The sequence below is a fragment of the Amycolatopsis sp. WAC 01416 genome, assembly GCF_003947485.1.
Lineage (GTDB): Bacteria > Actinomycetota > Actinomycetes > Mycobacteriales > Pseudonocardiaceae > Amycolatopsis.
This window is the reverse complement of record NZ_QHHX01000010.1, coordinates 172,307-402,992: the sequence shown is the minus strand read 5'-3', so window position 1 is coordinate 402,992 and position 230,686 is coordinate 172,307. Positions and strand designations below refer to the sequence as shown.

Below are 230,686 nucleotides of genomic sequence, written 5' to 3'. Positions count from 1 at the left end.
AGGGCAGGTGGAGCGACATTCCCGTCAGTCCTGGCGCTTCTCGCGTGTCCCGGCCGCCGACACCGCCATCGCGCGAGCGTCGTCCGCCGCGCCCAGACCGCTGAGGAGCTCGGCGTACTCGTCGAGGGCGTCGGCGAGATCGAGGTGGGCGAGGAACTTTCCGGCGCGAACGCGAGCGCGTTCCCAATCGAGCGAGGATTCGAAATCGGCGCGGGCCTCGACTTCCCGGCCCAGCGCCGCGTGCGCCCGCGCCCGGAGCCGCAACCACGAAGGCAAACCACTGAGACCCTCCGCCGGATTCTCGCCCTTCCGGTGCGCGGCGTCGACGAGTTCCTCGGCAAGCGCGAGAGCCCCGGTGTGGTCCCCGACCCTGAGGCGAAGCTCCGCTAGACGCGTGCGCGCATGCGCGAGCTCGCTGCTTGCCGGCTCGGTGCGCAAAAGGTCAAGACACTCGGACGCGAAGACGATGCTCTCGTCGAGCCGCTGCTCCGCTTCGAGCTGCATGGAGTAGTTGTTCAGGGTGGTACCGAGCAGCTCCCGTCGCGCGGGATCATCGGCTGCCCCCGCCCGCGCGTACGCGATGATCGCGCGCGTCGCGTCCTCGCTGTCCGCCTTCAGCCGCGCGTTCGCCGGAACACGCTCGACATCCCTCTGCGCCATACGCAGCCGCATTACCCACAAGCCCGGATCCTCATCGAACCCCGCCCGCGCCATCGCCAGCACAGCGGCGAGATCAGCCACCACCCCATGGCCATCTCCACCCTCGACACGCCTCCGTAGCGTGCTGTGCAGCGCATCGAACTCCGTCACCGCGCTCAACGTCACCTCACTCCCGCCCACACCCCCACAATGCGCAACGACAATACCCGCCGGTGTCGTGATGCGACTCCGAAACGAGGTGGACCGCTTCAACCGGTTCCGTGCTTACCGAGCTCTTTTGGCGCCAGAGAACCAGATCGGTATTCGCAGCCGATCACATACGAAACGCACAGCACAAAGATCGTTCGGAACGGAGCGCGCCGAGGCTCAGCGCAGATCGATCCCGATGCGGTGCTCCGCGAGTAGGTCCAGCAAGTCCTCCAGGGTGATCGCCGGAGCCAGCCGACGCCGGTCGTAACCGCCGACCAGGTGCTCGCGGGCAACGGCCGAGTCGTGCCACACCAGTCGAAACGGAGCCTGGGCGCCGAACCGTCCGCGGAGGCAGTCGTCCAGGCCGTCGAGGGTCCAGCCGAAGTACCCGCCCGGGCCGTTGATCGCTTCGCCGATAGCGCAGTAGAACCCTTCGACGTCGGTCACGAACCGGCCGTCGAGGTCGTAGGTGGTTCCGGCAGGCCGGTCCAGCGCGCCCGTCAGGTGACCGAGCGCGACTCCTGACCACTGGCGCCGCAGATCACGATCGTAGTCGGCCCACAGGTTCGGCCGGGTCGGCCGTCCAGCGCGCCAGTGCTCCAGGATGTCGAGAGTTCCCTTTGGTAAGGGCTCCCCTGCGTCCACCTCGACGGTCACGTCCAGGAATCCGGCACCGAGTGGTGACGGCTCGACCGAGTCGACCGTTCCGGACACCGCGGCACCGACCACCTCGACGGCGGAACCATCGGTGGCGATCGCGTGGACCCAGGCGCGGACGCGGCGCCGACGCAGGCTTGCCCGAGTCGGCTGTCCCACCGCATCGAGCGCGGCCAGCAGGGGAGGTTCCGGTCGGCAACCGAGGAGCCGGACCTGCCGCACCGATGGTGCTGCTTGCTCGCGGAACACACCCGTGATGTCCCCGCAGGTGCCGCAGGAGGTCCCGTCCCAGGTCGCCAGGACGAATTCGTCGACGTCGCGGGGACGTACCACCGCATCCGTGCGATGACCGACGTGGACGAATCCGCCGAGGTCGATGTCCACCTTTCCGGGCACGGTCGCATTCGGTCGCTGTGCGAGTACGACGACGTCGCACAGATCCTCTCCCCACCACGACTGCGATGTGCCCGGCGGCGTAAGCGCGCTCAAGGAGATGTTGCCCAGCCACGCCTGTTCGGTACCGAGTGCTTCGGCAGGCAGCCGGCCGAGGAGATCGACGAGCATTCCTTCCGGGGCGCAGCCGACAAGCGTGAACCGCTCCCGCTGCCGGGGCGGCAGGTCGACGAACAGTCCTTCGATTTCGGCACACACCGCCAACGGGAAGTCGTCCTCGGCATCATCGAAACCGATCTCGCCGCAAATGAGCCAACGCGGGCCCATCGGATGCGGCCACGTCCACCGCCGCACCGGTGAAAACCCGGTGCCGCGGTTGGTCATCACGCCGCGACCCTACCGGCAGGAGACACTCAGCCCAGCACCGTGCCCGAGTTCGCGGTGTTCCGGCTGCGCTTACGAGAGAACGCACCCAGGTCGATCTCCAGGCCGGTGTGCGGGGCCCGGAACCGGACGGGCGACGCGTCGTGGTCGACGCCGTTCTCCACCTGGTCGATCAGCTCCGTCATCAGCTGCCCCACGACCGGCGCGTTCTTGAACTGGTTGCCGCTCGTTCCGATCGCGAGGTAGAAGCCCTCGAGTTCGGTGCGGTCGTAGATCGGAGTCCAATCGTCGGCGACGTCATAGACGCCCACCACGCCGCGCGCCCGGTTGGGCACCGCCAGGTCGGGCAACCGCCGCGCGGCCCGCGTCACCTGAGCCTCGAAGACCGCGGCTGTCGGGTGGATGTCGACGGCGTCGGGGTCGTCGGTCCACTGCATCGGATCACACTCCGGTTCCGTTCCGCCGACGAGCAGAGCACCTCCTCCTTCACCGCGGAAATAGGTGCCCAGATCCATGTCCGCCACCACGGGCCCCGCATAGCCCTCCGGAACCGGCACGTGCGCTACTTCCTGCCTCATCGGGCGCACACCGACCGTGAAGTCGGAACCCACGCCGGCCAGCCGATTCACCGCGCCCGACCACGGACCGGCCGCGTTGACCACGACGGCGCAGGGAATCCGGGTGCCGTCCGACAGTCGCACCGACGTCACGCGCCCGCCGGCCTTCTCCACCGCTGTCACCGTGCTGCGAAAGCGGAACTCCGCCCCACACGCCGAGGCCGCGGAGGCGAGGTTCACGGCGGCGAGGCTCGGGTCCGAGACGTAACCGGCATCCGGGGTGTACACGCCACCGAGCGAGTGTTTCGCGTCCTCCCAGAATTCCTCGTCGTCGAGCCGCTTCGGCGGCCAATGACGGCCGGCGTCGACACCTGGAACGCGCTCGGCCAATGTCGCGCTGTCCCATTCCTCGTAGGGAACACCGATCGCATCGAACAACGGAAGCCACGACGTACGCGGAGCCGCCTCGACGTCCAGCATGACCAGCCCAGTCTTGCGGAACATCGCGAGGTCGCCGACCTCGTGCCCGAGGTGGGCGGCCCAGTCGAGCCAGCCGAAATGCGCTTCCCACGCCGTCGCCACCCCGGCGGTGGTGGAGAAGTTGAACCGAACGATCGCACTCGATGCCGAGGTCGACCCCTGTCCGGCTCCTGGGGCTCGATCGAGCACGAGCACCCGGTGCCCCGCCCGCGCGAGCTCAAGGGCGATCGACGAACCGATCACCCCTGCCCCGATCACGACCACATCGGCACTCATACGTCGCCCTCTCTCCTGAAGCAGCGTCTACAGGGCACGGCAGGTCCTGAGGTAGCTGAGGAACGAAGCCTGCAAGCCGGTCACGTGCGTTTCGCGCAGCACCGCGCTGGTGACGGCCGCGCCGCGAGCGGTCAAGCGGTGCAGGACGGTGGCCGCGGTCTTCGTGAGGCTCTGGTAGACGGCGAGGTCTCCGAGAAGCTCTCGGTCGTTGATGGTCAGGTGAAGCTTGGCGGCAGGCAGGCTGTCGCCCATTTCGTCGAGCCGCGCGAAGATCTGACTGTCTTCACTGACGACACCGGGGCTGCCCACTCCGATGCTGTCGAAGAGCGTGCTGCCGGTGAGCCAGGTGTAGAGACTGAAGAGTCCGCCGTAGGAGTAGCCGAAGAGGCCGTGACCGCTCGCGGCCGTGCCGTAATCGCGTTCGATCCGCGGGTGCAGTTCCGCGGTGAGGAAGCCCAGGAACGCATCGGCGTGGGTGTCGCGCAGTTCGGCGAGGTAGGCGTCGGATTCTTCGCGTGTCCTCGCGCCCGCTTGGAATCCCGCCTCCACGGCATCGATGAGTTCCTTGGCGATGGGCTCGCCGGGTGGCACGAGGTCCCTGTTGCGCAGGCGATCCCAATGCTGTGCGTCCTCGCCCGCATAGCCGACGCTGACTTGGATGTAGGGCTGGATCTGTTGCAGGGGGTCTTTCTGGGTGACGATGAGCGGAGCCGTCAGGCCCACGGCCCAGTTGCCGTCGAGCACGTACACGACAGGCGCTTGCGTCGTGGCGGGGTCGTAGCCCGGTGGCGTGGTGACCCAGACGCCGTAGTCGTGCCCTCCGCTGGAACGCAGCTCGAAATAGTCGGTGTCGGCGAGGCAGCCCTGCCATATGGTGCTCATCGAAGGTCCTTCACAATTCGGCCGGCCTTGAGAACGAGGACGGCATTGGCGGGATCAGCGAACAGCTCCGGGTCTTCTACCGGGTTGCCGTTCCACAACACGAGGTCGGCCTGCGCGCCGGGTGCGATGACCCCGACTTGGCCGGACAGGCCGAGGATCTCGGCGTTGGTCTTGGTGGCTGCCACGAGAGCTTCCATCGGCGTCTCGAGTTCTGCGCGCAACCTGAGCTCTTCGCCTCGGCGGCCCTGAGCCGGGCCGATGAGATCCGAACCCAGCCCGATCCGCACCCCGGCCTCCTTGGCGACAGCGAGCGCTTCGGCCATCCGCTCACGAACACCCAGCACCCGATCGCGGGTCGACTCGTCGAGGCCCGCTCCGGCGGTGTCGTTCAGCAGTTGCTCGACGACGGCGAACGTGGGCACGAGTGCGACCTCGCGAGTGGCCATCAGGGTGGCCGTGGACTCATCGAGGTCCGTGCCGTGCTCGACACAGCGCGCCCCGGCCTCGACGGCGTTCCGGATGCCGTCGTTGTTGTGGGCGTGAACTGTCACGTAGGTGCCCCGGGCCGCGGCTTCCTGGACAGCGACGGCGATCTCCTCGACGGTGAACTGGGTGTCGGTCAGCCGGTCGTGGGCGCCGACCACTCCGCCGGTCACGCAGAGCTTCAGGAAGGAGGCTCCGCGGCGGAAGGCCTCGCGCACGTTGGCTCGCAGCTCGTCCGCGTTGCCGGACATCGTGGACAGGGCGCACAGGCCGGGTAGGTGGTGGCTGCTCCACAGCTCGGTGGGTTCCCAGTCGGCTCCGTAGTAGCCGTGCCCACCGATCTGGCACTGAACCGGTCCGCACGACAGCACGCGTGGCCCCCTGACCTTGCCCTTCGCGATCGTCGTGACGAGGCCGCCGTCGACCCCGCCGGTGTCGCGAACGGTCGTGAAGCCGGCATCGAGCGTCGCGCCGGCCGTGGCGAAGATGTCCGCCGCGATCTCAGCGGCGCTTATCCGGAACGAGAACTGCGGCCCGATCGGGCTCGACAAGCCCAAGTGGACGTGAGCGTCGATCAGGCCGGGCGTCATCGTCAGCCCGTCGGCATCAAGGCGCTCGCCGCGTGCGCCTGCTGCCCCGACCTGGGTGATATGCCCGTCTTCGACGCTGACGCCAACGTTGACCGGGTCGCGACCTGATCCGTCGACGACCGTCGCGCCGACCACCTGAACACGTCCCACGAGTCGTTCCCTCCACCGTTGCGAGCCGACTGCGACCATGTGCGAGGCGACACGGCGTCGTCGGTGCTTCTTTTCCAATGGATAAACTGTGGGAGTGATCTTGTCAAGCACGGAACGCAAAGGCGACGCACGCGAGCGTCTTCTGGCTCGGCTTCTCGACGCCTTCGACGAGACACTTCCCTCACCGGAGGTGTCGCTCCGTGAGATCGCCGCCCGGGCCGAGACCAGCCACGCTCTCCTGCGATACCACTTCGGGTCGCTCTCGGGCGTCTTGGCGGCCATGCTCACGGCACAGCGATCACGGGACAACGAGGCGCTTTTCGAGGCCGCCCGGCAGAGCACCTTCGACGACCTCGTCGTGGCGATCTGGCGGACCTACACTCGTCCGGAGCAGCTGTCGCGTGTCCGCGGCTTCTTTCACGTCGTAGGGCTGGCCGCGTACAGCCCACAGGACTTTCGTGAGTTCATCGGCTCGCTCGACGACCTGACCAAGATGCTGGCCTCGCTCGCGGAACGCGAAGGGCTCGACGCCAAGGAAGCGCTGACCATGGCCACCGTCACCATCGCCGCGATTCGCGGCCTGCTCCTCCAAGAGGTCCTGACGCCGGCGGTCCACTCGGAGGACGCGGTCGCCTTGATCCTGCGCATGAGCAAGATTCCACGGACATGCCCGGAACCTTGAACAGGTAGCGGCCTTTCACCACACATGAGCCCTTTCGACGCCTACTCCCGAGCAGCGATGTGGCTGCGATGGGAGGAGGCACGTGTATCACCAAGGGGAATTCAGTCGCTGTGGCAAGCGTCTTCGACCTACCATCACAACGAGCCCGCCCAAGGCGCATCTACCCGGTAAGGGTGCGTCCTGCCCGTCGCACGGTGGGGGTGGCTGCCCGTTCGAGCCGGGCCGGGTCCGGGGAGCTCACGCCTCGACGGGAGGTGTCGGGGTTCCCTCGTCAACGCACGTTCATCGTCATGAGCGCTCGCGCGATGCGCTCTATTCGGATTTGAAACCGGACAGTCTCAAGTCGGCGCGAAACCGCCAAGCCAGCTGAAGGCACGCCTTCGCGTTCAGCGACATGTCGTCGTCCTGACAGGATCGCGGATTCCCGGTCGTCTCTTCTCAGCCACGGCCGTTGCTCGCGGGCTTCGCCACCGCCATAGCCCTCGGTACCGGCCATGGCGGCGGCACCGAAACTGCGCCCGGCGGCCGCTGGACCGGCGGTCTCGCCGCCGGGGCGAGTCCGGTCAGTCGTCGAGGGCGTCGAGTACGTGTCCGAGGTCGACGAACTTGAAGTTCGTGGCGTCCCGGCCCGACTCTCCCGGCTTGTCGTCACCGTCCTGGACGACGAGCAGGCCGTTGGGGTACTTGCTTCCGAGTGGCTCGTTGAGGACGGCGGCGCCGTCGCTTTCCTCGGTGCCGTCGAGGGTCGCCGACGCGGCGGTCACCCGGAAGCCACCTTCGTACTCGTTGTCGTCGCCGAGTTCGCGGTCGTAGGCGGCGAAGGTGTTGTCCCCCTGACTGGAAGCGAGCAGGTACCCGTCACCGTCCTTCTGCTTGAGCAGAGTGAGCCCTTCGACGTCGGCCGACAGGCGCGTGCCGCCGTAGCCCGGGTTCGGTCCGGGTACGCATTCCTCCGTCGCCTCGTCATAGGTTCCGGGGATGCCGTATTCACGAACCTTGTCGATGAGCTTCGGAGTGCCTTCGAGGTCGGCGTCCACCCGCCAGATACCGACATCCTCCTGCCCGGCATAGAGGGTGCCGGTCGCGGGATCGACGACCATACCTTCGACCTGGGGCAGTTCACCCGGTTCACCGCACGGAGTCCACGACTTGCCGTTCGGCAGCCTGAACGCGGACGGCAACGCGACAGTGCGCACCTTGCGGTAGGTGACTGTGCCTCCGGCGCCCGCGGTCAGCTCCAGCAGGCTGAGAGCGGTGCGTTCCCGCTGGCTGACTACCGCATACGAGCGGCCGCTGGAGGGATCGGTCCACGTGGCGAGGCCATAAGCGGTGCGCTGTTCGTTGATCTCCTCCTGCGACGAGGAGAAGATCGCCGGCGCCGAGGGATCGGTGACGTCGGAGAGAGGGGCACCGGAGTCGCCGCCGTCGATGCGGTAGATCCGCAGCCGGTCACGGCCGCGATCACTGGCGACGGCCAGGTCGCTCACACCGGAGCCGACCTTCATACGGTGCACGAGGTCGACGTTGTTGAACCGGCCGGGAGCATCATCCGGACCGGGCGCTTTCGGCGCCGGTACCGACTGCACTTCGCGGCCGTCGAGGTCGTAAACGCGCAGACCGCCCTCCTTGACCGTGGCGACGACGAGGCTGCGATCCGGAGCCGCGGGGTTACGCCAGATCGCCGGGTCGTCAGCGTCCGCGTTGCCGCCTGCTTCGTCGTCGTACACGGCAGGGGTTTCGGTCGTCGGCTTCACACTGGGCAGAGCATCAGCCGCCACGGCCGAAGGGGGTAGGACCGTGGCGAATGCCGTGATCAGCACGAGACCGCCGACGACGACGCGGGCTCTGGAGGCCTGAGCCATCAAAGTGTTCCTTCCCTGGAGCGAATCGGACAGCCCACTATGAAGTCACCGAGTGACAAGTTACCCGAAAGTAGCGGCACGCCCGGGTGACCAGGACATGAACAAGGCCTGTTCACGATGACCCCCGCCCGCCCCCGGTGCGGGTGGCCGGCTTGTGTCCTTTGTGGACAGTAGACGTCCATCACTGCGGCATGAGCCTCGAAGAGCGGCCGGCACACAGGTGGCCACAAGGGCAGGAACTACCGCCCTTGTGGCGGAACAACCGTCCGACCACTCGCGCTCGCGGAGTGGGACGCTCCGAGTTCAGCGGAAACCGAACAACAACGAGTTGGGGCAGACCATGCGCAAGTTTTTCGCAGCGATCGTCCTCTTCGCGGGCTGTCTGACCATCGGGGCGACACCGGCGAACGCCACCCAGACCCGCGCGACGGTACTGGCGGACTGCCATACGGCCAACGTGCAGTTCAACTTCGACAACTGGGGCTCCACAGGTGGCTTCCACGCCTACTGCGGCCATGCCCGACACGTCTGGGCCGTCACCGCGTTCTACGACTCCTCCGGAGCACAGATCGCGGGCGGCAGCGGCTACGGCCTTGTCCCCGCCGACGGCCAGTGGCACTGGTTGCACGCGAACACCAACTGGGGAGGCCTCTGGAAACCGGTGTACACCGGCTGCATCTGGATCACCCAGGACAACCCCTCCCCCGGTGGCACCTTTCTGTACAACTACTGCAAGAACATCTAGCCCACTCACGGCCACCTGCACCGAACTGGCGGTTTCGCGTGACTGGCCATTCAGTCAGCTCACAGGCTTCAAGTCGCTCCGGCGGGGTACCCATGCGGTGCCACTCAGAACAGGAGGACGCCGTGAGTGAAGTCAGCCGAGTCGTCGACGTGCCGCCGGACGCCGTTTTCGCCGTGCTCGCCGACGGCTGGTCGTACGCGAGCTGGGTCGTCGGCAGCTCCCATATCCGTGATGTCGACGAGGACTGGCCTGCTGTCGGTTCGCGGATCCACCACAGCGTCGGACCGTGGCCCTTGCACATCCAGGACGTCACGGTCGTGAAGGCGGTCGAGCCCGGCGTTTCCCTCTCGCTGGAGGCGAGGGGCTGGCCGCTCGGCGCGCCGGCGGTCGAGGTCACGCTCCTCCCCCACGGCGAAGCCAAGACCGAGGTCCGGATGAGGGAAAGCGTCGTGCGTGGTCCCGGCAAGGTGCTGCCCGAGGCGGTTCAGGCGCTCGTCGCCAAACCACGCAACACCGAGGCCCTCGCCCGATTGGCGGATCTGGCGACCGGGAAGTACACCGACCGCAAGGGCACTCAGCGGTAGACCGCCCGGTTCGCCGCGGCGATCACCGCCGCGTAGCCCTTGCCGAGCACTCCGGCCCTGGCCAGCGCGGCGCGGGCCGCGTTGGCACCGGGGCCGCCATGGACCGCGCCTCCCGGATGCGCCGACGCGCCCGCGAGGAACAACCGGTCCACCGGCGTGTCCGCGCGGCCGAGGCCGGGGACGGGGCGGAAGAACAGCTGCTGGTGGATGGCCGTGGTCCCGCCGCTGATCGCGCCCCCGACCAGGCCGGGATCGTGGGCCGCCAGTTCGAGCGGGCCCTGCACGTACCGGCCCTGGATCACGTCGATGAACCCCGGCGCGTTCGCCTCGACCGTCTTTTCGATCCGTGCGACCTGCCGGTCGAGCGCCTCCCGGTTCTCCATCAGCCCGCGGGGAACGTGGGTGTACGCCCACGCCGCCTCGGTACCGGGCGGCGACCGATGCGGGTCACTCGTCGTCATCTGCCCGAACAGCAGGAACGGATTCCGCGGGCTCCGGCCGCGGACCAGGTCGCCGCCGAACGCCGACAGACCGTCCAAATCCGCTCCGAGGTGGATGGTGCCCGCCCCGCGAGCGCCTTCTGCCGTCCACGGGACGGGACCGGACAACGCCCAATCCACCTTTACCGTGGCGCTGTCCCATTGGAACCGGCCGAGATCGGCGAGCAGCCGCGAGGGAAGCCAATCCGACGGGACCATCTCGCCGTACAACGTCGGTGCCGGGACGTCCGCGAGCACCGCCTTGCGGGCCCGGATCGGGTTCCCGTCGCCGTCTCGCACGCCCATCGCCCGTCCGCCCGCGACGAGCACTTCCGTTACAGGACAACGGCATCGGACCTCGCCGCTGCGGGCGGCAAGCCGTCGGACCAGTGCCGTGATCAGCTCACCGGCTCCACCGACCGGTACGGGAAAGCCGACGTCCTGCCCGATCATCGCGAGCAGCCAGCCGAAGACCGCGCTGCCCGCGTTGTCCACGGAAATATCGCTGTGCGCGGCGTTCCCGGCCAACAACAATCGAGCACCCTCGCCGTCGAAATGCTCTTCTCCCAACCGGCGGGCGGGCAACGTGAGCATCCGGGCCAGCCGCAGCGCTTCCGCGGTCCCCGTCCGCCGCAGCAGCCGCACAGCCGGGCGCACCGGCGGGAACGGAGTGAACAACGCGTTCAGCAGCGGCTCGCGAATGTCCTGCCACCGCGCGAACAAGCTCCGCCACGCGGCGCCGTCGCCGGGCGCGAACTCGTCGGCCGACGCCGCCGTCCGCTCGATGTCCCGTGACAGCACCGCGCACCGATCGTCGGGCAAGACGTGTGCGAGCACGTCGGGAGCGTGCCTCCAGCTCAACCCGTGGTCCTCGAGTCGCAGTCCCCGCATCACCGGCGATACGGCGGTGAGCGGGAAGAACGCGCTGCAGAGGTCGTTCCGGAACCCGGGCGAGGTGACTTCGTCGGTCCGCACCGCACCGCCCGGCTTCTCCGCCTGCTCCAGCACCAGGACCGACCAGCCTTGGTCGGCCAGGAGGTTCGCGGCGACCAAGCCGTTGTGGCCGGCGCCGATGACGACCGCGTCGAAGACTTCCGTGCTCATCCGTGCCTCCCGATCGTCAGGATTGCGATTGGTGGCTGGGCCTGCCGCGAGCCAGCGAGCGGAGCCGTCGCAGCAAGCCGTGCCCCCGCGGCGGGCTCGCGGCGCCCTTCAGGTCGTCGTCGCCGGATTCGAGGGCGTGGAGCAGCGCCGTCCCGACGTTTCCGGTCGCCCCGGTGATCACAATGCGCACAGCCTGCGCTTACCCTGCCGGGTGATCGCGGAAACCTGTCAGCCCGACGCGAGGTCGACGTCTCCCGCTCGCAAGGCGTCGGACGTGGCTATCGTCGCCTCGATCACGGCGGTGCACGGCCGTCCGTCGGGGCCGTTCCCGAGCGGGGTTGCGTCGGTTTCGACCACGCTGCCGCGCCCTTCGCCGTCGACGATGGTCATCAGCACCGTGCGGGGTTCGGGGCAGGTGAAATCGGCGATCACCGGCACGCCCAGTCGGCGACATCACGTTGTGGCACGAAGACTGCCCGCTGTTCGGAGTCGGCGATCTCGCCCGACGGCCCACGGTGGCAACCCTCCTCGGGCACTGAGGCCTCGCCGGGCACCCGATCCGCTCGGTCCCCAACCACGGACGGATCCGCCTGCTGAACCGGCTGGCCGCCTCGAAATCCGGACTGTCCGGTAAGCCCCGCTCGAAGTACCTGAAGGACCCCTTCCTTGCGCCTAGGTACAGGAAGGGGTCCTTCAGGTACTCGGGACTGAGCAGAGGGAAGGGTCCTTCACCTGAAACGCCCGTCGTTCGTACTCGGCCCGCAAGCAGGTTGCGAAGACCCAGTTCGTGGTGCACAGCTTCCGCCGCGCCTGACCGAAGGGCCACGCGGCTTCCATCGGTGTCACGTTTCCGGCGGCCCTCTCGTCCGACAGGGGACACGTCCACCGAAGGAGAACCTCAATGCCGAAACCGTTGCGCGTCGCGATCCTCGTGCAGACCCTCGCCGTCTTCCTCACCCCGATCTCGGCGGGACTCCTGCTGACCGTGCCGTACGGCCATGCACTGCACAGCGCAACGTCTTACACGCTGTTCGTCGTGGCGGTGCTGCACGTGATCACCGCGGTTCTCGTCTGGCGGCCGGGCGGCGGCTCCCCCAAACCTATCGCGCCCGCGGCCGTGTTCCTCGCGCTCACGCTGGCCCAGGTGTTCCTTGGGTTGGCGCAGGTGACGGCCGTCCACGTTCCGCTCGGCGTCGTGCTGTTCGGCTTCAGCCTCATCCAGCTGGACCGTATTCGGCCCGCTCGGGAAACCGCCTTGCGCTCCGCGTACTAGCGGCCTTCTTTCAAGCAGACCCGCCGCCTGGGCGGCCCGCTGGTACCACACCTAGCGCCCGTCTCGGGCCTTGGTGACGAGACGCGCCCGGTGCAGTGCGGCGAGGTGATACGAGACGGTGCCGGGCGCCGACCTGGACGATGACGTCGGGCCAGTTGAGCACGCCGGGGGCTGAAGGAACGCACCGAAGACCTCGACAAGCCCATCTCCGTCACGGCTTTCCGCAACCAGCTCAAGGCGATCCACCGCTGGAGACGCCGTCGGCGGTCGGACTGACGGTCATCCGGCATCCGGTCCTGGTGGCCAACGGTGACCAGGACGGGATGGCGCCGAGCCGCAATTCCGCCGACCTGGCCCGGCGGCTGCCGAACGCCTGGCTCGTCCTCGACGCCTATGCCGTGTCCGGTAAGTCATGTTCGCGGTCTTCGCGCCCAGGCGGCCCATCGAACAGACTCACAGGACACCGCCTAGTTGACGGGGCTGCGTCGTTCGAGGAAGACGGTGTCGTGCCAGGCGCCGTCGCGCTGGGCGATGCGTTCTCGGATGCCGACGGTGCGGTAACCGGCGCTGTGGTGCAGCGCGATGCCGGCGCGGTTGTCAGTGAAGATCGACGTCTGCAGGGTCCAGAGCCCGGCGGCGTCGGCTTCGGTGACTTGCTTGAAGAGCAGGGCCTTCCCGACGCCGCGGCCGCGATGGCTTTCGGCGACGTAGACCGACGTCTCGGCGACCCCGTGGTAGCACTCGCGCGCCGAGACCGGGGTGGCCGCCGTCCAGCCGGCGACCTGCCCGTCGATCTCGGCGACCCACCGATGCCCGGGTAGCCAGTTCGCTTCGAGCGCCTCGCGATCGGGAGCCTCGGTTTCGAAGGTGGCGAGCCCGGTCGCGATGCCTTCACCGTAGATCCGGCGGATCGCGTCCCAATCGTCGTCGCGAGGGGCGCGGATGGTGACGTCCTCCGGCACGTTGTCCGGGCAGCACGGACGCGGCGCGAGCAGGCCCATGACCGCGTCGGCCGCGTGCGGAAGGCCGCTGCAGCATGCCTGATTGATCGTCACGACCGTGGCCGTGCCCTCTTTCCGCAGATGCAGGAAGCCGACCTCGGCCAGCTTCCGCACGTGGTGGGAGCAGGTGGACTGGCTGGTCCCGAGGATTTCGGTGAGCGCGCCGACGGTCAGGCCGCGGGGCGAGGTCGCGACGGCGTGCAGGAGTTTGACCCGCGTCGGCTCGGCCAGACAGGCGAACCACCCGGCATAGGTCGCGGCTTCGCGTTCGGGCAGGAGACCGGCGAGTGGAACGGGTACGGCCGTCGTCATGCGACCCAGTATCGACCAGAATCGATGGTTGCGTCAATCGATGACGGTCGATACATTCCCCCCATCGGTTCAATCGAGCCGGATCGATGAAAGGTGCATGGGATGAACGAGCTGCCCGTCGTGGTGATCGGAGCGGGACCGGTGGGGCTGGCGGCCGCCGCCGAGCTGGTGGAGCGGGGTTTCGAGCCGCTGGTGCTGGAGCGTGGCGTGCGGGCCGGAGCGGATGTGGCGGAGTGGAACCACGTGCGGTTGTTCTCGCCGTGGACCGAACTCGTCGCCCCCGCGGCCGGGCGGTTGCTGGAGAAGACCGGCTGGATCCGGCCCGACGGCGAGACGTATCCGACGGGTTCGGAATGGGCCAGCTTGTATTTACGCCCGCTCGCCGCGGCGCTCGGTGACCGGGTGCGCTTCGGCGCCGAGGTGATCGGAGTGGCACGCCGGGGACGCGACCGAGTCGTGGACAGCGGCCGGGACGAAGAACCGTTCACGGTCCACGTTCGCGCCGCCGACGGCTCGGAAGAGCGCGTCATCGCCCGGGCGGTGGTCGACGCTTCCGGGACCTGGTCGACGCCGAATCCCCTTGGCGGCGAAGGACTTCCCGCCGTCGGCGAACGGTCGGCGGCGGACCGGATCGGCTACCGGGTCCCGGATCTGGCTGACGAGACCGTGCGAGCACGGTATGCGGGCAAGCATGTGGTGGTCGCGGGCAGCGGTCATTCGGCGTTGACGGCGCTGGTCGCGTTGTCCGGCCTGGCGGACGACGGCACGCGGATCAGCTGGGTGCTGCGCCGCGGCGCGGTCGGTGACACCTTCGGCGGCGGCGACGCCGACCAGCTGCCGGCACGGGGCGCGCTCGGATTGCGGGCGCGGGCGGCGGTCGAGTCCGGGCAGATCACGGTGGCGACCGGATTCCGCACCGAGGTCGTCGAACGCGACACCGACGGACGGCTGACCCTGATCTCCTCCGGCGGACAGCGGATCGAGCAGGTCGACGAGGTCGTGACCCTGTCCGGTTTCCGGCCCGCCCTGACCTGGCTGTCGGAGATCCGGCTGGAGCTGGACCCGACGTTGCAAGCACCGGTCGCGCTCGCGCCGCTGATCGACCCGAACGTCCACTCGTGCGGAACCGTGTATCCGCACGGCGCCAAGGAACTCGCGCATCCGGAGAAGGACTTCTACCTGGCCGGAATGAAGAGCTACGGCCGGGCGCCGACCTTCCTGGCGATGACCGGTTACGAGCAGGTGCGCAGCATCGCCGCCCAACTGGCCGGGGACCACGAGGCGGCCGCACGGGTCGAGCTGCGGATGGCCGAGACCGGCGTCTGCGGCGGCGCCGGCCTGTTCGACGAGCCGGACGACGCACCGGCCGCCGGTGGCTGCTGCGCGGAACCGGAAGTCCTGACGCTGTCCGCGCCGTCGGCAGCGGTGCGCTGAGCCGGTCGCGACCGGCGCGGCGTCGCCCGGGTCGGCCACGTCCGGGCTACGCCGCACGCCGGCCGTTCTCTGCGTCACCGAGATCACCAGCTGGGGCATCCTCTTCTACGCTTTTCCCGTGCCGGCACCGGAAATCAGCCAGACCACGGGCTGGTCGACGGCCTGGGTGGTCGCGGCGTTCTCGGCCGGGCAGGTGGTCGCCTGGCGCGGAACCTGGTGCGGTTCACCGTGGCCTGGCTGCTGGTCGGGGTCGGCTTGGCGAGCACGGTGTTCGCACCGCTGACCGCGCTGCTCACGGATACCTGGATCGGCGGGAACCTATTCGGTCCTCGCCGCCACCATCCCCGCGCACCCGTGGGGCCTACGGGGTCGTGGCCACCGGCCGAGCCGTAGTCCGGCACGCACAGCGACCCCGCACGGATCGCCCGGAGCATCCCGTTCCGGGGCTTGGTGAATCGCGTTCAGCCTGAGCGCCCTTGACCGTCACCGTCGCACTCGCCCCCCTGGGCAGGCGCCGAACCGGTCGGCTCCTGGCCCCGCTAATCCGACTCACTGACCCTCTTCTCCCCCGCCCGCTACAGCAGCCTCCCCGGACTGCACATCCGGGCTGGGCTACGTCGGGCTGGAAGGGCTGCGCAGCTTCGCCTCCGCCACTCTGCGCGGCGTCGGCGCGACGCCCGCTACGTGGCGAAAACGCCTTCCGCGCCGATAGAGCATCATGGCAGGCATGGCCACCATCGCACGTCCCACCACGACCGCAGCCCTGGATCTCGGGACGCTCGAATATCGGTTCGACCGGCGTGGCGGTTCTACAGTGGTGATGTTCCATGGTGGACACATGCACGCCGGACTCGCGCTCGGTGAGGAGACATTCGTCGATGCCGGCTACTCGGTCCTCGTGCCCTCGCGGCCGGGCTACGGCCGCACACCCTTGTCCACCGGCACGACGACCAGTGGATTCGCGGATGTCGTCCGCTCGCTGTGTGACCACCTCGGCATCACTCGGGTCGCCGCCGTCGTCGGCATCTCGGCAGGAGGACGCACCGCGGTGGCGACGGCGGCCCGCCACCCGGATTTCGTGGAGCGAGTCATCCTCCAAAGCGCGGTGGGCCCTCTTCCCTGGCCGGATAAGCGGACCCGCCTGGCCGCTCGACTCGCCTTCGGCCCCGCGACCGAACGCCTCACCTGGTCGGCGGTGCGCGCGATCATGCGCACCGCTCCAGACATCGGACTGCGCATGCTGTTCGGCGACCTCACCGCTCTGCCTGCCCGGCAAGTCATGACCGCGCTCTCCGCCGAAGAACGCACGATGTTGATCGAGCTGTTCTCCCGGATGCGGTCCGGTCACGGCTTCCGCAACGACCTCGCCGCCGACAGAGAAGGTGTCGACGACGTCACCCAGCCCACCCTCGTGATCGCCGGCCGCAACGACGGCTCCGTGCCCTTTGCCCACGCAGAGAGGCTTGCGTCGACGATCAAGTACGGCTGCCTGATCGAGAGCAACGCCGACAGCCACTTCATCTGGCTCGGCCACGACTGGCCGGCGATCAGCGACAAGATCTGCGACTTCCTCGCCGCCTGAAACCCAGGCGACGCTGGTCCGGGGCAACAAGTCACGCGCTGTCGGCGTCCAGCGCGGCCTTGAGGTCGGCGACCGCTGCCCGCGCGGTCATGCCGACGCCGATGATCGTGGCCGACGCCGGGCCGGTCCAGTCTCCGTAGCCGAGAAAGTGCAGCCGGGGCTCGGCTTCGGCGCGGGTGCCTTCGGTGGGGATCCGGCCGCGGGTGGTACGCAACCGCAACGGCGCGAGATGGCCGAGTGCGGGGCGGAACCCGGTGCACCAGATGACCGCGTCGGCGTGCTGCCAGGTCCCGTCCGTCCACAGGGGACCGTCGCCGTCGAGTCGCGCGAACATCTCACGCGGCCGCAGCAGCCCCGCGTCACGGGCCTCGCGAACGGGCTGGACGGCGACGATGTCACCCAGCCCGGCGACTCCGGCCGTGTCGGCCTGTCCGGTCTCGAGGGCTTGGCGGCGCCGGGTGGCGACGTCGAAGAGCGCCTTGCCGTCGATGTGGTCGGGCAGGTAGCGCGGCGGGCGGCGGGTGACCCAGGTCAGGTTCGCCGTGCCCGCGAGGTCGGCGGCGATCTGCGCGCCGGAGTTCCCGCCACCGACCACCACGACGTCCTGGCCCGCGAACTCGTCCGGGCCGCGGTAGTCCACCGTGTGCAGCTGACGACCGGTGAACCCGCCGGGGACGAGCGGCAGGAAGGGACGCCACCAGGTTCCGGTGGCGCTGATGACCGCCTCGGCGCTCCAGTCCCCGGTATCGGTGCTCACCTGGAAACGGTCGCCGTCCCGGGAAACGGCGTTCACCGTCTCCCCTCGGCGGATCGGGAGTTCGTAGCGCTTCTCGTACGCGGCGAGGTACTCGACGACGTGCTCGGCGGTCGGATAACCGGGGCCTGGGTAAGGCGGCATCGGCCACCCTGGCAGGGAACTGTGCCGCGCCGGGGAGAACAAGCGCAGCGAGTCCCAGCCGTGCAGCCAGGCGCCGCCCGGCTGGGCTTGAGCGTCGAGGATGACGAAGTCCAAGCCCGCGCGGCGCAGATGGTAGCCCGCGGCGAGACCGGCCTGTCCCCCGCCGATGACCACTACCTGCGCGGCTCCGGTCATTCCGCGGTCCAGCGTTTCCGCAGCCAGAGGCTCACGTAGACCAGCGCGACCAGCACCGGCACCTCGATCAGTGGCCCGACCACCCCGGCGAGCGCCTGCCCCGACGTCACGCCGAAGACGCCGATGGCGACGGCGATCGCCAGCTCGAAGTTGTTGCCCGCGGCTGTGAACGCCAGTGTCGTGGTGCGCTCGTACGACAGACCGGACGCCTTGCCAAGCAGGTAGCCGCCGATCCACATGATCGCGAAGTACACCAGCAGCGGCAGCGCGATCCGGGCGACGTCGAACGGGCGGGAGGTGATGTTGTCGCCTTGCAGGGCGAACAGGATCACGATGGTGAACAGCAGGCCGTAGAGCGCGATCGGGCCGATCTTGGGCAGGAACTCACCCTCGTACCAGTCGCGCCCCTTGCTCCGCTCCCCGATGCGGCGCGAGAGGTATCCGGCGGCGAGCGGGATACCGAGGAAGATGACGACACTGAGCGCGATCTCCCACGGCGAGAAGTCGATGCTGGCGGTATCGAGGCCGAGCCATCCCGGCAGCAGGTCGAGGTAGAACCAGCCGAGCACGCCGAACATGACCACCTGGAAGACCGAGTTCAGCGCGACCAGCACCGCCGCGGCCTCCCGGTCGCCGCAGGCGAGGTCGTTCCAGATGATCACCATCGCGATGCAGCGGGCGAGGCCGACGATGATCAGCCCGGTCCGGTACTCGGGCAGATCGGGCAGCATCAGCCAGGCGAGCGCGAACATCAGCGCCGGGCCGAGAATCCAGTTCAGCACCAAGGAGAGCACCATCGTGCGCTTGTCCTTGGTCACGGTGTCGAGCTTGTCGTAGCGGACCTTCGCCAGCACCGGGTACATCATCAGCAACAGACCGAGCGCGATCGGCAAGGAGACCTGCCCGATCTTCACCGCGTCCAGCACACCCTGCAGACCAGGGATCACGCTGCCGAGCAGGAGCCCGGCGCCCATCGCGACGATGATCCAAACCGGGAGGAATCGGTCCAGAAAGGACAGTTTGTGCAGGACGTCGGCGTCGGCCTTGTCTGCGGTTCGAGTCACGGGGGCTGGTCTCCAGAAAGTCGGAAGCGAGGATCAGGCGTCGAGGATTTCGGCGACCAGGCCGCGGACCCGCCGGTCGATCTCGTCGCGGATCGGGCGAACGGCCTCCACGCCTTGCCCTGCCGGGTCCTCCAGCGGCCAGTCGAGATACCGCTTGCCGGGGAACACCGGGCAGGTGTCGCCGCAACCCATGGTGATCACCACATCGGAGGCTTCGACGTCCTCTGTGGACAGTTTGCTCGGCACCTCGGCGGTGATGTCCAGACCCCATTCGGCCAGTGCCGCGGCGGCGGCCGGGTTCACCTTCTCCGCGGGCTCGGAGCCCGCGGACCGGACGGCGATGCGTCCGAGGGAGTAGTGCTGCAACAGCGCGGCGGCCAGCTGCGAGCGGCCGGCGTTGTGCACGCAGACGAACAACACCTCGGGCGTGCGGGTCATACCCGTTTCCTTTCGCCGGTCCCTGACTGAATCGAAGTATGCCGATGCAATTGAAGAGCTTGGATCGAGCTTTGTCAATTCAACGGGTATGGTGGGCTTCGGCGGACGTCAGCAGCGAAGGAGGCCCCGTGGCGAGCGAGAACGGCCGAACCCGGAAACCGATCGCGGTGACCCTGCTGATGGCCGAACCCGCCGCGGTCGTCGACCCCGGCGACGCCGAGGCGGCGGCGAAGCTCTTCAAGGCGCTGTCGGACCCGGTGCGAATCCGCCTGCTGTCGCTGGTGCGGTACTCGCCCGGCGGCGAGGCGTGCTTCTGCGACCTGGCCGAGGAGTTCGACATGCCCCAGCCGTCGCTCAGCCATCACCTGCGCGTGCTGGTCTCCGCCGGCATCCTCGACCGGGAGCGGCGCGGCACCTGGAGCTGGTACACCGTCGTCCCCGAACCGCTCGAAACCCTCGAAAGCCTGCTTCGCTCAGGCGGCCCGCTCGCCGATCGACCGGCCCGCCTCACCGGACGGCGTGTCAGTGACCGCCGGTGAGTTTCGCGTGCATGCGGGCACTGTGCTTGTTCAACCCGACGATCTCCACGGTCTTGCCCCGTGACTCGTACTTGGTGGTGATCGCGTCGAGCGCGGCGACGGTGGAGGCGTCCCAGATATGGGCGTCGGTGAGGTCGATGACGACCTTCTCCGGGTCGTTCGCGTAGTCGAACCGGTAGACCAGATCATTGCTGGAGGCGAAGAACAGCTCGCCGGTGACGGCGTACACGACCTGGGTGCCGTCCGGATCGACCACGGCGGTCACCTCGACCAGGTGCGCGACGCGGCGCGCGAAGATCACCATGGCGGTGATCGAGCCGACGACCACACCGATGGCGAGATTGCCGGTGGCCACCACGACGGCCACGGTGACGACCATGACGATGATCTCGCCCCACGGCATCCGTTTGAGCGTGGCCGGGGAGACACTGTGCCAGTCGAAGGTGCCGAACGCGACCAGGACCATCACGGCCACCAGGGCCGCCATCGGGATCTGTGAGACCAGCGGACCGAAGACGATGCACAGGATCATCAGGAACGTCCCGGCCAGGAACGTCGACAAGCGGGTCCGGGCACCGGCGGTCTTCACGTTGATCATGGTCTGACCGATCATCGCGCAGCCACCCATGCCGCCGAAAAAGCCGGTGACGATGTTGGCAATGCCTTGGCCGATGGACTCGCGGGTCTTGTTGGAGTGAGTGTCGGTGATGTCGTCGACCAGTTTCGCGGTCATCAGCGACTCCATCAGCCCCACCAGCGCGAACGCGATCGCGTACGGGGCCAGGAGCGCGAGGGTGTCGAACGTGAACGGCACATCCGGGATACCCGGCACTGGCAACGAGGATGGCAGCGCGCCCTTGTCGCCTACGGTCGGAACCGCGATACCGGCGGCGATCGTCAGCACCGTCAAGGCCACGATGGACACCAGCGGCGCCGGAACCACCTTGGTCAGCTTCGGGAACAGCACCATGAGCACGAGACCGCCGGCGAACAGCGGGTACACCGGCCACGGCACATCGATCAGCTCCGGCACCTGCGCCAGGAAGATCAGGATCGCCAGCGCGTTGACGAAGCCGACCATCACGCTGCGCGGCACGAACCGCATCAGCCTCGCCACGCCCAGCGAGCCGAGCACGATCTGGAACAGACCACCCAGGATCACCGTGGCGATCAGGTAGCTCAGCCCGTGCTCACGGGCCAGTGGCGCGACCACGAGCGCGATCGCACCGGTCGCCGCGGAGATCATCGCCGACCGTCCGCCCACGATCGAGATCACCACCGCCATGGTGAACGACGCGAACAGCCCCACGCTCGGGTCCACGCCCGCGATGATCGAGAAGGAGATCGCCTCCGGGATCAACGCGAGCGCGACCACCAGACCGGCGAGGATTTCGGTGCGGGCGACCTTGGGTGACAGCCACGAGGGGCGCGTGAACACCTGGGTCACGAGACTCGACACAGACCGACGACCTGACTTCTCGGGCGCGATCACTGCCACGGCGCGCTGGAGGCTTGATGAGCGCTTGACGTTAGTCGAGCGAATCGCCCCGGCGTCGAACCTCCCCCGCCGAATGAGGCCGTGATCACGTCGGCCGGGCAACCCCGGTTTCGGACGGGGAAAGCCGGTGAGGTGAACTGGACCCAGCGGCAGACGCTGATGATCGCAGTCCGGAGGAGTCGAGTGTGACGGCAGGCAACACAGTCCAGGCCGAACGGCCCGAGGTGATCGCCGAGGCGAGCCGTCGCCGGACGTTCGCCGTCATCAGCCACCCCGACGCCGGCAAGTCGACGCTGACCGAGGCACTGGCGCTCCACGCACAGGTGATCTCGCAGGCCGGCGCCGTGCACGGCAAGGCCGGACGACGTGGGGTGACCTCGGACTGGATGGAGATGGAACGCGCACGCGGCATCTCCATCACCTCCGCCGCGCTGCAGTTCGTCTACGGCGACACCGTGATCAACCTGCTGGACACGCCGGGGCACGCGGACTTCTCCGAAGACACCTACCGGGTCCTCTCGGCCGTCGACTCCGCCGTCATGCTGCTCGACGCCGCCAAGGGACTGGAGCCGCAGACGCTGAAACTGTTCGACGTCTGCCGCTACCGCGGGATCCCGGTGATCACCTTCATCAACAAGTGGGACCGGCCGGGCCGGGAAGCCTTGCAGTTGTGCGACGAGCTCACCGACCGGATCGGCCTGCAACCCATGCCGCTGACCTGGCCGGTCGGGACGGCCGGACACCTGCGCGGCGTCCTCGACGTCTCGAGCGGGGAGTTCGTTCGCTACCTGCCCACCGCGCACGGGACGACCCTCGCGCTGGACGAGCGTCTCGGCGCCCAGGAGGCGGAGGCCGACCTCGGCGCCGACTGGACGCAGGCCCAGGAGGAATCGGAGCTCCTGCGCGCCGCCGACGGCGAGTTCGACGCGTCCCGCTTCTTCGCCGCCACCGCGACCCCGGTGCTGTTCGGCGCGGCCGTCCGCAACTTCGGCGTCCGCCATCTGCTGGACCTACTGGTCGAACTCGCGCCGCGGCCCGCCCCGCGCGCGGACGCCGAGAGCCGGATCCGCGCCTTGGACGCACCGTTCTCGGCATTCGTGTTCAAGGTCCAGACCGGAATGGACCCCGCGCACCGCGACCAGGTGGCGTTCGCCCGCGTGTGCTCCGGGGTGTTCGAACGCGGCATGGTCGTCACCAACGCCACCACCGGCAAACCCTTCGCCACCAAATACGTGCAGCAGGTGTTCGGCCAGCAACGCTCCACAGTGGACACCGCCTATCCAGGTGACGTCATCGGGCTGGTCAACGCCACCGCGCTGCGGGTCGGCGACACGCTGCACTCCGGCAAGCCCGCCGTGCGGTTCCCCGGCCTGCCCAGCTTCGCCCCCGCTCACTTCGCCGTCGCCCGGCCCACCGATCTCGGCCGCGCCAAGCAGTTCCGCAAGGGTGTCGAACAGCTCGGCGCGGAGGGCGTGGTGCAGGTGCTGCGGTCGGACCTGCGCGGTGACGCCGCACCGGTGTTCGCCGCTGTCGGGCCTATGCAGTTCGAGGTCGCCGCCCACCGCATGGAGGCCGAATTCGGCTCACCGATCCGGCTGGATCATCTGTCCTACCAGGTGGCCCGGCGCCTCACCGACCCCAGCCAGCGTCTCCTCGTGGACAAGGGCCGAAACAGCGAGGTCCTCACTCGCCTCGACGGCGCCGACCTTGCCCTCTTCGCCGACGAACTGGCACTGCGGCTCGTGATGCGAGCGAATCCCGACCTGGCGCTGGAGCCCTTGGTGGCCGAGGGCGGCTGATCGACGCCGCCCCCGGCTGCGCGCGGCCAGGCAAGCAGAGCGAACGCGAGATACGTCTCCAAACACGCGAGATACGTCTTTAAACACGCGAGAACCGTGTCTGATCACGCGAGTGCGGTACTACGTCACCCCACTCGCTCGCCGATCAGGACGACGAAACGGAATAACTGTTCGACGAGAAGTTCATCCCGCCGCTGGACGACGTGATCTCGAAGCCGAACTGCACTTCACCGACCGTCACGTCGCCGTACCAGCCGCGGTTCTTGATCCAGTTCAGCACGGCGAGCACGTCGACCGAACCCGCGTTCGTGTTGGAAGTGCGCAGGAACGAGAACACCGCGTTGGCGCCGTTGCTCCCCCGGTAGACGTCCCAGGTGTGGCCGCCCACGGAGACCGTGGTCTCCTTCGAGCCGATCGCGCCCACCGCGCCCTGCTTGTTCATCCACAGCATGATCTCGTAGGCGTTGTTGTTCGCCCAGATGTCGTACGCCGTCGCGTATGCGCCGCCACCCGGCCTGGAGACGTTGAAACTGCTGGAAAGGCTCCGCAGTCCGCTCAACTGGCGGCCGACGTTCTTCGCCGAATGCGGATACGACTTCACCCCACCGGTGTTCGGGTGGTTCGCCCAGACGCCGAAGTTGCTGTAGGAGTTCGCCCAGATCGACTGCGGGCCGGCGCCTCCGCCCCAAACGTTGTTGCGGACGGTGTAGCCGCCGTTCGACCAGCTCCCCCACTTGTCCGAAGAGCTCCAGGTGGCAGCCTGTGCCGTCCCTCCTATCACCAGTGTGGCGACCAACGCCAGGACGACACTGCCCATCAAGGATCGCGTTTGCCTACGCATAGCAGGGTTCCTTCCGTGCCTTTTCACCAAATGGACCGCTACCGCAGAGAAAACGTGCTGATTCTCGAATCGGAGGTGAAGACCAGGTAGACGTCGTGACGTCCACTCGGCCCGGACAACGTCGTGGTGGTCGTCGAGTACGTGTACTTGTCGCCGGTACTGGCGATCCGCGCGGTTCCCGCCAGTCTGCCGCGCGGGCCGCCGAGCCGGATTTCCACAGTGGACGTTCCCGTTTCGGCGCGAGCCGTCCTGGCGGTGAATGTCCTCGCCCCGGAACGGAAGTCCACGTCGCTGAAGCGCAGCCAGTCTCCCGCGCCGACACCGACCGCGTCGCCGCGGACCTTGCTTTCGTCGACCAGTTCGACACCCGAGTAGTCGTCGAAGTCGATCGCCCTGGTGTCCCGCGTCAGGTCGCGCGGCGGGATCTGCTCGCCACGCACGGGAAGCACCGAACGCAGCCGGATGTCGGAAGCGGACGCGCCGACCATCACGTCGTGGACGGACGATTCCAGCACCCATTTGCCCCGGGTGACGTCCCAATGCCGGAGGTCGGGCACCGACAGGCGCACAGTCTTGGTCTGCCCAGGCTCCAGGCGCACCCGCTCGAAGTCACGGAGCCGCTGATGCGGTTGTTTGTCGCGGGAGACGAGCTGATGGGTGTAGAGCTGCACCACCTCGTCGCCGGCGCGTTTCCCGGTGTTGGTCACCTTCACCGTCGCTTCGAACATCCCTTGTGGACCCGGCTTGCCGAGGCGCAGGTCGCTGTAGCGGAAGTTCGTGTAGGACAGGCCGTGTCCGAAGGCGTAGAGCGGGTCACCGGTGAAGTACTGGTAGGTGCTGCCGCGTTTCATGATGTCGTAGTCGAGGATGTCCGGGAGTTCGTCGTCCGAGCGGTACCAGGTCTGGGTGAGGCGGCCCGCCGGGTTCACATCGCCGTACAGCACGTCGGCGAGCGCGTTGCCGGTCTCCTGACCGGCGTGTGAGGTCCACACGATCGCCGGGATGTTCTCCTGCTCCCAGTTCAAGGTCGTGGGATAGCTGTTCTCCACCACCACGACGGTGTTCGGATTCGCCGCGCGCACGGCCTTGATCAGCTCGCTCTGGCTGCCCGCCAGCGCCGTCGAGGTGCGGTCGTGGTCTTCCCTGCCGTTGATGAACGGCATGCTGCCCACGACCACGACCGCCGTTTCGGCCGATCGCGCCGCCTTCACCGCGCTGTCGATGCCTGAGGTCAGCTGCTCCTTGCGGAACTTGGTCGCTCCCGCCGCGTTCGGCGAGCCCAAGGTCAGTGTGCCGTCGGCGGCGACGGTGAGGTAGCTGTTCGGCCCGTCCCAGTCGTTCGGGAGCTCGTAACCGGCGTACCTGATCACGACCGTGCCGTCACCCGCGTCCTCCAGTTCGAACTGCTGGTGGACGAACCAGTCCCGCGGCTGCGGTGCCCGGTTGAGGAACGGGCTGGTGGCATCGGCGAGATTCTGGCGCTCGACGTACTTCCCGTTCGCGACACTGCGCAAGGTCAGCACGCCGTCGCCCCACTCGAAGGCGTCGAACTGTTCCGTGGCCCCGACGCTGGTGGCGCCGGTCTTGAGCACCGCGCCCGCATCGCCGGCGCCGCCGCCGAGGTACTTGCCGGTGGTGGCGTCGCGCAAGGCGATCCGGTCGACGGGCTCGGTGTCGGTGACCTGTGCCCCGCCGCCGAGCCGCGCGCGGATCCCGTCCAGCGGGGTCACCTTGTACGGCAGTCCGCCGGAGTACCAGTCGGTGTACAGGGTCTTCTCCAGCGGCCCGATGACCGCGACACCGCGCTTCGGGTCCAGCGGGAGGGCACCGCGGTCGTTCTTCAGCAGCACCATGGCCTCGCCCGCCGACTTGCGGGCGAGCTGCCGGTGCGCCGGACTGTTGACCACGTCCTTGCCGATCCTGGCGTACGGGCCGCCGTCCGGATCGAAGTCACCGAGCCGGAAGCGGATGCTCAGGACGTGCTTCACCGCCTTGTCGATGTCGGCCTCGGCGAGCAACCCCTTGGCGAGCGCGGACGTGATGATCTTGATGGTGGGGCCGGGGTTCTGGTTGTCGACGGTGAAGCCGTCGAGACCGGCTTTGAGGGTGGCCGCGAAGCCTTCCTCGTTGGTCGCGTAGTACTTCTCGGAACCTGTCAGGTTGTACGGGGCGGACGCGTCGCTGACGTTGTAGAGCGTCTTTCCGGTCCAGGTCCGCACGACGTCGTTCAGGTCGGGGTTGACCGTCGCGGGCCTTCCGTTGACGAGGTTGTACGACCCCATCACGCCGGTCGCCGCGTCGGCCGCGATGGCCGGTTTGAACGCCTGCTCGTCGTATTCGCGCAGCACTCGCGGGCGCAGGTTGGACGACGTGGTGTCGCGGCGGATCTCGTTGTTGTTGGCCAGGTAGTGCTTCAGTACCGGAGCGGTTTTGAGGTACTCCGGATGGCCGCCGGTCATCCCCTTGCCGTACGCCGTCGAGATGGCCCCGGTCAGCAGCGGATCTTCGGAGTACCCCTCCTCGTTGCGCCCCCATCGCGGATCACGCAGCAGGTTCACCACCGGCGCCCACAGCTGAAGCCCCCAGAATCCGGGATCCTGCGAGTGGTAACCCCTCGCCTCGTCACCGACGACCGCGCCGACCTGTTCGATCAAGGCCGGGTCCCAGGTCGAAGCGAGCCCGATCGCCTGGGGGAAGACCGTGGCGTTCGCGGTCACGACGGCGCCGTTCGTGCGCTCCGTCGTCCAGCCGAGGCCGTGGAGGGCTTCGGTTCCCGTTTTGAATTCGGGGATGCCCAGCCGCGGGATCGCCGGCTGGAACTGGTGCAGCAAGGACACCTTCTCCGCGAGGGTCAGCCGCCCCACCAGGTCGTCCACCCGCGTGGCCAGTGGAAGGCCCGGATCACGGAACGGAAGAGCGTTCAGCTCGTCCGCGACCGCGGGTGAGGCGAGGCCAAGCACCAGGGCGATCGTCGTGGCGACCATGCCCATCCGGCGTGGGCGGACAAGGAGAGCTGCTCTGCTCATGAAGACTCCATCGCGAGATAATCGAAGCGCTTCGACGAAACGGGGCGGCGATACTCGGCGAGTTTCGTGCGGTGGTGATCGTGGGGCGATCGAGCGAGAGATTCGATTGTCGAAACGATTCGACAGTCGCGTTAAGACGATGTTAGCGGACAGGACACGACGAGACAATGCTCGCTCGGCCGTCTCGTGCCGCCGGCGTATCCGTCTGGCACTCTCGAACACAGTGGACAGTTCCCGCCCGGAAGGAATCCCCGTTGACCTCCCAGATCGAACCCACCGGCCTCACGCTCGAACAGAAGGCTTCACTGCTGTCCGGCCGCGACTTCTGGCACACCGAGGCGATCGAGGCCGCGGGGATCCCGTCGATCCTGCTCTCCGACGGCCCGCACGGCCTGCGAAGGCAGGACAGCGAGGCGGACAACCTCGGCGTCCACGACAGCGTGTCCGCCACGTGTTTCCCGCCGTCGGTCGCGGTGGGTTCCAGCTGGGATCCCGAGGTCGCCGCGCGGATCGGCGCGGCCATCGGCAGGGAAGCCCGCGCGGCCGGGGTCTCGGTGGTACTCGGTCCGGGCGTGAACATCAAGCGGTCCCCGTTGTGCGGCCGGAATTTCGAGTACTACTCCGAAGACCCGTTGCTGAGCGGGGTGCTCGCCAGCGCCTATGTGCGGGCCATGCAGGCCGAAGGCGCGGGCGCGTCGGTGAAGCATTTCGCGGCCAACAACCAGGAGACCGACCGGATGCGGGTCAGCGTGGAGGTCGACGAGCGGACCCTGCGCGAGATCTACTTCCCGGCGTTCGAACGTGTCGTGACCGAAGCGCATCCGGCGACGGTGATGTGCTCGTACAACCGGGTCAACGGCGTCTACGCCTCCCAGAACCGCCGTCTGCTCACCGACGTCCTTCGCGACGAATGGGGTTTCGACGGCGCCGTCGTCTCGGACTGGGGCGCGGTGAACGACCGGGTCGCCGCGCTCGTGGCCGGGCTGGACCTCGAGATGCCGGGCACCGGCGGCAGCGGCGACGCCGAGATCGTGGCAGCGGTGCGGAGCGGAGAACTCGACGAGGCCGTCGTCGACCGGAGTGTCCGCCGGGTTCTCGCCCTCACCGGCCGGGCGTTGCCGCCGAGCGGCGACGTGGACCCCGGCGAGCAGCACCGGGTGGCGAAAGAGGTCGCCGCCGACTGCGCCGTCCTGCTGAAGAACGACCGGGACACGCTGCCCCTGACCACGCGGTCGGCGGTGGCGGTCATCGGCGAGTTCGCCGCGAACCCCCGCTTCCAGGGCGGCGGCAGCTCCCACGTCAATCCCACCCGGGTCGACACCGCGCTCGACGCGATCCGGGCACTGGGCGAATCCGTGACCTACGCGAGCGGCCTTGCCGACAACGCCGTCGAGATCGCCCGTGAGGCGGACGTCGCGGTGGTCTTCGCCGGTCTGGGCGAAAGGGACGAATCCGAGGGCTTCGACCGGGACACCATCGACCTCCCCGCGGCGCAGGTGGAACTCATCAAGGCGGTCGCGGCGGCGAGCAGGCGCGCCGTGGTCGTCCTCTCCCACGGCGGCGTGGTGTCACTGGAGGGCTGGCACGACGACGTCGACGCCGTTCTCGACGGCTGGCTGCTCGGCCAGGCAGGCGGCAGCGCGCTCGCCGACCTCATCTTCGGCGTCACCAACCCGTCGGGGCATCTCGCCGAGAGCATTCCGTTGCGTTTGCAGGACAACCCCAGCTATCTCAACTTCCCCGGCGAGTCGGGCCACGTCCGATACGGCGAAGGGGTCATGGTCGGCTATCGCTACTACGAAACCGCCGAGGTCGCTGTCCGGTACCCCTTCGGCCACGGCTTGTCCTACACGACTTTCGAAACCGGCGAACCGACGGTCACGGCGACGGGCGACGACTCCGCCACCGTCGCGGTGAACGTCACCAACACCGGAACCCGGACCGGTAAACACGTCGTCCAGGTCTACGTCGCCACCGGCGCGGCTCCCGTCCGCAGCCCGGCACGGGAGCTCCGCGCGTTCGCCAAGATCTTGCTCGAACCTGGCGAGACCCGGCGGGTCGAGCTCGCCCTCGATCGCCGCGCTTTCGCCTGGTACGACATCGAACTGTGCCGATGGGTGGTCTCGCCCGGCGAGTACACCGTCCAGATCGGCCTCAGCGCCGCGCACGTCGTCGCCGAAGCGCCTATCACGCTGGCCGGCGACGTCATCATCCCGGTCCTGTCGATCGACTCGACGGTCGAGGAGTGGTTCGGCCACCCGATCGTGGGTCCCGAACTCGGCGAGCTGCTCGCCGGGCAGAGCAACCGGGTCGAGAGCAGCGTGGACTGGATGCGCATGGTCGCTTCGATGCCGATGCGCCAGTTCACCAAACTCATGGCCTATCGTGGTGTCGACCTGCCCACCGACGCCTTGCCGCGGCTGATCGAGCTGAGCAAGGGCTGAGCCCGTCGAATCGATTCGACTCCCTCTATCATCGGCTGATGGTCACCATCGCAGACGTCGCCCGGGCGGCCGGGGTCTCCCCGAGCACCGTGTCCTACGTGCTGTCCGGACGGCGTTCGATCTCGGAGGACACCCGCCGCCGCGTCCAGCACAGCATCAGCGAACTCGGTTACCACCCGAACGCGGGCGCCCGCGCGCTGGCCAGCAGCCGCACCAACGTGCTCGCGCTCGTCGTCCCGCTGCGGACGGACCTGAACGTCCCGGTGGTCATGCAGTTCGTCGCGGCCACCGTCACCGAGGCACGCACCTACGACCACGACGTCCTCCTGCTGACCAAGAACGAAGGCCCGGACGGCCTGCGCCGGATCGCCGCGTCCGCCATCGCGGACGCGCTGATCGTGATGGACGTCGAAACCTCCGAGCCCCGCCTCCCGGTGCTGAGATCCTTGCACCGGCCGGTGGTATTGATCGGGGTCCCCTCCGACCCCGGCGACCTGACCTGCGTCGATCTCGACTTCACCGCCGCCGGCGTCGCGAGCGTCACGCATCTGGCCGACCTCGGCCATCGCGAGGTCGCGTTGATCGGCCCCTCCCCCGCGGTCTACAAACGCGGCACGAGCTACGCGGGACGTTTCCTGCGCGGCTTCCGCCAGACGGCCACGAAACGCAAGGTCCGCGCCGGTTCTTTCCCCTGCGCGCCTTCCTACGACGCGCTGCGTGACTGTCTTGACGACGTGTTCGCCGAACACCCTGGCGTCACCGGGCTGGTCGTGCACAACGAGGCCATCCTCGGCCCGTTGCTGTCCGAACTGAACCATCGCGGCAAGCAGGTTCCCCAGGACATCTCGGTGCTGGCCGTCTGCCCGGAGGACATGGCCGAGGCGCAGTCCGTCCAGCTCACGTCGATCGCCATCCCCGCCGCCGAACTCGGCAGCCTCGCCGTCGAGATGGCGATGCGCCGTCTCGACGACGGAGGCCAGGCCGAGGTCCGGCTGCTGTCACCCCGCCTGACCGAACGGGGCAGCACCGGCCCGGCCCCTTCCTAGGTGTCGCGTGGCGTGCGCCCAATGTGGCATTGGAGGCGCTGAGCGTCCCCCATGCCACATTGGGCGCGCACTCCCGGTGCCCTTAGGCCGGAGAGCCAGCGCCGCGGATGGTCAATGCACTTCCCGCCGCCACGATCGTCTCGTCATCCTCGGGAAAGGCCACCTGCCAGCCGTCGGGTGCGGAGTCGACGTCGATATGGACGCTGTCGCCCTCCCGACGGGTGCGGAACGTCGAGCCGCCGACGGTGGTGGTGATCCTGGTGCCGTCCTCCAGCCGGTACAGCCGCAACGTGACGCCGGCGGCATAGTCGTAGTCCGGCCGGTCGTCGACGGCGCCCAGCGGCAGAACGGTGTTGGGACGCACCAGCAGCGGGACGGTGAGCATGTCGCAGACGGTGGTCACCCACCTCGGCCCCTGGATCTCGTCGCCGGTGAAGAAGTCGGTCCACACACCGTCCGGGACGTAGTACGTCACTTCTCCCTCGTCCGAGAACACCGGCGCCACCAGGAGCGAGTCGCCGAGCATGTACTGCCGCTCCAGGTGGGCGCACGCCGGATCGGCCGGAAACTCCAGCGCCATCGCCCGCATCATCGGCGTGCCCTCGGCCGCCGCCTGTGCCGCCGCTTGCCACAGGTACGGCATCAGCCGCGCCTTGAGCTTGGAGAACACCCGCAGGACGTCGACGGCCTCCTCGTCGAACAGCCAGGGCACCCGATAGGACGAACTGCCGTGCAACCTGCTGTGCGAGGACAGCATCCCGAACGCGATCCAGCGTTTGAACAGCGCCGGATCCGGGGTGCCCTCGAAGCCGCCGATGTCGTGGCTCCAGTACCCGAAACCGGACAGGCCGAGCGAAAGGCCGCCACGCAGGCTCTCGGCCATCGACTCGTACGTCGATTCGCAGTCGCCGCCCCAGTGCACCGGGAACTGTTGCGAGCCCGCGGTCGCCGAGCGCGCGAACACGACGGCTTCGCCCTCCCCGCGCCGTTCGCGGAGCACGTCGAAGACGGTCTGGTTGTAGAGATAGGTGTAGTAGTTGTGCATCCGCTCGGGATCGGATCCGTCGAAGTAGACGACGTCCGTCGGCACCCGCTCGCCGAAGTCGGTCTTGAAACAGTCCACGCCTTGTTCGAGCAGAGCGTCCAATTTGGACGCGTACCACTCACGCGCGGCGGGGTTGGTGAAGTCGACCAGCGCCATCCCCGGCTGCCAGAGATCCCACTGCCACACGTCGCCGTTCGGTTTCCGCAGCAGGTACCCGCCCGCGACGCCCTCGGCGAACAACGGTGACCGTTGCGCTACATACGGGTTGATCCACACCGAGATGCGCAGGTCGCGGGCCTTCAGCCGCTCCAGCATGCCGACGGGGTCCGGGAACGTCCGCGGGTCCCATTCGAAGTCGCACCAGTTGAACTCGCGCATCCAGAAGCAGTCGAAGTGGAACACGCTCAGCGGCAGGTCGCGTTCGATCATGCCGTCGACGAATCCCGAGACGGTCTCCTCGTCGTAGGACGTGGTGAACGACGTCGACAGCCACAGCCCGAAGGACCACGCGGGCGGGAGCGCCGGTCTGCCGGTCAGCGCCGTGTACTTGCGCAGGATCTCCTTCGGGCTCGGACCGTAGATCACGAAGTACTCCAGCGACTGGCCCACGACGCTGAACTGCACCCGCGACACCGCTTCCGAGGCGACCTCGAAGGACACGTGCCCCGGATGATTGACGAACACGCCGTAGCCGGCGTTGGTCAGATAGAACGGGACGTTCTTGTAGGCCTGTTCACTGCTCGTGCCGGCGTCGGCGTTCCAGATGTCGACGACCTGCCCATTGCGCACCAGCGGTCCGAATCGCTCGCCGAGCCCGTAGACCTGGGCCCCCACGGAGAGGTCCAGCTGGTCGCGGACATGATGCTCGCCGTCGAGGCTCATGAAGCCCATCCCCTTGGCCCCGCTGGTGGTGAGCACCTTGCCGTCCGCGACGAAGTCGACCTTCCACCCCTCGCCGCGATGCAGCCGGACCGACAGTGCGCCCGCGGTGAGCGTGTGCCCGTCCTCGGAGACTTTCGCCTCCTCGCCGACGGTCGACAGCCCGAAGCGGGGCTCTCGCGGCAGCCCGCCCTCGAAATGCGTGACGCTCACCCCGATCACGTCCGGCATCGGCGAGGAGAATCCGACCGTCGCCACCGGTCCCTTCAACAGGTCGCCGCGGTGGCGGACGGGATGGGTCGGCGCGTGCACCACGATCCGGCCGTCCTCCGCGGTGAGGTCGTACACCTCCACCGGATGCGCCGCCTGTACCCCGTCGCGCAGCAGCCAGTAGCCGTTGCTGAACTTCATTTGACCGCCCCTGCCGTGATGCCACGTGTCAACGTCCGCTGGAAGATCAGGAAGAAGGCGATCGCCGGGATGACCCCGAGCAACGCCGAGGCACTGGTCATGGTCGCGTCCATCATCCGCTGGCCCTGCAGCACACCCAGTGCGACCGGGACGGTCTGGGTGTCGTTGGAGATCAGCAGGATCAGCGGCAGGAAGAACTCGTTCCACGTCCAGATGAAGAAGAACACGAACAGCACGCCGAGAGTGGGCCTGCTGATCGGCACCACGATCCGCACCAGGGTCTGCCATTTGTTCGCGCCGTCGAGATAGGCGGCCTCGAGCAGTTCGTGCGGGAATCCGACGAACGTCGAGGACAGCAGGTAGGTGCCGAACGCTGCCTGGATGATCGTGAAGATGATGATCACGCCGAGCTGGGTGTCGTAGAGACCGGTCTCGTTGGCGAGGAAGTACAGCGGGTACGCCAATGCTTCCTGCGGCAGCGTGTTCGCGATGAGGAAGGCGACCAGGATCCACGTCCGGCCGCGGACCCTGCCGATGCCCAGCGCGTAGGCGTTCAGCACCGAGATCACCACCGCGAGCACCGCGACCGACCCGCTGATCACGACGCTGTTGAGCAGTTTCTGCCCGAACCCGACCCGGACCCAGAAGTCGATCAGCCCTTGCAGGTACACCCCGTCCGGAAAGGACAGTGGGCCGTCCGCCGCGTATTCGGCCGGGGACTTCAGCGCGTTCAGCGCCACGACCAGGAACGGCGCCAGCATCACGACCGCGAGAACGATCAACGACCAGAGCGTCACCTGCCGTTTCACGCGTGCTCACCCCTCCTCTGGACACGGAGGAACACCGTGGTGAGCACGAGGATCAGCACCGTGAGCACGGTCGCGATCGCCGCGCCGTAGCCGACCTGGGTCTTCTCGAAGAAGTTCTGGAACGAGTAGTACGACGGCACGTTGGTCGACCCTCCCGGGCCTCCCCTGGTCAGCACGTAGATCGGCCCGAACACCTTCAGCGCGGCGATGGTGCAGGTCAGCAGGACCACGAAGACCTCGGGCCGCAGCTGTGGCACCGTCACATGCCAGAACCGGCCCCACCACGACGCGCCGTCCAGTTCCGCCGCCTCGTGCAGCGAGGGATCCGCACGCTGCATCCCCGCCATGAAGATGACCACCGGATAGCCGACCTGGATCCACACCATCACGCCCATCACGCTCCACAGCGCGAAATCCGGATCGCCCAGCCAGTTCTGGCCGAGCGAGCCGAGCCCGACGGCGGAGAGGAGTTCGTTCACCGCGCCCTCGGGCGCGAGTATCCAGCTCCACACGATCCCGGCGACCGCGATCGGCAACACCTGCGGCAGGTAGACGCAGGCTCGCAGCACGCTGGCCGCCCGCGTCCCGAACCGTTTGGCCACGAAGTCGAACAGCGCGGCCGCGATCACCAGCCCCGCCACGGTCGGCACGATGGCCATCGCCACCACCAGCCCGAGGTTGTGGCGGAACGACGCCCAGAAGACGTCGTCCGCGAACAACCGCCGATAGTTGTCCAGCCCTGTCCACTTCGGATCGCCGGCGCCGGACCACTGGGTGAAGCTGATGCCGATGTTCATCGCGAACGGCACCAGGATCACCGCGGCCAGCAGCACCGCGCCGGGGATCAGGAAGAGCAGGTAGTTTCCCCGTCCCCTGGTCATTTGCCGACGTTCGCCAGATTCTCCTCGTAGGGCTTGGCGAGTTCGTCGAGCACCTGCGACGGCTGGGCGCTCGAGGTGATGAGTTTCTGCGTCGCCGAAACGTGGACGTCGTAGTATCCGGGAGCGGGCCAGTCGGGATAGAACGCCAGCCTGTCCTGTGTGGACAGAGTGGTGAAGTCCTCCACCAGATCCTTCAGCCGCGGCTCGGCCGGCGGCGTGGGGCTGTTCACCACCGGGACACCGCCTGCCTCACGGAGCTTGTCCTGGATGGGCTGGGACATCGTGATCGCGATGAAGTCGAGCGCGAGGTCGCGGTTCTTCGCGCCCTTGGGAATGACCCACATGTTGCCCGCGGAACCGGAGGTCATCCCCGGCCACGGGACCGAACCCCACTGGAAGCCCTTGATGCTCTGGACCAGCCTGCCGTACCACCAGCTGCCGCTGATCATGATCGGGTACTTGCCCTGCATGAACGACATGCCCATCGCCTCGGCGTCGACGCCGGCGGCATCCTTGCTGATGTAGCCCTTCTTCACCCAATCGGCGAAGGTCGTCGCGCCGTAGGTCCACGCGGCGTCGTGGAAGTCCACCTTGCCGGTGTAGCGCTGGTAGCGGTCCACCCAGCCGCGGTCGGCCTTGGTGAGGGCGAGCTGGTACAGGACTTGGTGCGCCGGGTACTCCGAGCCGCCGACGGCCAGCGGCGTGACCCCGGCACCGGCGAACTTGGCCATGGCCGCGGTCAGCTGCTCGATGGTCCTCGGCTCCTCGAAGCCCTGCTGCGCGAACATGTCCTTGTTGTAGAAGATCTTCACGTACTCGGCGTAGTTCGGGACGCCGTACCAGCTGCCGGATCCCATCACGCCGTTCTCGTCGTAACGGGCGGTGGTCTGGAGGGCCGGGTTGAGCTGCTTGTCCCAGCCGCGTTTGGCGACCTCTTCGCTGATGTCGGTCAGCAGTCCTTGTTTGGACAGCAGTCCCGCGGTGGCGTTCCCCTTGTTGTACTCCAGGACATCCGGCGCGTCGCCCGAATTGAGCACCATCGGCGCCGTCTTCTGGATCTGTTCGAAGCCCTTCTCTTCGAAGGCGACCTTGACGCCGGGATGGCTCGCTTCGAACTGCTTGATCGCCTCGGCCCAGGCCACGCCCATCGCACTGTCCGGCGCCTCGTAGTGCCACAGCTTCAGGGTCTTCGGGTCACCGCTGCCGGATCCGGACCCGCAGCCCGCGATGGCCAGCATGGCGACCATCGCGGCGGCCAGTACTCGCTTCGACATCAGAGGTCCCTCCAGAGAAGTCGGTGATACCCGCCGGCCATCGTGGCCTCCTTCGGAATCCGCGGTGACCCGAACTGTCGAAGCGCTTCGATGAACACGATAGGACCGCGCGCCCGGTCAGCACAACGTCTTGACCGGGCGCGCTCCCACCTCTACTGTCAGGCCCTTTTCGCCGGCCCCGCGAAAGCCCCTTGATGTGTCTGGAGCCGTAACTCACGTGTCTGGAGCCGTAACACGCGTGTCTGTAGGCGTAACTCGCGTGTCTGGAGCCGTATGACACGCGATGCGTGAGTTACGCCTCCAATCACGTGAGTTACGGCTTCAATCACGCGAGTTGCGTCTCTGATCACGCGAGTTGCGGGCCGAACCGGACGGGATGGTCCGCGACCGGAGTGGGGTCGAGGGTGCCGGTGCGGGCGAAGGTCGCCCAGACGACACGGAGGGCGGCGCCGAAGGCGTCGACCTCGGGCCACGGGACCTTGCCGAGCATCGGGCTGTCCTGCCAGGCCCGCTCGGTGCCGAGCAGCAGCGGCAGTTCCAGGCAATGGGTGGCGCCGAACTCGGACCCCTCGGGCCGCCAGTCCAGGCGATACGAGAAGACATCGGCCCCGGCCGAGCGCAGCCGGTCGCCGAAAGCGGCCAGCGGTTCGACGTAGATCTCGTCGGTACCGGCGGCGCCGGGGAACGCGGTCATGTCGTCGGCGTTCCAGCCGTACAGCACTTCGAGGTCGCGCACGTTGTCCGCGAACGACGCCTTGTCGAGCGTGTCCACCGGAATGAACGCGGGCTCCATCGGGTCACCGGTGAGCCGCAGGTTGGTCAAGGCGGTTTCCCTCTGCGCCGCAAGGATTTCCGTGATTCCGGCGGTGCGCGGGTCGGTGCCCAGCGCGTCGGCGAACACCTGGCCGACTTTCTCCGCCCGCGCGGGCGAACGGGAGCCGAGGCCGAGCGGCGCGCTCTGCAGGATCGCCCGCCGGAACAGGCCACGTGCCTCGGGCAGGTCCATCAGCAGCCGGATGGAGATGCCGCCCGCGGACTGCCCGGCGACCGTCACGTTGTCCGGGTCACCGCCGTAGGCCGCGATGTTGGCCCGCACCCAGCGCAGCGCCTCGAGCTGGTCGGCCAGCCCGAGGTTGCCGGGGCTGACGCCGTCCAGGTACAGGTAGCCGAGCGCACCGAGCCGGTAGTTGACGCCGACCACCACCAGGTCGCCTTCGGCCGCCAGCGCGCCGCCGTCGTACCAGTCCAGCAACCCGCCACCGCTGGAGAATCCGCCACCGTGCAGCCACACCAGCACCGGCCTGCGTCCGTCATCCAGGCCGGGGGTGCTGATCGTCAGGTTGAGACAGTCCTCGCCCTGCGGCAGGCGATCGCGCGGCGGTCCCATCACCCGGTCCAGCCGGGACGGCGGTTGCGGACTGATCTCCCCGCTGGACGGCGTCTGCGCCGAAACGGCTACCGGCGGCGCGAACCGCGCCGCTGTGGCATAGCGAATCGGTCCGGTTCGGACAATCGTGGTCATACGCACCTCGCGGGTAGGATCGGCTGGTGATCTTGCCTCGCCTGCTGGACGGCCGACTGAAGTTCCGCCATCTCGTCCTGCTCGACGCGCTGGCCAGACAGGGCACCGTGGTCGGGGCCGCCGCCGAGTTGCACGTGACGCAGCCGGTGGCCACCCGAAGTCTGCACGAACTCGAAGAGATCCTCGACGTGCGGTTGTTCGAACGCGGCCCGCGCGGCATCACCCCGACCGTGTTCGGCGAGGCGTTCACCGGGCACGCTCGCGCGGTGCTCGCCCAGCTCGAGCAGGCCGGGCGGCACGTCGCCGAGCTGGCCGACGCCGAGCGCGGCACGGTGGTGGTCGGCACCCATCTCGCGGGGTCGAACATGCTGCTGCCGCGCGCGATCGCGGCGATCAAGACCGAGCGGCCGTACCTGACCATCGTGGTCCGCGAGGGCTCTCCCGAAGCACTGCTGGTGGAGCTGGAGGCGGGCCGGGTCGACCTGATCATCGGCAGGCTGACAGCGCCTTCGGACGAGCGGATCGAACGGCGCAAGCTGTACGACGAGTCGGTGGATCTGGTGGTGCGCACCGCGCATCCGCTGGCGGGCGCCACCGGCGTCGAGCTGGCCGACCTCGCCGAGTATCCGTGGATCCTGCCGGGAGCGGAGACCGCGCTGCGCCGCGAGCTGGAACAGTTGTTCACCCGCAACGACTTCCCGCTGCCCGCGAACCGGGTGGAGACCACGTCGTTCCTCACCGTGCGGCAGTTGCTGCTCGAGACCGACGTGATCGCCGCGCTGCCGAGCCTGATCACCAAGGACGATCCGAGGATCACCAGGGTCGCGCTGGCGCTGGAACCCATCGGCCACAGCGTCGGACTCACCCTGCCCGCCCAGCGCACGCTCAGCCCGTCGGTGGACGCGCTGATCCGCAGCCTGACCGACGTCGCCACCGGAATGTCCCCTTAGGACGGTCACGACAGGGACAGGAAGCGTTCGGCGTTCCCGCTGGTGATCAGCTGCCGCTCGGTCTCGCTCAGGAAGCCGCTCTTGCGCACCACTTCGCCGACCGGACGTTCGCCGAGCGGGTACGGGTAGTCGCTTCCGACCATCACCCGCTCGGCGCCGAGCGTGTCCACGAGCAGGCGCAGCGCCCGCTCGTCGAAGACCACCGAGTCGACGTGGAACCGGTCGAGGTAGTGCGACGGCGGGAACTCCGAGGTGCCGATCACGTCGTTCCGCCGATGCCAGGCGTTCTCCATCCGGCCGAGCCAGAACGCGAACGACCCGCCGCCGTGGGCGAAGCAGATCTTCAGGCTCGCGTCGATCCGGTCGAAGACCCCGCCGAGCACCAGTGCCAGAATCGACAGATGCGTTTCGGCGGGCATCGCGGTCAGCCACCGCGCCATCCACCGGTCCAGCCGGGGTGAATCGGCCATGTCCCATGGATGCACGAACACCGGGACACCGAGCGACGCGCAATGCTGCAGGAAGGTCTCCACACCGGCACTGTCCAGATCCTGGTCGCCGACGTGGTTGCCGATCTCCACCCCGCGATGTCCCGCGGCCAGGCAGCGTTCCAGTTCGCGGCACGCGGCATCGGGGTCCTGCAACGGAACCTGGCAGAACGGGATCAGCCGGTCCGGCGCCGGTGCGACGATCTCCAGCGCCAGGTCGTTGAAGATCCGCGCGATCCGGCCCGCCTGCTCGCCGGTCCGGCCGTAGTTGAAGAACGCGGGTGTCGGGGAGACCACCTGGGTGCGCACGCCGTCGGCGTCCATGTCCAGCAGCCGCGTCTCCGCGTCCCAGCAGTCCGCGGCGATCCGGCGGAACTCCTTGTCCCCCATCATGATCATCGCTTCGGACTCGGTCTCCGCACGCAGCCACGGCGCGTCCGGTCCGGCGTCCGCGCGCAGATCCGGCCAGCCGTTCGGCACGTAATGCGTGTGGATGTCGATCAGGCCGGTCATGTCAACCCTTTCCGGGGTGGAGGGCACCGCAGCGGCCGCAAGTGCGGGCCTTCTCGTCGCCGTAGAAGGCGGTGAAGACCGGCGGCAGATCCTCGACGATGTCACGCACCTGGAGTTCGACTTCGTGCACCAGCGACGCGCATTCGAGGCAGTACCACTGGAACTTCTCCAGCGTGCCCTCCTCGCGGACGCGTTCGATGACCAGTCCGATCGAGTCGGCTTCCGGGCGCTGCGGCGAGTGCGGGATATCGCCCGGCAGCAGCCAGGTGTCGCCTTCGGAGATACGGACGGTCTTCTGGCCCTCGTCGGTCATGATGTTCACGTGCATGTTGCCCTTGAACTGGTAGAACCATTCCTCATAGGGGTCGACGTGGAAGTCGGTGCGCTGATTCGGCCCGCCGACGATCTGCACGATGAAATCCTTGCCGAGCGCCATGGTCCGGTTGTTCACGGGCGGCTTGAGCAGATGCTCGTGCTCGGCGATCCATGCCTGGAAATTGACGACGTCGGGAATGCGGGTCATCGAGAGACCTCCGTGTCTTTCGGTAGCTGGGCGATTGCCTGGATTTCGATCAGCAGATGCGGATGCGGCAGCTGATGCACGGCGACCGTGGTGCGGGCAGGGCCCGTCTCGTCGAAGTATTCGCCGTAGATCTCGTTGTAGCCGCCGAAATCGTTCATCGAAACCAGGAAGGTGGTGATCTGGGTGATGTCGGCGAGGTCGGCGCCGACCTCGTGCAGGATGCCACGGATGTTCTCGATCACCGCGCGGGTCTGCGCCCGGATGTCCAGGTTCGTGGTGCCGAGTTCGTCCACCTCGACGCCGGCGAAGGTGTTGTCCGGGCGTCGAGAGCTGGTGCCGGACACGAAGACCAGGTCTCCCGCGACCTTCACATGGGGGAACCGGCCCCTCGGCTTGGCCAGCCCGGAGATCACTCGCCCGCTCATGCCAGCCCCCGCACCGAAACCCGGCCGAGTCCGGCGATGTCCGCCTCGGCGACGCCGGGCGCGAACGGCACCGCCTCGGTCGCCGCCCCGGCCAGCACCACCTGCCCGGCCCGCAACGGGATGTCCCGTTTCCGGCACAGCTCGACCAGCGCGTGCAGCGCGCGCACCGGATCGCCGAGGATCGCCGCCGTCGAGCCGATCACCTCGCGGTCCCCCGAGCGCAGCCGCACCGCCCGGTTCGCCACCTCGCCGAACGCGCGCCACGGGCCGAGCACGAACCCGGCGGCCGAGGTGTTGTCCGCGACCACATCGGTGTGGGTGAACCGGAAATCGCGGTACCGGGAGTCGATGATCTCGATCGCCGGTGCCATCGCGTCCACAGCGGACTCCACGTCGAACGTGGGGTCGGCGAGGTCGACGTCGCGGGCCAGGCGGTATGCGACCTCCGGTTCCACCTTGGGGTGGATGAAGCCCGCCAGCGAGACCTCACCGCCGTCGGCGACCCTCATCGCGTCGGTGAGCCTGCCGGCGATCACCTCCGACACGCCCATCTGCGCCATCTTCGCCTTGCTGGTCAGCCCCAGTTTGACGCCGAGCACCCGCTCGCCACGACTCTCCCGGCGGGCCACCAGCGCGGCCTGGATGGCGTACGCGTCGGCGATGTCGAACTCGTGATCGTCGGCGAGGCTCGGCGTGTCCGCGCGCGACGTCTGCGCGGTGTCCAGCCGGTCGGCGAGCGCCGAGATCTCCGCGGTGGCCATCATGTGCCGCTCCGTACCAGGTCGAGTGCGATGTCCACGATCATGTCCTCCTGCCCGCCGACCAGCTTCCGCCTGCCGACCTCGGTGAGAATCCGCCGGGTGTCCAGTCCGTAGCGGGCGGCCGCGCGCTCGGCGTGCAGCAGGAAGCTCGAGTACACCCCGGCGTAACCGAGGGTCAGCGTCTCGCGGTCCACTTGGACCGGCCGTTCCCGCAGCGGACGGATCAGGTCGTCCGCCGCGTCCTGCAACGCGAACAGGTCCGCACCGTGCTCCCAGCCGAGCAGGTCGGCGACCGCGACGAACGGCTCGGCCGGGCAGTTGCCCGCCCCCGCGCCCTGTCCGGCCAGCGCGACATCCACCCGGTACGCGCCGTGCTCGACCGCGGTCACGCTGTTCGCCACCGACAGGGAGAGGTTCTCGTGCGCGTGGATGCCGATCTCGGTCTGCGGATCGAGCACCTGGCGGTACGCGTCGATCCGCTCGGCGACCCCGTTCATCGTCAACCGCCCGCCGGAATCGGTGACGTACACGCAATGCGCGCCGTAGGACTCCATCAGCCTTGCCTGTTCGGCGAGCGCCGCCGGCGTGGAAAGGTGGCTCATCATCAGGAATCCGGACACGTCCATGCCCTGCTCGCGAGCCCAGGCGATGTGCTGCGCGGCCACGTCGGCCTCGGTGCAGTGAGTGGCGATCCGCACGCTGCGCACCCCGAGGTCGTGGACGCGGCGCAGCTGTCCGATGGTGCCGATACCGGGCAGCAGCAACGTGGTCAGCGTGGCGTTCTCGATCACCTCCGCGGCCGCGGCGATCCACTCCTCGTCGGTGTGCGCGCCGAATCCGTACGTCGCGCTGGACCCGCCGATCCCGTCGCCGTGCGCGACCTCGATCGCCGCCACGCCCGCCTTGTCCACAGCGGACACGATCCGCCGGACCTGGTCCACTGTGTACGCGTGCCCCATCGCGTGCATGCCGTCGCGCAAGGTCACGTCCTGGAGGTAGACCTTCATCCGAGCCACCCCCTCAGTTCGGCGATCCGCTCGGCCGTGCGCAGCGCCGCCGAGGTCATGATGTCGAGATTTCCCGCGTAGTCCGGCAGATAGTGGGCAGCGCCCAGCACTTCGAGGAACGCCGAGACCTTGAGCCCGGAGATCTCCCGGCCTAGCTCGGGCACCCATTGCCGGGACACCGGGTCGAACTGCACTTCCTGTTTCAGTGTGTAGCCGGGCACGTACTCGCGCACCCGCTCGGCCATCAGCCGGACCGACGCCGCGATCTTCTCCCGGTCTGGCTCCCCCTCGACCAGGCAGTACACCGTGTCCCGCATGACGATCGGCGGGTCGGCCGGGTTCAGCACGATGATCGCCTTGCCCATCGCGGCGCCGCCGACCTCGCGGATCGCGGCCGCGGTGGTCTCGGTGAACTCGTCGATGTTCGCCCTGGTTCCCGGCCCTGCCGAGCGGGACGAAATCGACGCGACGATCTCCGCGTACGCGACCGGGGCGACCGAGGACACCGCGGCCACGATCGGGATCGTGGCCTGTCCGCCGCAGGTCACCATGTTCACGTTCGGTGCGGCGAGGTGCTCGTCCAGGTTCACCGGCGGCACCACGAACGGACCGAGCGCGGCCGGGGTCAGGTCGATCATCAGCTTGCCGTGTGCCTCGGCCACCTCCGCGTGCCGCCGGTGCGCGCCGGCCGACGTCGCGTCGAAGATCACCCGCACGTCGGCGAACTCCGGAAGCGCGGCGAGGCCGTCGATACCGCCGTGGGTGGTGGCCACCTTGAGCCTGGCCGCCCTGGCCAGCCCGTCCGAGGCCGGGTCGATACCCGCCATCGCGGCCATCCGCAGCGTCTTCGACAACCGCAGCACCTTGATCATCAGATCGGTGCCGATGTTGCCGGAGCCGATGACGGCGACCGGAACCGTTGCTGTCACTGAGTCTCCTCCTCGATCACCGCGTCGACCTCGCCGAGTCCGTCGCGCCGGAGCCGGAACCGGCCCGCTCCCGTGACCGGCACCATCGGGCCGAGCGCCCCGGACATCACCACGTCGCCCGCGCGCAACGGCTGCTCGCGGGCGGCCAGCTCACGAGCCAGCCACGCGACCGCGACCACCGGCGAGCCGAGGCACGCATGACCCGCGCCGAACGACACCGGTTCCCCGTCCAGTTCCAAGGTCATCCCGGTCGCGGCGAGATCCCGGCCGGTCAACGAGAACGGCGTGCACCCCAGCACCACCGCGCCACTGGACGCGTTGTCCGCCACCGTGTCCACGATGGACAGATCCCAGGCGTCGATCCGGGAGTCCACGAGCTCGATCGCGGGCAGCACGAACTCGGTCGCCCGCACCACGTCCGCGACCGAAGCGCCCGGCACGTCCAGATCGCGGCCGAGTACGAACGCGATCTCGCCCTCGGCACGGGGTTGCAGGAACCGCCGGTACGGAACGGGTTCGGTGTGCGCGTACAGCATGTCGTCGAACAGCACGCCGAAGTCAGGCTGGTACACGCCGAACTGCCGCTGCACAGAGGGCGCGGTCAGCCCGATCTTCGCCCCGGCGACCCTGGCGCCTGCCGCGACCCGCTCGTCTCGCAGCCTGCGCTGCACCGCATACGCCGCGTCGACATCTTGCGCGCCAAGGAGTTCGCGCACCGGCGGGCACGGGGTCGCGGTGCTCGCCGCGGTCGCGAGCCGGGCGGCGGCCGCCTCGATCGGCGCGCTCATAGCCGCACGCACACATTCGTCGGTTCGGTGTAGAAGTGCAGCGAAGACGCGCCACCCTCCCGGCCGATCCCGGAAAGCCCCATCCCACCGAACGGCGAGCGCAGATCGCGCAGGAACCAGGTGTTCACCCAGGACATGCCGACGTGCATGGCCTGCGCGACCCGGTGTCCCCGGCGCAGGTCCTGGGTCCACACCGAGGACGCGAGCCCGTATTCGGTGTCGTTGGCCAACGCGATCGCCTCGTCCTCGGTGTCGAACGGGATCAGCGCGGCCACCGGGCCGAAGATCTCCTCCCGCACCGGCCGGTCCTTGTTCGTCAAGCCGGTCCACAGGGTCGGCTCCAGCCACGAGCCGCCGTCGAGTTCCGGGCCGAGCTCGGGAATCCCGCCGCCGGTCAGGGTCTTGGCGCCGGCCTCCTCGGCCAGCGCGAGGTAGTCCAGCACCTTGCGCCGGTGCTCCGGCGAGATCAGCGGGCCGGTCGTGGTCCGCTCCGCCGACGGATCGCCGAGCCGCAATCCGCGCGCCCGCTCCACCAGCCCGGCCGCCACGTCATCGAACACCGAGCGTTGCACGTACACCCGCTCGGTGCACAGGCACACCTGCCCGGTGTTCGCGAACACCGACCGGGTCAGCCCGGCGAGCGTCTCGTCGAGATCGGCGTCGTCGAACACGATGGCGGCGTTCTTCCCGCCCAGTTCGAACGACACCGGCCGGACCCGGGGCGCTACCGTGCGCATCACCTGGGTTCCCGTGGCGGACGAGCCGGTGAACGTCACCCCGTCGATGCCGGGATGCTCGGTCAGGTACTGCCCCGCCGAGTCGCCGCCGAACCCGTGCACCACGTTGTAGGCACCCGCGGGCAAACCGACCTCGGCCAGTACCTCGGCCAACAGGGTCGCGGTGGACGGAGTCTGATCGCTCGGCTTGACGACGACCGCGTTGCCGCAGCCGAGCGCGGGGGCGACCTTCCAGGTCAGCAACAGCAGCGGCAGGTTCCACGGCACGATCACCGCGACCACACCGAGCGGCTTGCGCACCGCGTAGTTCAGCGCCTGCGCGCCACCGGGCAGATCGGTGACGAACGATTCCTGGCCGGCGGCCGCGATCACGTCGGCGAACGTGCGGAAGTTCGCCACCGCGCGGGCGACGTCCAGTTCGCGGGCCTGGGTGATCGGCTTCCCGGTGTCCGCGACCTCGGCCGCGACGAACTCCTCGAACCGGGCCTCGATCCGGTCGGCCGCCCGGCGCAGCAACGCGGTCCGCTCCCGCACCGGGGTGTCCGCCCAGCCGTTGTGCAACGCCGCGCGCGCACCGGTGACCGCGCGGTGCACCAGCTCCCGGTCGGCCTCGTGCACCCTGGCGAACTCCGCGCCGGTCGCCGGATCGACCGCCGGGAACCCCGGCCCGTCCGGCTCGGCGAACTCACCGTCCACGAAGTTGCGGATCCACCGCACTGACTGCGTCATGCCGTTCACTCTGACCGGCCGCGCCATGCGGAACAAATGCGTATCTGCTCGCCAGCCATACCCATACGCACATATCGGAACCGGCCGACACGCGTGATCAGATGGCCGACACTCGTGATCAGGCGGACGACACGTGGCGGGAGCCGTGTCGGCCGTCCAGTCACGCGTGTCGGCCATCCGATCACGCGTGACGGCTGGGAGGTATATCAGTTCGGACATAGCAGACCGGCAATTCGGCATTTGTGGCCTATGCCTCACGGTGTCAGGCTTCTGCCCAATCGCCAGCAGCCGCGATCGGCTGTCGCCCGAGTCGATTGGGTTTTCGCAGATGAACGCACCCGCGCCCCGCAGAATCGCCGCCGCCACGCTCGCCGGGACCACCCTTGAGTGGTACGACTTCTTCCTCTACGGCACCGCGTCCGCGCTGATCTTCAACAAACAGTTCTTCCCCTCGCTGAGCCCCACAGTCGGCACCCTCGCCGCGTTCAGCACCTTCGCCGTCGGCTTCATCGCCCGCCCGCTCGGCGGTCTGGTGTTCGGTCACTTCGGCGACCGGATCGGCCGCAAGTCCACGCTGGTGGTCTCGCTGATGCTGATGGGCATCGGCTCGACGTTGATCGGGTTGATCCCGAACTACCAGGCGATCGGCATCTGGGCGCCGATCCTGCTGGTCGCGATGCGGATCGTGCAGGGCATCGGGCTCGGCGGCGAAGGCGCGGGAGCGACCCTGATGTCGATGGAACACGCGCCGGCCGATCAACGGAACCGGTATGCCGGGTTCCCGCAGATGGGCACCCCGGCCGGGCTGGTGCTGGCGAATCTGCTGTTCCTCGGCAGCAGCGCGGTGATGCCCGCGAGCGCGTTCGCCGCGTGGGGCTGGCGGATCCCGTTCCTCCTGAGCTTCGTGCTGGTCGCGATCGGCCTGATGATCCGGCTGCGGATCACCGAATCACCGTCCTTCACCCAGGCGGCCAAGAACGACAAGGTGGTCCGGTTCCCGCTCGGCGCGGCGCTCAAGGTCGGCTTCGGCAGGCTCGCGCTGACGCTGCTGGTCGGCGTCGCGAACTCGGCGGTCGCCTACGTGTTCATGGTCTTCACCCTGTCTTACGGAACTCAGAACCTGCACTACGACCGTCAGTTCCTGATCCTGTCGGTGACCGGATCGGCCGTACTGTGGTTCGCCACCATCCCGATCTGGACGCGGATCGCCGACCGCCACGGCAGGCGAACCATGTTCGTCGCCGGGTCGGCCGCGCTTTTGCTGTGGTGCCTCGCGTTCTTCCCGTTGCTGAACACCGGCAACACGGGGCTCGCGATGCTCGCGCTGGCGGGTATGGGCCTGGTCGTCCCGATCACCCACTGCGTGCAGGGCGCGATCATCGCGGACACCTTCCCGGTCAACGTCCGGTTCTCCGGTATGTCGCTGCTGCTGCAGGGCGGCGCGATCCTCGGCGGCGGGCTCGCTCCGATGATCGCCACCGCGGTGCTCAACGCCACCGGCTCGACCACCGGCATCACCTGGTACCTGGCCGCGATCTGCGGCGTCAGCATGATCAGCGCGATGGCCTTGTTCCGGCTGATCCCGTCCCGCGCCACGGAATCCACAATGGACGGACGCCGCGACGCGGTTCCGCTGTCCGTGAACACCCGCCCGGCCGGGCTCGACGATCATTAGAGTCCGTTTCATGCCGGTCACCACACGCACGGTCGAATACCCCGCCGACGGACTCACGATGATCGGGCACCTCGCGCTCCCGGCCGGTGCCGACCGCCGTCCCGCGGTCCTGATCGGGCCGGAGGGGCCGGGGCTGAACGATTTCCAACGTCGCAGGGCCGACGCTCTCGCCGAGTTGGGGTACGTGGCGCTGGCCTTCGACATCAACGGTGGACGCTGGTTCGACGATCCCGACGAGATGCTGGCGCACGTGATGCCCCTGCTCGACGACCACGGCCGGATGCGGGAGATCGGCCACGCGGCCCTCGACGTGCTGCGCGCCGAGCCGCGGACCGACCCGGACCGGATCGCCGCCATCGGCTACGGCACCGGAGGCGCGATCGCGCTGGAACTCGGGCGGGACGGCGTCGACCTGCGCGCGATCGCGACGGTGAACGCGCTGACCACTGGCCGGCCGGGCGAAGCCGCGCACATCCGCTGCCCGGTCTGGGCCGGTGTCGGCTCGGAAGACCCGATCATGCCGCCCGCGCAACGGGAGGCGTTCACCGCCGAAATGCAGGAGGCGGGCGTCGACTGGCGGCTCGTGGTCTACGGCGGCGCGCTGCACGCCTTCCACCACCCCACGGTCGACCACACCGTGCTTCCCGGCGTCGGCTACCACGAGCGCCACGCGCAGCGGGCCTGGCACGACGTCGTCGGCCTGCTCGCCGAATGCCTGCCCGTGCCGGAGTGATCCGTCTTCGCCTTACCTCTCACGCGGGCGAACTGCCGAGCCGAGGGGTGGGTGACGGCCAGCGCGGTGGTGTCTCGCTCATCCGGATGACGGGGCCGAGACTCTTGAGGTCGCCGTAGACCGTGTTCTCTTCGATCGATCCTTGGCGTTGCACCAGCATCGAGGATCGGCACAACGAGACCTGGACGCCGTACGACCCGCCTTCGCGGGCACGGGGGGCGAGCGCGAGCATGGCGCCGTAGCCGCCGAGGAGTCCAAGGAGGCCCTCACTACCCTCGGCACGGACGCTTTCGGCTCACCGAGTTTCCGAGGGAAGATCCACGTCGGAGCGCACGGGGGTGCCGTAGTCGCCGGGCGGAAAGGCCGGACGGTCCCCGGACCGCCGACGGGCGACCAGCGTCGCACTGACCGCCAGCGCGGCATAGCCGACCAACCACCAGGTGAATTCGGCCGGAACCCGGCTGGTGAACACCACGTCGACCAGGATCGCCACCGCGAAGATGGCGGGCTCGGCGAGACGGCTGTCTTGGAACCGTAGTTCGGAATCGACGGCGATCGACGCGACGTCCTCCGCGCGAGTCCGGCGGAAGGCCGAGCCGGCGAGGATCGTGCCGGTGGACAACGCCGCCCAGCCGAGGGCGATCAGCCAATTCTCCGCGAAGGTCTGTGCCGTGGTGCCGGCGTACATCGCCGCGGCCAGTGCGGCGCCACCGCCGAAGGTGATCACGTAGGTCGTCAGATACCAGCCGCCCAGGACCCGTAAAGCCGAAGGCCGCCGGTCCGCCGCCGGCAGGCCACCCAGTTCCCGTTCGCGGTACAGCGACGACACCCAGGACCCGAGCTGGGTCGTCGCGAACACGACGAAGGCATACCGGCTGTAAGTCGTCTCGCCGTCCGGATCCAGGAGAAATTCTTGGACCCCGAAGGCGATCAACAGTCCCAACCCGACAATCCCGAAGCAAGCGGACAAGATCATCTTGCTGGCGGTGTTCGCCGTCTGGCGCGCGCCGACCCGGACGGCGATCAGCCTGGCCGGCGTTTCCACCTCGACACCACGTTCGCCCAGCCACGCGCGGGTGGCCTCGATCTCCTCAGGCGTGGGTTCGCCCCGTTTGGTCCCCATACCCTGTCCCTCTCGTCCGCGTACGGGATGTACGCGTGGCACCGGCCCGTGGTTGCCTCAGCGGGAATCTCCATTCCCCACGTGGTCGTCCGGCGCTGCGTTAGGCTCGACGAAATCGGGGAGATAAAGGGGGACGACCGTGGTCGACTATCTCGGGCCTGGTCACACCGCTCGGCTGACCGCCGCGATGAACACCTTCCACAAGGCTCTCACCAAGCGCTGGCGGGAAGACGCCGCGACGGCGATCGAGGTGCAGAGTGACCTGACACAGGGAATCCTTCGCTGCTACGCGCCCGGGCCGAACGAGCATTGGGACTACAAGTCGCCCTCCGCGCGAGCGCATATCGACTACGGCACGTGCTCCTACCTCGATTGGGTGGAAGACGGGCAGCAGGGTGAACTCAGCGCGGTGACCTGTGAGGGCAAAACCGGTCACCTCGTCGTGCTCGGTGACCGGAATCCGCCCAAGGACGAGCCGATCGTCTGCGGCGTCGGTTCCATTCTCGCTCAGGTGGAGACTTGGGCATGGGACGAGCGGACCACCCTTTTCACCAAGCTGCCCATGTTCGACGCACACGATCTGAGCCTCCTCGAAGCCGCCCACAACGACTTCCTCAGCCTCGGCAAGAGTTTGGGCTTGGAAGCGCTGGAAGGCTCTCCGGTCAGCAACCTCGGCAAGGCCGACGGTCGCGAACTGGGAAGCAATGTCGAGGCGCTTTGGAGCGAGCGCACGCATTACACCGACTGGTGGGCGAGCTGGACCGGTTTGTCCGCCAACCGGGCGAAAGACGGATTCTTCGCCTCCGTCGGGCCGACACTGCAAAATCAGTCCGGTATCACCGGCGCGCTGGCCAACTTGTATTCTTTGCGCGCCGCGATTGTGGAAATGGCGCGTAACGACGCGCTGTTCGCCATCCAGCAGGCCACCAAGGCACTCGGCGAGACCGAGACGATCACCACCGATCTGGCGAGCACCTGGAAGGTGGTGGCCGGAGCAGGCGCGGTCCTCGGTGTCGCGGGCATCTGGTTCCCGCCGGCAGGCGGTGTCGGCGCCGTGGTGGGGCTGGTCGGTTTCCTCGGCGAGAACCTGCTGAAACCCGGCGAACGGGAAGGATACGCGCACAGCGTGCGGGAGGTCGTGTTCCGGCTCGGCGGCGATATCGACGAACTCAACAACGAATTGACCGTCTTGGAGAGTGACTACACCGGGAAGGTCGGCGAGTTGCGGTCGCGGATCAGCCAGATCAAAAGCTTCAACCTCGAATTGTACGATCTCAGCCTGAACACGGCGACCGGTGACCCGAAGACACACGGCGGCCATTTCACCGTCGACATCAGCACTGTGCTGGAAATGGCGAAATGCTGCTATGACACGGCCGAACTCTATGAGCCGCTGCTACGGATCATCAAGCACACCGAGGTGGCCGACAAGCATCTCGCGGACGAGGACGGGAAACGGACCTGGGCGGATATCGAGCTGGCCGATATCCGGGACGCGCTGGCAGGATTCCTGAGCACCACCTGCGCCCGCTACGCACTGGCGGGAGACAACACCGTGGCCGCCGCCAAGGCCTACGGGAAGACCGACCGGGCCGCAAAGGAGGCGTCGGACAGGATCCTGGCCGACTGGGAGCGCGTGGGGAAGCAGGGCAATCCCGTCCCGCACCGTCCGGCACCCGGTTCCGATGCCGACACCGCCCGAACGGATCGGGACGAGATCGAGCCGACGACACTGCCGCCCTGGTTGCACCCTGGGGAGAACCCCACCCGGAACGACGAGGGTGACTACGAGACCGAGCGGCAGCCGACCGGCTGATCGCTCTCCGCCGCGTCACAGCGCGGGAGGCGGCAACTCCACGAAGAACTGCGCGGATCCCGGGCGGACCACGGTGACGACGGCCTCGATCACGGTCCCGTCTTCCGTCCGGGTTTCCCGGCGGCGCTGCATGGCGGGCACACCGGCCTCGCTCTCGAGCAGCTCGGCCTCGCGCGTGCCGAGCACGACCGGTTCGAGGTAGACCCGGAGCGGGCCCAGCGGGATCTTCTTCGCGGCGAAATAGCGCAGGCTCACGAAGTCGGCGAGGTCCTCGTCGAGCAGGTTCGGCGCGACCGAGAAGAGGATCGCGTGCCGTTCGAGAGTGCGCGGCCGCTCCTGGAGGTCGAGCTTGACGCGCACCAGCTCGACGACCGCGGCATCCGGGTCCACGCCAGGGATCTCGACGACCGCGTCGCCTGCCCGCACGATCCGTTGGGACACCACCTGGTGCCTGCCCGGCACACCCTTCTCTGCCGCGCCGGGGGCGGCGAAGTTCAGCAGGTTGATCTGTTGCCGGACGTCGGCGACGAACGTTCCGTGCCGTCGCCTTCGCACGACCAGCCCGGCATTGGCCAACTCGTTGAGTGCTCGCTGCGCCGTGGCCCTGCTGACCCCGTACTGGCTCTGCAGTTCCGCTTCGGTGGGCAACCTCGCGCCGGGCGGGAGGTCGCCACGCTGGATCTTCTCCTCCAGCTCACGCCGGATCTTCAGATGCAACAGCGTGGCCATGATCGAACCATACAAATCGCGATTCGATCGGTCAATCGGGCCATTGACCGGTCTAAGCGTGTTTTGTACGGTCATTTGCAGGCCCGGGAGGAGAGAGCGAATGAAGACCATCGTTGTCGGCGCCGGAATCGTCGGCGTGAGCGTGGCGCGTGCACTCGCCGTCGCCGGGGCGGACGTGGTGCTGCTGGACCGATGGGGCCCCGGACGCGGGACGACCGCCACGACGTTCGCGTGGACCAACGCGAACCGCAAACCCGATCCCGCCTATCAACGGCTCAACGTCGCCGGGATGGAAGAACACGAGAAGCTCGCCAAGGAACTCGGCGGCACGCCGGCGTACTTCCGTGCTGGCGGCCTGCACTGCGCGGACGCGCGCGGCGAATCGTGGCTGGCCGAGAACGTCGAGCGGCTGCGGTCGCGGGACTACCCGGCACAGTGGGTCGAGCGCGACGAAGCCCGGCGGATCGCCGGCGAGGTGCGGATTCCGGAAACCACCACGGCGATCGCGCACTTCCCCAGCGAGGGTTACGTATTACCGGAACGCCTCGTCGCCGCAGTACTCGACGATGCCCGCCGGCACGGCGCGACGCTGACGATCGGGGAGGTCGTGACCGTCGACGACGGGCCGGAGGGCGCGTCCGTCACGCTCGCCGACGGAACAGTCCTCGGCGCCGACCGGGTCGTGGTCGCCACCGGCCGGTGGACCGACGGGCTCGCCGCGCGCAGCGGCTTCGACATCCCCATGGTGACCGACGCCCGTCGCGGCTCCCCGATCGTCGGCCTGCTCGGGTACGTACGCTCCCCCGCGATCGACCTCCGCTGCGTCCTGCACACCCCGGACCTCAACCTCCGCCCCGACGCGGGCGGCGCCGTCGTGGCGCAAGCGCTCGATCTGAGCTCCTCCGTCGACCCCGTGGACAGTGACGTCGACGGTGACATCGGCGCCGCCGTGGCCGCGCGGTTCACGGCCCTGACCGGTCGCGCGTCCCCGGAAATCGACTTCCGGGTGGCGATCCGGTCCATGCCGGCCGACGGGCACACCATCGCCGGATACCCGCCGGAGAGCGCACGGATCTACTTTCTCGTCACCCACAGCGGGATCACGCTCGCCCCGGTCCTCGCCCGGCTGGCCACGGCGGAGATCGTCACCGACACAGCGCAGGACGCCCTCGCCGCCTTCCGCCCGTCCCGGTTCGCGGGAGCGCCGCGCCCGGAACCCGCGATCAAGCCTCCCACTCGCCTCGGTGAGCAGTGAATCCTTTGCACGACAACACCACGCCTGGACATGTACCCCCTACCCGTATAGTGTTCCTGGCGATCAACCGACAGCATCAGGAGGAGCCGTGCGGCGTCTTGATTCGCTCGACCCGGCGGACGCGCCTGCCAAGTCGGCCGAGTTGCTCGGCGAGATCATCGGACGGCACGGCTCGGCAGGCCCGATGGTGACCGCGATGGCCCACTCCCCCGCGCTCCTTCAGGGATACCTCGACCTCTCGAGGGCCATGAAGCGGGTCAAGCTTTCCCAGGCGCTGAGCGAAAAAGTCTCGCTCGCCTTGCAGGAGTGGATCGGGTGCGCACTGTGCCTCGACGCGCACACCCGGGCCGCGCTGAAGGCCGGGCTCAGCGAGACCGACGTCTCCCTGGCCAGACAAGGCACGTCGACCGATCAGCGTGAGGCGGCGTTGATGGCGTACGCGGTCCGTGTACTCGCCGAACCGGCTTCGATCCGCGACGAGGACGTCGCCGAGTTGCGAGAGCACGGCTGGAGCGATCGGATCATCGCCGACACGGTGGGACTCAACCTGCTGACCGGTTCGTTCAATCTCGTCGCAGGACTCGAACCCGCGCCTGCCGAGCAGTCCACAAAGGAGAAACCCGCTCATGTCCACTGAGCACGAACACCACGGCCACGAACACCACGGTGGCCACGAACACCACGCGGCCAAGGCGTCGTGGGGCATGGCGGCGTCGGCCACCCTGCACTGCCTCACCGGCTGCGCCATCGGTGAGGTGCTCGGCATGGTGATCGGCACCGCACTGGGGTGGGGTAACGTCGCGACCATCGTGCTCGCCGTCGCGCTGGCGTTCGTCTTCGGTTACGCCCTGACCATGCGTGGCGTGCTCCGCGCGGGCGTCGGCTTCAAGCAGGCCCTCAAGGTCGCGCTAGCGGCGGACACCGTGTCGATTCTCGTCATGGAGATCATCGACAACGCGGTGATGGTCGTCGTCCCCGGCGCGATGGAAGCCGGCCTCGCGAGCTGGCTGTTCTGGGGCGCGCTCGCCTTCGCGCTCGCCGTGGCGTTCGTGCTCACCACCCCGGTCAACAAGTGGCTCATCGGCCGCGGCTCCGGGCACGCGGTGGTACACGCCTACCACCATTAGGAAGGCCCGATGGAGACCATCACGTACCACGGCTTCGACGGCTGTCCGCTCTACGCGGTCTCCCTCGGTTCCGGGCCACCCCTTGTGCTTCTGCACGGGGGTGGCCCTGATCATCACAGCCTCGTCCCGCTGGCCGAGCGGCTGGCGGACCGGCATACGATCGTTCTCCCCGACGTGCGCGGATATGGCCGATCGGTGTGCGCCGACCCGGCCCGGCACACCTGGCCCCAGTACTCCGACGATGTCGCGGCGCTTCTCGACCACCTGGGCGAACAGCGCGCCGTCGTCGGCGGGACCGGACTCGGCGCCACGATCACCCAGCGCGCCTGCCTCGAACATCCCGGCAGGGTCCGCGCCGCCATCCTGATCAGCGTCGAAGACATCGAAGACGACGAAGCGAAGCAAGCCGAGATCGCGTTCATGGACGCGTTCGCCGAACGTGTCCGGACCGGCGGTATCGAAGCGGCGTGGGCGCCGGTTCTGCCAGGGCTAGCTCCCGTCATCGGTGCGCTCGTGCGTGACGCCATCCCGCGCTCCGATCCCGCGAGCATCGCCGCCGCGGCCGCCATCGGCCACGACCGCTCGTTCCGGTCCGTCGACGAACTCGCCGCGATCACGGCCCCCACCTTGGTCTTCCCCGGCATGGACGAACGGCATCCGGCAGCGCTGGCGGAGAACGCCGCCCGCGTCATACCCGATGGGCGTCTCGCGCCGGTTTCCCTGTCGAGCACTCTGCGTACCGCCGAAGATCTCGCCGACGCGTTCGCGCCCGCGATCCGCCGGTTCCTCGCCGAACAGCACGGTCATTAGCCGACGGCCTGGTGGCTCTGCCGTGTCGCCAGGACTGTCCATTGAGGACAACGTCAGTCTGCCCGCCCACCACTGAGGCGCTCGTGCGGCACCGAAAGTGCCGCACGAGCGCCTCGAACCGGATGTCAGCCGGCGGTACTACGGAATCCCTTGAGCCGCAGGCTGTTCGTGACCACGAAGACCGAACTGAACGCCATCGCGGCGCCGGCGATCATCGGGTTGAGCAGCCCCGCCGCGGCCAGTGGCAGCGCCGCGACGTTGTAGGCGAAGGCCCAGAACAGGTTGCCCTTGATGGTGCGCAGGGTCCGCCGGGAGAGCCGGATCGCGTCCACCGCCGCCCGCAGGTCGCCGCGGACGAGGGTGAGATCCGACGCCTCGATGGCGACGTCCGTGCCGGTGCCCATGGCCAGGCCGAGGTCGGCCTGTGCCAGCGCGGCCGCGTCGTTGACGCCGTCGCCCGCCATCGCGACCACCTTGCCCTCGGCCTGGAGCCGCTTGACCACGTCGACCTTGTCCTTGGGCAGGACCTCCGCGATCACCTCGGTGATCCCCACCTCCGCCGCCAGCGCGCGGGCCACGGCCTCGTTGTCCCCGGTGAGCAGGACCGGCGTCAGCCCGAGGGCCCGCAGTTGCGTGATGGCTTCGGCGGAGGTCGGCTTCACGGTGTCCGCCACCACCAGGACCGCGCGGGCCGCGCCGTCCCAGCCGACGACGATCGCGGTCCGGCCCGCCTTCTCTTCGGCGGCCTTCGCCTCGGCGAGATCCTCCGGCAGGTGATGTGCCCAGTCCTCCAGCAGCGAGCTGCGTCCGGCCAGCACCGCCTTGCCGTCGACGATCCCTTGTACACCAAGGCCTTCGACGTTCGTGAAGTCCTCGACGGCCGGGAGTTCGCCGACCCGGTCCCGCGCGCCGGCCACGATGGCCTGTGCGATCGGGTGTTCGGAAGCGTTCTCCAGCGCACCCGCGAGCCTCAGCGCCTCGTCGGCGTCGACGCCGTCGGCGACGTGGACCTCAAGGAGCGCCATCCGTCCGGTGGTGACCGTGCCGGTCTTGTCCAGCACGACCGTGTCGACCGCGCGGGTGGATTCCAGCACTTCCGGACCCTTGATCAGGATCCCGAGCTGCGCGCCCCGGCCGGTGCCGACCAGCAGCGCGGTCGGGGTGGCCAGGCCCAGTGCGCACGGGCAGGCGATGATCAGCACGGCGACCGCGGCGGTGAACGCGGCCGACGCAGTGCCGCCCGCGCCGAGCCAGAAGGCCAGGGTGCCGACGGCGAGCGCGATCACGATCGGCACGAAGACCGCCGACACGCGGTCCGCCAGCCGTTGGACCTGCGCCTTCCCGGTCTGCGCGTCCTCCACCAGCTTCGCCATCTGCGCCAGCTGCGTGTCGGCGCCGACACGGGTCGCCCGCACGACGAGCCTGCCGCCCGCGTTGACCGTCGCGCCGACCACCGCGTCACCCGGCGCGACTTCCACCGGCACGCTTTCCCCGGTCAGCATGCTCGCGTCCACCGCGGAGCTGCCTTCGGTGATCACGCCGTCGGTGGCGATCTTCTCTCCCGGCCGCACGACGAACAGATCGCCGTCGGCCAGCCGGTCGACCGGGATTCGCTCTTCCTCGCCGTTCCGGAGGACGGCGACGTCCTTCGCGCCCAGCTCCAGCAACGCCCGCAGCGCGGCACCGGCCCGTCGCTTGGAACGCGCCTCGAAGTACCGCCCGGCGAGGATGAACGTCGTCACCCCGGCGGCGACCTCGAGGTAGATGTTGCCGTCACCGGCCATCCGCTCCACGGTCAGCTCGAAGGCGTGCGTCATCCCCGGCGTTCCCGCGCTGCCGAACAGCAAGGCGTACAGCGACCACAGGAACGCGGCGAGCGTGCCCATCGAGATCAGCGTGTCCATGGTGGCCGCGCCGTGGCGCAGATTCGCCCACGCCGCCTTGTGGAACGGCCACGCCGCCCACACCAGCACCGGCGCCGCGAGCGTCAGCGAAATCCACTGCCAGTAGGTGAACTGCAGCGCGGGCACCATCGCCAGCAGGATCACCGGCACCGACAGCACCGCGGAGCCGATCAGCCGCTGCCGCAACGGCGCGATCGGATCGGCCTCCTCGGCGGGCCCGTCCGGCTGTTCCCGCTTCGGCGGAGCGGGCAGGGCGGCGGTGTACCCGGCCGCTTCCACCTGCTCGATCAGCCGCTGGGGCTCGATGTCCCCGCTGTAGGTGACCTTCGCCTTCTCCGTGGCGTAATTGACCGTGGCGGTGACGCCGTCCAGCTTGTTCAGCTTCTTCTCGATGCGCATCGCGCACGACGCGCAGGTCATCCCGGTGATCGCGAGTTCGACCTCGGCCGTGGTGGCCTGGTCCAGATCGGAAGTCATCGTGGTCACTCCTTTCCGGCTCGCGGTCAGCCGTGTCCGCCGTGGCCGTCATCGGCCGCCGGAGGTGGGGTTTGGTTCTGGGCGGCCGAAGGGGCCGGGGCGGGGGTGCCCGCGGTGGCGACGGTGAACTCGGCCGTGCGGACCTTGCCCTGATGCTGGAAGTCCAGGAACAGGCGGTAAGTGCCATTCGACGGGACTTCGGCGAAGAAGGTCACCGCGGGGCCGGGTTTCGTACGGCCGTCACCGGGTTCGCCGTCCGGGTGGACGTGCAGGTACGCGAGGTCGCCGCCGCGCAGGGCCACGAGATGTCCGTAAGCGCCGAGGTACGGCTCCAGATCGGTCACCTCGCGGCCGTCCTTGGTCACCGTCAGGGTGACCTTCGACGACCGGCCTGGGGTCAGGTCCCCGTCCAGGCGAACCTGGTAGCCATCGACGTTCGCGACGCGTGACGGCTGGTGCTCGACGGGCTTGAACTCCCCCGCCGCGGCGACGTCGACGCCCAAGGTCGTGGCGCTTCCGCCGGTCGGCTTGAAGTCCGCGAAGACGCGGTACGAACCCGCCTGCGGCAGTGCGAGCGGCACCGTCCAGAGGCCGCCCGCTCCCAGCTCGGGATGGATGTGCTGGAAACCCGCCGTGTCGCGGCGGACGACGATGAGGTGCATCCGCTTTTCGTGCTCGACGTCGTAGCCGGTGACCGGCGCGCCGTCGGGTCCGAGAACTTTGAAGGAGAAGTGCTGGTCGGTCCCCGGCGTGAGCGTCGTGGTGGTGGGCGTGAGGGTGTAGCCGCCCCTGGACGACGCGAGCCCGCCGGGCTCGTCGGTCGGCGCCGCCTCCGCGACGGTGCCGCTGTGAGCGTCCCCATGCCCGGCGTCCTCGCCACCGGGAAGGCCGGCGGCGCCGGCGAAAGGACCGACAGCGGTGCCTGCGGCCCAGGCGCCACCGGCGACCAGGGCAAGCGCCACACCGTAGGCGGAGAGCTTCGCAACTGTGTTCATCTCGAGTCCCTTGTGCGGGCCGTGCCCGCGGTCAAGGAGCCGGACCGCGAATCAGGCGGTCAGCTCGTATCCGGCTTCTTCGACGGCCGCGCGCACATCCGCGACCGCGGGTTCCTCCGCGCTGACGACGGTCACCGCGCCGGTCGGCAGGTCGACACGGACATCCGTGACGCCGCCGATCTTCCCGACCTCTTCGGTGACCGAGCTGACGCAGTGGCCGCAGGTCATGCCGGTGACGGTGTAGGTGGTCTCGCTCATCGTGGTTCTCCTCCGGATTCGTCGCACTGCTTCAGGAACGGACGAGGCGGGCGATGACGTCGCTCGCCTCCTGGATCTTCTCGTCGGCTTCGGCGCCGCCCTTGGCGATGGCGTCGGACACGCAGTGCTTGAGGTGTTCGTCCATCAGCCCCAGCGACACCGACTGCAACGCCTTGGTGGCCGCGGACACCTGCGTGAGGATGTCGATGCAGTACTTGTCCTCCTCGACCATCCGCTGCAGGCCCCGGATCTGCCCTTCGATCCGCCGTAGCCGGGTCAGGTATTCGTCTTTGCCTTGCGTGTATCCGTGCATCTCTCGTCCTCCTGAAACCGACTCTACATACCCTAGGGGGGTAGGGCAACCAGCATACCCCCGTGGCGTATGTCACGGGGCGCTTCGGACGTCATCACCCCGCTCACCCGGCAGCGCGGGCCACCCTTCAGCGGGCATGATTGGGGCGTTGACGGATTCCGGACTCGAGGAGTGAGCGTGGTTGGTCACGGCGCCGGCACGGAAAGCCAGCTCAAGCGCCTTCGGCGCATCGAGGGGCAGATCCGCGGACTGCAGAAAATGGTCGAAGAGGACAAGTACTGCATCGATGTCCTCACTCAGGTCTCCGCGGCGACCCGGGCACTGAAGTCGTTCTCCCTCGAACTCCTCGATCAGCACATGGCAAGCTGCGTTGTCGACGCCGCGGCGAAGGGCGGCGCCGAGGCGGACCGGAAGATCCGCGAAGCCTCCGAAGCGATCGCGCGCCTGGTCCGCTCCTAAGGTTCAACGCAGCGAGCGAGCGGGTGACGTTTCATGTCACCCGCCCGCTCGCTAATCGCCCTTGAACCCGACCCGGACATGGGCGCCGTCACAGAACGGCTTCTTCGCCGAATGTCCGCACCGGCACAGCAGTTGAGTACGCCCGTCGATCTCGTATTCGTTGTTGTCGTGGTCGACCAGCCGGACGGGCCCTTTCACCTGATACGGCCCGTTGTTCACGACTTTGACGACGACAGCCGGCTCAGTCACGCTCTCCTCGGCCATCGACGTCAGCCGACCACCTCGTAGCCCGCCTTTTCGACCGCGGACCGCACCAATCGCGCGTCGAGCGGCTCGTCGCTCACGACTGTCACCTCCCCGGTGGCGATGTCGGCATCGACGTCACTGACCCCGGCGACGCCGTTCACCGCCGTCGTCACCTTGGTCATGCAACCCGAGCAGGTCATGCCCTTGACCGTGTACACAGTGGTGCTCATCAGCTCTTCCTTCGGTTCGGCAACTCGATCTCGCGGCGATCTGTTCGCCGCCGTGCCGTCACCGTAGCATTACCCCTGGGGGGTATGCAAAGAAGCTTGCTGTCTACTTAGGACGCCGAGTACGCGGAAGGCCGGCTGACCGGTCACCCGTGTTGTGAAAGCCGACTCCCCCATGAGGCGATCATGGTCTCTCCGGTGCGCCCAACGTGGCATTGGTAGCGCTGAGCGTCCCCAATGCCACATTGGGCGCACCTCTCACCTCACCCTGGTCAGAACGTGAGGGTGAATCCGTCGATCGAACCCGTGTCGAACCTGTAGACGTCCTGGGCGCTCAGCTTCCAGGTCCCGTTGGCGTTCTCGCCGGAGGCGTCGACCGTGTAGGTCTCGTGCACTCCCGAAGCACTGCCCGTGCCGCCCGAGTTCTTGAGGCGGTAGGTCTTGCCGCTGGGCCCGATCAGGTCCAGCGCCAGGTCGGCGGTGTAGGTGTGGCTGATGTCCACCTTGACCGGCAGCGTCGAGGACGCCCTCCCGTCACATCCTTCCTGGGTGATCGAGCTCGTCACCGCGGCACCGGCGTCCGGAATCGCCACCGGGGTGGTGTTCGACTTCGCGCCGCACGTCGGCGCCGGGCCGCCGCCACCGATGAACGACACGTTCAGCAGTTTGTTCAGCGAGCCGCTGCCGGGATTCTTGACGACGCCGTCGGACGCGTTGCCGACCAGTGCGTCCCGCACCTGCTTCGGCGTCGCCGACGGGTTGGCCGCCAGGTAGAGCGCGGCCGCGCCGACGACATGCGGCGTCGCCATGGAGGTGCCGTTCATGACCGCGGTCCCGCCGTTGCTCGGGCTCAGCGACGTGATGTTGGAGCCCGGCGCGAAGATGTCCGTGCACGAACCGTAGTTCGAGAACGACGACCGGTTGTCGCTGGAGTCCGTGGCGTTCACCGTGATGGCTTCCGGCACCCGCGCGGGGCTGGTGTTGCAGGCGTCGGTCGACGCGTTGCCGGACGCGACGCCGTAGACGACGCCCGACGCGATCGACTTCTTGAGCGCGTCGTCACCCACACCGGGCGCGTCCATGGTGAGGCTCATGTTCGCCACGGCCGGCTTCTTAGCGTTGGCCGTCACCCAGTCGACGGCGTCGATGATGCCCGAATCCGGTCCGCTGTTGTTGCAGCCGAGCACTCGAAGCCCGACGATCTTGACCTTCTTCGCGACTCCATAGGTCTTGCTGGCGATGGTGCCGGCGGTGTGACTGCCGTGGCCCGCGCAGTCCTTTCCGTCACCACCCATGAAGTCCTTGCCGATGCTGGCCCGGCCTTCGTACTCCGGGTTGTCGGGGTTGATCCCGGTATCGAGGTCGTACGCGGTGACGCCCTCACCGCTGTTGTTGTAGGTGTACTTCTTGTCCAGCGGCAGGGCCTTCTGGTCGACGCGGTCCAGACCCCATGTCGGGTTGGTCTGCGTGTCGGTGCCGCGGGCGGTGCCGTCCTGGTAGACGGCCTTGACCGACGGGTCCGCCGCGAGCCGCCGAGCCTGCTGCTCGGTCATCTTCTTGACCGAGAAGCCGTTCAGGGCCGCGGACCAGGTGGACCGCACCTCGCCGCCGAAGCGTTCGGTCAGCGAGACCGACGCCGCCTGCGCGGTCACGAGGCCGTCCTTCAGTACCACGATGTACTGGTCGCCGTAGTGCTGTTTCGCCTGCACCACGACACCTTCGGCTTCGGCTGCGACGGCGTTTCCGATGCCCAGCGCCAGTAAGGGGGTCAACGCGCCCAGAGTCAGCAGTAATTTACGCATGGATTGTCACCTCGGTGATGAGTACGGTCACTGGACGGTGAGCGTGTACGTGGCGGTCGAAGTCTTGCCGGAACCGTCCTTCGCCGTCACGGTGATCGGATAGGTTCCCGCCTGGAACGGTGCGAAGATCTGCATCGTCGAGCTGCCGCCGCTGGAAATGGTCTGCGGGGTGAAGAACGGCGCGATCGGCAGGCCCGAACCGGACGCGGACAGAGTGATGGAGCCGCTGCCGCCGGTCGCGGAGACCGTCGTGCTGACCAGTGAACCGGAGCGTGTGCTGCCCGAGGTGGGGTCGAGCGTCACCTTGAGATCGCCCGGTTCGGTGCCGCCCTTGCCGACGGTCAGCGTCAGCGTGGTGGTCACGGTGTCGGTCGTTCCCTTGCCGGACACGGTGATCGTGTAGTCCCGTTCCGGTGTGCCCGCCGCGGTCTCGATCGTCAGCTTCGCGGTGTCTCCGGACTTGATGGACGACGGCTGGAAGGTCGCCTTGGCACCGTCGGGCAGCCCGGACGCGGTCAGCGCGACGTCCTCGGCGCCGTTCTTGCCCGGCTTGCTCGTGATCGACGTCGAGACATACTTGCCGGGGTCGACCTTCACCGAACCCGGCGAGGCGGCGAGGGTGAACTTGTCGGTGCTGGGCACCTCGCCGATCTGCTGCTTGACCCAGTCGCCCATTTCGTTGTTCAGGCGGCTGTAAACGCTGTACCACCGGAAGTCGCTCCGGCTCCACGACGTGATGCCGACGACGACACCGTCGACGACGAACGGGCCACCGCTGTCGCCGGGAAGCACGGTCTTGCGGCCGTCGGAATACCCGGCGCAGATCATCGTCGCCGGGTCGACGCCGTTCTCCACCCCGGTGCACTGGTTCGCGGGGACGATCGGCAGCGTCAGCTTCTGCAAAGTGACGTCGGCGGGGCTGTCGTTGTAGCTCTTCTTGCCGTAGCCCAGGCTGAAACCGTCCTTGCCCGGCGCCTCGAGGCCGGTGTCGGCGGAGGTGGCGACCTTCGCGTAGCCGCCGGCGGGGACGGGGATGTCGCCGTCGGTGGTGATGATCGCGACGTCGTAGCCGTTCCAGGGCTGGGTGAACTTCGGGTGCAGCTGGTAGTCGACGGCCTTGAGCTGGGTGCCGCCGGTGCTCACCAGATCGTCCAGTCCATAGAGGACGGACTTCTCGCCTGCCAGTTCCTTGCAGTGCGCCGCGACCATCACCTTGCGGGGCGCCACGACGGACCCGCTGCAGCTCTGCCCCTTGGGCCGCGAGCCGCCCTCACGGAGGGCCGCGATGGCGAAGGGATAGTCCTTCACCGAAGCGGGCACGCCGCCGATCCCCAGGGCATGGGCACCGCCGGGAACCTGGACGTCACCGGTGGGGGCGATCGCCGACGCGGTCGGCTGGGGCGCCGCCCCGGCGGTTCCGCCGGCCACGGGGATCGACAGGGCCGCCACACCCAGTGCCAGCAGTCCGAGGGCTCTTTTCCTTTTCACGGTATTCCTTTCAGCAGGGAGGAATCAGAAGGTCAGGCCGAAGCTGTCGAGCACGCCGGTATCGAACCGGTAGACGTCCTGGACACGCAGCTTCCAGTCGCCGGAACGGTTCTCACCCGAGGTGTCGACGGTGTAGGTCTTCGAAAGGTCGACGGTGCTTTCGCCACCCGCCTGCTTGAGGTTGACGACCTTGCCGCTCGGCGTGACGAGGTCGATCTTCAGATCGCCCGTGTACGGGTGTTTGATCGCCACGGCCACCGAAGTGCCGGAGGTTCCCTTCGCGTCGCAAGAACCGATGGTCACGGTGCTGCCCACCGCTTCACCGGCGTCCGGGACGGCGACGTCGTCGGTGCTGGTGCCGCCCGCGCAGGACGGCGTACCTCCGCCGAGGAAACCGGTGTACAGCAGCTTGTTCGGCGACCCCTTCGGGTCGGAGATCTTGCCGGGGGTGGCGTTGTCGAGCAGCACCTTGGTGACCTGCTCCGGGGTGGCCGATGGGTTGGCGGTCAGGTAGAGCGCGGCCGCGCCGGCGACGTGCGGGGTGGCCATCGACGTGCCGCTCATCTGCTGTGTGCCGCCGCCGTTGCGGGTCGAGGTGATGTTGCTGCCCGGTCCGAACAGATCGGTGCAGGTCCCGTAGTTCGACGACTGCGAGGAGTTGAAGATCGACCGCTTGTCCTGGATGTCGCTCGCGGCGACCGTGACCGCTTCCGGGGTCCGGGCAGGCGAAACGTTGCAGGCGTCCTGCCCCTCGTTGCCGGCCGCGACCGTGACGGTGATCCCGGCCCGGACCGCGCCCTGGACCGCCTGGTCCACAGTGGACGTCGCGCCGCCGCCGATGCTCATCGTGAGCACCGCCGGCTTCTTGGCGTTCTTGGTGACCCAGTCGATACCGGACACAACAGTCGACCACGGCGCGCTGGAATTGCAGCCGAGCACGCGGACGGCCACGATCTTCACGCCTTTCGCGACACCGTAGGTCGTGCTGCCGACGGTTCCGGCGACGTGCGTACCGTGGCCGTGGCAGTCCGAGGCGTCACTGTCGTTGTCGACGAAGTCGTAACCGCTGCTCGCGCGCCCGCCGAACTCGGACTGCCGGTAGTCCGTCCCCGTGTCGAGCACGTAGACCGTGGCACCGTCGCCTTTGTTGGCGTAGTCGTACTTCTTGTCGAGCGGAAGATCCTTCTGGTCGACTCGGTCGAGACCCCAGGTGGGATCGTTCTGGGTCTCGGTCGCGTGCGCGAGGCCGTCCGGTTCGACCGAGGCGACGGCCGGATCCGCGGCCAGCCGCCGAGCCTGAGCTTCGGTCATCCGGCCCGCGAAACCGCGCAGCGCGGCGTCGTAGGTGCGGGTGACCTGCCCGCCGTATTCCGCCGCCAGCGACCGAGCCTCGGCGGCGGGCGACGGCCCGGTCTTCAAAGTGACGAGATAGGAACCTGGAATCGCGTCCGGCGGCCACGCCTGGACAATGGGCCCGGCAGGCGAGGCAAGGGCGGGTACTGCCGGTAAGCCGAGGGCGAGTGCCAGGCAGGCAATGACCACAGCCCTTCCTTGGCGGAGACTTTCACGCATCTAGTCACTCCTGAAAGTGGGGAATCAACACCGGAGACGTGGTGACAACAGTGAGTTATCCGGAAGGCGAGAACAATAAGTATCACGTTCGGCGGACTACTCAATTAAATGTCAAAGTCTCTATAGTCAGTGCCGTGAGCCCATTAAATAAGTGACCTCATCAAAGAAAAAATACGTGACGAGGCCAAATCGGAGTCGTTCACTGGTTCATAAGCGAGACAAATGCTCGCCGAGCACCGCCCGCGAAGGCAGATCGAGCTTGTTCAACGCCCGGCTGATATGGACCTCGACCGTTCGCGCGGACAGGAAAAGCCGTTCCGCGATCTCGCGGTTACTGAGATTCTGCGCGGCCAGACGCGCCACTTCGAGTTCGCGCGGAGACAAGGCCTGCCCGTAGCCACGGCGACCACGCGACGGAGTGGTGGGATCGTGGCGCGCCAGGATCCGGCGGCATCGCTGCGCGTCGGCGACCGACTTCAGGGAACGGTAGATGGTTTCGGCCGAAGTCAACGCGCCCAGCAGTTTCCGGTGGTCGCCGAGTTCGGCATAACACTCACCGGCGAGTTCGCTCGCACCGGCGGCGGCATGAGGGCGCGGCAAAGTCTGATAGGACAACGCCGCCTGGCTGAACAATTCGACCGCGTCGGCGGGCCGGGCCCTGGCGAGCAGCCCCCGGCAGAAGAGAGCCGCCGCATGGGCGAGCGGCGCGTCCCGTCCGGCTATCCCCTCCTGGTACTCGGCGACCAGCCGCTCCGCCGCGTCGGTCTCCCCTCTGTCGACGAGAACCCGGACGGCGGGCGGGAGGAGTTCGGCCGCCCAGACCCAGTTGTTCTTTCGGCGCACGCTCTCGAGTCCGCTCTCCGCGAGCCGCGCGGCGGCGGGAAGTTCCTTGGCCGCGAGGAGGATGGCCACCCGCCCCGCGAACGCCGACGCCCGCTGCGGCACGTTCCCGGCCGCGAGCGCGAAGGCGGTGTCGAAGTTCCGTGACGCCTCTTTGCGACGTCCGTTGCCCAGCTGGTACCAAGCCAGCGCGAGCAAGGGTTCCGCGGCGAGCGAACTGTCCTGGCCGACGCGGCCCACCAGACCGAGGACCTCGGCCTCCACCTCCGGCCAGATGCCCATCGCGACGTCGAGCCGGAGGTCCGTCCCCGCCGCGAGCGCTTCCAGATAGGGCTGTTCCTCGTCGTGGACCAGCCGACGGGCGGTGGCGAGATACGTCCTCGCCACCGGGTAGTACCCGTTCCAGGCGGCCGCGTCGGCGAGGTTGATGTAGGTCCGGCTGACCTGCCTGCGAACCTCGGCGGACCGGGGCGAGGCCGGAAGCGCGCCGACGTCCTGCCAGACCCCGGGATCGGCCACCTGCATCCGGCCGGACACCCGGTTCGCGGTGACCGCGGCGATCAGTTCGACGTCGCGGGTGCCTTTGCTGGCCTGTTCGGCCTGGTCCAGCCAGCGTAGGTTCTCCTCGACCGGCACCGGCCCGATGTGCGGAAGCGCCAAGGTGATCAGTCCTCGGGCGAGGAGCGCACGCCGCCCGTCGAGATCCGCGATGGCCAGCTCGATCTCGGAACGGCCCGCGTCGACCTGCCCGACCTGGTTGATCAGGACCCGGCCGAGGTTGATCCGGATCTCGCCGCGAGCGGCCTTGCTCATCGGCCAGTCGTGCGCCGCCGTGCGCAGCAACCGCAGCGTGGATTCGCCGATCAGTCCGTATGCGGTCTCCCGGCTGAGCCGGACGGCGAAGTTCTCCCTGCGTGCCCGAGAGAGAGCGGAGTCCCCGAGCGCGGCCTCGAGCAACCGCACGGCTTCGTCCGGCCTGCCCTCGGCCGCCGCCTGGTCCACGGATTCCGAGACATACCGCGCCCACTCGTCGAGCTCACCGGCCTCCCGGTGGTGGTACGCGACCCTCCGCGGTTCCGGCTCGTCCGAACAGGCAAGCAGCCGCGCGGCGCCGGAGTGCAACTGAGACCGCCGCGGGCCCGGGACGGCGGCGCGGACCGCGTCCGCGACCAGCGGACTGCGCACCGTGTAACGATCGTTCCCGAGGTCACGCAGGAACCCCGCGGCCATCGCCTGGAGCAGGTCGTCGACGATTCCGGCGCCGTCCGAGCCCGCCACGGCGGCGAGCGCCATGCCGCCCGCCGGCCTGCCGAGGATCACCGCGGCCGCCACGACCGCCGCGGCGCCTCGCTCCAGCACCGCGAACCTCGCGGCGAGTTCTGCCGCCCAAGCGGCGGGGACGACCTTCTCCGAGAGCTTCACGGCGGCCTGCGCGTCGAGTCCGGAGATCGCCTCCAGGACCGCGGTGACCGCGGCGGCCACCCCGCCGGTCCGGTGATGGACGCGCTCGGCGAGCTCGCGCGAACCGGTCTTCGCCACGACGTCCGCGATCCGCAGCGGCTTCAGGGTGCATCGCGCCGTCACCCCGGAACGGGGAGGCCACCAGACATCGCGCAGGATCCGTTGCTGCAGCCGGAGGGCGGAGGCGGTCACGACGGCCAACCGTTCGGACGGCCGGGCCGCCAGCAGGCGGAGGAAGTCCTGGGTCTCCTCGTCGGCCTCGTCCGCGTCGTCGACGATCAGGACGGTGCGCTCCGGCAAGGTCAGCAGTTCGCGGAGCGCACGGTGCACCAGGTGGCGATCGGAGCCGATCGGCTCCGGCAGTACGGCGCCGAGTTCGGGGAGCAAGGGGTGCAGGACCCCGGCGAGCGGCGACAGCCGACCGGCCATCCCCGTCCACCTGTCCGCGGCGGCTCCCAGCGCGTCGAGCAGCGGTGCGAGCGGCGTCGGATCGGGCACCCGCACGCAACGGAGCTCGATCACTGTCCGCTCCTGAGCAGCCGCGGAACGCGCCACCCGGCGGAGGAGCTCCGTCTTACCGGAACCGGGTTCGCCTTCGACCACGACGAAGGCGAACGGCTTGGCGATCTCCCGTTCCACCCAGGACAGTTCCACCACGGCGCCCCTTACTTCAGCGTGAACGACCCCGGCTGGCAAGCATCACCCCGGACCGCAGTGGTCGCCAGCTTGTGCGCAATAAGTGAGGGCACGTAGTGATTGGGACTGCTCCCGTAGCCGAGGGCGGACGTGCCCCGGTATCGCCGCGACTAGACTGGGTACGGAGAAGTCTGCAGTACGGGGTCAGTGTGGGAGCAGGGTTGGGACATGCCGGTGGCGCGCCGTGCGTCAACCTCCTGAACGGGGGTACCCGGTCAAGGTGAAGGCGACCACGACAGCGACGGGCACCGACCCGTTCGTCCACCCGGCGCTGTTCTACCAGGGGCCGGACGACTACCTGGCGGGCACTGTCCCGTTCATCCAGCAGGGTTTGGAGAGCGGCGAGCCGGTCGCGGTCTCGGTGCCCGGCCCCAATCTCGAACTGTTGCGGACCGCCTTGGGCCAGGACGCCGAGCGGGTACGACTGCTGGACATGACCGAGGAAGGCCGCAACCCGGGCCGGATCATCCCCGGCGTCCTCCGTGCCTTCGCCGACGACCACACCACCCGGCGGGTCCGCATCATCGGCGAGCCCATCTGGGCCGAACGGTCCGAGCTGGAGTACCCGGCGTGCGCCCAACACGAGGCGCTGATCAACCACGCGTTCACCGGCCGCGAAGTCACCATTCTCTGCCCCTACGACGTCACCCGCCTCGACGCCCGCGCCCTGTCCGACGCCGAAGCCACCCACCCGGTCCTGATCGACTCCACCGGAGAGCGCGCCAGCACCCGCTACGACCCCGACCGCATCATCACCGGGTACAACACCCCGCTGCCCGAACCGGCCCTGACCGAGACGGCCGGGTACAACATCCTCGACGCCGTCACCGGCGAGGCCACGTCCCTGGCCCACGCTCGCGCCGTGGCCCGTGACCAGGCCCAGCGTGCCGGCCTCACCGACGATCAAGTGGCGGACGTCCAGCTCGTGGTCGCCGAACTCCTGGCCAACAGCGTGGACCACGGCGGCGGGCAGGGACGGCTCAGCATCTGGTCCGAGGCGGACGGGCTGGTCTGCGAGGTCCACGACACCGGCCGCCTGACCGACCCGCTGGCCGGACGGCGGCCCGCCTCCCCCGGCCAGCTACGCGGCCGCGGGCTCCTGCTGGTCAACCATCTGTCCGACCTCGTGCGCGTCCACACCGGCCCGCAGGGCACCACGATCCGCGCCTGCTTCACCACCGAGTGTCACTGACGCTCGGTGCGGCTCCAAGTGTCGTGTCGGGTGGTCGGTCCGTGAAGGCCTCCTTAAGGGACTCTGGGTCCCTCAAGGAGGCCTTCACGGACCGGTGAACGTTGCTCGCCCGGCGGTCAGGTCGCTCGACGGCGCGACACCTTTGCCCTAGCCGAATCGCCAGTCACGATCCACTCGACCAGAAGGTATGCGAGATTCGCCGGGGCCCTTCACTCGGCGGAAATCAAGGGACCTCGTAGAACTTGTCGTAGTGACCCGGCGCGTAATAGAACTTGTCGTTGTCGTCCTTGACGATGCGGTCCGGCTTCGGCCTCTGGTTGTCCGGCAACGGCTTCCCGTTGAAGTCCGTGTACTCGTCAGCGTCCCTGATGGGTTTCTTGTTCTCGTACTTCGGTGTCGGGTGAACGTCGAATTCGTAGTAGTTGCCGTCGTACGGTTTCGTGGGCTTACCGTCCGGACCGAACGGTTGATCAGCGGGCTTGTTGCTGCCGCTCACCTTGCCGTTGTGCGGAAGCCTGCCTTCGTTCCCGACTTTGCCGCCTGCCTGACCGTGGTTCCCGTAGATCCTGCCGCCCCAGGTCGAGCCGGGGCCGGGGGTGGGCTTGTTCCCCAAGCCGAGCGAGTTGAGCTTGTCGTTGTCCACGCTGTTGTGCCAGGCACCGAACTGGCCGCTGTCCTTGTGGTCGAGGATCCACCGTTTCATCTTGAGCGCGGCGTCTTTCTGCGCCTGGGTGAGCTCGTCGAACTTCCCGAGGTTCGGCGAAAGATCGGGTTGCGGCTGGGGCTGGGGCTTCTTCCCCTTGCCTCCACCGCCTCCACCGCGGGTGCCGCTGTACTCGCCGCCCGGTTTCGGACCGCGGGGTTTCCCGGCCGGTCCGGTCTTGCCGGTGTCGATCTTGCGGAGCGCCTTTTCCGCTTCGGCGAAGATGTTCTTCGCCTTCTTCATCAGCGGCGCGAGCGCGCTCATCGCCTTGACCAGCTTGGTGACGACGGTGGCGATCTTGGAAGCGGTCTTCGCGATGGCGGCGGTGACCTGCGGCAGCACCCAGGTCATGCCGAGGCCGAGCGTCGCCAGCACCTGCAGCGCCCAGCTGATCAGCCTGCCGATCAGTTCGGCGATGGTGTCGCGGACCAGAGTGCGGACCGCGGTGACCACCTCACCGCCGATCCGGGTGCCGGAGGACGCGCCGCCGGCGGCCTGCTGACAGGCACCGATCAGGGCCGCGACATCCGCTCCCCTGGTGCGGTAGGCGTCACCGGCGTCACCGGCCCAGTTCGCGGTTTCGGCGACGACCATCGCGTCGAGGTCGGCGCTGAGCGTGCCGAGTTCCTCGGCGACGTTCTGCCAGGTCTCGGCGTGCGCCGCGATCTCGTCCGGGTCTCCGGCGAGCGCGTCGAGCGCTTCCTTCAACGGTCCGACGTGCTCCATCAGCCAGCCGACCCCGGCGGCGAGGATGGTGCCGAACGGGTCGAGGGCGGCGGACACCGCGTCCATGGCGGTGCCGACCGCGCCGACCGCGACGGACGCCCAGTCACCGCTTTCGATGGAAGCCTTGAGTTCGGTCGCGGATTCGAGCAGGGGAACGCCGGACACCGCGGTGGTGGAATCCTTCGGTGTGGCGACAAGGGGGTTGGTCATCGCGCGGCCTTCTCCATCGGAGTCGCCGGGATCGCGGCCTCGTACTGTTTGAACATGTCGACGCCCGCGGCGTCCTGCCCGGTGTAGGACTGTTCGGCGGTGCGCAGGTTGGCGGCGGTCGCCCGGACGCCGTCGATCGCGGCCTTGATCGAGTCGATCGTCTTCTCCTCCGCCGGATTGATGAACGGCGGGACGAACGCGCAGATCAGACCGTAGGCCTCGTCGGACATGGCCGCGGTGTTCGCCGCCGCCAGCACGGTGCCCAGCCGCTCGGCGATCCCGTCGACGTTCGCCGCGTGTTTCCCGATTTCCGCCGGTACGACCTGGAAGTTCATCCGTCACCCCTTCGAGACGTCCCGTATTCGGGCACGCCGCTTCCGCTTGACCATCGTCACCCGGCCTTCGACGTTGGCACGTAACGGAAAACGCTCGCCATCCGTCGGGGCCGGGGAGTTCACGCGGCCACGATGCCATCGGGCTCCCGCCCGCGAGAAAGCTCTGTGCGAAGGGACAGTGTTCCTTGCACGAAAGGGCACGGTCCTTTGTCAGAGTGGCTCCAGATAAGACCTCTCGGACCAATCGTCGTCCTCGTCGTCGCGAGGCGGACGGCTCGGCGCGGGTGGATCCGGTGCCACCGCGGAAAGCTGCTCGAGTTCGGCGACGACGGCGTCGACGTCCATAGTGGCCAGTTCGCCGACCTGCCGTTCCAAGGACGTCCAGGCTTCCGCTGCCAGCCGTCGGCGATCCTCGGCGGGCAGCGCGTCGATGACCTGCCACCAGCCTCGCGCCTCCTGGACGAACTCGTCCAGCACCGGGCCGTGCGCCAGCAATTCGTACGGTTGCCGTCGACCGGCGACGACCTCGCCCGCGAAGTCCCCGGCGGCGCCGCCGGTCGCCGCCAGCAGCCGCATGACCGTCTGCCGTGCCCGGTCCCCCTCGGCGGAGTCGAACGGATCGTGGATCGCGCGTTCTCCCGTCACAGCAGCACCCGCTTGCGCTTGGCCGGGCATTCGGCGTCCCGGTGCTCGTAGCCCTCCGGCCACTGCGGCGGATCGCCCATCGCGATGGTGGTTTCCAGCACCTCGTCGAGGGCCTTCTCCCCCGCGAACATGTGCGCCAGCCCGTACGCGGCGCTGATCAGCGTCTGGATGATCCCGACGATCTCGTTGAAGGACAGCACGAGATGGATGATGTCCAGCATCTCGCCTTCCTTCACGACTTCGACGAGCTTGCCTCGACGGCCGAGCTGGGACAGCGCTTCGCTGATCACCTCCACGACGCGCATCCCTTTTTCCAGGCCGAGTTTCTTGCCCTTGGTGAGGATCAGCAGCGCGATGTCGATCGCCGAGCTGTAGCCGTGCCGGATCTCCTGCATCAGGTGGTAGGCGAGCTTCGCCAGCGCCTGGATCGCCAGGCTCGCGCCACGGAAGTACCGAGCCAGCTGCAGCAGACTGGAACGGTAGTCGACCAGCCAGTTCTTGGCCCGGTCGGCGCCCTCCCCCTCCCACGCGCCCTGGATCCCGAACCGGCCCTGGTCGATGTTGACCGCGGTGTTCTCCAGACCGAGCGCGGCGTCGTTGTAGAGCACCGCCTGCCGCTGCAGCACGGTCCAGTCACCGACGAGCAGGTCGGCGATCATGGTGATGAAGTCCTTGTCGGAACCGGTGAGCATCTTGATCACCTCGGCGACGTCGCCGAGGGATCCGCCGAGATCGAGCAGTTTCTCGCGCTCCGCCTGGGCTTTCACCGGCCACCAGGCCGGGTCGGCGACGGCCGCCGGATCGGGCCCGCCGTAACCCACCGGGACGGCGTCGCGGAACGCCGCGGCACCGGCCGGGTCACGCACCTCGTCCGCGGGGACCCGCGCGGCGTCGGGCTCCGGGTTGAGCCGGTCCAGCAATTCCGCCGCCCGCGCGTCCACCACGCCGTACCAGTGCGCCACACAGCGCAGTTCGTGTCCGCCGCCCGCGGCGAGATCGGCCGCGAACCGCGTCTGGCTCAGCGCCGTGCGCTGCCACTCGTCCAGTTTCGGCCAGGCGGCGGCGAAAAAGCCCTCGCCGCTTTCGGTGTCGAATCCGGCTCCGGCGCCGACCAGGCGGTCGAACCACTGGCGATAGGTGTCGACGCCCGCCCCCGCCCGCAGGACCAGGTCTCCGAGCGCGCGCACCGCGGCCGGCTCGACTGAGAACCCCTGCCTCATCCGTCCCCCTGTTGCTCCGGAAGTACCCCTTCGACGTAGCTGAAGTTTGACAGGTTGCCGCGAAATGTCACATCACTGGAATGGAGTACACGGAGTGGCGCTCTCGGTGCGGAATTCGCCGTTTTGTCCGGTATTCACGTAGGTGTCGTCATGTCTCGGACGTCCAGTCGGCGCGGGTGGCGTTATCGCGTGATCGGACGGACGGCACACGTGTTCAGACGAACGACTCGCGGCGGAAGGCAGGTGGCGTATGGATCCAGCGGCGTTAGTCGGTCCGTGAATGCCTCGTTGCCTGCCTTGAGGGTCGATGCCAGGAGCTCAAGGCCGGTCGAGTGTTCGCGATCCGGCGGTTTTCGTGCTGACTCGAGCAGGTAAGTACGTGGAGCAAGCGGACATTTCCCGTGATTCGCGTCCGGCCACATCTACGTCGCGGTGTCCGACGCGCCGCTCTCAATCGAGCCTGAGCAGGACCGGGCTCCCGGTGACGGTGACGTCGGCACCGGGTGTGACCGGCGCGCTCGTCCCGTCGAGCTGTTCGACCGAGGTGGTGCCGTGGGCCGCCGGGATCCGCGCGGACCGGTCGATGGTCCACCAGATCAGGAACGTCCGGCCGCCCTGATCGAACCGGCACTGCCACAGGTGATCGGGCAGCCCGGCCGTGCGACCTTGCCCGCAGGAATGGATCCGGCTGCCCGCCAGCCACCGGTGCAGGCGCTCCACGTGGCGGGCCGCCTTCGTGTGCGGGCCGCCGACGGGCTGCAACACGATGGGGATCTTGGCGCTGCCCCAGTTGTAGAAGTACATGCGGCGGTATTGCGCGTAAAGCCCGGACAGGAAGAACCGGACCGCGTGCTGCGCGCCGCGATCGGCGTCCACGGGCCGCTGCCTGTTCACGTCGTACGCCGAGCCGGTGCTCCAGAGCCTGATGCCGGCACCGGCCTCGTGCAGTGCCTTCTCGATCTCGTTCGCCAGTGGCAGCATCGTCTCCGGCGGGTCGGAGTCGTTGCGGGGAGCCAGCTTCACCGCGCCGGCGTCGCAATGGTCGTAACCGCCGAGCTTGGCGAACTGCCGCAATTTGTCGAACGCCACGGGATCCCAGAGCTCGCCCATCGACGGGCACACCACGGTCACGGCCGGGTCGACGGATTTGATCACCTGGCTCGCCCGGCGGGTCATCTCCACCAGTTGCGCCGTCGAACCGCTGAAGAAGTCTTGGTGATTGGCCATGTCCCACAACTCGTAGGCGTCGATCCGGCCGCGGTACTGCTCGACGACGGTGCGCACGAAACGCTCCCAATCCGCGAGGTCGTCGGGCGGGCCGGAGCGAGAGTCGTCGGTGTAGACCGATTTCGGGCTGTTCGGGCTCGCCCACGACGGGGTGCCGCCGAAGGTCAGGGTCACCGGGAGTCCTGCGCCGCGGGCGCCGGTCACGAGCCGTTCGAGCGTGTTCCAGTCGTACCGGCCGCGAGTCGGCTCCAGGTTCTGCCACCGGGTGCGCGTGTTCCACAACCGGACGGACCCGACCTCGAAGGACGGCATCCGCCCGGTGTTCGAATTCGCCGTCACCCCGACGAATTCCGGATCGATGGTGCGTGGCGCGTTCGTCCACATCGACGCCTGGATCGTGGCGGGTGCCTGCCGATCGGTCGGGGTGGCCATGGCGCCCCCGGCGAGCAGGACGACCCCGAGGACCGCGACGAGCGCGAGGTTCGCCAGTGGCCGCCTGCGCCCGGGCGACGTCAGCGTGTCCGACGGCGCGTCGGTGTGCCGGACGACGGTGTCCGGGATGGCGGCGTCGCCCAGGTCGGCGCGCTCCCACAGTCGGTACAGCTTCGCGAGTTCCTCCCGGTCCGCCCCGCACGCGGTCGCGATCGCCTCGATCGGCGCGAACGTCGTGGGAACACTTCGCCCGGTGCAGTAGCGGTGCACCGTCGACCGGCTCAGGTGCACCTTGCGTCCGAGCAGTTCGTAGCTGAGCCCGCTTTGCTGTTTCCGCTCGCTGAGAAGTGCCGTCAGCGCGGCAACCGCCTCGCTCGCCATACAGCTGAGCCCCCTCCGCGTGACGTGCCGGTCTCCCGATTCAGCCGCCTGCCGGGAGCCCCTGGACGGAGAACAGTGTCCCACCGCCTGCCTCCCATCGCCGTGGGTTCACGTGATCGCATCTCCCGGCTCCGACGTCACCGCAGGTCAGAGGCCGGATTTCGTCCCACCGTCTCGTTCCTGGCGTTTTCGCTTGTCTGGACACTTCGCGCTGAGCAGCGTGGACCCGGAGGCAATACAGGGGAGGAATCGACATGAAACCGCACAGGAAACGGATCGGCGCGCTGGCGGCCGCGCTGCTGATGACGGGCGCGGCAGACGGCCAGGCCGCCGCCGCGTCGGCGCCGCCACAACTGACGACCAGAGCGGACTTCAACACTCCGGGCGGCGGGCAAATCGTCGAGCACCTGCGAAGGCTGATCGATGGCGCACCCGCGAACTCGACCATCAGGACCGCGCAGTTCCTTCTGCGGGACGAGCCGATCACGGACGCGCTCGCGGAAGCGGCGGAACGTGGCGTCCATGTCCAGGTCCTGGTCAACGGGCGGGCGACGGGTCATCCGAACTACCAGGACCTGAAGAACCGGCTGAAGAAGACCGGCGACGAGAAATCGTGGGCGAAGAGCTGCGCGGACGGCCGAGGGTGCAACGGCGGGAACGCGATGCACAACAAGTTCTTCCTGTTCGAGCGAACGCTGGGCGCGGCGGCCGTGGTCGCGACCGGATCGGCCAACTTCAGCGAGAACACGACGGGCGGCAAGGGTGGCTGGAACAGCTATTACACCGACGTCGGGAACGCCGGCCTGTTCGCCAGGTACAACGACTACTTCACCGACTTGCGCAAGGTCGCGGAGGGGGCAACGGCGAACCCCGACTACTACGAAGCCAACCCGCCCGTCGTCACCGGGAACACCAAGAGCTACTTCTACCCGAGGCTCAAGGACGAGGGGAACGACACCGTCGAGAACTCCTTGAAGGAGGTCGGCTGCTTGTCGGAGAAGAGCAAGATCCGCATCGGGGTATGGTCACTCACCCGGATGAAGATCATCGAACGGCTGCGGTTCCTGGCAGCCCTGGGTTGCACCGTGGACATCGTCGCTTTGCGGATGACCGCGGGCGCCTGTGAAACGCTGATGAAGGGGCAGCCGGATCGAGTGCGGCTTCGCGGCTTCAAAGCCGGGAACGAGCACGGCATCCATGAGAAGAACATGATGATCGAGGGCGACTACCTGAAGCCGGGCACCAAGGTGGTCTTCACCGGCAGCCAGAACTTCAACAACCCGTCCTTGCACGAGAACGACGAGAACGTCATCCGGATCTTGGACAACGACGGGATCTACCGGAGTTTCGTGAAGAACTTCGAGCAGGTGGCCGACGCCGCCGACGAGGAGATCGAGTCCCCCGCGGACTGCGTGAAGATGCTCCCACCCAACGAGCCCGACCCTGCCGAAGGGTAAAGAGGGGAACCGCTCAGCGTCTCCGATGTCACCTTGGAGACGCTGAGCGTCCGAGTGACCGAGAGGGTCAGGGCCGCCAGGTGTCGTTCAGCGCCAACGTGCAGCCACCCGAAGCGGTACCGGCACGATTCGCCCCTGATTCCCAGACGATGTTGCCGCCTTCCTTGCGGATGTACTTGTACTGGAAGGCGGCATCCTTCGGCAGCGTGACATTCGCCGTCCACAAAGGATAGTCGGCCGAGGCCATCGGGACGGCGTTCGCCGGATTCCACGCACCGAGTTCCGCGCGGTCGCCGACGACGAAGATGTTCTGGCCCCATGAAGTGGTGGCGTTCACCGTGAACTTCGCCGACACACCGGTGCAAGCGGCGCTGTACCGCTGCTTGACCACCGACGGTGTCTCGACCGGGGCACCCGCGTCGATCGAGTGCGCCAGCCGGACGAATTGCGCCATCGACCAGGCCAGCGGTGTCGCCCCGCCGGTGCCTTCGCCGAAGGTGAAGCCACCGGTGCTCGGCCGGTCCCAGACCTGTTCGGGGATCAGATAGCCGGGGTTCGCCGCGGCGGCCATGGCGGCGAGATGCGTTGTCGCCTGGCGGCCGTTGGCCAGTTCGTACTCTCCGCGTTCACCGGTGAGCAATGGCCACAGCCGTCCGACACCGGCACCGGTGTAGGGCCCGCCGGACGCGGTTTCGCCGTACCCGTCGTGGTTGTACCGGTACCACATCGGACCGTTCGGGGTGTTCACCTTGAGCGTCGAGTCCACCTCGGGCAGCGAGGCGGCGACGTCCGGATCCGCCGCCGGTTTCACGCCAAGGCGCACGAGGTCCAGGAAGCCGGCGTCGATGATGGAGCGCTCGTCGTGGTTGCCGCCCCCGTTCTGCAGGAAGATGTTCTGGCCGTCGTCGGGATTCCCGTTGCCGTCGATGCGGTGGAAGTACCGGCCGTCACCGAGCGGCCCGGACTTGGTGAACGTCCAGGCGCTGACCTGCGACTGCCACCGGTCGGCGGTTTCGCGGTACCGAGCGGCGCCGGCGGTGTCCCCGTTCCGTTGGGCGATGTCGGCGGCGCAGATCAGCCCGGCGATCTCCGCGGCGATGGTGGAGGGCGAGTAGCCGCCGTTCTCCTCCCAGCGTTCCTGCGGGGTGGACGGGCCGCGTGCGACGAGGAAGTCCGCGGACTTCTTCACCTTCGCCCACATCCCCGCGTCGAACCGGCCCAGTTGCCACGCGAGCACGATCGGGAAGGCGACCTCGTCCATCTGCAGACTGGTCCAGCAGTTGGTGCCGTCGAGCCGGGTGTTCTGCGGGAACGAGCCGTCCGGCCGTTGCTGCACGGTGAACAGATAGTCGACCGAACGGTTGGCCGCCGCCGAATCGCCCGCCGCGATCTGCGCGGTCGAAACCTGGTAGAGATCGCGGGACCAGACGGCGTGGTATCCGCAGTCCCCGGTGGTGTTCGCGTCCTTCGCCTCACCCCACGGATTGGTGAGCGACGCGACGTTCGCTCCCGGATACGTCTTGTCCTCGTGGGCCTTGAGGGTCATGAGCGCGACGTTGTACTGCGTGGTCAAGCCGGCTCCGGTGATCGAACGGGGCACCGCGGCCAGCGAAGCCAGATAGCCGTTCCAGCCGGACCGGTACGCGGTTTCCGCCGCCGCGAAACCACCCGTGAGAGAGGCGGACGCGTTCGCCGACGCGGCGCCGCGATCGCCTCCGAAACCGACCGCGAGGGTGAAGGTGGTGTCGGTGCCCACGGGAATCTGCCCCAGTTGCACCAGGTTCCCCGGCGTGGAGGCCGAGTCGTACTGCGTGCCGAGGACGTGATCACCGCTCAGGTCGACATAGCCGTCGCTCGCCGACCCGCTGTAGCCGCTGGTCGCCTTGACGAAACCGGTGGAAGCGGCCAAGGCGCTGGACACCGGCCCGTCCGAAGCGACCAGCTGCCCGCCGGAAGTGGCGCCGGTGTCCCCCATGCCGCTGTTGTTCAGGGACGGGTTGTACAGCGCGTACAACTGCAGCGGGCCTCCGCTGAGCACCTCGAACCGGGTCTGGATCAGCACGGTGGACCGGGCCGGGTCGGCGGTGTGGGTCTTGGTGATCCGGTAACGGCCGTTGGTGGCGGTGTTGATCTGCCGGTAGCTCAGCGAACGTGGATCGGTGAGCACCAGCTGTTTGGTGGTGTGATCGCGTTCGAGCTGGGTGAAACCGGCGCCGTCGGACACCACGTACTGCAGATCCTGGACGTTGGCGACGTCCACGGTCGGGTAATAGATCTCGTGGCTGATGCCCTGGCCGAGGGTGAACCACACCTTCGACGCGGCGTCGGTGGCGGTCCCGAAACCTTCTTTGCCCCCGGTCGTCCAGGCCGCCCCGGTGCCCGGCGCGCCGGGAGCGTCCGCCAGCGGCGCGGCGCTCGCCGGCACGGGTGCCACGAGAGCTGCCGCGGTCACCAGCGCGATTGTCGCGCGACGCCGCTTCGGAGATTTCATGTCGATCCTTCCCACAGGCTTCATCGACGGCAGGATTTGTTGTTAGCGGCAACTTATTCGCTGTCCGTCTTCACCGGCAGGGCCGATCGGAGTAACCCGGACCAATCGCGAGGGTGGTCCGGTCATGGATCCGGCCCCGCCGCGAGGTGCGACGGGGCCGGATCGGGTTTCCGAGGATCAGCCGACCGGGCGCGGCTTGAGGTTCACCTCCACCGTGTTGCCAGGACCGGAGGCGACACGGCTGACGATGTCGTTGAGGAACCCGCAGCCCTGCAACGGCGGCAGGGTGTAGGAACCGGTGAGCTTGCCACCGGCCAGCGGGTCGAAACCGGCCTTCGACTGGAGCGGGATCTGGGCCGGCGTCTTCGTCTGGCAGGCCGGGCTCGCCGAGACCGGGAAGCCGAAGATGCTGATCCGCGGCAGTTTGACGGTCACCGCCGAGGTCGACTTGAGCACCCCGGCCGCCAGCGTGCCGGTGGTCTTGCCCGCCGACGCGAACTCGATCTTCGCGTTGACCGGGACGAAGCCCCAGAGCGTGAGGTTCGCGCTCGTCGGGTTCAGCGTGAGGTCCGCGTCGAAGGTCCCGTTCGCCAGCGTGATCGCGGCGTTGATACCGCCACGCAGGTCGATCGGGCCGGCGAGCTTCTTCAGCTGCGTTTTGCCGGTCAGGTCGTAGCTGTACTTGACGACCGGAGACGTGTTCGGCTGGGTTTTCGCCGTGACCGGCGAGGACGCGGCCGACTTGTTCCCCGCGGCGTCCTTGGCGACGACAGTGAACGAGTACTCCGTGTCGGAGGCGAGACCGTCCACGGTCGCGGAAGTCCCCGTCACGGTCTTCACCAAGGTGCTGCCGTTGTACACGTCGTAACCGGTGACGCCGACATTGTCGGTCGCGGCATCCCACGCGAGGCTCACGCTGGTCTGCGTGGTCCCAGTGGAACGCGGGTTGGCCGGCGCACCGGGCACCTCCGTGTCGGGCGCGGCCTGCGTCCGGACGGTGATGGCGGCGCTGGGGGTCGACATGTTGCCCGCCGCGTCCTTCGCGACCACGGTGAACGAGTACTCCGTGTTCGCGGTGAGACCGTCCACCGTCACGGAAGTCCCGGTCACGGATTTCACCAAGGTGCCGCCGTTGTAGACGTCGTAACCGGTGACGCCCACGTTGTCCGTCGCCGCGTTCCATTCGAGACTCACGCTGGTCTGCGTGGTGCCGGTGGAACGGGGGTTGCCCGGCGCGACAGGAGCCTGCGTGTCGGGCGCGGCCTGCGTCTTCGCCGTGACCGCGGCGCTAGGAGCCGACGCGTTGCCCGCGGCGTCCTTCGCGACCACGGTGAAGGAATACTCCGTGCCCGGCGCCAGACCGTCCACGGTCGCGGAAGTCCCGGCCACCGTCTTCACCAACGTGGTGCCGCTGTAGACGTCGTAACCGACAACGCCCACGTTGTCGCTCGACGCGTTCCAGGACAGCGCGACGCTGGACTGGGTGACGTCGGCCGCGGCGAGACCTGCCGGGACACCAGGTGCTTCGGTGTCCGGGACCGTGGCCGTCCGAGCGGTCACCGGCGCACTGGGCTCCGACTTGTTCCCTGCCGCGTCCTTCGCGACGACAGTGAAGCCGTACTCGGTGTCGGCGGTGAGACCGTCGACCGTGGCGTTGGCCTCCGTCACCGACTTCACCAATGTGGTGCCGCTGTAGACGTCGTAACCGACAACGCCGACGTTGTCGCTCGACGCGTCCCACGCCAGGCCGACGCTGGAGGCCGAGGTACCGGTCGCGTGCAGGTTGCCCGGCACACCGGGCGCCTGCGTGTCGGGCGCGGCCTGCGTCTTCGCCGTGACCGCGGCACTGGCGGCCGACGCGTTACCGGCGGCGTCCTTCGCGACGACGGTGAAGGCGTACTCGGTATCGGCCGTCAAACCGTCGATCGTGGCCTGAGGTTCCGTGACCGACTTGACGACCTCGGCGCCCTTCAGAACGTCGTAGCCGGTGACACCGACGTTGTCGCTCGAAGCGTCCCAGGCCAGCGTCACGCTGGTTTGGGTCGTTCCGGTCGAGTGCACGTTCGCGGGTGTCGTGGGCGCCTGCGTGTCAGGAGCCTTCGCGGTCTTGGCGGTAGCGGGCGCGGTGGCGGGCGAGACGTTGCCCGCCGCGTCCTTGGCCTTGACGGTGAACGCGTACTCCGTGTCCGGGGTCAGGCCGTCGACCGTGGCCGACGTGCCGGTCACGGACTTGACGAGATCGGAGCCCGCGTAGACGTCGTAGCCGGCCACGCCGATGTTGTCGGTGGCGGCGCCCCAGGACAACGCGACGCTGTTCTGAGTCACTTCACCGACCGTCACGGCACCGGGCGCCGAAGGAGCGGTCGAGTCGGCGGCGGGAGTGACGGTGAAGGTGTGCAGGACGTTGGCCTGACCGTTCGCCGGAGTGCAGTCCGCGACGAACGTGCCGAGGCCGGTCTCCGCACCGGAAGCCGTCAACGGCGTCATGGTCAGCACGAGATCGTGCACCGAAAGCGTCGCCGTTCCCGGCTGGTCGAACCGCAACGCCGGCGCGGAACCGCTCGCGTTGACGATCAGGTCGTTGCCCTTCGGCGGAATCGGCTGCTGCGGGATGGCCGTCGGCACGCCGACCGCGAGATGTCCCTGCGGACTGGAGACCAGCGAGGTGGCCAGCGCGGAGCCCTTGAGGGTTTCGGCGCCGACGAGACGAAGACCCTCGGTCGCCGTTTTGCCCGCGTTGGACACGGCCGTGATGTCGATCTTCGGGGTGAACTGGCCCACCGGGATCGTGTCGGGCAGCGTCGCGTTGACGTCGACCGTGACGTCCTGGTTGCCGATCAACGGGAACGGGCAGCTGTAGATCTGCCGCAGCGGCGGGTGATTACCCGTGCCGACAACGGCTTCCGGGGCGACCGGCGAACCGGTCACCGTGTAGGTCTGGAGGACGGTCTCCTGCCCCGGCGCAAGGACGCAGTCCGAGGTGAAGGTACCGAGGCCCGTCGGGGTTCCGTCGGCCTTGAGCGGGGTCATCACCAGCTGGAGGCCGGTCACGGCGAGCGACGCGGTGCCCGGCTGGTCGAACCGCAGCGCGGGAGCACTGCCCGTGGCGTTGACGACGAGGTCGTTGCCCACCGGCGGAATGGGCTGGTTCGGCACGTCGGAGTCGACCTTCACCGTCATCGTGCCCTGGCTGCCGGGCATCGTGACGGTCGAGGTCGCCTTCGCGGTGCCCTTGATGGTTTCGGCGCCGACGAGACGAAGGCCCTCGGTCGCCGTTTTGCCCGCGTTGGACACGGCGGTGATCTCGATGGCGGGCGTCAATTTCCCGGCCTCGATCGTCGAAGGCTGGGTGGTCTTGATGGTGACCGAAACGTTCTGATCACCGATCAACGGAAATGGGCACGAGTAATTCTGGGTGAGCTCACCCGGAGCCGCCGCACTGGTGCCCGAGCCTATCGTGAGACCCAGCGCCACCAAGGCCGCCGTACTGACGACGGCGATGCCCCCAGTGGCCAGTCTTCGACTACGTCTTCTGTGTTTCACAGGTCCCTCTCCAACACATAGACCACGCTCGCCGAAAACGCCGAAAACGAATGACACCCGCTTCCGCGGGGTTCATCTTCAGCGGGCGCATGTGCACGTTTACGGTTATGCCACAGGGAATTAACACACCCGCCGGGCACGCCAGGCAAGCAAAATCACAAAGCCCGTGAGACCATTCGATGTCTTTGTCACACGCGATCGATTCGCCCTTCGCGAATCTGTCAGCCGCGCGTCCAAAACGTCCGTCATCACGTCGTCGAAGGTGGTTACTCGCCAACAGGGGCGCGGTCGGGTCGGAGGTTGGCTGTATCCGGCCCGCCGATATCCGCGACCGGGCGATGACCACGCCTCGCCGCGCATCACCCGCCGCCAGCGAAGGACCCCTTCACCACCCTGAGGGCAGGGTTCTGGCAAAGTTGCATAACCGCACAGCGGCCTGACATCTTCTCGACGACATTTCCGCGACGACGGTGTCCTTTTTGGGCACCTTACGTGGGGTCGTGAGTGGCAATGACGGTTAGAGCCAAGGGTGTCTTAGGTACCTACATGGGTTCCGGCTGCGGTTGATGCCAGGCCCCGGTCCGTGGAGATGTCGTGAAGGGCACCTTTGAGACGATCATCGTCTCAAAGGGCACCTTCACGACATGCGAGTTCGACGCCAGGCCATCGGAAGCACTGAAGCCAGGCACCAAGTGGCGGGCGGGTCGGGATCGCAGGTCCGTGAAGGACTCCTTCCCTACCCTGAGAGTAGGGAAGGAGCCCCTCACTACACGCCGGCCCGCATCAGCCCGGGCCGAGGCGGGCCCCGCTGCCACGGGCGGGCAGGAACGCCACCGTGTGCCTCAGCGCTACAGCGACAGCGCGTGAAGCCCCATCCTTGCGACTACGTAGGCATAAACCAGGCATTTCACGACTCGGAGGTGTCCCTTGTGGACACTCATAGTCTTGACTCATTCCGCGAGTAAGCCGAATCGCCACTCACGACCCTGTCAGCAGTCCCTCCGGACAGTCGACGATGTCCGGTCACATCACCAGGAGCGCCACCGGCCCCTCAGGGCAGGCAAGGAGGCCTTCCCTGACCGGTGAGCGCGGTGACCCATACGCCACGTTTGCCTTACCCCTCAATGCCGGAAGGCTCCGAGAAGATCTCGCCCAGAACGCGCCGCGCGTCCGCGGCTTCCTCGTCGGCGCGGCCTCTGGTCCGCGCGCAGGCGACCAGCGTCTTCCACAGAGCCCAACCACGCCCTCGCGCCCACGCCGCGTCGTCGACCGAAAGCCGTTCGCGGAACGCCTGTCTGCCGTCGGCGCTCAGCAACGTCCAGGCAATGGCGATATCGCAGGACGGGTCGCCGACACCGCAGGTCCCGAAGTCGATGACGGCCGCCAGTTCCCCGCCGTCGAGCAGCAGGTTCCCCGGCGCGACGTCGCCGTGGAACCAAATGTCCGCTCCGTCCCAAGGAGCGTCCAGGGCCGTCTGCCAGATCTCGCGGGCCAAGCCGACGTCGATGTCGCCGTCCAGCGCCGTGAGTGCGCGCTCGGCAGGCGCGTCATAGGTGCGCAGGGTGGCGCCCCGGAACCAATTGTGCTTGCCCGGCTGTGGACCTTCCGCGGCATCGACCTTCCGCAACGCCGCCAGGAAACCGGCCAGGTCGAGAGCGAACCGGACAGGGTCGGAAATACGGCCCGCGCTCGCGGGTTCGCCGTCGAGCCACCGGTACACAGACCACGGGAACGGGTAGTCCGCGCCGGGCCGTCCCTTCGCCAGCGGCACGGGAATGGGCAGCGGCAGCCTGGGCGCGAGAGCAGGAAGCCACCGCTGTTCCTTGTCCACCGCCAATGCGTACTCGGCCGCACTCGGCAGGCGCGCCACCATTTCCTCGCCGAGCCGGAAAGTGACGTTGTCCCAACCGGATTCGGCCACGACCCGAATCGGGAGCCCGGCCCACCGAGGGAACTGCTCGGCGACCAGTCCGCGCACCTGCGCCACATCGACGGCGACTCGCCGCGGCATCGGACCGAGATCCGGCGTACTGCTCAACACGACATCCTTGGTCGACGAGGTCTTGACCGGTCGCGCCTGCCGAGCAGGCGCGACCGGGATCGCCGAGACGTTAGTCGAGTGTCCAGTAAACCGCGTGGGACTTTCCGGCAGCGGTGCCGGCGACACCGACGACGCGGCCGTTGTCGCTGATCCGGTAGGCCTGGCTGCGGGTGCCGCCGGGCAGCTTGCCGAGTTGCCTGCGTTCCCCGCTCTGGAACCAGACCGTCGCCTGACTCTGGAAAGTGCCCGCCGCGGTGCCCTGCGCGTTGACCGCTTCGGCGTCGGCGTCGAGGCCGTCGTCGGCGAGGACGGCGACGTCACCGGCGGGATCCCAGATCACGGCCGAGCGGCGAGGCGGGTTGAGGTAGCCGGAGCCGACCACGTAGCCGGTGGAGCTGATCCCGTAGACCCAGACGGAGTGCGGGCTGGGCCATTCCATGGGGTGAACCACGCCGTCCCGGTCCCATTTCGCCGGAATCGGCGTCCCGCCGGCCTGGCGCATGGTTCCAGCGGCGACCCCGTCCTCGTTCATCCGGCTCGCCCCGCTGCTCGCGCCCAGTGGCGCCAGCTCGGTGATCGGCCCTCCGTTCACCCACCGCACGGCCTGGTTCGCCGCGGAGCGGACGGCGCTGCCGACGATGATGGTGCCGTCGGCGGAGATGCCCTCGGCCATGCTCCAGGTCTCGCCGGGCAACGTACCCAGATCCGTGGCCACGCCATCCGGATCCCAGCGGAAGCCGTGATAGTGGTTGTCCGGCGTCAGCCAGTTGCCGACGACGACGCCGGTGTCGCTGATCGCCCACGCGGTGGCGTTGTGGTAGCCCGGCGGAAGCTGCAGCGCGGTCGCCTGGCCCGCGGCGTCCCAGCGAACCGGCACGGCGGTGGTCGCTGTCAGCACGTAACCGGCCGAGACCCCGTGACTGTTGATGTCACGCACCTGGCCCTCGGTGCCGCCTGGCGTGGGCAGCGCCATGATCTGACCGTCCGCGCTCCAGCGAACCGGATGACTGCGCTTCGGGGTCGGGCCGAACAACGACAGGCCGATCATCTCCCCCGCCTCGTTGACCGCCAGGACCGTGCTCTCGTCGTCGCCGGGCAACGTCCCGAGATCCACCGGCCCCACCGGGGTGGCCCGCGCGGTCCCCGTCACCGCGCCCGTGATCACCACAACCGCCGCTACCAGCGACAACATCCGTCTTCGCCCCGTCGGCACACGATTTCTCAGCACGATGACTCCCCAATCCCGATCCGGTGGTATGCGATGTGCAGCCCCCGATGCGACAGTAATGCATTTCCTTCACGAATTGCTCGCGTCGTGATGTCGTTACACACGAACAGCCGACCCGATTCCGCCGGGAAGTCAACCCTTGTGGCCTGTACGCGAATAGTGCTATCCGGTTGCCTCGTCCTCGAAACCACGCAAATTCGTGATACAAGAACCGCGCGGAACCCGGAAAACGCTGCCGGAAACATAAAATGGTGACAAAGTTCGCGATTTCCTCAACACCTGAATCCGTCAGCCGCTCACGCCGAGCCGCTCTCCCGGCACGAGCCCGGCGAGGAGCGCGGACTGTTCCCTCTGGTAGGCCTCGACGTTCGCCAGTTTGACGTCTTCGTAGCCGCGGACCAGATCGGGCAACTCGGCCAGCGCCAGGAGCCTGCCGCGATCGGCGCCCTCGGTACCGAAAGCGGCGAGGATCGTTTCCCGGTACTGCGTGACGAGCTCCCGCTCCACCTTCCGGACGTGTGCCTTGCCGAACGGGTCCCAGCGCGTGCCGCGCAGTTTCCGCGCGGCACGCAGCGCGACGAACACCGGGCGGAACTTCGGGCCCAGTGCGATCTTCCGCTTCATCCCCAGCGCGCGGAGCACGGGCGGGTGCAGACGGTAGGCGTAGCGGCTGCCCACCCCGAACTCCGCCTCGATCCCGGCGAGCACGGCTGGATCGAGCGAGAGCCGCGCGACCTCGTACTCGTCCTTGTAGGCCATCAGTTTGTGCAGGTTGCGGGCCACCGCTTCGGTGACGGCGGTCGACTCCCCTTCCAGCACCCGGACGCGCTCGACGAACTCGGCGTACTCCCGCGCGTAGCGAGCGTCCTGGTACTGGACGAGTTCGGGCACGCGGATGTCCAGCAGGCGCGCCAGTTCCGAACCCGGCTCCGCGTGCACGAGTGCGCGGGCACGCAGGGCGGCCGCCGTCGGGGCCGGGGTCGCGGCGACGGCGGGAGGGGCGACAGCGGCGTGCAGTCCGTCGGGATCGGCGACGAGCTGCCTGCCGCGCCGGAACGCCTGGAGGTTGCCCGCGACGGCGACGCCGTTGAGTTCGATCGCGCGTTCCAGGCTGGCCGCGTCCAGCGGGATGGCGCCGGTCTGGTGTGCCGCGCCGAGCTGGAGGATGTTGGCGAACTGGTCGTCGTCGAACAGGGTTTCCGCCAGTGCCCGCGCATCGAGCGCCACGGTGCGCGCCGCGCTCTCCGAGATCGCGCCCCGCACGGCCGCCGCGTCGGGGAAGGACACGGTGGTGTCGACGACCATCCGGCCGGTCGGCACCTCGGTCGTGGAGACCACCGCGGTGGTCCGGCCGGGGTCGGTCACCGTCAGATTCGCGGGGTCCGCGCCGACGAGGACGTCACAGGACAGGTAGAGATCGCATTCCCCGGCCGCGAGTTTCGGGGCCTGCGGTGTCGGCTCCGCGGTGATCTTCAGATCGGAGACGACGGCGCCGCCCTTCTGCGCGAGCCCCGTCTGGTCCAGGGTCCGGACCTGCCTGCCCTCGATCACGGCGGCCGTGGCGAGGATCTGCGCGACGGTGACCACGCCCGTCCCGCCGACACCGGTGATCCGCACGGTGAAGTCGGTGCCGGTGGTCTCGGGCTCCGGCAGTTCGGCCGCGGTGATCTCCGCGAGCCGCGCCCGGTGTTTGCGCCCGGTGGGCAGCACCGTCATGAACGACGGGCAGTCGCCCGCCAGGCACGAATAGTCCACATTGCACGACGACTGGTGGATCGCGGTCTTGCGGCCGAACTCGGTGCTGACCGGCTGCACGGACAGGCAGTTCGACTTCTCACCGCAGTCGCCGCACCCCTCGCACACCCGCTCGTTGATCACGACCTTGGCGGCCGGGGTCTCCAGCTTGCCGCGACGGCGTTTGCGGCGCTTTTCCGCGGCGCATTCCTGGTCGTGGATGAGCACCGTGACCCCGGGAACGCGGGCCAGTTCCTCTTGGGTGCTCAGCAATTCGTCGCGGTGCCGGACCTCGACGCCGTCGGGCAGCCGCACGCCGCGGAACCGCTTCGGCTCGTCACTGGTGATGACCACCTTGGCGACGCCTTCGACCAGCAGCAGCGACGCGAGCCGCTCCACCGGCAGCCCGCCGACGGCGTCCTGTCCGCCGGTCATCGCGACGGTCGCGTTGTAGAGGATCTTGTAGGTGATGTTCACCCCGGCGGCCACCGCGGCCCGCACCGCCAGGCTGCCGGAATGGGTGAACGTGCCGTCGCCGATGTTCTGCACGAAATGCGAGGCGTCGACGAACGGCTCCATCCCGAGCCACTGCGCGCCCTCGCCGCCCATCTGGGTCAGGCCGACCACGTCCCCGACCTGTTCCGGTTCCATGAACAACGCCATCGCGTGACAGCCGATGCCGCCGCCCACCACCGTGCCCTCCGGCACCTTGGTCGAGGAGTTGTGCGGGCAGCCGGAACAGAAGTACGGCGTCCTGGTCAGCAACGGCACCGAGATGCGCTCACGGCGTCGTCGCTGCCGCCACTCGGTCACCGACGGGATCTCGTGGTGCTCGCTCAGCCGCGCGGCCAGCACCCTGGCGATGGCGTCCGGGTCGAGTTCACCGAGTTCGGTGCACAGGGTGCGGCCGTCCGGACCGGTCTTGCCGTGCACGGCGGGCGCTCCGGCGGTGCCGTACAGCACCTCCTTGATCGCCGACTCGACGAAGGAACGCTTCTCCTCCACCACGACGATCTCGCTCAGGCCGTCGGCGAACCGGCGGACGATCGACGGTTCGAGCGGGTGGATGACGCCGAGTTTGAGGATCCGGATCCCGTGCCGGGACAACGCGTCGGCGTCCAGGCCGAGCAGCCGCAGCGCCTGCATCAGGTCCAAATAGGACTTTCCGGCGGTGACGATGCCGATGCGGTCCGCGGGTCCTTCGTGGACGATCCGGTTGACCCCGCTCGCGCGCACGTACTCGACGGCCAGCGGCAGACGTTCGGTGTACAGGCTGCGTTCGAGCGCCATCAACGTGGTGCCGAGCAGCCGGGAGCTGGGCTTGTGCCGGTACGCGGGCATGGCCAGCTCCGGCGCCGTCCACCGCGGCCGGACGTGCGCGGTGCCCGCGGCGTCGGCCACGTTCGCCACGAGTTTCATCGACGACCACAGCCCGCTCGCCCTGGACAGCTCGACAGCGTGCAGGCCGAAGTCCAGCACGTCCTGCGAGTCGGCGGGGAAGAACACCGGCATGGCCAGGTCGGCCAGCGCGAGCTCGGAGGCGCAGGGCACCGAGGAGGACTTGGCGTTCGGGTCGTCGCCGACCAGCGCCACCGCGCCGCCCGCCGGATCGGTTCCCGCGAGGTTGGCGTGCCGCAGGGCGTCGGTCGCCCGGTCGAGACCGGGTGCCTTGCCGTACCAGAAGCCGGTGACCCCGCCGCGCGACGAGCCGACCGACGCGGTGAGCTGGCTGCCCATCACCGCCGTCGCGGCGAGCTCCTCGTTCAGGCCGGGGCGGTGCACGACGTCGTGCTTCTCGAGCAGGACGGAGCGGCGGCCGAGCTCGAGGTCGTACCCGGCCAGCGGGGAACCTTCGTAGCCGGAGACGAACACGGCGGGGGACGCCCCGGCGGCGCGGTCGTGCCGCACCCGGTCGAACAGCATCCGGACCAGGGCCTGGACCCCGCTGAGGTAGACGGTGCCGTCTTCCCGCAGATACCGGTCCTCCAACGTGAACTGCTCCACCAGACCTGCCTCCTTCGGCACCCCCGTGCGATGTCACGACAGGAGACCCGACCGCGCGGGCCGCCGCAACAAGCGGCAGTCTATTGACCAACAGCACGCAAAAGATCCGGCCCATCCTGACCGCTGGCCGATATCTGTTGCGTCTGCGTACCATCCTGGCTCATGGCGGACCAGCTCATCGACGAGACCGATCGCGAAATCCTCGAACTGCTGCGGGAGGACGCCCGGCGCACCCTCGGCGACATCGGGGCCCGCGTCACGCTCTCGACCGCGGCGGTCAAACGCCGCATCGACCGCATGCAGGAGGCCGGCGTCATCGTCGGCTACACCGTCCAGATCGACCACGCCAAACTCGGCTGGGCCATCGAGGCGTTCACCGAACTGCGCTTCACCGGGACCACCAAAGTCGGCGAGATCGTCCGCACCACCACCCGGATGCCGGAGGCCCAGGCGGTGTTCACCATCGCGGGCGACCCCGACGCGCTCGTCTGGCTGCGGGTGCGGGACATGGGCCACCTGCAGCAGACCATCGACGAGATCCGGCGGCACCACCAGGTGACGGGCACGAAGACCCTGATGGTCCTGGACTCCTGGACACGCGGGCAGCAGTGGCCCCACCCCGGCGACACCTGAGCCGCCGTGTTACGCCTCCAATCACGCGAGTTACGCCTCCAATCACGCGTGATCGCCCTCTGATCACGCGTGATCGCCGTCTGGCCCCTTGCTTCCCCGGACCAGCCGTTCCCCTGTCCGCGCGACGTACTCCCCGAACTCCGCCGGTTCCTCCACCGCGAACTCGATGTCGGTGAGGGTCAGCACGACGGCCAGCCATTCGAAGGAATCGACGTACGCGACATAGCGGCAGCGGTGGTCGCCGAGGGCTTCGAAACTCCCGTCGATCCGGTGGAGCCGGGCCGCGGCCTCCTCCGCGCCGACGTCCAGGGTCAGCGTGATCCGGAGCGATTTCGGGCTGTGGAAGCGTTCTTGGAGATGAGCCGCGACGTCGTCCACGGGCAGGGTGCGGGGCTCGAAGGCCACCTCGGCCGACTTCGGCTCGGCGATCCGGTCGAGGCGGAAGCTGCGCCAATCCCGTCTGCCGAGGTCCCACGCGTAGAGGTACCACCGCCTGCCGAGCTGGACGAGGCGCATCGGCTCGACCGTCCGCGACGACGGGCCGCCCTTCGCCGTGTACGCGAACTCGAGGCACCGGCGAGCCGCGATCGCCGCGGCAAGGACGTTCAGGACGTCCTGAGTGACCCGCGGTGGTTCGCCGGTCCCGAACTCGACCGCGGCGAGCATCGCGTCGGTCCGTTTTCGCAGCGCGGCGGGCAGGACACGCCGGAGTTTCGCGGCGGCGCGGTCCGCCGATTCGGCGGTCAGGTCGACGCCCGTGCCGCCCGCCGCGGCGAGCCGCAGCCCGAGCACGGTGGCGATGGCCTCGTCGTGTTCCAGCATGAGCGGCGGCAGCGCGGTGCCCGCGACGAGACGGTAGTTGCCGCCCGGGCCGCGGCTGCTCTCCACGGGATAGCCCAGGCCACGGAGATGGTCGATGTCCCGGCGAAGCGTGCGAGGCGGGACTTCCATGGCCGTCGCGAGTTCGGCGGCGGGCCACTGGCGGCCGGACTGCAGGAGCGACAACAGCCGCAACATCCGTTCCCGTGGTGCCGTCATGACGCCTCCCGCTAATTGTGGCCGTAAACCGGCCACATCTCATCGTAGCCTCGGTTCATGGCGAAAGTTCGAGATGAGCGTGGCCGGTGGATCACGGTGGAAGGAGCCCGGACGAACAACCTCCGCGACGTGTCGGTGCGGGTGCCGAAACACCGGCTGACCGTGTTCACCGGCGTGTCGGGGTCGGGGAAGTCGTCGCTGGCGTTCGACACGATCGCGGCCGAAGCCGAGCGCCTGGTCACCGGGAGCTATCCCGCCTTCGTCCGGAACCGGCTCCCCCAGCATCCGCCCGCCGACGTCGACCGGATCGACGGGCTGGTCTTCACCACGATCGTCGATCAACGGCGGTTCACCGGGAACGCGCGATCCACCGTGGGCACGGCGAGCGACATCGGGCCGCTGTTGCGCCTGCTGTTCTCCCGCCTCGGCAAGCCGGGCGCCGGCTTCTCGCCCGCCTATTCGTTCAACGATCCCGCCGGGATGTGCCCGCGCTGTGAAGGGCTCGGCATGGTCGACGACATCGATCTCGACCGGCTGCTCGACCGCTCGCGGAGCCTGCGCGAAGGCGCCGTGCGCTTCCCGACCTTCGCCCCCGGGACCTACCGGTGGAAACGGCTCGTCCACGCCGGACTCGTCGACCCCGATGTCCCGTTGGGACGGTTACCGGCGGCGAAGCTCGAAATCCTGCTGCACGCCGAAGGACTACGCCTCGACGATCCCGGCTCCGACTATCCCAAGCACGGCGTCTTCGACGGCATCGTCCCGCGGCTGCGGGACTCGTACCTGCGCAAGACACCGTCGCGCCTCACCGCCGAGGAACAGGAGGGACTTGCCGGGGTCGTCAGCCGGGGCGTCTGCCCGGAGTGCGAGGGAACCCGCCTTTCCGAAGCCGCGCGCGGCAGCCTGATCGACGGGCGGTCCATCGCGGATTGGTCGGCGATGCCGGTCGGCGAGCTGCGTGACGTCGTCGCGGCGGTACGCGATCCGTCGGTGGCGCCGCTGGTGCAGGCGATCAAGGAACGCCTCGACGCGCTGGATTCCGTCGGCCTCGGCTACCTCAGCCTCTCCAGGGAATCGAGGACGCTTTCCGGCGGCGAAGCCCAGCGCGTCAAGATCGTCCGCCATCTCGGCAGCGCGCTCAGCGACGTCTGCTACGTGTTCGACGAGCCCAGCACCGGCCTGCATCCGCATGACGTGCACCGGCTGCTCGAACTGCTGGCCGAACTCCGCGACGCGCACAACACGATCCTCGTGGTCGAACACCATCCCGCGGTCATCGCGGCGGCCGATCACGTCATCGATCTCGGACCGTCCGGCGGCGACGGCGGCGGACGCGTCCAGTTCGAAGGCGACCCCCGCGAGCTCACCACGGCCGTCACCGAAACCGGACGGATTCTCGCTGCCCCGCTTCACTTCCGCGAGCGGCCCCGCACCGCTCGCGGGGCCGTGACGATCTCCGGCGCCCGCAGCCACAACCTCCGTGACGTCACCGTCGACGTTCCACTGGGCGTCCTGACCGTCGTCTCCGGTGTCGCCGGTTCCGGAAAGAGCACCCTGATCACGGGCGAGCTTCCCCGGCGGCATCCCGACTTCCTCGTCGTCGAACAGGCTCCGCTGCGCGGTGGCATCCGCTCCACGCCCGCCACGGTGCTCGGTGTCGCCGAACCCGTCCGCGAAGCCTTCGGCAAGGCTACGGGAAAGAATCCGTCGTGGTTCAGCGCCAACGGCCGGGGAGCCTGCCCGGTCTGCAAGGGAAAGGGCGTCATCGTCACCGATCTCGCGTTCCTCGACGACGTCCAGACCGCCTGCGACGCCTGCGGCGGCACCCGGTTCAACCCGGCCGCTCTCGACGCGCGCCTGAGCGGCCGGACCATCGCCGATGTCCTGGCGATGAACCCGTCGGACGCCGCCGCCCTGTTCGGCGAGGGGTCCCCCATCGCGCGGCGGTCGCGCTGGCTGGACCGGGTCGGGCTCGGCTACCTCACGATCGGGCAGAGCCTCGACACCTTGTCCGGCGGCGAACGGCAGCGGCTGCTGCTCGCCCGTCACCTCGCCGACGCGGGTCCCGCGGACGAACTGCGCCTGATCCTCGACGAACCCACCGCCGGACTGCACGGCAGCGACGTCGACCGGCTGCTCACCCTTTGCGACGAGCTGGTCGACGGCGGCGCGACGCTCGTCCTGATCGAACACGACCAGCGGGTGATCGCGCACGCCGACCACGTCATCGACATCGGACCGGGCGCGGGCGCCGACGGCGGGACGGTCGTGTTCGAGGGCACGCCGTCGGCTCTGGCCGAGGACTCCGCGTCGCTCACCGGCCGTCATCTGCGAACGCGTTCCCGGCGCCGGACGGCGCCGGGAACACCCACCCGCCCGGGAACAGTTCCCGGGCGAGCGCGATGATTCCCGATTCGGCTTTGCCCGACACGCCGGTACCGAACAGTTCTTCGCCAGATTCTCCGTGATCTAGCCGACAAGCTCGCACGCTTTGTCGGCCTTCATCGCCGCGTCGAGGCCGGGAATCTTACCGGTCTCGACGACGGACCTGTGCGACACCAAGTCGATTCCGATCACCTGGAGGGAGGACTGGGCGTAGTCGACCCCGCCCTTCGGAAGCAGCGCCAGCGACTCGGTGACCTGTTTCCGCAGTTTCCGGTAGAAGTCCAGCTCTCCGGCGGAGAGCGTGTTGGCCTCCTGCGCCGGCGGGGATGCCGGTGGCAGCTTCTCCAGTCCTCCGATCGCCGCCGCCAGCGTGGTGTCCAGTTTGGTCAGCGAAGCCGCCGCCTTCGGCAGATCCGCCTCGGTCTTGATCTCGAACCCCTTGGCCAGGGTGTAGACGATCAGTTGCATGTCCTTGACCGCGCCGCAGTAGCCGCCCGCCCAGGAGACGAGGGCGGGATCCGGACCGGTCGGAGCCGGGGCCGCCGTCGACGGCGCGGGCGCCGGCTCCGGCGGATTCGCACCGCATGCCGCGAGCAGGCAGCCGACGACAAGCGCCATGGTCGCTCGAATGGGCGCTGCCGTCCGGATCTTCATCCGGCAGAGGGTAAACCCTGTCACGCGGGACCGGTCCCCCGCTGCTCGATCGCCGCCCTGTCGACGATCTTGGTGAGGAAATGCTGCTGTCCCAGCGTCCACACGTTGGTGGCCAGGAAGTACAACAGCACGCCGATCGGCACCGGGAAGAACGATCCCGAGACCAGCATGCCGACCGGCGCCAGGTACATCATCAGCTTGGCGATCCCCGCCGTCTCGGGGGCGGTCGCGGTCTGCCGGGTGAGTCCCGAGCGCAGCGAGAAGAACGTGGCCAGGCTCGCGATCAGCATCAACGGCACCCCGACGGCGATCATGTGGACGTGATCGGTGCCGAACGCGGCGAGCTCCGCCGCCGGTTGCGAAAGCCAGTTGCCGAGCTTCGCGCCGAACAGGTCGGCGTTCAGGAACGACTCCACCCCGGCCCGGTCGAAGACGTGGTTCGACGCGGCTCCCGGGGTGAAATCGCGCAGAACCCAGTACAGGGAAAGGAACACCGGCAGCTGGATCAGTGCCGGGAGACAACCGCCCAGCGGGCTCACGCCGCTTTCGGCGTGCAGCTTCTGGATCTCTTTCGCCATCCGCTGGCGATCCTTGCCGTACTTCTCCTTGAGCTGCCGCATCCGCGGCGCGAGCGCCTGCATGCGGCGGCCCGCCCGCAGCGCGCTGAGAGCGGGTTTGACCAGCAGCAGGCGCAGGGTGAAGACGAGGAACACGATGGACAGCACCCAGGCCACGCCCGAGTCGGGACTCGAAATGGCGCCGAAAACCTTGTGCCAGAACCAGAGAATGGCGGAAACGGGGTACAGGAAGACATCGAACATGACCGGGTCACTCCGTCGGTTGAAGGTGCATGGGCAGGAGTGACTGCCTCACCTTCGAACGAGGAGAGATCAGGCAGCCACGATGCCCGGTGACGGAGCTCGGGGACGGACGCGGCCACGCGCGTCGGGATCGCGCAGGCTCAAGTACAGCTGCGCGCGTTCGCGCAGGCTGATGGCGCGCACCTTCATCGCGGCGGCCGCCGGTTCGAGGCGGAAATGCGCCGCGAGCGCGAGCAGGATGACGGCGAGCGACGCGGTGAGGGCGGCGGCCAGCCCGAGCGGGTTGGCGACCGCCACCGACGCCGTCAGCGCGGTGGCCAGGCTCAGCGGGTTGACCCCGCCGACGACCGGGAGCACGACGAACAACTCGGGCAGGAACAGCGCAAGCATCAGCTTGAGCCGCACGCCGAAGTAGGTTCGCTCCACGTCACCGACACTACCGGAGATATTGCGTTGCGTGATTCCGGCGGCCGCGGGCAGGCTGTCGAAATGGGCCACGTCGAAGTCGCGCACGTCGAGTACTACCTACCCGACGGGCGCCTGCTCCTCGACGACGTCTCGTTCCGGGTCGGGGAAGGCAGCGTCTGCGCGCTCGTGGGCGCCAACGGGGCGGGCAAGACGACCTTGCTGCGGCTGATCTCGGGCGAAATCACGCCCGACGGCGGCTCGGTGACCATCAGCGGCGGGCTCGGCGTGATGCCCCAGTTCGTCGGATCGGTGCGCGACGAACGGACAGTGCGGGACCTGCTCGTGTCCGTGTCGTCGGAAGCGCTCCGCGCCGCCGCCCGCGCCGTCGACGAGACCGAACTCGCCTTGATGGAACGCGACGACGAAGCGAGCCAGATGGCGTACGCCCAGGCGCTCGGCGACTGGGGTGACGCACGCGGCTACGAGGCCGAAGTCATGTGGGACAAGTGCACGACGGCGGCGCTCAACCTGCCGTACGAGAAGGCACGCTGGCGCGAGGTGCGCACCCTGTCCGGCGGCGAACAGAAGCGGCTGGTGCTGGAGGCGTTGCTGCTCGGCGGTTCCGGCGTCCTCCTGCTCGACGAGCCCGACAACTACCTCGACGTCCCCGGCAAGCAGTGGCTGGAAGAGCGGCTGCGTGAGACCCAGAAGACCGTGCTGTTCGTTTCGCACGACCGGGAACTCCTCGCGCGGGCGGCGAAGAAGATCATCAGTGTCGAACCCGGGCCCGCCGGCGGAGACGTCTGGGTGCACGGCGGCGGCTTCGACACCTACCACCAGGCACGCGCGGAGCGCTTCGAACGCTTCGAGGAACTCCGCCGCCGCTGGGACGAAAAGCACGCCCAGCTCAAGAAGCTCGTCGCCGACATGCGTCAGTACGCCGCGCGCAGCGACGAAATGGCTTCGCGCTATCACGCCGCACAGACACGTTTGCGCAAGTTCGAGGAGGCCGGAGCGCCTGCCGCTCCCCCGCGTGAACAGAAGATCACCATGCGGCTGCGCGGCGGCCGGACCGGTGTCCGCGCGGTCACCTGCGAGGGGCTCGAACTCCGCGGCCTGATGAAACCCTTCGACCTGGAGGTCTTCTACGGCGAACGGGTCGCGGTGCTCGGCTCGAACGGCTCCGGCAAATCGCATTTCCTGCGATTGCTGGCGGGCGAGGACGTCGCGCACGACGGACTGTGGAAACTCGGCGCCCGCGTCGTCCCCGGCCATTTCGCGCAGACACACGCCCATCCCGAACTGCTCGGGCACACGCTCGTCGACATCCTCTGGACCGGCTACGCGCGGAGCCGCGGGCCCGCGATGAACATCCTGCGCCGCTACGAACTCGACGGCCAGGGCGACCAGCGGTTCGAGAAGCTGTCCGGCGGCCAGCAGGCGCGGTTCCAGATCCTGCTGCTGGAGATCGGCGGCGCCACCATCCTGCTGCTGGACGAGCCGACCGACAACCTCGACCTCGCCTCGGCGGAGGCATTGCAACTGGCGCTCGAAGCGTACGAAGGCACCACTGTCGCGGTGACGCATGACCGGTGGTTCGCGCGCTCGTTCGATCGGTTCCTCGTGTTCGGCTCGGACGGGCAGGTGCGGGAGACGCCGGAACCGGTGTGGGACGAGCGGCCGGTGCAGCGGGCGCGGTAACACCCTGTCGGGCAAGGAAAGGCGACACACCCGCCGACGGCACCACAGGTGTCCGCGTCATATGATTCAATGCCGCCGCATCGTCCGAAGGCTGGAGATCTCGTGAGGGCCGCCGCAATTCCCTTCGCCATCGCGGCCTTGTGCTGCGCGGCCTTCCTGGTGAGCTTCCTTCGCGACCGGCGCCGGCTGCGGAACGGCTTCTACCTCTTCTTCGCGCTTCTGTTCCTCGGCGTGACCTTCATCGCGCTGCTCGCCTCGGTGTCGCCGGAGGCGGCGGGCTTCGTCGCGGTCGGCGTGATCCTGCTGATCATCCCGACGGTCCTCGCGCTGACGGTCTTCCTGATCTGCAACGGGATCACCATGCTCCGCCGCGAAGGACGCAGGCTGGCCAACGTGCTGTCGCTGTTGACCGGGGTCGGCATCTGCGCACTGATCGTGTTCAACGCGACGGTCACGCAACTGGCGTGGGAGCCGCTCGACATCCTTCGCGGCAGCCTCAACGGAATCGTCGTCTACGTCTCGTTCCTCTTCGTCTGCTTTCTCCTGTACTCGATCGTCTACGGCCGCATCCGCACCGAGAAAGGCGTGGACTTCGTCGTGGTGCTGGGCTCGGGACTGCTGGACGGTCATCAGGTGCCACCGCTGCTGGCCGGCCGCCTGAAGCGGGCCGAACGCGTCGTGGAGGCGGAAGCCCGCCGCGGCGGAGAGCCGATGGTGGTCACCTCGGGCGGGCAAGGGCCTGACGAGGACCTGCCGGAGTCCCACGCCATGGCCGGCTATCTGGTCGAGAACGGGCTGGGGAGAGAGCGGATCCTCCTGGAGGACCGGTCACGGACGACCTTCGAGAACCTCACCTTCAGCGCCGAGATCATGGAGCAGCGCAAGCCGGGCTACCGGTGCACAGTGGTCACGAACAACTTCCACGTGCTCCGCGCCGCCCTCATCGCCCGCCGCGCGAAGGTGAACGGCCAGGTCATCGGGTCGCCGACGGCGTGGTACTTCTGGCCGAGCGCCACCATCCGCGAATTCGTCGCCATCCTGGTCGAGCACAAGTACAAGAACCTGGTCTTCTGCGGACTCATCGTTCTTTCGCAGGTCTCCCGCGCGTTCTCCTGAGGCCTCTTTGGGGTCCGTGAAGGCCCAGGGTTCCGGCGGCGGGGTCTCGCCACATAGTTGCCTGGCGCCCTTCTCGACTGTCCACAGGGGACGATTCCCGGAGAGCCGATTTGGGGTGTCGGGTCGCGGGGATTCGCTCCCGGCCATGGGGCGACCGTGTCGCGAAAGTGGCTTTCGCGACGCATCTCGACCACGGGTTCAGCGACGACACCGTCGTAGCGAAGGCCCCACTTCGCTACCGCACCCTGCTCCCGACGTTGCGAAAGCCACTTTCGCAACCTTCAAGGTTGCCAAAGTGGCTTTCGCAACCTGCCACCTTGTGGACATACCCGGCTTTGCCGGACCGACCGTGCAGGCCCCCACCCTCCCGAAGAATTGAGACGCCGGAACGAATTCCCGGCATCACCGACCGGAGCGACCTGACAAAACCTCGGCATCCGTTTGACAACGCCGTTTTCGCCGGGGCATCGTCCTGCGCATGAGCGCTTACACGCGGCAGGCGATGGCGCGGCTGTTCGACCGGACGGCGGAGACCTACGACGCGCTCGGCGTCGACTTCTTCGGCGTGTTCGCCACGGAGCTGCTCGACCGGGTCGGGCTCGTCCCCGGTAAGCGGGTGCTGGACGTCGGCTGCGGACGGGGCGCGGTGCTGTTCCCGGCGGCCGAGCGGGTCGGCGCGGGCGGATCGGTGCTGGGTATCGACCTGTCCGCGGAAATGATCGGCCGCACCGCGAAAGATATCGAGGATCGCGGAGCCAACGCCTCGGTTTCCCTTATGGACGCCCAAGAACCGACACTGGATGAGGCCGCGTTCGACGTCCTCCTCGCGTCGTTCGTGGTGTTCTTCCTGCCGGATCCGGTCGCCGGTCTGCGGTCGTGGCATCGTCTGCTCGCGCCGGGCGGCCGGATGGGCGTGACCACGTTCGGCGCCGACGATCCTCGGTGGGCGGCCGTTCGCGAGGTGTTCAAACCGTTCGTACCGCCGGAGCTGGCCTGGACCCTGGCCGTCAGGTCCGGCCTGTTCGCCACCGTCGAGGGTTTCGGCCAGGCCGTGGAGTCGGCTGGCTTCACCGGTGTCACGTCCGTGGAACGCGTCTATCCGGTGAAGTTCGCCGACCCCGGGCACTGGATCACCTGGTCCTGGTCGCACGGCCAGCGGATGTTCTGGGAACTGATCCCGGAAGACCGCCTCGACGCCGTGCGCCGGGCCGTGCTCGCGGAGCTCGAGCCGCTGCGCGAACCCGACGACGGGAGCGTGGTGCTGGCGCAGACCGTGCGCTACACCGTCGCCCACCGCGGTTGACGGCTCACAGCGCGAGCCTCGGCCAGGACTCGGTGTCCCGCGACAGCTGCCTGTCGTGCGTGGCGATCACCACCGCGGCCGGAGTCACCTCGAGTGCGGCGGTCAGCTCGTCGACAAGCGTGGCGGACAGGTGGTTGGTCGGCTCGTCCAGCAGCACCACGTGCGGACGGCAGGCCAGCACCAGTGCCAGGTCCAGCCGTCGCCGGGCACCGACCGACAGTTCGGCCACCGGACGATGCCGGTCGTAGCCGAAGAGCAGACCCAGCTCGCCCAGCCCCGGCCCCGGGATCCCGGCCCTGGCGAGCTGTTCGTCGTACAGCTCGATCGCCGTCCGCCTGGCAGGCAGGTCGGACTCCTGCCCCAGCCTGCCGATCCGCGCCGACCGGGAACGGGTGACCGTGCCGGATCCCGGCTCCAGTTCCCCGGCCAGTACGGCCAGTAGCGTCGATTTACCCGCGCCGTTGGGGCCGGTGATCACCAGCCGGTCACCGCTTTCCAGCGCCAGATCGACCGATCGCGTGAGCCGTCCGGCCACCGTCACCCCGGCGGCACGGAGCAGCGTCGCGCCGCCGTGCGACGGCAGTTCGGGCATGGCGAACCGGGCGGGCGGCGGCGGAACCGCCACCACGTGCCCGGCCAGCTCTTCCTGCCGCCAGTGGACCGCGCGGACCAGCCCCGGCGCGCGAGTGGCCCGGACATGCCTGCCGGTGCCCTTGGGCGGCCGCCAGTTGTCGCGCAGCCGGTTCCGCGCCGCGGACAGATCGTCCGCCAGGCGTTGCCGTTCGGCGATCTGTTCGGCGTGCGCCGCTTCCCAGCGGGCACGTTCGGCTCGACGGGCCTCGACGTAGGCGGCGTAGCCACCGCCGTAGACCCGCGGCCGGTCGTCACTCGACGGATCGAGGTCGATCACCGTGGTGGCCACGTCCGCGAGCAACGCCCTGTCATGGCTGACCAGGACGACCACGCCAGGGTGAGCGCGCAACCGTTCGGTGAGGTGGTCGAGTCCGGCGGCATCGAGGTGGTTGGTCGGCTCGTCCAGCAGCAGGACGGGATGCCCCGCGCCGAGCAGGCAGGCCAGCCGCACCCGGTGCCGCTGCCCGACCGAGAGTGTCCCGAGTGGACGATCACGGTCGTCGACGGCGTTCAAGGCGGCCAGCGAGACTTCGACACGCCTGTCGGCGTCCCACGCGTCGAGGGCCTCGGCCTCCTCCAGCGCGGCGGCGAAGGTGTCGTCCGCGCCAGGACGGCCGTCGCTGAGCGCCTCGGTGGCGGCCTCCAGGCGAGCCAGCGCGGCGCGGACGGCGGCCCGTTCGAGGTCGATCAACGCGCCGACGGTGTCGTTCGCGCCGAGCGGGATCTGCTGGTCGGCGACACCGGCCGAACCCGAGCGGTGCACCTCGCCGCGGTCGGCGGCGAGGTCGCCGGCGAGCACCCGGAGAAGGGTGGTCTTGCCGCGACCGTTCTCCCCGACGATGGCGACACGCCCACCGGCGGCGGCGACGAGGTCGACCCCGGAAAGGACGGGCCGTCCCCCGAAGGAGAGGTGGACGCCGGACAGGCGGACATGCGCCGCGCGCACAGGCGCGGGCGAAAGAGGGGATGACATGAAGGAACTGCCTCCAGCGAAAAGTGATGAGCAGGAAGAACGAACTCCGGTACCGCGGCTCGCGGTACCGGTGGAGGCGTCGTTCCTCAGAGGAACAGCAGTTGCTGCATCACGATCACCAGGGTAGGCCAGGTCCGCAGCTCCCCGCAGCCGATTTTCGGACGGCGGGAGATCCACACCTTCGCACCAATCCGGACCCGGCGGTCACGCCACGCAGACCCCCTTCCACCTGCGACGACACGCCGTTCCTAGCCCGTGAGAGCGCCTTCAAACCACCACTTTCGAGGGTCGCCCACAGGTGCACCACGGCGGTTGCCGTGATCACCGGTCCGGCTGACGGTGGACGTCTCAGCAGCATCGTTCGAGAGGAGAAGGCCGATGGCGAAGACCATGCAGCCGCAGGAACTCATCGACAGCGCCGTGGTCGACCCGACCGGGAACAAACTCGGGAAGGTCGGCAACGTCTATCTCGCCGACGCGACCCGCCAGCCGGAGTGGATCACCGTCAAGACGGGTCTTTTCGGCACCAAGGAGAGTTTCGTCCCGCTCTCGGGCGCTCACGCGGACCGCGACGGCGTGCACGTCCGCGTCGACAAGGACGCCGTCACCGACGCGCCCCGGATCGAGGCCGACGGGCACCTGTCCGCGGAGGAGAGCGCGCAGCTCTACAAGCACTACGGGCTGCCGATGCCGCGGACGTCGCCGGACGGCCGGATGGACGACCGGGCGCAGGCGCGACCTGGCGGCACCGGTCGCGACAAGGCCGCGATGAACGCGGGCGCAGGTATGAAGGATCGGGACAGCGAGCCCACTATGACGCGCTCCGAGGAGCGGCTGAACGTCGGCACCGAGCAGGTCGAGACCGGCCATGTCCGGTTGCGCAAGTACGTCGTCACCGAGGAGCAGCAGGTCACCGTTCCGGTCAGCCACGAAGAAGTGCGGATCGAACGGGAACCGATCACGAAGCCGGGCGGCGAGCGGGCGGAGATCACCGAGGACGAACAGGAAGTCGTACTGCACGCCGAGAAACCGGTGGTGAACAAGGAAACCGTCGCGGTCGAGCGGGCGAGGCTCAAGACCGAGACCGTCACCGAGGACCAGACGATCTCCGGCAAGGTGCGCAAGGAACAGTTCGAGGTGACGGACGACGAGGGCAAGCACCGCAAGTCGTGACCCTTGAGCGGGGGCGGCCATCGACGGCCGCCCCCGGGGGTTTCAGCGTGCGCGCCGGGCGCGTGCGGCGGCGACCACGAAGCCCGTCGCCACCGCGCCCGCGATCGAGCAGCCGACGCCGAACGACACCGCGGGCTCGTGCACTCGCAGCACCGAGACGCACAGCCACGCCGTCGCGCCGAACAGCAGGCCGAGGATCGGCCCGCCGACGAGCGCGCCCCGCCACCGATGGCCGTTGCGAATGGTCCGCAACCCGGATTCCAAGTACGCCAACGCGAACAGGGAGAGGATCAGGCTGCCCGCGCCGAGCGCGCTCGCGAGCGGATGCTGCCGGGTGACGACCGTGAAGGCCCGCGGAACGCCGTCCGCCGTCATCGTCGCGGTGACGGCACCCCCGGCGATCCAGCGGGTGAGTCCGGGGAACCGAAGGTCGGCACGGAAACCGTCACCGTCGGGTTTCGGCACCGCCGACGCGGATCCGAGCGGTATCCCGGCGGCCGAAAGGTCCAGGGTGACCTGTCTCGGACTGCCCTCACCGATCACGGTCAACGTCTTGCTGAGGTCCACGGGCGCCGACGAGGCGGCGGCACCGTCGATTCTCACCGTTGTCGCCTCGTGCGGCAGCCGTTCCGGCGTGAGCAGGGTGAGCACCACGAGCGCGATCGCGGCGGCCGCCGCGGCCAGCCGGAACCAGAGCACCGCACCGGACCGGGACGCCGGCTGGAAGCTCGCGCGGGTCGCCGACAGCGTCGGATCCGGTGTGGCGCGGTGCACCGGCCGTGTCGGGCCGTCCCAGGCCGGGACCGGCGTGCTGAGCGCGGAGATCACCCGCGGGGTGAGGTGCCGGACCGGCACCCGGGAGCGTTCCAGCCAGCCCGGCCCGTACACGGCGGTGGCGGCCGACGCGAGGTCGGCCGCGAAGGTTTCCGCGTCGCGGTAACGAGAGTCGAGTTCGCGCGCGAGGCCGCGCATGACGACGTCGGCGAGCGGTGACGGCACGCCCTCGATCGGGCGCGGATCGGTGAACATGTGCTGGCGCATCATGCTGATCGCGCCGCGGGTGTTGTCGAACGGCAGTTTCCCGGACAGCAGTTCGTAGAGCACCGTGCCCATCGAGTAGACGTCGGCGGCCGGGCTCAGCGCGTTGCCCATCGCCTGCTCGGGTGCGATGTAGGCGGGTGTGCCGAGGACTTCGCCGCCGTGCGTGACGAGGGTGGCGCCCTCGCTGATCACCTTCGCGATGCCGAAGTCGGCCACCTTCATCACGCCTTGCGTGGTGAAGAGCAAGTTCTTCGGCTTGACGTCCAGATGCAGCACGCCGGCTTCGTGCGCCGCGTGGAGTCCGGCGAGCGTCGCCAGCCCGATCGCGCAGGCCTGTTCCCCGCTGATCGCCCCGCTTCGGAATCGGCTGTGCACCGTGCCGCCGTCGAGGCGTTCCATCACCATCAGGTGCTCGCGACCGGTACGCACGTAGTCGTAGACGGGCACGATGTGCGGGTGGTCGAGGCTGGCGAGCACCCGCGCTTCACGGTCGAAGAGCTCGCTGCCGACGGCGTGGTTCAGCACGTCCCACGGCAGCTGCTTGATGGCGACGTCACGGCGCAGCGAACGGTGGACGCCCGCGAAGACGACCCCCATCCCGCCCTGGCCGATCGCGGCCCCGATCTCGTACTGCGGCAGTGCGGCGACGACCTCGACGGGTGCGCTCATCGGTTGAATTCCTTGGTGGCATCGGGAAAGCGCACCGTCTCGTCGGCACCGGGCGCCGGATGCGGGGTCAGATAGCCGAGTAGGAACGCGAGGACGGCGGCGCCGAGGACCACCGGGATCTCGATCGACGGCTCCGGCGGGACGAGCCGCAGCACCGACAGCGAGACGACGGCGACGAGTCCGGTCCCGAAACCGGCGGGCAGGAAGCGCAGGCCGCGGCGCCACCGATTGGCGGGGAGGCGGTGGCGGGCGAGCGCGAGCAGGGCGGTCAGCCACGCCAGCACGGTGAGCACGAGCATCGCGAGCCCGAAGGCGCCGTAGACGGACCAGAAGGACCCACGGATGTCGGCGACCGTGGACGCCTCGCCGAGCGTGCCCCGCTGGGCGTCCAGCAGTTCGACGGTCGACGGGAGCAGCCCGATCGCCTGGCCGGACAGGTCGGCCATGTCCAGCACGAAGGTCCGCGTGACCCGGCTGTGCGCGGGGACTTCGAACGGTGCCGTGGTGTCATAGGCGAAGAACGTCAGAGCGAGCGCGACGCCGGACACCCGTACGCTGCGGACCTTGACCGAGGTCCCGCCGCTGTTGGTCGCCGTGACGGTCAGTTCGATCTGCTTCGCCGGGTCGATCATGACCGTGGCGTTGGTGATCGGCCGGTCGTCCAGGGTGACCGCGAGGTCGAGCCTGGCACTGCCGGCACCGTCCGCACTGGCCGGTGGTGAGCCGAGGAGGACCGCGCAAAGACCCAACGCAACCCCTGCCGCGATGACACGTCCCATTTTGCGCATCCCCTGTTTGCGTAATCCGACTGGTCCGGAATGCTACAGCGAGTACTTACCGGAGAGGGACGTCCCAATGCGTATCGTGGTTCGCCTGATATTCGGCATCGTGACCGGGTTGTTGTTCCTGGTTTCCCAGGTGGGAGCGGGAAACGCGCAGCAGTCCCCTTATCAGTCCACGGTTGGTTTGAAACCTTCGAGCGGCCCCGCGGGGAGTTCTTTCACCATTTCCTGGAATTTCTCCCCGTGCAAAGGACCGATTTCTTTCTCGTGGGACGGGGCGGCCATTACGTCGGTCGGCGCCCCCAGCGGACAGGTGGCGGCGACGGTGCCGGGCAACGCGACACCCGGCAGTCACGCGGTCTCGGGCACCTGCACGAACGCGCGGACCGGTCAGCCGCTGACCGGCGGCGCGAACTTCCGGGTGACCGGCACCGTGACCACGGCGCCGCCGACGACGAAGGTGCCTCCGACGACGAAGCCGACCGTCCCGGTGACCACACCGACCCGGCCGGGGACGACCACCACACCGACCACCCCGGTCACCACGACGACCCCGCCCACGACGACACCACCGTCCACAACGGACACTCCCCCGCCGCCGACCGGCGTCCCTTCGTCGAGTAGCACGCCGCCGGGGCCGAACGACCTGGTCCTCGACCGCCCGAGCGTGCAGCCCGGCGACAGGCTGTCCGCGACGGGCAAGGGCTGCACCCCCGGCGAACGCGTCACCCTGACGTCGGACGGCGAGCGCGTCGGCGGCGCCTACGCCGACGGCACCGGCGCCTTCACCGCGGATGTGGAGTTCACCCGGATCGAGGCGGGCAAACACACCGTCGTCGCGGACTGCGGCGTGCGCTTGACCGGCGCCGTCGAGCAGGTCGTGACCAGTTCGTCCGGCGGGCACAGCGGCACCATGGTGGTGCTGGTGTTCTTCGTGCTGGCCGGGATCACCGTGATCCGTTTCCCCTGACCCTCACCGCGGTGGCCGCATCGCCGCGAAGACCAGCAGCAACGCGGCGAGGAAGAGAGCGGCGACCACCACGTCGATCAGGAAGCCGACGACTAGTCCGGTGATCATCGCTCACTCCTTTGCCATCCGGGCGGCTTCGCGACGGCGTGCGTACAGGCTGGTGAACGAGACCGTGACGAGGACGGCGACGATCACGCCCAGCGAGACCGGCGTCGGGATCTGCGGCACCTCCGACCAGATCCCGTGTGCCCAGTGCAGGACCAGCTTCACCCCGATGAAGGCGAGGATGATCGCGAGGCCGTGGTTCAGGTGGATCAGCTTCGCGAGCGCCGAATGGAGCACGAAGTACAGGGCACGCAGCCCCATCAGGGCGAAGGCGTTGGTGGCGAACACGAGGTACGGGTCTTCGGTGATGCCGTAGACGGCGGGCACCGAGTCGACCGCGAACACGACGTCGGTGGCGAAGACCGCGACGACCACGACGGCCAGCGGGGTGAGCGCACGGCGCCCGTGTTCACGCACGGTCAACCGGGTGCCGCGGTAGTCGTCGGTGACCGGCATCAGTTTGCGCAGCAACCGGACCGACCGCAGCTGCGAGAGATCCATCTCGGCCGGGCCGTCGGACATGGCCTCGCGCAGGATCTTGAGCGCCGAGACCAGCAGGATCACGCCGAAAACGAGGAACGCCCAGGTGCCGGCCGACAGCATCGCGGCACCGGCCGCGATGAACACGCCGCGGAGCACCAGCGCGCCCACGATGCCGTACAGCAGCACGCGTTGCTGCACGGCGGGCGGGACCGCGAAGGCGGCGAGCAGCAGCATGAAGACGAACAGGTTGTCCACCGACAGGGACTTCTCGACGACGAAACCCGTCATGAACTCGAGCGCCTGGCCGCCACCGAACTCGAGCCACAGCCAGAGCCCGAACACGACCGGGAGCGCGAGGTAGAAGACCGACCAGCCGACGGCCTCCCGCATCGACACCTCGTGCGGGTGGCGGGTGACGGCGAAATCGGCGACGAGCAGTCCCAGCAGGACGGCGATGCTGATCGCCCACAACCCCGGTGATCCCACGGTTGCCACGGACTCGGGCATGAAGCCTCCTCGAACTCGAAGTTCGAGGTCTCCTTCACCCGATGGGCGGCCTCCCGGGGACACAGCGGAGTGTCCGTATTGACCGGGCAGACCCTTGGGAAGTACTCCCCTCGCCGGTCCAGTATCACACTTGGTAAAGAGTTATTAAAGACCGGGTCAAGCGGGGCCCTCCCGCAGCACGCCGCGTACCGCGTCGACGGACAGGTCGTCCCACGGGAATTCGGCCATCCACCAGGTCGCCCCCGCCCGCTCGTACGGCGCGAGATCCGTGCCCGCGGGGACGCCGATGGCAAAGTCGTACGGCTTCTCCGTGTCCTGGCGCCATCCGGTGATCGTCTCGACCACTTCGGCGAACTCGTCCGCGTGCGGCAGGTGCACCGGGAAGAACCCGTCGTACCGCGCGGCCCTGCGCATCGGCTTCGTCTTCCCGGGGAAGCCCGCCAGCCAGACCGGGATCGGGCGCGCGGGACGAGGCAGGAAGGTGATGTCGTCGACCGTGTAGTGCGCGCCGTGATGCCGCACCGGCTCACCGGACCAGGCGGCGGTGAGGATCTCGAGCGACTCGTCCAGCATCTCGCCGCGTTTGCGGTCGTCCGGCTCGTCGCCGGTCTTCGAGAACTCCTCGCCGAAGCGGTCGCTGCCGAGCCCCGCGCCGAGGATCAGCCGTCCGTCACCCAACCGGTCCAAGGTGGCCGTCTCGCGGGCGAGTTTGACCGGGCGGCGACGGGCCAGTGGCGTGACCATCGGACCGAAGACGAGGTTCTCGGTGGCGGAGGCGACGGCGGCGAGAGTGATCCACGGATCGGCGACGGCGCGCACCGGTTCGCGCCAGCGGACGTGGTCCCAGACGAACAGACCGTGCCAGCCCGCCTCCTCGGCCTCGGCGGCGAGGCGCGCGATGATCACCGGATCGGCCAGTTCGTCGAAGATCGGCAGCCAAAGTGCTGAGCGCAGGTTCATGCCTGCGACCGTACGAGGAAATCCCCAGCCGCGGCGTGCTCCAAGACGGCACACGCGTGTCTCCAGCCGCAACTCGCGTGATTGAAGCCGTAACTCGCGTGATTGAGGCCGTAACTCACGTGATTGAAGGCGCAACTCGCGTGTGCGGAGCCGGAAGACTCGTGCGGTCCGGCCTCAACCGAGTTACGCCTCCAATCACGTGAGTTACGCCTCCGATCACGCGAGTTCCGTGTCTGGACACGTGAATCACGCCTTCCGGCGGAGAAAGGGAGAACCTTCCCGCAGCACCTCCCGGGCTCGCGCCACCCCGTCCTCCTCGCGCAACCGGCCGGCGACGTACTGCGCGCCGCGGCGGAACAGGAGGTTGCCGGACAGCTCCAGCAGCCGCGCGGTCAAGGAGTCCTCGGTGAGTTCCCGTAACGGGAGCGGACGTGGTCCGGCGCCGAGCCGGGAGACCCGGTCACCCCAGTAGGGCTGGTCGGAGAAGACCGGGCAGACCAGCGACGGGGCGCCCGCGCGCAACGCGGCCGCGGTCGTGCCCGCGCCGCCGTGATGCACCACCGCCGCGGTGCGCGGGAAGAGCCACGCGTGCGGGACGTCCCCGATCGTCAGCAGATCGTCTTCGTCGGCCACGGCATCGGTGCCGAGCAGGCCGCGCAGCCCCGCGCGGCGCAACGCCGTGCGGACGGCGGCGAACGTCCGCTCCGCCTCCGACGGCCGCATGCTGCCGAAACCGACGTACACCGGTGGTGGCCCGGAGGCGAGGAAGTCCCGCAGGCGCGGGTCCGGCCGCCACTCGGCGGGGGTGTCGAGGAACCAGTACCCGGTGACGTGGATCCTGGCCGGCCAGTCGTTCGGCCGGGGCACCACGGCGTCGGAAAATCCGCACAGCACCGGGGTTTCCGCCCGGCGGGGCCCGCGTATGCCTGCCCTCGGCAGGCCGAGTGACCGCTCCCGCCACCGGTCCACTTCGGGACGCAGCACCTGCCACGCGACGGTGTCGACGGCGCGAAAGCTCAGCCGGCGGCCACACGGCCCGGTCTTGGCCGCCCACGGCAGCAGCGGATGCGCGAACGCCCCGGTCGGCACGCTGGGCTGATAGTGCAGTTCGACGTCGGGGATGCCGAGCGAGGCGCCCAGATGCGCGCCGAGGAATCCCAGCGTCGGAGCGAGTACGAGGTCCGCCCCCTCCGCTCCTCGATGGACGTCGGCCAGCAGCCGCTCCAGCACCGGGGCCAGCGCACCTCGCAGTCCACGCAGGAAGGTCGCGGGATCGCGCCCGCCCTCGGTCCATTCGCGTCCACCGGCCGAACCGAGGACCTCGCCGGGGTCGGCCGAGAGCGGCGCGAAGTCCAGGCCGTGCCCGGTCACCAGCGTCCGGAACCGCTCGGCCGCCAGCACGCGTACCCGATCGCCGTCGAGACCACGCCCCAAGGCGATACACGGCTGGACGTCGCCCCGCGAACCGGGAGCGACGATCACCACGAGCCGGGTCACCGCTTCGCCGCCGTCAACCGGTAGCGGAGGCGGAACGGCAGGTTCGCCAGCACCGCCGCGACACGTGCGTCCCGGCCGACCAGGTATCGCGGCGCGGGACGGCGTGCGGTCAGCGCGTGGACCACGACCCGCGCCGCCCGCTCGGGCGGCACACCGTTCCGCGCCGACCGCTCCGCGCTGCGTTCGGCCTCTTCCAGTTGCGCCCCATACCGTTCGCTCGCGGCCTCCGGAAGGGCGGCGCGCACCTCCTCGGCGGCGGCGCGGGCGCGTGGCCAGATCGACGTGGCGACCGCGCCGGGCTCGACGAGGACGACGCCGATCTCGGACGGGGCCAGTTCGGCGCGCAGGCTGTCGGTCAAACCGACCAGGGCGAACTTCGACGTGTGATACGGCCCGACCATCGGCCCGGCGATGCGCCCGCCCATCGATCCGACGGTCACCACCCTGGCGGCGGACGCGGCACGCAGTGCGGGCAGCATCGCCTGCGTGACGGCGAGCTGACCGGTGACGTTGACCTCCAGCTGCTGCCGGAAATCCTCGAGCGGCACGTGTTCCAGCGGTCCGGGCCTGGCCATCCCGGCGTTGTTCACCAAGCCCCGCAACGGCCCCGCCGCCGCGACCTTCTCCCCACAGGCCGCGATCGACGCCGCGTCCCGGAGATCCATCCGCAGCACGGTGACCGCTTCGCCGTACCTGCGAGCAAGTTCCGTTTCGTCCGCGTCGGTGCGCACACTGGCCCAGACATGGGCGCCCCTCCGGACGAGTTCGGTCACACAGGCCCTGCCGATCCCGCTCGACGCACCGGTGACCACAAAGGACGGACGGGTCACGACGCCTCCCCCGCCTTCGCCGGCGCCGAGAGCGCGCTCAGCATCAACGGCCAGGTCTTGTGCAGCTGGTCCTGCCAGTACGCCCAGTGATGCGTGCCCGGCCCGTAGAAATCCGTCTTGACCGGGACGCCGAGGCGGTTCAGCCGGTCCGCCATCGCGGTGGTCTGGCCGGCGCAGAGGAATTCGAGCAGCATCGCGCCGGGTAGCACGTCGACCGGGAGTTTCCCGTCGAACGGTCCCGGCAGGCCGTTGCCCGTCGACAGGTACAGCTCGGTGCCGCGCAGGCGGTCGGCGTTCACCAGCGGATCGTGCGCGTCCCAGCGGGACGCCTCGCGCCGTCGGTCGCCCCAGAGCGCTTCGGGATCCTGCCGGGCCGAAGCGACGATCGCGCTGGTCAGCAGCTCGCCGTACGGGCCGGTGGGGTTGAGATTGCCGCTGAACGACCCGGCGAAGCGGAACACTCCCGGCCGCCGGGCGGCGAGTTCCACCGCGCCGTATCCGCCGAGGGAGAGCCCCGCCGCGACCCGCCGTCCGTCCCCGCGATAGCCGCGGTCGATCAGCTGCGGGATCTCGACCGCGGTGAACGTCTCCCACTGGTCGAGCACGACGTCCTTGCCGTAATTCCACCAGTCGGAAAAGAACCCCGCGGAACCGGAGCCCGGCATCACCACCATCACGCCGGAGTCGTCGGCGAGTTTCCGGATGTCGGTGTTGGCCGTCCAGCCGCGATAGTCCTGCAGCCGTGTCTCCCCGGCGAGCAGGTACACGGCAGGCCACTTGCGGTCCGGTTCGGCGGCCCACCGCGACGGCAGGATCAGCCGGACCATCGCGTAGCTCCCGACGCCGACCGAGCGCACGGTGAGATCCAGCATCCGCGGGTCACCGTCCACAGTGGTCTGCGCGACGACGTGCGAACCGTCGTCGGCGCGGACGTCCGGGACACCGCTCTCGGCCCGCGCCGGGGCGGGCAGCAAACACGCCACGGCCGCCAGCGACGCCACGGCCCGTAGCCGCCTCGAAGTAGTGCGCATACGCAATCCTTTGTCCCGGTCGTTCGATCGAATTCGAAATGTGACGGTGATTACCCGCAAATGAAATCCGGAGGTGTCGACACATTAAGCGGACGGGACCCTTCCAGGCAATTGTCCTGTCCACAATCCGGGAGGACAATATGAATGCCAGGGAAACAAGAAATGCCCCCACCTCCCCCATCAGGGTGACCCGCCACTCACGGACAGTGAGCGACTGTGGCACGGTGGTACCAAACCGGCTCATGCACCAGCGAATATCTCGGAAGCCGCAGGTCACCGCCTGTACACGAAGGACATTTACGTTCTCTTGACACCTTCCGGTATTCGATTTCCCGTCGTAGCCTTCGTCGTGCCGCCCGGGTTCGGCGTCCACTGACGTGACCCCGGCGCCTGCGTCCCACCGAGGGGACCGCGACTCCATCAGGACCCTTCCGAAAGGGCTATTCATGGCTGCCCGAATTCGCGCGTTCGTCGTCTCCGCTGCCGCGGTCGCGACCATTTCCGGAGCACCGGGAGAATCGATTCAGGCGGTCGCGACGCCGCCCGCACCCGCCGTTCCCCCTGCGGCGCTGCTGCCGCCGGAAGCCGTCCCGCACGCGTCCGCGCGTGACGGCTTCGACCTCCGCGCAGCACTGTCCACTTCGGACCGCGCGCAGAGCAGGGTCGACGTCGGAGGCTGCGAGGACGTCGTACACGGCCGACTGGTCGGCACCGACGCCACCGGCCAGGGTTTCCAGTCCGTCGTACCCGGCGGGCAGGTCTCCGAACTCGTCGCGCGCACGACGAACCCGCCCGATCTGACGGCATGGGCCGCGCAGGCCGGGCGGTGCTCGAAGGTGACGGTCGACGACGCGGCCGGTACCGCGGTGTCGACCGTCACCGTCCATCCCGCTCCCACCGTTCCGGGCGCGAAAACCCTTTCCTACCAACAACTCCTGACGCTCCCCGGACAGCCCCCCGAACTGCCGGGACTGCGTCTGCGCACCGTCGCCATCGCCGCCGACGACGTACTGGTCGTGCTTCGTGACGCCGGGACCACCGGCCTCGATCTCGACGCCCTCGCCGTGGCCGCCTGGCGGCACGCCGCCGGTCCGCTCGGCCGCTGAATCCCCCGAACCCCTGAGGAGAAGCCATGTCCCTGGCCCCCGAAAACCTGCCCGCCACGGCCGGCCCCACCCTCCCCGCCTGCCTCCGGCATTGGGCGGACACCGATGGCGACCGGCCCGCAGTGACCTTCGCCGACTTCGCGACCGACCGCGCCGGGCGGCGGCGGACCCTGACCTGGAAACAGCTCCAGGAGCGCGTCGACGCCGTCGCGGGGGCGCTGCCCGTCCGGCCCGGTGACCGGGTTGCGGTGCTGTGCCCGCAGAGCGCCGAGTACGTCGTCGCGTTCCTCGGCGCGATCACCGCGGGCGCGATCGCCGTTCCGCTGTTCGACCCCGGGCTGCCAGGGCACGCCGGACGGCTCGCCGCGGTGCTGACCGACTGCTCCCCCACCGCGGTGATCACCACCGCCGCGGCCGAGGACGCGGTCCGCGAGTTCCTGGCCGGTCTGCCCGGTGGCGAACGCGTCGCCGTCGTCGCGGCCGACCAGCCCGCCGCGGGCCCGGTTCGCGCGTGGCCCGCCCCGGCATCGGCGCCGGACGACGTGGCGTACCTGCAGTACACGTCCGGCTCGACCCGCAGCCCGGCGGGTGTGGTGCTGACCCACGCCAACGTGCTGGCCAACGTCAGCCAGGCGGTGCGCGGGCTCGGCATGGACGCGTCGGGGACCACGGTGTCGTGGCTGCCCCTGTTCCACGACATGGGTCTCGTGCTCGGCCTGATCACACCGCTGGCGTTGGGCATGCGCTCGGTGCTGATGGATCCGCTGGCCTTCATCGAGCGCCCGGTGCGCTGGCTGGAGTTGCTCGGCGATCACAACGGGAGCTGGAGCGCGGCCCCGAACTTCGCGTTCCACTACGCCGCGAGCCGGGTCCGCGAGGAGGACCGCGCAAAACTCCGCCTCGACCGGGTCGCCGCGATCGTCAACGGCGCGGAGCCGATCAACGCGGGCGTCCTCGACCGGTTCCACGCGGCCTTCGCCGATTCCGGTTACCTGCCGGAGAAGACGCGTCCCGCGTACGGGCTGGCCGAGGCGACGGTCTTCGTCACCACCGGCCCCGCCACTCCCCCGCGTGTCACGACGTTCGACCGCGCCGCGCTGGGCGCGGGGACGGCGCGCCAGGCGGACACCGGTCTCCGGCTGGTCGCCTGCGGCGTCCCGGTGGGCCAGCACGTCGCGTTGGTCGACCCGGAAACCGGTGTCGCGCTGGAAGACGGCTCGGTCGGCGAGATCTGGGTACACGGGCCCAACGTCGGCACGGGCTACTGGCAGAAGCCCGTGGAGAGCACCGAAACCTTCGGCGCCCGGCTGACCGGGGACCACAGTGGACTGCCCGACGGGCCATGGCTGCGCACCGGCGACCTCGGCGTCCGGTACGACGGCGAGGTCTACATCGCGGGCCGGATCAAGGATCTGCTCATCGTCGACGGCCGCAACCACTATCCGCAGGACGTCGAAGCGACGGCGGCCTCGGCCGATCGCGACATCCGTCCCGGCAGTGTCGCCGCGTTCGCCGTCGAAGGCACCGACACCGAAGCCGCGGTCGTCGTCGCCGAGCACCGCGGTCACACCGCACTCACCACCGACGACGAACGGGCGCTCGCCGCGGTGATCCGGCGACTTGTTTCGGACGCGCACGGCCTCGCACTGCGCGCCGTCATGCTCGTCCCGGCGGGGCTGGTCCCGCGGACCTCCAGCGGCAAGATCGCGCGCGGCGCCTGCCGCGACCGTTACCTCGCAGGCGACTACGGAAAGGCCCTGGTGCGATGAGAAACATTACGCTCGACACCCCCGCACTGCGCCGCTGGCTGCTCGACACCGTCGCCGAACACATCGGCGTCGACGCGACCCGGCTCGAAGCCGATCGTCCGCTCAGCGACTACGGCCTGTCCTCCCGCCAGGCCGTCGGTATCGCCGGTGATCTCGAAAACCTGCTCGGCACCCCGCTTCCGGCGACCCTGCTGTGGGAAAGCCCGACCCTCGACCACCTTGCCCGCTCCCTGACCGGTGGTGCCGAACCGGAACCGGAATCGCCGGGCACGGACCGGCGCCGGACCGACCCGATCGCCGTCGTCGGCCTCGGCTGCCGCTGGCCGGGCGCGGACGGCCTCGACGAGTTCTGGGACCTGCTGCGCAGCGGACGGGACGCCGTCCGGACCGCGCCGCCGGGCCGGTGGAACGCCGACGCGGCGCCGATCGTCGGCGGTTTCCTGGACGACGTGGCCGGTTTCGACGCCGAGCACTTCGGCATCACCCCGCGTGAAGCGTCCACAATGGACCCTCAACAGCGGATGCTGCTGGAAGTCGCCTGGGCGGCGCTGGAACACGCCGGGATCGCCCCGGCTTCCCTGCGCGGCAGCCGGACCGGCGTCTTCACCGGGATCTCCACCCACGACTACGGGCATCTCACGATGGCGGGTCGCGAGGTCGACCTGTGGACGGCGACCGGTGCGGCCGGAAGCATCTCGGCCAACCGGCTCTCCTACGTCTACGACCTGCGCGGGCCGAGTATGGCGGTGGACACCGCCTGCTCGTCGTCGCTGGTCGCGGTGCATCACGCGGTGCGCGCGCTGCGCGACGGCGAGGCGGATCTGGCGCTGGCGGGCGGGGTGAACCTCATGCTGCTGCCCGGACCGACGGCCGCGTTCGCCGCCGCGGGACTGCTGGCCGGGGACGGCCGGTGCAAGACCTTCGCCGCGGGCGCCGACGGTATCGCGCGCGCCGAAGGCTGCGGCGTCGTCGTGCTCAAGCGGCTGGCGGACGCCGAGTACGACGGCGACCGGGTGCTGGCGGTGATCCGCTCGACCGCCGTCAACTCCGACGGCCGTTCCCAGGGCATGGCGGCGCCGAACCCCGTCGCCCAGCAGGACATGCTGCGCACGGCGTACCACGGCGCCCGCCTCGATCCATCCACTGTGGACTACATCGAGGCGCACGGCACCGGCACGCTGCTCGGCGATCCGATCGAGGCCCGCTCCCTCGGCGCCGTCCTCGGCAAGGACCGCCCGGCCGACGCCCCGCTGCTGATCGGCTCGGTGAAGACGAACATCGCGCACGCGGAGGCGGCGGCGGGGATCGCCGGGCTGATCAAGGTCGTGCTCGCGATGACCCACGACGAACTGCCACCCCAGCTGCACTTCACCGCCCCCAACCCGCACATCCCGTTCGACGACCTGCGCCTGAAGGTGGTGACCGAACCGACGCCGTGGCCACGCCGGTCCGGCCGCGCCACGGCCGGGGTGTCGGCGTTCGGGTTCGGCGGGACCAACGCGCATGTCGTCCTCGAACAGACCCCTGCCCTGGAACCGTCACCGGACCGCAAGGACGTCCGGATCGGGCTGCTGTCCGCCCGTACCCGCGACCGTCTCACCGAACGCGCGACCCAACTGGCGAACTGGCTGGAGTCCTCGGGCGCGCCGCCGCTTTCCCTCGCCGACGTCACCCACACGCTGTTCCGGCGCGACAACGGCGGACCGCATCGCGCCGCCGTCGTCGCCGGGGACACCGCCGAGCTCGCGGTGCTGCTGCGCGCCGTCGGCACCGGCGCCGATCCACTGCCCGCGGGCGCTGTCGCCGGCACCCCGCGGAGCGGCGACGGCCCGGTGTTCGTGTTCTCCGGCCACGGCTCCCAGTGGGCGGGGATGGGACGCGGGTTGCTGGCCGCCGAGCCCGCCTTCGCCGCCCAGGTCGACAAGCTCCACGATCTGTTCACCGAGCACACCGGCCGATCGCTGCGCGCCCTGCTCACCAGCGCCAAGCCGCTTTCGCTGCCCGGAACCCAGGCCGCCATCTTCGGGACGCAGCTCGCGCTGGCCGCCCAATGGGAGGCGCTCGGGGTCCGGCCGGCGGCCGTCGTCGGGCACTCGCTCGGCTCCGCGGCGGTCGCCGTGGTGAGCGGCGTGCTCACCCCCGACGAGGCCGTCCACCTGGTCGCGACCCGCGCCCGGCTCCTGGGCACCATCGGCCGGGGAGGGGCGATGGCCGCGGTGGAACTGGCGCCGGAGGAACTCGACCTGTACCCGGACATCGAACTCGCCGTCGAATCGGCGCCGGGTCAGCTGACCGTCGCCGGGGACGCGACCGTGCTCGAATTGCTCGTCGCGGAACTCGAAACCGCCGGCCTGACCGCGCGGCTGCTGCCGGTCGAGGTCGCCGGGCACTCCGCCCGCGTCGACCCCATCCTGCCCGCGCTCCGGGAGGCGCTCGACGAGCTGGGGGGCCGCCGTCCGACGGTGTCCTGGTACGACACGGTTCTCCCCGATCCGCGAGAGCTGCCGGACTTCGACGCCGGGTACTGGGCCGCGCATCTGCGCCGTCCGGTGCGGTTCCGGCAGGCCGTGGCGGCCGCCGCCGCGGACGGGCACCGCGTCTTCCTCGAGGTGTCGCCGCATCCGATCCTGCGGGGTTCGGTGGCGAGGACGCTCGAAGCCGAGGGGATCCACGACGCCGTCGTCACCGGGACGCTGCGCCGGGGCCAGGACGAGGTCCGCGCGCTGGGCGCCGCGGCGGCCGAACTGTACTGCGCGGGTACCCGGATCACCCCCGCCGATCCGGACGACGGCGCCCGCCTGGTCGACGTCCCTCCGATGCCGTGGCGGCACGAACGGCACTGGTACACCGCCGCCGGGGAACCGCCGTCGTTCGCGGCGCGCACGCCGGAACCCGAACCCGTACGGAGCGGCGGAGGTGACCGGCTGACCGAGATCGTCGCCGCCGTCATGGGACTGCGGCCCGACCGTATCGACGCCGACGTCCCGCTGGTGGAACTCGGACTGGACTCCCTGATGGCGAACCGGATCCGGGAGGCCGTCCGCCGGGAGTTCGGCACCGAACCCGACGCCGTCGGCGTGCTTCGCGGTGCCACTCTCGCGGATCTCAGCCGCGACCTCACGCCGCGCGAGGACGAGCAACCGCTCCCGGCCCGCGGCCGTGCCTGGGACGCGGCCGACCGCCTGGTCCTGCGCCTGTGGCAGGAGCACACCGGGACCGACGCGGGCGGCACGCAGGTCCGGCTGACCGAGACCGGCACCCCGGACCGGCTGGCCGAGCTGCTCGCCGAGGGGCTCGGCGCCGAACTCGACACGCCCGTCGACGCCGCCGAACTCCGGCGGCACGACTCCCTCGCGGCCATCGCCGACGTCGCCCGCGCCGTCCTCGACACGAGGGAGGAGCGGGGGCCGGTCCACGTCCTCACTCGTGGTGAAACCAGGGCCGCGCCGCTGCTGCTGTTCCACCCCGGAGGCAGCACCTGCACCGTGTACCGGCCGCTGCTGGACCGGCTCCCCACCTCGGTGCCGTGCGTCGGATTCGAACGCGTCCCCGGTGTCGGCATCGAGGAACGCGTCGAACAGCTCCTGCCGTTGGTACGGGAACAGGGTCGCGACCGGCCGTACCGGCTGGCGGGCTGGTCGTTCGGCGGGGCGCTGGCCTACGGCGTCGCCGCGCGGCTGGCCGAGGAAGGCGAAGAGGTCGAGTTCGTCGCGCTGATCGACACCATGCTTCCGCTTCCGGAGCCGGATCTCGATCCGCGCGCGTCGTCCGCCCGGCGGTTCCTGCGGTTCACCGGCTACGTCGAAGGGACTTACGGCCGCGAAGTGCGACTCGGGCACGAGGAGCTGGCGCCGCTGCCCGAAGAGGAGCAGATCGAGCTGACCATGCGGCGGGTCGCCGAAGCGGGCCTGCTCAGCCCCGGCGTGCTCCGGCACCAACGCCAGTCCTTTTTGGACACGCTGGCGGCCGAACGCGGTACGCCCCGCCGCTACGACGGCCGCGTCGTGCTCTACCGGGCGACCGAACAGTACGCGGCCGGGCTGGCGATGGAACCCCGGTATTCGCGCACGGATCTCGCGGCGGGCTGGGCGGAGTTGTGCCCAGGGCTGGAGATCGTGCCGGTCGAGGCGCATCACCTGTCGGTGGTCGACCCGCCTCACGTCGACGTCGTCGCGAGGCATCTGGCGGGGCTCCTGTGACCACGGCCCGGACCGAGCGAGTGGTCATCCGCGCCTGGCCGCTGCTGGCGGTGCTCGGTGCCGGGCTCTTCCTCGTGGCGGTGGACGCGACCGTGCTGCACGTCGCGTTGCCCGACCTCGTCCGGCAGTTGCGGCCCGGCGCGGCGGCACAGGTGTGGATCGTGGCGATCTACCCGCTGACCGCCGCGCCGCTGCTGCTGCCGTTCGGCACCCTCGGCGACCGGTACGGGCGACGGCGTGTGCTGGTCTCCGGGTACGTCGTGTTCGGGGTCGCGTCGCTCGGCTGCGCGTTCGCGCCGAACGTCCCGGTACTGCTGGGTTTCCGCGCGCTGCTCGGCTGCGGCGGCGCGATGATCATGCCGGTGACGATGTCGCTGCTCCGCGAGCTCTTCCCGGATCAGCGGCACCGTCGAACGGCGATCGCGGTGTGCAGCGGGATCGCCGGGACCGGCTCGGTGTTCGGGCCGATCCTCGGCGGGGTGCTCGTCGAGGCATGGGGCTGGCGGGCCACGTTCCTGTTGAACCCGCCGGTGATCCTGGCGGCGGTGGTCCTGGCGCTGCGGTGGCTCCCCCGCAACCCGCCGGGGCGGCGGCCGTGGGACGCGCTCAGCGCCGCCCTCGCGGCGGGTGGTGTCCTCGGCATCGCGTTCGCCGTCGGGCAGCCGGGTTCCTGGATGACGGCCGCGGTTTCGGGCGTGACCGGCTGTGTCCTCATCGGACTGTTCCTGCGCCGCCAGCGCCGGACCGATCCGCCGCTACTGGACCTCACCCTGTTCCGGCGGCCGGGAGTGCGGGCCGCGGTGGGCGGGGTGCTGCTGGTGATGAGCACGCTGGTCGGGCTCGGTCTGCTGTTCGCCCAGTACCTCCAGGTGGTGCTCGGTCTCTCGCCGACGGCGGCGGCGTCCCGGCTGCTCCTGGTGCTGGGCGCGTCGGCCGTCGGCAGCGTCGTGGCGCCTTCCCTTCTGGGACGGCTCGGCAACGCGCGGGTCCGCACGGCCGGGTTCGCGGTGACGGCGTTGTCGTTGCTGGCCCCGGCGGCGGGTTCGGTCGCGCTGACGTCGCCGGTGCTGCTCGGCATCGGCATGACGGGACTGGGGCTGGGTATGGCGCTCGCGCTCACTTCGAGCACCGACACCCTCCTTTCGGCGACCTCGGCGGACCAGGCGGGCGGCGCCGCGGCGGTGGAGAAGACCGGCTACGAACTCGGCGCCGGCTTCGGGACGACGGTCTTCGGTTCCCTGGCGGCCGCGGTGTACGCGGGGCACTTGTCCGTTCCGGACGGGGTGCCCGAACCGGCGCGGGTGCTCGCCTTGTCGGGGCCCGCTCAAGCCGAAGCGGCCGCGTCGGGCCTGACGTCGGGTTTGGCCGGCGAAGTGCTCGACGCCGCGAAAGCCGCCTGCACCACGGGACTGCAGGTGTCGGCGGCCGTCGCTTGTGGACTGTTCGTCTTGGCCGTACTCGTCAGTGCGGGCGTGCCTCGTCGGTGAACTGCTCCGCGAACTCCCCGGTCGGCGGGATTTCCTGGATCACGTCGATCAGCACGCCGTTGGGGTCGGCGACGATGAAGTGCCGCTGCCCGAACTCCTCGCTGCGCAAGGAAAGTGCCTCGGGCAACCCCGCATCCACGACCAGCCGCCGGTGTTCGGCATCGACGTCCTCGACCTCGAAGTTCAGCAACAGTCCCTGCACGGGTTTGCCCGCCCCCGCGGGAATGGTGTCGTGCCCGGGAGCGAGGATCGCGAGCTCCCACTCGCAGCGTTTGAGGCTGACGTACCAGTCGGCCTCAAAGGTGAGCTCGAAGCCGAAGTAGCCGCAGTAGAAGTCCCGCGTCTCGGCGATCTTCTCGGTCATGAGAACGGGATAGAAGCTGGTCAGACGCATGATGCCACCTTGCCTCGTGAACAATACCGACCGTCGGTTTGTTTTTTCGAAGTTAGCCAACCGACGGTCGGTATGTCAAGATGCGGGTCATGGCCCGCACGAAACAGCAGCAGCGCGAAGAGACGATGGAGGCGTTGACCGCCACCGCCCGCCGACTGTTCGCCGAGCACGGATACGGCAAGGTCGGGCTGGAGACCATCGCGCAGACCGCGGGCGTGAGCAAAGGCGCGCTCTACCACCATTTCAGCAGCAAGGCGGACCTGTTCCGGCACGTGCTCGGCGTCGTCCAGCACGATGTCGGCGAGCAGATCGCGCGGGCCGCGGACGCCGCGCCGGACTCGTGGGCGGGACTGCTGGCCGGATGCCGCGCGTTCCTCGCCGCGGCGACCGATCCGGAGATCCAGCAGATCATGTTGCTGGACGGGCCTTCGGTGGTCGGCTGGCAGGACTGGCGCGAGCTGGACGCCGAGTCCTCCGCCCGGCACCTCGCCGAAGCGCTGACCGGACTGATGACCGAGGGCGTCCTCGCGAAGCGGCCCGTGGAACCGTTGGTACGCCTGCTTTCCGGCGCGATGAACGAGGCCGCCGTCTGGCTCGCCCACTCCCCCGACCCGAAGACCGACCTCGCCGCGACGATGGACACGCTCACGCCGATGATCGAGTCGCTGCGCTGAGGCGTGTCGTGTCAGGTGGTCGGTCCGTGAAGGCCTCCTTGAGGGACCCTGGGTCCCTCAAGGAGGCCTTCACGGACCGGTGAGCGTCTCCACGCAACGCGAAAGGCCCCACCCGAGCCGGGTGGGGCCTTCACTGCGGTGGGCGATACTGGGATCGAACCAGTGACCTCTTCGGTGTGAACGAAGCGCTCTCCCCCTGAGCTAATCGCCCGCGGTACGAACTCCGGTTCACCGGGGAAGTGAACCTGGTGCGCGATACTGGGATTGAACCAGTGACCTCTTCCGTGTCAGGGAAGCGCTCTCCCGCTGAGCTAAACGCGCGTGGTGAAGTTGTTCGTACTGAAGCTAGCTTAGCGGACCCGTTTCCGGGCGCGCACAGGGGTTCCCCTTCTCGATCGGCACCCGGTCGGCTCAGGGTTTCGGCAGCTTGGAGGCGACCGAGACCGCGATCTCCTTCGCCCGGTCACAGGGGCTTCCGCCCTCGCGCGCGAGCAGCCGGACGGCGACGTGTTCGGCCTCGCGGTCCGGCAGCGGACGGTGCTGCCACGTCACGGCGCAGTTCGAGCCGCCGAACTCCCGGATGTCGCCGGTGACTCCGCCGCCGAGGTCCACCGGCGAACCTTCGGGCGCGTACGAACCCCGCTGGAACTCGACGGTCAGCGTGTCCCCTCCGCCCTCCCACTCGCAGATCCGCAAGGTCCGCGGAGCCGCCTTCGCGCCTGCCATGTTCTTACCGAGCACCGCGGGATCGGCGGCCGCGCACGGGTCGAGCGGCAGGATGCTCGCCGGGTCGCCGCCACGGTCGGCCTCGTGGGTGCGCAGCCGGGTGATGGCGGCCGTGAGCATGTCGTCGGCGCCCTTGCAGCGATCGCCGTCCCGGCCGAGATGGGAGACGACGACACCGAGCCGCCGGTCCGCCGGCAGCTGCGCGACCGAGTCGCATCCGCCGCTGATCGTGCTGCGCAGCAACGGAAGTCCCTCGACGGTGCGGTCGGTCCGTTCGAGGCTGCCGGCGGTCACGCCCTCGCCGAGCCGCAGCTCGAAGGTGACGCCGTTGAGACCGGTGTACTTGCAGCGGGCCGGGTGGGTCAGATGCGTGTCCGGTTTCAGCGTGCCGAACTCCTGTACGAACCGGCCGGCGAGCACCTTGCACGGGTCCACGAGCCGCAGTCGTTCCGGGCCGAGTGCGTCGGTCGCCGACAGCGAAGTCGTTCCGGGGTTCTCCGGCTTGGCGTGGTCGGCGATGGTGAGACCGAGCGCGACCATCGCCGACATCAGGAGCAGGACGGCCGCGGCGAGCGCGCCGAACAGGATCTTCTTCGTCTTCGGTGCCATCTTCTTCGGCGTCGGCCGCAAGAACGGCAACGGCAGCGCCAGCACCGAGCGCACCTCGGCGTCCTGCCGCTGGATCCGGGCGTGCACGGCGGGCGGCCATGGCGCCGCGCCGGGCGGGACCGGGCCGAGGAAGTCCAGGATCTGTTCCGGTGTCGGCCGTCGCGCCGGATCCTTGGCAAGGCAGGGTTCGGCGAGCCGCCGGATCTCGTCCGGAACCGCGCTGAAATCCGCCGCGCCGTGAACGACGTTATACAGCGTCTGAGGAGCGGTCGGGCCGGTGAACGGGCCGCGTCCGGTCGACGCCATGATCAGGATCGCGCCGAGGGAGAACACGTCGCTCGCGCCGGTGACCTGCCCGCTGCCCGCCTGTTCCGGCGACATGAACGCGGGCGACCCGATGATCGCGCCCGTCCCGGTGAGCTCCTGCGCCTCCTCCGCCACCCGCGCGATGCCGAAGTCGATCACCCTGGGTCCGTCACTCGTCAGGATAATGTTGCTGGGCTTGAGATCCCGGTGGATCAGCCCGGCACGGTGGATCTCCGTCAACGCCGCGGCGAGTCCGGACGCCAGCACCCGGAGCGACTCGGCGGGCAGCGGTCCGGCGGCGTCCACGGCCTCCTTCAACGACGGGCCGGTGACGAAGACCGAGGCGAGCCAAGGGGTTTCCGCTTCCGCGTCGGCGTCCATGACGGCGGCGGTGTAGGCGCCGGAGACCAGCCGCGACGTGGCGACCTCACGCCGGAACCGTTCACGGAAGCGGGGATCGTGCGCGAACTGGGCGTGCAGCTGCTTGACCGCGACGAGCCTGCCGTCCGGGGCAAGGCCGAGCACGACGCGCCCCATACCGCCTTCGCCGATCTCGGCGATGATCCGGTACGGGCCGATCTGCCGGGGTTCCCCGGGGTTCAACGGTTTCACTGGTCAGCCCTAGGGTTTCGGAAGTTTCGGCAACAACGCCCCGGCGAAGGCCTTCGCCTTCTCGCAGGATTGCTCGGCGGTCTTCTCGGCACCGCTGGTCCCGACGGTCAGCTCGACGTTCTCCCCGTCGCGGTCGCTGACGGACCGATGCTGCCAGGTCAGCGAACAGGTCGAGCGGGCGGCGCCGTCGTCCCTTCTCGCCAGGTACACCTTGGCACCGCCGAGATCCAGGGTGGCGGTCTCCGTGTAGTACGAGTCCTTCGATTGGGCCGGCGGGTACGCCCGCACGAAGCTCAGCCGGACACTGCCCGTCGTGTCGTACCGGCATTGGTGCAGATGTTCGCGGATCGTTTCGACGACCGGGCCGATCAGCCGGTCCGTGGTCGCCGGTCCGAGCAGCGCGCACGGGTCCAGTGGAGCCAGGGTGCCCGCCGGAAGCGCGCGCTCGTGGCCTCCGGCACGGATCCGCTTGACCGCGTCGGAGAGCGCGGCCTTCACCACCGAACACGCCTCGTCCTTTGTGGACATCGAGTTGACGTCGACGCCGAGTTTGGTGTTCGGCAGGCCGGCGACCGGGACGGCGACCGCGCACGCGTCGTCGGAGCCCTTGATGCGCAGCGGAAGCCCTTCGAGCTCACCGCCCGCCACGCCTTCGACCAGATCGCCGCCGATCTCCAGGTCCAGCCACTTCCCCGTGGGCGAGGAGTACGTGCACGAGTCGAAATGAATGTCCATCTCCGTGCTCAGCTTGCCGAACCCCGGCACGTCCCGGCCCGCGAGCACCTTGCACAGGTCGACCCGGCGCAGGTTGTCCGGGCCGAGCGGATCCTGGTTGACCGGGGTGGCGACCGGTTCGTCCGGCTGCGGCGAGGAACTCGGCGCGATGGCGGCCGGAGGCGGGTCTTCCCCGGACAGCGAGACCGCCGCGACGGTGCCACCGGCCAGCAGCACCACGGCGGCCGCGGCCAGTCCGGCGTACAGGCCGCGCCGGGATCGCTTCGGCGGAGGCGGGTTCAGCAGCCGCCGGACCTCGGCCTGCTGTGTCTCGATGAGGTGCGACACCACCGGCGGCCACGGGCTGGTCACCGGCGGGATCGGGCCGAGCCGCTCCAGCACCCAGGCCGGGGACGGCCGGTCCGCCGGGTTCTTCGCGAGGCACGGCTCGACGATCTGCCGCAGCTCCGGCGCCAGATATCGCAGATCGGGCTGGACGTGCACGACGTTGTACAGAGTGTGCGGAGTGGACGTCCCGGTGAAGGGGCTCTTCCCGGTCGCGGCCAGCACCAGCAGCGCGCCGAACGAGAACATGTCGCTCGCCGCGGTCAGCGGCTTGCCCTCGGCCTGCTCAGGCGACATGAACCCGGGCGAACCGATGACGGCGCCGGTGTGCGTGAGTTCGGAGTCGCCTTCGACCGCGCGGGCGATCCCGAAGTCGATCACCCGGGGGCCGTCACCGGCGAGGATGACGTTGCTCGGCTTCAGGTCCCGGTGGATCAGCCCGGCGCGGTGGATGTCGCCCAGCGCCAGCGCGAGCCCCGCGGCGAGGTGCCGGACCGCCATCGGCGGCAGCGGCCCACCCGCGGAGACCGCGTCGGAAAGGGCCGGTCCCGGGACGAACACCGAGGCCAGCCACGGTGTCGGCGCGTGCGGATCGGCATCCATGACCGGGGCGGTGTACGCGCCGGACACCAGACTGGAGGTTTCGACCTCCCGGCGGAACCGCTCGCGGAAGCCGGGGTCGTGCGCGAAACCCGGGTGGACCTGCTTGATCGCGACCAGTCGCCCGTCGGAGGAGATCCCGAGCAGCACCCGGCCCATCCCGCCCTCACCGAGCGCGGCGAACACCCGGTAGCGCCCCACGCCGGTGGGTTCGCCGGTGTTCAACGGCTTCACGAAGGCCCCCTTGTCCGGGGCGATGGTACAAAACCACCCGGAAGTGTCACGCAGCGCGTCGGTCCGCGCGGCCGAAGTCCTTGAGCCGGAGGCTGTTGGACACGACGAGCACGGAGGACAGCGACATCGCGGCACCGGCGATCAGCGGGTTCAGCAGGCCCAGCGCGGCCAGCGGGATCGCGGCGACGTTGTAGCCGAACGCCCAGACCAGGTTCCCCCGGATGATCCGCAGGGTCCGGTCGGCGAGCCGGATGGCGTCGGGGACCACGCGCAGGTCTTCGCGGACCAGCACCATGTCGGCCGAGCGCAACGCGATGTCACTGCCCTGTGCCATCGCCATGCCGAGATCCGCGGTGGCCAGCGCTGGACCGTCGTTGATCCCGTCGCCGACCATCGCGACCCGCGCTCCCCCGGCCCGCAGTTCTTCGATGACGGCGGCCTTCTCCGCGGGCAGCACGCCGGCGCGCACGTCGGAGACGCCGATCTCGTCCGCGACCACGCGGGCGGCGGCTTCGTTGTCGCCGGTCAGGAGCACCGTCCGCAGGCCGAGCGCGTGCAAGGCGTCGACGGCGGCCCGCGCCGACGGCTTCACGACGTCCCGGATCGCCAGCTGTCCGGCGACCCTGCCGTCCACGGCGACGAGGATCGCCGTGGCGCCGTCCGCCGTTGTGAAGTCGCCGGGGACGGTGATCCCCCGATCGGCGAACAGCCGCGCGTTGCCGACGAGGACCTCGTGCCCCTCGACCTCGCCCTTCGCACCGAGCCCCGGCAGGGCGCCGAAACGTTCGACACGGGGCAGGTCCGGCAGCTCAGCCCTCGCCGCGGTCACCACGGCCGCCGCGATGGCGTGCTCCGAACCGGACTCCACGGCTCCGGCGAACCGCAGTAGCTCGCCGTTGGTGAACCCGTCGGCGGGGCGGCACGCGGTGACGGTCATCTTCCCGGTGGTGACGGTGCCGGTCTTGTCCAGCACGACGGTGTCCACCGTGCGGCTCGCCTCGAGCGCGTCGGGTCCCTTGATGAGGATGCCCAGCTGGGCGCCGCGGCCGACCCCGGCCATGAGCGCCGTCGGTGTCGCCAGCCCGAGCGCGCACGGGCAAGCGATGATGAGGACGGCGACGGCGGCCGCGAAACCTTCGCGGACGGGCGCCCCGCCGAGCAGCCAGACCGCGAGCGTCACCACCGCCACGCCGAGCACGGCGGGGACGAACACCGCGCAGATCCGGTCGACCAGGCGTTGCACCGCCGCCTTGCGGGCCTGCGCGCGTTCGGCCAGCGCGGTCATCTGGGCGAGCTGGGTGTGCGTGCCGACCGCGGTCGCGCGGACGACCAGCCTGCCGTCCCGGTTCACCGAAGCGCCGATGACCCGGTCTCCTTCACCGACCTCCGCGGGCACCGGCTCACCGGTCACCGCGCTGACATCCACAGTGGACAGTCCGCCGTGGACGACGCCGTCGGCGGCGATCGACTCCCCCGGCTTGACCACGAACAGCTCGCCGACGGCCAGTTCGCCGATCGGCACCATCCGCTCCGCTCCGTCCCGCAGCACCCGGACGTCCTTGGCGGCCAAGGCGTCCAGTGCCGCCAGGAGCCCGGCGGCACTTCGCCGGGACCGGCTTTCGAAGTACCGGCCCGCCAGCAGGAAGGTGGTCACCCCGGCGGCGACGTCGAGGTAGATCGCGTCGGCGCCGGCCGCCGTCGGGCCGAAGCCGATCCAGTACCCGGGTTCGGAGCCGCCCGCGAAGGCGGACCACGCCGACCACGCGAACGACGAGAGCACACCCAGCGAAACCAGGGTGTCCATACTGGACGAACGATGGCGAAGGTTCCGCAACGTGGCGCGGTGGAACGGCAGTGCGGACCAGAACACCACCGGAACGGCCAGCGCGAGGCACAGCAGTTCCCAGCCGGGGAACCGCAGCCTCGGCACCAGGGCGAGCGTGATCGACAGGTTCCCCAACGGGATCGCCAGCAACGCGGCGACCACCAGCCGCCGACGGAGATCCCGGACCCGGGCGAAGCCGCTGTCCGGATCCTCTTCCCCGCGGACCTCGGCCGTGTAACCGGATTTGCGGACCCGCTCGATGAGCACTTCGTCGGCCAGCGATTCGGGCACCTGCACGGTGGCGCGCTCGGTCGCGTAGTTCACCGACGCGCGCACCCCGTCCAGTTTGTTCAGCGTGCGTTCGACCCGCGCCGAACAAGCGGCGCAGGTCATCCCCGATACGGTCAGTTCCACCGTGCGGACGGCGGCCTCCGGCGCGGAAATCGTCATTTCGTGGCACTCCCGGGTTCACCAATGGTTCCTTGGTGGCGGAACAGGTGTCCGGTGGTGTCGCGAGGCAGATTACCGCCGCCGGGAACCGGACCCGCCGTCGGCCCGACTACTGCGGTGGTGGTGGGAACAGGTGCCGGGGAGAGCCGGTCGTGAGTGTTCGGGTGCCGGAGCGCTGGCGGCGGTTTCGCGTGTCTGGACGGACGACACACGTGTCGTCCGTCCAATCACACGAACCTCTGTGTGTGAAGGGCACTTCCTCGGTACATGAAAGACCCCTTCCTTGCGCCTAGGTACAGGAAGGGGTCCTTCATGTACTTCACGCGAGCGCAGGTGCGTGACTATCGCGGGGTCAGTGTGAGGTCGAAGGTGTTGCCGTCGCCCTGGACGAGCGAGCTCACGTACGAGGTGAACGCGCCGCAGCCGGTCAGGGGCGCCAGCGAATAGGTTCCGGTCAGCGTGCCGCCTGCCGCCATGGTGAAGCCGTCACCGGTGCGCAGTTCCGCCGTCGACGGGGTCGACGTCCGGCAGCCCGGCCCGCTGCTGACCGGCATGCCGACGAGCGTGACGAGCGGCAGGACGGTGGTGAAGCGGGGCCGTGCGACGAAACCGGTCCCGGCGAGATCGCCGCCCTGCGGTCCGTCGGCGACGAACTCCAGATCCGCCGAGCCCGGCAGGAAGCCGAAGAGCCGGAAGTCGGCGTGCGCCTTGTCGAACACCGGGCCGCCGCTGAACACCGTGGCCGCGGTGGGGCTCAGGTCGAACGAGCCGGCCAGCGGCGCGGCGGTGCCGAGTGCTTTGAGTCCGGTCTTGCCGGCGACCGTGTATCGATGGCCGGCGGGCTTGTCGCCGAGTTCGAACGAGAGCAGCACCGGGTCCTGGCCGGGGTCGAGCGCGCAGTCCGAAGTGAACGAACCGATGCCGGTGAACGAGCCGTCGGCCTTCTTCGGGGTGAGGCGGGTGGTGAAGTCGCCGATGGTCAGGGTGGTCTTGCCCGGTTTCGCCAGCGTGATCGTGGGCACGGAACCCGTCGCCACCGTGCTGAATGTGCCGGACGGCGGGAGGTCGGTCTTGGCGACGTTCAGCGGGAGGCGCACCGGGAGCGGATTCGCGTCACCGTTGACCAGTGTCACGCCCGCGGCCGCGGTGCCCTCGATGGTGGCGGCGCCGACCAGGTTCAGCCCGCGAGCGGCCTTGTCCGGCACGGTCACGGTGATGGTCAGCCCGGAGGTGGTGAGTGTGCCGCCGGGCGCCGTCGGGACCTCGAAGTCGGCCTTGATGTTCACGTCGAGCTTCTGCAGCCCGATCAGCGGGAACGGGCAGGTGAACGACAGGTTCTTGGCCACGGGCGTGCCCGCCGCCGCGCTCCGGACCGCGACGAACAGCAGGCTGCCGGCGGTGAGCAGGACGATGAGGCCCGCCGCGAGGAGCATCCGGACGTTGATGCGAAGGGGCATGGTCGCCTTCCTGGACGGCACGGAAACGGCACCGGTCCCCGTCACGGAACGCGACGGGGACCGGCTGCCTGACTTACTTCTTGGTGAGGTTCAGATCGAGCGTGTTGCCGTCGCTCTTGGCGAACATGCTGATCATGTCGTTGAACGAACCGCAGTTCTGCAGGGCCGACAGCGAGTAGGTACCGGAGAGCTTCCCGCCCTTGAGCAGGTCGAAGTCCGGACCGGTGGTCATCTCGCTGGTGGACGGGCTGACCGTGCCGCACTTCGGGTCACTGCTGAGGGGGATCCCGAAGACCTGCACGCTCGGCAGGAACACGTTGAACTTGATGTGCGCCTTGAACCCGGTGCCGACGAGCTCACCGGACTGCTTGCCGACCTGCTCGACCTTGACCTCCGAACGTCCGTCGACGAACCCGAACAGCTTGAACTGGGTCGACGTCGGGTCGAGCTTCAGGTCACCGGTGAACGTCTTCGACGCGAGGTCCACGTCCGCGTCGAAGCCACCGTTGATCACCGCGGTGCTGCCGAGCGACTTCAGCGCGGTCTGTCCCTTGATGCCGAACGCGTACTTGATCCCGCCGCCACCGGGCGTGGTGGTGGTAGTGGGCGGGGTCGTCGGCGTGGTCGGCGTCGTGGGGGTGGTGGTGGGCGTGGTCGGGGTGGTGGGCGTGGTCGTGCCGCCACCGCCGTCACCGATCTTGATCGTGGCCAGAGTGTTGTTCTGACCGGGATCCTGCGTGCACGGCGCGTCGATCGTGCCGTCCGGCGTGATGCCGGTGACCGAACCGTCGGCCTTGCGCGGGGTGACCTTCAGCCGCAGGTCGCCCACGGTGATCTTCGCCTCGCCGGGCTGGTTGAAGGTCAGCGAAGGCGTCTTGCCCGCCGCGTTGACCGTCATCTCGCCCGAGGTGGGGATGTTCTGCTTGGCGATGTCGTTCGGGACGCTGACCGGGAGGTTGAGCCCCGGTGCCGCCACGGTCGCCGCCGCGATGGCCTGTCCTTCCAGCGTGGTCGCACCGATCAGGTTGAGCCCGCTGACCGTATCCGCGTTGATCGTGGAGACGGCCTTGATGTCGAACGTGCCGGTCGGCTGACCGGTCTTGACCGACAGCGGAAGATCGGTGTTGATCACCACCTTCAGCGACTGTGACCCCACGAGAGGCAGGTCGCAGTGGTAGTTGAGGGGCAGCGAGATCGGATCGGCGACACTGGACTGTGCCCCGACCACGAGTACCGCGGTGGCAAGCCCCACGGCGCCGGCAGCGGCGGCGGCGACCGCCTTCTTGGTTCCTCTACGGTGACTCACGATCGTCCTTCCGTGGTATCAACGATGATACGAAACGGCGTACAATTCCCCAGAGCAATGAATATCGGCCCGAGAGAATTCTCCGGGTAGCGACGATGTCTGACGGATCGCAACCGAACAGTAAACTAACGACGCGGCAGTCCCGCTATCAAGTGGTTCCCCGGAAAAGTTGACGCGCCGCCGGTAAATTGTCACCCTGGCACGGTGTGTCCGGCCGGTTCCTAGTAGCGGCACATGGGTTTTCCCAGCGCAGAGCCACCTCACGCCCCATGCGAAACCGCTGATGAGGGTGACAATCGCACTGCGGGAAACTATCTCACGCGTGCCAATCGCCCTTTCCCGGCCGTCGCCGCCTTGCCTGCCGGAATCTTTCGTGAGTAACCTCGCGTTTCAGCAAGCCGGTCACCGCCGACCACCGCGGAATCCCGCTCCTCGTGCCACGGCCGGCCCTCTTTCGCCGAATTCGACGGGGAAATCATGAAAAGAATGCGCCGCACGGCAGCGCGAATCGCGTTCGCCGCCGTCTCCTTGACCGCCTCGGCGGTCCTTCTGAGCGCCTGCGGGTCCGACGAGCCCGCCGACACCGGCAGGCACGCCGACCCGGCCGCACTCGCCTGGGCGGACAAGGTGTGCTCCGGAGTCGCGACGGGCTCGGCGAAGCTGACCCAGCCGCCCGCGTTCGACCCCAACAACCCCCAAGGTGCGAAGACCGCCATGGTGGGCTTCCTGAACTCGCTCACCGTGGCGCTGGACGACATGGCGGGCGGGATCCGCAACGCCGGGGTACCGCCGGTCCCGGATGGACAGTCCGCTGTGGACAAGGCCACCACCACCCTCGACGAGACCAAGTCGAAGGTGTCCGCGACCCTGGTGAAGATGCAGGACGCGAAGGTCACCGACCAGGCGAGCCTGCAGAAGGTGGTCGCCGACGCCGACACCACGATGAGCGGGTTGAGTGAGCCCGAAGGCCCGATCAAGCACCTGCGCGCCAACCCGGAACTGGATCTCGCGTTCGCCGAGTCCACGACCTGCCGCCAGGTCTACGGCGGCAACGCCTGAGTGAGGCCTCGAACTCGACGCTCCCCGCTCTTCCGCACCTCAACCTGCCCACCCGTTCTGGAGGCCCGGCCGTGCCGACCCCGTTCCCCCGCCCGTCCCGCCGGATACTCGCCGCCGCGCTGGCGATCGTCCTGTCCGCCGGTCTGCTGACCGTGCTGAGCGGGAGCCCGGCGAACTCCGCCGTCACGGCGGCGTCCGACGATTCGTTCTACACCCCGCCGTCCCCGCTCCCGGCGGGCAAACCGGGCGACATCATCCGCTCGCGGGTCTCGAAGGCCGGTCCGCGTAAGGATTCCGTCAACGCTTGGCAGGTCATGTACCTGTCGACGGACGCCCTCGGGCGGCCGGACGCGGTGACCGGGACCGTGCTGGTGCCGAAGAACGTCGACCCGGCGAAGGCGCCGATCGTCTCGTTCGCCGCCGGTACGCACGGTCCGGCGTTCGACTGCACGCCGTCGAAGATGATCGACATCGGCGCGTTCTACGAGCAGTCGGGCCTCGACGACGCGCTCGACGCCGGGTACGCCGTGGCGCTCACCGACTACGAGGGCTACCGCCAGGATCCGAAGACGACCTATGTGGTCGGGCGTTCGGAGGGCCCGGCGGTGATCGACGCGGTCCGGGCCGCGCAACGCCTGCCGGAGGCGAAACTGTCCACCGACGCCAAGGTGCTCTTCCGCGGGTACTCGCAGGGCGGCGGCGCGGCGGTCTGGGCCGGTGAACTGCAACCGGCCTACGCGCCGGAGATGAACCTCGTCGGCGTCGCCGCCGGCGGTGTGCCCGCCGACCTCGTGCAGGTCACCTTGCAACTCGACGGGAAGGCAGGCTTCGGCGTCTTCGCCTACGCCCTGATCGGCCTGGACAACGCTTATCCCGAGCTGAAGCTGGACTCGTTCCTCAGCGACAACGGCCGTGTGAAGCTGGCGGAGATGCAGAAGAGCGCTTGCACGTTCGAACTGCTCACCACCTACGCGAACCAGAAGATCGCGGACTACACGACCAGCGCCGGCTACGTGCGGCCGGAATGGGTGAAGCGGCTCAACGAGAACAAGCTCGGCGGCACACCGCCCAAGGTCCCGGTGCTCCTCTACCACGCCACCCAGGACCAGCTCGTGCAGTTCGCCCAGGCCGACGCGTTGCACAAGACCTACTGCACCGCCGGGGTCAAGACGACCTGGAAGACCTTCGACACCGACCACATCACGGCGGTCTACACCGGCAACGCCGACGTGCTCGCCTTCCTCAAGGACCGGGTCGCGGGCGCTCCGGCGACGTCGAACTGCTGAGCCCGCGGTGCTCAGAACCGCGCCTTCGTCCTTTGTGGACGGCGCGGCCGTCGGTGCGCGGGCCGGGAAGCGGCGTGAGCTGCTCCGGTTCGCCACCGTCGGCCTCGCCGCGTTCGGCCTCACGCTCGGCGTCAATTACGGGCTGAAACTCACCGTCCTGCAAGAGAAACCGGTCACGGCGCTGGCCATCGCCACCGTCATGGCGACGGCGTTCGCGTATCTGCTCTCCCGGCGCTGGTCGTTCCACACCCGCGGCGGCAGGCGCCGGTTCGCCGAGGCGGCGTTGTTCTTCGCGGTCAACGCCATCGCCGTGACGATCAACCTGTGCCCGCCGCTGATCTCGCGCTATGTCCTGCGGCTCGAGGTCCCCGAGGTCGGCTTCCTCGCACAGGAGATCGCGGACTTCGTCAGCGGCATGCTGCTCGGCACCGCGGCGGGTTCGGCGTTCCGCTGGTGGGGTTATCGTCGCTGGGTGTTCCCCGTCGCCGGCGCCCGTCAGGCTTCGGCGGGCCGCAGTCGTTCGGCGCGCAGCGCCAGCTCGATCCGCAGCCGCTGATCCGGATCGTCCAGCCGTTCGCCGAACAACTCCGTGAGCCGCCGCAGCCGGGCCCGCACCGTCTGCGGGTGAACGGCGAGCTGCCGGGCGATCTCGGGCGCGCTCCCCCGCGTCTGCACCTGCGTGAGCAGGGTCGCCGACAACTCGTCGTGCTGACGCGGCGCCAGCCCCGACAGCGGCTCCAGCGCCTCGACGGCCAGCCTGTCGAGCAGGAACTCGTCGGCGAGCAGCAGCAGCGTGGTGATGTGCTCCTCGCACCACAGCACCGGACCGACCGCGGTGATCATCCCCCGCTGGGCCAGTTCGGACGCGCGGCGCGCGATCCGGAACGATTCGGCGGCCTGCGCCGTCGGGACGGACACCCCGACCGTCGCCGACCAGCCGGAAGGCAGTTCCCGCAGGCCGCCGAGGTCGGCTTCCGGGCAGGCGACGAGCGCGCCGGGCGCGTCGGAGACAAGGTCCACGGGAATCGCCGACGGCAGCAGACCGGAGGGGAACGCGGGCGCGCCGGGCTCCGCGGTGAAGACGACCGCGGTGATCCGGTCCGGGATCCGCCAGCCGATCGCGACGGCGAGCGCGCCGACGTCGGCCCGGGTGTACCCGGCACCGGCGGTCAGCAGCCGGAACAGCCGGGCCCGTTGCTCCGCGGGGCCCGTCGCCTCGGCCCGGGCGGCGTTGTACCCGTCGGTCAGAGCCATCGTCACCTCGACGACGTCGCCGAACAGGCACTCCGCCGCGCCGTAGAGAACGTCGCCCGGCAGCTGGAGCCGGCGGCCGGCCGAGGCGATCGACCGCCACAGCACCCGGCTCGAGACCCTGAACGCCGCCTGTGCGGCCTCCCTGCTGAGCCCTTGATGGAAGGCGATCCTGCCCTGCGCACGGAAATCCGCCAGCAGGTCGTTCTGCAGCAGTTCGGGAACGCCGATCCGATCGATGGCGCGTTCGATACCGCGCCTGGTCAGCTCGATGGCGGCGGCACGCGCCTCGCTGTCGCTGAACACTTCGGCGCATTCACCGATCTCGGACGCCACGCCTTCGACGCAGTGCCGGGCGATCGACGGGATTCGCGGGCGGACGGCGTCACCGAGTTCCCTCGGCAGGCGGGCCCACAACGCGCCGACGGGCTGCCAGCTCACGTGTGCGATCCCCCGTAGTGAAGTAGGCCGACGATTCCGGGCACCAATTCCCTTTCGTCCGCGCGCCACCGGCGCACTCGAATGCACGGAGCGTAGAACCGTCGCCACATCCGTGTCAAAAGCCGGCACATCGGCGACTTTCGTTGCCCATTCAACGTCACATTCGCGGTACACGCGCTCGGCCGATCCAGTAGAAACACTGCGGCACCCGTTCCCGTCGATCCGACGCGGTTGCGCAAAGGGATTCACGTTTCCCGTCCTCGGTTCGAAGAAAATCAAAGGTGGTCTCGGTGGTCCAGTACCGCGGTTTCGACATGCTGGCGACGTTGCCACGTTCGCTCGGCGAAGAACTGCGTCCGTATACCGGGCACGCCGCGGCGGCCATGGTCAACCAGGTACAGCGGTCCGTCCCCGCGTATTCACAACCGCTGCGCGGCGTCTTCGGCCGCGTCCTGGTCGTCTCGTGCGATCGCGCGGTGCGGCATTACGTCGACTGCATCGGCGATCCGGACGTGCCCCACGACCGCTGGATCGACTTCTACCGCATGCGCGGGCGGATCGAGTTCACCGAGGGCCGGAGCCTGGAACCGTTGCACGACAGCGTGACGGTCGGCGCACGGGCGGCGTGGCGGGCGATGCGGCCCATCGTGCGCGGACTCGGCGTCGGCCTCGACGTCATCGCGCTCGCGGCCGAGTCCGTCTTCGTCTACGTCGACGAACTGTGCGCCACGACGATCGAGGGCTACCAGGAGGCGGAGGCCAGTGCGGCGGGCGCGATCCCGCTCCGGCGCCGCCGTCTGCTCGAACTGATCGCGCAGGCGCCGGAAGGGTCCGCGTGCAGTATCGCCAGCCTGGCCGACGGCGCCGGCTGGCGGGTGCCGGGGGCGGCCGCCATGGTCGCGCTCCAGCGCGCTCCCGGCGCGCCCGCCTTCCCCGGCCACCTGCTGGACGACACCGTGCTGGCGGACCTCGACACCGCCGAGCCGTACCTGCTCACCGCGGATCCCGACGCCGACCTCGCGCCACTGAAGGACGCGCTGGACGGCTGGCGCGCGGCGGTGTCCCCCGTCGTCCCGCTCGCCGACGCCCCGGCCGCGCTCCGCACCGCCCGCCGTGCCCTGCTGCTGAACAGCGAAGACGCGCCCGGCCCGGTCATCTGGTGCCGGGACCACCTCGCCACGCTGTGGTTGCTCGCCGAGGACTTCCTCGGCGCCGAACTCGCCAAACAGAGTCTCGACCCGTTCACCTCGCTGAGCAAGAAACAGCAGGAGCGGCTCAGCGAGACCCTGCTTGCCTGGCTGGAAACCCGCGGCGGGGCACCGGAGATCGCGCGACGGCTCGGCGTGCACCCGCAGACCGTGCGCAACCGTCTCCGGCAGTTGGAGGAGCTGTTCGGCGACCGGCTCAGGGACGCCGACGACCGGCTGAACATGCAGCTGGCACTGCGCGCCCAGCGGCTTATGCGCGCCCACCGCCGCGACGAAGCGCCGCCAGGGAACTGACGCGCCGGACCCGCCGTTCCGGTGGCGGCACGGTGGGGAGCACCCAGCGGAGGCCGCGGCGGGCACGCTTCGCCCTCGGCTGATCGACGTGGAAGTCCGCTCGGCAGGCCATCGCTTTCTCTCCCCGTGGTGACGGGTGTTTACCGACGCTTTCCTGAATACCGGGACGGTGGGAGAATGTCGATGCGCGATTGCCCGGCGGTCCCGGTTTTGGCATCCGTCTCGGGGTCCGCCCCGGCATTCTTGTCACCCCGGTCGCAAATGCCGGACGTATCCCGCGACACGCTGACGGACCGGCTTTCTTCACGTTATTTTGACGCCTGACAACCGAAAGGCGGGACATGGCCCTCGAAGCGCGCACACTGACCCTGCACGGGCGGGAAATCCGGCTGCGGGAATACCTTCCGTCCACAAAGGACGCCGCGGGCGAGCCGCTCGTACTGCTGCACGGGATCTCGGGCAGCGGAGAGACCTGGGCGCCGTTGCTCGACCATTTCGAGCGGACCGGGTTCGGGCGCCGCGTCCTCGTCCCCGACCTCCCCGGCCACGGCGATTCCGCCGCCCCTCGGGCCGATTACGGCCTCGGCGCGATGGCCAGCGTGGTCCGTGACGTCCTCGCGCTCACCCGGAACCGGCACGCGACCATCGTCGGGCATTCCCTCGGCGGCGGGATCGCGATGCAGTTCGCCTACCAGTTCCCGGAGATGTGCGCCCGACTGGTGCTCGTGGGCAGTGCCGGACTCGGCCCGCAGGTGACCCCGGTGCTGCGCGCGACGGCGCTGCCGGGCGCCAACGCGACACTCACCCTCGCGGTCAACCCGCTCACCGTCGCGATCGCGCGCGGACTCGCGGCGGCAGGCCGCTCACTCGGCGGGAAGTTCTCCGCCGAAACCCGCGAGCTGACCCGTCACCTTGCGTCACTGGCCGACCCTGGCAGGCGGCGGGCGTTCCTGTTCATCGCGCGCAGCCTGATCGACCTCCGCGGTCAGCGCGCGAGCGCGATCGACAAGCTCTACCTCGCCCGCGAAGTGCCCACTCTCGTCGTCTGGGGCGCGCACGATCCGCTCATCCCGGTCACGCACGGCCGTAAGACGGCCGAAGTGCTGCCGGACAGCCGCTTGACGGTGTTCGAAAATGCGAAACACTTTCCACATGTGGCCGACCCGGCCCGGTTCGGCGGCGAGCTCGAACGCTTCCTCACCGAGACCGCGCCCGCCCGGTTGACCCTGGACGAAGTCGTCGAGGTGCTCATCCGCGCCAGCGAGGCGGCGGAAGAGCTCGAAAACGCCCCGGAAAAGTTGTCATCCGGACGCCATCTCAGGCCTGCCTAAATGTCACTCACCGCCGGAATGGACCACCCGTTCGGGTGTAGTCCATCCAGGTGGCCGATCAAGGTCCCGCCAGCCGTTGACAGTCCTCTCGGCCGGATTTTATGTTGCGTGAGCCACAAAATCTGGATCGGCTTCACCGTTGAAGAGGCTGATTTTGTTGCTAGCAAGGATAAAAACATGACCGACTTGGATACCGGGTTGTCGCGGAACGATCTGCGGACCGCACGGCCAGACCCCGACGTGCGTCACCCCGCCACCCCGCACCGCCAGCCACCGGGTCCGGTCCAACGACCGCGCGCCTTCACGCCGGCACCGAGAACCCCAGTGGAGAACCGACCTGTGCGCAGCACCGGTGCGAATGGACTGTGGGCGTCACTGCCCAGAGACCTGGGCGAGCGGTTCCGGCCGCGGGCCGACCCCTTGGCACGAGCCATCCTTCAGGAGGTGCAACGAGCCGTCCCCGAATACGCGCAGCCCCTGGAAGGCGCGTTCGGACAGATCATCACGCAGGGTATCCGGCAGGCGATTCTGCACTGCCTCGATACCATCGGTCAGGGGACGACGGCGCTCGACAAATGGTCGGCGGTGTTCCGCAACCTCGGCAAGGTCGAGTTCAACGAAGGCCGTAGTCTCGATTGTCTCCAGACGGCCTACCGCGTCGGCGGTCGCGTCGCCTGGCGGCACGTTTCGGAATTCGGGCAGTCGATCGGAGCGGACGCCGATCTCCTGTGCACCGCGGCCGAAGCGATTTTCGCTTACGTGGACGAGATTTCCGCACTTTCGATCGAGGGCTACACGGCCGCGCAGGAACGGGCCGCGGGCACCAGGGCGAGACGCAGGCGAAGGCTGCTCGAACTGATGCTCTCCGATCCGCCGTCCTCACCGCAGTCGATCGCGTCCCACGCCGCCAACGCCCAGTGGGCGCTGCCCACCGAGATCACCGTCGTCGCACTGGAGCGGCGGCTCGGCCCACTGGACCCCGACAGCGCCGACCTCGACGCCGACGTCCTCGTCGATTTCGAGGGTCCCAAGCCCTGCCTGGTCACGGGCGACCCCGAAAAGCACCTGAAGGATCTCGCCGAACGGCTCCCCGGCTGGCGCGCGGTGATCGGCCCTGCCGTGCGGCTCACCGAAGCGCCGCGGTCCCTGCTGTGGGCTCGCCGCACGCTGCGGCTGGTCCAGCGCGGGATCCTGCCGGACAACCCGGTCACGAGGTACAGCGATCACCTGTCCACCCTGTGGCTGCTCGCCGACGAGTTCCTGGTCCGTGAGCTGTGCACGCGCAGCCTCGCCCCGTTCGACGACCTCACACCCAAACAACGGGCGCGGCTCGGGGAGACGTTGCTGATCTGGCTCCAGTCCCGGGGCAGCGCTCCGGAGATCGCGAAGAAACTCAAGGTCCACCCGCAGACCGTCCGCTACCGCATGCACCAGCTCATCGATCTCTTCGGCGACCGGTTGAACAACGCCGACGACCGGCTCGACATGGAGATCGCGCTGCGCGCGGAGGCCTTGCTCGCCCAGGACTGACAGATCAGCGTTTCCCACTCACAACGAGGTGACGAGGTGACCCGACCGCAGGATGCCCGCAGCGGGGTCGAGGCGACGTACGGCCCGCTCCTCACGCCCGCTCGGCCGGGCGGGTCGAGCGGGCGCCCCGTCCAGCTCTGGGCGCTGCTGCCGAGAGAGCTGGCGACCGTGTTCCGGCCGGTGCTTGCCGACGTGGCCGGGGAAGTGGTCCGCGAGATCCAGCGGACCATCCCCGACTACGCGCGGCCACTGGACGGCGCTTTCGGGAAGGCGCTCAAGACCGGCGTCCAGATGGCGTTCCTGCAGTTCGTGGAACGGATCGGGAACCCGGAGGCGCCGTCGGAAGACCGCCGGAGCGTGTTCCTGAGCCTGGGTGTCCAGGAGTTCCAGCAGGGCCGCAACGTCGACGTCCTCCAAGCGGCGTACCGCGTCGGCGCCAGGGTGACCTGGCGCCGCGTCGCCGAAGCCGGCCGCCGCGCGGGGGTGCCTTCCGCGACGCTGTGCCTGCTCGCGGAAGCCATCTTCGCCTATATCGACGAGCTGTCGGCGCTGTCCGTCGAGGGCCACGCGGAGGCGCGGGAAAAGGCCGCCGGCGCACTCGAACGCCGTCGGCACCGGCTGATGGAACTCCTGCTCGCCGAACCGCCGTCGCCGCCCGACGTCATCAAACACGCCGCCGACCTCGCCCGCTGGCAACTCCCCGAGCTGCTCGTCGCCGTCGCGCTGGAGCAGTCGCCGGACGAAACCCCGGCGATCGCGTCGACCGCGCTGGCCGACTTCGAGACCACCTCCCCCTGCCTGCTGCTCCCCGCGCCGGAACCGGACGATCGGGAGCGATTCGCCGAAGAACTGGCGGGCAGGCGCGCCGCGGTCGGCCCCGCCGTCCCACCCGCTTTCGCGGCGCGCTCCTTGCGAGCCGCGCGAGAAGCCCTGCGGCTCGTCGACTCCGGCGCGCTCCTCGACGAACCCGTGACGTGGTGCGTCGACCATCTTTCGCGCCTGTGGCTGCTCAAGGAACCGTTCCTGGCCGCGGAGCTGGTCCGGGAACGGCTCGGGCCGCTGACCGGATTGACCGGCAAGCAGCATTCGCGGCTGGCCGGGACGCTGCTGGCGTGGCTGGAGACCTGCGGGAACGTCCGCGAGGTGGCGGAACGGCTCGCGGTGCACCCGCAGACGGTGCGGTCCCGCGCTCAGGAACTCGAGACGCTGTTCGCCGACGGGCTGCGGGACCCTGAGCGGCGGTTCGAGATGATCCTGGCGCTGCGGGCGGCGCCCTCCTGATCCCGTAGCGCGTGAAGGCCCCCTTCCCTCGGCTGAGCCGGGGGAAGGGGGCCTTCACGGAACGACAGCACCACGCAAGTAGGTGACTAATTGCGGAAGCGCTAAGCGGCGGCCAGAGCGGTCACCCGCCACCTACCGTCGGAGCGTTCGGCGGTGACGCTCAGCTGAGCCGCACCCGTACTGCGTTGCCCGTCCCCGCGCACGCCGGTCTGGTCCAGGAACACCAGCAGCGACGCCCGGTCGCCGTCGAGGACCTTGACCCCCGAGACAACCGGAGTCGAGGTCACGACCAGTTTCTGCTCCGCCGCCAGTCCCCTGACCTGCGCGAACAGTTGGTCGTACTGTCCAAGCGCCGGCCCGGTGAGGACCTCTTTCGCGGCTTGTTCACTCTTGGCGGGGTCGTCGTAGCGGTAGGAGAACACCGTGCCGAGCGCCTTGCCGATCTGGTCGCCGACCTCCGCGGTGGTGGCGACGTCGGTCAGCGCGGTGTTGTGCGCCAGTACCGCCGTGGTGTCCCGCGCTTCGATGGCGAACCACCCCGCGAGGCCCGCCATCACCAGCGCGACCGCGCCGAACACCGGCGGGAGACGGCGACGTCGCACCGGCTCGACGACCTCGTCGGCGTGCTCGGCTCCCGGATCGGCGGAGTCGGCCTCCACGACCTCGTCGGTGGCTTCGAAGGGAGCATCGAGAACCCGGGTGCTCCCACCCATTTTCCCGGCCACCTTCACGGTGCGCCGCGCCGGTTTGACGGCTCGTTTCGTGGTCATCCCGTCCTCCGTCAGGGCTTTCCGGTGTCGGTCACCGGCACCTGGCCGAGCGACGTGACGCGCCACCCGTCCGGCGTGCGGTTCAGGCCGGCGCGGAACCGGTTGTGCTTGGTGACGGCTTCCCCGCCTTCGGGCCGGACTTCGAGTTCGACCGAGGCGATCACCTCGGCGGCCCCGCCGCCACTGTCCACTTCGGTCACCGCGGCGTCGACGACCCGGCCGGTGGTCACGGTCTTCGCCTGGTCGATCCGGCCGAGTCCGCCTTCCCTGTCCCGCGCCAGCTCTTCGTGCAGCGCGCCGCCGGACAGGTTCAGCCAATTCTGGTAGCCCTGCTCCGCCTGCCGGTAGTCCAAAGTGGTCAGTGCGGTGACCGCCTGCCTGCCCACCTGCAAGGCCTCCTCGCGGACCGTGGCCCGTGCGACGCCGTCGTCCCGGCTCGCGTCCCACCAGGAGTGGCCGAACCAGGCCGCCAGCGCCGTCGCGACCGCTGCGAGGAGTGCGGCGATTCGAGTCATGGCCTTCACCTTCCCGGCACGTTCTGCGAACCGCGCACGTTCGTCGGGTTGCCCTTGGGCAGGGCACAGCGCGCCGCGGTGTTCAACGGGCGCGGCGACGTGTCGAGTCCGTCGCGGTAGCCGGTTCCGTAACCGGTGACACACGGCGGCGGATCGAAGAACGTCAGCGAGAGGCCGACGCGCGCGCCGTCCGGCCCCATGATCGCGTGCCCCGCGGCGACCGCTTTCGGTGCGGTGACCAGCAGCTGTTCGAGGCCGTCCTGTCGCGTTTCCAGTACGTCCGCGGTGGTCAGCAGGTTCGCCAGCAGGATGCCGAGGCTCGGCCCGGTCTCCCGCAGGAGCGCGCTGACCTCGTTCGCGGCCGCCGGGACGGCCGGGATCAGCCGGCGCAGATCGCCGTCGGAGCTCTTCAGCGTCGCGGCGAGCAGTTTCGCGTTGGCGCCGAACGAGCGGATCGCGTCCGCCTGCGACATCTGTGTGTCGAGCACGGTCTGCGCATCGGTCACGAACCTGGTCAGCGGCCCGACGTGCGCGCTCGCTTCCCGCACGAACTCGATGCCCCGCCCGACGAGCTGGTCCAGTGCCGGGCCCGCGTCGGACGTCGCGTTGTACAGCTCGTCGACCACGGTCCGCAGGGCCGGTTTCGGCACCGAGTTGGCGAAAGAGTCCACACTGGACAGCACGACGTCCACCGGCAGCGGGATCTTCGTATCCGCCTCGCTGATCACCGAACCGTCCTGCAGCATCGCGCCGTCGCCACGCCGAGGCCGCAAGTCGACGTACTGCTCCCCGACGGCGGACCGGTTCGCGACGACGGCTTCGGTGTCCGCCGGCACTTCCGGGGCGCCCGGATCGATTTCCAGATCGACCTCCATCCCGGAGGCGGTCAGCCGCAGTTCGCCGACCCGGCCGATCGGCACGCCCCGATAGGTGACCTCGGCGTTGCCGAAGATCCCGCCGCCGGTGGCGAGCCGCACCTTGACGGTGTACCCGCGGTCCAGCACCAGTTTGTCCAGCCCCGCGTACGTCGCGCCGACATACGCGACACCGAGGACCGCGATGACCACGAAGACCACCAGCTGGGCGCGGACGAATCTGGTCAGCATCAGCGGCCACCACTGTTCTTGAAGGTCAGGAAGGTGTTCAGGTAGTCACCGCGGATGGCCTCGAGCGCGGCGTCGGGGAACGGGAAGGTGAAGATCATCTCCATCGCCTTCGGCAGCTTGTCCCCCGAGTCGGCCAGTTTCCGCAGCAGCGGTTCGAGTGCCTTCAGATCCGCGACGAGGTCGTCCTTGCTGCGGTTCACCGTCTCGACCGCGACCGAAGTGAGCCCGTCCAGCGACTTCAGCATCCCGACCAGTGCCTGACGCTGCTGGTTCAGCACCTCGATCCCGGGCGTGAGCCCGTTCAGGGTCGCCTTGATCTCCTCGGTGTTCGCGTTCAGTGTCACCGCGAGTTTGTTGACGCTTTCGATGGCGCGAGTGATCTCGGCCTTGTGTTCGTCGAGCCCGCGCACGAACTTGTCCAAATTGGACAGGAGGCTGCGGGCCGCGCTTTCCTTGCCGCCGAGCGCGTCGTTGAGTTCGCGGGTGATGTTCTGCACCTGCGCGACGCCTCCACCATTGAGCAGCAGGGAAAGCGCGCCGAAGACCTCCTCGATCTCCGGGGTCAGCGACGAACGCGCCAGCGGGATCACGGCGCCGTCGGCCAACCGCCCGCTCGGGGTGCCGTCGTCCGGCGGTGCGAGCTCGACGAACTTCTCGCCGAGGATGCTCGCCTGCCGCAGCCGGGCGACGGCGTTGGCAGGCAGGTTCACGTCTCCGTTGAGCAGCAACCCGACGATCGCGCTGCGGCCGTCCGGCGCCAGTTCGACGGTCCGCACCTGGCCGACCGGGACGTCGTTGATCTTCACCCCGGACTGCGGCACGAGATCCAGCACGTTGCTGAAGCTGGCCGTGACGTGGATCGGCCGCTCGCCCAGCGCGGCACCGCCCGGCAGCGGGATGTCGTAGACGTCGACACCGCCGCTGCACCCGGTGGCGGCCAGGACAACGATCAGGACGGCAGCGAGCCGGGTTTTCATTTCGCCCCCGAGAATTCGGTGAGGTTCCCTCGGCCGTCCAGTGTTCCGGCGCCCTGGTTGTACGCACCGAGGACGTTCGCCAGCGCGTTCGGCGCCGCGTCGAGCGCCTCGCTCAGCGAGGCCTTCTGCTGGCTGAGCACCTTGGTGATCTCGGCGAGTTTGTCCACATCGGACTTCACCTTCCCGCGGTTGTCCTTGATGAAGCCCTGCACGACGCCGAGCGCCTCGGTGAGTTCGGTCATCGCGCCGGAGAACTGGTCCCGCTGATCGGCCAGGATCTTGCTGATCGAGGAGATCTGCTGGATCGCCTGCTTCACCTGGCCGTCGTTCGAAGCGAGCATCGCGGTGAACTTGCTGATGTTGTCGACGGTGGTGAACAGGTCGTCCTTCGAATCGCTCGCCGTACGGGCGAATTCGCCGAGGTTCTTGATCGCCTCGCCGAGTTTGCCGCCGTTGCCGTCGAGGTACGCCGCGGCCTTCGTCAGGACGTCGCTCACCGCGCCGTCCCGGTTGGCGCCCTTCGGCCCCAGCGCGGTCATCAGCTGGTTGAGGCTGCCCAGGAGTTCGTCGACCTCGACCGGGGTCACGGTGCGCTCCGGCGGGATCCGGGCGTCGCCGCCCAGTTCCGGTCCGCCCACGTACACCGGCGTGAGCTGCACGTACCGGTCGGCGACCAGACTCGGCGTGATCACGACGGCGCCGACGTCGGCGGGCAGTTTGACGTCCGGCCGGACCGTCATGGTCACCTCGACGTTCGTACCCCGCGGCTCGACCTTGGTCACCGACCCGATCGGGACCCCGAGCACGCGCACCTCGGTGTTCGGGTACACCCCGACGGTCGCGGTGAAGAACCCGGTCACGACGCGGTCGGCCTGCCGGGTCAGCAGCGGCCAGGCCGCCGTGACGAGCAGTCCCACGACGACGGCGAGCGCGAGCCGCCGCACCCAGGACCGTCGCCGGGCCTGTCCGCCGAGATCGGCCAGCGTGAAGTGGCGCCCCATCAGCGTCCCCCCTTCCTTGACGGCATGCAGCTGCCCGGTGTGCCACCGGTCGGGACGAGCCCGCAGATGTAGGTGTCGATCCAGCGGCCATTGCCGACCGCGTTGCCGAGCAACCGGTAGAAGGGGCCGGCCAGCCGCAGACTCTCGGTGAGCTTGTCCTGGTTGCGTTGCAGCACGGTGGCCACGCGATCGAGCTGGTCCAGCGCGGGGCCGAGCGTCTTCTGGTTGTCCGCCACCAGCCCCTTGAGCTGCACCGACAGGTTCTTCACGCCGCTGAACAGTTTCGCGATGGCGTCCTTGCGCGCGTTCAGCTCCGTGAGCAGCGTGTTGCCGTCGCGGATCAGCGCCTCGATCTGCTGTGACCGCTCGCCGAGGGTCTGGGACACCTTGTTCGTGTTCTGGAACAGCTTCACCAGCTCCTCGTCGCGCGACGCGAGCGTCTTGGACAGCGCGGTGATGCCGTCGAAGGCCGTCCGGACCTCCTGCGGTGTGGAGGCGCCGAGCGTTTCCGACATCGTCCCGAACGCCTTCGCCAGCTGATCGGTGTCGATCGCGCCGACCGTGTTGGCGAGGTCGTTGAACACCGTGGTGACGTCGTAGGGCGAACTGGTGCGCTGCACCGGGATCGGCTCGTCCGGATCGAGTTCCCCGTTGCCGACCGGGTCTAGGACCAGGTTCTTCTGCCCCAGCAACGTCTTGATCTTGATCGCGGCGGTGGTGCGGTTGCCGATCCAGGTGTCCTTGACGCGGAACAGGACCTTGACGCGACCGCCGTCCAGCAGGACGTCGGACACCTCGCCGACCTTCACCCCGGCGACCCGGACCTCGTCGTTGCGTTTGAGCCCGGCGGCTTCGGTGAATTCGGCCGCGTACGTGGTGCCGCCGCCGACCAGCGGGAGGTCGTCGGAGAAGAAGACGGCCGAGCCCGCCGCGGCCATCAGCGCCGCCGTGACGGTGCCGACGACGATCGGGTTACGGCCGCGGAAGGGTTTGATCCTCGGCGCTTTCACCGGCACCGTCCCTGGGTCGACGGGATACCGACCGGTGGGCCGCCCGGGGCGGGTGGCGCGTCCGATTTGACCGAGCACAGGTAGAAGTTGAACCACGAGCCGTACGAGACCATCGCGCCGATGCGGTCCAGCTTCTTCGGCAGATTCGTCAGGAACTGCTCGAACACGGGAGTGTTGTCGGCGAGGTTCTTCGACAGGTCCCCGAGCGTGTCGATGCTGGCCTTCAGCGGCGCGCGGCCGTCCTGGAGCAGGCCCGCGGTGGCGGTGGTGAGCTCGCCGAGCCCGCCGATCGCCTGCCCGATCGGCTTCGCGTCACCGGCGAGCCCGGAGACCAGCTGCGCGGTGACGTCGACGAGTTTGTCGAACTGATCGCCTTGGGAGTTCAGCGTGCCGAGCACCGTGTTGAGGTTCCCGACCACCTGGCCGATCAGCTCGTCCTTGCCCGCCAAGGTGCTCGTGAGCGACGCGGTGTGTTCGAGCAGGCTGTCGACGGTGCTCCCCTCGCCCTGCAGCACCTGGACGATCTCGAACGACAGCTGGTTGACGTCGTTCGGCGACAGCGCCTGGAACAGCGGTTTGAACCCGTTGAACAACGCGGTGAGGTCCAATGCCGGATGTGTCCGTTCCGGCGGGATCAGCGCGCCCTCGTCCAGTGCCGCCGGTCCGTCCTGGCCGGGATCGATCGAGAGATACCGCTGGCCGACGAGGTTGCGGTACCTGATGGTGACCGTGGCACCCGACGTGAGCCGTCGCTTGTTCTCGATCGAGAACCGCACGTCCGCCAGCCGCCGTTCGACCACCCCGACCGAATCCACCTGGCCGATGCGGACACCGGACATGCGGACCTCGTCGCCGGGGTTGACCGACGTGGCGTCGGTGAATCTGGCGGTGTAACCGACCGTCGTGCCGACTCCGGAGTTGGCGATGGTGATGGCCAGGATCCCGGTCGCCACCACGGTGATCACGAAGAAGATCAGGCCTTTGATCGCAGGCCCCGCGACACCCCTCATCGGACGGTCACCTCCGTACCGCGCAAGGTCGGGCCCACAAGCACGCTGCTCCAATCCGGGACCTCGGCCGGCTTCATCCCGAGCGACGGCGCCAGCAGCTCGGCGACCAGCCCCCGCTCCCCCTTCGAATTGGCCGGGCCGAGGTCCCCATCGGCGGCGAAGGCCACCGCCGCCGAAGTCCCGCCGCCGCCGTAGCACCGCGGGCCGCCCTTCTGGTCGAACCGCGGATCGTCCCGGCCGGGCACGTATTTGTCGCGCGGGTCGTGGACGGACAGCGTCACGTGCAGCCCCGGCTCGCCGGTGCCCTTGCCCAAGGCCTTCTCCATCATCGGTTTGAGCCGGTTCACCGCGTCGAACAGGCAGGGGAACTCGGGTGAGTAACGGGAAAGCAGCTCCAGGGTCGGCCTGCTCTTCACGCTGACGCCGATGATGTTGTCCTTGTTCTGCACCAGGAACTTGTTCATGTCGCCGCTGGCGGTGGTGACGCTGCTGTACAGCTTGTCCAGGTCCGCACGAGTGTCCACAATGGTCTTCGCCGTCGTCGAGAGATCAGAAAGGGCCTTGAGGATGTCCGGCGCCGCCCCGGTGTACAGGTCCGCCACGTCGGCGAGGCCGCTGATGTCGGCCTTGAACCGCGGCATCAGCGGGTTCACCTGGCCGAGCAGGTCGTTGAGCTGGACAATGCTGTCCCCCAAGGATTTCCCGCGATTGTCGAGGGCGAGCGAGATCGCGCCGAGTGAACTGTTCAGCTTCTGCGGCTGCACCGCCCGCAGCAGCGGCAGCAGATCGCCGAGGACGCGTTCCAGTTCGATCGCGTTGGAAGACCGGTCCTGGCCGATGACATCGCCATCTTGCAGCGAGCCTCCTTCCGGCCGGTCCGGGAGCACGAGATTGACGTAACGCTCACCGAAGACCGTCTTCGGCAGCAACCGGGCCGAGACGTTGCGCGGCAGCTGATCGATCTTCGCCGGGTCGATCGCGAGGTCGATCTCCGCGCCGTCCGCACTGCCCCGTACCGCCCTGACCTCGCCGAACGGGACCCCTCGGACCTTGACCTCGGCGGGCGGGGCCAGCTGGTTGCCGACCCGGTCGGTCTTGAGCGTGACCAGTTCCGCACGGTCGAAGTCCTTGTTGAAGATGGCCACGGAGAGCCAGCCGAGCAGCACCAGGATGACGAGGAAGATCACCCCGGCCGCCTGTGTCCGTGCCCGCGCGCTCATCCGGAGACCTTCACCGTCGTGGTGGCGCCCCAGATCGCCAGGCTGAGGAACAGGTCGAGCACGCTGATCAGCACGATCGACGTCCGCACCGCGCGGCCGACCGCGACCCCGACGCCCGCCGGGCCGCCCGCGGCGCGATAGCCGTAGAAGCAGTGCGTGAGGATGACGCCGACGCTGAACACGAGGACCTTGACGAACGACCACAGGACGTCTTCAGGCGGTAGGAACAGGGAGAAGTAGTGGTCGTAGGTTCCGCCGGACTGTCCGAAGAAGACGACCGTGGTCACCCGCGAACCGAGGTACGAGATCAGCAGGCCGATCACGTAGAGCGGGATGATCGCGATGAACCCGGCCACGATCCGGGTGGTGACGAGGTACGGCATGCTGCGCACGGCCATCACTTCGAGCGCGTCGATCTCCTCGGAGATCCGCATGGCGCCCAGCTGCGCGGTGAACCCGGCGCCGACCGTCGCGGACAACGCGAGCCCCGCCGAGAGCGGTGCGATCTCGCGCGTGTTGAAGTACGCGGTGAGGAAGCCGGTCATCGCGGAGATGTTGATCTGGTTCAGCGCGCTGAAACCCTGCAGCCCCACCGTGATCCCGGTGAACACGCACAGACCGACCATCACGCCGACGGTGCCGCCGATCACCGCCAGCGCCCCGCTGCCGAAGGTCACCTCGGCGAGCAGGCGCACCACTTCGCGGAAGTAGCGGGTGACGGCCATCGGGATCGCCGCGAGTGCGCGGATGTAGAACAGCAACTGGTCGCCCAGCTCGAAAAGACTGTTGCCGGGGCGTTTCAACGCTTCCTTGGCCCGTTCGGGGACGCTGGTCACGGGATCAGGTTCCCTTCGCCGGGACGAGCTGCAGGTACAGCGCGGTCAGGATGGTGTTGACGAAGAACAGGAGCAGGAACGTGATCACCACCGACTGGTTGACGACGTCACCGACGCCTTTGGGGCCGCCCCTGGGGTTCAGCCCCCGGTAGGCCGCGACGACGCCGGCGAGGAAACCGAAGATGAACGCCTTGATCGAGCTGACCACGAGGTCGGGCAGCTGGGCGAGCGCGTTGAAGCTCGCGAGGTACGCGCCCGGGGTGCCGCCCTGCACGATGACGTTGAAGAAGTAGCCGCCGAGCACGCCGACGACGCTGACCAAACCGTTCAGTAGCACCGAAACGCCGATGGCCGCCTGCACACGGGGCACGATCAGCCGATGGATCGGCGAGACGCCGAGCACCTCCATCGCGTCGATCTCCTCGCGGATGGAGCGGGCGCCGAGGTCCGCGCAGATCGCCGAACCACCCGCGCCCGCGATGATCAGCGTGGTCACGATCGGGCTGGCCTGCTGCACCACGGCGAGGACACTCGCGGCGCCGTTGAACTGCTGCGCGCCGATCTGGCTCGTGAGCGAACCGAGTTGCAGCGAGATCACCGCGCCGAACGGGATCGACACGAGGATCGCCGGCGTGATCGACACACTCGCGATGAACCAGAACTGCTGGATGAACTCCCGAACCTGCACCGGGCGGCGGAACATCGCGAGGACGACGTCGATCCCCATGGCGCACATGCGGCCGAATTCACGCAGCCCCGCGGCGGCCTTCTCCGGCGCGCGGGCGAGCAGGGTGACTGGATTGGCCATCGTCAGGCTCCGCATCCGTTGGGGGGCGGGCCCGAGCCGACGCACCGCAGCACGAGGTTGGTGACCAGGGTGTTGCCGGGGCCGGAGACCAGGCCGGTGAGCAACGGGCTCAGGTCTTCACGCACGCCGCACCCGCTGAACCCGGGCGTCGCGAAGGTGCTGGTGACCTTCACCGGCGAGGCGGGGAACGCGAGCGGCACCAGGGCCTTGATGTTCACCACCACCGACTGCGCGGTCCGGCAGTTCGGGCCGACGTCGAGGACCTTGCCGTCCACTTTGACGTTCGAGAGCTTGATGAACACCTTGTTGGTGACGTCGGTGTGCGCGCAGATGTTGGTGCCGACCTCCTTGCAGTCGCCCGTGGCGCCGGTGTCCACGTCGACGACGCCGGTCGCGTCGCCGTCCGGGATGAGTTCGACGGTGCCGGTGGCGGGCATGAACCGGAAGGAGATGAAGTAGCTCGACGTCGACGGGATGGCGAGCTTGCCGGTGATCGGCGAGGTGTCGCTGAAGCCGAGGATCGAGCCGTCGAACCGGCCCTGCGGGAACGTGATGTCCGAGCCGAGTTTCGCGATGCGGCTCGTGGTGGGCTGCTTCTCGTCGCCGACGTAGAAGCCGAACTTCAACCCGGCCTGCGCGGCGGCGGGCGGCTTTTCGGGTTCGGCCTGCCGGCTCCGCGCGGGCTCCGCGGAGGCGGAAGCCAAGGAAAGCGCCCCCAGCCCCAGCACCACCGGGAGCAGGAAGGCGCGCGGGACGCGCCCGGTCATCACTGACATTCGGGCTTCCTCACTTCGACTTTCTCCGGCCGAACGGCCAACTCGTGCAGCACGCTACTGGCGGAAGATCAGGGACACAAGTAATGCGGGAATGGACGGGCGGAATCGCGGAAATGTTGTAATGGGCGTAACTGTTTCGAGTGACTTCTCGTGAGTGGCAATGACGGTTCTAACCGTCATTGCCACTCACGAGACCGAACCTACTTCTTGAGGGTGATCTCCAGGCTGTTCCCGTCGCCGGAGGCCATCGCGCTGATCATCGGCGTCAGCGGGCCACAACCGCGGAACTGCGGCAGCTTGTATTCAGCGGTCAGCTTGCCGCCTTTCAACGGGTTGAAGCCGTGCGACGAAACCAGCGGGATGTCGGCGGGCCGGGCGGTCTTGCAGGTCGAACTCGCCATGATCGGGAACCCGAACAGCCGCACCGTGAGCAGCTTGACGTCGGCCTTCGCGTCGGCCTTCACCGCGCCGGCGTCGACGGTGCCCGTCACGTCGCCGACCTGGTCGACCTTCACCGTCGCCGAGGCAGGGAAGAAGCCGAGGAAGCGGAACTGCACGTTCGACGGCGGCAGCGACAACCGCCCGGTGAACCTGCCCGACTGCGCGTTCAGTTTCGCGCTGAACTCACCGGGGCCGAGCGGGAGTCTCGCGTTCAGGCCGGCGATCGTGGTCTTGCCCTTGACGCCGTAGGTGATCTGGGTGTCGCCCGGCGGCTGCGTAGTCGTGGTTGTCATGGTGGGCGCGGTGGTCGGGCTCGTCGGTGTCGGCTCCGTGGTGGGAGTCGGCTGGGTACTCGACGTCGGGGTGGGCTCGGTCGTGGAAGTCGGCTCCGTGGTGGGTGTCGGTTGCGTGGTCGACGTCGGCTCCGTGGTCGGGCTCGTCGGCTGGGTCGTGGTCGGAGTGGGTTCTGTCGTCGGCGTCGGCTGGGTGGTGGGAGTCGGCTCCGTGGTCGGAGTGGGGTCCGTGGTCGGAGTGGGGTCCGTGGTGGGAGTCGGCTGAGTCGTGGGGGTCGGTTGCGTGGTCGGCGTCGGCTGAGTGGTGGGGGTCGGCTGAGTCGTCGGCGTCGGCTGAGTCGTGGTCGGGGTCGGCTCCGTGGTCGGGGTCGGCTCCGGCGTGGGAGTCGTCGGCGTCGGCTGAGTGGTGGGCGTCGTCGGGGTGGTCGGCGTCGTGGTGCCACCGCCGGCGGGCTTGATCTCGAACGTCCCCAGCTGCTGGTTCTGTCCCGGCTGGACGACACAGTCCGAGGTGAAGGTGCCGAGGTCGGTCGGCTGTCCCTGCGCGTTCTTCGGCGTCATGGTGGTGCTGAAGTTCCCGACCGTCACGAAAGCCGTGCCCGGGCTGGGGAAGGTGACCGCGGGCGCCTTGCCGCTCGTCTTGACGTGGAAGTCGCCCGATTCCGGCACCGGCGTGACCGGGATGACCAGCGGCAGGCCGAGGTTCAGCGTCTTGTCGACCGGATACTTCAGTACCGCGGCGGCCTTCGCGCTGCCTTCGACGGTGGTGGCGCCCACGAGCACGAGTCCCGCTGTCGCGTCCGCCGGGACGGTGACGTCGACGTCGAACGTGATCGGTGTGGAGGTCTTCCCGGCCACGGCGTCGTCCGGCAGGACGGTGTCGACCTTCACGACCAGGGTCTGGTCGCCGATCAACGGGAACGGGCAGGTGTACTTCAGCGTCAGCGACGCGGGCGCCGCCTCACTCAAGCCGGAACCGACGACAGCCAGGGTGGCCGCGACGGCGGCCACCGTACCGGCGGCCAAGGCTTGCACGGATCTTTTCGACTTCAGTGGGAACTTCACAACGGTCACTCCCGGGAATCGGAGAATTGCGTGATCCGCCGAAACGGCGCGGGCACGGAATCGACAAATTACCTGCGCCCACCCGCGCCGGCAAGGACACCGAATCCGTCGCTTTTTCTTTGTCATACGCATGCGGTCGGCAGTTTGATTCACTGGCATCGACATCCTCGCGAAATCGTTTTTGTCACCTCCGTCAACAGCCGCGAGTGAGGAACTGTCACGCGCACCCGGAGTCCGCCCGCGTTCATTGCGGCCATGTCGGAACAGCCGCTACGTTCGGCGAATGGAGCAGGCTGCCATCGAGGTGACCGGCCTCGCCAAGCACTACGGTGAAGTGACGGCCCTCGCCGGCATCAGCCTTCGTGTCGGCCGCGGCACCGTGCTCGCGGTGCTCGGCCACAACGGCGCGGGCAAGACGACGCTGATCGACATCCTGAGCACCAGGGTCAAGCCGAGCGGCGGCAGCGCCAAGGTCTGCGGTTTCGACGTCGTGCGCGCCGGGCACCACGTCCGGCGGCGGATCGGGGTCACCGGCCAGTTCGCGGCGGTCGACGACGCGCTCTCCGGCCGCGGCAACCTCGAACTCGTCGCCAGGCTGCTGGGCGCGAACCGGCGCCAGGCCAGGGCCCGCGCGGCCGAACTGCTCGCCATGTTCGGCCTCGACGACGCCGCGGACCGTCCGGCTCGGACGTACTCCGGCGGAATGCGGCGACGGCTCGATCTCGCCGCGGGGCTCGTCGGCTCCCCCGAAGTCCTCTTCCTCGACGAACCGACGACCGGCCTCGATCCGCTCAGCCGGGCGGGGCTCTGGGACGGCGTCGAACGACTCGCCGCACGCGGCACCACCGTCGTGCTCACCACGCAGTACCTCGAGGAGGCGGACAGGCTGGCGGATCACGTCATCGTGCTGGGGCTGGGGCACGTCACGGTTTCCGGCCGGCCGTCGGAACTGAAGGCCCGGCTCGGGGAACGGACCGCGACCTTGACCTTCGGCACCGACCTCGCCGCCCGCCGTGCGCTGGCCGCACTGCACCGGCTCGGCATGGGCTGCACGACGTCAGCCTCCGGACTGGTGGTCGGCGTCGCGCTTTCCGGGCCCGCCGACATCACCGTGCTGGTCCGCGCGCTCGACGCGGCGGGCGCGCCGATGAAGGACCTCACCGTCGCCGAGCCGACGCTCGACGACGTCTACCTTTCCCTGCACCGGAATCCGGCGGTCACGACATGACCGAGGCACGCCACCGCGCGCCGTCGCCGTCGGCGCTGACCGATCCGGCGGCCTGGCCGCCGAGCACCTTCGCCACCCAGGTCCGGGTGCTCGCCGCCCGGTCGCTGAAGACCGCGTTCGGCGACCGGCGGCTGGTGTTCTTCGGTCTGCTGCAGCCGATCGTGCTGCTCCTGCTGTTCAGCCAGGTCTTCAACGGGGTCAGCACACTGCCCGGGGTCGCGGCCTATCAGGGCTACGTGAACTTCCTCGTCCCGGCGACGCTGGTGAACATCGCGATGACCACGGCGATGAGTTCCGGCGCCGGCCTGCTCGCGGAGATCTACAGTGGATTCACCGGACGTCTCCGCTGCATGCCCATCAGCCTTTCCGCCGTCCTGGTGGCGCGCACCATCTCCGACTCCGCCAGACTCGGCGTGCAACTGCTGGTGACCGCACTCGCCAGCGTGGTGCTGCTGGGTTTCCGGCCGACCGGCGGCGTTTTCGGTGTCACCGCGGCACTTCTGCTCACGCTCGTCGTCGGCTGGTGCCTGAGCTGGATCTTCGTCGCCATCACGACCTGGCTGCGCAAGGCCGAAACCCTGCAGATGGCGTCCTTCGTGGTCATGTTCCCGCTGATGTTCTCCTCCAGCGCGTACATGCCGCTCGAGACGATGCCGACCTGGTTGCGGGTGGCCTCGGCGCTCAACCCGCTGACCTACGCGATCGACGCGACAAGAGCGCTCGCGCTTGGCCGCCCTTCGGGCTGGTCGATCCCCGTCTCGCTCGCCATCGCCGCCGTGGCGGCGCTGGCGGGTGGGTGGATCGCGGCGAGGACGTTCCGCACACCGCGGGACGTCACCCCGATGGCCTGAGGCCGAACCCGGAACACGCGTGATTGAAGCCGTAACACGCGTGATTGAAGCCGTATCTCGCGTGTTACGCCTTCAATCACGCGAGATACGGCTCCAAGCACGCGAGTTACGCTCAGCACGGCAGGGACTCCAGGTGGTCCGCCGCCGCTACGACTCCCCCGGCCGCCGCGAACGAGGCCCGCACTCGCGCGGCCGCCGCGGCGTAGGCGGGCTCCGTCAGCACTTCGGTGACCGTGCGGCGGATGTCGGGTGCCTTCACGCGGTCGAAGCGCAGCCGCAACCCGGCACCGGCGGCCTCGACCTGCTGAGCGAGCATCGACTGGTCGTCCCGGATCGGCGCGATCACCAGCGGCAGGCCGGAAGCGAGGGTCTCGCTGACGGTGTTGTGCCCGCCGTGGCAGATCACCGCCGCCGCCTTCCGCACCAGCTCCGGCTGCGGAATCCGTTTGGCCAGAAGCACATCGTCGCTGATCAGCTCACTGGTGGGATCGACGACCAGACCTTGGACGTCCGGCATCCCCGCGAGGGCGTCGACGCATTCGGACAGGAAGCGGCGGCCGAGGGCGGCGTTGGCGGTGCCGAGGGTCGCGAGGACGAGCGGACGGCCGTCGAGCAGGTCCCACGAGAACCCCAGCGGGGGCGCGGGGGCCAGCGCGGGGCCGACGAACCGGACCGCGCCCGCGTCGGCGATCGGCCCCGTCAGGGACACGGTCGTGAAGGCCAGGACGAGATCCGGGGAGAAGCGCAGGTCGCCGCAGGACACCTTGTGCCGCTCGCGAAGACCGTCCTGAAGGCCATCGACCCAAGCGGCGATCTTCGGCATGGCGCCCAGCGGATCGCCGAGTTCGGTCGACGTCGACGCCGACGTCACCCACGGCAGACCGCGGCGGCTCGCGACGAGGGCGCCCGCGAAGGCCTGCTGATCGGCGATCACGACGTCGGGACGGAAGTCGTCGACCGCCTTCTCGACCCCGGGCACCATCGCGTCCGCGAGCGGAACAAGATACTGCTCCCACAGGAACTTCAACGCCGCGAACCCGCGCAGGCCTTCGGGACGGCGCTCCACCGCGAACTCCAGCGCGTCGCCCGCCGCGTACACCCGGCCCGCGCGCGTCAGCTCGGACGTCGTGGGTTCCGGGCCGCACCAGGCGACGTCGTGGCCGCGCCCCACCAGTTCGGCGGCCACCGCGCGCAACGGCGCCACGTGCCCGGTGAGCGGCGGGACGACCAGCAGGAACCGGCTCATCCGCGTGGCCTCCCGTGCCGGGAGATCCAGTTCAGCAGCAGCTCCCGGACTTCCCGGTGCTGCTCGACGAGCACCGAATGCCCTTGGCCTTCGAACACGTGCAACTCCCCGCGGGGCAACAAGGACGTCAGCGCGGTGAGGTCGTCGGCCTGATAGCCGTGACTGCCCAGAATGGACAGTACGGGGCAGTCGATCCCGGCCACCTGATCCATGGTCAGCAACGGGCCGAGCGGGACCTCCTCGGCCATCGACGTCGCCATGATCCGCTCGGCCGCCATTCGCGCGAGCCGCCGGTGATGGGCGCTGTAGTTGGCCTCGATCCAGTCGAAGCTCTCCTCGACCTTCAAGAACCGCACGGTGTGCTCGAGGATCTGCGCCATCTTGTCGGCCCACAGTTCGGTGGCGGGCTCCGATTCGATGCACACGATGCTGCGCACACGGTCCGGTTTCGCCACGGCGTAGCTGTAGGCGAGGGTGCCGCCGAAACTGTTGCCGACCAGGTGGACCGGCCGGTCGAGATCGAGCTGGTCCAGCAGGTCGTCGAGGTCGGCGATGAAGTCCCCGATCGTGTACCCGCGCTCGGGGCGTTCGGTCTTGCCGTGCCCGCGCAGGTCGTAGCTGATCACGTCCACGCCGGCGGCGGCGACCGGCGGGGCCAGCGTGAGGTAGAAGCTCGCGAGGCTGTCGGTGCCCATGCCGTGCAGGAACACCACGGTCTCCGTACCCCCGCCGGGCACGAGCTGCACGTTCGTGCGCAGCCCGTTGACGGTCATCGTCGGCACCGCTTCAGCCCCGTTCGCCGAGGCGGGCGGCGACGTAGTCCGCGATGTCGCCGACGCGGAGTCCGATCACGTCGTCCAGGTCCTTCTCGGCCAGGAACTCCGCGAGGTTCACGTCCGCGCCGAAGAACTCGGCGAGGATGCTCGCGAAGGTGACCAGGTCGATGCTCTCCAGCTGGAGATCCTCGTGGAAGGTGGTCTGCGGGGTGATCTCGATGCCGAGGACGTCGGTGTCCCCGACCAGTTCCGTCAGCAACTCGGCCACGGTCCCGAAGACCGACGCCGGGCTCTGCTGTTCGATGGTCATGCTCTGCTCCTTGCTCTTACCCGCGATTCCAGGCCACCACGTGCCCGGGGATTCCGGCGAATTCCGCCCCGATACCGATCTCCTCGGCGAGCCCGGCAGGCTCACCTTCCGCCCGGATCGCGATCCGGGGTGGCGTCGCGGCCGGCTCGCGGACGAGGGCGACCGCGACCTCTCCTGCCGACGCGACGGCCACCGCCAGCGGCGGCACCGTCCGGCCGTGGAGGCCGGTCACCCTGGTCCCGTCGGCGCTCACGCGGAGCTCCGCCGGGTACACGCCGTCCCAGCCGAGTTTCGCGCGGACGGCGTCCTTGATCGCGATCCGTTCCAGCAGCCAGCCGCGCTGCCGCCGGGGCGCGCAGGCGGCGAACTCGGCGCGTTCCTCCGCGCCGAGGTAGACGCCGGCGTAGATGTCGCGCGCGGCGGGGCTCGGCCAGCGGTCGGTGACCAGGGTCCAGCCGCCGTGGTGATCCTCGGAAAGCCGGTGCCGGTCCGGGAAGGCGTAGACCCGGTGTGCGGGCCGGTCGCACGGGAACCGGATGTCCCGCCACTGTTCGATCCTGGCCAGCACGGCACCGTCGCGCACGAGTTCGGCGTCCATCTCCAGCACGTCCGGCCGCGGCAGCCGGACCCGGACCACGCACCGCAGCCGGGTGCCCGGCGCCGGTTCCGGCCCGTACCAGGTGATCCGGCCCATCGACGTCGGGAAGGCCAGCAGCGCGTCCGCCTTGGTGGCCATCAGCCAGCAGCCGAGCAGCTGGCCGACGTTGTCCAGCAGCGCGCCGGGCGCCGATGGCACGACGAGGTCGCCGCGGATATGCCGTTCGCCCAGCCCGATGAGCTTCGCGAGCCCTTGGTAGGCGGGGCCGTGGAACATCTCGCGTCGCGGGTAGATCTCGGCGGCGCTCAGCGGCGGCGCGGTTTCCGGTCCCGGGAGCGGGGACGGCCGGGGCGCCGTGGGATACCGCTGCGCCAGGTGGACGTCCATACTGGCGTGCGGTCCTATCTGGACACTGATCCGGTCGCCTTCGCGGGTCATCGAAAGCGGCACGCGCACCGACGGCGCGGCGATCAGCCATCGGGAGAACGCGGCATTGCTCACGCCGGTCGCGACCGAACCCGGCCAAGCCCGTTCCGCTTCCCGGCAAGCCAGGTCGACCAGCGTCGTCGCCGGGACCGTGGGGCGGAAGTCCGCTTCCTCGGGCCAATCCTCGCGCTGACGGAAGAACCGGTGATCCACCAGGTACGGCATCGTGGCGAGTGAGACGTCCACAGTGGACTCGAAGATCCGCCGTGCCGCCGCGTTGACGACACTCGCCGCCGCCTGACGGGTCTCGGAGAGCAGCGCGGTGAACTCGACGACGATCGCGTCCGGCACGCCGTCGACCAGCTCGGGAACCGCGCCGTCGAACATGCCTTTGACGTCGCCGTCGACCGAGAGCAGCGTGCCCGCCGTGTCGATCCGGGTCCGGCGTGGTTCCAGCGCGTCGAACGCGGGCCGTCCGCCTTCCACCCAGACCGCGGTGGCCACCCGGCGCAGCTGCGCGAGACCGGGCCGCGTGCCGGAGGACGCCGGGATGACCAGGTGCGGCCGCGAACCCAGCGTGTCCGTCACGAACGAACCGAGCTGACCGGCTCCCGCCTGAACGAAGACCCGGGCGCCGTCGGCGTAGAGCGCCTCGACGAGCTCCCGGAACCGGACCTTGCGCACCAGATGGGCCAGGTACAGCTCGCGGACCTCCACCGGATCCGCGGGATACGGCCGCGCCGTGGTCGCCGACCAGACCGGGATCCGCGGCGGCTTCAGGTCCAGTTCGGCGGCGAACCGGGTGAACGGGCCGAGCCGGGAGCGCATCAGCGGGGTGTGGAACCCGGACCGGAACGGCAGTGTCCTGGCGACGACGCCGTGCTGGGTGCACAGCTTGGCGAGCCGGGCGGCGGCCGCCGGATCCCCGCACACGATCGTCTGCCGCGGCGCGTTCTCGTGGGAGATCATCAGCTCCGGTTCGGCGGCGAGCAGTGCCTCCGCGCGTTCGGCGGAGCAGCCGAGAACGAGGAATTCGGCGTCGGGCAAGGTGAATCCCTGTGGCCAGTACTGGGCCAACATGTCCTTTGTGGACTGTCCAGGATACATCCCCGCAGCCTGCATCGCGGTCCATTCGCCGACGCTGTGCCCGGCGAGCAGATCCGGCGTGATGGCGAGCCGTCGCAGCGCGGTGTCGAGCAGCAACCCGACCTGGGACACGCTGGAGGCACGCGAAAGCACACTCGCCGTCGACCACTCGGGCCGCTCCAGGCCGAAGTGCCGGGCGACGTCGGCGCAGCGCGGTTCCGCGTCGGCCTCCAGGCCGGGGTAGACGAACGCGGTCTTCGCCCCGTTCTGCTGCAACAGAGGCTCCGTGCCGCACCAGATGTCGTTGGGCCCGCGCCAGGACTTGCCCTCGGCCGTGACCTTCGCGAGCACCCTCCGCGCGACTTCCAGCCGCTTCCCGGTCGGGCCGACGATTCCGATCCGGCACGGGCCGTGTCCGCCGGATTCCGGCTCCTGGCGGTCGAGCAGCGCGCGCAGTTCGTCCGGTGTGGACGCCGCGAGCCGCAGGACCCGCTCGGGCTCCACGGTCACCTTGGCCCGTTGTGGCCGCGCGGGTGCCGGGTCGGCCTCCTCCAGCACCACGTGCGCGTTGACGCCGCCGAATCCGAAGGCGTTGACCGCCGCCCGCCGCGGGACGTCGCCCGCCTGCCACCGCTCGGCGGCGGCCAGTGTGCGGAACCGGGTCTTGTCCAGCAGTGGACTGGGATCGGCACAGTTCAGGGTGGGCGGCAGGACGGCGTGGTGCAGCGCGAGCGCCGCCTTGATCAGCCCGGCGGCCCCGGCGGTCGGCATGGTGTGCCCGATCATCGCCTTGACCGCGCCGATCGCGGCGCGCGGTCCGTCCGGCGGGCCGAACACCTCGGCGAGGGTGGTCAGTTCGGCCGCGTCCCCGGTCGGTGTCGCGGTCCCGTGCGCCTCCAGCAGGCCGAGCGCGCCGGGCGCGGTGGGATCGAGGCCCGCCGACGCCCACGCGCGGCGCAGCGCCAGGGTCTGGCCCGCGACGGCCGGGCTGAGCAGGCTCGCGCCCTTGCCGTCGCTCGACGTCCCGGAACCGCGCAGCACCGCGTAGACCCGGTCGCCGTCGCGGCGTGCGTCGTAGAACCGTTTCAGCACCACGATCGCGGTGCCCTCGCCGATCAGCAGGCCGTCCGCGTCGCGGGAGAACGGGCTGATCCGCTGGCTCGGTGACAGGGCGCCGAGCTGGGTGAACATCGACCAGAGTGTGTCGTCGTGGCAGTGGTGCACGCCGCCTGCCAGCACGACGTCGCAGCGGCGACGGGAGAGCTCGCCGATCGCCTGGTCCACGGCGAGCAACGAGGACGCGCAGGCGGCGTCGACCGTGTACGCCGGGCCGCCGAGGTCCAGCCGGTTGGCGACCCGCGACGCGGCGAGGTTCGGCACCAGCCCGATCGCGCTGTCCGGCCGGAACTCGCCGAGCGGTTCCAGCAGCGCGTCGCGGAGCCTGTCGAGCATTTCCGGTCGCGCCGACGGGAGGAGATCCCGGACGGCGCCGGTGATCTGACGGACCGACCGGACGCGCTGGTCGAACCGCTGGAGCCCGGGCGAGAGGTAGCCGCCCCTGCCGAGGATCACGCCGACGCGTTCGAGGTCGCCCAGCCGCCGCAGGCCACCGGCGTCGTCGACGGCGGAAGCGGCCACGGCCAGCCCGACCAGCTGGTCGGGTTCCATCCCGGCGACGGAACTCGGAGCGATGCCGAGCGCGGTCGCGTCGAAGTCCAGGCTGTCGGCGACGAACCCACCGCGCCGCCCATAGGTGCGGTCGGGAGTGCGGCCGTCACCGTCGTGGAAGCTCGGATCCCAGCGGTGCGGCGGGATTTCCGTGATCGCGTCGGTGCCGGAAACGATGTTCTGCCAGTACTCGTCCACAGTGGACGAACCGGGAAGGAAGACGCTCATCCCGACGATCGCGACCGGCTCCTGGTTCACCACGGCCTGATTCACCACAGTGACGCCGTGTACAGCACGGAGCGGACGTCGGCCGGGCCGAAGGCGAGCTCACGCAAGAGCGCGGCCGTGCCTTCGTCCGGGTCGATCAGCGCCACCTCGCGGCGTTCGTACTCGCGCGCCAGTTCCGGCGACACCATGCCCGCGTGGTCCTCCGAGGGGGCCCACGGTCCCCAGTGGACGGTCAGCGCCCGGCAGCCGGTGCGTTCCGCCCACTGTTCGCCGAGGGTTTCCAGCGCGTCGTTCGCCGCCGCGTAGTCGGTCTGACCCCGGTTCCCCAGCACCGCGGCGATGCTGCCGAAGAACGTCACGAACCCGGGCCGCACCCCGAAATGCTCCAAGGCGTCGAGCAACGCGCGCGCACCATCCACTTTGGTCCCGTATACCGTGCGGAACGACTGCTCGTCCTTGTCGGCCATCAGTTTGTCGTCGATCACCCCGGCCGCGTGGACGACGCCGTCGATACGGCCGTAGCGGGTGTGCAGATCCTTGACCACTTGCCGGACGGCGGCGCCGTCGCGCACGTCGAGCGACCGGTAGGCCGCGACACCGCCCGCCGCGCCGATCTGGTCGAGTGTTCTCGCGATCTCACGCTGGGCCAGCACGGTGCGCACCCGGCGTTCGATGTCCGCCAGCGAACCACCTCGGGCGGCCAACGCCGAGCGCATCCCCGGCGCGTCGCCGGGCAGGTCGTCGTCGCCGGGTTCGGCCGGCCACGGGGTGCGCCCGGCCAGTTCGACGCGGCATCCGCTCGCCGCCAGCGCGACCGCCGCCCGCGCGGTGATCCCGCGGGCGCCGCCGATCAGCAGCAGCACCGAATCCTGGTCGAGACCGAGGGCCTTGACCTCTCCGCCGCCGGGGCCGGCGCCCGCGTACGCGATCGAACCGAGAGAGCCCGCGGACGGCTCGAACGCCGCGCGCCCCGCGGTGTCGTAACGGACGGCCACCGGCCCGTCGGCGATCGCCTCTTCCAGCACTATCCGCGCCAGGTCCACTGTGGACTCCAGCTCGACCAGCCTGGTCGGCTCGGCCCGCTCCCGCGCCGCGGCACGGACGAGGCCGCGCAGTCCGGCGGTGTGCCCGGCACCCGGCCTCGCCACCACGACCACCGCGCCTTTGGCCTCTTTGAGCAGGCCGAAGACCTGGGCGGCGATCGGTTCTTCCGCGTCCGACAACGGGTTCAGCACGAGGACGAGGTCGGCCTCGGCCCGCTCCCCCGGCACGGCGCCCGCGTCGACGAACACCGCGCGGACCGACTCGGCCAGTTCCTCCTGGCCGGGCTCGAAGCTCACCGAGACCGTCTTGCCGTTCACCCTGGCGAGATCGGGTGTCGGGAGCGGCGCGGACACGCGGCTGAGCAGGTACCGGCCGGGCGAGGTACCCGCGGGGGCCGGTGCACCGGCGGGCGGAGCAGCCGGTTCGAACCACTTCCGCAGCCGGACGGCCAGCGCGCTCGCCGTCCGGTCGCGGCTGAGCTGATCCTGGGCGTCGTCGTGCACCCGTCCGGTGAGGCCGAGCTTCGCGAGCAGCGTACCCGCGATCTCGGTGCGTTTGATCGAGTCGATGGAAAGATCCGCTTCCAGATCGAGATCGGCGTCGATCATCTCGGCCGGATAGCCGGTGCGTTCGCTGATCGCGCCGATCACGGTGGCCAGGACGTCGGTCTTCGGGGCCTCTCGTGACGGCACCGCGGCGACCGGTTCCGGCTCGACGGCGGGCTGGGCCACGACGACCGGCGGCAGCACCGCCGGAACGACCGGGACCTGCACCGGGGCCGGGGCGAGTGGCGCGGTGCCGAGGTAGCCCAGCATCACGTCCCGTTGCGCCGCCAGCATTTCACGGCTGGTGCGGAGGAATTCGACGACGGCCTGGTCGCGACCGGGAACGGACTGGTTCATGGTCGTCCTCGGGATTCGTCGGGCGGGCACGAGCCCATGGGCGGGGACCTCGCCGCCGGGCGCGCGGACGGTCTGGCCGTCCACGGTCCAGGCGGGCGCGGGAAGCGGGCCGACGCGGACGCGGCCGTGGAAGAGCCGTTCGGTGCGCACGTCGACGCCCGTGAGCGCGAGGCGCGCGAGCGCGGTGAGGAACCCTCGCAGCCCCGGCCCACCGGGGTCGCAAGGGATCACCGTATGCGGCCGGTCACCGAGGATCTCCTTGGTCAGCCGGGAAAGCGCCTGCCCCGGGCCTGCCTCGACGAACGTGCGCGCGCCTGCCGCGTACATGTCTTCGATCAGCTCGACGAAGCGCACCGGAGACCCGATCTGCGCGGCGAGCTCCGCGCGTACGGCTCCGGCGTCGTACGGCCGGGCGGTGCGGTTCGACCACACCGGCGTACCCGGCTCGCCGATCTCGGCGTTGTCGAGATCGACGGCGAACACGTCACTCGCCCCGGCCACCAACGGACTGTGGAAGGCGCACGCGACGGGGATCCGTTTGGCCGCGATCCCCTGGCCACGCAGTACGCGGACGGCCTCATCCACGGCGGCCGTCGGTCCGGAAAGGACGGTCTGACCCGGCGCGTTGTGGTTGGCGAGCACGACGTCCGGGTGGTCGAGAGCGGCGACCAGCTCCTCGCGGGACGCCTTCACCGCGGCCATCGCGCCCGGATCCGCGCCCGCGACTTCGGCGATCGAGCGGGCCCTCGCCCGGCTGAGCGCCACCAAGGTCGGGGTGTCGAAGGCGCCAGCGACCGACAGCGCGGTCAGTTCTCCGTAGCTGTGCCCCGCCAGCAGGTCCGGCCGGACACCGAGGTCGGCCAGCAACCGGCACACGGCCGACTCGACGAGCCCGAGCGCGGGCTGCGCGACCCGCGTGTCCTTGAGCGCCTCGTCCTGGGCGGCACGTGCCTCTTCGGTGAACGCGCGCGGCGGGAAGGTGGTCGCGGCGACGTCGGGAGCGAGCCTCAGCACGTCGGCCAGCTCGGGGAAGTGCACGAACAGCTCCGCCAGCATCCCCGTCCGCTGGCTGCCCTGGCCGGGGAACAGGAACGCGACCGCGCCGGCCTCGCTGTCCGCGGTGTCCTCCGCGGTGAGCCCTCCGCCGTTCTCGGCTGTCTCACGCAGCTCCGCGAGATCACTCGCCACGACGGCGAGCCGCACCGGTTCGGATCCGCCGCGTTCGGCGGCGAGAGCGGCGATTTCCCGCAGCGGACGGCCTTCGTTCACCGCGAGCAGGTCACGCAGCGCCTTCCGGGAACCGTCCACATCGGACCCGCGGAGCAGGACCAGCTCGGCATCCCAGTCACGCGGCCCGTGCCGCCGTCGCGGCGGCACTCCCGGAGCGGCGAGCACCGCGTGGAAGTTGGTCCCCCCGAACCCGAACGCGCTCACCCCGGCGAACTCGCGTCCGCGCGGAACCGGCACCGGCCGGGCGCCTGTGGAGAAGGCGAAGGGGCTGATCTCGGCGTCCCAGGCGGGGTTCGGAGTGCGCAGGTGCAGCGTGGGTGGCACGACCTCGTGCCACAGCGCCAGCGCCGCCTTCATCAGGCCCGCCAGCCCCGCGGCGCATTTCGTGTGCCCGATCTGGCTCTTCACCGAGCCCAGCGCGCACTGGCCCGGCTCAGCCCCCGCGTCGAGGAAGAACTCGGTGAGGGTGGTCAGTTCGGTGGCATCGCCGACGACCGTGCCGGTGCCGTGCGCTTCCACCAGCGAGACGTCCGCCGGGGACACCCCGGCATCGCGGTACGCCCGGGCGAGGGCCCGCCGCTGGCCTTCGGGGCGCGGGGCGGTGAGGCCGAGCGCCTTGCCGTCACTGGCCGCGCCGACGCCCTTGACCACGGCGTAGACGCGGTCGCCGTCGCGTTCGGCGTCGGCCCGCCGCTTGAGCACGAGACACGCGACGCCCTCGCCGAGCGCGATCCCGTCCGCCGACGCGTCGAACGGGCGGCACCGGCCGGTCGGCGACAGCGCGCCGGCGGAGGTGAACATGAGGTAGTCGTTGACGCCGTTGTGCAGGTCGACAGCGCCGCACAGGACCATCGAGCTCGTGCCCGCCCGCAGTTCCTTCACCGCGAGGTCCAGCGCCGCCAGCGAGGAGCCACAGGCGGCGTCCACGGTGTAGTTGGTGCCGCCGAGGTCGAGCCGGTTGGCGATCCGGCCGGAGATGACGTTGGCGAGCGTGCCGGGGAACGAATCTTCGGTCAGCTCCGGCAACTGCGCGAGGAGCTCTTCCGGGACGTCTTCGAGATAGCCGGGCAGAAGCGCACGCAGCACACCGGCGTTCGCCAGGTCTCCCCCGGCCTCGGCGCCGAAGATGACGCTGGTGCGCTCGCGGTCGAAACCGCCGTCGCCGTAGCCCGCGTCTTCCAGGGCTCGCCGAGCCGTCTGCAGGGACACCAGCTGGGCCGGGTCGATGCTGCCCATCGAGTTGGGCGGAATGCCGTACGCGAGCGGGTCGAAGTCCACGGCAGGCAGGAAACCGCCCCACTTCGACGTCGACTGGTCCGCGTAGACATCGGTGTCCCAGCGCTGATCCGGCACCTCGGTGACGGCATCCGCGCCGCGCAGGACATTGGACCAGAAGGCCGGGAGGTCGGGTGCCCCGGGGAACACGCACGCCATGCCGACGATGGCGATGTCACCGTCCACAACGGACTCCTCAGGCGGGGTGCGGCCGGCGAGCAGTTCCGCCGCGCCATCGGTGACTTCCCGGTGAAGAGCGGCGATGTCGGTGCGCCGCTCGCGCAACACCGTCACCTGGCCCGCCATGTACATACCCTCGGCGAGCTGACCGAGCGCGTCGACCTCGACGAGGGCGTCGCCTTCCCGCCGGATGCCCTTGCTCGCGATCCGCAGCCGTCCGGTGTTCAGCTCCTCCAGCCGTTGCCAGCTCTCCTGCGGCGGGACACCGTCCGCGCGAAGCCCGGCCTTCAGCGCCGCGAACTCGTCGGTGTACGGGCTGGGCAGGCAGCGGGTCAGATGCCCGGGCGCGGTCTCCAGGGTGACCGTGGACCCGGCGTCGAGCACCCGGTCCTGGAAGACCTCGGTGATGGCGCCGTGCGTCACGGCTTCCTCGGTGAACAGGTACGCGGTGCCCATCAGGACACCGATCCCCGTCAGCGGCCCCGCCATCGCCGCGACCATGGCCGCGGACCGGGCGTCGTGGATCCCGCCCGCGAACAGCACCTCGACGTCCTCGGCGCCGTGTTCGCGCAGGACGTCCAGCTGCTGCTCCCACAGCACGAAACTGGACCGCGGGCCGATATGCCCGCCGCATTCGGCGCCCTCGAAGACGAACCGGCGGATGCCGGCGTCGAGGAACTGCCGCAGGAGGATCGGGGACGGCACGTGGAGGAAGGTCGCGATCCCGTCGGCCTCCAGCGCCTTGGCCTGCGCGGGTTTCCCGCCGGCGATCAGCACGCAGCGCGGACGCGCCGCCCGGACCGCCGCGAGTTGTCCGGCACGCAGCGCCTCCGGCACGAAGCCGAGGATGCCCGCGCCCCAAGGCCGTTCGCCGAGCGCTTCGGCGGTGCGGCCGAGCAGTTCGGTGGTCTTGGCGCCGTTCGCGGTCGCCACGGCGACGAACGGGAAGCCGTCGTGCGCGGCGACGGCGGCGGCGAAACCGGGCTGGTCGCTCACCCGCGTCATCGGTCCCTGCACGACCGGCAGACGGGTCCCCAACGTGCGGCACAGCCGTACGCCCTGGTCCGAGGGGCTCGCCGACGACGGAGCGGCAAGGGACCGCACAACCGATCGGACGGCGCTTTCCGCGTCCTCGAAGCGGTTCGCGAACAACGCGGTGAGTCCGTCGTCGGCCCTCGCCAATTCGGCCCGCGCGGTCGCGGGCACGTCGGCCTCCGGGTACAGGCCGAGCGCGTCGAGCACCACACCCGCCGCTCCTCCGGCGATGGCGGCCACCGCCGTCCGCGGCCCGATGCCCCCGTACGCCCACACCGGGACGTCCTCGCCGAACCGCTCCAGCAACCGCTGGAGCAGAACGAACGTGGTGAGGTCCGAGCCGCCCGCTTCGGCTCCCTTCGCCACCAGACCGGTGGCGCCGGTGTCGAGCATCCGGACGGCCTGCTCGACACCGGTCACCTCGGCCAGCACCGGACGATCGGCCCCGCCCCGCCAAACCGCCCCCTCGGCAAGCAGGACGAGCCCCGCACCGCGCTCTCTCACCTCTTCGTCCCGCACGTGGCGGCCCGACGGGACGCGAAGGCCGAACGGGAACCCTCCGTCCGATGTGGACACTGTGGACATCGTGGATCCGATGTCCACGATCCCGAGGCCGCCGCCCCTGGCGACGGCGGCGGCCAGCCCTGGATCCGGACGTCCGAGCGGGTTGACGCCGAGTACCCGCGTGCGCGCCGTCGCATGACTCACCGGCGGACCTCCTGTTCGGCTGGGGCTGGTCGAACCTCGCCGGGTTCGGCGATCTTTCAGCGGGATTCCCAAGAAATAACCTACTTGCCGCAGAGAGCGCAATACTCCCGCACCAGAACTCGGAAAACAAGGGATCGCATGCTAAAGTCCGGCGCCGGAAACAAATATGTCGCCACCTTAAGAACAGTCCCTTGACCTGCACTTTTATCACCTTCGTCGCAGTTCTGAACAAGGCGTTGCTCACCGACATAACAAAACAGAAGAATTGTCATCAAAAGCAGAATCGATAGCCATGGAGCGCATGTGGAAGTGACAGGACGAGTCGTCGTGCTGACCGGCGCGGCACACGGTATCGGCGCCGCCATGGCCCGGCGGTTCGCCGTCGAGGGCGCCGCCGGGGTGGTGGTCTCGGATCTCGACCTCGAGGCCGCGGAGCAGGTCGTCGCCGGGATCACCGCCTCGGGTGGCGCCGCGATCGCGCGGCACGCCGACGCGTCGTCCAAAGAGGACCTGAAGATGCTGGTGGCCGAGGCTCGCACGGCGTTCGGACCGGTGGATCTCTTCTGTTCCAACGCCGGTGCCGCGTTCGGGACGGGTGTGCACGCCGCGGACGAACAGTGGACACGTTCGTGGGCGATCAACGTCATGCAGCATGTGCACGCCGCCCAGGTCGCGCTCCCCGCGATGTTGAGCCGGGGCAACGGATACCTGCTGATCACGGCATCCGGGGCCGGCCTGCTCGGCACCCCCGGCGACGCGCCGTACTCGGTGACCAAGCACGCGGCCGTCGGCCTCGCCGAGTGGCTGGCCATCACCTACCGGCCGCGCGGGGTGCGGGTCAGCGCGCTGTGCCCGCTCGGCGTGCGGACCGCGCTGCTGGAACCGGGCATCGCCGCCGGACACCCGGCGGCGCTCGCGATCGCCGCCGCCGCGCCGCTGCTGGAACCGGAGGAGGTCGCGGAGTCCGTGGTGCACGGCCTGGCGTCGGAGGAGTTCCTGATCCTGCCGCACGAATCGGTGCGGGAGACCTACGCCCGTAAGGCGGCCGGTCTCGACGAATGGATCGACCGCACCATCCTCGAAACCGGCGCACGGAAGAGGTGACCATGGAATACCGCAGGCTCGGCGCGAGCGGGCTTTCCGTCAGCGAGATCTCCTACGGCAACTGGCTCACGCACCGCGACGGCGCGGAATGCGTCCAGGCCGCGCTCGACGCGGGCATCACGACCTTCCACACGGCCGCGGCCTGGGACGGCGGCGCCGCCGAAGAGAACCTCGCCGCGGCACTGGCGCCCACTCGCCGCGACGATCTCGTCCTCTGCACCGGCGTCTTCTGGCCGGAAGGCCCGGGTGTCAACGACGCCGGCCTCAGCCGCAAACACCTGACCACGTCGCTGCACGGATCGCTGCGGCGACTGCGCACCGACTACGTCGACGTCTACCAGTTGCTGCGGTTCGACTACCGCACACCGCTGGAGGAGACCTTCCTCGCGCTGTCCGATCTGGTGCGGCAGGGGAAGATCCTCTACACGGGCACCGCGGAATGGACGGCGGAACAGCTACTGGAGGCGCGGCCGATCGCCGGGCGGCACGGCGTCCCGCTCATCGCCAACCAGCCGCATTACTCGATGCTCTGGCGGGTCGCCGAAGCACAGGTGATGCCGGTCTGCGAACGCGCCGGGATCGGCCAGTTCGCCTCGGTCCCCCTCGCGCAGGGCGTCCTGACCGGCAAATACCGGCCGGGCGAGATCCCGCCGGACTCCCGGGCCGCCAAGTCCGCCGAGGCACGGCCGCTGCTCCTGCCGGACCTCCTCGAACGCGTCGGCATGCTGCGCGGCGTCGCCGACGAGGCCGGGCTGACCATGGCCCAGCTGGCACTCGCCTGGACGTTGCAGCACGACACCGTCGCCTCGGTGGTGACCGGCGCGAGCAGCGCCGCCCAGCTGACCGAGAACGCGAAGGCGGCCGGGGTGGTACTGGACCTCGACACGCTGACCCGGATCGACCAGCTGCTGGGCAGCTTCGTGCAGACGGATCCGCGGCTGACCTGGTCCCCACCCGCGATCACGTAGTCCTTGCCCGCCTGGGTCCGTGAAGGACTCCTTGAGGGACCCAGAGTCCCTCAAGGAGGCCTTCACGGACCAAGGAGGCCTTCCAACCGCAGCCGAAACCCACGTAGATACCTAAGACGCCCTTGGCCCTAACCCCGAATCACCACTCACGACTCGGACCGAGCGCGCACCTCCGCTGACGTTGCGAAAGTGGCTCTCACAACGCGCTCCCGTCCCCGACTACGAGGCCAGAGCCGTCCGCAAGATGGCCTCGAACCGTTCAGCCGTCGGCGGCTCGTCGCGCAGCAATCCCTGCAGCAGCAACCCGTCCACCAGCCCGACCAGCATCTCGACCCGCACCGGATCTTCGGTGTACCGGCGAGCGAAGTCCGCCAAGGCCGCCATCCAGCGATCGGTCGACTCGCGGAGCTTCGGCTCCCGCGCCGCCAAGAGGTAAAGCTCGTACTCCGCCAGCAGATGCCCGGGTTTGGCGACGACTTCGGCCAGCAAAGTGGCGAACCTCCGCAGCGCGTCCACGCCGCCGTCGGCCTCGGCGGCGAGGACGCGCATCCGCTCGGCGTCTTCGTCCATGCACTGGGTGAGCGCGGCAGTCAACAGGTCTTCGATCCCCTTGAAATGGTACGCGGCCGCCGTCGCGGGCAGCTTCGCTTCACGGGCGACGGTGCGGTGACTGACCCCCGACACGCCATCCTTCGCGACGATGCGCAGGGTGGCCTCGATCAGTTCCCTTTTGCGTTGCTCACCCTTGGCGAGACGGCCGTCGGTGCTCGGCTCGTTCAGCGTGCCGCCTCCTCGCTGATCGTGGTCTTCCTGCTCAGCAGAGGATACGAGAGCAGGGCGATCAGGATGATCAAGCCACCGGCGACGACCGCGACAGCGAACCCGCCGTCCGGCCCGAAGCGGTCGACGGCCTCACCGAGCACGACGGCGCCGAGCGCGACCCCGATGCTGAGGCCGGTGATCGCCCACGTCATCCCCTCGGTCAGCTTCTCCGCCGGGACGATCTTCTCGATCATCCCCATGACGACGATCATCGTGGGAGAGAAGAACAATCCCGCGACGAACACCACCGCGCACAGGCTCACGACACCGTCCACGACCAGCAACGGCACCACGCTCGCGGCCGTGCCCGCGGTGCCGATCAGGAACAGCCGAGGCGGGGTCATGGCGAGCTTGAGCGTCCCGAGGACCAGCCCAGAGATCGCGGAGCCCACCGCGTAGACCGAAACGACGATGCCCGCGGCCGACGGCGACCCGGCCTGCCGGGCGAACGCCACACTGACGACGTCGACCGTGCCGACGATGACGCCGCCCGCCACCAGCGTCAGCACCAGCACCCGCACCGCGCCCACCCGGATCGCCGAACTCCCGGAAGATCCGCTCGGCGGCAGCACGGGCGGCTCAGTCTCGCGTTGCGCGACGAACAGCAGCACTCCGACGACGAGGAACACCACCGCGACCAGCGGTCCGGCTTCGGGGAAGACGATGGTGCACAACGCGACCGACAACGCGGGCCCGATGACGAAGGTCAGCTCGTCGACCACCGATTCCAGCGCGAAGGCGGTGTGCAGCCGGGGCGAGCCGCGGTACAGCCGCGACCACCGGGCCCGGACCATCGCAGCCATGCTGGGCATGAATCCGGCGAGGATCGCGGACACGTACAGCGTCCAGACCGGTGCCCCGAATCGCGCGCAGAGCAGGAGCGCGCCGAGCGCCAGCACGCTGATCCCGGTGACGGGCAACAGAATCCTGCTCTGCCCCCGGCGATCCACCAGCCTCGAGACCTGCGGCCCGAGCAGCGCCATGGACAGCGTGAACGCCGCCGAGACCAGTCCGGCGAGCCCGTAGTCGCCCCGCGCCTGCGCCAGCATCGTGATGATCCCGATCCCCATCATGGGGACCGGGATCCTGGCGACCAGCCCGGCGGAGGAGAAGGCGAGAGAGCCTTTCGCGGAGAACAGCGCTCGATATTGGCCTGGCAAGACACCCCCACAACTTGAACATCCGTTACATTTTGAACGGTCGTTTCACTTTATACACCCGCTCCGTCCGTGCCCGCAACGAGTGCGAGCGCTTCGGTCAATCCGGTCGTCTCGCCGTGCGGCGCGGCCCAGGCCACGTAGCCGTCCGGCCGCACCAGGAAGGCCTGATCGGAGTTTGCCTCGACGAGCCGAACGTGGCCGTTCGCGGCGGCATGGACCTCGCCGTCGCGAGCCACCAGGAGCGCGCGACCGTCCTCGGACACCAGCGGCAGCGGAGCGAACCGGCCGATCAGCGGATGCACGGCGTCCGGCGCGTAGTCGATGTCGGCGCCGTTCCCCATCGCGATGAAATGCCGTTTTGCCGCCGGGATCGCCAAGGTCTCCTCCATCACCTCGCGGAGCGCGGCGACCTGCGGGCCGGGACGCAGCAGCGCGACTTGGGCCCGGGTGTTGCGCAGTACGCGCTCCCCGACCGGATGCCGCTCCGCGGTGTAAGTGTCCAATAAGGACTCCGGCGCCAGTCCGCGGACGACCAGGCCCAGTTTCCAGCCGAGGTTCATCGCGTCCTGGAGCCCCAGGTTCAGCCCCTGTCCGCCGATCGGCGAATGCACGTGGGCGGCGTCGCCCGCCAGAAGGACGCGCCCCTGCCGATAGGTCGCCGCCTGACGAGTGTTGTCGCTGAATCGGATTCCACCACCGAAGCGGACGAGTTCGACGTCGACCCCCGCGACACGGCTGATACTCGCCCGCATCTCCTCGGCCGTCAGCGGCGTGTCCCGGTCGCCCGGTCCGCCGTCGAACTCCATGGTGGAGATCTCGCCCGACACCAGCGACGTGTGCACCATCCCGCCAGGACCGTGCATGGTCGAGCGCACCGCACCGGGATCGGCGAGCTCCGCCGCGGCGACCCGGCCGGTCATCGTCGCGTCCGTGCCGGGGAACGCGATCCCGGCCCGCTTCCGCACGACGCTGCGACCTCCGTCGCAGCCCACCAGGTAGACGGCCCGCTCGGACCGGCCGCCGGCGAGTACCGCACGGACCGCCGAATCCTCCTGCACGAGGTCGACGACCTCGCAGTCCGTCCGGACGCGGACGCCGAGCCCGGTCGCCCAGTCGGCGAGGATCCGTTCCAGCACATGTTGTTCGAGCACGAACCCACCTGCCGCTCCCGACGGGACCTCGTTCTCCACCAGGGGCAAGCCGGCGAAATGCCCCCTGGCGCGATTCCCCTTCAGCAGCCTGGAAACGCCGGATGCCTCCTTCTGCACTTTCGAGAACGCCTCGGTCAGACCACGCAGCCGCAGGGACTGCGACGTACGGCCGTTGATCCCGCGCAACCCGAAGCTCCGGCTCCGGCGGACCGCACCGTCGCCCGCCTCCAGAACGAGCGGATCGGCTCCGGCCAGCCAGAGTTCGCCTGCCAGCAGCAGACCGACCGGCCCCCCGCCCACGATGATCACGTCGTTCACGACACCCCCGTGTGTACAGTGTAAATATACGCCGTAAATATGATAGATACACCGTAAACCTGTCAAGTGAAGGGCGCGGGATGACGCGGAGAGAACCGTTGAACCGGGAGAAGGTCCTGGACGCGGCGCTCGCCTTGGCAGGCGAGGAAGGCCTCAAAGGGTTGTCGATGCGCAAACTCGCCAAGACGCTCGGCGTCGAAGCGATGGCGCTGTACAACCACGTGCGGAACAAGACCGACATCCTCGACGGCATCGCGGAACGCGTCTACAGCGGAATCGAACCGGCCGACCCCGGCGCACCGTGGCCGGAAAGAGTGCGGGTCACCGTGCTCAACCTCTATCGCGCGCTCGCCCGGCATCCGGTCGTGCCGATGGCGTTGGCCACCGACGAGGCCAATCCGAACTCGCTGCGCTCATTGCGGCCGGTCGAGGATCTCGTCGGCGCGCTCTACGAAGCCGGTTTCGAGGACGACGGGATCCGCCAGACGCTGGGCGCCCTGAACAGCCTCGTCTTCGGATCCCTGCTGCTGACGACCGCCGGTTTCACCACGACGCGCCGCGACGAAACCGGACAAGACCCCTACCTGCGCCGGATCGATCCGGCGGCGCTGCCGAACTTCAGCCGCGCGCTGCCCGCGCTGACGGCCGCGGATCCCGAGCGGGACTTCACGCGCGCACTGGACCTGCTGATCAGCGGGCTCGTCGCGGCCGCGCCGTCGGACGGGTCATGAGTGGCGATTCGGATTCTATTGAGGGGTAAGGAAAAGGTGACATGGCGGTGCCGACTCGCTAATCGTCCACAGAGGACGCGAATCAAGGGGAAATGTCTGCTTTCCCCTAGGCTGACCGTATTCGCAAGTACGTGAACCGCCGGACCAACGAACGCCGCTGGACCCGAATCGCCACTCACGACCACCCGGGCCGACCGCTCGCCCCGTGTCCACCGACGTTGCGAAAGCCACTTTCGCAACCTTGAAGGTTGCGAAAGTGGCTTTCGCATCATGCCGCGCCGGCCTTACCTCTCGACAAGACCGCTATGGGCACACCTTGACGGGATCAGCTCAGACTTGAGCAAGGCCTCGCATCGGGGTCCTGCGCGCCCTTGGGCACCCACCGCACGTTCGCGAACGAAGCGGAGAATCGGCCGTCGGTGTACACCAGGAACGGCGTGTTGACGTTCTCCAGGTCCAGCCCGTTGGCGAAGCAGGACACCGGGATCTTGACCGTCGATTTCGGCGCCCCCGCCAGATCGGTGAACAGCTTGGTCGCGTTCACCTCGGAGAAGCACGGGTAGACGCAGTGCATGCTGATCACCGTCCGATTGGCAGGCGCCTCGTGCACGACGGTGTCGAACTCCAGCGCCGCGTCGGCGTTCAGGTAGCCCCGCAGATCGTTGGTACCGCCCGGGTTCTGGAAGTAGAGCTGTGCCGGGCCGGTGCCGGTCCAGGTCGCCTTGAGCCCGTCCTGCTGGACGTTCACATCGGACTGGACGACGCCGATCTCAGCGTGTGAAGCGGCGCCGTCCGGGCCGATCTCGGTGCCGCCCCAGTTCTCCGCCGAGCCGATGAAACCCTTGTACGGCGCGACATCGGTGCGGTTGAAGACCTCGAGATCCTCGGTCGCGGTGCCGCCGCCACCGGTCGAGCCACAGGTTACCGGGCCCGCCGTCTCGTCCAGCTGCCCGACGGTGACGTGCTGGCCGGTCTTGAGGCCGTAGCCGAGTTTGAACAGCGGGTCGTACTCCGCCGAACCTGCGTTCAGCGGCGTCTGGCACGCGCTCTTCGGCCACGAGTACGGCAGCGTTCCCTTGAAGCCGCCCTTGACCAGGACGTCGGCGACGCCGCCGCCTTCGGTGCCCGGCAGCCAGGCCGCGACGAACGCGTCGGAGCGGTTGATCTCCTTGTTCATGTACAGCGGGCGGCCGCCGACGTAGACGGTGACGACGGGAGCGCCCTTACCGTGGACCTTGTCCAGCACGGCCAGGTCCTCGGGGTAGAGCTTGGACGCCTCCAGCGTCTTCCGGGTCAGGTCGCCGACGCCTTCCGCGTACGGGGTCTCACCGATGACGGCGATGACCGCGTCGTAGCCCTTCGGGTCGGTGTCGCCCTTCTCGTCGAAGGTGACGTTGACGTCGCCCAGTTGCTGCTTGAGCCCGGCGAGGATCGACGTGGCGTTCGGGAAGTCGGCGTTGGTGTTGCCGGTCCCCTGCCAGCTCAGCGTCCAGCCACCGGTCTGGTTCTGGATGCTGTCCGCGCTCTTGCCGACGACGAGGACCTTCGACTTCGGCTTCAGCGGCAGCACGTTGCCGTTGTTCTTCAGCAACGTCTGCGACGAACGGACGGCGTCGCGCGCCAGCCAGGTCTCCTTCAGCGCCTCGTCCGAGTTGGAGTACGACCGGTCCGACGGTTTCTGCGACTCGTACAGCCCCGACCGCAGTTTGACGCGCAGGATTCGGGTCACCGCGTCGTCGATCCGCGAGACCGGGATCCGGCCGTCGCCGACCTGGGCGACGGTGTTGGCGATGAACGCCTTCCAGTCGTTCGGCACCATCACGATGTCGATGCCGGCGTTGATCGCCTGCGGGCACGAGGCGTTGGTGCAGCCGGGAACCTGGCCGATGCCGTTCCAATCGGACACGACGAGGCCGTCGAAGCCCATCTTGCCCTTGAGGATCTGGTTCAGCGCCTTGTCGCTGCCGTGCAGCTTGCCCTCGTCGATGCCGAGTTCGGCGTTGGTCCAGCTGTTGAACGACACCATCACGGTCTGGGAACCGGCCGCGAGCGCGCCGTAGTAGCCCTGGCCGTGGACGTTGATCATCTCGGCTTCGGAGGACGGGTTGACGCCCTGGTCCTGTCCCTTGAGGGTGCCGCCGTCGCCGATGAAGTGCTTGGCGGTGCCGATCACGCCGTTGTAGCCGATGCGTTTGGTCGAGCGGTCCTGGAGCCCGTTGATCGCCTCGTAGCCGTAGGCCCTGGTGATCCGCGGATCCTCGGAGAACCCTTCGTAGGTGCGTCCCCAGCGGTCGTCCTTGACGACGGCCAGCGTCGGCGCGAACGCCCAGTCCTGGCCGGTGGCGCGGATCTGCCGGGCCGTCGCCGCGGAGATGTCGCGCACCAGGCAAGGATCGTGCGCGGCGCCGAGACCGATGTTGTGCGGGAAGACGGTGGCCCCGTACACGTTGTTGTTGCCGTGCACGGCGTCGATGCCCCAGATCACCGGGATCTTCGTCCGGCTGCCCTTCGCGGCTTCCCAGTAGGAGTCGGCGAGCTTCAGCCAGTCCTGCTGGGAGGCGTGCTTGTCCTTGTTCGGCCACGAACCGCCGCCGTTGAGGACCGAGCCGATCGAGTACTGGCGGACCTCGTCGGGGGTGATCGCGGCGATCTCGGGCTGCGTCATCTGCCCGACCTTCTCCTCCAGGGTCATCCCCGCGAGGATCCGGGCGATCCGCTGCTCGTCACCCGCCTTGCCTTTGAACCGGCTCTCGACCTTCGGCCAGTCCGCGAGCGCCGGCAGGCTCTTTTCGATCCGGGCACAGCCGTCCCGGTCCAGCGCGGGCTTGCCGATCACGGGCTGTTCGGCGGCGACGGCGGCAGGGGTGGCCACCACGGCCCCGCCGAGCAGCGCGAGACTCATCAAGGCGATCAGCGGACTTCGGCGCGCAGGCGCACGTCTTGCCATGGTCTGGTCCATTCTGCGGGAGGCGGGGACCGGCCGATCCTCACCGGACCCGGCGGTGGCGTCAAGAGTTTCGGACCAGTACGGGACCTGTTAATTTTCGCCATAAACTAAGACCGGGAAAGTCACCTGGCCACACCCCGCCGATTGCGCCGCTTGGCGGTATACGGCAGCGCGAACAGGTAGAGGCCGCTGAACATCAGCAGGAAGAGCGGCGGCAGCGGCGTGTAGAGCACCCACTCGGCCGGGTCGCCCTGCGCGACGACCACGAAGCAGACGATCACGGTGGCGACGAAGACGAGGGACGTCCACCGGTGGAACGTCCGGATCCGCTTACTCACGAGAACCTCCTGGAGTCGTTTTGCCTGTAGCTAAGACGCTAGGGATCCCGTGGACCTCGACGCTTCTCGATTCCTGACCGGTCCGCTTGACCTCCACATTACTTGAGCTTTTACCTTCGCTGGAAACGAAGGGAAACAAACTCATGACCGTCTTGGTAACCGGCGCCACCGGGAACACCGGCCGCCACGTGGTGGCCGAACTCGTCCGCCGAGGGGAACACGTCCGGGCACTCACCAGGAACCCCGCCGCGGCACGGCTTCCGGTGGGTGTCGAACTGGTGGAGGGCACGCACACCGCGCCGGAAACGCTGACCGACGCCCTCGACGGCGTCACCCGGCTGCACATCACCGTCACGGCGGGGCTCGCCGACGTCGGCGCCGACCTGGTCAAACGCGCCGTGGCCGCCGGGGTGCGGCGGATGACCGTCGTGTGGGGCGGCTACGTCGGGCCGACGGAGCAGGCCATGGCCGAGTCCGGGGTCGAATGGACACGGCTGGAACCCCAGGAGTTCATGTCCAATGCCCTGACCTGGACCGACTCCATCCGCACCGGGAAAGTGGTCCGTGAGCCGTTCGACCTCCCGAGCGCCGTGGTGCACGAGGGTGACATCGGGGCCGTCGCCGCCACCGCGCTCGTCGAGGACGGGCACTCTGGCAAGGTCTACAACCTCACCGGGCCGGAAGCACTGACCACGAGCGAACGGATCGCGATCCTCGGCAACGCACTCGGCCACGACATCACGCTGGACCGGATCACGCGACAGCAGGCGATCGACCGGCTGCTGGCCGAAGGCGTCTCGGTGGCGGACGCCGAATACGTCGTCGGCTGGCACAGCGATCCGCCCGTGGAGGCGCGCACCGTCGTCGACACGATCGAGATGGTGACCGGGCGCCCGGCCCGCACCTTCGCGCAGTGGGTCGCCGAACACGCCGACCGGTTCAAACCGTGAGCGGTCCGACCGGCGTGACGCGCGCCGTGCGGTAAACCCGACCGCCTGCCTGGTCATCGTGGTCGTGAGTGGCGTTTCGGGTTCTAACCCGAAACGCCACTCACGACCACCCGGACCGGCAAGCCTCGACTACCCCTCGGCGGCCTTGAACCACGCGCCGATCCCGGCGAGGGCGCCCGGACCGTAGTCGCCCCTGACGTCGTCGGCCAGATCCGCGATGGAGACCGCGCGCAACGCCGCCCGCCACTGGACTTCGGCGTTCGCCATCGCGCGGCTGATCGCGCACGGCGCCGTGCACGCCTCGGACGGGGTCGCCATCGGGCCGCGCTGGCGGATCTCGGTACAGACGAAGGCGGGGCCGGGCCCGTCGATGGCCTCGACGACGTCGAGCACCGTGATCTCCGACGGAGGCCGGGTGAGGACGTATCCCCCGGCCTTTCCCTGCACCGACCGGATGAGATCAGCTCGCGAAAGGGCCTGGAGTTGCTTCGCGAGGTAGCTCGGCGAGACGTCGTGCAGCTGCGCCAGGCGCGCGGCCGGCGCGGGTTCCTCGACCGAGGTCAGGACGACGCAGCAGTGCAGGGCCCACTCGACCCCGCCGGACATCTTCACCCGGATGACTCTAACTCGCCTCTTGACTCGGACACAATATGTCTGAGTATTATCTCGGACATGAGGTATCCGAGTTAGCGGACGCCTACCGAGGAAGGGCACTGGGCCATGAAATTCGCGATCATCGGCGGGACCGGACTGATCGGTTCGCAGGTCGTGCGGAACCTGAACGAGGCCGGGCACGAGGCGGTGCCGCACTCGCCGTCCACCGGGGTCGACCTCCTCACCGGCCAAGGGCTGGACGCCGCGCTCGACGGCGCCGACGTGGTCGTCAACCTCACGAACTCGCCGACCTTCGACGACGCCTCCCCCGCGTTCTTCCGGACGTCGATGGACAACCTCGTCGCGGCTGCGAAGAAGGCGGGCACCGGGCACTTCGTGATCCTGTCCATCGTCGGCGTCGACCAGGTGCCCGAACTCGACTACTACCGCGCGAAGACGCTTCAGGAGGACATCCTCAAGAACAGCGGCGTCCCCTACTCGATCGTCCGCGCCACCCAGTTCATGGAATTCGTCGACGCGGTCCTGTCCTGGACCTCCGACGAGACCACGGTCCGCCTGCCCAGTACGCCGATCCAGCCGATCGCCGCGGCGGACGTCGCCGCCGCCGTTTCCGAGGTCTCGGCCGGGAAGCCGCTGAACGGGACCCTCGACGTGGGCGGCCCGGACGTGTACCCCCTGGACGAACTGGGCCGGATCACCTTGTCCGCCAAGGGAGACACGCGTTCGGTGACCGTCGACGAGACCGCGGGCATGTTCGCCGCGGTCAAGGGCGACGTCCTCACCACGAAGGACGGCGCCCGCATCGCCGAGACCCGCTACCTCGACTGGCTCAAGTAACGGCACAGCGCGTGAAGGCCCCCTTCCCTCGGCTGAGCCGAGGGAAGGGGGCCTTCACGCGCTTCGGGATCAGCTCGGCAGCAGCGCCGGAGCCGCGAGACGGCTGGCGTTCGCCGCTTCGTCGTCCGGCTGGGCCTGGGCGGAGCGTTCCGCCTCGACCCGCGCGAGGTAGTTGGTGACCTCGCGCTCCCGCTTGTGCGAGTCCCAGCCCAGCAGCGGCGCCATCAGCTCCGCCACCACCGGCGCCGCCGTCACACCGCGGTCACGCTCCTCGATGGAGATTCGCGTGCGCCTTGTCAGGACGTCCTCCAGATGCAGCGCGCCCTCGTGCGAGACGGCGTAAACGACCTCCGCCTTGAGGTACTCCGCCGTTCCCGGGATCGGCTCGCCCAGTTCGGGTCGCTCCGAAATCGACTCCAGGATGTCCTCGATCGCGGTGCCGTAGCGCTGGAGCAGGTGCTCGATCCGGCCGATCGGCAGCCTCGTGCGCTGCACCAGCGAGTGCCGCGCACCCCACATCTCGTGGTAGCCCGTCGCGCCGACGATCGGCAGCCGCTCGGTCCACGACGACGGCGCCGGACGGCCGAGGTCGTCCACCGCGACGTCGACCGCGTCGGCGGCCATCACGCGGTACGTCGTGTACTTGCCGCCGGCCACGATCACCAGACCGGGCACCGGATGCGCGACGGCGTGCTCGCGCGACAGCTTCGTCGTCGAAGTCGCCTTCGCCGCCAGCAGCGGCCGAAGCCCGGCGTACACGCCTTCGATGTCGTCGGCGGTGATCGGCGTGCGCAGGACCGCGTTGAGATGTTCGAGCACGTAGTCGACGTCCGCCTGGCTGGCAGCCGGGTGTTCGCGGTCGAGGTCCCATTCGGTGTCGGTGGTGCCGACGATCCAGTGCCGTCCCCACGGGATGACGAACAGGACGCTCTTCTCGGTGCGCAGGATCAGCCCGGTGTCCAGGTCGATCTTCTCGCGCGGCACCACCAGGTGGATGCCCTTCGACGCGCGCACGGTGAACGGCGCGGGGATGCCCGCCGCCTCGGCCATGTCGTCGCTCCACACGCCGGTGGCCGCGACGACCGTCTTCGCCAGGACCTCGATCTCCGCGCCGCTCTCGCGGTCGACGACCTTGGCGCCGACGACGCGTTCGCCGTCACGGATCAGCGACGTCACGCGAGCACGGGTGAGAACGGACGCGCCTTGCTCAGCCGCGGTCCGCGCGATCGTCATGGTGTGACGGGCGTCGTCGACTTGGGCGTCGTAGTACTGGATGGCGCCGATCAGGGCGTCGTCCGCGAGGCCGGGGGCGACCTTGCCCGCGCCGCGTTTGGACAGATGCCGGTGCCGCGGCAAGGCGCGCGCTCCGCCGAGCGTGTCGTAGAGCGTGACACCCGCGCCGATGTAGCCGCGTTCCCAGACGCGGTGCTTGAGCGGAACCAGGAACTTCACCGGACGGACCAGATGCGGCGCCAGCGTCTGCAGCAGCAGGCTCCGTTCCTTCAGCGCTTCACGGACCAGCTTGAAGTCGAGGTTCTCCAGGTAGCGAAGGCCACCGTGGATCAGCTTCGACGACCTGCTGGACGTGCCGGCGGCGAAGTCACGGGCCTCGACGAGCGCGACGGAGAGCCCGCGCGAAGCGGCGTCGAGCGCGACGCCGGCACCGGTCACTCCCCCGCCGACGACGAGAACTTCGACCTCTTCGCGAGCGAGCTTGCGCAACGTCTCGGCACGGTAGACCGGGGAAAGCGGTACGGGTGTCACTCTGTTCCTCCTGTTCATCGGGCTCACTCGACCTCTACCCAGTCGAGCGTGCGGCCGACGGCCTTCTGCCAGCCCGCGTAGCCCTCGGCGCGCTGTTCGTCCGTCCAAGACGGCTCCCAGCGCTTGTCCTCGTTCCAGTTCTGTTCCAGCTCGTCGATGGACTTCCAGAACCCGACCGCGAGGCCTGCCGCGTAGGCGGCACCGAGCGCGGTGGTCTCGGCGACCACCGGCTTCGACACCGGCACGCCGAGGATGTCGGCCTGCAACTGCATGCAGAGCTCGTTCGCGGTCACGCCACCGTCCACACGCAACACGTCGAGCGGGACACCGGAGTCGTTCTGCATGGCCTCGACGACGTCGCGGGTCTGGTAGCAGATCGCTTCGAGTGTCGCCCTCGCCAGATGCGCGTTGGTGGTCGCCCTGGTGAGCCCGACGATCGCGCCGCGCGCGTCGGATCGCCAGTACGGCGCGAAGAGCCCGGAGAACGCGGGGACGAAGTAGACACCGCCGTTGTCCTCGACCTGGCGGGCGAGGCTCTCGCTCTGGGAGGCGCCGCTGATGATGCCCAGCTGGTCGCGCAGCCACTGCACGGCGGAACCCGTGACGGCGATGGAGCCTTCCAGCGCGTACACCGGCTTCTCGTCACCGAACTGGTAGGCCAGCGTCGTGAGCAGGCCGTGCTTCGAGCGCACGACCTCGTGCCCGGTGTTGAGCAGCAGGAAGTTGCCGGTGCCGTAGGTGTTCTTGGCCTCGCCGGGGCGGAAGCACACCTGGCCGACGGTCGCCGCCTGCTGGTCACCGAGCACCCCGGTGATGGCGACCTCGCCGCCGAGCGGGCCGTCCGCGCGGGTGACGCCGAAACGACCGTTGTTCGACGACGGCGCGATCGACGGCAACATCTGCTTCGGGACGTCGAAGAACGACAGCAGTTCGTCGTCCCACTCCAGGGTTTCGAGGTCCATGAGCATGGTGCGCGACGCGTTGGTCGGGTCAGTCACGTGCACGCCGCCGTCGGGGCCACCGGTGAGGTTCCAGATGAGCCAGGAATCGGTGGTACCGAAGAGCGCGTCGCCCTTTTCGGCGTCTTCGCGGACGCCGTCGACGTTCTCCAGGATCCACTGCAGCTTGCCGCCGGAGAAGTAGGTCGCGGGCGGCAGTCCGGCCTTGCGGCGGATGACGTCGCCCTTGCCCTCGCGTTCGAGCGCCGAGGCGATCCGGTCGGTGCGGGTGTCCTGCCACACGATGGCGTTGCAGTACGGGCGCCCAGTGCGGCGGTTCCACACGACGGTGGTCTCGCGCTGGTTGGTGATGCCGAGCGAGGCGAGGTCGGCGGCGGTCAGCTTCGCCTTGTTGAGCGCGGTGGCGATGACCGAGCGGGTCCGCTCCCAGATCTCGGTGGCGTCGTGCTCGACCCAGCCCGGCTTCGGCAGGATCTGCTCGTGCTCGAGCTGGTGGCGGGCGATCTCGTTGCCGCCGTGGTCGAAGATCATGAAGCGCGTGCTGGTGGTGCCCTGGTCGACGGCGCCGATGTAGTCAGGCATGGGTTTCGCTCCTTAAGAAACGCGCTCGATGTCCTTGGCGGGCAAGGCTTCCGGTGCCGGGTCGGCGGGCAGGTAGCGCTCGATGAAGAACTTGTAGATCGCACCGCCGATCACCGCGCCGATGACCGGCGCCACGATCGGGATCCACCAGTACGGATAGCCGTATTGGTCGGTGAACGCGGTGTCGTAACCGGTGAGCCAGGACATCAGCCGCGGGCCGAAGTCGCGGGCGGGGTTGATCGCGTAGCCGGCGTTGGTGCCCCAGGCCATGCCGATCGCGATCACCAGGAAGCCGACGACGACCGGGGCGAGGTTCGCGGCGGGCGCGGTGTTGCGGAGATCGGTGATGGCGAAGATCACCAGCGCGAGGATCGCGGTCCCGATGATCTGGTCGCGGAAGGCGCCCCAGTCACCCACCGGAAGGGTTCCGTTACCCGGAAGGGTGGAGAAGACACCCTGGGTCTTGATGGTCAGGCCGGGGTCCGCGGCGTTGAGCACCTCGGTGTAGTTCCACCGCACCAGCAGCGCGGCGACGAACGCTCCGGCCGTCTGCGCCAAGGCGTACGGGGCGACCTTGCGCCACGAAAAGCCCTTGAACACCGCGAACGCCACCGTGATGGCGGGGTTCAGATGCGCCCCGCTGATCCGTGAAGCCACGTAGATACCGAGCGTGACACCGATTCCCCAGGCCCACGCGATGCTGTCGTGGTCCCCGATGCCCGCGGCGACGACCTGCGCCACCACCCCGCAGCCGAACAGGATGAGGATCATCGTCCCGACGAACTCCGCCGCCAGTTCGCCCGCCAGTCCGCGAGCTTTGAGGTTTCGCACCATTGCTTCCTCCACAAAGGACACCGTTGCCCTGTTGAGGCCGAAGTTAAGTTCGCGGAAACGCGGGGTCAACGGACACCGGTCGGCATTGTCGAACGCGCGAAGACGATGTTCGACATTGTCGAATCAGGGCCGGTCGGGCTACGGTTGAGCCGTGCCCGGTCCGATCCAGTCCATCGAGCGCGCCGCCGCGATCCTGCGGTTGCTGGCGCGCGGTTCGGGGCGTCTGGGGGTCGGCGAGATCGCCGATTCCCTCGAACTCGCCAAGGGAACGGCGCACGGGATCCTGCGCACCCTGCAAGGGGTCGGCTTTGTCGAACAGGACCGCGACACCGGGAAATACCAACTCGGCGCGGCGCTGCTGCACCTCGGCACGAGCTACCTCGACGTCAACGAACTCAGGTCACGTGCGATCAACTGGGCCGACGCGCTGGCCGCGCGCAGCGGTGAAGCCGTCCGGATCGGCGCGCCGCTGGAAGGCCGGGTCCTGGTGGTGCACCACGTGTTCCGGCCCGACGACAGCCTGCAAACCCTGGACATCGGCACGCTTCTGCCGTTGCACGCGACGGCGCTCGGAAAAGTACTTCTGGCCTACGACACCGGTCTCGTGGCATCGTTGCGCAGCGGCGGACCGGAGGCCTACACCCGCCGGACCCTGGTCACCCAGACGGCGATCAAACGCGCCTGTGGCAAGGTGCGCGAGGCGGGCTGGGCGAGTGAGAACGGCGAGATGATCACCGGCGAGGCCGGGATAGCGGCGCCGATCCGCGGCCACGGCGGCATCGTGGTCGGCGCGATCGGGGTGTCCGGCGCGACGGAACGGATCTGTGAAGCCGACGGCAGCCCGATCCCGCGGCTGCTCGGCCACGTACGCGACGCGGCACGGGCGGTCTCCCGTGATCTCGGCGCGTCCCGATGGTGATGGAGGTGCTCGCGTGGTCCAGCGCTACGTGATGTCGATCGACCAGGGCACCACCTCGACGCGGTGCATCCTGTTCGACGCGCGCGGCAGGCTGGTCTCGGTCGCGCAGCGCGAACACCAGCAGCACTTCCCCCGGCCCGGCTGGGTCGAGCACGACGCGACCGAGATCTGGCGCAACGTCGGCCGGATCGTGCCGCAGGCGCTGGCCGACGCCGGTGCCGAACCGGCACAGGTGGTCGGCCTCGGCATCGCCAACCAGCGCGAGACGACGGTGCTGTGGGATCGGCACACCGGCAATCCGGTCGGGCGCGCGATCGTCTGGCAGGACACCCGCACCGACGCGATGCTCGAACACCTCGCCCGCGAGCCGGGCGCCGACCGCGTCCGGCGGCTGTGCGGGTTGCCGCTGGCAACGTACTTCTCCGCACCGCGTATCCGGTGGATGCTGGAAAGGACTCCCGGCCTGCGGGAACGCGCCGAGCGCGGCGACGTGCTGTTCGGGACGGTGGAGAGCTGGCTGATCTGGAACCTGACCGGCGGTCCCGATGGCGGCGTCCACATCACCGACGTCACCAACGCCTCGCGCACCATGCTGATGAACCTGCGGACGCTGTCCTGGGACGACGAACTGCTGGAGTTCTTCGACGTCCCCCGCGCGATGCTGCCGCGGATCCGGCCGTCGACCGAGGTGTACGGGACGACGTCACGGGTGGTGCCGGGGATCCGGATCGCGGCGGCACTCGGCGACCAGCAGGCGGCGTTGTTCGGCCAGACCTGCTTCGCGCCCGGCGAGGCGAAGTGCACGTACGGCACGGGCAGCTTCCTGCTGCTCAACACCGGCCCGACGCCCGTGCTCTCGACCCACGGCATGCTGACCACCGTCGGGTTCAAGATCGGCGACGAGCCCGCCGTGTACGCCCTCGAAGGGTCGATCGCCGTCACCGGATCGCTGGTGCAGTGGTTCCGCGACGGGCTCGAACTGATCGGCAGCGCGCCCGAGATCGAGACGCTCGCGCGGACGGTCGAAGACAACGGCGGCTGCTACATAGTGCCCGCCTTCTCGGGCCTGTTCGCGCCGCACTGGCACAGCGAGGCACGCGGCGTGATCGCCGGACTGACGTCGTACATCACCAAGGGACACCTCGCCAGGGCCGTCCTGGAAGCGACGGGCTGGCAGACCCGCGAGGTCGTCGACGCGATGAACGCCGATTCGGGGCTCGCGCTGTCGACGCTCAAAGTGGACGGTGGGATGACCGCGGACAACCTGCTGATGCAGTTCGTCGCCGACGTCCTCGACGTGCCGGTGGTGCGCCCGATGGTCGCCGAGACGGTGTCACTGGGCGCGGCGTACGCGGCCGGATTGTCGGTCGGCTACTGGCCGGACCTGGAGGGCCTGCGCCGGAACTGGCACCGCGCCGGACAGTGGCTGCCGACGATGGACCCGGCCCGCCGCGACAGCGAATACTCGCACTGGCGCCAGGCCGTGGAGCTGACCTTCGGCTGGATGCGCCCGGGCCCGACGGCCGCTCCCCCCGGCTCCGACCTGGTCGAGGTCGTCCTGGCCGACCACCGCCGGATCGAACAGCTGTTCCGGGACCTCCGCAACGACGAGGCCGATCGTCGGGCGCTGATCGCGGAACTTTCGGCGGCGCTGGTCGCCCATGCGACCGCGACCGAACGGATCGTCCGTCCCGATGCGACAGAGAGCGGGCTCGGCGCCGAACTGCTGGCCGTGCTGGAGGCCGGCGACTCCGAGAAAGCGCTGGCGGCACTGGAGAATTCGGTGGACGCGCATATCCGCGCGGAGGAACGCGGGCTGCTGAACGAACTCCGGCGCACACTGTCCACTTCGGACCGTACCGGGCTCGGCCGCGCGTTCGTGGCCGAACGGCAGCGGCAGCTCGACCTCGACTGCGGCTCCGCCGCGCACGTCCGCGAGCAGGGCTCCCGGCTACGGCTCTCGTGACTCGCCGGTAGGTCGTGTTAGCCTGTCGCCGTGCGCCGCTGGACTCGACTCGTAGTCAAGCGCGCCGGCTGAACCAGGTCGCCGGCGCGCAGTCCGGCGACCCCTCGACACGGGGCATTTCCCGGGACCTGGCCCTCCATGGCCTGTACGTTTCCCGCCCTTGGAGCCCGCGATGTCCGCTGTTTCGTTTCAGATCCCCGCCCCGCGCTCGTCCATGCTGGTCCGACGCCGGATCGCGACCTACTTCGTCGGCGGCGTCGACCAGATTCCCGGCCTGGTCGACGCGCTCGGCTGCCTCGTCCACGACCTGTCGGTCGACGTGCGCGACGGGGTCCGCGAAAGCACCATGACCTGCGCCGTCCTGATCGACGCCGGTGAGGTCGAGCCCCTGCTGGACCGGCTGCGCGGACTGTCCTCGGTCGTCTCGTCCGAACTGGTCTGACCGCCGGCCGCGGGCCCGAAAGTCGTGACTCGCGTGATCAGAGACGTAACTAGCGTGATTGAAGGCGCATCTCACGAGTTACGTCCCCAATCACGCGAGTTACGGCTCTGATCACGCGAGTTCGGCGCTAAGTCCCCTATGCTCGAAGTCTCTTGCACGGTTCCGTGCAGCCGGCGGGCAAGGCCGTCAAGAAGGTGCCGTCGCGAGGGACCACCGACCCGGTCAAGGACGGGACGACCTACATCACCGCGGGCGGCGGTGGCGGCAGCGTCTCCGAGTTCCCCGCCCCCGACACCTACCTCGGCCAAGAGACCGGCAACGACTCCCCCGTCCCGATGAAGTACTCGGAACAGGACGGCCAGGACCGCACCAAGAAGGTCACCTGGTCCCGTGTCCGGTTCCGCGACTACAGCCTGGTCACGGTCGACGTCATCGCGGGCACGGGCACCACACCGCCCAAAATGGACGTTCGCGCGATCAGCGCCGACGGCACCCTGGTCGACCAGATCATCGTGCGGCGCTCCTGACCCGCCTTCCTCCCGTTACAGAGTCATGACATGAACAAGACGGGGCCACGATGAACGTTCCCGAACATCTGCATCATGCTCGACCAACGAACCACGCCCATCGCGGTACCCGGTGCGAAGCGGCGACCACGGCTTCCGGTGACGATCCTGGCCGTCTTCCTGGTGATCGCCGGAATCCTCGGTTACGTGGTCATCCTGTCCGGTTTCGCCGAAGGCACGAGCCTCGACGTGGCGACGGCTGCGGCTACCTCGGCGGCCGTGTCCCTGGCTCCCCGTCTGCGAAAGTGACTTCGGCGGCGTTTTCCACGGTCGTTCTGAAAGCGCTTACCAGCAGCTCGGCGAAACAGGACCACGGAGCCGCCGAGACACCCCCGGTCTGGACTTTCAGAGCGGCCAGTTGCTCGCCGGCCAGCGGCGCCACCCGGTCCATGAACTGGCCGAGGAACCGCAGGGCCATGACGGGCGGGATCCCGGCACCGGCAAGCTCGGCCACCGCGCGGGAAACGGACGGGCGCACGACGGCAGGCGCTCCCTCGTCGTCCTTGCCGAGCACGCCGTGCCGTTCCAGGCACCGGGCGACGGCGGGCTGTTCGCGGGCGAGGTCGGCCATCGCGGCCTCCAGCCGTTCGGCGCCGTCCACTGTGGTCGTTCCGAGCATCGCGGCGATGGACACCAGGTTGAAGCCCTGTTTCTGCAGCATCGTGATGCGCCGCAGCCGCCGCAGATGGGCCGGGCCGTAGTAGGCGGACCTGCCGTGCCGGACCGGCGGGGCGAGCAGACCTCTCGTCTGATGGGCCCGGATATTGCGCGCCGACATGCCGATGATCGTCGAGAGTTCTTCGATCGTGTATCCGGCCGGTCTCGGCGAAAAGGGCTTCACGCCGAACAGCTTAACCAATGGTCGGATGAGTACACCACAACACCGGCGCAATGGTGACGCAACTGCCAGCCGGCTGAATCAGCGAGTTGCCACAAGTTCATCGGTTCGCCGCCCCGAACACAAGGCGAAGAGGTGCTTTACATGGTTTCGTGCCAAGTAATGTCGGTTTTGGGGCGTTCTACCCCCGCGGATTGCTCCAGTCAGGCGATCTTGATGGGCCCAAGACTTTCCTGCCGTTTAAATGCAGCTGAGACATCTGATGTCTCAGCTCTGTCGACGCCTTCGGAGCGTCGCTGAACCCGATGGCCGGTCGTCAAAGTTTCAACCTTTTCCCAGGAGGTTTCTGCATGTTCTGGAAACGGATCGCGGTCGCGGCGGTGGCCGCGACCGGCTTGGCCACGGGGCTGGTGGTGTCCCATCAGGACATTCCGGCCGCCGCGACGGAGCCGGCCGCCGCGACGGTCCCCGCCTTCGACCACATCGTCCTCGTGATGTTCGAGAACAAGGACTACAAGGAGATCAGCGGCAGCTCCAAGGCTCCGTATCTCAACAAACTCGCCTCGCAGGGCGCCAAGTTCACCAAGGCGTACGGGACGACCCATCCCAGCCAGCCGAACTACATCGCCCAGTTCGCGGGTTCGACGCACGGCGTCGACAGCAACAAATGCCAGGATCTCGGGAACAAGGAGAACATCGCTTCCCAGCTGGCGGGGATCGGCAAGAAGTTCACCGGCTACGCGGAAAGCATGCCCTCCGACGGCTACACGGGGTGCACGAAGGGCAAATACGCCCGCAAGCACAACAGCTGGGTCAGCTTCAGCAATGTCCCGGCGTCGGCGAACAAAAGGTTCTCGTCGTTCCCGAGCGACTTCACCAAGCTGCCGCACGTCGCTTTCGTGACCCCGGACCTGTGCAGCGACATGCACGACTGCCCGGTCGACACCGGCGACAAATGGCTGAAGAACAACCTCGACGCCTACGCGCAGTGGGCCAAGACGCACAACAGCCTGCTGATCGTCAATTTCGACGAAGACAGCGGGACGTCGGTGAACCAGATCTTCACCACGTTCGTCGGCGCCCACGTGAAGCCGGGCAGCTACAGCGAATCCATCAACCACTACTCGATCCTCCGCACGATGGAGGCGGCGTTCGGCCTGCCGGGCATCGCCAACGCGGCGAACAAGCCGCCGATCACGAGCGTGTGGCAGTAACCGGGTGAACCCCGCGGGCGTGTCCACTGTGGACGCGCCCGCGGCCGGTAAAAGACGCTGTTCTCTTGGCTCCCCGCAGGAAGGCACGACCGTGAACACCCGCACCCGCGTCCTGATCGCCGTCACCGGAATACTCACACTGGCCACGGCCGCCGTGCTCTACGTCGGGGTGGCCGGCGCGCGCAACCAGGACACCGCGTCGGCGGGCACCCGCGACGCCGTCACCCTCGAAGGCGGGCGATTGCTGTTCCGCAGCACCGCCGACGCCGACCGCGGGCACGTGTCCAGCGTCAGCGCGGCCGATCCCGGCGGAACCCGGGCGGTGTCCACCGTCTCGTGCAGCCGGGTTTACGCGGCGGGCGGCACCGGGATCTGCCTGCGCCCGGAAACCGGGCTGACGACCTACCAGCTGGCCGTACTCGACAGCGCTCTCGCGGTCAAGCAGGAGATCCCGCTGGTCGGGCTGCCCAACCGGGCGCGCGTCTCGGCCGACGGACGGCGTCTCGCGTGGACGGTGTTCGTCACGGGCGACTCGTACAACGGCGGCCGGTTCTCCACCCGCGCCGGCACCCTCGACCTCACCACCGACAACGTCGAAGGCACGCTCGAGGACTTCGCAGTCACGGTGGACGGCAAGCCGTACAAGGCGGCCGACTTCAACTTCTGGGGCGTCACCTTCGCCAGGCAACCGAACCGGTTCTACGCGACCATGTCCACCGGCTCCCACCGGTACCTCGTCGAGGGCGACTCCCAGGCCAGGACCGTGAGGACGCTGCGGGACAACGTCGAATGCCCGTCGCTCTCCCCCGACGAGACCCGTATCGCCTACAAGGCCGCCATCGACGGCGATCCCGCCAAAGGCTGGCGGATCTCGGTGCTCGACCTCGCGAGCGGCACCGTGACACCGCTGGCCGAGACGCGGAACGTCGACGACCAGCCCGCCTGGCTCGACGACCGCACCGTCGCCTACGCCCTCCCCCGCACCCAAGGACATTCCGACGTCTGGGCCGTGTCCGCCGACGGCTCGGGGACTCCTCGCCTGCTCATCCCGGAGGCCGAATCACCCGCCGCGCTGCCCTAGGACACGGCCTAAGCTGCCGGATATGAAGGCCGCGCTGCTGATCGTCGACATGCAGGACATGCTCGTCCCCCTGGTGTGGCGCGGTGAGGAACTGGCGGCCCGGATCGCCGCGCTGGCGCGCCGGGCCAGGGCGGACGGCGTTCCGGTGATCGCCCTGCGGCAGGTCGGCGCGCCCGGCACCGACTTCGATCCCGCGTCACCGGGCACCCGGGTCAGCGCGCTGCTCGATCTCGAGCCGATCGACGTGGTGGTCGACAAGACGGCGACCGACTCGTTCTACCGCACGGGGCTGGCGGGGCTGCTCGTCGACCGGGGCGTCGACACCGTGGTGCTGACCGGGCTGGCCACCGACTACTGCGTCGACGCGACCGCCAGGTCCGCGCAGAGCCACGGTCTCGACGTCGTGCTGGTCGGCGACGGCCACGCGCCGTCCGCCGACGGCGACCCCACCACGGGCCTGACCGCCGAACAGGTCATCGCCCGGCACAACCTGCTCCTGTGCACCGCGATCCACCCGGGCGGCAGGCTGCGCGTGGTGCCCGCGGCGGAGGTCGAGTTCACCGGCTGAGCGAGCCTGCTCGTACGATCGGCTCGCCATGATCACGAACTTCCTCCTCGACCACTCCGCGCTCGTGCCGGTGGCGATCGCACTGGTCGCGCTCGTCTGCGCCGTCCTAGGCCACCTGTTCGCGGGCAAGCGGCGGATCCTGTGGGCCCTCACCGGCGCGTCCCTGGTACCGGTCTTCGCGCTGACGCTGATGCCCACCGCACACACGATCGACGGGATCCTGTGCACCGTCCAGTTCTCGCTGCCCACGCTCGGGGCGGTGGAACTCTTGGCCAACGTCGCCCTGTTCCTGCCGCCGGTGTACTTCGCCACGCTGGCGGCGGAGCGGCCGCTGACGATGTTCGCGGCGGGCTCGGCGCTGTCCGCGGTGATCGAGACGCTTCAGGCGTTCGTCCCCGCCTGCGACACCAACGACTGGCTGATGAACACCGTCGGCGCGGTACTCGGCGTGGCACTGGCGCTCGGCACGGCGTGGCTGGTGAAGCGCCGCGCTCAGTCCGGCAGCTCGATGGGCGCGATCTCGTCGTAGACGTCGCCCGGACCCGGGTTCGCCGGATCCGTCGCGCCGCCGAAGTGGTCGAGCACGCCCCACACCGCGTTGAGCGCCGTCTGGACGGCTCCTTCGGCCCAACCGGCCGTCCACGAGACGTCGTCGCCCGCCAGGAAGAGACCGCGGTGGCGCTCCTCCAGCCTGTCCTGTTTGAAGTGGGTGAACAGCCGGTGCTGGTAGCGGTAGTGGCCGGGCAGGTTGGCCTTGAACGCGCCCATGAAATGCGGTTCGGCCTCCCAGGACACGGTCACCGGGTCGCCGATGATGTGACGCCGGACGTCGACGCCCGGGTAGATCTCCTTCAGCGACTGCAACATCACCTCGACCCGCTCGGAGACCGAAAGCGGCAGCCACTTCAGCGAATCGTCGGCCCACGTGTAGGACAGGCAGATCACCGCGGGCGCGTCCGGGTCGTCACCGAGCAGATAGGTGCCGCGCGGCATGCGGTCGGTCAGCGTCATACTCATCGTGTCGCGGCCGGTCGCCGGATCCTTGTCCAGCCAGAAGGGCCGGTCCACCGGGACGAAGACCTTCGAGGACTCCATGTAGTGCGTGCGCTCGATCGCCGTCCAGTGGTCGATCGGGAACAGCGCCTCGTCGCAGGCGATCTTCGACAGCAGCATCCAGCTCTGCGCGGTGAACACCGCCGCCGGGTAGGTGCGGACGTGGCCTTCGGTGTCGGTCACGGTGATGTTGTTCGGCGCGGTGCGGTGCAGCCGGGCGACGCCGGGGTTCGGGCTTCCGCCGTGCAGTGAGCTCAAACTCGTTCCCGTGGGCCAGAAAGCGATGTCCTCGGGCGCGTGTTCCCACAACCGCAACGGAAGCTGCCTGCTCCCGCCGACGATGCTGCGGTGCTCGTCGTCGGCGCCGGTGTAGACCACCCGCAGGATCTCCAGGATCGAGTTCGGGAAGTCGGTGTCCCAGCCACCGGTGCCGAAGCCGACCTGCCCGAAGATCTCGCGGTCGCGGAACGAGGCGAACGCCGGCGAATCACAGAGGAAGCCGTAGAAGGTCTGGTTGTCCAGCCGCGGCACGAGTTCGTTCCACAGCCGCTTGATCGTCTTCGTGTCGCGCTCGCGGATCGCCTTCTGCATCTCGGTGAACGCCGCCTGCTCGGACAGCGTGCTGTCCCAGGCCGCGGCGACCTTGCCGAAGACGGCGGGCAGTTCGTCCGCGGTCCGCGCGTAGTGGCTCTCCCCCTTGAGATCGACGACGGTGCTCGGCGTTCCCGGCGCGAGCGGGTTCGGGAACGGCGTCGTCTCCAGGCCGACCTTGTCGATGTAGTGGAAGAGCGCGGTGGACGCCGGCGGGAACCGCATCGCGCCCATCTCCGCGACGACGTCGTCGGGGCAGCCGGGGAAGTTCACCGTGCGCAGGCGGCCGCCGATCTCGGCGATCTCGTACACGACCGGGCGCAGACCGAGTTTCATCAGCTCATACGCGGTGACGATGCCCGAGAGGCCACCGCCGATCACCGCCACCTCGGTGCCGTGCCGCTCGTCGGGGAGCGAGCCGAGCCCGGCGGGGTTGGCGAGGAAATCGTCGTAGGCGAACGGGAAATCGGGGCCGAACATGGTGATCGGGCGACCCGTGGATTCGTCGTGGTGGATCGCGGTCGGGAGAGCGGAGGTCATGCGGAAAGTCCTCGGTACAGATCGGGCCGTCGATCGGCCAGGTGGGTGTTCTCCAGGCGCGACGCGACGAGCGCGTCACGGGTGACTTCGGCACTGATCAGCTCCGGACCGGCGCCCGCGCGGGCGAGCACCTCACCGGTCGGGCCGACGACGCAGGATCGGCCGCAGTAGGTCAGTTCCTGTTCGGTGTCGCAGCGGTTCGCGTACGCGACGAACAGCTGGCTTTCGTAGGCGCGGGCGGGCACCAACGTGTCGGCGACCAGTTCGTACGGGCTCATCAGCGCGGTCGGCACCACGAGCAGTTCGGTCCCCGCCAGCGCGTGCGCCCGCACCAGTTCGGGGAACTCGACGTCGTAGCAGATCAGCAGGCCGATCCGGAGACCGCCGAGCTCGGCCTGCACAACCGCCTCGGTGCCCGGCTCGAACCGGTCGCGGTCGATGTCGCCGAACAAGTGGGTCTTGCGGTAGTTCGCCAGCCGCTGTCCGCCGGGGCCGATCAGCTGGACGCTGTTGTGGACGTGGTCACCGTCGGACTCGGGGTATCCGTAGGCCAGCGCGACGCCGGTTTCCTTCGCCAGCGCGGACATCCGGGCCGCTGCCGGACCGTCGGCCGGTTCGGCGAGCGCATGGGAGCGGGCGCCGATGTGGTAGCCGGTGGTGATCATCTCGGCGGCGATCACGAGATCGGCGCCCGACGCCGCGACGACGGACGGCAGCTCGGCATACGAGCCCTGATGGACGGCGACCTTCATACCGACGACGATATGCGCCGTTTCGATGTGCCGATAAGGGCGATCTGTTGCGGATAATGTCGGTGGACCGTCGAAAGGATGCAGTTAAATGCAATTCAGTGGCGATTTGTTGTCTGGATCACCCTCACGGCGGGGGTCGTTCTGGCCAAGGGTGTTTAGGTACCTGCTGGAGTGAGCCGGGTAGCGGCCGGTCCGTGAAGGACTCCTTGAGAGACCCAGAGTCCCTCAAGGAGTCCTTCACGGACCCCGGGAGGCCATCATGAGCCTCAGCAGCATCACCAGTCACAACAGGTGCGCGAAGGGATCAGGTCGACTTCTGACCGTCGATGCTCTCGCGCAGGATGTCGGCGTGGCCGGCGTGCTGGGCGGTCTCGGCGATGACGTGCGTCAGCACCCGGCGCACGCTGCGCACCGCGCCCGGCGGGTTCCAGGGCGCCTCCGGCAGCGGATGCGTGGCGGACAGGTCGGGGATCGTCGAGACGATCTCCGTCGTCCGCGCGGCGACCTGCTCGTAGCGCGCGAGGATTCCTGCCAGGGTGTCGCCGGGCAGCATCCTGAAGTTGTTCTGGTGGTCGATGGCCCACTGCGGGAACTCACGGGCGGTCCCGGCGCCGATGTCGGCCCAGGTGACGCCTTCCGGCAGGTCGTAGTTGATCGCTGACGGGCCCTCGACCGCGAACCGCAGCCACATCTCCTCGATCGAGGCGACGTGCTTGATCAGGCCGCCGAGGCTCAGTTCGCTGACCGTCGGATGCGCGTCGAGTTGCTCGTCCGTGAGCCCCTGGACGGTGGCGGTCAGCGCGGCGCGGATGGTGTCGAGGGCTTCGAGCAGGTCGGCGCGTTCGGCGTCGAGGATGGTGGTGGTCATCAGGCCCTCCGGGTTGTCGTTCTCTGGCACAAGACGACTCTCGCAGGAGTAGCGGACAGGTTGTGGCCTCTACTCGGGGCATCATGGAAAACATGCCGAAGACCTCCGCGCGTCTCCTGTCGATGCTCTCGTTGCTGCAGGCCCGCCGCGACTGGCCGGGAGCGCTGCTGGCCGAGCGGCTGGACATCAGCCCGCGCACCGTGCGGCGCGACGTCGACAGGCTCCGCGAGCTCGGCTACCCCATCGCGACGATCAAAGGTCCCGACGGCGGGTACCGGCTCGACGCCGGATCCGAACTGCCGCCGCTGCTCTTCGACGACGACCAGGCGGTCGCACTGGCCGTCGCGCTCCAGATCGCCACCACCAGCGGCGCGGGGATCGAGGAGGCGGCGATGCGGGCGCTGCACACCGTCCGGCAGGTGCTGCCCTCGCGGTTGCGGCGCCGGATCGACATGCTCCGGGTCACCGCCGTCGAATCACCCGCGAGCCGGCCGGAACCCCGCGTCGATGGCGACGTCCTGCTCGCGCTCGGCACGGCGGTGCACGCCCGCGAGATCCTCCGGTTCGACTACGCGGACGCGCCGCGCCGGGTGGAACCGCATCATCTCGTCACCTGGCACGGCCGCTGGTATCTCGTCGCCTGGGATCTCGATCGCGCGGACTGGCGCACCTTCCGCGCCGACCGGATCTCCCCGCGCACCCCGACCGGCCCGCGGTTCACGCCGCGTGAGCTGCCTGCCCCGGACGTCGCCACCTTCGTCGCGAGCCGGTTCCGGGGCTCTTCGGAATCCGGCGAGTGGCCGTGCCGCGGCGAAGTCATCCTCGACCTTCCCGCGGCCACTGTCTCCCACTACGTCCGAGACGGCGCGGTGGAAGAACTCGGGCCGGATCGGTGTCGTCTCGCGCTGGGGTCGTGGTCGTGGGCCGGGCTCGCGGCGAGTATCGGCCGGTTCGACGCCGACGTCGAAGTCGTCGGGCCTCCCGAACTGCGGGAGGCTTTCGCCGTCCTGGCCCGGCGTTACGCGAAGGCGGCCCGGGTCCGCTGAACACGGATACGACGCCGGGAACCGCCCAGGGTCTGGGGAACGGTGCCCGACGTCGTCGACCGCCCGGGGTCCGGAGGCGGCGCCCTCCGATGCTGGGACCGCCCGGGGTCCCGGCACTGAAGCTTCGTGTTCCTCACGCCTTGTGGTGCACCTCCTGCAGGCCGAACACCGGCGTCTGGATGCCCTCATAGCGCGCTTTCAGTTGCAGTGCGAGATAAAGCGAGTAGTGCCGCGACTGGTGCAGGTTCCCGCCCTGGAACCACAGGCCTTCCTTCCGGGTGGGCTTCCACATGTTGCGCTGCTCGCCCTCCCACGGGCCGGGGTCCTTCGTCGTCGCGGAGCCGAGGCCCCAGCATTTGCCGACGAGGTCCGCGGTCTCCTGGCCGACCAGGTCGGCGACCCAGCCGTTCATCGAGCCGTAGCCGGTGGCGTACACGACGAGGTCCGCTTTCAGTTCCGTGCCGTCGGACAGCACCACCGCGTCACGGGTCAGCCGGTCGACCTGGCCGTGGGCCAGCTTGATCTTCCCGTCGGCGACCAGTTCCGACGCGCCGACGTCGATGTAATAGCCGGAACCGCGGCGCAGGTACTTCAGGAACAGCCCGGATCCGTCGTCGCCCCAGTCGTGCTGGAACCCGGCCGCTTCCAGCCGCGCGTAGAAGTCCTTGTCCCGCTCACGGATCGCGTCGTACACCGGGATCTGGAACTGCGGCATGATCCGGTACGGGATCGACGCGAAGATCATGTCCGCCTTGTCGGTGGTGATCCCCGATCGCACCGCGCGTTCCGAGTACAGGTCGCCGAGTCCCAGCTCCATCAGCGAATCCGACTTCACCACATGGGTCGAGGACCGTTGCACCATGGTGACGTCGGCGCCGTGTTCCCACAGTGCCGCGCAGATGTCGTGCGCGGAGTTGTTGGAGCCGACCACGACCGCCTTCTTGCCGGCGTAGGAGTCCGGGCCGGGATGCTGGGACGAATGGTGCTGATCGCCTTCGAAGACGTCCATTCCGGGGAACGACGGGATGTTCGGTTTCCCGGACATCCCGGTCGCGAAAACGACGTGCCGCGGCGTGAGCACCAGTTCCTCGCCCTCACGGACGACGGTCACCAGCCACTGCTTCTGTTCCTCGTCCCAGGAAGCCGAGGTCACCTCGGTGCTGGTCCAATACGGCACCTCCATGAGCCGCGTGTACATCTCGAGCCAGTCGGCGATCTTGTCCTTGGGCGCGAACACCGGCCAGTTGTCCGGGAACGGCAGATAGGGCAGGTGGTCGTACCAGACCGGGTCGTGCAGGCAGAGGTTCTTGTACCGCTTGCGCCACGAGTCGCCGGGCCGTTCGTTGCGTTCCAGGACGAGCGTCGGCACGTCGAGCTGCCGCAGCCTGGCGCCGAGCGCGATCCCGCCCTGCCCGCCGCCGATCACGACGACGTACGGCTGCTGCTCGTAGCCGAGCCGGGTCCGTTCCTCTTCGCGTTTCTCGGCCCACGACTTCCGGCCGCGCACGATGCCGTGCTCGACGCCCTTGGGCCGCTGATCGTTGCGAGGTTCCTCGAAACCCTTGAGCTCCCGCAGGCTCGTCAACAGCGTCCAGGCGCCTTCGTCCTTCAGCCTCAAGTGGCCTTTCACGCGCCCCGTCGCGGTTTCGAACTCCAGCCACGCTTCGGTGACACCGTCGGCTTCGGTCGGCGTCTCGGTGGTGCGGAACCCGGACGGCTCGATCCGGTCGAGACAGGCGCCGAGCATGCCGGCCACCTCGTCGCGACCTTCGACCGTCTTGATCGTCCACGTGAAGGCGACCAGGTCGCGCCAGTAGCTGTCGACGGCGAAGAGCGCGGCGGCGGCTTCGGCGTCGCGGGCGGCGAGGGCCGATTCGAACCGGCTCAGCCAGGCATCGACCCGAGCCTGCGGCGAGCCCGTCGCCTCGATCCGGTCCACCGTCTGTGTCATGGCCACTCCTGAACGTCGGCGTTCGGCTGTTACCCCGATCACACGCCGCGGGCGGCTACGGCGGCAAGGGTTGCAGCGTGTTGCAGCCCGGCTCCTTGGCGCGCCTCGACCGGCGGACCTATGCTGGTCAGTCGACGCGATGGTGCGGAGGTGGCCTGTGGGCGTGCACAGTTCGGTCCCGCCCGGCGTCGACCTGCCGATGCACGCCCGGGACCTGATCCGCATGCACGAAGCCGTGATCGGCGGCGGCCGTCCGCGGGTCCGGCCGCGGCCGCTGGTTTCGCGGTCGTGGTCACGGATGCTGAGCCTGGGGCTCGCCGCCGACGGGGTGAACACCCGCGATTCGGTGCCGCTCGACGAGGTCGCCCGCCGTCGCCGCGCCTCCCCGCTGCGGTGGGTGATCGAGGACCTCGGGCAGGTGGTCGGCGCGACGGCCGACACCGCGAACATGCTGCTGGTGGTGACCGACGCCGAGGGCATCATCCTCTGGCGGGTCGGCTCGCCCGCGGTGCGGCGCCGGGCCGACACGCTGGGCTTCACCGAAGGCGCCGACTGGACCGAGGCCAGGGTCGGCACCAACGCGATCGGCACCGCGCTCGCCGAGGCCGCGCCGGTGGAACTGCTCGCGGGCGAACACTTCGAACAGGGCCAGCATCCTTGGTACTGCACCGCCTCGCCGGTACACGATCCGCGCACCGGCGAACTGCTCGGGGTGATCGACGTCAGCGGTCCCGCGCTGACCCTGCACCCGGCGATCGGCGCGCTGGTGGAGACCGGGCGGCGGCTGGTCGAATCCGAGCTCTGGCGCCACCACCAGCAGGGGCTCGACCGGTTGCGCCGGACCGCCGAACCGGTGGTGACCGGCGTGGGCGGCCCGGTACTGCTGGTGGACGACGACGGCTGGGTGGCCCACTCCGCGGGGGTCTCCTCCGGCGCGAGGATCGCCGCGCCCGCGGAAGGGCGGATCCTCGCCGTTCCCGGGCTGGGAGCCTGCCTTCCCGAACGGCTGTCAGAAGGCTGGCTCGTGCGCCCGGCCGACACCGCGCGCCGGGTCCGGCTGGATCTCGAACTCGGCCACGCGCCGATGCTGCGGATGGCCTCGGGTGACGTCGGCTGGGTCCGCACCGTGACGCCGCGGCACGCGGAGATCCTCGTGCACCTGCACACGGCGGGCCCGTCCGGGCTGTCGGCCGAGGCGCTCAGCCGGGCGCTCTACGGCGACGCCGAACATCTGGTCACCGTCCGCGCCGAGGTCTCCCGGCTGCGACGGCTGCTCGGCGCCATTGTGGACACCCGGCCGTACCGGCTGGCCGCCGGTGTCGGCCTGACAATCCATAAAGGACTCGAAGTCGGCGGCTGACCCGCCCCCGGTTGCCGGAGGACCAAGCCGGGTACTCCGCGCGAATGGAGATACTCCTCGCCGGGGCGGGCGTTCTGGCGCTGTGCGCCGCGGTGCTGCCGAACCTGTTGCACGAACGCCCGCTGTCGATGCCGCTGGTCCTGCTGGTGGGCGGACTGCTTTTCGGGCTGCTCCCCTTCGGGTACCCCTATGGCCAGGGAGTGCTGGACCCACGGTCGCATGTGGGCGCCGTCGAGGTGATCACCGAACTCGGCGTGCTCGTGTCGCTGGTCGGCGCGGGACTGAAATCCGACCGGTTGATCGGCTGGCGGTCCTGGAATTCGACGTGGCGGCTGCTGGCGATCACGCTGCCGCTGTCGGTCTGCGCGGTCGCCTTGCTCGGCTGGTGGGCGCTCGCCCTGTCCCCCGCCGCCGCGCTGCTGCTGGGGGCCGTGCTGTCACCGACCGATCCCGTGCTGGCGAGCGATGTCCAGGTGCCCGCGCCGCATACCGAGGACGGCCGGGGCTCGGACAACGAGATCAGGTTCACGCTGACCTCGGAGGCCGGGCTCAACGACGGACTGGCGATGCCGTTCGTGTTGCTGGCCCTCGTACTGGCCGGAACGGCGAGCACGTCACCCGTGCCATGGGTGCTGACCGAGGTCCTCATCCCGCTCGCGGTCGCCGTACTGGTCGGGCTTGTCTGCGGCCGGCTGATGTCCTGGCTGATGTTCCGGGTGCGGCACGAGCGGCTGCGCCTCGGTGAATACTCCGACGGGCTGGTAGTGCTGGCCATCGCGTTCCTTCCGTTCGCGCTGTGCGAATGGTTGGGCGGTATCGGCTTCGTCGCGGTGTTCACCACTGCCGCGACCATCCGCGCCAGCGAACGGTCGCACGAGTACCACGGGGTGCTGCACGAATTCGGCGATCAGCTGGAACGACTCTTCGTCGCGCTGGCCTTGCTCGGACTCGGCGTGGCGCTGGGCGACGGACTCCTTTCCGGGGTGAAACTCGTCGAAGTCCTGGTGGCCGTCGCGGCGGTGATGATCGTGCGCCCGCTGTTCGGCGCGCTGGCCTTGCTCGGTGGCTCCACCACACGTCCGGCGGCGACGGCGATCGCGTTCTTCGGCATCCGCGGGATCGGCAGCCTCTACTACCTGTCCTACGCGCTGGGGCACGGCGATTTCCCGATGGCCGACTCGCTCTGGCGGGTCACGGCGCTCACGATCGCGGTGTCGGTCCTCGTGCACGGTCTGCTGTCCGGCCCGGTGATGCGCAAACTGGAGGGCCAGGGAATGCAGAGCTTCGAGAGCGGGTAAGGGAAACGCCATTTCCTCGACGCTCACTCGACCGGTGTTGCCCCGATCCCGAAGTCCGTGGCCTAGCAAGCGAAAGCTTCGCTAGTGGCGCCACTCCCGGCCCTCGAGCCGGGCCTTCACCCGCTGCAACGTGGTGGCGATGTTGGCCCGGTTGGTCCCGGCTCGATCCGGTTCCCCGGTGATGAGGATGGCGATCGGGACGAACCACGGCGGCACCCGCAACCAGTTCGTCACGGTGACGCGGCTGCCTTCGCCGACGGGGACGATGTCGTACTCCCAGCGGGAAATCGGCACGAAGAACGGCGTGCGCACCCGATAGGCGAACCGGCGCCCCGGCTCGGCCTCGGTGATCTCGGCGTGGGTCACCCAGCGCCGGAGTCCATTGCGGTTGCTGCCGGTGAACCAGTTCCCGACCCGCGCCTCGGTCGCGCCGTGGATCCAGCGCGCCTTGTGCAGTTCCTCGGCGCATTCGGCCATCGCGACCGGGTCGCTGACGAGCCGGTACACCTTCTCGGGGGCGACGTCGATCGTGACCTCGCCGGTCGCGATCGGTTCGCTGTAGGTCAGGCTGTCCTTCGGCTTCGTCTCCATCGCGCCTCCCGGTCGATTTCGTCAGCCCACCAGTACGAGGGCTCCCGGTCAAGACCGGCGCGGCCAGCTCAGCACGGACGCGGAACCCGAGGTCAGGTGGCCGGTTCCTCCGGGAAGCTGACTTGGAACCCCAGCCCTCTCAGCAGCTGCGTGAGCATCGCCTTCGTGTTGGCCTTGGCGCGTTCGAGCAGGCCGGAGTGTTGCGCGGCCTCACCGATGCGTTTCTCCGCGGCGAGGTGGAACGGCCGCTGGTCCTGCACGGAAACCAGTCCGCCGAGCCGGTCGATCAGGCCGCGCTCCTGGCCGAAGACGTAGCTGCGTTCGTGGTCCAGATTGGGTTTCGCCAGTTTCGGCTCGGGCAGCCGCACCGCGACCGATCGCCGATCTTCGGACACGGTCAGCGAATTCTCCACCAGTGGCCCGAAATCGACGTACGCGTCGACAGAGCCCGCCGCGACGAACAGCGTGCGCTCCCCGGCGATGCTCGCGGGCACCCATTTGACGTCCTTCTCGATGTCGACGACGACCTGGTAGTCGCCGACCGCCGCGTGATACTGGCTCAGGTCACGGACGGCCTGGAGCACCGCGGGCTGCGAGCGGTCCACAGTGGACGTTCCGAACGGGTCGAGCTTCGGCAGCACCCCGGCGATCTGCAGTGCCGCGGCGACGATCAGGAGCCCGACCAGGCCGAACACTCCGAGACGCGTCCAGCGCTTCTTCACGCCCACCACCGCCTCTCCAGCGCGTGGGGTACCCGGCGGACGCGGCCCCGAAGCGTCGTGGCCGGTTTCCCGTACGTTCGGCGGAACCGGATTCCGCACTTGGAGTAGCTTGGCCGCATGCAGAACGTCTTGCCCGCGCCGGAGAAGACCGGGCTGAACATCTCGGCGTTGCACTGGGCGGGTTTCCTCGGAATCGCCGTGCTGGTGCTGGTCACGTCCGGGATCGGCCTGCCCTCGGTGCTGGTGGTGGCGCTGGGCGTCTCCGGGATGGCCACCCTTGTGCTCTCCTGGCTCGGCATCGGACGGCTCGCCGCCGGATTGCCGGAGCGGCGGCTGTACTGGATCGCGGTCTCCTGGTGCGCGCCGCTGCTGGTCGCGCGCCCGCTGTTCAGCGGCGACATCAACAGCTACCTGGCGCAAGGACTGATCGCGGCCAAGGGGTTCGACACCTATCTCGTGGGACCGGCCGAGGCGCTCGGCGCCGATTCGCCCGTGACGCTCGCGGTCAGTCACTACTGGCGGGACACGCCCGCGCCGTACGGACCGGCGTTCGTCGCGCTGGCCCGCGCGATCGCCCACGTCGCCGGGGACGCCTTCGTGCCGACAGTGCTGCTGCACCGGCTGCTGGGGCTGATCGGGATCGTGCTGCTGGCCTGGGCGCTCCCCCGGCTCGCCCGGCGCGTCGGGGTTTCGCCGTCGATCGCGCTGTGGCTGGCCCTGCTCAACCCGCTGGTCCTATGGCATGTCGTGGCGGGCGTGCACAACGACGGGCTCATGGTCGGGCTGATGGTCGCCGGGCTGGAACTCATCCTCATGGGCGCGGCGAAGACCGGCGCGGCGCGGCCGGCGCTGATCGCCGCCGGCGTGATCGCGGTGAGTGCCGCCGCGAACATCAAGATCGTGGCCGTCGCGGGCCTGCTGTTCGTCGGCATCGACCTGTTCCGCCGGGCGACGCCCGCCGGCCGGGCGGCGGTGGCGCTCGGGCTGCCCGCCGGATTCGCCACCGTCACGGTGGCGATCTCACTCGGCAGCGGGCTCGGTTTCGGCTGGGTCCGCGTGCTTTCCGGGGTTTCCGGCCAGGTCCACAGCTGGATGGCGCCCACCAACGAACTCGGCTTCCTCGTCGGCGGGGTGGGCAAGATCTTCGGCGCGGACCTGACCGGCGGCGCGATCAAGGTGTTCTCGCTCGTCGGCGCGATCCTCGGTCTCGCCGTCGGCGCCAGGCTCCTATGGCTCACGTACCGGGAAAAGCTGCACCCGCTCTACGGCGCGGGTCTGACCTTCGCCGCGATGCTGGTGCTCGGCCCGGTCGTGCAGCCGTGGTATCTCCTGTGGACGGTCGCGCTGCTGGCCGTCAGCCTCACGACCGACCGCGGACGCTGGATCCTCGCCGTCGTCAGCGCGGTGTTCGGTGTGCTGCTCCCGCCCGCGAACGGTGGCGCCGTGTCGCTGGCACTGGGTTACTTGATCGCCGTCGTGCTCATCGGCGGCACTTTGTTCGTACTCAAGCGAAAGGGCCTCTTGCCGGAGATCAGGTTCCGCAAGAGCCGGACGTAGAGGCTCCATCGCGCGGGCGCCTTGACCGTGCCGGTGAGTTCACGCTCGGCACGGTCGAGGCAGTCTTCCAGCAGCGCGTCGTGCATCGGCCGCCACAGCAGCGGATAGGTGAACCATGCCGGATGCCGCAGCCGCAGCACCATGAGGTGCGCGAGTTCGGTCTCGCCCTTTTCCGTCGCACGCAAGGTGAATTCGTGGAACCCGTCGAAGCCGCGGGGCGCGGTGAACCTGAACCGCACGGACCTCCCGGGTTCGTAGGACTCCACGTGGTACCGCACCGGTCCGTGCCCGCCGTCGGCTCCCACCCCGAGTGGCCGGTCGAACCGCAACGGCGGCCACGCGTCGACGGGCCAGAGCTGGTCGCCGTCCGCGGAAAGAGTGTCGATCAGCGCGCCGACGCGCTCCTGCGCCACGTCGACGATCCGGTGATGCCTGTTCCACACGCGCATCGTACCTCCCAGTTCTAGAGACCTTCCCCTAAAACCATAGTAGAGGATAGTCTCTGAAAATGGGACGGCCACCGCGGCACACCGCCGACGACTTCCTCGACGCCGCCGTGCGGATCTTCGCCGCCGAAGGGATCGCCGGGGTGACCATGTCGGCCGTCGCCCGCGAGGTCGGCGCGCCGAGTGGGTCGATCTACCATCGTTTTCCCGGACGTCCGGCGCTGCTCGCCGCCGTCTGGCTTCGCACGGTGACCCGCTTCCAGCAGGGCTATCTCGAAGCCCTCGAACAGGAACCGGTCACCGAAGCGGCCGTCGAAGCCGCGGCACAGGTCGTCCGCTGGTGCCGTGCCCATCCCGCCGAGGGGAAGCTGCTCTACGGGGGTCAGAGCGCGCTCGGCGTCGACGACTGGAGCGCCGAGGACCGCACCCGCGTCGGAGATGCCAACCACCGCCTCGAAACGGCGATCACCAAGGTCGTGCGACGGCTGCGCCCGCTGACCGGCCGGAGCACGGACGAACTGATGCTGGCGCTCGTGGACCTCCCGTACGCCGCGGTGCGGAGACATCTCGACCGAGGCGAGGCGCCGCCACCACGCACCGTCGACCTGGTGGCCAAAACGACCCGCACCCTGCTGACCGGCTGAACTCAGGTCCTGGTGGGGATCACGAGGGAGAACTCCCCTTCGTCGATCAGTTCGAACAGCAGCCGGGCCGCCCGGCCGGGCGGCCGCTCTCCTCTCGTGGCGATGGTCAGCGGCCAGGCGAGACCGGGTTCGTCGAGCGGGATCGTCCGGACACCGGAGAGCAGCTTGAGATCCGGGACGACGGCGACGCCGAGCCCCGCCGCCACGTAGGCGGGCACGGCGCGCAGATCGGCGACCTCGACGATGACCCGCCGCGGCGCCCCGAGCGCCTCGAACGCGCGGTCCAGCGCGACCCGGTTGCCAAAGCCCCGCGGATTGTCCACGAAGGACTCGCCCGCGAGATCCGCCAAGGTCAGCGACCGACGGTCGGCCAGCCGGTGACCGTCCGGAAGCACGGCGACGAACGGCGCCGAGCCGAGCAGTTTGGTGTCGAGCCCGGCGAGATCGGATTCGGGCAGGCCGAGCAACGCGACGTCGAGCCTGCCCTGGCGCAGATCCTCGGCCAGTCCGGTCGACCCGGTGATCGACACCGAAACGTGCAGGTCGACCAGCGGGTAGCGCCGGTGGAACGCGCCGAGCAGATCGGGCAGATCGAGGTCTCCGACGCTGGTCAGCGTGCCGATGCGGAGGCTGCCGCGCAGGCCGGCGGAGGCGTCGGCGACCACCTCGCGTGCCCTGTCGACAGCCTCCAGCGCGGCCTTGGCCTCGGGCAGGAACACCTTGCCCGCCGGGGAAAGCGCGACCCGCCGCGTCGAGCGGTCGAACAGCTTGACGCCGAGATCGCCTTCGAGCGCTTGGATCGTCGCCGACACGGTCGACTGCACCGCGTACAGCCGCCGAGCGGCGCGGGTGAAGCTGAGTTCCTCGGCGACGGCGACGAAACATTCGAGCTGACGGGTCTCCACAGTAGCCGATTATCGCAGTTCTCGATAACTGTGACCAGCATTGTTCGTTGGACTTGGTTGATCCGCCGATTCACAGTGGAGACATGTCGAACACCGTCACCCTCCCCCGTCCCGCGCTCCGGCGGATCAGTCACGGTCGCGGTTTCTGGGTCATCGCGGCCGCCTACGCCGCGTCGCTGGCCTTCTCCACCGTCCCCACCCCGCTCTACGTGCTCTACCAGCAGCGTGACGGTTTCCCGACCTACGTCGTGACCATCGTGTTCGCGGCGTACGCGGTCGGCGTGATGGGCAGCCTCTACCTCGCCGGTCACGTCAGCGACTGGCTGGGACGGCGGCGAGTCATCCTCGCCGCGACCCTGACGCAAGCCCTTTCCGCGACGCTTTTCCTGGCGTGGCCGGACGTTCCCGGGCTGATCCTGGCCAGGCTCGTCGGCGGCGCCGGGATCGGCGCGCTGACCGCGACCGCCACCGCGCACCTGTCCGAACTGCGCGCGGTCGCCCGTCCACGCGAGGACCACGGGCGCGCCGGGCTGATCGCGACCGTGGTCAACATGGGCGGGCTGTCGCTCGGCCCCTTGGTCGGCGGCGTGTTCGCGAGCCATTCGGCCGAACCGCTCACCACGCCGTTCGTGTTCTTCCTGGTACTGCTGCTCGCCTCGGCCATCGCCGTCGCGCTCGTACCGGAGACGGTGGAACGTGCCGAGGAACGGCCCGCGTACCGGCCACAGCGCGTCTCGTTGCCTTCGGGAGCGCGGCCGGCCTTCTTCGGCGCGGCCATCGGCGCCTTCGCGGCCTTCGCGATCACGGGGCTGTTCATGGCGTTGACCCCGACGTTGCTGGCGCAGGGCATGCACGAGAACTCGCGGATGCTGGCCGGTCTCGCGTCGTTCTCCGTGTTCGTCGCGGCGGCCGGGGCACAGGTCGTGTTCGCCGGCTTGGCCAGGCGCGCCCAGCTGCGGCTCGGCCTCGGACTGATGGTGACCGGACTCGTAGCACTGCCGATCGCGGTGACCACGTCGCAGTTGTGGCTCTTCCTCGCGGGCGGGGTCGTGGCGGGCGCCGGCGTCGGTCTGGGCTTCCGCGCCGCGGTGGCCACGGTCGCCGCCCTCGCCGAACCGCCGGTGCGCGGCGAAGTCCTCGCGGCCCTGTTCCTGGCCGCCTACGCCGGACTGGTCCTGCCCATCCTCCTCGTCGGCATCTCGCTGATCTGGCTGCCGAGTGCGTGGGCGCTGATCGGATTCTCGGTGCTGGAACTGGGTTTGCTCGCGTGGTCGGCACCCAAGGTGCTGACCTGACCGTCCACAGTGGTGACCCTCGTCAAACCCGCGGGCGCCCATGAGGAGGGTGTGCCATCCTGGTCGTGGAACCTCGTGATCGAGGTCCCCGGACGAGTGGGTGCCGTACCCGGCCAGCGACAAGACGGCGCTCTGGGAGCGCGTCATGTCGTGGCTTGTCCTGATCGTTTCGGGTGTACTGGAAGCCGTGTGGGCCACCGCACTCGGCAAATCCGAAGGGTTGTCCCGGCCGGTACCGTCGGTGATCTTCGGCGTCACGCTGGTGGCGAGCATGGTGGGGCTCGCTTACGCGATGAAGGATCTCCCCGTCGGCACCGCCTACGCGGTCTGGGTCGGGATCGGGGCTTCGCTCACCGTCGCGTACGGCATGTGGTCCGGCGCGGAAACCGTTTCGGTGGCCCGAATTCTGCTGATCGTGGGAATCGTGGCCTGCGTGGTCGGCCTGAAAGTCCTGCACTGACCCGGCAAAAGAGGGACCGCCCCCGACGCACGGACGACGTCGGGGGCGGTCGGGTCCGGGCGCACCCCTGCGTGTGGCCCGGACGGCTAGGCGGTCAGGCGCGCGCCCAAAGCGCTGGGACGTTCGGCGGCTCCCAACCTGCCTGTGCGGTGTGGCCTTGGAGGGCCCGGTACGACGCACCGCCGTAAGTCACCGTCGCGCCGACGGCGTAGGTGGTGCCCGCCGCCCAGGTTCCGCCGGGCGGGTTGTTCGACGTCGTGGTGGTCGGCGTCGTGCTGGACGGCGGGTTCGATCCCGAGGTGACCAGGCGCAGGTTGTAGACGCTCAGGATCTCCGAGATCGGCTGGAAGTAGAACGTGCCCCCCGAGCTGCAGTTGCCGGAACCGCCGGAGGTGACACCTTGCGCCTGGTCGCCCGCGAGCCACGAACCGCCGGAGTCGCCGGGTTCGGCGCAGGCGTTGGTCCGGGTGAGGCCGGAAACGGTGCCCTGCGGGTAGTTCACCGAGGCGTTCTTCTGCTGGATGGTGCCGCAGTGCCAGCCCGTCGTGGAACCGGAACGGCAGACCGACGCGCCGATCGCGGCCTCCTGCGAGCCCGCCACCGGCACGGTGCCCGGGTAGCGGTTCACCAGCGGACGCGGGGTGTTGCCCGCGTCCACGCGGACCCATCCGTAGTCGTTGCCGGGGAAGCTGGAGCCCGCGACGCTCCCGCTCGGGTTCGAGGTCCGCGTGCCGGTGGTGCCGCAGTGCCCGGCGGTCACGAAACCGCCCTCGACCGAGAAACCGATCGAGCAGCGACCCGAACCGAAGGTGTAGGCGTTGCCGCCGATGACGTCGATCAGCGGAACGGGGCTTTCGGTGCTGGTCTCGACCCGCACCGCGTCGGCACGCACGCCGGACGCGGTCGCCCACGACTTCGCGGCGGCTTCGGTGCCCGTGGTGGCCAGGACGACGATCGAGTTGGTGACGACGTCGACATACCAGCCGGGCACGGTCTTCGGCGCGCTGGTTCCCTTGGCGTCCAAGGACAGTTTCGCCGCGTCGAGCTGGGCGGCACTCCGCGCGACGGTCTTCGGGGTCGCGCCTGCGGCACGCACGGTGCCCTCCAGCGCCGCGTCGGTGACCGCGACGGTCAGCGTGGTCCCGGTCGCGTCCAGCCACGATCCGGCGTAGGACGAGCCGAGCCGGGTCTTGAGGTCACTGTCGGCGCGGGCCGTCTTCTGCTCGACGGCGAGACGGGTCCTCGCCTGGTCCGGGCTGATCTTCAGGTCGCGCGACAGGGCGGCGACGATCTCCGACTGGACCTGGTCGGCCGCGGGGGCGGTCTGGCCGGCGATGGCACTCGGTGTCAGCGCGACGGCCGTGACCAGGCCCGCTCCGGTAAGGGCCGCCGCGGCGGCCGCTACGATCTTTCGGTTCATTTCAGGCGTTTCCTCACCGACGTTCCGGAAGAAGATCTCGTTCCAGACCGTACGAGGCACCTGCCGCAAAAGGTACATACCATTTAGGTCATATCCACGTCAGTGGACTGGACCTTTCAACGACTTCCGCGCAGGTCAGCGCACCCCTGCGTCCGTGTAGTCGACGCCATAACCCGGGTTCAACTCCAGGTACTTCGAGTAGGTCGGCCGCCGGTCGATCAGCTCGCCGTACACCGCGCGGGACAGGGCGATCATCTCCGCGGCGAAGGGGCCCATCTCCCCTCGATCCGACCAGCCGACGAGATTCCGCCAGCTCAGCGGGTTCCCCGCGATCGGGACCGCGACGATCCCCGGGATCTCGTGGAACAGCGGCTGACACAACACCACCGCGTGTCCCGATTCGACCATCTCGATACAGGTCAGCACATCGGTTTCGTACAGGGAACGCGGCGTGAACCCCGATCGCGCGCACGCGGAAGCGAAACAGTCGCCGAAGCATCCGTCGCCCGGCGTCGCACACCACCGTTCGTCCGCGAGCTCGCCGAGTTCCACTTCGCTCTGCTGCGCGCGCTCGTCCCGCGCCGACATCAGCACGAACACCGGATGATGCGCGAGCGTCCGCCAGCGGAGACCGGGCTCGGGCGGCGGCGCGGCGTCACCGCAGACGCCGACGAAGGCGAAGTCCAGCGCGCCCTCGGCCGTCATGTCCGCGAGTTTGTTGGACGACCACGACGTATGCGTGGCGACGTGGATGTCGGGATGAGTGGTGCCGAGGCGCTGCAGGAGCGCCCCCAGCATCGGCCCCGTCGCCGAGCCGAGCCGCAGGGTCACCGGCTCACCGGTCCCGGCGTGCTGGGCGAGGCGCGCCGCCTCGTCGTGCAGGGACGACACGGCCGGGAGCACCATCTTGGCCCGCTCGAGGACAAGGAGACCGAGCGCGGTCGGCCTGGTGCCCGTGTGATCGCGCAGGAAGAGCTTCCCGCCGAGGGTCCGTTCGATGCGCTTCAGTTGTGCTGTCAGTGCAGGCTGCGCCATTCCGAGCGTGTTCGCCGCCTTGGTGATACTCCCGAGTTCGGCGATCGCGCACATGATGCGCAGGTGGCGCAGTTCCAGCTCCATCCCTCTACGTTAGTAGACATAACTGGACTGGACCAGACAAACAAGTGGGCCAAATGGCTTCGTATCGGGTGGTTCGCGGGATGCCATCGATGTCAGCAATCCCGGACATGGCGGGCGACCGGCCGATATCGTCACCACGGAACGACGACAAGGGGGTTCAGTGGCGGACGAGCATGGACGGTTCCGGCGATCGCTGGCGCGCGTGATCACCGACGACAATCTGGATCTGTACGTACTGGGCACCGTCGCACTGGTGTTCACCGTTCTCGGCGCGACCGGGATCTCGGACGTCAAAACGCTTTCGTCCGTGGTGACGGCGTTGCTCGCCCTGCTCGCCTTCTCCCAGATCCGCTCGCGGCGGCTGACCGAACAGGTCCGCGACGCCAACCGCGGCGGCCCGGCGGCGTTCTTCGAACCGGAGTTCCCCGCGGATCTCATCTCCCGGCGTGCGACGGCCTTCGACATCCTGCTCATCGGCCATTCGATGACCAGGACCGTGCAGGGCATGCGCAGCGACATCCGGTCGATCCTCGAAGCGGGTGGACGGATCCGGGTCCTGGTGCTCGATCCGTCCGACGAAGAACTCGTCGCCATCGCCGATCGCCGGATCTCCCAGAGCCTCGGGCAGGGGCGGCTGCGGCAGCGGATCCTCGCGACCCTGGACGAACTGACGTCCTTGAAGAGCAGGACGAGCGGCAGGCTGGAGATCCGGGTTTCGTCGCGGATCTCCTCCGCGGGATTCAACTGTCTCGACGTCTCCAGCAAACGGGGACTGATCTGCGTCCAGCACTACGAATACCGGCCGTCCGGTGAAGCCTCGCCGGTGTTCACAGTGGAACCGAAGGACGCGCCATGGTACCGGCATTTCGCCGACGAGGCGGAACGGCTGTGGGAGGACGGCGCGCCTTGGCAGCCGGCGGAGGACGTCGTCGAGTCAGCGGATGACTGAGCACGATCGGCCGGCATTCCTCGCCGTTCCATCGGCTTCCGCGGCCGGAGGATCACCTGCAAGTCATCGAGGGTGAAGTCGAACGTGTCGTGGCGCGGGGCCGGTGTCGCTCCTGCGTACGCTCGGCGGCCGGTCATGAAGTACAAGGCGTGACTCGCGTGATTGGGGACGTAACTCGGGGGTGCGGCGTCACGTCACCCAGCCCGCCGTCTCGCCCCGAGACACCACACGTTTGCCTTACCCCTCAATAGGTGGCCGTGCCGGCGGCTCGTTCGGTGCGCCCAATGTGGCATTGGGGACACCCAGCGTCCCCAATGCCACATTGGGCGCACCTCGCCGTCAAGACCTCTTCGACTTGCGGTTCAGGAACGCCGACGCCCCCACACCGTGCGCCGCGACGCTCGCCAGCACCGTCACCGCCATGACGCTCAACGCGATGTCCGCCGCGTCCCCGTCGAGCGAGTTGAAGGCCAGCAGCCCGAACACGATCGAGGCCGCGCCGCGCGGGGCCAGCAGGCCGATGGTCATCCGGTCCCGCCAGCGGAAATCCGTCCGCAGCAAGGTGATCAGCACCGGGACCAGCCGGGCGACGGTCAGCGCGACAACGCTGACGATCACCACGCCCCAGGTGAGGCCGAAGGACAGCACCAGCACCGCGGTGCTGCCGAAGACGAACCACATCAGCAGCCCGCACAGCGAACTGACGTCCTCGGCCAGCCCGAGTTCGTCTTCGCTCGGGTGCCGGGCGGCCTTGTAGGCGATCCCGCAGATGAACGCGGCGACGAAGCCGTTGCCGCCGATCGCGACGGCGGCGGTGTAGGTCAGCAGCGGCAACGCGACGGCGGCGACCCGCGCGGAATGCCGCGTCGACCAGCCGTGCCTGCCGGTCACGTTCATCGCCACCGCGGCCACCGCGCCGATGACGGAGCCCGCCAGCACGGCCAGCAGCGCCGCGGGGATCGCTGTCTGCAGTGCCTCGCCCGGCGTGTTCGCCTGGTGGTGGCTCCCCGCGAGGGTGAGCGCGAAGATGAACACCGGGGCGACGACGCCGTCGTTGTAGCCGCTTTCGACGTTCAGCAGATGTCGCACGCGCTCGGGCACCCGGACGTCGTGCACCACCGAGGTCGCGGGCGCGAAATCCGTGGGCGCGATGATGCAGGCGATCAGCAGCACCACCGTCCAGCCGACGCCCGGCAGCACCAGCAGGCCGACGCCCATGACGATCAGGATCGTCAGCGGCAGCGCGATCAGCAGCAGCCGCACCGCGGTCTTGGCGTCATGACCGAGATAACCGCCCTTGACCGCGGTGGCGTCCACGAACAACAGCAGCGCGAGGATCAGTTCCGCCGCGTTGAGGGCGATCTCGGTGTTGAGTCCGTTGCCGAGGTCGTTGCGGGTGCTGAACCCGATCGCCAGCCCCGCCGCGACCATCGCCATCGGCGCGGTGATCTGCCACCGCTCCAGCCGGGCCGCGGTCATCGTCCAGGCCAGCACGACGACCGCGCCGACGAGCACGCTCTGGATCATCTACCCGCCCCTCGTTCCCGGTGGAACTCCCCTGCCACCGGGAACGAGCATAGAGGCCGGGCGCGGCGCGGCGGTCCACAAAGGAACGTCGATCACACCACCGCGCCGTTGTCTTCGCGCGACCGTGTCCGCGACGCCTTCCTGACCGGACGTCCTGCCCCGGGCCACCGCTTGTCGAGCAGGATCGCGACGGGACCGGCGGTGGCCACTGTGGACACTGTGCCCGCGACGAGACCGAGCAGGAGCGCGAGGGCGAAGTCGGCCAGGGATCCGTCCCCGAGGAACAGCAGCGCCCCGAGGACGAACAGCACTCCGATCCCGGTGTTGATCGTCCGCGGCAACGTCTGGAGCACCGCCGTGCCGACGACGCGGGCGAACGGTTCCTTGCGGTGTTGCCCGCGCACTTCCCGGACCCGGTCGAAGACCACCACCGAGTCGTTGACCGAATAACCGATCACCGTCAGCAGCGCGGCGAGGAAGACGCCGTCCATGGATTTGCCCAGCCAGGCGAAGATCCCGAGGATGATCAGGACGTCCTGGGCGAGCGCCGCCACCGTGGCGACGCCGAGCCGCCAGTCGAACCGCACCGCCAGGTAGATCAGCTGCGCCAGCACCGCGAGGCAGAGCGCGATCACCGCCTTGGTGCGCAGTTCGGCGCCGAGGCTCGGGCCGATCTGCTCGTCGCGGATCTCGGTGGCGTCACCCGCGACCGACGCGACGGCGGTCCTGATCCGTTCGGTGGCGTCCTCGTCGATCGGTTCGGTGCGGACGGAGATGTCCTTCTCCCCGGACGTCTGCACGACGGCGCGGGGGAATCCGGCGTCGGAGACCGCGTCGCGAACCCGCTCGACGTCGGCGGGCGCCGAGGTGCTGTATTCGACGACCCGGCCGCCGGTGAATTCCACGCCGAGATTCGGCCCCGCCACGAACAGTCCCGCGATCGCGGCGATGACGACCGCACCGGCCACCATCAGCCAGCGTTTCGGTTTCCCGAGGAACCCCGGATCACGGCGGTTCACCCACCGCCGGACGCGGCCTTCGTGGGTGAGCCCGGACAACCGCGGTTTCCGCGCGACCACGCCCCGCATCGTCAGGTGCAGCAGCAAACGCGTGAGCACGAGCGAGATGAACAACGCGACGACGACGCCGATGGACAACGTCACCCCGAACCCGCGCACCGGGCCGGACGCCAGCCAGAACAGCAGGCCCGCGGCGAGCAACGTCGTCACGTTCGAATCGACGATCGCCGACAACGCCCCGCTGAACCCGCGGCTGACCGACCGCGGCAGTGAACCGCCCCGTTTGACCGTATGTTCCTCTCTCGCCCTTTCGAACACGAGCACGGTGGCGTCGACGGCCATGCCGATCGCCAGGACGAAGCCGGCGAGTCCCGGCAAGGTGAGCGTCGCGCCGACGGCGAGCAGCGCGGCGTAGGACACGGCGGCGTACGCCACAAGCGTGCCAACGGCGATCAGCCCGGCCAGGCGATACACCGCGAGAAGGAACAGCGCGGTCAGCGCCAGGCCGATCACGGCGGCACGCGCGCTGGCGTCGATGGCCTCGGCGCCGAGCGTGGGTCCGACGGTGCGCTGCTCGATGATCTCGACCGGCGTCGGCAGCGCGCCGGCGTTGATCAGCAGTGCCAGGTCCTTCGCTTCGGCCGGGGAGAACTGGCCGGTGATCTGCGTGCTCCCGCCGACGATCCCGACCCCGCAGGCGACCTGCGGGCTGACCTGCGGCGACGAGATCACCTTGTCGTCGAGCGCGATCGCCACCCGGCGGGCCGGGTCACCGGGCGGCGAACAGGCGGCCTGCCCGGTCAGCCGTTCCCAGGCGCGGCCGGCATCCCCTTTGAAGTCAACGGAAACGAGCCAGCCGCCGCCCTGCGAATCGATCGACGAGAGTGCCTCGTCGACACCTTCGCCGGTCAGCGCGGCGGGCCCCAGCGTGAGCGGCCGGCCGCTCTCGTCGGGCAGGACCCGGGAGTCACCGGAGGCAGTGCCGGTGCCGAGCACGGGGTGGAAGGACAGTTGCGCGGTGCGGCCGATCACCTCGACGGCTTCGCGCGGATCACGGACGCCGGGCAGTTCGACGATGATCCGGTTGTCCCCGGAGCGGGCCAGCATGGGCTCGGCGACGCCCAGCGCGTCGACCCGGCGGCGCAGCACCTCGAGCGTCCGGTCGGTGGTCTCGGCGTTGGCGGTGACGGTGGGCGAATCCTTGGTCTCCAGCACGATCTGCGTCCCACCACGCAGATCGAGGCCCAGACGCGGGGCGGTGGTCAGCAACAGGTACACGGTCGCGGCGAGGACGACCAGCGAGACGACGGCTCGCCCGGTCATGCCTCGCCGCGCGGTTTCGCGCGGCACGAAGGTTTCTCCTCGATGATTTCCCGGTTCGGGCACGCGGAAGACGCGCCCGTGAGCTCAGACGGCTACCGGGAAAGGAGGAGCGCGATCCCCCGTCGCGAGGCGGTTCGCCGTGCGCGAGGGAGGAATGACGTCGTCTTGGAGTCCGCCGAGGCGGAGCAGCGTCGTCGACGCGGGCCCGTGCGGGACGGTCCCGAAGAGCGGCAGATCACCGTGACCGTGCACACCCAGGAGCGAAGGTTCGGCGGCGAGCCTGCCCGAGGCACGCACCGGCGCAACGGCCTTGGAGACCGAGGAGTCGACCGTCGCGTTCGGCCCGCGCGACTCGTCCGCCGAAGCGGAGTCGGCCGCATGGAGCGCGAGGAACAGGCCGAGCGCGGTCAGCACGGCGGCGAGCAGCGCCGGCACGGCCTGCCTTGCCGTCCGGTACCTCCGGCTCTCCACCATCATCGACACACTCCCGGGTCCTCGCCGACACCCTACTGGGCTCCGGCCCGCCGCCACAGGCGCGTGATCCCGGCGCGGACGCGGTCCTCCCCCAGTTCCGGCAGCAGCGCGGTCAGATGCTCGGCCGCCAGCGTGGCCAGCAAGGCGTGCGCGGCGTGCTCGGGATCGGGCGTCCCGTCGAGCAGGAGCGCGACGTGCCGGTGCCAGAACCGGTAGGCACCGATGCGGTAGCGCGCGCCCGGCGCCGCGGTCTCCGACATCCGTACCAGCGGCAGGTGTTCGAGCACATAGTCGACATACGCCTCGGCGAAGGCCACGAGCCGTTCGACCGGCGGAGCTCCGGGGCCCAGCGGCGGCGGGCCGTGCAGGATTCCTTCCTGGAGCAGGCGTTCCCGCGCGTCCAGCAACGCGACGGCCAGCCCCGCCTTGTCGCCGAAGCGGCGAAAGAGCGTCCCCTTCCCCACGCCCGCGGCCGCGGCCACCTGGTCCATCGACACGGCGTCGACGCCGTGCTCGGCGAACAGCGACGCGGCCGCGTCCAGGATGGCGGCCCGGTTGCGGGCGGCGTCGGCGCGTTCCTTGGACGGCGGCGTGCGCAGGAGTTCCAACGGTGTTGCAAAAGCGGACTGCGGTCCGTTATGGTCGTGAGGCACATACGGACTATAGTCCGATTAACTGGAGGTAGCGACATGACCGCACTCATCACCCGTGACGAACTGAAAGCCGCGATCGACGCGAAGGCCGTGACGGTGGTCGACGCACTGGGTGGCGAGTACTACGCCAAGCAACACCTGCCCGGCGCGATCCCCCTGGTCCTCGCCGACGTCGACACTCGCGCCGCGACCGTGCTGCCCGATCGCGGCGCCGCCATCGTCACCTACTGCTCGAACCCCGCCTGCCCCAACAGCGGACAGGTCGCCGACCGGCTCACCGCCCTCGGCTACACCGACGTCCGCAAATACCGGGAAGGCATCGAGGACTGGGCCGACGCCGGCCTGCCCCTCGAACAGGACTGAGCCTCAGTCCTGGGGCGGGATACGCCGCCGCAGGATCGGGACCCCGTCGCCGTGGAGTTCGGCGAGGTAGGCCGCCCGTCCGGTCATGGCCATGATCAGCGCCAGGGTCGGACCCGAGACGAGCGGCCCGGACCCGACGGCGAAGGGGCCATCGGTGGCTCGCAACCGCAGCCCGCCGATGCGCCCCTTCGCCATCACCACCAGGTCCGCGCCCTGGTAGTACCCGGCCAGCGCGGTGAGAACGGTAATCGGATAGTCGCGGCGGATGCCGAGGGGGCGGCGGATGTCCTCGGCGTGCACGATCGCCTCACCGAGCATCGCCAACTTCGGCAGAGGCGGTTTCGTCGTGCTGTCGACGACCCGGCGGAACCGCTCCAGCGTCTCGGCGCCGTCCTCCCCCAGGTGTTCGGCCAGCCGCATGGCGACCTGCTTGTCGAAGTCCCACCGGCAGCGGATCACGCCGGCCAGCCACCGCAACGGCGTGAGACTCGCCCCCGAGGTGAGATGCGCGAGCACCTCGCGCACCGTCAGCCCGGCGCAGAGCGACGGCGTCGCCCACCGCTCTTCGGTGAGCTCCGCGAGGTCGTTCGCCAGTGCCGCCCGCTCGGCGTGGATCAGCGGCCAGACCGCGGTCGCGGCGCGCGTCTTCGATCCTGAATTCGTCATCGGGAGTCCTTCCGATCATCGTCGTCCGAAGGTGAGACTCCCGCCGCGGACCGGAATCATCGGTCCCCGATACTCGGGAGGCGAATTCCGCCGAGCACCAGGAAAGGGGGACCGATGATCCAGCGCTGGAATCCGGAGACCGTGGCGGCGCCGATCGGCCCGTACAGCCATCTGGTCCGCGTTCCCGCCGATCACGAACTCGTCGTCGTTTCCGGCCAGATCGGCGTTCTGCCCGACGGCGAACTCGCCGGACCCGACGCGGAGTCGCAGACCCGCGCGATTCTCGCCAACCTCGAACGACTGCTCGAAGCCGCGGGCGCCGGACCGGAACATCTGGTCAAGGTGTTCAGCATGCTTTCCGGCACCGAACACCTCGGCGGATTCCGCACGGCGCTGCGCGAGACCTTCACCCGCTGGTACCCGGAAGCGGACTGGCCGGCCCAGTCGCTGATCGTGGTGGCGGCACTGGCGCGCCCGGACCTCGTCGTCGAGGTCGAAGCACTGATCGCGGTCAGGCTGGTCGTGAGTGGCGATTCGGGTTAGAACCCGAATCGCCACTCACGACCACCGGCACCGCGGCTCGATCAGGACTCCCGGCGCCTCCGCCCGGCGAGCAGCAGCAGCGCGCCGATGGCCAGCATGCCCAGCGCCAGCACCGTCATCGTCTTCACCGGCGAGCCGGTCACGGCCAGACCGGGCGGACGCGGCGTGGTCGGTGGCTGCGGGTTCGGCGGCTGCGGGTTCGGCTTGTCCGGCGGCTGCGGTGTCGGCGGCGTCGGCGGGACCCGGGTGTCGGTGCCGCAGTCGGGGTTCGCCGAACCCGGCGGGCAGTTGCCGCCGGGAGTGTCGGACGTGACGACGTTGCGGAGGCGGTGGTCACCGGTCGCCGGCTTCCGCACGGTGACGGCATAGGTGACGGTGGCCTTCTCCCCCGGCTTGAGCGCGCCCTTCCAGGTCAGCTTGGGCGCGGAATAGGTGACCGCTCCCGTACTGGCCTTGGCGGTGCCGTCGAAGGTGGCGTCGTCCAGCACCTGGGTCAGATCGTCGGTGAAGGTCGCGTCGTCCACTGTGGCCTGTCCGGTGTTCTCCACCGTGACGGTGAACGTGACGACCTCGCCCGGGTTCGCCTCCGTCTTGTCGACCGTCTTCTTGATCTTCAGGCTGGACAGTGGTGTCGTCGTGCCGCACTCCGGGTCCTTGCTGCCCGGCGGGCAGTTCCCGCCGGGGGTTTCGGACGTGATCACGTTGGTCAGCTTGCCGTCGCCGTCGGTCTTGGTGACCTTGACGCTGTAGGTGACCGTCGCCGTCTGCCCGATCTCCAGGTCGCCGGTCCAGGTCAGCTTCGGTTCTTCGTAGGTCACCGAACCGATCGTCGCCGCACCGTCCTTCTGGAACACCGCGTCGTCGAGGACCTCGGAGAGGTCGTCGGTGAACGTGGCGCCGGTCAGCTTCGTCTTGCCGGTGTTGCGCACGGTCACCGTGTACTTGACCACGTCGCCCGGGTTGGCCGTGGCCTTGTCCGCCTTCTTCTCCAGCGAGATACCGGGCACCGGGGTGACAGTCGAGCACGCGGGATCGTCGGACTGCGGCGGGCAGGTGCCCGGGGTGTTGGTGCTGACGGTGTTCCGCAGTTCGTGATCACCCGTCACCGGGTTCTTCACCTTCACCGAATACTTCAGCGTGGTCGACGCCCCCACCGGGAGATCGCCGGTCCACACCAGGTTCGGCGCGGTGAAGGCGAACGTCCCGGCGACCGGCGCCGACGCGGCATCGTCGGCGTAGTCGGCGTCGTCCAGCACCTCGGACAGGTCGTCCGTGACCCGTGCGGCATCTTCGCCGACCAGGTCGACCTTGCCGGTGTTGCTGACGGTCACGGTGTAGGTGACGACGTCGCCCGGGTTCGCGGTCTGCTTGTCCGACGTCTTCTTGACCGTCAGTTCGCGGGACGGCACGTCCGCGACGCAGTTCGGGTCGGTCGAATCCGGCGGGCAGTTGTTGCCCGGCGTCTCCGAAGTGACCACATTGGACAGTTTCTTGTCACCGGGGTTCGGGTTCTTGATCTTGACCGTGTAGGTGACGGTCGAGGTCTGTCCGATGCCCAGCGAACCGGTCCACGTCAGTTTCGGTGCCGCGTACGTGACACCGCCGATGGTCGCCGCGCCGTCGTTCTGGTAGTCGGCGTCGTCGAGCACCTCGGTCATGTCGTCGGTGAACGTGGCACCGTCCTGCGCGGTCTGCCCGGTGTTGGTGACGGTGATCGTGTACTTCACCGTGTCGCCGGGGTCGACCGACTTCTTGTCGGCGGTCTTCTTGATGAGCAGCCCGGAAATCGGGGTCGTCGTGCCGCAGTCCGGATCGGTCGAACCCGGCGGGCAGTTGCCGCCCGGCGTGTCCGAGGTGACGGCGTTGACGAGCTTCTTGTCGCCGTCGCCCGGCTTCTTCACCTGGACCGTGTAGGTGACCGTGGCGGTCTCCCCGATGCCGAGGTCGCCGGTCCACGTCAGTTTCGGTGCCGCGTAGGTGACACCGCCGATGGTCGCCGCGCCGTCGTTCCGGTAGACGGCGTCGTCGAGCACCTGGGTCAGGTCATCGGTGAAGGTCGCGCCGGTCAGCTTGGTCTGGCCGGTGTTCTTGACCGTGACCGTGTACTTCACGACGTCGCCGGGGTTCGCGGTCTGCTTGTCGACCGTCTTCTTGATTTCCAGGCCCGAAACCGGGGTGTCGGTGCCACAGTCCGGATCCGTGGATCCCGGCGGGCAGTTGCCACCCGGCGTCTCCGACGACACCACGTTCTTGAGCCGGTTGTCGCCGGTGTTCGGGCTCTTGACCTTGACGGTGTAGGTGACCGTGGCCGTGTCACCGACGCCGAGGTCACCGGTCCAGGTCAGCTTCGGCGCGGCGTAAGCCACACCACCGATCGTCGCGGCGCCGTCGTTCTGGTAGTCCGCGTCGTCCAGCACCTGAGTCAGGTCATCGGTGAAGGTGGCGCCACTCAGCTTGGTCTGCCCCGTGTTGGTGACGGTCACCGTGTACTTCACGACGTCACCCGGGTTCGCGGTCTGCTTGTCGACCGACTTCTCGATCTTCAACCCCGACACCGGCGTCGTGGTGCCGCACTTCGGGTCCGTCGAACCCGGCGGGCAGTTGCCACCCGGCGTCTCGGAGGTGACCGTGTTGATGAGCTTCTTGTCGCCGGGGGCGGGGTTCTTCACCTTGACCGTGTACGTGACCGTCGCGGTGGCGCCGATCTCCAGATCACCGGTCCACGTCAGCTTCGGTGCCGCGTAGGTGACTCCACCGATGGTCGCCGCACCATCATTCTGGTAGTCCGCGTCATCGAGAACCTGAGTGAGATCGTCGGTGAAGGTCGCGCCCGTCAGCTTGGTCTGGCCGGTGTTCTTGACCGTGACCGTGTACTTCACGACCTCACCGGGGTTCGCCGACTGCTTGTCGACGGTCTTCTCGATCGTCAGACCCGACACCGGCGTCGTCGTCCCGCACTTCGGATCCGTCGAACCCGGCGGGCAGTTGCCACCCGGCGTCTCCGACGAAACCACGTTCTTGAGCAGATTATCGCCCGTGGTGGGGTTCTTGACCTTCACCGTGTACGTGACCGTAGCCGTGGCACCGATCTCCAGATCACCCGTCCACGTCAGCTTCGGCGCGGCATAAGCCACACCACCGATCGTCGCCGCACCATCATTCTGATAGTCCGCATCGTCCAGCACCTGAGTCAGGTCATCGGTGAATGTCGCCCCGGTCAGCTTGGTCTGGCCGGTGTTCTTGACCGTGACCGTGTACTTCACGACGTCACCGGGGTTCGCCGACTGCTTGTCGACCGACTTCTCGATCAGCAGACCCGACACCGGCGTCGTCGTCCCACACTTCGGATCCGTCGAACCCGGCGGGCAGTTCCCACCCGGCGTCTCCGAAGTGACCACATTGGACAGCTTCTTGTCACCGGGATTCGGGTTCTTGACCTTCACCGTGTAGGTGACCGTGGCGGTCGCGCCGATCTCCAGATCACCGGTCCACGTCAGCTTCGGTGCCGCGTAGGTGACTCCACCGATGGTCGCCGCACCATCGTTCTGGTAGTCCGCGTCATCGAGAACCTGAGTGAGATCGTCGGTGAACGTCGCGCCGGAAACCTTGGTCTGACCGGTGTTCCGTACCGTCACCGTGTACTTCACGACATCACCAGGGTTCGCCGACTGCTTGTCGACGGTCTTCTCGATCAGCAACCCTGAAACCGGAGTGGTGGTCCCGCACTTCGGATCCGTCGAACCCGGCGGACAGTTACCACCGGGCGTCTCCGACGACACCACATTCTTGAGCTGGTCGTCGCCGGTGTTCGGGTTCTTCACCTTGACCGTGTAGGTCACCGTGGACGTCGCGCCCACGTCGAGATCACCGGTCCAGGTCAGCTTCGGCGCCGCGTATGCCACACCACCGATCGTCGCGGCACCATCGTTCTGGTAGTCCGCGTCGTCCAGCACCTGAGTCAGGTCATCGGTGAACGTGGCACCGGTCAGCTTGGTCTGACCGGTGTTCCGCACCGTCACCGTGTACTTCACCACGTCGCCAGGGTTCGCCGACTGCTTGTCGACCGACTTCTCGATCAGCAGACCCGACACCGGCGTCGTCGTCCCACACTTCGGATCCGTCGAACCCGGCGGACAGTTACCACCCGGCGTCTCCGACGTCACCACGTTCTTCAGCCGGTTGTCGCCCGTGTTCGGGCTCTTGACCTTGACCGTGTAGGTGAACTCCGCGCTCTTCCCCGCCGCGAGCGTTCCCGTCCAGGTCAGCTTCGGGTCCACATAGGACACCGAACCGGGCGAAGCGGTGGCGTCGTTCTGGTAGACAGCGTCGTCCAGCACGCCGGTCAGATCGTCGACGACCTTGAGGTCCGCCGCGGTCACCTTTCCGGTGTTGGCGACGGTGACCTTGTAACGCACGACGTCACCCGGGTTCGCGGATTCCTTGTCCACGGTCTTCGTCACCGTGTACGACGGCGGCGGCACCTTGGTCTTCGCGCACGCGGCGGCGGGATCGTCCGGGCAGCGGTTGTCCGGCGGGACGACCGGCGGCGGTCCGGTCGGCACCGTCGCGCGGTTCACCAGTTCCTTGCCGATGGCGGCCTCTTCGACCTTCACGCGCACCGTCAACGTGGCCGTCTCCCCGACGGCGAGACCGTTCACGGCCCAATCGATCGGCCCGGAGCCGGACGTCGTGCCCTTCGAAGGAGTGGAGGACACGTACGTCGTGCCCGGCGGCAGCGTGTCGCGCACCGTCAGCGCGGGCACGGGGATCACCCCGGTGTTCCGCACCGTCACCTGGTAGGTCAGGGTGTCGCCCGGGATCGCCTCGGCGAGGTCGACCGTCTTCGTCAGCTGGTACCCGGGCGAGGCGACCGTGTTCCGCACCGTGTTCGAGGTGCGTTCCTGCGGACGTCCGGTGTCCTCGCCGCGGAAGGTCAGTTTGCCGGTGTTGTCGAGTTTGGTGCCGTCCGGCACCGAGGCGCCGACCTTGACCTTGAAGGCGACGTTCTGCGACTGCCCCGGCCTCAAGTTCCGCAGGTTGCAGGTGACCAGCTGACCGGCGGCCGAACAGTCCGGATTGGACCCGGCCACGAACGTGACGCCGGCGGGCAGGGTGTCGGTGAGCACCACGTTCGTCGCGGTGTCGAGGTCGTTGACACTACCGTCGGCGTGCCGGTTGGCGACGTCGAAGCTGTAGGTGACCTCGCCGCCCTTGGCGACGTAGCCCGGCGGGTTGTCGTCGGTGTTGCCGACCGGGTCGTTGGCCTTCGTGATCTGCAGGTCGGGTTCGAGCGCGTCGGTGACGAGCCAGATCGTCTGCGGGTACAGCGCGTCGCCGATGGTGCCGATCTTCACCTGGAGCGCGGTGGTCCCCGCGGGGACCTTGCCGGTGATGTCGATGCTGCGGGCGTCGTAGCCGACGTTGTTCACCGGATTGGGATCGCGCGACGTGACGTTCGCGCCGGAACCGGTGGCCGTGACACGGTCGATGCGGCTGCTGAAGGCGTTGTTGGTCGCCACGCCGCCGGGCGCGGGCATGGCGATCGTCTGGAGGCTGGAGGCGTTCGGACCGACCTGGAGGTAGTCGCCGCTGATGGGCGCGTCGCCGTCGCCCGCGACGATGCCGAGTTCGACGTTGGGCTGACGCGAGGTCGGGGCCTTGATGCCGCTCAGCGCGATGGTCGCCGAGCTCGGCGTGCTACCGCCGGCGACGCGCTGCAAACCGTCCCACACCTGCAGGTAACGCAGCGGCTCACTGGGCAGTTCGTAGGCGACCACCAGTGACCAGCCGCCCCAGCAGCCGAGGTTCGTCCCACTGATCGACTGGCCCTGGCAGGCCTGGATGTCGGCGACCGTGTACTGCCCGGTGCCGGCGGCGGTCACGAGGTTAGTGACGTCGGCCGCGCCTCCGTAGGCGTACAACGTCGGGACACCGCCCGTGGTGGTCGCGGGGAACCAGTCGTAGGTTTCCGCGGTGATCCGCTGGTAGGAGGCCGAGCCCGGGGTCTTCACCGAGACCTGGTTGCCCCGGCTCCCGTCACCGGAGGTCCCGCTGTTGGCGACCGGGTTGAACTGCCAGTACAGCCTGGCGTTGAGCACCTTCGCGCCGGGCGGGACGTTCAAGCTCGCCGCGGAGGCGGTGTTCCCCGGCGCGGCCGGGTCGGTCTTGATCCACGACACCGGGCTCGCGTTGCTCGCGGACTCGTTGCAGACCACGCCGACGCCGCATTGCACGACGGAGTTGGCGGCCATCGTGATACCACCGTGCGCCAGACCCGAATACACCGGCTCCGGCCCGATCGGCCGCTCGGTACCCGCTCCGCGCGGCTGGACCTGGGCGGTCGCGGGCAGCGGGGCGCCCATCAGCAGGGCCACGACGATCACCGTGAGCAGCGTCATGCCCCGCCGCCACCGATTCCGCCCACGACGTTCCGCCATGCCGCCTCCGCCTCACCCCTCGCTCCCGTCGGCCCAGGTCAGGACGACGGCGACAGCGAGCCAAGTGATGGTCATCCTGGTTCGGCAAGATCGTCGACGGCAAGCGGGATCGACGGTGTCCCCTGGATAGAACCCGTTGAGTGGCCCCGAAACCCCCGGACGGGTGATGAATCGCGGGGTCACCGTCCACAACGGACGAAAACGAAGGGACTGGCGTTTTCGCGCGAAAACCGCCATCGTCGAACGTATGCTCGAGCTTCCGTATAGTGGCTCCGGTCCCTATTGCTATGCCCATTCCCTCGCGATGATGCTGGGCTCCGATGCGCCGGGAATCGACGTGCTCGAAACCGTCACCGGCAGCCCGTTCGGCATGCAGCTGGTCGGCGGGTCACTGCCGTTCTTCGACGCCTTCGGCTGGGATCCCCACTTCGGCATCGGCGAGGCTCTCGACGCCCTCGGTTGGAGCGTGGAAACCGTCAGCGAACCGGATCCGGACGACGCCTTCGCACGGCTCGTCGAGAGCCTCGCCGACGGTCCTGTCCTGATCGGCCCGGTCGAGATGGGGCATCTGCGCCACCAGCCGGGGATGACCGGCCCGATCGGCGCCGACCACTTCCTGGTCGCGCTCGCCGCGGACGGCGAGTCCGTCACCGCCCACGACCCGCAGGGATATCCGTACGCGCGGATCCCGCGAGCGGATTTCGCCGCCGCTTGGCTCGCCGAAACCGTCGCCTACGGCAAACCGCATACGATGCGCACGAATTTCGTCCGGCACACCGTCGTCGACGACGAAGCCGCGATCGTCGGGTCGCTCCCCCGGGCCGTCAGGCGGCTCGGTGGCGAGAACGACGGCGGTCTCCCGCCCGGCAGTCTCGGCAACGGCGAAGCGGCCCTCGCACTGGCCGCCCGGATCGAGGCCGGTCGCGACCCGGACCTGCGCGGGTTGCTCGTCCACTTCGCGATCCGCGTCGGCGCCCGGAGGCAGGCCGACGCGGCGGCGTGCCTGCGCCGGATCGGCCGCGAAGACGCCGCGGCCGTCCTCGCCGCGCAGTCTCGGCTGGTCGGCTCGTTGCAGTACGACCTCGTCACCGAAGACGACGAGTGTGCCGCCGAGACACTCCGGAGGCTCGCCCCGACCTACGAAGAACTCAGGCAGGCGCTGACGTCATCCTGACGATCTCGCGGACGATCACCTCGGGTTCGGTCTTCGGGATGTAGTGACCGGACCGCTCCGCGATCACCTGCCTGGCGCCGGGCGAGAGGCTCACGCGGTGGGCGTGTGAAGCGTTCGCCTGCGCTCTCATCCTGGCGGACATCCCGCCCTCACCGAGCCCGCCGGAGACGACGGTGAGCGGGATGTCCCCGAGCACCGGCGGATCGTGCCGCCAGAGGGCCAGTTCGTCGAGGAAGGTACGGGCCTGTTCCCGATGGGTCCGCATCGTCCCGACGGTGAACGCCTCCCGTTCGAGGTCGCGGCGGACGTCGTCCGGGATGTCCCGCAGCAGACCGCGGAAGACGACCTTGAGCAGGCCCAGCCGCGCGAGCACGCCGCCGAGCCCGAGCATGACGCGTTCACCGGCGCGGAAGGCGCGGCCGAAGAGCACGTCCGCCGCCTCATCGGTCGGGTCGACCAGCACCAGACCGGCGATCCGCTCCGGGCGGCGGGCGGCGGCCTGCCGCACGATCGGCCCGCCGGCGCTGTGCCCGGCGAGTACGTACGGTCCAGGGCCGAAATGGTCGAGGACGTCGTTGAGGTCGTCGGCCATCCGGCGCAGCGTCCGGCCACCGGGGTCGGGGGCGCTGCGGCCGAGCCCGGAGCGGTCGTAGGCGATCGCGCGGGCATACCGGCCGACCTCCGGCTGGACCGCCGCCCAGGACGACCGGGTGGCCGCCGCTCCGGCTTCGAACACGACCGTCGGCCCGGCGAAATCTTCCGGCCCCGGATGGACCATCGCGTAGAGCCGTCTGCCGTCACGGGTGGTGACCCATTCGGGCTCACCCTGCGTGTGGGTCATCGCGCGGCGATCCTCCAGCCGGTGGCGTCGATCTGCCGCCGCCAGAACTCTGCGAAACGTCCTTCCCTGGCAAGGAGTTCTTCAACGGTGCCGTCCTCGGCCAACCGCCCCTCCTCCAGGAACAGGACCCGGTCGGCGTGCCGGATCCCGGCGATCCGGTGGGTGACGATCACCCGCGTCCGCCGCACGGGATCGGCGCTGAGCGACCGGATCACGGCGTCCTCGTTCTCGGTGTCCAGCGCGCTCGTGGCCTCGTCGACCAGCAGCACCGGCGCCGGTTTGAGCAACGCGCGGGCGATGGACACCCGTTGCCGCTCACCGCCGGAGAGCGCGCCGCCCGCCTCGCCGACGGCCGTGTGTTCGAGCAGCTCGTCGACCCTGGCGAGCGTGACGACCTCGGCGACCCTTTCGTCGCTCGCCGAGGGATCCCCGGCGAGCACGTTGTCGCGCACCGAACCGTCGAACAGGTACGGCTGCTGGAAGACGACGCTGACGAGCTCCCGCCGCCCGGCCGCGGACAAGCCGGCGAGATCCGTCCCGTCGGCGAGCACCCGCCCACTGGTGGGCTGGTACAGGCCGGCGAGCAGGGCGAGCACGGTGCTCTTGCCCGAGCCGGACGGCCCGACGATCGCGGTCGTCGTCCCCGGTTCCAGGGTGAGGTCGAAGTGCTCCAGCACGTTCTCGGTGCCGGGTGCGTAGCGGAAGCCGACGTCCTCGAACCGGATCCGCGGCGCCTTCGCCGGTGGCGCTGCCTCCCCGGCCGGAGCGATGGGCGCGGTGAGCACGGTGCGGATGCGGCCGAGGGTGGTGGTCGCCGTCTCGATGCCGGGCGCGAGATCGCCGAGCGCGGTGAACGGTTCCAGGTAGCGGGCGATCACGACGATCAGCGCGATCGCCTCGGGCACGGTCAGGCTCCCTTGCGTGGCAAGGAGAACGGTCGTCCCGGCGAGCAGGACCAAGGCCAGCTGGCCTGCGATGCCGAACAGCACCTGCCCCGGGATCTGAAGGCGCAGCAGCCGGAGGGTCGCGCCGTGGTGCGCGGCGAGCGCGGCGCCGGCGTGACTGCGCGCGGGTTCCACCCGGCGGGCGGCGCGCAACGTCTGCTGGGTGCGGGCGAACTCGACGATCCGCTCGGTCAGCGTGGTGTTCGTTTCGGCCGCCGTCCGGTCGGCGCGCCGGGTGATCCGGCCGGTCGCCCACAACGCGCCCAGCAGTACCGGGAGCCCGGCCAGCGCGGCGACGCCGAGCGGCCAGGCGATCGGCAGCAGGGCCAGCGCGATCGCGAACGGCAGGAGGACCGCGCCGATGAGCGGCGTGAGCAGGTAGCCGACCAGGCCGACGAGATCGGGGCCGGTGGCGGCGATGGCCTGGCGGGCGGTCTGGGTGTGCTCACTGTCCAACCAGGACAGCCGGACGTTCGTCAGATGCTCGGCGACGCCGTGCTGGGCGTGGTCGAGCACGCCGAACCCGAGGTCGAAGCCGAGCCGTCCCACGACGGCGTCGACAGCCCAGCCCGCCGCGGTGACGGCCGCGAGCGCGCCCAGCCACGGCAACGCGTCCGAAGGTTCCGCGCCGAACAGGGCACCCACCAGCGGCACGAGCAGCACGACACCGGCGGCACGCAGCAGCACCGAAAGCACGGCGAGTACGACGTAACGCCGGAACGCCGTCCGTTTCGTGTCGGGGATCAGGCCAAGGAGTGTGCGGATCACGCGGTCACCCCCGCTCCGGCACCGGCCTGCCAGAGGCGGGTGTAGCGCCCGCCCGAAGCCAGCAATTCCTCGTGCGTCCCGCTTTCGGCGATTTTCCCGCGGTCGAGGACCACGATCCGGTCGGCGCCGGTGACGGTGTGCAGGCGATGCGCGATGACCAGGACGGTCCGGCCGGCGGTGAGCCGGTCGAGTGCTTGTTGCACGAGGTACTCCGACTCGGGATCGGCGAAGGCGGTCGCCTCGTCGAGGACGAGGACGGGAGCGTCGGCGAGGATCGCGCGGGCGATGGCCACCCGCTGACGTTCTCCGCCCGACAGCTGGGAACCGGCACCGAGGACGGTGTCGTATCCCTGGGGCAGCCGCAGGATCCGCTCGTGGATCTGCGCGTCGCGAGCCGCGGCGACGACCTGACCTTCGGTGGCAACGGGGACGGCGAGCGCGATGTTCTCCCGCACGGTCCCCTGCACGAGTCGCGGATCCTGCAGTACGAATCCCACCCGGCCGTAGAGTTCGTCGGCGGCGAAGGCGCGGACGTCCCGGCCGCCGACCCGGATCGCGCCCTCGGTGACGTCGTGGAACCGCGCGACCAGCGCGGCGAGCGTCGACTTCCCCGCTCCCGACGGGCCGACCAGCGCGGTCACCGTACCGGGGCGCAAGGTCAGAGACACGTCTTCCAGCACGGGGACCCCGCTGCGGTAAGCGAAACCCACCCGGTCCAGTTCCACCGTGCCGGGCTCGACGCCGTCGATGATCTTTTGCTCCACAGTGGACAGTTCGGGTTCGTCGAGGACGACCTGGATCCGGCGGGCGGCGAGCATCCCTTCACGGACGCCGCCGAGACCGTAGCCGATGCCCAGCAGCCGGGCGCCGAACGTGGTACCCAGCAAGAGGAACGGGATCAACGTCACCGGCTCCATGCCACCGCCCACCACCATCGGCGTGCCGGCACCCGCGATCAGGAGCAGGAAGGTGGCGGGCCGGGTGGCGAAGTCCAGCATGGTCTTCTTGCCGGTGAACGGTCGCTGCCAGTCGCCGAGGAAACCGATGTACTCGTCGAGCCGACGGCGGAACGACGAAGCCGCGGCACCGCCGAACACGCGGATCACCGGCTGGCCTTCGAGGTACGCGCCCGCCTCCCCGGCCATCCGCTCCGCCCAGCGCGTCGCCTGGCCGGTCTTGGGTCCTGATTGGACGACCATGATCGACGTCGTGACGAGGTAGACGAGGATCGGTACGAGCAGGACGAGGGCGAGCCGCCAGTCCACGGCGAACAGGTAGGCCAGCACCGCGACCGGCGCGACGACGGCCGCCACCGCGTCGGGGACGGCGTGCGTGACCAGATAATGGAGCGAAAGCGTGTCGCCCTGCACGAGTTTCGCGACCGTGCCCGAACCGCGGGCGGTGAACCAGCCCAGCGGTAGCCTCGCGAGTTTGCCCAGCAGCCGCTGCCGCAGGTCGCGGGCGAACCGCGCGTCGGCCGCGTGCAGCCACAGCACGACCGCGGATTCGACCAGTGTGCCCACGCCCAGCAGCACCAGCGCCGCGATGCCGATCGCCCACAGCGATCCGCCGCCCGCGAGCAACCGCCGGACCAGCTCCACCAGCAGCACGAAGGGCGCGAGGCGGATCAACGTCACGACGGCCTGCAGAATCCCGGCGAAGATCAGCGTCCGCCGCACCGGCGCGAGCAGCCGTCCGGCGGCCTGTGCCCGCCAAGCTCCCTTGGGTGCTTCCTCTACGGGCTTCGGGACTTCGGGTTTCAGGACTGCGGGTTTCAGGACTGCGGCGGCCGGTTCTTCCTTCTTCCCGCGGAAAGAACCCATGGCCCTGCCGTAGTACCAGTACGCCCGGCCGTGCACCTCGGATTTGGGGAAGCCGAACGTGTCCCGCAACCGGGTCTTGAGCTGTTTGAGCGAGCCCGCTTCCGGCGCGAGCCACGCCTGCCAGTCCGACCAGTCACGCGTCTCGATCGCCGCGGCCAGCGAAGTCGCGTCCTCACGCGGCACCCAGTGCACGGCCAGCCTCGGGTGTTCCCCCAGCGGGATCAGCCGGTCGGTCTCGTCGTGCTCTTCGAGGTACAGCTCGATCGGGATTCCGGCCGGGACCACGTCGAGGATCGCGTTGATCGCGGGGATCGAGGCGGAGTCGCCGATCAGGAGGTAACCCGCGGGCGGTTCGGCGGGGACCGAAAACGACGTGGAACCCAGTGACATCACCGGAACCGTCGATCCGGGCCGCGCCTCACGCAACCACCGCGACGCGGGTCCGGCGGGTTCGTGCAGGACGACGTCGATCGCGAACGTGCCGGCTTCCGGGTCGGCTTCGGTGAGCGTGTACGCGCGCTGGAACTCCGTCGGGCCGCCCTCCGGGTCCGGGAACCAGAACCGGAGCCAGGCCGTCGGCTCCACGACGACGTCCTCGAACAACGTCGGCGAGACGAACCGGACCCGCACGAAACGCGGCGCCATCTCTTCTGTCCCGACGACGGTCGCTTCGTGGTCTCTTGCCCCGAAACCCCGCATCACCGCGCCTTGGAATCCGCGCGCCATCAAAGTTCCTCCCCCGTGGCCGCCAGATCGGCCACCATCTCGGCGACCGGCCTGCCCGGCGGGCAGGACTCGATCAACCCGCGAATCGACGCGGTCAGCAGTAACCGCACGTATTCGGGCCTCGGCACCTGCGGCAACGCGGCGGACGGCCCGGCGAGCCGGTCGTCACGGGACAACCGGTCGAGGACCGCCTGCCGCTCCCGGTCCAGCCCGTCGCCGTCGGCCTCCTCGGCGGCCATGCTGTGCTCCTCGGACGCGGTCATCGCGATGGTCAGCGACGCGACGGCGCCACTGAGCACGATCGCCGCGCCGGGCTCGTAACCCCGGCGGACGAGGGCGTCGACCTCGGTGTTCAACAGCCGCTGACCGCCGTCACCCCGCGGGAACAGCAGCTGGAGATAGGTGACCAGGCCGGGATACTCCAGCATGAAGGCCCGCATCTGCAGGGCGAAGGACAACAGATGCTGTTCGAGGCCGTGCCGGGGATCGTCCCGGAGCCGTAACTCGGCCAGGATGCTCTCCCCGACCAGCCGCTCGAGCCCCCACCGGCCGTCGACGTGCCGGTACAGGGCGGTCGCGGTCACCCCCAGCCGGACCGCGACCGCCTTGACGCTGAGCCGGCGCATGCCGAGCTCGCGACCGGCCCGCAGGATGTCGTCCCTCGCGATCCTGGCCGGACGACCACCGATCTTCGGCATCGCACCCCTTCACCGATGGAAAGTTATAGGGGGAAACTAAGGGTTGGCTTACCTTGAAGTCAAGCCCGTCCCCCGGCGTGAAGATCGAGTTCGTCGGCTGGTGGCGGGTGAGCGAGTCTGCCGTGGCACGGGCCGAGCCAAGGTGGTCGTGAGTGGCGAGGATGAGCGGGCGGCTGCTTCACGACATCCCCACGGACCGCGACCACTCACGTGAGCGCCCGGCTGGAGTCCTTCAGATACTTGAGGAAGGAGGCCCTCACGGATCTGCAATCGAAACAACTAACGTCCCGGTTCCTTCACGGTCAACCCCTCAAGCCGCTCTTCGGTCAGCACGGTGCGCGACGGGAGGCCCAACTTGCGCAGCGCCCGTCCGATGTGGATTTCGACCGTCCGCGGCGAGAGGAACAGCCGCTCGCCGATCTCCCGGTTCGTGAGGTTCCGGGCGGCGAGTCTGGCGACTTCGAGTTCCCTCGGCGACAACGCTTCGCCGTACCCCTTGCGACCGCGCCGGGGCATCTCCGGATCACAGCGACGCAGTGACCGGCGGCAGCGGAGCGCGTCCACAGCGGCGCCGAGGCTCGCGTACGCCGTCTCCGCGGTGGTGAAGGAAGCGACGGCGCGTGCCAGATCCCCGGCTTCGGCGAAGCATCCGGCCGCGAGTTCGTCGGCGTAGGCGGCGAAATACGGGAGGGGCAGCGCGTAGTACGCCTGCGCGGCACCGAGCAGCAGATCACCGGCGGGCAGTGTCTCGCCCCGTGACCGGGTGAGCAACCCCCGGCACAGCAGCGCCGAAGCGTTCGCGACGGGGGCGTCCTTGCCGTCGATGCCTTGCCGATACTCGCCGAGCAGCTCTCGCGCCTCGACGTGCTGCCCCAGCCCGAGCATGGTGCGCACGGCGAACGGCATCAGTTCGGCCGCCCAGAGCCAATTGTTCTTGCGGCGCACGATTTCCAGGCCGTATTCCGCCAGGCGCAGGGCCGCCTGCAGGTCTTTGCCCGCCTGATGGACCGCGACGCGACCAGCGTAGGCGGAAGCCTGCACCGGGACGCTTCCCGCGGAAAGCGCGAACGCCGCGTCGAAACTGCGCAGCGCCGCCGCCGGCCGGTGTTGCCCGTACTCGTACCAGCCGAGCACGAGCAGCGGCTCGGCCGCCAGCGAGCTGTCCTTGTCGACCCGGGTCAGCATCGCCCGCGCCTTCTCCGTGACGCTCGCCCACTCCCCCATCGCGAGGTCCAGGCGCAGTTCCGTGCCGTCGGCCAGCGCGTCGAGATAGGGCTGGTGATCGTCGCGGATCAGCCGTCGCGCGGTCGTGAGGTACGCCCGCGCGACGGGGTAATGCCCGTTCCACGCCACCGCGTCGGCCAGGTTGATGTAGGTGCGGGCCACCTGGCGGCAGACCTCGGCCGACTCGGGCACGGGTGGCAGGTCGGCGATGTCCTGCCACACCCCCGGATCCGCGATCTGCATCCGCGCCGAAAGCCGGTTGGCGGCGATCGCGGCGAGCACTCCCGCGTCGTGTTCCCCCTTGCTCATCTGCTCGGCCTGGTCGAGCCAGCGGAGGTTCTCCTCCACCGGGACGGTTCCGATATGCGGCAGGGCCAGGGTGACCAAGCCCCTGGCGAGCAGCGCCTGCCGCCTCCCGAGATCGGCCGCGCCCAGTTCGATCTCGAGCCTGCCCGCGTCGACCTTGCCCACCTGGTTGATCAGCACCTGCCCGAGATTGACCCGGATCTCGCCACGCGCGGCCTTGCTCAGCGGCCATTCGCGCAGGATCTCCCGCAGCAGCCGGACCGTGCCCGCGTGGGCGATGCTGCGCGGAAGTTCCCTCCCCAGCCGGACGGCGAACG

General features: G+C 69.1%; 186 protein-coding genes, 2 tRNA genes, 1 pseudogene and 1 riboswitch (1 of these 190 only partly in view). Of the genes and pseudogenes, 68 read left to right on the top strand and 121 right to left on the bottom strand.

Annotation, left to right across the window (positions count from 1 at the left end):
- Nucleotides 1–24: 24 nt before the first annotated feature.
- The 5 genes from DL990_RS32795 to DL990_RS32775 form a co-directional block, all read right to left on the bottom strand.
- Entirely contained in the window at nucleotides 25–810 is a 786-nt protein-coding gene (locus DL990_RS32795) for a hypothetical protein (protein ID WP_125801005.1), read from the bottom strand.
- A 216-nt stretch (nucleotides 811–1,026) separates the two neighbouring features.
- Nucleotides 1,027–2,283 carry a barstar family protein gene (locus DL990_RS32790; RefSeq protein WP_233620648.1) on the bottom strand — a complete coding sequence of 419 codons (1,257 nt, stop codon included), beginning with the start codon at nucleotides 2,281–2,283 and terminating at the stop codon, nucleotides 1,027–1,029.
- A gap of 29 nt (nucleotides 2,284–2,312) precedes the next feature.
- Nucleotides 2,313–3,596, bottom strand: a complete 1,284-nt coding sequence (locus tag DL990_RS32785) for an FAD-binding oxidoreductase (protein WP_125801004.1) — start codon at nucleotides 3,594–3,596, stop codon at nucleotides 2,313–2,315.
- A gap of 27 nt (nucleotides 3,597–3,623) precedes the next feature.
- The gene (locus DL990_RS32780) at nucleotides 3,624–4,478 is read right to left on the bottom strand and encodes an alpha/beta hydrolase (RefSeq protein WP_125801003.1); all 855 of its coding nucleotides are present in this window, start codon (nucleotides 4,476–4,478) and stop codon (nucleotides 3,624–3,626) included.
- Complete coding sequence (locus DL990_RS32775) at nucleotides 4,475–5,701, bottom strand: amidohydrolase family protein (protein ID WP_125787145.1); 1,227 nt, start codon at nucleotides 5,699–5,701, stop codon at nucleotides 4,475–4,477. The genes DL990_RS32780 and DL990_RS32775 overlap by 4 nt, the downstream gene beginning before the upstream one ends.
- Nucleotides 5,702–5,795: 94 nt before the next feature.
- Between DL990_RS32775 and DL990_RS32770 the strand changes: the two genes are divergently transcribed.
- On the top strand, nucleotides 5,796–6,383 hold the full coding sequence (locus DL990_RS32770; protein WP_125787144.1) for a TetR/AcrR family transcriptional regulator: 588 nt from the start codon (nucleotides 5,796–5,798) through the stop codon (nucleotides 6,381–6,383).
- Between the two features lie 563 nt (nucleotides 6,384–6,946).
- Here the strand turns inward: DL990_RS32770 and DL990_RS32765 are convergent.
- Nucleotides 6,947–8,245 (bottom strand): phytase, encoded by a 1,299-nt coding sequence (locus DL990_RS32765; RefSeq protein WP_125801002.1) that lies wholly within the window; start codon nucleotides 8,243–8,245, stop codon nucleotides 6,947–6,949.
- Between the two features lie 340 nt (nucleotides 8,246–8,585).
- Here DL990_RS32765 and DL990_RS32760 point away from each other — a divergent pair, with 340 nt between their 5' ends.
- Nucleotides 8,586–8,990 carry a hypothetical protein gene (locus tag DL990_RS32760; RefSeq protein WP_125787142.1) on the top strand — a complete coding sequence of 135 codons (405 nt, stop codon included), beginning with the start codon at nucleotides 8,586–8,588 and terminating at the stop codon, nucleotides 8,988–8,990.
- Between the two features lie 122 nt (nucleotides 8,991–9,112).
- On the top strand, nucleotides 9,113–9,574 hold the full coding sequence (locus DL990_RS32755; RefSeq protein ID WP_125801001.1) for an SRPBCC family protein: 462 nt from the start codon (nucleotides 9,113–9,115) through the stop codon (nucleotides 9,572–9,574).
- On the opposite strand, the gene DL990_RS32750 is transcribed toward DL990_RS32755, so the two are convergent.
- The 3 genes and pseudogenes from DL990_RS32750 to DL990_RS32740 all read right to left on the bottom strand — a co-directional run.
- Complete coding sequence (locus DL990_RS32750; protein WP_125801000.1) at nucleotides 9,565–11,157, bottom strand: NAD(P)/FAD-dependent oxidoreductase; 1,593 nt, start codon at nucleotides 11,155–11,157, stop codon at nucleotides 9,565–9,567. The genes DL990_RS32755 and DL990_RS32750 overlap by 10 nt on opposite strands.
- Nucleotides 11,158–11,173: 16 nt before the next feature.
- On the bottom strand, nucleotides 11,174–11,347 hold the full coding sequence (locus DL990_RS32745) for an NAD(P)-dependent oxidoreductase (protein WP_125800999.1): 174 nt from the start codon (nucleotides 11,345–11,347) through the stop codon (nucleotides 11,174–11,176).
- Between the two features lie 77 nt (nucleotides 11,348–11,424).
- Nucleotides 11,425–11,604: pseudogene (locus DL990_RS32740) on the bottom strand (DUF5914 domain-containing protein); the annotation flags it as partial.
- A 454-nt stretch (nucleotides 11,605–12,058) separates the two neighbouring features.
- Here DL990_RS32740 and DL990_RS32730 point away from each other — a divergent pair.
- Nucleotides 12,059–12,430, top strand: coding sequence for a hypothetical protein (locus DL990_RS32730; protein ID WP_125787139.1), 372 nt, complete (start codon nucleotides 12,059–12,061; stop codon nucleotides 12,428–12,430).
- A gap of 467 nt (nucleotides 12,431–12,897) precedes the next feature.
- Here DL990_RS32730 and DL990_RS32725 read toward each other — a convergent pair whose 3' ends face one another.
- Nucleotides 12,898–13,743 (bottom strand): GNAT family N-acetyltransferase, encoded by an 846-nt coding sequence (locus DL990_RS32725; RefSeq protein WP_125800998.1) that lies wholly within the window; start codon nucleotides 13,741–13,743, stop codon nucleotides 12,898–12,900.
- A 102-nt stretch (nucleotides 13,744–13,845) separates the two neighbouring features.
- Here DL990_RS32725 and DL990_RS32720 point away from each other — a divergent pair, with 102 nt between their 5' ends.
- The 3 genes from DL990_RS32720 to DL990_RS32715 all read left to right on the top strand — a co-directional run bounded on the left by DL990_RS32720 (nucleotide 13,846) and on the right by DL990_RS32715 (nucleotide 16,759).
- Complete coding sequence (locus DL990_RS32720) at nucleotides 13,846–15,177, top strand: FAD-dependent oxidoreductase (protein WP_125800997.1); 1,332 nt, start codon at nucleotides 13,846–13,848, stop codon at nucleotides 15,175–15,177.
- Nucleotides 15,178–15,295: 118 nt separating this feature from the next.
- Nucleotides 15,296–15,460 (top strand): hypothetical protein, encoded by a 165-nt coding sequence (locus DL990_RS41335; RefSeq protein ID WP_158632673.1) that lies wholly within the window; start codon nucleotides 15,296–15,298, stop codon nucleotides 15,458–15,460.
- A 444-nt stretch (nucleotides 15,461–15,904) separates the two neighbouring features.
- A complete protein-coding gene (locus DL990_RS32715) occupies nucleotides 15,905–16,759 on the top strand; it encodes an alpha/beta fold hydrolase (RefSeq protein WP_233620643.1) in 855 nt (284 codons plus the stop codon).
- Between the two features lie 31 nt (nucleotides 16,760–16,790).
- Here DL990_RS32715 and DL990_RS32710 read toward each other — a convergent pair whose 3' ends face one another.
- From DL990_RS32710 to DL990_RS32700, 3 genes are read right to left on the bottom strand one after another with little or no spacing between them, the layout of a single operon-like run.
- The gene (locus tag DL990_RS32710) at nucleotides 16,791–17,852 is read right to left on the bottom strand and encodes an ArsO family NAD(P)H-dependent flavin-containing monooxygenase (protein ID WP_125800995.1); all 1,062 of its coding nucleotides are present in this window, start codon (nucleotides 17,850–17,852) and stop codon (nucleotides 16,791–16,793) included.
- Complete coding sequence (gene arsB / locus DL990_RS32705) at nucleotides 17,849–18,916, bottom strand: ACR3 family arsenite efflux transporter (RefSeq protein ID WP_125787133.1); 1,068 nt, start codon at nucleotides 18,914–18,916, stop codon at nucleotides 17,849–17,851. The genes DL990_RS32710 and arsB overlap by 4 nt, the downstream gene beginning before the upstream one ends.
- Before the next feature lie 33 nt (nucleotides 18,917–18,949).
- Complete coding sequence (locus DL990_RS32700) at nucleotides 18,950–19,354, bottom strand: low molecular weight phosphatase family protein (RefSeq protein ID WP_125800994.1); 405 nt, start codon at nucleotides 19,352–19,354, stop codon at nucleotides 18,950–18,952.
- 128 nt (nucleotides 19,355–19,482) lie between these two features.
- Between DL990_RS32700 and DL990_RS32695 the strand changes: the two genes are divergently transcribed.
- Nucleotides 19,483–19,893 carry a helix-turn-helix transcriptional regulator gene (locus tag DL990_RS32695; protein ID WP_199746695.1) on the top strand — a complete coding sequence of 137 codons (411 nt, stop codon included), beginning with the start codon at nucleotides 19,483–19,485 and terminating at the stop codon, nucleotides 19,891–19,893.
- Here DL990_RS32695 and DL990_RS32690 read toward each other — a convergent pair.
- On the bottom strand, nucleotides 19,877–21,331 hold the full coding sequence (locus DL990_RS32690) for a SulP family inorganic anion transporter (protein ID WP_233599004.1): 1,455 nt from the start codon (nucleotides 21,329–21,331) through the stop codon (nucleotides 19,877–19,879). The genes DL990_RS32695 and DL990_RS32690 overlap by 17 nt on opposite strands.
- Nucleotides 21,332–21,576: 245 nt before the next feature.
- On the opposite strand from DL990_RS32690, the gene DL990_RS32685 reads away from it, so the two are divergent.
- On the top strand, nucleotides 21,577–23,190 hold the full coding sequence (locus tag DL990_RS32685) for a peptide chain release factor 3 (RefSeq protein WP_125800993.1): 1,614 nt from the start codon (nucleotides 21,577–21,579) through the stop codon (nucleotides 23,188–23,190).
- Between the two features lie 145 nt (nucleotides 23,191–23,335).
- Here the strand turns inward: DL990_RS32685 and DL990_RS32680 are convergent, their stop codons facing one another.
- The gene (locus DL990_RS32680; protein ID WP_125800992.1) at nucleotides 23,336–24,031 is read right to left on the bottom strand and encodes a hypothetical protein; all 696 of its coding nucleotides are present in this window, start codon (nucleotides 24,029–24,031) and stop codon (nucleotides 23,336–23,338) included.
- 38 nt (nucleotides 24,032–24,069) lie between these two features.
- Entirely contained in the window at nucleotides 24,070–27,057 is a 2,988-nt protein-coding gene (locus DL990_RS32675) for a glycoside hydrolase family 3 protein (protein WP_199746694.1), read from the bottom strand.
- A gap of 254 nt (nucleotides 27,058–27,311) precedes the next feature.
- Between DL990_RS32675 and DL990_RS32670 the strand changes: the two genes are divergently transcribed.
- The gene (locus DL990_RS32670) at nucleotides 27,312–29,501 is read left to right on the top strand and encodes a glycoside hydrolase family 3 C-terminal domain-containing protein (protein ID WP_233620642.1); all 2,190 of its coding nucleotides are present in this window, start codon (nucleotides 27,312–27,314) and stop codon (nucleotides 29,499–29,501) included.
- Between the two features lie 38 nt (nucleotides 29,502–29,539).
- Nucleotides 29,540–30,547, top strand: coding sequence for a LacI family DNA-binding transcriptional regulator (locus tag DL990_RS32665; protein ID WP_125800990.1), 1,008 nt, complete (start codon nucleotides 29,540–29,542; stop codon nucleotides 30,545–30,547).
- 82 nt (nucleotides 30,548–30,629) lie between these two features.
- On the opposite strand, the gene yicI is transcribed toward DL990_RS32665, so the two are convergent.
- The 5 genes from yicI to DL990_RS32640 all read right to left on the bottom strand — a co-directional run bounded on the left by yicI (nucleotide 30,630) and on the right by DL990_RS32640 (nucleotide 37,368).
- Nucleotides 30,630–32,882 (bottom strand): alpha-xylosidase, encoded by a 2,253-nt coding sequence (gene yicI, locus DL990_RS32660; protein WP_125800989.1) that lies wholly within the window; start codon nucleotides 32,880–32,882, stop codon nucleotides 30,630–30,632.
- Nucleotides 32,879–33,691, bottom strand: a complete 813-nt coding sequence (locus DL990_RS32655) for a carbohydrate ABC transporter permease (RefSeq protein WP_199746693.1) — start codon at nucleotides 33,689–33,691, stop codon at nucleotides 32,879–32,881. Before DL990_RS32655 ends, yicI begins: the two co-directional genes overlap by 4 nt.
- Nucleotides 33,688–34,572, bottom strand: a complete 885-nt coding sequence (locus tag DL990_RS32650) for a carbohydrate ABC transporter permease (protein WP_125800988.1) — start codon at nucleotides 34,570–34,572, stop codon at nucleotides 33,688–33,690. The genes DL990_RS32655 and DL990_RS32650 overlap by 4 nt, the downstream gene beginning before the upstream one ends.
- Nucleotides 34,569–35,846: an ABC transporter substrate-binding protein gene (locus tag DL990_RS32645; RefSeq protein ID WP_125800987.1), complete on the bottom strand. Its 1,278-nt coding sequence runs from the start codon at nucleotides 35,844–35,846 to the stop codon at nucleotides 34,569–34,571. The genes DL990_RS32650 and DL990_RS32645 overlap by 4 nt, the downstream gene beginning before the upstream one ends.
- Before the next feature lie 346 nt (nucleotides 35,847–36,192).
- Nucleotides 36,193–37,368 (bottom strand): carboxylesterase family protein, encoded by a 1,176-nt coding sequence (locus DL990_RS32640; protein ID WP_199746692.1) that lies wholly within the window; start codon nucleotides 37,366–37,368, stop codon nucleotides 36,193–36,195.
- A 26-nt stretch (nucleotides 37,369–37,394) separates the two neighbouring features.
- Here DL990_RS32640 and DL990_RS32635 point away from each other — a divergent pair, with 26 nt between their 5' ends.
- On the top strand, nucleotides 37,395–38,318 hold the full coding sequence (locus DL990_RS32635) for a LysR substrate-binding domain-containing protein (RefSeq protein ID WP_125800985.1): 924 nt from the start codon (nucleotides 37,395–37,397) through the stop codon (nucleotides 38,316–38,318).
- Nucleotides 38,319–38,323: 5 nt separating this feature from the next.
- Here DL990_RS32635 and DL990_RS32630 read toward each other — a convergent pair whose 3' ends face one another.
- The 8 genes from DL990_RS32630 to DL990_RS32595 are packed head-to-tail and all read right to left on the bottom strand — an operon-like array spanning nucleotide 38,324 to nucleotide 45,218.
- Entirely contained in the window at nucleotides 38,324–39,319 is a 996-nt protein-coding gene (locus DL990_RS32630; protein ID WP_125800984.1) for an amidohydrolase family protein, read from the bottom strand.
- Between the two features lies 1 nt (nucleotide 39,320).
- Entirely contained in the window at nucleotides 39,321–39,842 is a 522-nt protein-coding gene (locus DL990_RS32625; protein ID WP_125800983.1) for a 3-hydroxyanthranilate 3,4-dioxygenase, read from the bottom strand.
- Nucleotides 39,839–40,267, bottom strand: coding sequence for a RidA family protein (locus tag DL990_RS32620; RefSeq protein WP_125800982.1), 429 nt, complete (start codon nucleotides 40,265–40,267; stop codon nucleotides 39,839–39,841). Before DL990_RS32620 ends, DL990_RS32625 begins: the two co-directional genes overlap by 4 nt.
- Nucleotides 40,264–41,031 carry a 2-keto-4-pentenoate hydratase gene (locus tag DL990_RS32615; RefSeq protein ID WP_125800981.1) on the bottom strand — a complete coding sequence of 256 codons (768 nt, stop codon included), beginning with the start codon at nucleotides 41,029–41,031 and terminating at the stop codon, nucleotides 40,264–40,266. Before DL990_RS32615 ends, DL990_RS32620 begins: the two co-directional genes overlap by 4 nt.
- On the bottom strand, nucleotides 41,028–42,035 hold the full coding sequence (gene dmpG, locus DL990_RS32610; protein WP_125800980.1) for a 4-hydroxy-2-oxovalerate aldolase: 1,008 nt from the start codon (nucleotides 42,033–42,035) through the stop codon (nucleotides 41,028–41,030). The genes DL990_RS32615 and dmpG overlap by 4 nt, the downstream gene beginning before the upstream one ends.
- A complete protein-coding gene (locus DL990_RS32605; RefSeq protein ID WP_125800979.1) occupies nucleotides 42,032–42,964 on the bottom strand; it encodes an acetaldehyde dehydrogenase (acetylating) in 933 nt (310 codons plus the stop codon). The genes dmpG and DL990_RS32605 overlap by 4 nt, the downstream gene beginning before the upstream one ends.
- Nucleotides 42,961–43,752, bottom strand: coding sequence for a 2-keto-4-pentenoate hydratase (locus tag DL990_RS32600; RefSeq protein ID WP_125800978.1), 792 nt, complete (start codon nucleotides 43,750–43,752; stop codon nucleotides 42,961–42,963). The genes DL990_RS32605 and DL990_RS32600 overlap by 4 nt, the downstream gene beginning before the upstream one ends.
- Nucleotides 43,749–45,218 (bottom strand): 2-hydroxymuconic semialdehyde dehydrogenase, encoded by a 1,470-nt coding sequence (locus DL990_RS32595; protein WP_125787114.1) that lies wholly within the window; start codon nucleotides 45,216–45,218, stop codon nucleotides 43,749–43,751. The genes DL990_RS32600 and DL990_RS32595 overlap by 4 nt, the downstream gene beginning before the upstream one ends.
- A gap of 328 nt (nucleotides 45,219–45,546) precedes the next feature.
- Here DL990_RS32595 and DL990_RS32590 point away from each other — a divergent pair, with 328 nt between their 5' ends.
- Both DL990_RS32590 and DL990_RS32585 read left to right on the top strand, forming a co-directional pair.
- Complete coding sequence (locus DL990_RS32590; protein ID WP_125800977.1) at nucleotides 45,547–46,893, top strand: MFS transporter; 1,347 nt, start codon at nucleotides 45,547–45,549, stop codon at nucleotides 46,891–46,893.
- Between the two features lie 10 nt (nucleotides 46,894–46,903).
- Nucleotides 46,904–47,626: a dienelactone hydrolase family protein gene (locus DL990_RS32585; protein WP_125787112.1), complete on the top strand. Its 723-nt coding sequence runs from the start codon at nucleotides 46,904–46,906 to the stop codon at nucleotides 47,624–47,626.
- 19 nt (nucleotides 47,627–47,645) lie between these two features.
- Here the strand turns inward: DL990_RS32585 and DL990_RS32580 are convergent, their stop codons facing one another.
- Both DL990_RS32580 and DL990_RS32575 read right to left on the bottom strand, forming a co-directional pair.
- Nucleotides 47,646–47,858, bottom strand: coding sequence for a hypothetical protein (locus DL990_RS32580; protein WP_233620641.1), 213 nt, complete (start codon nucleotides 47,856–47,858; stop codon nucleotides 47,646–47,648).
- Nucleotides 47,859–47,921: 63 nt separating this feature from the next.
- A complete protein-coding gene (locus DL990_RS32575) occupies nucleotides 47,922–48,749 on the bottom strand; it encodes a hypothetical protein (RefSeq protein WP_125800976.1) in 828 nt (275 codons plus the stop codon).
- A gap of 139 nt (nucleotides 48,750–48,888) precedes the next feature.
- Here DL990_RS32575 and DL990_RS32570 point away from each other — a divergent pair, with 139 nt between their 5' ends.
- Nucleotides 48,889–50,565 (top strand): hypothetical protein, encoded by a 1,677-nt coding sequence (locus tag DL990_RS32570; protein ID WP_125800975.1) that lies wholly within the window; start codon nucleotides 48,889–48,891, stop codon nucleotides 50,563–50,565.
- Nucleotides 50,566–50,580: 15 nt separating this feature from the next.
- Here DL990_RS32570 and DL990_RS32565 read toward each other — a convergent pair whose 3' ends face one another.
- A complete protein-coding gene (locus DL990_RS32565) occupies nucleotides 50,581–51,294 on the bottom strand; it encodes a GntR family transcriptional regulator (RefSeq protein WP_125800974.1) in 714 nt (237 codons plus the stop codon).
- Nucleotides 51,295–51,394: 100 nt separating this feature from the next.
- Here DL990_RS32565 and DL990_RS32560 point away from each other — a divergent pair, with 100 nt between their 5' ends.
- From DL990_RS32560 to DL990_RS32545, 4 genes are all read left to right on the top strand, one after another.
- Nucleotides 51,395–52,549 (top strand): FAD-binding oxidoreductase, encoded by a 1,155-nt coding sequence (locus DL990_RS32560; RefSeq protein ID WP_125800973.1) that lies wholly within the window; start codon nucleotides 51,395–51,397, stop codon nucleotides 52,547–52,549.
- Between the two features lie 88 nt (nucleotides 52,550–52,637).
- The gene (locus DL990_RS32555; RefSeq protein WP_125800972.1) at nucleotides 52,638–53,186 is read left to right on the top strand and encodes a carboxymuconolactone decarboxylase family protein; all 549 of its coding nucleotides are present in this window, start codon (nucleotides 52,638–52,640) and stop codon (nucleotides 53,184–53,186) included.
- Nucleotides 53,176–53,676, top strand: coding sequence for a DUF4396 domain-containing protein (locus tag DL990_RS32550; protein ID WP_125787106.1), 501 nt, complete (start codon nucleotides 53,176–53,178; stop codon nucleotides 53,674–53,676). The genes DL990_RS32555 and DL990_RS32550 overlap by 11 nt, the downstream gene beginning before the upstream one ends.
- 9 nt (nucleotides 53,677–53,685) lie before the next feature.
- A complete protein-coding gene (locus DL990_RS32545) occupies nucleotides 53,686–54,486 on the top strand; it encodes an alpha/beta fold hydrolase (protein WP_125787105.1) in 801 nt (266 codons plus the stop codon).
- A 125-nt stretch (nucleotides 54,487–54,611) separates the two neighbouring features.
- On the opposite strand, the gene DL990_RS32540 is transcribed toward DL990_RS32545, so the two are convergent.
- Genes DL990_RS32540 through DL990_RS32525 form a run of 4 tightly spaced genes read right to left on the bottom strand, consistent with a single transcriptional unit; the run spans nucleotide 54,612 to nucleotide 58,433 of the window.
- Nucleotides 54,612–56,867, bottom strand: a complete 2,256-nt coding sequence (locus DL990_RS32540) for a cation-translocating P-type ATPase (protein ID WP_125800971.1) — start codon at nucleotides 56,865–56,867, stop codon at nucleotides 54,612–54,614.
- A 26-nt stretch (nucleotides 56,868–56,893) separates the two neighbouring features.
- A complete protein-coding gene (locus DL990_RS32535; RefSeq protein ID WP_125800970.1) occupies nucleotides 56,894–57,862 on the bottom strand; it encodes a hypothetical protein in 969 nt (322 codons plus the stop codon).
- Between the two features lie 51 nt (nucleotides 57,863–57,913).
- Nucleotides 57,914–58,120: a heavy-metal-associated domain-containing protein gene (locus DL990_RS32530; protein ID WP_125787102.1), complete on the bottom strand. Its 207-nt coding sequence runs from the start codon at nucleotides 58,118–58,120 to the stop codon at nucleotides 57,914–57,916.
- Nucleotides 58,121–58,151: 31 nt separating this feature from the next.
- Nucleotides 58,152–58,433, bottom strand: a complete 282-nt coding sequence (locus tag DL990_RS32525) for a metal-sensitive transcriptional regulator (protein ID WP_125787101.1) — start codon at nucleotides 58,431–58,433, stop codon at nucleotides 58,152–58,154.
- 177 nt (nucleotides 58,434–58,610) lie between these two features.
- Between DL990_RS32525 and DL990_RS32520 the strand changes: the two genes are divergently transcribed.
- Nucleotides 58,611–58,892, top strand: coding sequence for a metal-sensitive transcriptional regulator (locus DL990_RS32520; protein WP_125787100.1), 282 nt, complete (start codon nucleotides 58,611–58,613; stop codon nucleotides 58,890–58,892).
- Nucleotides 58,893–58,943: 51 nt separating this feature from the next.
- Here the strand turns inward: DL990_RS32520 and DL990_RS32515 are convergent, their stop codons facing one another.
- The 6 genes from DL990_RS32515 to DL990_RS32490 form a co-directional block, all read right to left on the bottom strand.
- The gene (locus DL990_RS32515) at nucleotides 58,944–59,141 is read right to left on the bottom strand and encodes a CDGSH iron-sulfur domain-containing protein (RefSeq protein ID WP_233620640.1); all 198 of its coding nucleotides are present in this window, start codon (nucleotides 59,139–59,141) and stop codon (nucleotides 58,944–58,946) included.
- A 20-nt stretch (nucleotides 59,142–59,161) separates the two neighbouring features.
- Nucleotides 59,162–59,368, bottom strand: coding sequence for a heavy-metal-associated domain-containing protein (locus DL990_RS32510; RefSeq protein ID WP_125800968.1), 207 nt, complete (start codon nucleotides 59,366–59,368; stop codon nucleotides 59,162–59,164).
- Between the two features lie 269 nt (nucleotides 59,369–59,637).
- On the bottom strand, nucleotides 59,638–61,167 hold the full coding sequence (locus DL990_RS32505) for a S8 family peptidase (protein ID WP_125800967.1): 1,530 nt from the start codon (nucleotides 61,165–61,167) through the stop codon (nucleotides 59,638–59,640).
- Nucleotides 61,168–61,194: 27 nt separating this feature from the next.
- Nucleotides 61,195–62,655 carry a trypsin-like serine protease gene (locus DL990_RS32500; RefSeq protein WP_125800966.1) on the bottom strand — a complete coding sequence of 487 codons (1,461 nt, stop codon included), beginning with the start codon at nucleotides 62,653–62,655 and terminating at the stop codon, nucleotides 61,195–61,197.
- A 24-nt stretch (nucleotides 62,656–62,679) separates the two neighbouring features.
- Nucleotides 62,680–64,227 carry a S8 family peptidase gene (locus tag DL990_RS32495; RefSeq protein ID WP_125787095.1) on the bottom strand — a complete coding sequence of 516 codons (1,548 nt, stop codon included), beginning with the start codon at nucleotides 64,225–64,227 and terminating at the stop codon, nucleotides 62,680–62,682.
- Between the two features lie 207 nt (nucleotides 64,228–64,434).
- Nucleotides 64,435–67,182: an AAA family ATPase gene (locus DL990_RS32490; protein WP_233620639.1), complete on the bottom strand. Its 2,748-nt coding sequence runs from the start codon at nucleotides 67,180–67,182 to the stop codon at nucleotides 64,435–64,437.
- Nucleotides 67,183–67,444: 262 nt separating this feature from the next.
- Here DL990_RS32490 and DL990_RS32485 point away from each other — a divergent pair, with 262 nt between their 5' ends.
- Nucleotides 67,445–68,416 carry a sensor histidine kinase gene (locus tag DL990_RS32485; RefSeq protein WP_125801043.1) on the top strand — a complete coding sequence of 324 codons (972 nt, stop codon included), beginning with the start codon at nucleotides 67,445–67,447 and terminating at the stop codon, nucleotides 68,414–68,416.
- A gap of 223 nt (nucleotides 68,417–68,639) precedes the next feature.
- Here DL990_RS32485 and DL990_RS42495 read toward each other — a convergent pair whose 3' ends face one another.
- The 5 genes from DL990_RS42495 to DL990_RS32460 all read right to left on the bottom strand — a co-directional run bounded on the left by DL990_RS42495 (nucleotide 68,640) and on the right by DL990_RS32460 (nucleotide 74,295).
- The gene (locus tag DL990_RS42495) at nucleotides 68,640–70,055 is read right to left on the bottom strand and encodes a hypothetical protein (RefSeq protein ID WP_158632672.1); all 1,416 of its coding nucleotides are present in this window, start codon (nucleotides 70,053–70,055) and stop codon (nucleotides 68,640–68,642) included.
- Entirely contained in the window at nucleotides 70,052–70,390 is a 339-nt protein-coding gene (locus DL990_RS32475) for a type VII secretion target (RefSeq protein WP_125800964.1), read from the bottom strand. Before DL990_RS32475 ends, DL990_RS42495 begins: the two co-directional genes overlap by 4 nt.
- Nucleotides 70,391–70,600: 210 nt before the next feature.
- Nucleotides 70,601–71,035 carry a hypothetical protein gene (locus tag DL990_RS32470; protein ID WP_233598999.1) on the bottom strand — a complete coding sequence of 145 codons (435 nt, stop codon included), beginning with the start codon at nucleotides 71,033–71,035 and terminating at the stop codon, nucleotides 70,601–70,603.
- On the bottom strand, nucleotides 71,032–72,255 hold the full coding sequence (locus DL990_RS32465; protein ID WP_125800963.1) for a hypothetical protein: 1,224 nt from the start codon (nucleotides 72,253–72,255) through the stop codon (nucleotides 71,032–71,034). The genes DL990_RS32470 and DL990_RS32465 overlap by 4 nt, the downstream gene beginning before the upstream one ends.
- A 450-nt stretch (nucleotides 72,256–72,705) precedes the next feature.
- A complete protein-coding gene (locus DL990_RS32460) occupies nucleotides 72,706–74,295 on the bottom strand; it encodes a helix-turn-helix domain-containing protein (RefSeq protein ID WP_125800962.1) in 1,590 nt (529 codons plus the stop codon).
- 254 nt (nucleotides 74,296–74,549) lie between these two features.
- Here DL990_RS32460 and DL990_RS32455 point away from each other — a divergent pair, with 254 nt between their 5' ends.
- Nucleotides 74,550–75,752 carry a phosphatidylserine/phosphatidylglycerophosphate/cardiolipin synthase family protein gene (locus tag DL990_RS32455; protein ID WP_125800961.1) on the top strand — a complete coding sequence of 401 codons (1,203 nt, stop codon included), beginning with the start codon at nucleotides 74,550–74,552 and terminating at the stop codon, nucleotides 75,750–75,752.
- Nucleotides 75,753–75,819: 67 nt separating this feature from the next.
- Here the strand turns inward: DL990_RS32455 and DL990_RS32450 are convergent, their stop codons facing one another.
- The 5 genes from DL990_RS32450 to DL990_RS32430 all read right to left on the bottom strand — a co-directional run bounded on the left by DL990_RS32450 (nucleotide 75,820) and on the right by DL990_RS32430 (nucleotide 88,793).
- Nucleotides 75,820–78,243 (bottom strand): glucan 1,4-alpha-glucosidase, encoded by a 2,424-nt coding sequence (locus DL990_RS32450; protein WP_125800960.1) that lies wholly within the window; start codon nucleotides 78,241–78,243, stop codon nucleotides 75,820–75,822.
- Nucleotides 78,244–78,420: 177 nt separating this feature from the next.
- A complete protein-coding gene (locus tag DL990_RS32445; protein WP_125801042.1) occupies nucleotides 78,421–81,717 on the bottom strand; it encodes a DUF6801 domain-containing protein in 3,297 nt (1,098 codons plus the stop codon).
- Nucleotides 81,718–82,900: 1,183 nt separating this feature from the next.
- On the bottom strand, nucleotides 82,901–83,797 hold the full coding sequence (locus tag DL990_RS32440; protein ID WP_125801041.1) for an aminoglycoside phosphotransferase family protein: 897 nt from the start codon (nucleotides 83,795–83,797) through the stop codon (nucleotides 82,901–82,903).
- Between the two features lie 100 nt (nucleotides 83,798–83,897).
- Nucleotides 83,898–85,019, bottom strand: coding sequence for an HAF repeat-containing protein (locus tag DL990_RS32435; RefSeq protein ID WP_125801040.1), 1,122 nt, complete (start codon nucleotides 85,017–85,019; stop codon nucleotides 83,898–83,900).
- Nucleotides 85,020–85,343: 324 nt separating this feature from the next.
- The gene (locus DL990_RS32430; RefSeq protein WP_125800959.1) at nucleotides 85,344–88,793 is read right to left on the bottom strand and encodes an indolepyruvate ferredoxin oxidoreductase family protein; all 3,450 of its coding nucleotides are present in this window, start codon (nucleotides 88,791–88,793) and stop codon (nucleotides 85,344–85,346) included.
- A gap of 162 nt (nucleotides 88,794–88,955) precedes the next feature.
- On the opposite strand from DL990_RS32430, the gene DL990_RS32425 reads away from it, so the two are divergent.
- Nucleotides 88,956–89,426: an Lrp/AsnC family transcriptional regulator gene (locus DL990_RS32425; protein WP_125787087.1), complete on the top strand. Its 471-nt coding sequence runs from the start codon at nucleotides 88,956–88,958 to the stop codon at nucleotides 89,424–89,426.
- Nucleotides 89,427–89,489: 63 nt separating this feature from the next.
- On the opposite strand, the gene DL990_RS32420 is transcribed toward DL990_RS32425, so the two are convergent.
- The gene (locus DL990_RS32420; protein ID WP_233598995.1) at nucleotides 89,490–90,464 is read right to left on the bottom strand and encodes a YafY family protein; all 975 of its coding nucleotides are present in this window, start codon (nucleotides 90,462–90,464) and stop codon (nucleotides 89,490–89,492) included.
- A gap of 57 nt (nucleotides 90,465–90,521) precedes the next feature.
- On the opposite strand from DL990_RS32420, the gene DL990_RS32415 reads away from it, so the two are divergent.
- A complete protein-coding gene (locus DL990_RS32415) occupies nucleotides 90,522–92,870 on the top strand; it encodes an excinuclease ABC subunit UvrA (RefSeq protein ID WP_233620637.1) in 2,349 nt (782 codons plus the stop codon).
- 63 nt (nucleotides 92,871–92,933) lie between these two features.
- Here the strand turns inward: DL990_RS32415 and DL990_RS32410 are convergent, their stop codons facing one another.
- The 3 genes from DL990_RS32410 to DL990_RS32400 all read right to left on the bottom strand — a co-directional run bounded on the left by DL990_RS32410 (nucleotide 92,934) and on the right by DL990_RS32400 (nucleotide 94,750).
- Complete coding sequence (locus tag DL990_RS32410) at nucleotides 92,934–93,503, bottom strand: hypothetical protein (RefSeq protein ID WP_125800958.1); 570 nt, start codon at nucleotides 93,501–93,503, stop codon at nucleotides 92,934–92,936.
- Between the two features lie 20 nt (nucleotides 93,504–93,523).
- Nucleotides 93,524–94,324, bottom strand: a complete 801-nt coding sequence (yidC, locus tag DL990_RS32405; protein WP_125800957.1) for a membrane protein insertase YidC — start codon at nucleotides 94,322–94,324, stop codon at nucleotides 93,524–93,526.
- 69 nt (nucleotides 94,325–94,393) lie between these two features.
- Complete coding sequence (locus tag DL990_RS32400; protein ID WP_125787084.1) at nucleotides 94,394–94,750, bottom strand: DUF6412 domain-containing protein; 357 nt, start codon at nucleotides 94,748–94,750, stop codon at nucleotides 94,394–94,396.
- Between the two features lie 63 nt (nucleotides 94,751–94,813).
- On the opposite strand from DL990_RS32400, the gene DL990_RS32395 reads away from it, so the two are divergent.
- The 3 genes from DL990_RS32395 (at nucleotide 94,814) to DL990_RS32385 (ending at nucleotide 98,852) form a co-directional block, all read left to right on the top strand.
- Nucleotides 94,814–96,433 carry an ABC-F family ATP-binding cassette domain-containing protein gene (locus tag DL990_RS32395; protein WP_125800956.1) on the top strand — a complete coding sequence of 540 codons (1,620 nt, stop codon included), beginning with the start codon at nucleotides 94,814–94,816 and terminating at the stop codon, nucleotides 96,431–96,433.
- A gap of 102 nt (nucleotides 96,434–96,535) precedes the next feature.
- Complete coding sequence (locus DL990_RS32390) at nucleotides 96,536–97,549, top strand: YdcF family protein (RefSeq protein ID WP_125800955.1); 1,014 nt, start codon at nucleotides 96,536–96,538, stop codon at nucleotides 97,547–97,549.
- A gap of 478 nt (nucleotides 97,550–98,027) precedes the next feature.
- A complete protein-coding gene (locus tag DL990_RS32385; protein WP_125787081.1) occupies nucleotides 98,028–98,852 on the top strand; it encodes a class I SAM-dependent methyltransferase in 825 nt (274 codons plus the stop codon).
- Between the two features lie 4 nt (nucleotides 98,853–98,856).
- On the opposite strand, the gene DL990_RS32380 is transcribed toward DL990_RS32385, so the two are convergent.
- Nucleotides 98,857–100,458 carry an ABC-F family ATP-binding cassette domain-containing protein gene (locus DL990_RS32380; RefSeq protein WP_125800954.1) on the bottom strand — a complete coding sequence of 534 codons (1,602 nt, stop codon included), beginning with the start codon at nucleotides 100,456–100,458 and terminating at the stop codon, nucleotides 98,857–98,859.
- 378 nt (nucleotides 100,459–100,836) lie between these two features.
- Here DL990_RS32380 and DL990_RS32375 point away from each other — a divergent pair, with 378 nt between their 5' ends.
- Nucleotides 100,837–101,631, top strand: a complete 795-nt coding sequence (locus DL990_RS32375) for a DUF2382 domain-containing protein (protein WP_125787079.1) — start codon at nucleotides 100,837–100,839, stop codon at nucleotides 101,629–101,631.
- Nucleotides 101,632–101,673: 42 nt separating this feature from the next.
- Here DL990_RS32375 and DL990_RS32370 read toward each other — a convergent pair whose 3' ends face one another.
- Together DL990_RS32370 and DL990_RS32365 are read right to left on the bottom strand one after the other, a co-directional pair.
- Nucleotides 101,674–103,341: a serine/threonine-protein kinase gene (locus DL990_RS32370; RefSeq protein ID WP_125800953.1), complete on the bottom strand. Its 1,668-nt coding sequence runs from the start codon at nucleotides 103,339–103,341 to the stop codon at nucleotides 101,674–101,676.
- On the bottom strand, nucleotides 103,338–104,120 hold the full coding sequence (locus DL990_RS32365; RefSeq protein WP_125787077.1) for a hypothetical protein: 783 nt from the start codon (nucleotides 104,118–104,120) through the stop codon (nucleotides 103,338–103,340). Before DL990_RS32365 ends, DL990_RS32370 begins: the two co-directional genes overlap by 4 nt.
- A gap of 328 nt (nucleotides 104,121–104,448) precedes the next feature.
- On the opposite strand from DL990_RS32365, the gene DL990_RS41980 reads away from it, so the two are divergent.
- The gene (locus DL990_RS41980) at nucleotides 104,449–105,093 is read left to right on the top strand and encodes a hypothetical protein (protein WP_233620636.1); all 645 of its coding nucleotides are present in this window, start codon (nucleotides 104,449–104,451) and stop codon (nucleotides 105,091–105,093) included.
- A 111-nt stretch (nucleotides 105,094–105,204) separates the two neighbouring features.
- Here the strand turns inward: DL990_RS41980 and DL990_RS32350 are convergent, their stop codons facing one another.
- The 5 genes from DL990_RS32350 to DL990_RS32330 all read right to left on the bottom strand — a co-directional run bounded on the left by DL990_RS32350 (nucleotide 105,205) and on the right by DL990_RS32330 (nucleotide 110,506).
- Nucleotides 105,205–106,188: a TerC/Alx family metal homeostasis membrane protein gene (locus DL990_RS32350; protein ID WP_125800952.1), complete on the bottom strand. Its 984-nt coding sequence runs from the start codon at nucleotides 106,186–106,188 to the stop codon at nucleotides 105,205–105,207.
- 156 nt (nucleotides 106,189–106,344) lie between these two features.
- Nucleotides 106,345–107,148 carry an LLM class flavin-dependent oxidoreductase gene (locus DL990_RS32345; RefSeq protein ID WP_125800951.1) on the bottom strand — a complete coding sequence of 268 codons (804 nt, stop codon included), beginning with the start codon at nucleotides 107,146–107,148 and terminating at the stop codon, nucleotides 106,345–106,347.
- 246 nt (nucleotides 107,149–107,394) lie between these two features.
- Nucleotides 107,395–108,645 carry a glycosyltransferase gene (locus DL990_RS32340; RefSeq protein ID WP_125800950.1) on the bottom strand — a complete coding sequence of 417 codons (1,251 nt, stop codon included), beginning with the start codon at nucleotides 108,643–108,645 and terminating at the stop codon, nucleotides 107,395–107,397.
- Nucleotides 108,642–109,475 (bottom strand): SDR family NAD(P)-dependent oxidoreductase, encoded by an 834-nt coding sequence (locus DL990_RS32335; RefSeq protein WP_125800949.1) that lies wholly within the window; start codon nucleotides 109,473–109,475, stop codon nucleotides 108,642–108,644. Before DL990_RS32335 ends, DL990_RS32340 begins: the two co-directional genes overlap by 4 nt.
- Nucleotides 109,472–110,506 (bottom strand): alpha/beta hydrolase family protein, encoded by a 1,035-nt coding sequence (locus DL990_RS32330; RefSeq protein WP_125787072.1) that lies wholly within the window; start codon nucleotides 110,504–110,506, stop codon nucleotides 109,472–109,474. The genes DL990_RS32335 and DL990_RS32330 overlap by 4 nt, the downstream gene beginning before the upstream one ends.
- A 446-nt stretch (nucleotides 110,507–110,952) precedes the next feature.
- Here DL990_RS32330 and DL990_RS32325 point away from each other — a divergent pair, with 446 nt between their 5' ends.
- From DL990_RS32325 to DL990_RS32310, 4 genes are read left to right on the top strand one after another with little or no spacing between them, the layout of a single operon-like run.
- Nucleotides 110,953–111,612, top strand: coding sequence for a hypothetical protein (locus tag DL990_RS32325; RefSeq protein WP_125800948.1), 660 nt, complete (start codon nucleotides 110,953–110,955; stop codon nucleotides 111,610–111,612).
- Nucleotides 111,613–111,638: 26 nt separating this feature from the next.
- Nucleotides 111,639–113,381 carry a fatty acyl-AMP ligase gene (locus DL990_RS32320; protein ID WP_199746690.1) on the top strand — a complete coding sequence of 581 codons (1,743 nt, stop codon included), beginning with the start codon at nucleotides 111,639–111,641 and terminating at the stop codon, nucleotides 113,379–113,381.
- Nucleotides 113,378–117,580, top strand: coding sequence for a type I polyketide synthase (locus DL990_RS32315; RefSeq protein ID WP_125800947.1), 4,203 nt, complete (start codon nucleotides 113,378–113,380; stop codon nucleotides 117,578–117,580). The genes DL990_RS32320 and DL990_RS32315 overlap by 4 nt, the downstream gene beginning before the upstream one ends.
- On the top strand, nucleotides 117,577–119,067 hold the full coding sequence (locus DL990_RS32310) for an MFS transporter (RefSeq protein WP_125800946.1): 1,491 nt from the start codon (nucleotides 117,577–117,579) through the stop codon (nucleotides 119,065–119,067). The genes DL990_RS32315 and DL990_RS32310 overlap by 4 nt, the downstream gene beginning before the upstream one ends.
- On the opposite strand, the gene DL990_RS32305 is transcribed toward DL990_RS32310, so the two are convergent.
- Nucleotides 119,042–119,461, bottom strand: coding sequence for a VOC family protein (locus tag DL990_RS32305; RefSeq protein ID WP_125800945.1), 420 nt, complete (start codon nucleotides 119,459–119,461; stop codon nucleotides 119,042–119,044). The genes DL990_RS32310 and DL990_RS32305 overlap by 26 nt on opposite strands.
- 89 nt (nucleotides 119,462–119,550) lie before the next feature.
- Between DL990_RS32305 and DL990_RS32300 the strand changes: the two genes are divergently transcribed.
- Nucleotides 119,551–120,135, top strand: coding sequence for a TetR/AcrR family transcriptional regulator (locus DL990_RS32300; RefSeq protein ID WP_125800944.1), 585 nt, complete (start codon nucleotides 119,551–119,553; stop codon nucleotides 120,133–120,135).
- A gap of 139 nt (nucleotides 120,136–120,274) precedes the next feature.
- On the opposite strand, the gene DL990_RS32295 is transcribed toward DL990_RS32300, so the two are convergent.
- The 7 genes from DL990_RS32295 to DL990_RS32265 form a co-directional block, all read right to left on the bottom strand.
- Nucleotides 120,275–120,346: transfer RNA gene (locus DL990_RS32295), tRNA-Val, on the bottom strand.
- 35 nt (nucleotides 120,347–120,381) lie between these two features.
- Nucleotides 120,382–120,456 (bottom strand) — tRNA-Val (locus tag DL990_RS32290).
- A gap of 90 nt (nucleotides 120,457–120,546) precedes the next feature.
- Nucleotides 120,547–122,388 (bottom strand): serine/threonine-protein kinase, encoded by a 1,842-nt coding sequence (locus DL990_RS32285; protein ID WP_125800943.1) that lies wholly within the window; start codon nucleotides 122,386–122,388, stop codon nucleotides 120,547–120,549.
- 9 nt (nucleotides 122,389–122,397) lie between these two features.
- On the bottom strand, nucleotides 122,398–124,281 hold the full coding sequence (locus tag DL990_RS32280) for a serine/threonine-protein kinase (protein ID WP_125800942.1): 1,884 nt from the start codon (nucleotides 124,279–124,281) through the stop codon (nucleotides 122,398–122,400).
- 46 nt (nucleotides 124,282–124,327) lie between these two features.
- Nucleotides 124,328–126,556, bottom strand: coding sequence for a cation-translocating P-type ATPase (locus tag DL990_RS32275; protein WP_125800941.1), 2,229 nt, complete (start codon nucleotides 126,554–126,556; stop codon nucleotides 124,328–124,330).
- 341 nt (nucleotides 126,557–126,897) lie between these two features.
- Nucleotides 126,898–128,013: a DUF6801 domain-containing protein gene (locus tag DL990_RS32270; protein ID WP_125800940.1), complete on the bottom strand. Its 1,116-nt coding sequence runs from the start codon at nucleotides 128,011–128,013 to the stop codon at nucleotides 126,898–126,900.
- 73 nt (nucleotides 128,014–128,086) lie between these two features.
- A complete protein-coding gene (locus DL990_RS32265; protein ID WP_125800939.1) occupies nucleotides 128,087–129,319 on the bottom strand; it encodes a DUF6801 domain-containing protein in 1,233 nt (410 codons plus the stop codon).
- 486 nt (nucleotides 129,320–129,805) lie between these two features.
- On the opposite strand from DL990_RS32265, the gene DL990_RS32260 reads away from it, so the two are divergent.
- The 3 genes from DL990_RS32260 (at nucleotide 129,806) to DL990_RS32250 (ending at nucleotide 132,220) form a co-directional block, all read left to right on the top strand.
- Nucleotides 129,806–130,378 carry a hypothetical protein gene (locus tag DL990_RS32260; RefSeq protein ID WP_125787061.1) on the top strand — a complete coding sequence of 191 codons (573 nt, stop codon included), beginning with the start codon at nucleotides 129,806–129,808 and terminating at the stop codon, nucleotides 130,376–130,378.
- Nucleotides 130,379–130,449: 71 nt separating this feature from the next.
- Nucleotides 130,450–131,664: a lipase family protein gene (locus DL990_RS32255; RefSeq protein WP_125787060.1), complete on the top strand. Its 1,215-nt coding sequence runs from the start codon at nucleotides 130,450–130,452 to the stop codon at nucleotides 131,662–131,664.
- 7 nt (nucleotides 131,665–131,671) lie between these two features.
- Complete coding sequence (locus DL990_RS32250; RefSeq protein WP_233598992.1) at nucleotides 131,672–132,220, top strand: GtrA family protein; 549 nt, start codon at nucleotides 131,672–131,674, stop codon at nucleotides 132,218–132,220.
- Here DL990_RS32250 and DL990_RS32245 read toward each other — a convergent pair.
- Nucleotides 132,160–133,356, bottom strand: a complete 1,197-nt coding sequence (locus DL990_RS32245; RefSeq protein ID WP_125800938.1) for a helix-turn-helix domain-containing protein — start codon at nucleotides 133,354–133,356, stop codon at nucleotides 132,160–132,162. The two genes, DL990_RS32250 and DL990_RS32245, sit on opposite strands and share 61 nt — an antisense overlap.
- Before the next feature lie 281 nt (nucleotides 133,357–133,637).
- On the opposite strand from DL990_RS32245, the gene DL990_RS32240 reads away from it, so the two are divergent.
- From DL990_RS32240 to DL990_RS32225, 4 genes are all read left to right on the top strand, one after another.
- Nucleotides 133,638–134,858 (top strand): helix-turn-helix domain-containing protein, encoded by a 1,221-nt coding sequence (locus DL990_RS32240; protein ID WP_125800937.1) that lies wholly within the window; start codon nucleotides 133,638–133,640, stop codon nucleotides 134,856–134,858.
- A 341-nt stretch (nucleotides 134,859–135,199) separates the two neighbouring features.
- Nucleotides 135,200–136,189, top strand: a complete 990-nt coding sequence (locus tag DL990_RS32235) for an alpha/beta fold hydrolase (RefSeq protein ID WP_125800936.1) — start codon at nucleotides 135,200–135,202, stop codon at nucleotides 136,187–136,189.
- A gap of 339 nt (nucleotides 136,190–136,528) precedes the next feature.
- Nucleotides 136,529–137,719, top strand: coding sequence for a helix-turn-helix domain-containing protein (locus DL990_RS32230; RefSeq protein ID WP_199746689.1), 1,191 nt, complete (start codon nucleotides 136,529–136,531; stop codon nucleotides 137,717–137,719).
- Between the two features lie 36 nt (nucleotides 137,720–137,755).
- The gene (locus tag DL990_RS32225; protein ID WP_125787055.1) at nucleotides 137,756–139,000 is read left to right on the top strand and encodes a CdaR family transcriptional regulator; all 1,245 of its coding nucleotides are present in this window, start codon (nucleotides 137,756–137,758) and stop codon (nucleotides 138,998–139,000) included.
- Nucleotides 139,001–139,101: 101 nt separating this feature from the next.
- Here the strand turns inward: DL990_RS32225 and DL990_RS32220 are convergent, their stop codons facing one another.
- The 12 genes from DL990_RS32220 to DL990_RS32165 form a co-directional block, all read right to left on the bottom strand.
- Nucleotides 139,102–139,770 carry a hypothetical protein gene (locus DL990_RS32220; RefSeq protein ID WP_125800935.1) on the bottom strand — a complete coding sequence of 223 codons (669 nt, stop codon included), beginning with the start codon at nucleotides 139,768–139,770 and terminating at the stop codon, nucleotides 139,102–139,104.
- An 11-nt stretch (nucleotides 139,771–139,781) separates the two neighbouring features.
- Complete coding sequence (locus tag DL990_RS32215) at nucleotides 139,782–140,285, bottom strand: hypothetical protein (protein WP_125800934.1); 504 nt, start codon at nucleotides 140,283–140,285, stop codon at nucleotides 139,782–139,784.
- A gap of 5 nt (nucleotides 140,286–140,290) precedes the next feature.
- On the bottom strand, nucleotides 140,291–141,391 hold the full coding sequence (locus tag DL990_RS32210; protein ID WP_125800933.1) for an MCE family protein: 1,101 nt from the start codon (nucleotides 141,389–141,391) through the stop codon (nucleotides 140,291–140,293).
- The gene (locus DL990_RS32205) at nucleotides 141,391–142,368 is read right to left on the bottom strand and encodes an MCE family protein (RefSeq protein WP_125787051.1); all 978 of its coding nucleotides are present in this window, start codon (nucleotides 142,366–142,368) and stop codon (nucleotides 141,391–141,393) included. The genes DL990_RS32210 and DL990_RS32205 overlap by 1 nt, the downstream gene beginning before the upstream one ends.
- Nucleotides 142,365–143,369, bottom strand: coding sequence for an MCE family protein (locus tag DL990_RS32200; protein ID WP_125787050.1), 1,005 nt, complete (start codon nucleotides 143,367–143,369; stop codon nucleotides 142,365–142,367). The genes DL990_RS32205 and DL990_RS32200 overlap by 4 nt, the downstream gene beginning before the upstream one ends.
- Entirely contained in the window at nucleotides 143,369–144,379 is a 1,011-nt protein-coding gene (locus tag DL990_RS32195; protein ID WP_233598991.1) for an MCE family protein, read from the bottom strand. Before DL990_RS32195 ends, DL990_RS32200 begins: the two co-directional genes overlap by 1 nt.
- The gene (locus DL990_RS32190; protein ID WP_125800932.1) at nucleotides 144,376–145,389 is read right to left on the bottom strand and encodes an MCE family protein; all 1,014 of its coding nucleotides are present in this window, start codon (nucleotides 145,387–145,389) and stop codon (nucleotides 144,376–144,378) included. Before DL990_RS32190 ends, DL990_RS32195 begins: the two co-directional genes overlap by 4 nt.
- Nucleotides 145,386–146,609, bottom strand: a complete 1,224-nt coding sequence (locus DL990_RS32185; protein WP_125800931.1) for an MCE family protein — start codon at nucleotides 146,607–146,609, stop codon at nucleotides 145,386–145,388. Before DL990_RS32185 ends, DL990_RS32190 begins: the two co-directional genes overlap by 4 nt.
- Nucleotides 146,606–147,445, bottom strand: coding sequence for an ABC transporter permease (locus DL990_RS32180; RefSeq protein WP_125787047.1), 840 nt, complete (start codon nucleotides 147,443–147,445; stop codon nucleotides 146,606–146,608). Before DL990_RS32180 ends, DL990_RS32185 begins: the two co-directional genes overlap by 4 nt.
- A 4-nt stretch (nucleotides 147,446–147,449) precedes the next feature.
- A complete protein-coding gene (locus DL990_RS32175; protein ID WP_125787046.1) occupies nucleotides 147,450–148,253 on the bottom strand; it encodes an ABC transporter permease in 804 nt (267 codons plus the stop codon).
- 2 nt (nucleotides 148,254–148,255) lie between these two features.
- The gene (locus tag DL990_RS32170; RefSeq protein WP_125787045.1) at nucleotides 148,256–149,029 is read right to left on the bottom strand and encodes a hypothetical protein; all 774 of its coding nucleotides are present in this window, start codon (nucleotides 149,027–149,029) and stop codon (nucleotides 148,256–148,258) included.
- A 200-nt stretch (nucleotides 149,030–149,229) separates the two neighbouring features.
- Nucleotides 149,230–150,828, bottom strand: a complete 1,599-nt coding sequence (locus DL990_RS32165) for a DUF6801 domain-containing protein (protein WP_125800930.1) — start codon at nucleotides 150,826–150,828, stop codon at nucleotides 149,230–149,232.
- Between the two features lie 283 nt (nucleotides 150,829–151,111).
- Here DL990_RS32165 and DL990_RS32160 point away from each other — a divergent pair, with 283 nt between their 5' ends.
- On the top strand, nucleotides 151,112–152,056 hold the full coding sequence (locus DL990_RS32160) for an ATP-binding cassette domain-containing protein (protein WP_125787042.1): 945 nt from the start codon (nucleotides 151,112–151,114) through the stop codon (nucleotides 152,054–152,056).
- Nucleotides 152,053–152,907 carry an ABC transporter permease gene (locus DL990_RS32155; protein ID WP_125787041.1) on the top strand — a complete coding sequence of 285 codons (855 nt, stop codon included), beginning with the start codon at nucleotides 152,053–152,055 and terminating at the stop codon, nucleotides 152,905–152,907. Before DL990_RS32160 ends, DL990_RS32155 begins: the two co-directional genes overlap by 4 nt.
- A gap of 112 nt (nucleotides 152,908–153,019) precedes the next feature.
- Here the strand turns inward: DL990_RS32155 and DL990_RS32150 are convergent, their stop codons facing one another.
- Genes DL990_RS32150 through DL990_RS32130 form a run of 5 tightly spaced genes read right to left on the bottom strand, consistent with a single transcriptional unit; the run spans nucleotide 153,020 to nucleotide 165,619 of the window.
- A complete protein-coding gene (locus DL990_RS32150) occupies nucleotides 153,020–154,153 on the bottom strand; it encodes a glycosyltransferase (RefSeq protein ID WP_125800929.1) in 1,134 nt (377 codons plus the stop codon).
- Nucleotides 154,150–154,935, bottom strand: a complete 786-nt coding sequence (locus DL990_RS32145; RefSeq protein ID WP_125800928.1) for an alpha/beta fold hydrolase — start codon at nucleotides 154,933–154,935, stop codon at nucleotides 154,150–154,152. The genes DL990_RS32150 and DL990_RS32145 overlap by 4 nt, the downstream gene beginning before the upstream one ends.
- A gap of 4 nt (nucleotides 154,936–154,939) precedes the next feature.
- Nucleotides 154,940–155,239: a phosphopantetheine-binding protein gene (locus tag DL990_RS32140; RefSeq protein WP_125796985.1), complete on the bottom strand. Its 300-nt coding sequence runs from the start codon at nucleotides 155,237–155,239 to the stop codon at nucleotides 154,940–154,942.
- Between the two features lie 16 nt (nucleotides 155,240–155,255).
- Nucleotides 155,256–159,278: a beta-ketoacyl synthase N-terminal-like domain-containing protein gene (locus tag DL990_RS32135; RefSeq protein WP_125800927.1), complete on the bottom strand. Its 4,023-nt coding sequence runs from the start codon at nucleotides 159,276–159,278 to the stop codon at nucleotides 155,256–155,258.
- Nucleotides 159,279–159,286: 8 nt separating this feature from the next.
- A complete protein-coding gene (locus tag DL990_RS32130; protein WP_125800926.1) occupies nucleotides 159,287–165,619 on the bottom strand; it encodes a type I polyketide synthase in 6,333 nt (2,110 codons plus the stop codon).
- Between the two features lie 303 nt (nucleotides 165,620–165,922).
- Here DL990_RS32130 and DL990_RS32125 point away from each other — a divergent pair, with 303 nt between their 5' ends.
- Together DL990_RS32125 and DL990_RS32120 are read left to right on the top strand one after the other, a co-directional pair.
- Entirely contained in the window at nucleotides 165,923–166,723 is an 801-nt protein-coding gene (locus DL990_RS32125) for an SDR family oxidoreductase (RefSeq protein ID WP_125800925.1), read from the top strand.
- A 2-nt stretch (nucleotides 166,724–166,725) separates the two neighbouring features.
- Nucleotides 166,726–167,691, top strand: coding sequence for an aldo/keto reductase (locus DL990_RS32120; protein ID WP_125800924.1), 966 nt, complete (start codon nucleotides 166,726–166,728; stop codon nucleotides 167,689–167,691).
- A 219-nt stretch (nucleotides 167,692–167,910) separates the two neighbouring features.
- On the opposite strand, the gene DL990_RS32115 is transcribed toward DL990_RS32120, so the two are convergent.
- The 3 genes from DL990_RS32115 to DL990_RS32105 form a co-directional block, all read right to left on the bottom strand.
- Nucleotides 167,911–168,375, bottom strand: coding sequence for a TetR family transcriptional regulator C-terminal domain-containing protein (locus tag DL990_RS32115; RefSeq protein ID WP_233620635.1), 465 nt, complete (start codon nucleotides 168,373–168,375; stop codon nucleotides 167,911–167,913).
- A gap of 92 nt (nucleotides 168,376–168,467) precedes the next feature.
- Nucleotides 168,468–169,673, bottom strand: a complete 1,206-nt coding sequence (locus DL990_RS32110; protein ID WP_125800922.1) for an MFS transporter — start codon at nucleotides 169,671–169,673, stop codon at nucleotides 168,468–168,470.
- A 50-nt stretch (nucleotides 169,674–169,723) separates the two neighbouring features.
- Nucleotides 169,724–171,142, bottom strand: a complete 1,419-nt coding sequence (locus DL990_RS32105) for an FAD-dependent monooxygenase (protein WP_125800921.1) — start codon at nucleotides 171,140–171,142, stop codon at nucleotides 169,724–169,726.
- A gap of 80 nt (nucleotides 171,143–171,222) precedes the next feature.
- Here DL990_RS32105 and DL990_RS32100 point away from each other — a divergent pair, with 80 nt between their 5' ends.
- Entirely contained in the window at nucleotides 171,223–171,873 is a 651-nt protein-coding gene (locus DL990_RS32100; RefSeq protein ID WP_125787031.1) for a TetR/AcrR family transcriptional regulator C-terminal domain-containing protein, read from the top strand.
- A gap of 325 nt (nucleotides 171,874–172,198) precedes the next feature.
- Here the strand turns inward: DL990_RS32100 and DL990_RS32095 are convergent, their stop codons facing one another.
- Nucleotides 172,199–174,775 (bottom strand): exo 1,3/1,4-beta-D-glucan glucohydrolase, encoded by a 2,577-nt coding sequence (locus DL990_RS32095; protein ID WP_125801037.1) that lies wholly within the window; start codon nucleotides 174,773–174,775, stop codon nucleotides 172,199–172,201.
- 167 nt (nucleotides 174,776–174,942) lie between these two features.
- Nucleotides 174,943–175,158: a hypothetical protein gene (locus DL990_RS32090; RefSeq protein ID WP_125800920.1), complete on the bottom strand. Its 216-nt coding sequence runs from the start codon at nucleotides 175,156–175,158 to the stop codon at nucleotides 174,943–174,945.
- 143 nt (nucleotides 175,159–175,301) lie between these two features.
- Here DL990_RS32090 and DL990_RS32085 point away from each other — a divergent pair, with 143 nt between their 5' ends.
- Complete coding sequence (locus DL990_RS32085) at nucleotides 175,302–176,108, top strand: NmrA family NAD(P)-binding protein (RefSeq protein ID WP_125800919.1); 807 nt, start codon at nucleotides 175,302–175,304, stop codon at nucleotides 176,106–176,108.
- A gap of 129 nt (nucleotides 176,109–176,237) precedes the next feature.
- On the opposite strand, the gene DL990_RS32080 is transcribed toward DL990_RS32085, so the two are convergent.
- The gene (locus DL990_RS32080; protein WP_125787191.1) at nucleotides 176,238–176,714 is read right to left on the bottom strand and encodes an Rrf2 family transcriptional regulator; all 477 of its coding nucleotides are present in this window, start codon (nucleotides 176,712–176,714) and stop codon (nucleotides 176,238–176,240) included.
- Between the two features lie 114 nt (nucleotides 176,715–176,828).
- Here DL990_RS32080 and DL990_RS32075 point away from each other — a divergent pair, with 114 nt between their 5' ends.
- Nucleotides 176,829–177,560, top strand: a complete 732-nt coding sequence (locus tag DL990_RS32075; protein WP_125787028.1) for an SDR family oxidoreductase — start codon at nucleotides 176,829–176,831, stop codon at nucleotides 177,558–177,560.
- Nucleotides 177,561–177,629: 69 nt separating this feature from the next.
- Here DL990_RS32075 and glpD read toward each other — a convergent pair whose 3' ends face one another.
- The 3 genes from glpD to DL990_RS32060 are packed head-to-tail and all read right to left on the bottom strand — an operon-like array spanning nucleotide 177,630 to nucleotide 181,699.
- Complete coding sequence (gene glpD, locus DL990_RS32070; RefSeq protein WP_125800918.1) at nucleotides 177,630–179,342, bottom strand: glycerol-3-phosphate dehydrogenase; 1,713 nt, start codon at nucleotides 179,340–179,342, stop codon at nucleotides 177,630–177,632.
- 5 nt (nucleotides 179,343–179,347) lie between these two features.
- A complete protein-coding gene (gene glpK / locus DL990_RS32065; RefSeq protein ID WP_125787026.1) occupies nucleotides 179,348–180,865 on the bottom strand; it encodes a glycerol kinase GlpK in 1,518 nt (505 codons plus the stop codon).
- Between the two features lie 12 nt (nucleotides 180,866–180,877).
- The gene (locus DL990_RS32060) at nucleotides 180,878–181,699 is read right to left on the bottom strand and encodes an MIP/aquaporin family protein (protein ID WP_125800917.1); all 822 of its coding nucleotides are present in this window, start codon (nucleotides 181,697–181,699) and stop codon (nucleotides 180,878–180,880) included.
- A gap of 151 nt (nucleotides 181,700–181,850) precedes the next feature.
- Here DL990_RS32060 and DL990_RS32055 point away from each other — a divergent pair, with 151 nt between their 5' ends.
- The 5 genes from DL990_RS32055 to DL990_RS32035 all read left to right on the top strand — a co-directional run bounded on the left by DL990_RS32055 (nucleotide 181,851) and on the right by DL990_RS32035 (nucleotide 185,841).
- Nucleotides 181,851–182,618: an IclR family transcriptional regulator gene (locus DL990_RS32055; protein WP_125787024.1), complete on the top strand. Its 768-nt coding sequence runs from the start codon at nucleotides 181,851–181,853 to the stop codon at nucleotides 182,616–182,618.
- Between the two features lie 13 nt (nucleotides 182,619–182,631).
- The gene (glpK, locus tag DL990_RS32050; RefSeq protein ID WP_125787023.1) at nucleotides 182,632–184,584 is read left to right on the top strand and encodes a glycerol kinase GlpK; all 1,953 of its coding nucleotides are present in this window, start codon (nucleotides 182,632–182,634) and stop codon (nucleotides 184,582–184,584) included.
- Between the two features lie 172 nt (nucleotides 184,585–184,756).
- Entirely contained in the window at nucleotides 184,757–185,026 is a 270-nt protein-coding gene (locus DL990_RS32045) for a hypothetical protein (protein WP_125787022.1), read from the top strand.
- Between the two features lie 152 nt (nucleotides 185,027–185,178).
- Nucleotides 185,179–185,553 carry a hypothetical protein gene (locus tag DL990_RS32040; RefSeq protein WP_233620634.1) on the top strand — a complete coding sequence of 125 codons (375 nt, stop codon included), beginning with the start codon at nucleotides 185,179–185,181 and terminating at the stop codon, nucleotides 185,551–185,553.
- 75 nt (nucleotides 185,554–185,628) lie between these two features.
- The gene (locus DL990_RS32035) at nucleotides 185,629–185,841 is read left to right on the top strand and encodes a hypothetical protein (protein ID WP_125800916.1); all 213 of its coding nucleotides are present in this window, start codon (nucleotides 185,629–185,631) and stop codon (nucleotides 185,839–185,841) included.
- Here the strand turns inward: DL990_RS32035 and DL990_RS32030 are convergent.
- Nucleotides 185,798–186,433 carry a MerR family transcriptional regulator gene (locus tag DL990_RS32030; protein WP_125800915.1) on the bottom strand — a complete coding sequence of 212 codons (636 nt, stop codon included), beginning with the start codon at nucleotides 186,431–186,433 and terminating at the stop codon, nucleotides 185,798–185,800. The genes DL990_RS32035 and DL990_RS32030 overlap by 44 nt on opposite strands.
- 347 nt (nucleotides 186,434–186,780) lie before the next feature.
- On the opposite strand from DL990_RS32030, the gene DL990_RS32025 reads away from it, so the two are divergent.
- The 4 genes from DL990_RS32025 (at nucleotide 186,781) to DL990_RS32010 (ending at nucleotide 189,822) form a co-directional block, all read left to right on the top strand.
- Complete coding sequence (locus DL990_RS32025) at nucleotides 186,781–187,644, top strand: alkaline phosphatase family protein (RefSeq protein ID WP_125800914.1); 864 nt, start codon at nucleotides 186,781–186,783, stop codon at nucleotides 187,642–187,644.
- Between the two features lie 91 nt (nucleotides 187,645–187,735).
- On the top strand, nucleotides 187,736–188,725 hold the full coding sequence (locus tag DL990_RS32020; protein ID WP_125800913.1) for a hypothetical protein: 990 nt from the start codon (nucleotides 187,736–187,738) through the stop codon (nucleotides 188,723–188,725).
- Nucleotides 188,726–188,747: 22 nt separating this feature from the next.
- Nucleotides 188,748–189,293 carry a cysteine hydrolase family protein gene (locus tag DL990_RS32015; RefSeq protein ID WP_125787017.1) on the top strand — a complete coding sequence of 182 codons (546 nt, stop codon included), beginning with the start codon at nucleotides 188,748–188,750 and terminating at the stop codon, nucleotides 189,291–189,293.
- A 28-nt stretch (nucleotides 189,294–189,321) separates the two neighbouring features.
- Complete coding sequence (locus tag DL990_RS32010; RefSeq protein ID WP_125800912.1) at nucleotides 189,322–189,822, top strand: VanZ family protein; 501 nt, start codon at nucleotides 189,322–189,324, stop codon at nucleotides 189,820–189,822.
- Here the strand turns inward: DL990_RS32010 and DL990_RS32005 are convergent.
- The 3 genes from DL990_RS32005 to DL990_RS31995 form a co-directional block, all read right to left on the bottom strand.
- The gene (locus tag DL990_RS32005; protein WP_125800911.1) at nucleotides 189,786–191,477 is read right to left on the bottom strand and encodes an NAD(P)/FAD-dependent oxidoreductase; all 1,692 of its coding nucleotides are present in this window, start codon (nucleotides 191,475–191,477) and stop codon (nucleotides 189,786–189,788) included. The genes DL990_RS32010 and DL990_RS32005 overlap by 37 nt on opposite strands.
- Nucleotides 191,474–192,229: a carbon-nitrogen hydrolase family protein gene (locus DL990_RS32000; protein WP_125800910.1), complete on the bottom strand. Its 756-nt coding sequence runs from the start codon at nucleotides 192,227–192,229 to the stop codon at nucleotides 191,474–191,476. Before DL990_RS32000 ends, DL990_RS32005 begins: the two co-directional genes overlap by 4 nt.
- 304 nt (nucleotides 192,230–192,533) lie before the next feature.
- The gene (locus DL990_RS31995) at nucleotides 192,534–193,097 is read right to left on the bottom strand and encodes a DinB family protein (protein ID WP_125787013.1); all 564 of its coding nucleotides are present in this window, start codon (nucleotides 193,095–193,097) and stop codon (nucleotides 192,534–192,536) included.
- Between the two features lie 92 nt (nucleotides 193,098–193,189).
- On the opposite strand from DL990_RS31995, the gene DL990_RS31990 reads away from it, so the two are divergent.
- Nucleotides 193,190–194,143, top strand: coding sequence for a YafY family protein (locus DL990_RS31990; RefSeq protein ID WP_125800909.1), 954 nt, complete (start codon nucleotides 193,190–193,192; stop codon nucleotides 194,141–194,143).
- Between the two features lie 133 nt (nucleotides 194,144–194,276).
- Here the strand turns inward: DL990_RS31990 and DL990_RS31985 are convergent, their stop codons facing one another.
- Entirely contained in the window at nucleotides 194,277–196,094 is a 1,818-nt protein-coding gene (locus DL990_RS31985; protein ID WP_125800908.1) for an NAD(P)/FAD-dependent oxidoreductase, read from the bottom strand.
- A 157-nt stretch (nucleotides 196,095–196,251) separates the two neighbouring features.
- Here DL990_RS31985 and DL990_RS31980 point away from each other — a divergent pair, with 157 nt between their 5' ends.
- Both DL990_RS31980 and DL990_RS31975 read left to right on the top strand, forming a co-directional pair.
- Nucleotides 196,252–197,454 carry a helix-turn-helix domain-containing protein gene (locus DL990_RS31980; protein WP_125787010.1) on the top strand — a complete coding sequence of 401 codons (1,203 nt, stop codon included), beginning with the start codon at nucleotides 196,252–196,254 and terminating at the stop codon, nucleotides 197,452–197,454.
- 44 nt (nucleotides 197,455–197,498) lie between these two features.
- The gene (locus tag DL990_RS31975; protein WP_233620633.1) at nucleotides 197,499–198,752 is read left to right on the top strand and encodes a sodium:proton antiporter; all 1,254 of its coding nucleotides are present in this window, start codon (nucleotides 197,499–197,501) and stop codon (nucleotides 198,750–198,752) included.
- An 81-nt stretch (nucleotides 198,753–198,833) separates the two neighbouring features.
- Here DL990_RS31975 and DL990_RS31970 read toward each other — a convergent pair whose 3' ends face one another.
- A complete protein-coding gene (locus DL990_RS31970; protein ID WP_125787008.1) occupies nucleotides 198,834–199,343 on the bottom strand; it encodes an SRPBCC family protein in 510 nt (169 codons plus the stop codon).
- Between the two features lie 92 nt (nucleotides 199,344–199,435).
- On the bottom strand, nucleotides 199,436–200,071 hold the full coding sequence (locus tag DL990_RS31965) for a DUF4230 domain-containing protein (RefSeq protein WP_125787190.1): 636 nt from the start codon (nucleotides 200,069–200,071) through the stop codon (nucleotides 199,436–199,438).
- Nucleotides 200,072–200,182: 111 nt separating this feature from the next.
- Between DL990_RS31965 and mptB the strand changes: the two genes are divergently transcribed.
- Entirely contained in the window at nucleotides 200,183–201,622 is a 1,440-nt protein-coding gene (gene mptB, locus DL990_RS31960) for a polyprenol phosphomannose-dependent alpha 1,6 mannosyltransferase MptB (RefSeq protein ID WP_125800906.1), read from the top strand.
- Here the strand turns inward: mptB and DL990_RS31955 are convergent.
- The gene (locus DL990_RS31955; protein ID WP_199746688.1) at nucleotides 201,526–202,071 is read right to left on the bottom strand and encodes an SRPBCC family protein; all 546 of its coding nucleotides are present in this window, start codon (nucleotides 202,069–202,071) and stop codon (nucleotides 201,526–201,528) included. The two genes, mptB and DL990_RS31955, sit on opposite strands and share 97 nt — an antisense overlap.
- A 59-nt stretch (nucleotides 202,072–202,130) precedes the next feature.
- Here DL990_RS31955 and DL990_RS31950 point away from each other — a divergent pair, with 59 nt between their 5' ends.
- On the top strand, nucleotides 202,131–202,712 hold the full coding sequence (locus DL990_RS31950; RefSeq protein ID WP_125787006.1) for a TetR/AcrR family transcriptional regulator: 582 nt from the start codon (nucleotides 202,131–202,133) through the stop codon (nucleotides 202,710–202,712).
- A 2-nt stretch (nucleotides 202,713–202,714) separates the two neighbouring features.
- Here the strand turns inward: DL990_RS31950 and DL990_RS31945 are convergent, their stop codons facing one another.
- Nucleotides 202,715–203,617 (bottom strand): LysR family transcriptional regulator, encoded by a 903-nt coding sequence (locus DL990_RS31945; protein WP_125787005.1) that lies wholly within the window; start codon nucleotides 203,615–203,617, stop codon nucleotides 202,715–202,717.
- Nucleotides 203,618–203,700: 83 nt separating this feature from the next.
- Here DL990_RS31945 and DL990_RS31940 point away from each other — a divergent pair, with 83 nt between their 5' ends.
- Nucleotides 203,701–204,912 carry an MFS transporter gene (locus DL990_RS31940; RefSeq protein ID WP_125787004.1) on the top strand — a complete coding sequence of 404 codons (1,212 nt, stop codon included), beginning with the start codon at nucleotides 203,701–203,703 and terminating at the stop codon, nucleotides 204,910–204,912.
- 65 nt (nucleotides 204,913–204,977) lie between these two features.
- Nucleotides 204,978–205,046: riboswitch (guanidine-III (ykkC-III) riboswitch) on the top strand.
- A gap of 11 nt (nucleotides 205,047–205,057) precedes the next feature.
- Nucleotides 205,058–205,372: a multidrug efflux SMR transporter gene (locus tag DL990_RS31935; protein ID WP_063277207.1), complete on the top strand. Its 315-nt coding sequence runs from the start codon at nucleotides 205,058–205,060 to the stop codon at nucleotides 205,370–205,372.
- Between the two features lie 94 nt (nucleotides 205,373–205,466).
- Here the strand turns inward: DL990_RS31935 and DL990_RS31930 are convergent, their stop codons facing one another.
- A complete protein-coding gene (locus tag DL990_RS31930; protein ID WP_125800905.1) occupies nucleotides 205,467–206,792 on the bottom strand; it encodes an alpha-lytic protease prodomain-containing protein in 1,326 nt (441 codons plus the stop codon).
- 135 nt (nucleotides 206,793–206,927) lie between these two features.
- A complete protein-coding gene (locus DL990_RS31925; RefSeq protein ID WP_125787002.1) occupies nucleotides 206,928–207,911 on the bottom strand; it encodes a LysR family transcriptional regulator in 984 nt (327 codons plus the stop codon).
- Nucleotides 207,912–208,071: 160 nt separating this feature from the next.
- On the opposite strand from DL990_RS31925, the gene DL990_RS31920 reads away from it, so the two are divergent.
- Nucleotides 208,072–208,860, top strand: coding sequence for a hypothetical protein (locus DL990_RS31920; RefSeq protein ID WP_125800904.1), 789 nt, complete (start codon nucleotides 208,072–208,074; stop codon nucleotides 208,858–208,860).
- Between the two features lie 339 nt (nucleotides 208,861–209,199).
- On the opposite strand, the gene DL990_RS31915 is transcribed toward DL990_RS31920, so the two are convergent.
- The 4 genes from DL990_RS31915 to DL990_RS31900 form a co-directional block, all read right to left on the bottom strand.
- Nucleotides 209,200–210,387 (bottom strand): sodium:proton antiporter, encoded by a 1,188-nt coding sequence (locus tag DL990_RS31915; RefSeq protein WP_125800903.1) that lies wholly within the window; start codon nucleotides 210,385–210,387, stop codon nucleotides 209,200–209,202.
- A gap of 92 nt (nucleotides 210,388–210,479) precedes the next feature.
- Nucleotides 210,480–212,756: a protein translocase subunit SecD gene (gene secD, locus DL990_RS31910; RefSeq protein WP_125800902.1), complete on the bottom strand. Its 2,277-nt coding sequence runs from the start codon at nucleotides 212,754–212,756 to the stop codon at nucleotides 210,480–210,482.
- A gap of 57 nt (nucleotides 212,757–212,813) precedes the next feature.
- Nucleotides 212,814–213,206: a hypothetical protein gene (locus tag DL990_RS31905; protein ID WP_233620632.1), complete on the bottom strand. Its 393-nt coding sequence runs from the start codon at nucleotides 213,204–213,206 to the stop codon at nucleotides 212,814–212,816.
- Between the two features lie 29 nt (nucleotides 213,207–213,235).
- Nucleotides 213,236–213,811, bottom strand: a complete 576-nt coding sequence (locus DL990_RS31900) for a TetR/AcrR family transcriptional regulator (protein WP_125787188.1) — start codon at nucleotides 213,809–213,811, stop codon at nucleotides 213,236–213,238.
- An 81-nt stretch (nucleotides 213,812–213,892) separates the two neighbouring features.
- Here DL990_RS31900 and DL990_RS31895 point away from each other — a divergent pair, with 81 nt between their 5' ends.
- Nucleotides 213,893–214,219 carry a rhodanese-like domain-containing protein gene (locus tag DL990_RS31895; protein WP_125786998.1) on the top strand — a complete coding sequence of 109 codons (327 nt, stop codon included), beginning with the start codon at nucleotides 213,893–213,895 and terminating at the stop codon, nucleotides 214,217–214,219.
- Nucleotides 214,220–214,222: 3 nt separating this feature from the next.
- Here DL990_RS31895 and DL990_RS31890 read toward each other — a convergent pair whose 3' ends face one another.
- A complete protein-coding gene (locus tag DL990_RS31890) occupies nucleotides 214,223–214,885 on the bottom strand; it encodes a maleylpyruvate isomerase family mycothiol-dependent enzyme (protein ID WP_125800901.1) in 663 nt (220 codons plus the stop codon).
- Nucleotides 214,886–214,999: 114 nt separating this feature from the next.
- Here DL990_RS31890 and DL990_RS31885 point away from each other — a divergent pair, with 114 nt between their 5' ends.
- Nucleotides 215,000–215,428 carry a RidA family protein gene (locus DL990_RS31885; protein ID WP_125786996.1) on the top strand — a complete coding sequence of 143 codons (429 nt, stop codon included), beginning with the start codon at nucleotides 215,000–215,002 and terminating at the stop codon, nucleotides 215,426–215,428.
- Between the two features lie 41 nt (nucleotides 215,429–215,469).
- On the opposite strand, the gene DL990_RS31880 is transcribed toward DL990_RS31885, so the two are convergent.
- Complete coding sequence (locus DL990_RS31880; RefSeq protein WP_125800900.1) at nucleotides 215,470–221,865, bottom strand: Ig-like domain-containing protein; 6,396 nt, start codon at nucleotides 221,863–221,865, stop codon at nucleotides 215,470–215,472.
- 247 nt (nucleotides 221,866–222,112) lie between these two features.
- On the opposite strand from DL990_RS31880, the gene DL990_RS31875 reads away from it, so the two are divergent.
- Nucleotides 222,113–223,039, top strand: coding sequence for a hypothetical protein (locus DL990_RS31875; RefSeq protein WP_125800899.1), 927 nt, complete (start codon nucleotides 222,113–222,115; stop codon nucleotides 223,037–223,039).
- Here DL990_RS31875 and DL990_RS31870 read toward each other — a convergent pair.
- From DL990_RS31870 to DL990_RS31850, 5 genes are all read right to left on the bottom strand, one after another.
- The gene (locus DL990_RS31870; protein WP_125786993.1) at nucleotides 223,014–223,880 is read right to left on the bottom strand and encodes an alpha/beta fold hydrolase; all 867 of its coding nucleotides are present in this window, start codon (nucleotides 223,878–223,880) and stop codon (nucleotides 223,014–223,016) included. The two genes, DL990_RS31875 and DL990_RS31870, sit on opposite strands and share 26 nt — an antisense overlap.
- Nucleotides 223,877–225,592 (bottom strand): ABC transporter ATP-binding protein, encoded by a 1,716-nt coding sequence (locus DL990_RS31865; protein WP_125800898.1) that lies wholly within the window; start codon nucleotides 225,590–225,592, stop codon nucleotides 223,877–223,879. The genes DL990_RS31870 and DL990_RS31865 overlap by 4 nt, the downstream gene beginning before the upstream one ends.
- The gene (locus DL990_RS31860; RefSeq protein WP_125800897.1) at nucleotides 225,589–228,141 is read right to left on the bottom strand and encodes an ABC transporter ATP-binding protein/permease; all 2,553 of its coding nucleotides are present in this window, start codon (nucleotides 228,139–228,141) and stop codon (nucleotides 225,589–225,591) included. The genes DL990_RS31865 and DL990_RS31860 overlap by 4 nt, the downstream gene beginning before the upstream one ends.
- Nucleotides 228,141–228,839: a TetR/AcrR family transcriptional regulator gene (locus DL990_RS31855; RefSeq protein WP_125786990.1), complete on the bottom strand. Its 699-nt coding sequence runs from the start codon at nucleotides 228,837–228,839 to the stop codon at nucleotides 228,141–228,143. Before DL990_RS31855 ends, DL990_RS31860 begins: the two co-directional genes overlap by 1 nt.
- Nucleotides 228,840–229,118: 279 nt before the next feature.
- Nucleotides 229,119–230,686 carry the 3' portion of an AAA family ATPase gene (locus tag DL990_RS31850; RefSeq protein WP_233620631.1) on the bottom strand. The gene runs 1,243 nt beyond the window's last position, so only the last 1,568 of its 2,811 coding nucleotides appear in the window; the start codon falls outside the window, past its right edge — the gene reads right to left on this strand; its stop codon occupies nucleotides 229,119–229,121.

Excerpts from the sequence above, each read along its gene's own strand:
- DL990_RS32790 (WP_233620648.1), bottom strand. The coding sequence starts at position 2,283 with ATGACCAACCGCGGCACCGGGTTTTCACCGGTGCGGCGGTGGACGTGG.
- DL990_RS32785 (WP_125801004.1), bottom strand. The coding sequence starts at position 3,596 with ATGAGTGCCGATGTGGTCGTGATCGGGGCAGGGGTGATCGGTTCGTCG.
- DL990_RS32780 (WP_125801003.1), bottom strand. The coding sequence starts at position 4,478 with ATGAGCACCATATGGCAGGGCTGCCTCGCCGACACCGACTATTTCGAG.
- DL990_RS32765 (WP_125801002.1), bottom strand. The coding sequence starts at position 8,245 with ATGGCTCAGGCCTCCAGAGCCCGCGTCGTCGTCGGCGGTCTCGTGCTG.
- DL990_RS32760 (WP_125787142.1), top strand. The coding sequence starts at position 8,586 with ATGCGCAAGTTTTTCGCAGCGATCGTCCTCTTCGCGGGCTGTCTGACC.
- DL990_RS32750 (WP_125801000.1), bottom strand. The coding sequence starts at position 11,157 with ATGAGCACGGAAGTCTTCGACGCGGTCGTCATCGGCGCCGGCCACAAC.
- DL990_RS32730 (WP_125787139.1), top strand. The coding sequence starts at position 12,059 with ATGCCGAAACCGTTGCGCGTCGCGATCCTCGTGCAGACCCTCGCCGTC.
- DL990_RS32725 (WP_125800998.1), bottom strand. The coding sequence starts at position 13,743 with ATGACGACGGCCGTACCCGTTCCACTCGCCGGTCTCCTGCCCGAACGC.
- DL990_RS32720 (WP_125800997.1), top strand. The coding sequence starts at position 13,846 with ATGAACGAGCTGCCCGTCGTGGTGATCGGAGCGGGACCGGTGGGGCTG.
- DL990_RS32715 (WP_233620643.1), top strand. The coding sequence starts at position 15,905 with ATGGCCACCATCGCACGTCCCACCACGACCGCAGCCCTGGATCTCGGG.
- DL990_RS32710 (WP_125800995.1), bottom strand. The coding sequence starts at position 17,852 with ATGACCGGAGCCGCGCAGGTAGTGGTCATCGGCGGGGGACAGGCCGGT.
- DL990_RS32700 (WP_125800994.1), bottom strand. The coding sequence starts at position 19,354 with ATGACCCGCACGCCCGAGGTGTTGTTCGTCTGCGTGCACAACGCCGGC.
- DL990_RS32680 (WP_125800992.1), bottom strand. The coding sequence starts at position 24,031 with ATGCGTAGGCAAACGCGATCCTTGATGGGCAGTGTCGTCCTGGCGTTG.
- DL990_RS32675 (WP_199746694.1), bottom strand. The coding sequence starts at position 27,057 with ATGAGCAGAGCAGCTCTCCTTGTCCGCCCACGCCGGATGGGCATGGTC.
- DL990_RS32665 (WP_125800990.1), top strand. The coding sequence starts at position 29,540 with ATGGTCACCATCGCAGACGTCGCCCGGGCGGCCGGGGTCTCCCCGAGC.
- yicI (WP_125800989.1), bottom strand. The coding sequence starts at position 32,882 with ATGAAGTTCAGCAACGGCTACTGGCTGCTGCGCGACGGGGTACAGGCG.
- DL990_RS32650 (WP_125800988.1), bottom strand. The coding sequence starts at position 34,572 with ATGACCAGGGGACGGGGAAACTACCTGCTCTTCCTGATCCCCGGCGCG.
- DL990_RS32645 (WP_125800987.1), bottom strand. The coding sequence starts at position 35,846 with ATGTCGAAGCGAGTACTGGCCGCCGCGATGGTCGCCATGCTGGCCATC.
- DL990_RS32640 (WP_199746692.1), bottom strand. The coding sequence starts at position 37,368 with ATGACCACGATTGTCCGAACCGGACCGATTCGCTATGCCACAGCGGCG.
- DL990_RS32630 (WP_125800984.1), bottom strand. The coding sequence starts at position 39,319 with ATGACCGGCCTGATCGACATCCACACGCATTACGTGCCGAACGGCTGG.
- DL990_RS32625 (WP_125800983.1), bottom strand. The coding sequence starts at position 39,842 with ATGACCCGCATTCCCGACGTCGTCAATTTCCAGGCATGGATCGCCGAG.
- DL990_RS32620 (WP_125800982.1), bottom strand. The coding sequence starts at position 40,267 with ATGAGCGGGCGAGTGATCTCCGGGCTGGCCAAGCCGAGGGGCCGGTTC.
- DL990_RS32615 (WP_125800981.1), bottom strand. The coding sequence starts at position 41,031 with ATGATGGCCACCGCGGAGATCTCGGCGCTCGCCGACCGGCTGGACACC.
- dmpG (WP_125800980.1), bottom strand. The coding sequence starts at position 42,035 with ATGAAGGTCTACCTCCAGGACGTGACCTTGCGCGACGGCATGCACGCG.
- DL990_RS32600 (WP_125800978.1), bottom strand. The coding sequence starts at position 43,752 with ATGAGCGCGCCGATCGAGGCGGCCGCCGCCCGGCTCGCGACCGCGGCG.
- DL990_RS32595 (WP_125787114.1), bottom strand. The coding sequence starts at position 45,218 with ATGACGCAGTCAGTGCGGTGGATCCGCAACTTCGTGGACGGTGAGTTC.
- DL990_RS32590 (WP_125800977.1), top strand. The coding sequence starts at position 45,547 with ATGAACGCACCCGCGCCCCGCAGAATCGCCGCCGCCACGCTCGCCGGG.
- DL990_RS32585 (WP_125787112.1), top strand. The coding sequence starts at position 46,904 with ATGCCGGTCACCACACGCACGGTCGAATACCCCGCCGACGGACTCACG.
- DL990_RS32580 (WP_233620641.1), bottom strand. The coding sequence starts at position 47,858 with ATGCTCGCGCTCGCCCCCCGTGCCCGCGAAGGCGGGTCGTACGGCGTC.
- DL990_RS32575 (WP_125800976.1), bottom strand. The coding sequence starts at position 48,749 with ATGGGGACCAAACGGGGCGAACCCACGCCTGAGGAGATCGAGGCCACC.
- DL990_RS32565 (WP_125800974.1), bottom strand. The coding sequence starts at position 51,294 with ATGGCCACGCTGTTGCATCTGAAGATCCGGCGTGAGCTGGAGGAGAAG.
- DL990_RS32560 (WP_125800973.1), top strand. The coding sequence starts at position 51,395 with ATGAAGACCATCGTTGTCGGCGCCGGAATCGTCGGCGTGAGCGTGGCG.
- DL990_RS32550 (WP_125787106.1), top strand. The coding sequence starts at position 53,176 with ATGTCCACTGAGCACGAACACCACGGCCACGAACACCACGGTGGCCAC.
- DL990_RS32545 (WP_125787105.1), top strand. The coding sequence starts at position 53,686 with ATGGAGACCATCACGTACCACGGCTTCGACGGCTGTCCGCTCTACGCG.
- DL990_RS32540 (WP_125800971.1), bottom strand. The coding sequence starts at position 56,867 with ATGACTTCCGATCTGGACCAGGCCACCACGGCCGAGGTCGAACTCGCG.
- DL990_RS32535 (WP_125800970.1), bottom strand. The coding sequence starts at position 57,862 with ATGAACACAGTTGCGAAGCTCTCCGCCTACGGTGTGGCGCTTGCCCTG.
- DL990_RS32530 (WP_125787102.1), bottom strand. The coding sequence starts at position 58,120 with ATGAGCGAGACCACCTACACCGTCACCGGCATGACCTGCGGCCACTGC.
- DL990_RS32525 (WP_125787101.1), bottom strand. The coding sequence starts at position 58,433 with ATGCACGGATACACGCAAGGCAAAGACGAATACCTGACCCGGCTACGG.
- DL990_RS32510 (WP_125800968.1), bottom strand. The coding sequence starts at position 59,368 with ATGAGCACCACTGTGTACACGGTCAAGGGCATGACCTGCTCGGGTTGC.
- DL990_RS32505 (WP_125800967.1), bottom strand. The coding sequence starts at position 61,167 with ATGCGTAAATTACTGCTGACTCTGGGCGCGTTGACCCCCTTACTGGCG.
- DL990_RS32495 (WP_125787095.1), bottom strand. The coding sequence starts at position 64,227 with ATGCGTGAAAGTCTCCGCCAAGGAAGGGCTGTGGTCATTGCCTGCCTG.
- DL990_RS42495 (WP_158632672.1), bottom strand. The coding sequence starts at position 70,055 with ATGACCAACCCCCTTGTCGCCACACCGAAGGATTCCACCACCGCGGTG.
- DL990_RS32475 (WP_125800964.1), bottom strand. The coding sequence starts at position 70,390 with ATGAACTTCCAGGTCGTACCGGCGGAAATCGGGAAACACGCGGCGAAC.
- DL990_RS32465 (WP_125800963.1), bottom strand. The coding sequence starts at position 72,255 with ATGAGGCAGGGGTTCTCAGTCGAGCCGGCCGCGGTGCGCGCGCTCGGA.
- DL990_RS32460 (WP_125800962.1), bottom strand. The coding sequence starts at position 74,295 with ATGGCGAGCGAGGCGGTTGCCGCGCTGACGGCACTTCTCAGCGAGCGG.
- DL990_RS32455 (WP_125800961.1), top strand. The coding sequence starts at position 74,550 with ATGAAACCGCACAGGAAACGGATCGGCGCGCTGGCGGCCGCGCTGCTG.
- DL990_RS32450 (WP_125800960.1), bottom strand. The coding sequence starts at position 78,243 with ATGAAATCTCCGAAGCGGCGTCGCGCGACAATCGCGCTGGTGACCGCG.
- DL990_RS32440 (WP_125801041.1), bottom strand. The coding sequence starts at position 83,797 with ATGCCGCGGCGAGTCGCCGTCGATGTGGCGCAGGTGCGCGGACTGGTC.
- DL990_RS32435 (WP_125801040.1), bottom strand. The coding sequence starts at position 85,019 with ATGTTGTCGCTGGTAGCGGCGGTTGTGGTGATCACGGGCGCGGTGACG.
- DL990_RS32425 (WP_125787087.1), top strand. The coding sequence starts at position 88,956 with ATGGCGGACCAGCTCATCGACGAGACCGATCGCGAAATCCTCGAACTG.
- DL990_RS32420 (WP_233598995.1), bottom strand. The coding sequence starts at position 90,464 with ATGACGGCACCACGGGAACGGATGTTGCGGCTGTTGTCGCTCCTGCAG.
- DL990_RS32415 (WP_233620637.1), top strand. The coding sequence starts at position 90,522 with ATGGCGAAAGTTCGAGATGAGCGTGGCCGGTGGATCACGGTGGAAGGA.
- DL990_RS32410 (WP_125800958.1), bottom strand. The coding sequence starts at position 93,503 with ATGAAGATCCGGACGGCAGCGCCCATTCGAGCGACCATGGCGCTTGTC.
- yidC (WP_125800957.1), bottom strand. The coding sequence starts at position 94,324 with ATGTTCGATGTCTTCCTGTACCCCGTTTCCGCCATTCTCTGGTTCTGG.
- DL990_RS32395 (WP_125800956.1), top strand. The coding sequence starts at position 94,814 with ATGGGCCACGTCGAAGTCGCGCACGTCGAGTACTACCTACCCGACGGG.
- DL990_RS32385 (WP_125787081.1), top strand. The coding sequence starts at position 98,028 with ATGAGCGCTTACACGCGGCAGGCGATGGCGCGGCTGTTCGACCGGACG.
- DL990_RS32380 (WP_125800954.1), bottom strand. The coding sequence starts at position 100,458 with ATGTCATCCCCTCTTTCGCCCGCGCCTGTGCGCGCGGCGCATGTCCGC.
- DL990_RS32375 (WP_125787079.1), top strand. The coding sequence starts at position 100,837 with ATGGCGAAGACCATGCAGCCGCAGGAACTCATCGACAGCGCCGTGGTC.
- DL990_RS32370 (WP_125800953.1), bottom strand. The coding sequence starts at position 103,341 with ATGAGCGCACCCGTCGAGGTCGTCGCCGCACTGCCGCAGTACGAGATC.
- DL990_RS32365 (WP_125787077.1), bottom strand. The coding sequence starts at position 104,120 with ATGGGACGTGTCATCGCGGCAGGGGTTGCGTTGGGTCTTTGCGCGGTC.
- DL990_RS32350 (WP_125800952.1), bottom strand. The coding sequence starts at position 106,188 with ATGCCCGAGTCCGTGGCAACCGTGGGATCACCGGGGTTGTGGGCGATC.
- DL990_RS32345 (WP_125800951.1), bottom strand. The coding sequence starts at position 107,148 with ATGAACCTGCGCTCAGCACTTTGGCTGCCGATCTTCGACGAACTGGCC.
- DL990_RS32330 (WP_125787072.1), bottom strand. The coding sequence starts at position 110,506 with ATGCGCACTACTTCGAGGCGGCTACGGGCCGTGGCGTCGCTGGCGGCC.
- DL990_RS32325 (WP_125800948.1), top strand. The coding sequence starts at position 110,953 with ATGGCTGCCCGAATTCGCGCGTTCGTCGTCTCCGCTGCCGCGGTCGCG.
- DL990_RS32320 (WP_199746690.1), top strand. The coding sequence starts at position 111,639 with ATGTCCCTGGCCCCCGAAAACCTGCCCGCCACGGCCGGCCCCACCCTC.
- DL990_RS32315 (WP_125800947.1), top strand. The coding sequence starts at position 113,378 with ATGAGAAACATTACGCTCGACACCCCCGCACTGCGCCGCTGGCTGCTC.
- DL990_RS32305 (WP_125800945.1), bottom strand. The coding sequence starts at position 119,461 with ATGCGTCTGACCAGCTTCTATCCCGTTCTCATGACCGAGAAGATCGCC.
- DL990_RS32300 (WP_125800944.1), top strand. The coding sequence starts at position 119,551 with ATGGCCCGCACGAAACAGCAGCAGCGCGAAGAGACGATGGAGGCGTTG.
- DL990_RS32275 (WP_125800941.1), bottom strand. The coding sequence starts at position 126,556 with ATGACGATTTCCGCGCCGGAGGCCGCCGTCCGCACGGTGGAACTGACC.
- DL990_RS32270 (WP_125800940.1), bottom strand. The coding sequence starts at position 128,013 with ATGCCCCTTCGCATCAACGTCCGGATGCTCCTCGCGGCGGGCCTCATC.
- DL990_RS32260 (WP_125787061.1), top strand. The coding sequence starts at position 129,806 with ATGCGCCGCACGGCAGCGCGAATCGCGTTCGCCGCCGTCTCCTTGACC.
- DL990_RS32235 (WP_125800936.1), top strand. The coding sequence starts at position 135,200 with ATGGCCCTCGAAGCGCGCACACTGACCCTGCACGGGCGGGAAATCCGG.
- DL990_RS32220 (WP_125800935.1), bottom strand. The coding sequence starts at position 139,770 with ATGACCACGAAACGAGCCGTCAAACCGGCGCGGCGCACCGTGAAGGTG.
- DL990_RS32215 (WP_125800934.1), bottom strand. The coding sequence starts at position 140,285 with ATGACTCGAATCGCCGCACTCCTCGCAGCGGTCGCGACGGCGCTGGCG.
- DL990_RS32210 (WP_125800933.1), bottom strand. The coding sequence starts at position 141,391 with ATGCTGACCAGATTCGTCCGCGCCCAGCTGGTGGTCTTCGTGGTCATC.
- DL990_RS32205 (WP_125787051.1), bottom strand. The coding sequence starts at position 142,368 with ATGAAAACCCGGCTCGCTGCCGTCCTGATCGTTGTCCTGGCCGCCACC.
- DL990_RS32200 (WP_125787050.1), bottom strand. The coding sequence starts at position 143,369 with ATGGGGCGCCACTTCACGCTGGCCGATCTCGGCGGACAGGCCCGGCGA.
- DL990_RS32190 (WP_125800932.1), bottom strand. The coding sequence starts at position 145,389 with ATGAGGGGTGTCGCGGGGCCTGCGATCAAAGGCCTGATCTTCTTCGTG.
- DL990_RS32185 (WP_125800931.1), bottom strand. The coding sequence starts at position 146,609 with ATGAGCGCGCGGGCACGGACACAGGCGGCCGGGGTGATCTTCCTCGTC.
- DL990_RS32175 (WP_125787046.1), bottom strand. The coding sequence starts at position 148,253 with ATGGCCAATCCAGTCACCCTGCTCGCCCGCGCGCCGGAGAAGGCCGCC.
- DL990_RS32170 (WP_125787045.1), bottom strand. The coding sequence starts at position 149,029 with ATGTCAGTGATGACCGGGCGCGTCCCGCGCGCCTTCCTGCTCCCGGTG.
- DL990_RS32160 (WP_125787042.1), top strand. The coding sequence starts at position 151,112 with ATGGAGCAGGCTGCCATCGAGGTGACCGGCCTCGCCAAGCACTACGGT.
- DL990_RS32155 (WP_125787041.1), top strand. The coding sequence starts at position 152,053 with ATGACCGAGGCACGCCACCGCGCGCCGTCGCCGTCGGCGCTGACCGAT.
- DL990_RS32150 (WP_125800929.1), bottom strand. The coding sequence starts at position 154,153 with ATGAGCCGGTTCCTGCTGGTCGTCCCGCCGCTCACCGGGCACGTGGCG.
- DL990_RS32140 (WP_125796985.1), bottom strand. The coding sequence starts at position 155,239 with ATGACCATCGAACAGCAGAGCCCGGCGTCGGTCTTCGGGACCGTGGCC.
- DL990_RS32120 (WP_125800924.1), top strand. The coding sequence starts at position 166,726 with ATGGAATACCGCAGGCTCGGCGCGAGCGGGCTTTCCGTCAGCGAGATC.
- DL990_RS32100 (WP_125787031.1), top strand. The coding sequence starts at position 171,223 with ATGACGCGGAGAGAACCGTTGAACCGGGAGAAGGTCCTGGACGCGGCG.
- DL990_RS32095 (WP_125801037.1), bottom strand. The coding sequence starts at position 174,775 with ATGAGTCTCGCGCTGCTCGGCGGGGCCGTGGTGGCCACCCCTGCCGCC.
- DL990_RS32085 (WP_125800919.1), top strand. The coding sequence starts at position 175,302 with ATGACCGTCTTGGTAACCGGCGCCACCGGGAACACCGGCCGCCACGTG.
- DL990_RS32080 (WP_125787191.1), bottom strand. The coding sequence starts at position 176,714 with ATGTCCGGCGGGGTCGAGTGGGCCCTGCACTGCTGCGTCGTCCTGACC.
- DL990_RS32075 (WP_125787028.1), top strand. The coding sequence starts at position 176,829 with ATGAAATTCGCGATCATCGGCGGGACCGGACTGATCGGTTCGCAGGTC.
- glpD (WP_125800918.1), bottom strand. The coding sequence starts at position 179,342 with ATGAACAGGAGGAACAGAGTGACACCCGTACCGCTTTCCCCGGTCTAC.
- glpK (WP_125787026.1), bottom strand. The coding sequence starts at position 180,865 with ATGCCTGACTACATCGGCGCCGTCGACCAGGGCACCACCAGCACGCGC.
- DL990_RS32060 (WP_125800917.1), bottom strand. The coding sequence starts at position 181,699 with ATGGTGCGAAACCTCAAAGCTCGCGGACTGGCGGGCGAACTGGCGGCG.
- DL990_RS32045 (WP_125787022.1), top strand. The coding sequence starts at position 184,757 with ATGTCCGCTGTTTCGTTTCAGATCCCCGCCCCGCGCTCGTCCATGCTG.
- DL990_RS32035 (WP_125800916.1), top strand. The coding sequence starts at position 185,629 with ATGCTCGACCAACGAACCACGCCCATCGCGGTACCCGGTGCGAAGCGG.
- DL990_RS32025 (WP_125800914.1), top strand. The coding sequence starts at position 186,781 with ATGTTCTGGAAACGGATCGCGGTCGCGGCGGTGGCCGCGACCGGCTTG.
- DL990_RS32015 (WP_125787017.1), top strand. The coding sequence starts at position 188,748 with ATGAAGGCCGCGCTGCTGATCGTCGACATGCAGGACATGCTCGTCCCC.
- DL990_RS32010 (WP_125800912.1), top strand. The coding sequence starts at position 189,322 with ATGATCACGAACTTCCTCCTCGACCACTCCGCGCTCGTGCCGGTGGCG.
- DL990_RS32005 (WP_125800911.1), bottom strand. The coding sequence starts at position 191,477 with ATGACCTCCGCTCTCCCGACCGCGATCCACCACGACGAATCCACGGGT.
- DL990_RS32000 (WP_125800910.1), bottom strand. The coding sequence starts at position 192,229 with ATGAAGGTCGCCGTCCATCAGGGCTCGTATGCCGAGCTGCCGTCCGTC.
- DL990_RS31995 (WP_125787013.1), bottom strand. The coding sequence starts at position 193,097 with ATGACCACCACCATCCTCGACGCCGAACGCGCCGACCTGCTCGAAGCC.
- DL990_RS31990 (WP_125800909.1), top strand. The coding sequence starts at position 193,190 with ATGCCGAAGACCTCCGCGCGTCTCCTGTCGATGCTCTCGTTGCTGCAG.
- DL990_RS31985 (WP_125800908.1), bottom strand. The coding sequence starts at position 196,094 with ATGACACAGACGGTGGACCGGATCGAGGCGACGGGCTCGCCGCAGGCT.
- DL990_RS31975 (WP_233620633.1), top strand. The coding sequence starts at position 197,499 with ATGGAGATACTCCTCGCCGGGGCGGGCGTTCTGGCGCTGTGCGCCGCG.
- DL990_RS31970 (WP_125787008.1), bottom strand. The coding sequence starts at position 199,343 with ATGGAGACGAAGCCGAAGGACAGCCTGACCTACAGCGAACCGATCGCG.
- mptB (WP_125800906.1), top strand. The coding sequence starts at position 200,183 with ATGCAGAACGTCTTGCCCGCGCCGGAGAAGACCGGGCTGAACATCTCG.
- DL990_RS31955 (WP_199746688.1), bottom strand. The coding sequence starts at position 202,071 with ATGCGCGTGTGGAACAGGCATCACCGGATCGTCGACGTGGCGCAGGAG.
- DL990_RS31950 (WP_125787006.1), top strand. The coding sequence starts at position 202,131 with ATGGGACGGCCACCGCGGCACACCGCCGACGACTTCCTCGACGCCGCC.
- DL990_RS31940 (WP_125787004.1), top strand. The coding sequence starts at position 203,701 with ATGTCGAACACCGTCACCCTCCCCCGTCCCGCGCTCCGGCGGATCAGT.
- DL990_RS31935 (WP_063277207.1), top strand. The coding sequence starts at position 205,058 with ATGTCGTGGCTTGTCCTGATCGTTTCGGGTGTACTGGAAGCCGTGTGG.
- DL990_RS31930 (WP_125800905.1), bottom strand. The coding sequence starts at position 206,792 with ATGAACCGAAAGATCGTAGCGGCCGCCGCGGCGGCCCTTACCGGAGCG.
- DL990_RS31925 (WP_125787002.1), bottom strand. The coding sequence starts at position 207,911 with ATGGAGCTGGAACTGCGCCACCTGCGCATCATGTGCGCGATCGCCGAA.
- DL990_RS31915 (WP_125800903.1), bottom strand. The coding sequence starts at position 210,387 with ATGATCCAGAGCGTGCTCGTCGGCGCGGTCGTCGTGCTGGCCTGGACG.
- DL990_RS31905 (WP_233620632.1), bottom strand. The coding sequence starts at position 213,206 with ATGATGGTGGAGAGCCGGAGGTACCGGACGGCAAGGCAGGCCGTGCCG.
- DL990_RS31895 (WP_125786998.1), top strand. The coding sequence starts at position 213,893 with ATGACCGCACTCATCACCCGTGACGAACTGAAAGCCGCGATCGACGCG.
- DL990_RS31890 (WP_125800901.1), bottom strand. The coding sequence starts at position 214,885 with ATGACGAATTCAGGATCGAAGACGCGCGCCGCGACCGCGGTCTGGCCG.
- DL990_RS31885 (WP_125786996.1), top strand. The coding sequence starts at position 215,000 with ATGATCCAGCGCTGGAATCCGGAGACCGTGGCGGCGCCGATCGGCCCG.
- DL990_RS31880 (WP_125800900.1), bottom strand. The coding sequence starts at position 221,865 with ATGGCGGAACGTCGTGGGCGGAATCGGTGGCGGCGGGGCATGACGCTG.
- DL990_RS31875 (WP_125800899.1), top strand. The coding sequence starts at position 222,113 with ATGCTCGAGCTTCCGTATAGTGGCTCCGGTCCCTATTGCTATGCCCAT.
- DL990_RS31870 (WP_125786993.1), bottom strand. The coding sequence starts at position 223,880 with ATGACCCACACGCAGGGTGAGCCCGAATGGGTCACCACCCGTGACGGC.
- DL990_RS31860 (WP_125800897.1), bottom strand. The coding sequence starts at position 228,141 with ATGGCGCGCGGATTCCAAGGCGCGGTGATGCGGGGTTTCGGGGCAAGA.
- DL990_RS31855 (WP_125786990.1), bottom strand. The coding sequence starts at position 228,839 with ATGCCGAAGATCGGTGGTCGTCCGGCCAGGATCGCGAGGGACGACATC.